The 230,686-nt window shown below is 45.6% G+C and carries 195 protein-coding genes, 6 tRNA genes, 2 rRNA genes, 1 pseudogene and 1 riboswitch (2 of these 205 only partly in view); of the genes and pseudogenes, 88 read left to right on the top strand and 116 right to left on the bottom strand.

What is annotated here, in order from left to right:
• The 4 genes from ACZ5PW_RS12775 to ACZ5PW_RS12760 all read right to left on the bottom strand — a co-directional run.
• Positions 1-2,118: the 5' portion of an ABC transporter substrate-binding protein gene (locus ACZ5PW_RS12775; RefSeq protein WP_464554251.1), read on the bottom strand. 72 nt of this gene lie to the left of the window's left edge; only the first 2,118 of its 2,190 coding nucleotides appear in the window; the start codon lies at positions 2,116-2,118; its stop codon lies off the left edge, out of view.
• 293 nt (positions 2,119-2,411) lie between these two features.
• Positions 2,412-2,488, bottom strand: a tRNA-Met gene (locus ACZ5PW_RS12770).
• A gap of 150 nt (positions 2,489-2,638) precedes the next feature.
• Positions 2,639-2,715 (bottom strand) — tRNA-Met (locus ACZ5PW_RS12765).
• A 137-nt stretch (positions 2,716-2,852) separates the two neighbouring features.
• Complete coding sequence (locus ACZ5PW_RS12760) at positions 2,853-3,647, bottom strand: undecaprenyl-diphosphate phosphatase (RefSeq protein WP_464554248.1); 795 nt, start codon at positions 3,645-3,647, stop codon at positions 2,853-2,855.
• Positions 3,648-3,801: 154 nt separating this feature from the next.
• Between ACZ5PW_RS12760 and ACZ5PW_RS12755 the strand changes: the two genes are divergently transcribed.
• The 3 genes from ACZ5PW_RS12755 to ACZ5PW_RS12745 all read left to right on the top strand — a co-directional run bounded on the left by ACZ5PW_RS12755 (position 3,802) and on the right by ACZ5PW_RS12745 (position 6,394).
• Entirely contained in the window at positions 3,802-3,999 is a 198-nt protein-coding gene (locus ACZ5PW_RS12755) for a hypothetical protein (protein WP_464554244.1), read from the top strand.
• A gap of 107 nt (positions 4,000-4,106) precedes the next feature.
• Positions 4,107-5,267, top strand: coding sequence for an LPS export ABC transporter permease LptF (gene lptF / locus ACZ5PW_RS12750; RefSeq protein WP_464554241.1), 1,161 nt, complete (start codon positions 4,107-4,109; stop codon positions 5,265-5,267).
• Positions 5,264-6,394, top strand: a complete 1,131-nt coding sequence (locus ACZ5PW_RS12745; RefSeq protein ID WP_464554239.1) for an LptF/LptG family permease — start codon at positions 5,264-5,266, stop codon at positions 6,392-6,394. Before lptF ends, ACZ5PW_RS12745 begins: the two co-directional genes overlap by 4 nt.
• A gap of 44 nt (positions 6,395-6,438) precedes the next feature.
• Here the strand turns inward: ACZ5PW_RS12745 and yihA are convergent, their stop codons facing one another.
• Positions 6,439-7,053 (bottom strand): ribosome biogenesis GTP-binding protein YihA/YsxC, encoded by a 615-nt coding sequence (gene yihA, locus ACZ5PW_RS12740; protein ID WP_464554235.1) that lies wholly within the window; start codon positions 7,051-7,053, stop codon positions 6,439-6,441.
• 129 nt (positions 7,054-7,182) lie between these two features.
• Between yihA and ACZ5PW_RS12735 the strand changes: the two genes are divergently transcribed.
• The 3 genes from ACZ5PW_RS12735 (at position 7,183) to ACZ5PW_RS12725 (ending at position 10,670) form a co-directional block, all read left to right on the top strand.
• Positions 7,183-7,638: a type II 3-dehydroquinate dehydratase gene (locus ACZ5PW_RS12735; RefSeq protein WP_464554232.1), complete on the top strand. Its 456-nt coding sequence runs from the start codon at positions 7,183-7,185 to the stop codon at positions 7,636-7,638.
• A gap of 156 nt (positions 7,639-7,794) precedes the next feature.
• Positions 7,795-8,355 (top strand): elongation factor P, encoded by a 561-nt coding sequence (gene efp, locus ACZ5PW_RS12730; RefSeq protein ID WP_464554230.1) that lies wholly within the window; start codon positions 7,795-7,797, stop codon positions 8,353-8,355.
• Positions 8,356-8,486: 131 nt separating this feature from the next.
• Positions 8,487-10,670 (top strand): DNA translocase FtsK, encoded by a 2,184-nt coding sequence (locus ACZ5PW_RS12725; protein WP_464554227.1) that lies wholly within the window; start codon positions 8,487-8,489, stop codon positions 10,668-10,670.
• 57 nt (positions 10,671-10,727) lie between these two features.
• Here ACZ5PW_RS12725 and ACZ5PW_RS12720 read toward each other — a convergent pair whose 3' ends face one another.
• On the bottom strand, positions 10,728-11,195 hold the full coding sequence (locus tag ACZ5PW_RS12720) for an L-2-amino-thiazoline-4-carboxylic acid hydrolase (protein WP_464554224.1): 468 nt from the start codon (positions 11,193-11,195) through the stop codon (positions 10,728-10,730).
• A gap of 60 nt (positions 11,196-11,255) precedes the next feature.
• Between ACZ5PW_RS12720 and lolA the strand changes: the two genes are divergently transcribed.
• Positions 11,256-11,900 carry an outer membrane lipoprotein periplasmic chaperone LolA gene (lolA, locus tag ACZ5PW_RS12715; RefSeq protein WP_464554223.1) on the top strand — a complete coding sequence of 215 codons (645 nt, stop codon included), beginning with the start codon at positions 11,256-11,258 and terminating at the stop codon, positions 11,898-11,900.
• A 141-nt stretch (positions 11,901-12,041) separates the two neighbouring features.
• On the opposite strand, the gene ACZ5PW_RS12710 is transcribed toward lolA, so the two are convergent.
• The 6 genes from ACZ5PW_RS12710 to ACZ5PW_RS12685 are packed head-to-tail and all read right to left on the bottom strand — an operon-like array spanning position 12,042 to position 17,034.
• The gene (locus ACZ5PW_RS12710; protein WP_464554220.1) at positions 12,042-12,713 is read right to left on the bottom strand and encodes an adenylate kinase; all 672 of its coding nucleotides are present in this window, start codon (positions 12,711-12,713) and stop codon (positions 12,042-12,044) included.
• A 42-nt stretch (positions 12,714-12,755) separates the two neighbouring features.
• Positions 12,756-13,811: a tRNA lysidine(34) synthetase TilS gene (gene tilS / locus ACZ5PW_RS12705; protein WP_464554218.1), complete on the bottom strand. Its 1,056-nt coding sequence runs from the start codon at positions 13,809-13,811 to the stop codon at positions 12,756-12,758.
• A gap of 60 nt (positions 13,812-13,871) precedes the next feature.
• Positions 13,872-14,207 (bottom strand): hypothetical protein, encoded by a 336-nt coding sequence (locus tag ACZ5PW_RS12700; RefSeq protein ID WP_464554214.1) that lies wholly within the window; start codon positions 14,205-14,207, stop codon positions 13,872-13,874.
• Between the two features lie 13 nt (positions 14,208-14,220).
• Positions 14,221-15,540 (bottom strand): glutamyl-tRNA reductase, encoded by a 1,320-nt coding sequence (gene hemA / locus ACZ5PW_RS12695; protein ID WP_464554210.1) that lies wholly within the window; start codon positions 15,538-15,540, stop codon positions 14,221-14,223.
• A gap of 2 nt (positions 15,541-15,542) precedes the next feature.
• A complete protein-coding gene (locus tag ACZ5PW_RS12690) occupies positions 15,543-16,370 on the bottom strand; it encodes a cytochrome C assembly family protein (protein ID WP_464554208.1) in 828 nt (275 codons plus the stop codon).
• The gene (locus ACZ5PW_RS12685; protein WP_464554205.1) at positions 16,357-17,034 is read right to left on the bottom strand and encodes a precorrin-2 dehydrogenase/sirohydrochlorin ferrochelatase family protein; all 678 of its coding nucleotides are present in this window, start codon (positions 17,032-17,034) and stop codon (positions 16,357-16,359) included. Before ACZ5PW_RS12685 ends, ACZ5PW_RS12690 begins: the two co-directional genes overlap by 14 nt.
• Positions 17,035-17,136: 102 nt before the next feature.
• Here ACZ5PW_RS12685 and ACZ5PW_RS12680 point away from each other — a divergent pair, with 102 nt between their 5' ends.
• The 4 genes from ACZ5PW_RS12680 (at position 17,137) to ACZ5PW_RS12665 (ending at position 21,981) form a co-directional block, all read left to right on the top strand.
• Positions 17,137-18,381 carry a glycosyltransferase family 9 protein gene (locus tag ACZ5PW_RS12680; protein WP_464554201.1) on the top strand — a complete coding sequence of 415 codons (1,245 nt, stop codon included), beginning with the start codon at positions 17,137-17,139 and terminating at the stop codon, positions 18,379-18,381.
• Positions 18,382-18,439: 58 nt separating this feature from the next.
• On the top strand, positions 18,440-19,714 hold the full coding sequence (locus ACZ5PW_RS12675) for a CgeB family protein (protein ID WP_464554198.1): 1,275 nt from the start codon (positions 18,440-18,442) through the stop codon (positions 19,712-19,714).
• 139 nt (positions 19,715-19,853) lie between these two features.
• Positions 19,854-20,729: a CheR family methyltransferase gene (locus ACZ5PW_RS12670; RefSeq protein WP_464554195.1), complete on the top strand. Its 876-nt coding sequence runs from the start codon at positions 19,854-19,856 to the stop codon at positions 20,727-20,729.
• Between the two features lie 31 nt (positions 20,730-20,760).
• Positions 20,761-21,981, top strand: coding sequence for an HDOD domain-containing protein (locus tag ACZ5PW_RS12665; RefSeq protein WP_464554191.1), 1,221 nt, complete (start codon positions 20,761-20,763; stop codon positions 21,979-21,981).
• A 2-nt stretch (positions 21,982-21,983) separates the two neighbouring features.
• Here ACZ5PW_RS12665 and ACZ5PW_RS12660 read toward each other — a convergent pair whose 3' ends face one another.
• From ACZ5PW_RS12660 to xerD, 11 genes are all read right to left on the bottom strand, one after another.
• Positions 21,984-23,105: a sensor histidine kinase gene (locus ACZ5PW_RS12660; RefSeq protein WP_464554187.1), complete on the bottom strand. Its 1,122-nt coding sequence runs from the start codon at positions 23,103-23,105 to the stop codon at positions 21,984-21,986.
• A gap of 284 nt (positions 23,106-23,389) precedes the next feature.
• Positions 23,390-24,655, bottom strand: a complete 1,266-nt coding sequence (locus tag ACZ5PW_RS12655; RefSeq protein ID WP_464554183.1) for a replication-associated recombination protein A — start codon at positions 24,653-24,655, stop codon at positions 23,390-23,392.
• 112 nt (positions 24,656-24,767) lie between these two features.
• Positions 24,768-25,496 (bottom strand): 16S rRNA (uracil(1498)-N(3))-methyltransferase, encoded by a 729-nt coding sequence (locus ACZ5PW_RS12650; RefSeq protein ID WP_464554180.1) that lies wholly within the window; start codon positions 25,494-25,496, stop codon positions 24,768-24,770.
• Between the two features lie 136 nt (positions 25,497-25,632).
• Positions 25,633-26,871, bottom strand: a complete 1,239-nt coding sequence (gene lysA / locus ACZ5PW_RS12645) for a diaminopimelate decarboxylase (protein ID WP_464554178.1) — start codon at positions 26,869-26,871, stop codon at positions 25,633-25,635.
• A 23-nt stretch (positions 26,872-26,894) separates the two neighbouring features.
• Entirely contained in the window at positions 26,895-27,347 is a 453-nt protein-coding gene (locus ACZ5PW_RS12640) for a hypothetical protein (RefSeq protein WP_464554174.1), read from the bottom strand.
• A 3-nt stretch (positions 27,348-27,350) separates the two neighbouring features.
• Positions 27,351-30,002: a DNA mismatch repair protein MutS gene (gene mutS / locus ACZ5PW_RS12635; protein ID WP_464560405.1), complete on the bottom strand. Its 2,652-nt coding sequence runs from the start codon at positions 30,000-30,002 to the stop codon at positions 27,351-27,353.
• A gap of 26 nt (positions 30,003-30,028) precedes the next feature.
• Positions 30,029-31,165, bottom strand: coding sequence for a tetratricopeptide repeat protein (locus ACZ5PW_RS12630; RefSeq protein WP_464554172.1), 1,137 nt, complete (start codon positions 31,163-31,165; stop codon positions 30,029-30,031).
• A gap of 24 nt (positions 31,166-31,189) precedes the next feature.
• The gene (locus ACZ5PW_RS12625) at positions 31,190-31,558 is read right to left on the bottom strand and encodes a LapA family protein (RefSeq protein ID WP_464554170.1); all 369 of its coding nucleotides are present in this window, start codon (positions 31,556-31,558) and stop codon (positions 31,190-31,192) included.
• A 16-nt stretch (positions 31,559-31,574) separates the two neighbouring features.
• On the bottom strand, positions 31,575-32,066 hold the full coding sequence (locus tag ACZ5PW_RS12620; RefSeq protein WP_464554167.1) for an HIT family protein: 492 nt from the start codon (positions 32,064-32,066) through the stop codon (positions 31,575-31,577).
• A gap of 315 nt (positions 32,067-32,381) precedes the next feature.
• Positions 32,382-35,045, bottom strand: a complete 2,664-nt coding sequence (locus tag ACZ5PW_RS12615; RefSeq protein ID WP_464554165.1) for a CBS domain-containing protein — start codon at positions 35,043-35,045, stop codon at positions 32,382-32,384.
• Positions 35,046-35,055: 10 nt separating this feature from the next.
• Positions 35,056-35,970, bottom strand: coding sequence for a site-specific tyrosine recombinase XerD (gene xerD / locus ACZ5PW_RS12610; protein ID WP_464554163.1), 915 nt, complete (start codon positions 35,968-35,970; stop codon positions 35,056-35,058).
• A 117-nt stretch (positions 35,971-36,087) separates the two neighbouring features.
• On the opposite strand from xerD, the gene ACZ5PW_RS12605 reads away from it, so the two are divergent.
• The 5 genes from ACZ5PW_RS12605 to ACZ5PW_RS12585 all read left to right on the top strand — a co-directional run bounded on the left by ACZ5PW_RS12605 (position 36,088) and on the right by ACZ5PW_RS12585 (position 41,505).
• Entirely contained in the window at positions 36,088-37,254 is a 1,167-nt protein-coding gene (locus ACZ5PW_RS12605) for an LL-diaminopimelate aminotransferase (RefSeq protein WP_464554161.1), read from the top strand.
• A gap of 47 nt (positions 37,255-37,301) precedes the next feature.
• Positions 37,302-37,748 carry a 2-amino-4-hydroxy-6-hydroxymethyldihydropteridine diphosphokinase gene (gene folK / locus ACZ5PW_RS12600; RefSeq protein ID WP_464554159.1) on the top strand — a complete coding sequence of 149 codons (447 nt, stop codon included), beginning with the start codon at positions 37,302-37,304 and terminating at the stop codon, positions 37,746-37,748.
• A 57-nt stretch (positions 37,749-37,805) separates the two neighbouring features.
• Positions 37,806-38,072, top strand: a complete 267-nt coding sequence (locus ACZ5PW_RS12595; protein WP_464554156.1) for a transcriptional regulator — start codon at positions 37,806-37,808, stop codon at positions 38,070-38,072.
• A gap of 79 nt (positions 38,073-38,151) precedes the next feature.
• Positions 38,152-38,745, top strand: a complete 594-nt coding sequence (locus ACZ5PW_RS12590; RefSeq protein WP_464554154.1) for a beta/alpha barrel domain-containing protein — start codon at positions 38,152-38,154, stop codon at positions 38,743-38,745.
• 675 nt (positions 38,746-39,420) lie between these two features.
• A complete protein-coding gene (locus tag ACZ5PW_RS12585) occupies positions 39,421-41,505 on the top strand; it encodes a tetratricopeptide repeat protein (RefSeq protein WP_464554150.1) in 2,085 nt (694 codons plus the stop codon).
• Positions 41,506-41,576: 71 nt separating this feature from the next.
• Here ACZ5PW_RS12585 and ACZ5PW_RS12580 read toward each other — a convergent pair whose 3' ends face one another.
• Positions 41,577-42,839 (bottom strand): M20 metallopeptidase family protein, encoded by a 1,263-nt coding sequence (locus ACZ5PW_RS12580; protein WP_464554148.1) that lies wholly within the window; start codon positions 42,837-42,839, stop codon positions 41,577-41,579.
• Between the two features lie 3 nt (positions 42,840-42,842).
• Positions 42,843-43,037, bottom strand: coding sequence for a hypothetical protein (locus ACZ5PW_RS12575; RefSeq protein WP_464554146.1), 195 nt, complete (start codon positions 43,035-43,037; stop codon positions 42,843-42,845).
• A 132-nt stretch (positions 43,038-43,169) separates the two neighbouring features.
• On the opposite strand from ACZ5PW_RS12575, the gene ACZ5PW_RS12570 reads away from it, so the two are divergent.
• Positions 43,170-43,520, top strand: a complete 351-nt coding sequence (locus ACZ5PW_RS12570) for a DsrE family protein (RefSeq protein WP_464554142.1) — start codon at positions 43,170-43,172, stop codon at positions 43,518-43,520.
• A gap of 39 nt (positions 43,521-43,559) precedes the next feature.
• On the opposite strand, the gene ACZ5PW_RS12565 is transcribed toward ACZ5PW_RS12570, so the two are convergent.
• A complete protein-coding gene (locus ACZ5PW_RS12565) occupies positions 43,560-44,960 on the bottom strand; it encodes a glutamate decarboxylase (RefSeq protein ID WP_464554138.1) in 1,401 nt (466 codons plus the stop codon).
• Positions 44,961-45,108: 148 nt separating this feature from the next.
• Here ACZ5PW_RS12565 and ACZ5PW_RS12560 point away from each other — a divergent pair, with 148 nt between their 5' ends.
• The gene (locus ACZ5PW_RS12560) at positions 45,109-45,819 is read left to right on the top strand and encodes a DNA alkylation repair protein (RefSeq protein WP_464554134.1); all 711 of its coding nucleotides are present in this window, start codon (positions 45,109-45,111) and stop codon (positions 45,817-45,819) included.
• Here the strand turns inward: ACZ5PW_RS12560 and ACZ5PW_RS12555 are convergent.
• The 10 genes from ACZ5PW_RS12555 to rimI all read right to left on the bottom strand — a co-directional run bounded on the left by ACZ5PW_RS12555 (position 45,816) and on the right by rimI (position 51,004).
• Positions 45,816-46,214 carry a thermonuclease family protein gene (locus ACZ5PW_RS12555; RefSeq protein ID WP_464554130.1) on the bottom strand — a complete coding sequence of 133 codons (399 nt, stop codon included), beginning with the start codon at positions 46,212-46,214 and terminating at the stop codon, positions 45,816-45,818. The two genes, ACZ5PW_RS12560 and ACZ5PW_RS12555, sit on opposite strands and share 4 nt — an antisense overlap.
• Positions 46,215-46,460: 246 nt before the next feature.
• Positions 46,461-46,547: transfer RNA gene (locus ACZ5PW_RS12550), tRNA-Leu, on the bottom strand.
• Between the two features lie 247 nt (positions 46,548-46,794).
• Positions 46,795-46,881: transfer RNA gene (locus ACZ5PW_RS12545), tRNA-Leu, on the bottom strand.
• Between the two features lie 386 nt (positions 46,882-47,267).
• Positions 47,268-47,735 carry a GNAT family N-acetyltransferase gene (locus tag ACZ5PW_RS12540; RefSeq protein ID WP_464554127.1) on the bottom strand — a complete coding sequence of 156 codons (468 nt, stop codon included), beginning with the start codon at positions 47,733-47,735 and terminating at the stop codon, positions 47,268-47,270.
• 62 nt (positions 47,736-47,797) lie between these two features.
• A tRNA-Leu gene (locus ACZ5PW_RS12535) sits at positions 47,798-47,884 on the bottom strand.
• Between the two features lie 133 nt (positions 47,885-48,017).
• Positions 48,018-48,104, bottom strand: a tRNA-Leu gene (locus ACZ5PW_RS12530).
• A 57-nt stretch (positions 48,105-48,161) separates the two neighbouring features.
• Positions 48,162-48,509, bottom strand: a complete 348-nt coding sequence (gene secG / locus ACZ5PW_RS12525; RefSeq protein ID WP_464554124.1) for a preprotein translocase subunit SecG — start codon at positions 48,507-48,509, stop codon at positions 48,162-48,164.
• 44 nt (positions 48,510-48,553) lie between these two features.
• Positions 48,554-49,309 carry a triose-phosphate isomerase gene (gene tpiA / locus ACZ5PW_RS12520; RefSeq protein ID WP_464554122.1) on the bottom strand — a complete coding sequence of 252 codons (756 nt, stop codon included), beginning with the start codon at positions 49,307-49,309 and terminating at the stop codon, positions 48,554-48,556.
• Entirely contained in the window at positions 49,309-50,499 is a 1,191-nt protein-coding gene (locus ACZ5PW_RS12515; protein ID WP_464554120.1) for a phosphoglycerate kinase, read from the bottom strand. Before ACZ5PW_RS12515 ends, tpiA begins: the two co-directional genes overlap by 1 nt.
• A gap of 40 nt (positions 50,500-50,539) precedes the next feature.
• Positions 50,540-51,004 carry a ribosomal protein S18-alanine N-acetyltransferase gene (gene rimI / locus ACZ5PW_RS12510; RefSeq protein ID WP_464554118.1) on the bottom strand — a complete coding sequence of 155 codons (465 nt, stop codon included), beginning with the start codon at positions 51,002-51,004 and terminating at the stop codon, positions 50,540-50,542.
• A gap of 128 nt (positions 51,005-51,132) precedes the next feature.
• Here rimI and ACZ5PW_RS12505 point away from each other — a divergent pair, with 128 nt between their 5' ends.
• Entirely contained in the window at positions 51,133-51,648 is a 516-nt protein-coding gene (locus ACZ5PW_RS12505) for an NUDIX hydrolase (RefSeq protein ID WP_464554114.1), read from the top strand.
• Here the strand turns inward: ACZ5PW_RS12505 and ACZ5PW_RS12500 are convergent.
• The 4 genes from ACZ5PW_RS12500 to ACZ5PW_RS12485 are packed head-to-tail and all read right to left on the bottom strand — an operon-like array spanning position 51,641 to position 54,721.
• Positions 51,641-52,426 carry an inositol monophosphatase family protein gene (locus tag ACZ5PW_RS12500; protein ID WP_464554112.1) on the bottom strand — a complete coding sequence of 262 codons (786 nt, stop codon included), beginning with the start codon at positions 52,424-52,426 and terminating at the stop codon, positions 51,641-51,643. The two genes, ACZ5PW_RS12505 and ACZ5PW_RS12500, sit on opposite strands and share 8 nt — an antisense overlap.
• A 9-nt stretch (positions 52,427-52,435) precedes the next feature.
• On the bottom strand, positions 52,436-53,461 hold the full coding sequence (gene mreB, locus ACZ5PW_RS12495; RefSeq protein WP_464554111.1) for a rod shape-determining protein MreB: 1,026 nt from the start codon (positions 53,459-53,461) through the stop codon (positions 52,436-52,438).
• 25 nt (positions 53,462-53,486) lie between these two features.
• The gene (locus tag ACZ5PW_RS12490) at positions 53,487-54,512 is read right to left on the bottom strand and encodes a GAF domain-containing protein (RefSeq protein WP_464554108.1); all 1,026 of its coding nucleotides are present in this window, start codon (positions 54,510-54,512) and stop codon (positions 53,487-53,489) included.
• A gap of 2 nt (positions 54,513-54,514) precedes the next feature.
• Positions 54,515-54,721, bottom strand: a complete 207-nt coding sequence (locus ACZ5PW_RS12485; RefSeq protein ID WP_464554106.1) for a DUF6485 family protein — start codon at positions 54,719-54,721, stop codon at positions 54,515-54,517.
• A gap of 382 nt (positions 54,722-55,103) precedes the next feature.
• Between ACZ5PW_RS12485 and ACZ5PW_RS12480 the strand changes: the two genes are divergently transcribed.
• From ACZ5PW_RS12480 to ACZ5PW_RS12445, 8 genes are all read left to right on the top strand, one after another.
• Positions 55,104-56,849 carry a hypothetical protein gene (locus ACZ5PW_RS12480; RefSeq protein ID WP_464554104.1) on the top strand — a complete coding sequence of 582 codons (1,746 nt, stop codon included), beginning with the start codon at positions 55,104-55,106 and terminating at the stop codon, positions 56,847-56,849.
• 59 nt (positions 56,850-56,908) lie between these two features.
• Positions 56,909-57,970, top strand: a complete 1,062-nt coding sequence (gene gcvT, locus ACZ5PW_RS12475) for a glycine cleavage system aminomethyltransferase GcvT (protein ID WP_464554102.1) — start codon at positions 56,909-56,911, stop codon at positions 57,968-57,970.
• A gap of 195 nt (positions 57,971-58,165) precedes the next feature.
• Positions 58,166-58,528: a hypothetical protein gene (locus ACZ5PW_RS12470; protein ID WP_464554100.1), complete on the top strand. Its 363-nt coding sequence runs from the start codon at positions 58,166-58,168 to the stop codon at positions 58,526-58,528.
• Between the two features lie 182 nt (positions 58,529-58,710).
• The gene (locus ACZ5PW_RS12465; RefSeq protein WP_464554098.1) at positions 58,711-59,547 is read left to right on the top strand and encodes a class I SAM-dependent methyltransferase; all 837 of its coding nucleotides are present in this window, start codon (positions 58,711-58,713) and stop codon (positions 59,545-59,547) included.
• 356 nt (positions 59,548-59,903) lie between these two features.
• On the top strand, positions 59,904-60,272 hold the full coding sequence (locus tag ACZ5PW_RS12460; protein ID WP_464554096.1) for a hypothetical protein: 369 nt from the start codon (positions 59,904-59,906) through the stop codon (positions 60,270-60,272).
• A 23-nt stretch (positions 60,273-60,295) separates the two neighbouring features.
• Entirely contained in the window at positions 60,296-63,355 is a 3,060-nt protein-coding gene (fdnG, locus tag ACZ5PW_RS12455) for a formate dehydrogenase-N subunit alpha (protein WP_464560403.1), read from the top strand.
• On the top strand, positions 63,355-64,110 hold the full coding sequence (locus ACZ5PW_RS12450) for a 4Fe-4S dicluster domain-containing protein (protein ID WP_464554094.1): 756 nt from the start codon (positions 63,355-63,357) through the stop codon (positions 64,108-64,110). Before fdnG (ACZ5PW_RS12455) ends, ACZ5PW_RS12450 begins: the two co-directional genes overlap by 1 nt.
• Positions 64,111-64,128: 18 nt before the next feature.
• A complete protein-coding gene (locus ACZ5PW_RS12445) occupies positions 64,129-64,542 on the top strand; it encodes a cytochrome c3 family protein (protein WP_464554092.1) in 414 nt (137 codons plus the stop codon).
• A 380-nt stretch (positions 64,543-64,922) separates the two neighbouring features.
• Here ACZ5PW_RS12445 and ACZ5PW_RS12440 read toward each other — a convergent pair whose 3' ends face one another.
• The 4 genes from ACZ5PW_RS12440 to purT all read right to left on the bottom strand — a co-directional run bounded on the left by ACZ5PW_RS12440 (position 64,923) and on the right by purT (position 69,559).
• Positions 64,923-66,227 carry a Na+/H+ antiporter NhaC family protein gene (locus ACZ5PW_RS12440; RefSeq protein ID WP_464554090.1) on the bottom strand — a complete coding sequence of 435 codons (1,305 nt, stop codon included), beginning with the start codon at positions 66,225-66,227 and terminating at the stop codon, positions 64,923-64,925.
• A 420-nt stretch (positions 66,228-66,647) separates the two neighbouring features.
• The gene (locus tag ACZ5PW_RS12435; protein ID WP_464554088.1) at positions 66,648-66,968 is read right to left on the bottom strand and encodes a hypothetical protein; all 321 of its coding nucleotides are present in this window, start codon (positions 66,966-66,968) and stop codon (positions 66,648-66,650) included.
• A gap of 93 nt (positions 66,969-67,061) precedes the next feature.
• The gene (locus ACZ5PW_RS12430) at positions 67,062-68,279 is read right to left on the bottom strand and encodes a hypothetical protein (RefSeq protein ID WP_464554086.1); all 1,218 of its coding nucleotides are present in this window, start codon (positions 68,277-68,279) and stop codon (positions 67,062-67,064) included.
• A gap of 98 nt (positions 68,280-68,377) precedes the next feature.
• Positions 68,378-69,559, bottom strand: a complete 1,182-nt coding sequence (gene purT, locus ACZ5PW_RS12425; RefSeq protein WP_464554084.1) for a formate-dependent phosphoribosylglycinamide formyltransferase — start codon at positions 69,557-69,559, stop codon at positions 68,378-68,380.
• Between the two features lie 337 nt (positions 69,560-69,896).
• On the opposite strand from purT, the gene ACZ5PW_RS12420 reads away from it, so the two are divergent.
• The gene (locus ACZ5PW_RS12420; protein WP_464554082.1) at positions 69,897-70,475 is read left to right on the top strand and encodes a UbiX family flavin prenyltransferase; all 579 of its coding nucleotides are present in this window, start codon (positions 69,897-69,899) and stop codon (positions 70,473-70,475) included.
• Between the two features lie 3 nt (positions 70,476-70,478).
• Positions 70,479-71,168 carry a metal-dependent hydrolase gene (locus ACZ5PW_RS12415; RefSeq protein WP_464554080.1) on the top strand — a complete coding sequence of 230 codons (690 nt, stop codon included), beginning with the start codon at positions 70,479-70,481 and terminating at the stop codon, positions 71,166-71,168.
• Positions 71,169-71,345: 177 nt separating this feature from the next.
• Here ACZ5PW_RS12415 and mgtE read toward each other — a convergent pair whose 3' ends face one another.
• Positions 71,346-72,698: a magnesium transporter gene (gene mgtE, locus ACZ5PW_RS12410; protein WP_464554077.1), complete on the bottom strand. Its 1,353-nt coding sequence runs from the start codon at positions 72,696-72,698 to the stop codon at positions 71,346-71,348.
• 172 nt (positions 72,699-72,870) lie between these two features.
• Here mgtE and nadC point away from each other — a divergent pair, with 172 nt between their 5' ends.
• Genes nadC through nadB form a run of 3 tightly spaced genes read left to right on the top strand, consistent with a single transcriptional unit; the run spans position 72,871 to position 76,431 of the window.
• The gene (nadC, locus tag ACZ5PW_RS12405) at positions 72,871-73,743 is read left to right on the top strand and encodes a carboxylating nicotinate-nucleotide diphosphorylase (RefSeq protein WP_464554074.1); all 873 of its coding nucleotides are present in this window, start codon (positions 72,871-72,873) and stop codon (positions 73,741-73,743) included.
• Positions 73,744-73,755: 12 nt separating this feature from the next.
• On the top strand, positions 73,756-74,778 hold the full coding sequence (nadA, locus tag ACZ5PW_RS12400; protein WP_464554071.1) for a quinolinate synthase NadA: 1,023 nt from the start codon (positions 73,756-73,758) through the stop codon (positions 74,776-74,778).
• 54 nt (positions 74,779-74,832) lie between these two features.
• Positions 74,833-76,431, top strand: coding sequence for an L-aspartate oxidase (gene nadB, locus ACZ5PW_RS12395; RefSeq protein ID WP_464554069.1), 1,599 nt, complete (start codon positions 74,833-74,835; stop codon positions 76,429-76,431).
• Between the two features lie 291 nt (positions 76,432-76,722).
• Here the strand turns inward: nadB and ACZ5PW_RS12390 are convergent, their stop codons facing one another.
• From ACZ5PW_RS12390 to ACZ5PW_RS12340, 11 genes are all read right to left on the bottom strand, one after another.
• Complete coding sequence (locus ACZ5PW_RS12390; RefSeq protein ID WP_464554067.1) at positions 76,723-78,177, bottom strand: TrkH family potassium uptake protein; 1,455 nt, start codon at positions 78,175-78,177, stop codon at positions 76,723-76,725.
• Positions 78,177-79,541 (bottom strand): Trk system potassium transporter TrkA, encoded by a 1,365-nt coding sequence (gene trkA, locus ACZ5PW_RS12385; protein ID WP_464554065.1) that lies wholly within the window; start codon positions 79,539-79,541, stop codon positions 78,177-78,179. Before trkA ends, ACZ5PW_RS12390 begins: the two co-directional genes overlap by 1 nt.
• 287 nt (positions 79,542-79,828) lie before the next feature.
• The gene (rpsT, locus tag ACZ5PW_RS12380; protein WP_464554064.1) at positions 79,829-80,092 is read right to left on the bottom strand and encodes a 30S ribosomal protein S20; all 264 of its coding nucleotides are present in this window, start codon (positions 80,090-80,092) and stop codon (positions 79,829-79,831) included.
• Between the two features lie 174 nt (positions 80,093-80,266).
• Complete coding sequence (gene glyS / locus ACZ5PW_RS12375; protein ID WP_464554062.1) at positions 80,267-82,360, bottom strand: glycine--tRNA ligase subunit beta; 2,094 nt, start codon at positions 82,358-82,360, stop codon at positions 80,267-80,269.
• A gap of 15 nt (positions 82,361-82,375) precedes the next feature.
• On the bottom strand, positions 82,376-83,248 hold the full coding sequence (gene glyQ, locus ACZ5PW_RS12370) for a glycine--tRNA ligase subunit alpha (RefSeq protein WP_464554060.1): 873 nt from the start codon (positions 83,246-83,248) through the stop codon (positions 82,376-82,378).
• A 205-nt stretch (positions 83,249-83,453) separates the two neighbouring features.
• Positions 83,454-84,194, bottom strand: coding sequence for a DNA repair protein RecO (recO, locus tag ACZ5PW_RS12365; protein WP_464554058.1), 741 nt, complete (start codon positions 84,192-84,194; stop codon positions 83,454-83,456).
• Between the two features lie 20 nt (positions 84,195-84,214).
• On the bottom strand, positions 84,215-85,123 hold the full coding sequence (locus ACZ5PW_RS12360) for a helix-turn-helix domain-containing protein (RefSeq protein WP_464554056.1): 909 nt from the start codon (positions 85,121-85,123) through the stop codon (positions 84,215-84,217).
• Between the two features lie 106 nt (positions 85,124-85,229).
• Positions 85,230-86,168 carry a SurA N-terminal domain-containing protein gene (locus ACZ5PW_RS12355; RefSeq protein ID WP_464554053.1) on the bottom strand — a complete coding sequence of 313 codons (939 nt, stop codon included), beginning with the start codon at positions 86,166-86,168 and terminating at the stop codon, positions 85,230-85,232.
• A 154-nt stretch (positions 86,169-86,322) separates the two neighbouring features.
• The gene (locus tag ACZ5PW_RS12350; protein ID WP_464554051.1) at positions 86,323-87,282 is read right to left on the bottom strand and encodes a peptidylprolyl isomerase; all 960 of its coding nucleotides are present in this window, start codon (positions 87,280-87,282) and stop codon (positions 86,323-86,325) included.
• 31 nt (positions 87,283-87,313) lie between these two features.
• On the bottom strand, positions 87,314-90,760 hold the full coding sequence (gene mfd, locus ACZ5PW_RS12345) for a transcription-repair coupling factor (RefSeq protein ID WP_464554048.1): 3,447 nt from the start codon (positions 90,758-90,760) through the stop codon (positions 87,314-87,316).
• 191 nt (positions 90,761-90,951) lie between these two features.
• Positions 90,952-91,431: a chemotaxis protein CheW gene (locus ACZ5PW_RS12340; RefSeq protein ID WP_464554045.1), complete on the bottom strand. Its 480-nt coding sequence runs from the start codon at positions 91,429-91,431 to the stop codon at positions 90,952-90,954.
• Between the two features lie 263 nt (positions 91,432-91,694).
• Between ACZ5PW_RS12340 and ACZ5PW_RS12335 the strand changes: the two genes are divergently transcribed.
• Entirely contained in the window at positions 91,695-91,910 is a 216-nt protein-coding gene (locus tag ACZ5PW_RS12335) for a hypothetical protein (RefSeq protein WP_464554042.1), read from the top strand.
• 63 nt (positions 91,911-91,973) lie between these two features.
• Here the strand turns inward: ACZ5PW_RS12335 and ACZ5PW_RS12330 are convergent, their stop codons facing one another.
• Complete coding sequence (locus tag ACZ5PW_RS12330) at positions 91,974-93,320, bottom strand: UDP-glucose dehydrogenase family protein (RefSeq protein ID WP_464554039.1); 1,347 nt, start codon at positions 93,318-93,320, stop codon at positions 91,974-91,976.
• Positions 93,321-93,579: 259 nt separating this feature from the next.
• Here ACZ5PW_RS12330 and ACZ5PW_RS12325 point away from each other — a divergent pair, with 259 nt between their 5' ends.
• From ACZ5PW_RS12325 to ACZ5PW_RS12290, 8 genes are all read left to right on the top strand, one after another.
• Complete coding sequence (locus ACZ5PW_RS12325; RefSeq protein WP_464554036.1) at positions 93,580-94,305, top strand: pyridoxine 5'-phosphate synthase; 726 nt, start codon at positions 93,580-93,582, stop codon at positions 94,303-94,305.
• Between the two features lie 2 nt (positions 94,306-94,307).
• Positions 94,308-94,682 carry a holo-[acyl-carrier-protein] synthase gene (locus tag ACZ5PW_RS12320; protein WP_464554034.1) on the top strand — a complete coding sequence of 125 codons (375 nt, stop codon included), beginning with the start codon at positions 94,308-94,310 and terminating at the stop codon, positions 94,680-94,682.
• 208 nt (positions 94,683-94,890) lie between these two features.
• The gene (locus tag ACZ5PW_RS12315; protein ID WP_464554032.1) at positions 94,891-96,429 is read left to right on the top strand and encodes an NAD(P)H-hydrate dehydratase; all 1,539 of its coding nucleotides are present in this window, start codon (positions 94,891-94,893) and stop codon (positions 96,427-96,429) included.
• Complete coding sequence (locus ACZ5PW_RS12310; protein ID WP_464554029.1) at positions 96,423-96,887, top strand: CBS domain-containing protein; 465 nt, start codon at positions 96,423-96,425, stop codon at positions 96,885-96,887. Before ACZ5PW_RS12315 ends, ACZ5PW_RS12310 begins: the two co-directional genes overlap by 7 nt.
• A 34-nt stretch (positions 96,888-96,921) precedes the next feature.
• Positions 96,922-97,368, top strand: a complete 447-nt coding sequence (gene tsaE / locus ACZ5PW_RS12305) for a tRNA (adenosine(37)-N6)-threonylcarbamoyltransferase complex ATPase subunit type 1 TsaE (protein ID WP_464554026.1) — start codon at positions 96,922-96,924, stop codon at positions 97,366-97,368.
• Between the two features lie 38 nt (positions 97,369-97,406).
• The gene (locus ACZ5PW_RS12300) at positions 97,407-98,645 is read left to right on the top strand and encodes an aspartate kinase (RefSeq protein ID WP_464554023.1); all 1,239 of its coding nucleotides are present in this window, start codon (positions 97,407-97,409) and stop codon (positions 98,643-98,645) included.
• A gap of 3 nt (positions 98,646-98,648) precedes the next feature.
• On the top strand, positions 98,649-100,250 hold the full coding sequence (cimA, locus tag ACZ5PW_RS12295; protein ID WP_464554020.1) for a citramalate synthase: 1,602 nt from the start codon (positions 98,649-98,651) through the stop codon (positions 100,248-100,250).
• Complete coding sequence (locus tag ACZ5PW_RS12290) at positions 100,235-101,074, top strand: MBL fold metallo-hydrolase (protein WP_464554017.1); 840 nt, start codon at positions 100,235-100,237, stop codon at positions 101,072-101,074. Before cimA ends, ACZ5PW_RS12290 begins: the two co-directional genes overlap by 16 nt.
• A 256-nt stretch (positions 101,075-101,330) precedes the next feature.
• On the opposite strand, the gene ACZ5PW_RS12285 is transcribed toward ACZ5PW_RS12290, so the two are convergent.
• The 3 genes from ACZ5PW_RS12285 to ACZ5PW_RS12275 all read right to left on the bottom strand — a co-directional run bounded on the left by ACZ5PW_RS12285 (position 101,331) and on the right by ACZ5PW_RS12275 (position 105,006).
• Positions 101,331-103,562, bottom strand: coding sequence for a DUF3536 domain-containing protein (locus ACZ5PW_RS12285; protein WP_464554014.1), 2,232 nt, complete (start codon positions 103,560-103,562; stop codon positions 101,331-101,333).
• Between the two features lie 231 nt (positions 103,563-103,793).
• Positions 103,794-104,339: a hypothetical protein gene (locus ACZ5PW_RS12280; protein ID WP_464554011.1), complete on the bottom strand. Its 546-nt coding sequence runs from the start codon at positions 104,337-104,339 to the stop codon at positions 103,794-103,796.
• A gap of 247 nt (positions 104,340-104,586) precedes the next feature.
• On the bottom strand, positions 104,587-105,006 hold the full coding sequence (locus ACZ5PW_RS12275) for a hypothetical protein (protein ID WP_464554008.1): 420 nt from the start codon (positions 105,004-105,006) through the stop codon (positions 104,587-104,589).
• Positions 105,007-105,238: 232 nt separating this feature from the next.
• Here ACZ5PW_RS12275 and ACZ5PW_RS12270 point away from each other — a divergent pair, with 232 nt between their 5' ends.
• The 9 genes from ACZ5PW_RS12270 (at position 105,239) to ACZ5PW_RS12230 (ending at position 112,822) form a co-directional block, all read left to right on the top strand.
• A complete protein-coding gene (locus tag ACZ5PW_RS12270) occupies positions 105,239-105,499 on the top strand; it encodes a DUF493 family protein (protein WP_464554005.1) in 261 nt (86 codons plus the stop codon).
• A gap of 264 nt (positions 105,500-105,763) precedes the next feature.
• On the top strand, positions 105,764-108,580 hold the full coding sequence (gene ileS / locus ACZ5PW_RS12265) for an isoleucine--tRNA ligase (protein ID WP_464554002.1): 2,817 nt from the start codon (positions 105,764-105,766) through the stop codon (positions 108,578-108,580).
• A 115-nt stretch (positions 108,581-108,695) separates the two neighbouring features.
• The gene (gene lspA / locus ACZ5PW_RS12260; RefSeq protein ID WP_464553998.1) at positions 108,696-109,184 is read left to right on the top strand and encodes a signal peptidase II; all 489 of its coding nucleotides are present in this window, start codon (positions 108,696-108,698) and stop codon (positions 109,182-109,184) included.
• Complete coding sequence (gene lgt, locus ACZ5PW_RS12255; protein WP_464553995.1) at positions 109,165-109,920, top strand: prolipoprotein diacylglyceryl transferase; 756 nt, start codon at positions 109,165-109,167, stop codon at positions 109,918-109,920. Before lspA ends, lgt begins: the two co-directional genes overlap by 20 nt.
• Entirely contained in the window at positions 109,920-110,156 is a 237-nt protein-coding gene (locus ACZ5PW_RS12250) for a PLD nuclease N-terminal domain-containing protein (RefSeq protein WP_464553992.1), read from the top strand. The genes lgt and ACZ5PW_RS12250 overlap by 1 nt, the downstream gene beginning before the upstream one ends.
• Positions 110,146-111,069: a tol-pal system protein YbgF gene (ybgF, locus tag ACZ5PW_RS12245; RefSeq protein WP_464553989.1), complete on the top strand. Its 924-nt coding sequence runs from the start codon at positions 110,146-110,148 to the stop codon at positions 111,067-111,069. Before ACZ5PW_RS12250 ends, ybgF begins: the two co-directional genes overlap by 11 nt.
• A gap of 16 nt (positions 111,070-111,085) precedes the next feature.
• Positions 111,086-111,514 carry a 4Fe-4S binding protein gene (locus ACZ5PW_RS12240; protein ID WP_464553987.1) on the top strand — a complete coding sequence of 143 codons (429 nt, stop codon included), beginning with the start codon at positions 111,086-111,088 and terminating at the stop codon, positions 111,512-111,514.
• 13 nt (positions 111,515-111,527) lie between these two features.
• Positions 111,528-112,040 (top strand): hypothetical protein, encoded by a 513-nt coding sequence (locus tag ACZ5PW_RS12235; protein ID WP_464553983.1) that lies wholly within the window; start codon positions 111,528-111,530, stop codon positions 112,038-112,040.
• Positions 112,041-112,084: 44 nt separating this feature from the next.
• Positions 112,085-112,822, top strand: coding sequence for a protein phosphatase CheZ (locus ACZ5PW_RS12230; RefSeq protein ID WP_464553980.1), 738 nt, complete (start codon positions 112,085-112,087; stop codon positions 112,820-112,822).
• 70 nt (positions 112,823-112,892) lie between these two features.
• Here ACZ5PW_RS12230 and ACZ5PW_RS12225 read toward each other — a convergent pair whose 3' ends face one another.
• Positions 112,893-113,999 (bottom strand): M20/M25/M40 family metallo-hydrolase, encoded by a 1,107-nt coding sequence (locus tag ACZ5PW_RS12225; protein ID WP_464553975.1) that lies wholly within the window; start codon positions 113,997-113,999, stop codon positions 112,893-112,895.
• Positions 114,000-114,266: 267 nt separating this feature from the next.
• On the opposite strand from ACZ5PW_RS12225, the gene ACZ5PW_RS12220 reads away from it, so the two are divergent.
• Positions 114,267-114,833: a lectin-like protein gene (locus ACZ5PW_RS12220; protein WP_464553972.1), complete on the top strand. Its 567-nt coding sequence runs from the start codon at positions 114,267-114,269 to the stop codon at positions 114,831-114,833.
• A 75-nt stretch (positions 114,834-114,908) separates the two neighbouring features.
• On the opposite strand, the gene ACZ5PW_RS12215 is transcribed toward ACZ5PW_RS12220, so the two are convergent.
• From ACZ5PW_RS12215 to ACZ5PW_RS12190, 6 genes are all read right to left on the bottom strand, one after another.
• The gene (locus ACZ5PW_RS12215; RefSeq protein ID WP_464553969.1) at positions 114,909-115,166 is read right to left on the bottom strand and encodes a HypC/HybG/HupF family hydrogenase formation chaperone; all 258 of its coding nucleotides are present in this window, start codon (positions 115,164-115,166) and stop codon (positions 114,909-114,911) included.
• A 23-nt stretch (positions 115,167-115,189) separates the two neighbouring features.
• Positions 115,190-115,675 (bottom strand): HyaD/HybD family hydrogenase maturation endopeptidase, encoded by a 486-nt coding sequence (locus ACZ5PW_RS12210; protein WP_464553965.1) that lies wholly within the window; start codon positions 115,673-115,675, stop codon positions 115,190-115,192.
• Positions 115,676-116,084: 409 nt separating this feature from the next.
• The gene (locus ACZ5PW_RS12205) at positions 116,085-117,794 is read right to left on the bottom strand and encodes a nickel-dependent hydrogenase large subunit (RefSeq protein ID WP_464553962.1); all 1,710 of its coding nucleotides are present in this window, start codon (positions 117,792-117,794) and stop codon (positions 116,085-116,087) included.
• Positions 117,795-117,853: 59 nt separating this feature from the next.
• The gene (locus tag ACZ5PW_RS12200) at positions 117,854-118,801 is read right to left on the bottom strand and encodes a hydrogenase small subunit (protein ID WP_464553959.1); all 948 of its coding nucleotides are present in this window, start codon (positions 118,799-118,801) and stop codon (positions 117,854-117,856) included.
• Between the two features lie 508 nt (positions 118,802-119,309).
• Positions 119,310-119,945, bottom strand: coding sequence for a dTMP kinase (gene tmk, locus ACZ5PW_RS12195; RefSeq protein ID WP_464553954.1), 636 nt, complete (start codon positions 119,943-119,945; stop codon positions 119,310-119,312).
• Positions 119,921-120,955 (bottom strand): 3'-5' exoribonuclease YhaM family protein, encoded by a 1,035-nt coding sequence (locus tag ACZ5PW_RS12190; protein ID WP_464553952.1) that lies wholly within the window; start codon positions 120,953-120,955, stop codon positions 119,921-119,923. The genes tmk and ACZ5PW_RS12190 overlap by 25 nt, the downstream gene beginning before the upstream one ends.
• A gap of 159 nt (positions 120,956-121,114) precedes the next feature.
• Here ACZ5PW_RS12190 and surE point away from each other — a divergent pair, with 159 nt between their 5' ends.
• The 6 genes from surE (at position 121,115) to ACZ5PW_RS12160 (ending at position 127,049) form a co-directional block, all read left to right on the top strand.
• Positions 121,115-121,870, top strand: coding sequence for a 5'/3'-nucleotidase SurE (surE, locus tag ACZ5PW_RS12185; RefSeq protein ID WP_464553950.1), 756 nt, complete (start codon positions 121,115-121,117; stop codon positions 121,868-121,870).
• A gap of 191 nt (positions 121,871-122,061) precedes the next feature.
• Positions 122,062-122,985 (top strand): class II fructose-1,6-bisphosphate aldolase, encoded by a 924-nt coding sequence (fba, locus tag ACZ5PW_RS12180; protein WP_464553949.1) that lies wholly within the window; start codon positions 122,062-122,064, stop codon positions 122,983-122,985.
• A 308-nt stretch (positions 122,986-123,293) separates the two neighbouring features.
• Positions 123,294-124,280 (top strand): type I glyceraldehyde-3-phosphate dehydrogenase, encoded by a 987-nt coding sequence (gap, locus tag ACZ5PW_RS12175; protein ID WP_464553948.1) that lies wholly within the window; start codon positions 123,294-123,296, stop codon positions 124,278-124,280.
• Between the two features lie 404 nt (positions 124,281-124,684).
• Positions 124,685-125,293, top strand: coding sequence for an amino acid ABC transporter permease (locus tag ACZ5PW_RS12170; protein ID WP_464553947.1), 609 nt, complete (start codon positions 124,685-124,687; stop codon positions 125,291-125,293).
• 28 nt (positions 125,294-125,321) lie between these two features.
• Entirely contained in the window at positions 125,322-126,155 is an 834-nt protein-coding gene (locus tag ACZ5PW_RS12165; RefSeq protein ID WP_464553944.1) for a transporter substrate-binding domain-containing protein, read from the top strand.
• Positions 126,156-126,164: 9 nt separating this feature from the next.
• Positions 126,165-127,049 carry an amino acid ABC transporter permease gene (locus ACZ5PW_RS12160; RefSeq protein ID WP_464553940.1) on the top strand — a complete coding sequence of 295 codons (885 nt, stop codon included), beginning with the start codon at positions 126,165-126,167 and terminating at the stop codon, positions 127,047-127,049.
• A 5-nt stretch (positions 127,050-127,054) separates the two neighbouring features.
• On the opposite strand, the gene ACZ5PW_RS12155 is transcribed toward ACZ5PW_RS12160, so the two are convergent.
• Positions 127,055-127,783 (bottom strand): HD-GYP domain-containing protein, encoded by a 729-nt coding sequence (locus tag ACZ5PW_RS12155; RefSeq protein WP_464553937.1) that lies wholly within the window; start codon positions 127,781-127,783, stop codon positions 127,055-127,057.
• A 296-nt stretch (positions 127,784-128,079) separates the two neighbouring features.
• Here ACZ5PW_RS12155 and ACZ5PW_RS12150 point away from each other — a divergent pair, with 296 nt between their 5' ends.
• Positions 128,080-130,521 carry a methyl-accepting chemotaxis protein gene (locus tag ACZ5PW_RS12150; protein ID WP_464553932.1) on the top strand — a complete coding sequence of 814 codons (2,442 nt, stop codon included), beginning with the start codon at positions 128,080-128,082 and terminating at the stop codon, positions 130,519-130,521.
• A gap of 114 nt (positions 130,522-130,635) precedes the next feature.
• Here ACZ5PW_RS12150 and ACZ5PW_RS12145 read toward each other — a convergent pair whose 3' ends face one another.
• The gene (locus ACZ5PW_RS12145) at positions 130,636-131,778 is read right to left on the bottom strand and encodes a YibE/F family protein (RefSeq protein ID WP_464553929.1); all 1,143 of its coding nucleotides are present in this window, start codon (positions 131,776-131,778) and stop codon (positions 130,636-130,638) included.
• 102 nt (positions 131,779-131,880) lie between these two features.
• A complete protein-coding gene (locus ACZ5PW_RS12140; RefSeq protein ID WP_464553926.1) occupies positions 131,881-133,434 on the bottom strand; it encodes an alkaline phosphatase in 1,554 nt (517 codons plus the stop codon).
• A gap of 664 nt (positions 133,435-134,098) precedes the next feature.
• Here ACZ5PW_RS12140 and ACZ5PW_RS12135 point away from each other — a divergent pair.
• Entirely contained in the window at positions 134,099-134,395 is a 297-nt protein-coding gene (locus ACZ5PW_RS12135) for a hypothetical protein (RefSeq protein ID WP_464553922.1), read from the top strand.
• Here the strand turns inward: ACZ5PW_RS12135 and ACZ5PW_RS12130 are convergent.
• The 9 genes from ACZ5PW_RS12130 to ACZ5PW_RS12090 all read right to left on the bottom strand — a co-directional run bounded on the left by ACZ5PW_RS12130 (position 134,385) and on the right by ACZ5PW_RS12090 (position 147,084).
• On the bottom strand, positions 134,385-135,431 hold the full coding sequence (locus ACZ5PW_RS12130) for a serine hydrolase domain-containing protein (RefSeq protein WP_464560401.1): 1,047 nt from the start codon (positions 135,429-135,431) through the stop codon (positions 134,385-134,387). The genes ACZ5PW_RS12135 and ACZ5PW_RS12130 overlap by 11 nt on opposite strands.
• Before the next feature lie 227 nt (positions 135,432-135,658).
• Positions 135,659-138,109, bottom strand: coding sequence for an endopeptidase La (lon, locus tag ACZ5PW_RS12125; protein WP_464553918.1), 2,451 nt, complete (start codon positions 138,107-138,109; stop codon positions 135,659-135,661).
• A 359-nt stretch (positions 138,110-138,468) separates the two neighbouring features.
• Complete coding sequence (locus ACZ5PW_RS12120) at positions 138,469-141,147, bottom strand: ABC transporter substrate binding protein (RefSeq protein WP_464553914.1); 2,679 nt, start codon at positions 141,145-141,147, stop codon at positions 138,469-138,471.
• Between the two features lie 295 nt (positions 141,148-141,442).
• Positions 141,443-142,696 carry an ATP-dependent Clp protease ATP-binding subunit ClpX gene (gene clpX / locus ACZ5PW_RS12115; protein WP_464553909.1) on the bottom strand — a complete coding sequence of 418 codons (1,254 nt, stop codon included), beginning with the start codon at positions 142,694-142,696 and terminating at the stop codon, positions 141,443-141,445.
• A 6-nt stretch (positions 142,697-142,702) separates the two neighbouring features.
• Entirely contained in the window at positions 142,703-143,311 is a 609-nt protein-coding gene (gene clpP / locus ACZ5PW_RS12110; RefSeq protein WP_464553905.1) for an ATP-dependent Clp endopeptidase proteolytic subunit ClpP, read from the bottom strand.
• Positions 143,312-143,589: 278 nt separating this feature from the next.
• Positions 143,590-144,897, bottom strand: coding sequence for a trigger factor (gene tig / locus ACZ5PW_RS12105; RefSeq protein WP_464553902.1), 1,308 nt, complete (start codon positions 144,895-144,897; stop codon positions 143,590-143,592).
• Positions 144,898-145,355: 458 nt separating this feature from the next.
• Positions 145,356-145,670: a tetratricopeptide repeat protein gene (locus ACZ5PW_RS12100; RefSeq protein WP_464553898.1), complete on the bottom strand. Its 315-nt coding sequence runs from the start codon at positions 145,668-145,670 to the stop codon at positions 145,356-145,358.
• Between the two features lie 239 nt (positions 145,671-145,909).
• A complete protein-coding gene (locus tag ACZ5PW_RS12095; RefSeq protein WP_464553895.1) occupies positions 145,910-146,905 on the bottom strand; it encodes an arsenic resistance protein in 996 nt (331 codons plus the stop codon).
• Positions 146,906-146,928: 23 nt separating this feature from the next.
• Positions 146,929-147,084, bottom strand: coding sequence for a hypothetical protein (locus tag ACZ5PW_RS12090; protein WP_464553891.1), 156 nt, complete (start codon positions 147,082-147,084; stop codon positions 146,929-146,931).
• 95 nt (positions 147,085-147,179) lie between these two features.
• Between ACZ5PW_RS12090 and ACZ5PW_RS12085 the strand changes: the two genes are divergently transcribed.
• From ACZ5PW_RS12085 to ACZ5PW_RS12075, 3 genes are all read left to right on the top strand, one after another.
• The gene (locus ACZ5PW_RS12085; RefSeq protein WP_464553888.1) at positions 147,180-147,863 is read left to right on the top strand and encodes a Crp/Fnr family transcriptional regulator; all 684 of its coding nucleotides are present in this window, start codon (positions 147,180-147,182) and stop codon (positions 147,861-147,863) included.
• Between the two features lie 94 nt (positions 147,864-147,957).
• Positions 147,958-148,551: a LysE family transporter gene (locus ACZ5PW_RS12080; protein ID WP_464553886.1), complete on the top strand. Its 594-nt coding sequence runs from the start codon at positions 147,958-147,960 to the stop codon at positions 148,549-148,551.
• Positions 148,552-148,556: 5 nt separating this feature from the next.
• Positions 148,557-149,342, top strand: a complete 786-nt coding sequence (locus ACZ5PW_RS12075) for an AraC family ligand binding domain-containing protein (protein ID WP_464553885.1) — start codon at positions 148,557-148,559, stop codon at positions 149,340-149,342.
• On the opposite strand, the gene ACZ5PW_RS12070 is transcribed toward ACZ5PW_RS12075, so the two are convergent.
• The 4 genes and pseudogenes from ACZ5PW_RS12070 to ACZ5PW_RS12055 form a co-directional block, all read right to left on the bottom strand.
• Positions 149,343-149,735 carry a hypothetical protein gene (locus ACZ5PW_RS12070; RefSeq protein WP_464553883.1) on the bottom strand — a complete coding sequence of 131 codons (393 nt, stop codon included), beginning with the start codon at positions 149,733-149,735 and terminating at the stop codon, positions 149,343-149,345.
• Positions 149,736-149,910: 175 nt separating this feature from the next.
• Positions 149,911-150,507, bottom strand: a pseudogene (locus ACZ5PW_RS12065) (methyl-accepting chemotaxis protein); the annotation flags it as partial.
• A gap of 1,386 nt (positions 150,508-151,893) precedes the next feature.
• Entirely contained in the window at positions 151,894-153,141 is a 1,248-nt protein-coding gene (gene sstT / locus ACZ5PW_RS12060) for a serine/threonine transporter SstT (RefSeq protein WP_464553878.1), read from the bottom strand.
• A 576-nt stretch (positions 153,142-153,717) separates the two neighbouring features.
• Positions 153,718-155,064, bottom strand: coding sequence for a DEAD/DEAH box helicase (locus ACZ5PW_RS12055; protein WP_464553874.1), 1,347 nt, complete (start codon positions 155,062-155,064; stop codon positions 153,718-153,720).
• Positions 155,065-155,291: 227 nt separating this feature from the next.
• Between ACZ5PW_RS12055 and ACZ5PW_RS12050 the strand changes: the two genes are divergently transcribed.
• Positions 155,292-157,349 (top strand): amidohydrolase, encoded by a 2,058-nt coding sequence (locus ACZ5PW_RS12050; RefSeq protein WP_464553871.1) that lies wholly within the window; start codon positions 155,292-155,294, stop codon positions 157,347-157,349.
• Between the two features lie 602 nt (positions 157,350-157,951).
• Here ACZ5PW_RS12050 and ACZ5PW_RS12045 read toward each other — a convergent pair.
• The 7 genes from ACZ5PW_RS12045 to ACZ5PW_RS12015 form a co-directional block, all read right to left on the bottom strand.
• Entirely contained in the window at positions 157,952-158,464 is a 513-nt protein-coding gene (locus ACZ5PW_RS12045; protein ID WP_464553868.1) for a DUF6933 domain-containing protein, read from the bottom strand.
• An 18-nt stretch (positions 158,465-158,482) separates the two neighbouring features.
• Positions 158,483-160,120, bottom strand: a complete 1,638-nt coding sequence (locus tag ACZ5PW_RS12040; RefSeq protein WP_464553864.1) for a sigma-54-dependent Fis family transcriptional regulator — start codon at positions 160,118-160,120, stop codon at positions 158,483-158,485.
• Between the two features lie 163 nt (positions 160,121-160,283).
• On the bottom strand, positions 160,284-160,955 hold the full coding sequence (locus ACZ5PW_RS12035; RefSeq protein WP_464553861.1) for an HPP family protein: 672 nt from the start codon (positions 160,953-160,955) through the stop codon (positions 160,284-160,286).
• A 237-nt stretch (positions 160,956-161,192) separates the two neighbouring features.
• Positions 161,193-163,190, bottom strand: coding sequence for a hypothetical protein (locus tag ACZ5PW_RS12030; RefSeq protein WP_464553857.1), 1,998 nt, complete (start codon positions 163,188-163,190; stop codon positions 161,193-161,195).
• Positions 163,191-163,535: 345 nt separating this feature from the next.
• Complete coding sequence (locus ACZ5PW_RS12025) at positions 163,536-165,575, bottom strand: DUF1365 family protein (RefSeq protein WP_464553853.1); 2,040 nt, start codon at positions 165,573-165,575, stop codon at positions 163,536-163,538.
• Entirely contained in the window at positions 165,572-166,858 is a 1,287-nt protein-coding gene (locus tag ACZ5PW_RS12020; protein ID WP_464553849.1) for an NAD(P)/FAD-dependent oxidoreductase, read from the bottom strand. The genes ACZ5PW_RS12025 and ACZ5PW_RS12020 overlap by 4 nt, the downstream gene beginning before the upstream one ends.
• Before the next feature lie 38 nt (positions 166,859-166,896).
• Positions 166,897-167,400: a DUF2062 domain-containing protein gene (locus ACZ5PW_RS12015; RefSeq protein ID WP_464553845.1), complete on the bottom strand. Its 504-nt coding sequence runs from the start codon at positions 167,398-167,400 to the stop codon at positions 166,897-166,899.
• Positions 167,401-167,479: 79 nt separating this feature from the next.
• Here ACZ5PW_RS12015 and ACZ5PW_RS12010 point away from each other — a divergent pair, with 79 nt between their 5' ends.
• Together ACZ5PW_RS12010 and ACZ5PW_RS12005 are read left to right on the top strand one after the other, a co-directional pair.
• Positions 167,480-168,256, top strand: coding sequence for an SDR family NAD(P)-dependent oxidoreductase (locus ACZ5PW_RS12010; RefSeq protein WP_464553841.1), 777 nt, complete (start codon positions 167,480-167,482; stop codon positions 168,254-168,256).
• Positions 168,256-168,801 (top strand): DUF3833 family protein, encoded by a 546-nt coding sequence (locus tag ACZ5PW_RS12005; protein ID WP_464553836.1) that lies wholly within the window; start codon positions 168,256-168,258, stop codon positions 168,799-168,801. The genes ACZ5PW_RS12010 and ACZ5PW_RS12005 overlap by 1 nt, the downstream gene beginning before the upstream one ends.
• 78 nt (positions 168,802-168,879) lie before the next feature.
• Here the strand turns inward: ACZ5PW_RS12005 and ACZ5PW_RS12000 are convergent, their stop codons facing one another.
• Together ACZ5PW_RS12000 and ACZ5PW_RS11995 are read right to left on the bottom strand one after the other, a co-directional pair.
• Complete coding sequence (locus ACZ5PW_RS12000) at positions 168,880-170,028, bottom strand: cation:proton antiporter (RefSeq protein WP_464553833.1); 1,149 nt, start codon at positions 170,026-170,028, stop codon at positions 168,880-168,882.
• Positions 170,029-170,030: 2 nt separating this feature from the next.
• Positions 170,031-171,449 (bottom strand): NAD-binding protein, encoded by a 1,419-nt coding sequence (locus ACZ5PW_RS11995; RefSeq protein WP_464553829.1) that lies wholly within the window; start codon positions 171,447-171,449, stop codon positions 170,031-170,033.
• A gap of 575 nt (positions 171,450-172,024) precedes the next feature.
• On the opposite strand from ACZ5PW_RS11995, the gene ACZ5PW_RS11990 reads away from it, so the two are divergent.
• From ACZ5PW_RS11990 to thiE, 7 genes are all read left to right on the top strand, one after another.
• Entirely contained in the window at positions 172,025-173,098 is a 1,074-nt protein-coding gene (locus ACZ5PW_RS11990; RefSeq protein WP_464553824.1) for a KamA family radical SAM protein, read from the top strand.
• Positions 173,099-173,462: 364 nt separating this feature from the next.
• Positions 173,463-174,131 carry a phosphate signaling complex protein PhoU gene (gene phoU / locus ACZ5PW_RS11985; RefSeq protein ID WP_464553820.1) on the top strand — a complete coding sequence of 223 codons (669 nt, stop codon included), beginning with the start codon at positions 173,463-173,465 and terminating at the stop codon, positions 174,129-174,131.
• 385 nt (positions 174,132-174,516) lie between these two features.
• Positions 174,517-174,618, top strand: a riboswitch (TPP riboswitch).
• A 67-nt stretch (positions 174,619-174,685) separates the two neighbouring features.
• Positions 174,686-174,886, top strand: a complete 201-nt coding sequence (thiS, locus tag ACZ5PW_RS11980) for a sulfur carrier protein ThiS (protein ID WP_464553816.1) — start codon at positions 174,686-174,688, stop codon at positions 174,884-174,886.
• 4 nt (positions 174,887-174,890) lie between these two features.
• Positions 174,891-175,667, top strand: a complete 777-nt coding sequence (locus ACZ5PW_RS11975; protein ID WP_464553812.1) for a thiazole synthase — start codon at positions 174,891-174,893, stop codon at positions 175,665-175,667.
• A gap of 4 nt (positions 175,668-175,671) precedes the next feature.
• Positions 175,672-176,793 carry a 2-iminoacetate synthase ThiH gene (thiH, locus tag ACZ5PW_RS11970; RefSeq protein WP_464553809.1) on the top strand — a complete coding sequence of 374 codons (1,122 nt, stop codon included), beginning with the start codon at positions 175,672-175,674 and terminating at the stop codon, positions 176,791-176,793.
• Positions 176,790-177,416, top strand: coding sequence for a sulfur carrier protein ThiS adenylyltransferase ThiF (gene thiF, locus ACZ5PW_RS11965; RefSeq protein WP_464553808.1), 627 nt, complete (start codon positions 176,790-176,792; stop codon positions 177,414-177,416). The genes thiH and thiF overlap by 4 nt, the downstream gene beginning before the upstream one ends.
• Before the next feature lie 3 nt (positions 177,417-177,419).
• Positions 177,420-178,070 (top strand): thiamine phosphate synthase, encoded by a 651-nt coding sequence (thiE, locus tag ACZ5PW_RS11960; RefSeq protein WP_464553806.1) that lies wholly within the window; start codon positions 177,420-177,422, stop codon positions 178,068-178,070.
• 74 nt (positions 178,071-178,144) lie between these two features.
• Here thiE and ACZ5PW_RS11955 read toward each other — a convergent pair whose 3' ends face one another.
• On the bottom strand, positions 178,145-178,657 hold the full coding sequence (locus ACZ5PW_RS11955) for a hypothetical protein (RefSeq protein ID WP_464553803.1): 513 nt from the start codon (positions 178,655-178,657) through the stop codon (positions 178,145-178,147).
• Positions 178,658-178,802: 145 nt separating this feature from the next.
• Between ACZ5PW_RS11955 and ACZ5PW_RS11950 the strand changes: the two genes are divergently transcribed.
• From ACZ5PW_RS11950 to ACZ5PW_RS11940, 3 genes are all read left to right on the top strand, one after another.
• The gene (locus tag ACZ5PW_RS11950; RefSeq protein WP_464553798.1) at positions 178,803-179,138 is read left to right on the top strand and encodes a hypothetical protein; all 336 of its coding nucleotides are present in this window, start codon (positions 178,803-178,805) and stop codon (positions 179,136-179,138) included.
• A gap of 56 nt (positions 179,139-179,194) precedes the next feature.
• Positions 179,195-179,953 (top strand): substrate-binding periplasmic protein, encoded by a 759-nt coding sequence (locus ACZ5PW_RS11945; RefSeq protein ID WP_464553795.1) that lies wholly within the window; start codon positions 179,195-179,197, stop codon positions 179,951-179,953.
• A 99-nt stretch (positions 179,954-180,052) separates the two neighbouring features.
• Positions 180,053-180,811, top strand: a complete 759-nt coding sequence (locus ACZ5PW_RS11940) for a substrate-binding periplasmic protein (protein ID WP_464553792.1) — start codon at positions 180,053-180,055, stop codon at positions 180,809-180,811.
• 85 nt (positions 180,812-180,896) lie between these two features.
• Here ACZ5PW_RS11940 and ACZ5PW_RS11935 read toward each other — a convergent pair whose 3' ends face one another.
• From ACZ5PW_RS11935 to ACZ5PW_RS11915, 5 genes are all read right to left on the bottom strand, one after another.
• Entirely contained in the window at positions 180,897-181,808 is a 912-nt protein-coding gene (locus ACZ5PW_RS11935; protein ID WP_464553788.1) for a formate dehydrogenase accessory protein FdhE, read from the bottom strand.
• Between the two features lie 347 nt (positions 181,809-182,155).
• On the bottom strand, positions 182,156-182,890 hold the full coding sequence (locus ACZ5PW_RS11930; RefSeq protein ID WP_464553785.1) for a 4Fe-4S dicluster domain-containing protein: 735 nt from the start codon (positions 182,888-182,890) through the stop codon (positions 182,156-182,158).
• Between the two features lie 86 nt (positions 182,891-182,976).
• Positions 182,977-186,018, bottom strand: a complete 3,042-nt coding sequence (gene fdnG, locus ACZ5PW_RS11925) for a formate dehydrogenase-N subunit alpha (RefSeq protein ID WP_464553781.1) — start codon at positions 186,016-186,018, stop codon at positions 182,977-182,979.
• 210 nt (positions 186,019-186,228) lie between these two features.
• On the bottom strand, positions 186,229-186,645 hold the full coding sequence (locus ACZ5PW_RS11920) for a winged helix-turn-helix domain-containing protein (protein WP_464553777.1): 417 nt from the start codon (positions 186,643-186,645) through the stop codon (positions 186,229-186,231).
• Between the two features lie 9 nt (positions 186,646-186,654).
• Entirely contained in the window at positions 186,655-188,343 is a 1,689-nt protein-coding gene (locus ACZ5PW_RS11915) for an FmdE family protein (RefSeq protein ID WP_464553773.1), read from the bottom strand.
• Between the two features lie 327 nt (positions 188,344-188,670).
• Between ACZ5PW_RS11915 and ACZ5PW_RS11910 the strand changes: the two genes are divergently transcribed.
• Genes ACZ5PW_RS11910 through ACZ5PW_RS11895 form a run of 4 tightly spaced genes read left to right on the top strand, consistent with a single transcriptional unit; the run spans position 188,671 to position 192,593 of the window.
• Positions 188,671-189,804 (top strand): double-cubane-cluster-containing anaerobic reductase, encoded by a 1,134-nt coding sequence (locus tag ACZ5PW_RS11910; RefSeq protein WP_464553768.1) that lies wholly within the window; start codon positions 188,671-188,673, stop codon positions 189,802-189,804.
• A gap of 25 nt (positions 189,805-189,829) precedes the next feature.
• Positions 189,830-190,945 (top strand): CmpA/NrtA family ABC transporter substrate-binding protein, encoded by a 1,116-nt coding sequence (locus ACZ5PW_RS11905; RefSeq protein ID WP_464560399.1) that lies wholly within the window; start codon positions 189,830-189,832, stop codon positions 190,943-190,945.
• Between the two features lie 48 nt (positions 190,946-190,993).
• On the top strand, positions 190,994-191,830 hold the full coding sequence (locus ACZ5PW_RS11900; RefSeq protein WP_464553766.1) for an ABC transporter permease: 837 nt from the start codon (positions 190,994-190,996) through the stop codon (positions 191,828-191,830).
• A 1-nt stretch (position 191,831) separates the two neighbouring features.
• The gene (locus ACZ5PW_RS11895) at positions 191,832-192,593 is read left to right on the top strand and encodes an ABC transporter ATP-binding protein (protein ID WP_464553762.1); all 762 of its coding nucleotides are present in this window, start codon (positions 191,832-191,834) and stop codon (positions 192,591-192,593) included.
• Between the two features lie 76 nt (positions 192,594-192,669).
• Here ACZ5PW_RS11895 and corA read toward each other — a convergent pair whose 3' ends face one another.
• Complete coding sequence (gene corA / locus ACZ5PW_RS11890) at positions 192,670-193,734, bottom strand: magnesium/cobalt transporter CorA (protein WP_464553758.1); 1,065 nt, start codon at positions 193,732-193,734, stop codon at positions 192,670-192,672.
• Positions 193,735-193,753: 19 nt separating this feature from the next.
• The gene (locus ACZ5PW_RS11885) at positions 193,754-196,066 is read right to left on the bottom strand and encodes a mechanosensitive ion channel family protein (RefSeq protein WP_464553757.1); all 2,313 of its coding nucleotides are present in this window, start codon (positions 196,064-196,066) and stop codon (positions 193,754-193,756) included.
• A 239-nt stretch (positions 196,067-196,305) separates the two neighbouring features.
• On the opposite strand from ACZ5PW_RS11885, the gene ACZ5PW_RS11880 reads away from it, so the two are divergent.
• Complete coding sequence (locus ACZ5PW_RS11880; protein ID WP_464553753.1) at positions 196,306-197,580, top strand: phenylacetate--CoA ligase family protein; 1,275 nt, start codon at positions 196,306-196,308, stop codon at positions 197,578-197,580.
• A gap of 107 nt (positions 197,581-197,687) precedes the next feature.
• Here ACZ5PW_RS11880 and ACZ5PW_RS11875 read toward each other — a convergent pair whose 3' ends face one another.
• A complete protein-coding gene (locus ACZ5PW_RS11875) occupies positions 197,688-198,770 on the bottom strand; it encodes a protein-tyrosine phosphatase family protein (RefSeq protein WP_464553750.1) in 1,083 nt (360 codons plus the stop codon).
• Positions 198,754-201,210: a PEP/pyruvate-binding domain-containing protein gene (locus tag ACZ5PW_RS11870; RefSeq protein WP_464553747.1), complete on the bottom strand. Its 2,457-nt coding sequence runs from the start codon at positions 201,208-201,210 to the stop codon at positions 198,754-198,756. The genes ACZ5PW_RS11875 and ACZ5PW_RS11870 overlap by 17 nt, the downstream gene beginning before the upstream one ends.
• Before the next feature lie 181 nt (positions 201,211-201,391).
• Between ACZ5PW_RS11870 and ACZ5PW_RS11865 the strand changes: the two genes are divergently transcribed.
• The 3 genes from ACZ5PW_RS11865 to ACZ5PW_RS11855 all read left to right on the top strand — a co-directional run bounded on the left by ACZ5PW_RS11865 (position 201,392) and on the right by ACZ5PW_RS11855 (position 205,658).
• Positions 201,392-203,641: an ATP-binding protein gene (locus ACZ5PW_RS11865; RefSeq protein WP_464553744.1), complete on the top strand. Its 2,250-nt coding sequence runs from the start codon at positions 201,392-201,394 to the stop codon at positions 203,639-203,641.
• Positions 203,642-203,799: 158 nt separating this feature from the next.
• Positions 203,800-204,210, top strand: a complete 411-nt coding sequence (locus tag ACZ5PW_RS11860; protein WP_464553742.1) for a desulfoferrodoxin family protein — start codon at positions 203,800-203,802, stop codon at positions 204,208-204,210.
• Positions 204,211-204,278: 68 nt separating this feature from the next.
• Complete coding sequence (locus tag ACZ5PW_RS11855) at positions 204,279-205,658, top strand: rhodanese-like domain-containing protein (RefSeq protein ID WP_464553739.1); 1,380 nt, start codon at positions 204,279-204,281, stop codon at positions 205,656-205,658.
• A 230-nt stretch (positions 205,659-205,888) separates the two neighbouring features.
• Here the strand turns inward: ACZ5PW_RS11855 and ACZ5PW_RS11850 are convergent, their stop codons facing one another.
• The 10 genes from ACZ5PW_RS11850 to ACZ5PW_RS11805 form a co-directional block, all read right to left on the bottom strand.
• The gene (locus ACZ5PW_RS11850; RefSeq protein WP_464553736.1) at positions 205,889-206,953 is read right to left on the bottom strand and encodes an HDOD domain-containing protein; all 1,065 of its coding nucleotides are present in this window, start codon (positions 206,951-206,953) and stop codon (positions 205,889-205,891) included.
• A 178-nt stretch (positions 206,954-207,131) separates the two neighbouring features.
• Positions 207,132-208,502, bottom strand: a complete 1,371-nt coding sequence (gene pelG, locus ACZ5PW_RS11845) for an exopolysaccharide Pel transporter PelG (protein WP_464553733.1) — start codon at positions 208,500-208,502, stop codon at positions 207,132-207,134.
• 3 nt (positions 208,503-208,505) lie between these two features.
• Positions 208,506-210,023, bottom strand: a complete 1,518-nt coding sequence (pelF, locus tag ACZ5PW_RS11840; RefSeq protein WP_464553730.1) for a GT4 family glycosyltransferase PelF — start codon at positions 210,021-210,023, stop codon at positions 208,506-208,508.
• Positions 210,020-211,132: a HEAT repeat domain-containing protein gene (locus tag ACZ5PW_RS11835; protein ID WP_464553727.1), complete on the bottom strand. Its 1,113-nt coding sequence runs from the start codon at positions 211,130-211,132 to the stop codon at positions 210,020-210,022. Before ACZ5PW_RS11835 ends, pelF begins: the two co-directional genes overlap by 4 nt.
• The gene (locus ACZ5PW_RS11830; RefSeq protein WP_464553724.1) at positions 211,113-212,522 is read right to left on the bottom strand and encodes a GAF domain-containing protein; all 1,410 of its coding nucleotides are present in this window, start codon (positions 212,520-212,522) and stop codon (positions 211,113-211,115) included. Before ACZ5PW_RS11830 ends, ACZ5PW_RS11835 begins: the two co-directional genes overlap by 20 nt.
• Before the next feature lie 59 nt (positions 212,523-212,581).
• Positions 212,582-214,486: an SPOR domain-containing protein gene (locus ACZ5PW_RS11825; RefSeq protein ID WP_464553721.1), complete on the bottom strand. Its 1,905-nt coding sequence runs from the start codon at positions 214,484-214,486 to the stop codon at positions 212,582-212,584.
• 4 nt (positions 214,487-214,490) lie between these two features.
• Positions 214,491-217,319, bottom strand: a complete 2,829-nt coding sequence (locus ACZ5PW_RS11820; RefSeq protein ID WP_464553718.1) for a tetratricopeptide repeat protein — start codon at positions 217,317-217,319, stop codon at positions 214,491-214,493.
• Positions 217,316-219,403 (bottom strand): polysaccharide deacetylase family protein, encoded by a 2,088-nt coding sequence (locus tag ACZ5PW_RS11815; protein ID WP_464553715.1) that lies wholly within the window; start codon positions 219,401-219,403, stop codon positions 217,316-217,318. The genes ACZ5PW_RS11820 and ACZ5PW_RS11815 overlap by 4 nt, the downstream gene beginning before the upstream one ends.
• Positions 219,387-220,307, bottom strand: coding sequence for an endo alpha-1,4 polygalactosaminidase (locus tag ACZ5PW_RS11810; protein WP_464553712.1), 921 nt, complete (start codon positions 220,305-220,307; stop codon positions 219,387-219,389). Before ACZ5PW_RS11810 ends, ACZ5PW_RS11815 begins: the two co-directional genes overlap by 17 nt.
• Complete coding sequence (locus ACZ5PW_RS11805) at positions 220,226-220,786, bottom strand: GNA1162 family protein (protein WP_464553709.1); 561 nt, start codon at positions 220,784-220,786, stop codon at positions 220,226-220,228. Before ACZ5PW_RS11805 ends, ACZ5PW_RS11810 begins: the two co-directional genes overlap by 82 nt.
• A gap of 238 nt (positions 220,787-221,024) precedes the next feature.
• Between ACZ5PW_RS11805 and ACZ5PW_RS11800 the strand changes: the two genes are divergently transcribed.
• The gene (locus ACZ5PW_RS11800; RefSeq protein WP_464553707.1) at positions 221,025-222,035 is read left to right on the top strand and encodes an MJ1477/TM1410 family putative glycoside hydrolase; all 1,011 of its coding nucleotides are present in this window, start codon (positions 221,025-221,027) and stop codon (positions 222,033-222,035) included.
• Positions 222,036-222,237: 202 nt separating this feature from the next.
• On the opposite strand, the gene ACZ5PW_RS11795 is transcribed toward ACZ5PW_RS11800, so the two are convergent.
• Entirely contained in the window at positions 222,238-223,506 is a 1,269-nt protein-coding gene (locus ACZ5PW_RS11795; protein WP_464553704.1) for a nickel/cobalt transporter, read from the bottom strand.
• Positions 223,507-223,809: 303 nt separating this feature from the next.
• Here ACZ5PW_RS11795 and ACZ5PW_RS11790 point away from each other — a divergent pair, with 303 nt between their 5' ends.
• From ACZ5PW_RS11790 to ACZ5PW_RS11775, 4 genes are all read left to right on the top strand, one after another.
• Positions 223,810-224,406, top strand: a complete 597-nt coding sequence (locus ACZ5PW_RS11790) for a TetR/AcrR family transcriptional regulator (RefSeq protein ID WP_464553701.1) — start codon at positions 223,810-223,812, stop codon at positions 224,404-224,406.
• A 30-nt stretch (positions 224,407-224,436) separates the two neighbouring features.
• Entirely contained in the window at positions 224,437-225,447 is a 1,011-nt protein-coding gene (locus ACZ5PW_RS11785; protein ID WP_464553698.1) for a TRAP transporter substrate-binding protein, read from the top strand.
• A gap of 98 nt (positions 225,448-225,545) precedes the next feature.
• Positions 225,546-226,034 (top strand): TRAP transporter small permease, encoded by a 489-nt coding sequence (locus ACZ5PW_RS11780; RefSeq protein ID WP_464553695.1) that lies wholly within the window; start codon positions 225,546-225,548, stop codon positions 226,032-226,034.
• Position 226,035: 1 nt separating this feature from the next.
• A complete protein-coding gene (locus ACZ5PW_RS11775) occupies positions 226,036-227,349 on the top strand; it encodes a TRAP transporter large permease (protein ID WP_464553693.1) in 1,314 nt (437 codons plus the stop codon).
• A 66-nt stretch (positions 227,350-227,415) separates the two neighbouring features.
• Here the strand turns inward: ACZ5PW_RS11775 and ACZ5PW_RS11770 are convergent, their stop codons facing one another.
• The 3 genes from ACZ5PW_RS11770 to ACZ5PW_RS11760 form a co-directional block, all read right to left on the bottom strand.
• Positions 227,416-228,705: a GGDEF domain-containing response regulator gene (locus tag ACZ5PW_RS11770; RefSeq protein WP_464553690.1), complete on the bottom strand. Its 1,290-nt coding sequence runs from the start codon at positions 228,703-228,705 to the stop codon at positions 227,416-227,418.
• Positions 228,706-229,243: 538 nt separating this feature from the next.
• Positions 229,244-229,358: ribosomal RNA gene (gene rrf / locus ACZ5PW_RS11765) — 5S ribosomal RNA — on the bottom strand.
• A gap of 209 nt (positions 229,359-229,567) precedes the next feature.
• Positions 229,568-230,686: ribosomal RNA gene (locus ACZ5PW_RS11760) — 23S ribosomal RNA — on the bottom strand; it runs 1,817 nt beyond the window's last position.

Below are 230,686 nucleotides of genomic sequence, written 5' to 3'. Positions count from 1 at the left end.
AAACGTTCCGTGGTGGTTCTGGGTAATTATAAAAAATGAAACAGAAAGTCCGAGCCCGGTTCCCAGTCCTGGAGACTTGGTGGTGAAGAATGGTTCAAATATTCTTCTCTTAACCTCATTGCTCATTCCCGGACCATTATCTTCCACTTCAATGGTGATGCTTTCCTTGTCCTGTCTTGTGCGCAGTGTAAGCCTTGGCTGTCGTAATTTAGAGGTCTCGTACATTGCGTATGCTGCGTTTTTGATCATATTAAGCAGAACCTGCTCTATTTCAATCCGGTAACAGGTGACAAGGTCCATGTTTTCGTCATAATCTTTAACTATTTCAGTATGTCTGAAATCGTATTTTTTACGGAGATCATAATCACATGAAATAATATCAACTATTCCGTCAAGCAGGTCATTAACATTACATCCGGTTTTACCCACTTCATTCTTACGGGTGAAATCAAGCATGTTTTTAACTATCAATGCCGCACGTTCCCCGGATGATTTGATTCCGTCCAGCATTCTTATAACACCGCGCTCATCAAGATAATTATATATACAATCGCAACTGCATCCCAGATTTCTGGCAATTTCATCGTTTACCATGGTATCGGGTGATACGCGTCTTTTTATGTTTTGAGTTGCCTGTAATATCCCCGCAAGAGGATTGTTTATCTCATGTGCCATTCCTGCTGCCAGACCGCCAACGGAAAGCATTTTTTCTGTTTGTATGAGTAGGTCCTGAGTCTTGACTTTTTCGGTCATATCCACAATTGAGGCAACTCGGTCCGGGCTGCCGTCTATTTTTTCTACATAAACATGAACATTTCTAACTTCGCCATTACTGCATACAAATTTAAAATCGTAAGAGTTGGGAACAGAAATGTTTTCGTGGCTTCTTGCCTTGGAATATTCACGCATGCGTGGCAGGTCATTCGGAGCAACGAAATCAGTCCATTTAACTTTGTTTTCAATGTCACGGACGTCCAGCCCGCAGAGTTCGGCGAAATTAATGTTACAGCGCTTTATTATATGATCTTCACTTAAAATAACTGTTGCCGTTCCCGTATTTTCGAAAAGACTACGATAATATTTTTCACTGTTTTTAAGTTTGTTCTCAAAGATTTTTCTTGTACTGATCTCTTTTTTTAATTTTCTTGCAATATGTAATGTAAAAAAAAGAATAATAATAATTAATGAAAACAAAGCAGTTACAAAAACAGCTGTTTCCTGTTTAAGCACAAGTCTTCCGGCTGTGGGGTCAAAGAAAAAATCTGACAGTTTCCTTTCTGGTAGGTCTTGATATATAGACCGAAAGCTCTGACCTATATGTTTCCATCGCGCGGGATTGGTATGTCCTACCTTTATAAGGTCCGGCTGAATGAGTTTTTTTATTGCATCAGCTTCAAATTTCAGATGCTCTCGGGTTTTTAATGACCCATATTTATTTATAATTATTTCAATTAGTTCATCAGTATGTTCAAGAGCATAGATCCAGCCTTTTATGCTGGCCCGCAGAAACTTGCGCACTTTTTCCGGATAGCTGACAGCCAGTGCACGGGATGTAAAAAGAGTGTCTCCATAAAAATCAATGCCATAAGTAGAAGGATAGATAACTGAATATGGCTTTTGATCTTGCTCAAGGTAAAAAGGCTGGTTGGTCGTGTAGGCTGCTATTACATCTATATTATTATTGAAGTAGTCTTCTGGGGTAGCAAATCTGTCTATCAGGCTGATCTTGTCCAGACTGATTCCCTGCTTCAAAAGCATAGCTCTAAGTTCCACATCCTGCGATGCCATACTCATAAGAACTCTTTTCCCAATCAAATCATGAGGATCATGGAGCAGGGGAGGAGTCTTTGAAATAAAAACCAGAGGGGAATGTTGAAATATGGAAGCTAGGAGCACCACATCTTTTCCTTCAAGGAAATCGAGCAGAAGGGCTGAATTACTGACACCGAAATCAGCATTACCCTTGAGAACTTCATCGACAGGGTCGAGTTTCAGATCCCTTTCAATAATATTTACGTCAAGACCTTCGTCCTTATAAAATCCTTTTTCCTTTGCGGCGTAATATCCCGCAAACTGGAATTGATGAAACCATTTGAGTTGAAGACTAACCGGTTGCAACCCTACTGCATGGGTAGGAATCGCTAATAAAAGTGTCGCTATTAAAATAATCAAGCAGACCGTATTTTTTTTATTAGCGCTATCTATTAATTTGTAGAATACTCCGTGCATCAAGATGGCAACCTTTTCAGAGAGTTGTAGTGTTTGATATAAAGGATACCAAAAAGATCAGCTTTTGGAAACGAAAGGATGCGCGATAAAGGAAGTTACGAAAAGGTTGTACTCAGTCTTAAACTTTGTGACCGTTAAATCAAAAAAAAGCCCTCTGCATATGCAGAGGGCTTGAATCTTCATGGTAGCGAGGGAGGGAATTGAACCCCCGGCACTGCGGATATGAGCCGCATGCTCTAACCATCTGAGCTACCTCGCCATGTGTGGGCTTCCTGCCCAACGAGGATTGTGTTTATACACTCTTGAAAGTCTTGGCAAGTAAAAAATGACTTAAATTAAAAATAGTTACATATTTGCAGGTTTATGAAAAGAAAAAGCCCTCTGCGTATGCAAAGGGCTTGAATCTTCATGGTAGCGAGGGAGGGAATTGAACCCCCGGCACTGCGGATATGAGCCGCATGCTCTAACCATCTGAGCTACCTCGCCATGATGTGGACTTCCCGTCCAACGAGGAGATGTACTATACGCTATGGTTCTGCTTGGCAAGTAAAAAATTAACTTTTTCATAATTTTTATTAAGCATGGAATTTAATCAAGCAATAAAAAACATTAATTTTTGCTACTTATGACCAAAACAGAAGAACTAGAGGAGCAATTGCCAGCCTGTAATAGGCAAAGGGGCGAAGGGTCAGCTTGCCCAGCAGGTATATAAAACCTTTCACAGCTGCCCAGGCAGAAATGAAGGAAACAACAAAGCCGACAGTCAAAAACGGAATATCCGCCACGGTGAAAAGCTGGTAGCTTTTGAGCATATCATATCCGGTTGCAGCGAACATAATCGGCACTGCGGCGATAAAAGAATATTCCGCAGCGACTTTACGTTTGGCTCCCAGCAGCATACCGCCCATGATTGTAGCAGCCGATCGGGAGAAGCCGGGCCATAGGGCCAGACATTGAAAGCAGCCGATACCAAAAGCCAGGCGAGGAGTTACTTCATCCAGAGACAGGCACTCGGGAGTCCGTTCTTTTTTTTCAACGATCAGAATCATGATCGCGCCGATACCAAGTGCCCAGGCTACAGTATAAGGATTGAAAAGATGTTCCTTGATATATCCGTGAGCCAGTAGTCCCAGTAGCGAAGCGGGCAGGCTTGTCAGGAAAAGCATACACAGTCCTCTTAATCCGGAGAAACGCTGTCCGGGAACAGGAAAGAGTAGTCCCCAGAAACGTTGCCAGTAAAGGACGACCACGGCAAGAATCGCACCTAGTTGAATTGCAACTTCAAAGCTGGCCGCTTTCTCTCCGGTGAATCCCAGTAGATGTCCCGTGATGATCAGATGCCCGGTGCTCGATACCGGAAGAAATTCCGTAAGCCCCTCAACAACGCCCAGAATGGCGGCAGTGAAAAGAGATGTCATTCGTATACCTTTAGGAAATTAATTTGTGTGGTTGAATTTAAAATCAGAATCTGTCTGCAAATGGGTATGCCAGCCTGCACAAAGTTGCAAGGTCCTTAAAGCTGGTGTACTGTTAAAAATTAATAATCCACGTCAAAAATAAGGATAAATATACATGACTACCGTAGTCCCACCATGCGAACTTACCCGAAAAGCCGTTAAATGGATATCTGAGCAGCGTACAGAGACGGATAAACCTTTAGCAGCTCTTTTAGAAGAGGCTGCAATGAGATTCAACATTTCACCTAAGGATATGGAATTCATGGAACGTTTTTTCGCGGAAAACAGCACCGAACTTCCTGAGTGTGACTAATCTTTTCTTTTTGGAATACTTTCATTGCTCCATGGCATTTCAAATTGCAAAGCAGGGTCTGTTGCGTCTGCTGAACATCATCTGCTGTATACATAGCGGGAATTAAATTGAAACTTCTTCATCGCCAGATTTTCAAAGAACTTATCTCTATATTTACATTGAGTATCAGTGGTTTTATGGGACTCATCCTGATCGGAAGACTTCTTCAGTTCCGTGATTTGTTCATGGGACAAAGCATTGGTATTCTTGAGATGGGTAAACTTTTCATCTATTTATGTCCGTTCTTTTTGTTGATACTCACTCCTATAGCCACCATGCTTTCAATTTTTCTTACTTTTCTGAGAATGAATGCGGATAACGAAATTACCGCGCTCAAATCAGGAGGGTTAAGTCTTTACAGGCTGTTGCCGGCACCACTTATATTTTGTGTGCTTTGTACCGGAGCTGACGTATTCTTTTCACTTTACGGTCTTTCCTGGGGGACTGAAAACTTTAGAAGTTCCTTGATGGAGCTTGCTCGGACCCAAAGTCAACTCGCCCTAAAACCCGGTGTTTTTAATAAGGACTTCCCCGGACTGGTTTTCTACGCGGACAAGGTTGATGACAAAAACGGAGTTATGAACTCGGTTTTTGTCCGTGATAATACGCGTAAAGGAATGACAGCTACAATTGTAGCCCCTAAAGGAGAAATTCTCACAGATCCGACCCGTGGAAGGTTACTTATTCATCTTGAAAATGGGCGTATCTATCAGCAGGAACGTGAACAGCTGAGCGTTCTGAAATTCAAGAATTATAATGTCCGGATTCCATTGGCCAACATACTTAAGGGGTATGATGTAGACGAATTACGCCCCAAAGAGATGTCATGGGAAAAGCTGGTCCGTATCAGCAGATCCGGGGACCGGGCTGAGGAAATTGATCCCAATTTTTTCCGAAAAGTTAAAGTAGAAGTTCAAAAAAGGCTGGCCCTTCCGGTCGCATGTCTTGTTTTAGGTATGTTTGCCATGCCTATTGCCTGTATCTTCCGGGGACTTAAGCAGCAGTACGGTTTACTAATTTCAATGGGGCTTTTCCTGGTATATTACACCATGCTTTCTCTGGGTGTGACCTTTGGAGAGAGCGGGGTGCTGACTCCGGTTATCGGGTTGTGGCTGCCAAATGTAAGTTTTGCCGTTATTTCAATCGTATTACTTAGAATGGCAGTAATGGAACACTCATTCAGTTTCAGGTTCTCATTTATCAAAAAGTTCAGGAGGAAGGCGGCATGATAAGAAGACTTCTTCCCGGATATCTGTCCTCATACGTCATGAAGCAGAACCTTTTTCTGATGTGTGTAACTCTTGGTGTTGGAACCGGTATTTATCTGCTTTCCGACCTTTTTGACCGTTTGGATGATTTTATCGAGGCCGGTCTTGGGGCTGGAACCATTCTGCGTTATTTCATAGTGAAAATGCCGCTTATTTTTTCCCAGATACTTCCGGCTGTATTTTTGATATCCATGACGATCCAGCTATGCGTAATGGCTCGCAGTAAAGAGCTGCTGGCCCTTCGCACCGGGGGGCTTTCGCTGGCCTGGTTTCTGCGTTTTTTTGTAATCTATGCCATTATCTGGTCGCTTGGACAGCTGATGTTCTCTCAGGTAATCGGCGTTTATGGTGAACAGGAGGCATACCGCATCTGGAAAGAAGATGTGCGTAAAAATCAGCTTGATCGAAGGGTGCTTAAAAATATCTGGCTCAAAGAAGGACGCTTTGTCGTGGAAGCCAAGGAAGTGATGCCTTTTGCCAACAGGGCCAAAGATATTACTCTCTATGAATTCGCAGATGATAACAGCGGGATTCTTAGGGTTATCACTTCCGAGAGTGCTGAAGTGAGTGAAAAGTACGGTTGGAAGCTTGAGAATGCGGTTGAACTCAGCCCGGACCGTTTTTCTTCACGAAAACATCCCATTTTTACCATTCCGATTAAAATAAATCTTGAAGTGTTCAAAGTAGTCGACCCTGACCTTGATCCGGCCCAGCTTCCACTCTGGCAACTGGATAAGGTAATTTCACAGCTTGAGCAGTCGGGATCACATGTAGACCGTCTTATAACCGCTTGGCATTCAAAGTGGTCATATGCATTTTCTCTGCTGACCATGGCGCTGGTTTCCCTTGCACTGGTCACCATTACCGAGAATATTTATCTCAATATTGGACTCGGTCTGGCCCTGACATTCGTCTACTATGCTTTGTTTATGGTGGGAGCGTCAGCTGGGGATTCCGGATTTCTGCCTCCGGTTATCGCGGCATGGCTGGGTAATATACTGGTCAGTTCAGCGGCGCTGATAAGACTGGGATGGGTTCTGATACCGGAATCTACTGGAAAATATCTTGCTAAACTCAAGAATAATTAGATAGTTAAAAGCCTCCGCTGATTCACACAGCGGAGGCTTTTGAATTAATCTGCACTTTCTACGGATTCATCGACTTCAGCCAGTTCCGGAATGGCTGTAACATCAAGAAGATTCCAGAGTCTGGTCCGGTTCATGCCACTTTTACTGGAAGTACATAAAGGCTTTACCTTCAGGATATCTTCCCATTGATTCTGTATTTTAGCACGGTCTTTCTGTTTTGTTTTGTCCGATTTAGTCATGATCGGCAGTATGGGAATATCGCAGTGTTTGAAATAAGAAATCATTTCAATGTCATTTTTCTGCGGAGTAAGGCGGCTGTCCAGTAAAACCACGGCGGCGGCTATATAGGAATTGCCCTGAAGATATTTGTCAATCAGTTCTCCCCATTTTGCGCGTTCTTTTTTTGAGCAGCGGGCATAACCGTATCCCGGAAGGTCCACTATATAGTAACCGTGGGGGACAACTTCATAATAGTTCAGACTTCTGGTTTTGCCGGGAGTTGAGCTTATCTTGGCAAGCTTCTTTTGCCCCGCAAGGCAGTTTATAAGTGAGGATTTTCCAACATTGGATCGGCCTGCGAGAATGATCTGCGGAGCAGCTATTTCTTCAATTTGATTGATCTCGTAGACAGTTTTAATTAATTGAAGGCTATTATTCATAAGGAACTTTCCTTGATTTTTGTTATTAATTGCAGCGAAGACTGATCTCTTATTTGTGCTTGTCAGTCAAGTTTAATGATGTTTCAAGAAACTGTTCCGGTCAACCTGAAAAATTATAAGGTGTTTCTAATGAAAACATTTCTTATTTTAAACGGCCCTAATCTCGGCTATGTGGGCAAACGCCAACCGGAAATATACGGCTCTGATAAAATAGAAGATATTCCGGAACACCTGCGTACTCTCATGGGAGCGCGGGCTGATGAAATAAAGCTTGAATTCTTCCAGTCCAACTCGGAAGGCGCCCTGATAGACAGGCTTGAAAAAGCCCGGCAGGACGGTATTGACGGGATAGCCTTCAATGCCGGAGCATATACACATACCAGTCTGGCAATTGCGGACTGTCTCGCCTGGATTGAAGTTCCATGTATTGAGGTGCACATCAGCAATATCTGGGCAAGGACTGAAGACCCTGTCCGCCAGCAAAGCTTTATGGGAAAACAGTGCATTGGAGTAATTGCCGGATTTGGAATTATGAGCTATGCCTTGGCCGTTCAAGCATTATTTTCGCATGTGACAGCTGACTGATTCACGGTTTTTTCTGTCATTAGTGCAAAGCTTCAGTCCACTTGCAAGGTTGACTGAATTTATTGAAACGCTGTCGCAAACAATACTGAAGACAGCAGGGCACTGCCCGTTTAAGGCCTTTCAAGGCCCTGCAAATAATATTTTATCGGAGGAATTATGATATCCACTAAAGATTTTAGAAATGGACTTAAAGTTGAAATTGAAGGTAAACCTTACGAAATAGTTGAGTTTCAGCACTTCAAGCCCGGAAAGGGAGGTGCTTTTGTCCGCACCAAACTCAAAAACATGTTTACCGGCCGTATCACTGACCAGACTTTCCGTTCCGGAGAAAAAGTTGATAAACCTGACATGGCCACCAAGGAAATGCAGTATCTTTATAAGGATGGTGAAGACTACGTTCTGATGGATCTTGAGTCCTATGAACAGATGAACGTTCCTGCAGATGTCATCGGGGTTGCCGGTGGTTTTCTTAAGGAAGGCGAAACCAACAAGGCTCTGCTTTACAATGGTAATGTAATCGGAATTGAACTGCCTGCTTCTGTCATTCTGACTGTTGCACAGACCGACCCCGGCATTCAGGGCGACCGTGTAAGTAATGCGACCAAGCCTGCAACACTTGAAACCGGACTTGTGATCAACGTTCCTCTTTTTATTAACGAAGAAGACAGAATCAAAGTTGACACACGTTCCAGTGAATACCTTGGCCGCGAAAAATAGCCATAAAAATTCATGTTATCATCCGGGGAGCCTCAAACTCCCCGGTATCAGTATAAAACCCCCGAACAGGTCGGGATCAAACGGAGGATAAGGCACTGCCAGACAAGAAGTTCGCAAAAGAAATTTCCGGAATGTTCTGGATATTTTTAGCACTATTTCTGTTTATCAGCATGTACTCGTATCATCCGGGCGATCCGACATTGAACCAGGCTGTAAGTTCAAGCTGGAAGGTTAAAAACCTTATCGGACCTGCCGGATCATATGTGGCCGGGCTTCTGGTTGATATGCTTGGTATCGGATCATGGCTGGTCCCTTTTTATATCCTTTTTCTGGGGATATCTTCTTTCATCCAGTCGCTAAAGCAGCCATGGTGGCGCTGGGCCGGACTGGGAGTTCTTTTTGTCTGCCTTCTGGCCTGGTCCTCTCATCCCTGGCTGGTTAAGTTTCAGAAAACTCTGGCCATCCATGAAGGTGGATTCATCGGTACGATCCTTTCTAAATGGTCTTTCAAATATTTAAAGCCCGTAGGGGCATTTCTTTTCTGGCTTTTTGCCACTCTGGCGGGCATTCAGCTGACTTTGAATCTCAGTTGGGCTGTAATCGGCAAAAGAATACGTTCTGTTTTCCTTGATTTCTGGTTCAAAAACAAAGAAAGAATCGAACGAAAGTCGAAACGAATGAAGGCTGAAAGAGCCATTAAGAAAGCTGAAAAGAAAAAGGTAAAAGCTAAAAAACAGGCTGAAAAAGCTGCCGAAGAAATTGAGCCGGAAGAAACCGACGAAGCCCTGATTGTACTGAAGCCTTTTGAAGAAGGCCCTGTAAAACAGGAAAAGCCGGTTAAAAAAAATAAGCCGAAACCTAAGAAAATAGATACCAGCACAGATTTTCCTCCTCTTGATGTGCTCACCGAGCCCAAGGTAAACGGAGTTCAGTTCAGTGAAAAAGATCTTGAGCAGAAGACTGAAAGTCTGAGGGATTGTCTGAATGACTTTAATATTGAAGGCGAAATCCAGCAGGTTATTCCCGGCCCGGTTGTCACCATGTTTGAATTCAAGCCTGCTCCGGGTATCAAGGTAAGTAAAATTGCAAACCTCACTGACGATATCGCAATGGCTCTGCGCGCTATTTCGGTTCGTATTGAAGCACCGATCCCCGGTAAGGATTCCGTGGGTATTGAGATTCCCAACGATAACCGCCAGACCGTTTTTCTGCGTGAGGTATTTGAACATAAATCTTTCACAGATTCCAAATCTGTTCTTACCATGGCTCTTGGCAAGGATATTCAGGGTGTTCCTGTCTCCGCTGATCTCGCTAAAATGCCTCACCTGCTGGTTGCAGGGGCTACCGGAGCAGGTAAAAGTGTCTGTCTGAACGGTCTGCTCATGAGCATGCTTTACAAGGCTGGCCCCGAAGAACTCAAGTTGCTGCTGATCGACCCCAAACGCATTGAACTTGCTGTCTATGCAAGCCTTCCACACCTTGTGCATCCGGTTGTAACGGATATGGCCCTCGCCAAAAGCGCTCTCGAATGGGCCGTTTTCGAAATGGACAAGCGTTATGACAATATGGCTAAACTTGGTGCGCGAAACATCGAGGGGTACAATAAGAAACTGGCCAAGATGGAAGGAGATCTTCCCGAAGATCTTGAACACCTCGAACCAATGCCGTTTCTGGTTATTATTGTTGATGAGTTAGCGGACCTGATGCTTACTGCGGGGAAAGATGTGGAGCAGAGCATTGTGCGGCTTGCCCAGCTTGCCCGAGCTGCTGGAATCCATTTGATCATCGCCACCCAGCGTCCGTCTGTTGATGTTGTTACCGGCCTGATCAAGGCTAACTTTCCTACCAGAATTTCATTTCAGGTGACATCAAAACATGACTCCAGAACAATTCTGGATACCATTGGCTCAGAAAAACTTCTCGGGCGCGGAGACATGCTTTTCAAGCCGAGTGGAGGACGACTCCGCAGGTTGCATGGCGCACTTGTAGAGGATGATGAGATCAAAGAAGTCGTAGATTTCTGGAAAACCAAATATCCTCAGGATTTCGAACTTGACTTCACTGACTGGAAGGATTCACCTTCCGGGCAGGGCGGTGGGGTAAATGGGGCTCCAAGTGACTCTGATGATCCCGTATATGGTGAAGCTGTCCAGTTTGTAATGGAACAGGGCAAGGCTTCCATCTCCTTATTACAGAGACGTTTCCGTATCGGGTTTAACCGGGCGGCACGCTTCATCGAGCAGATGGAACAGGACGGTATTTTAGGTCCGCAGGATGGAAGTAAACCAAGAACCGTACTGATCACTAAAGATTAGAATGCAATCGGCAGAAATGGCGCCTTATGCCGCTGACAAAAGCTGATTATGATTCGATTATGCCCATATAAATTCAAAGGGGCAGCAATCTCCGCCTTCGGCCAGGGTTGTTGCCCTTTTCATTTGCAATTTGTCACTATATCCTTTTGCGAATGGTTCATCCCTGCTGCATGAAAGGATTCTGCATAGTTCTTCCGGCAGTCCCATCTTTCTATATGATTCCTGATAATAGCAACGGGTAACTCTAATATTGAGTCTGTTTTCATGGATCGAAATGTCCTCGACGTTGATAGCATCGCCTTTTTTCCATATCTCAACCACAGTTGCGAAATGCTCCAAAGATGGTTTTTCAGCCTTGGAAGCAAAAGCCCGCCCGGCCTCAAAAGCTGAGTTACTTAGATTTGCCTTTATTATTTTTAAGGCCTTTTCATGGCCCAATTCCTCTTTCATGGTTTCATAAAGCTGGCCGTACAACTCAGCTTCTATAAGACGCCGGGAGATTTGTGATACAGGTTGTTCTTTCATAATTTACCTAAAAGAGTTAAGAATACGTTGTAGATGAACATAAAGTCCAAAAGGAGATATATGCGTTCCAGAATTTTGATTCTCACAATTTCAATACTGATGGTTATCTGTTCGACCGCTCTTGCCGGTGAACTGACTGCCGATATTCAGAAAACATATGATTCAATCAAAACTTTCAGAGCCGATTTTAGCCAGACTTTGACCAATGCCGCAAGCAAAGAACAGGAAACAAGAAATGGCAAAATCACTTTCAAACAGCCGTCACTGTTACGTTGGGAATCCACCAACCCTGAGAAGGAACTGCTGATTGTTGGTGAGTCTTTTGTCTGGGATTATTTTCCGGATGATCAACTGGCTTTGAAGTACCGGACAAAGCAGCTTTTCAATTCAAAAACCATGATCAAGTTCATTTCAGGTCAGGCAAGACTTGAAGAAGATTTTGTGGTTGAAAATCAAGGAGACGACAACGGACTGATCAAGCTCAAGTTATTGCCTCTTGAGCCGGAAACAGGGCTGGTGCTTGCTTATGTCTGGGTAAATCCTGAAAAGAAAATGCTGACCAAAATTCTTGTGGTGGACTTCTATGGTAACGGAAATGAAGTTGCCATGAGCAATATTGAAATCGACCCGGAAGTCGATGATTCAGAATTTGAGTTCATTCCGCCTGAAGGAGTGGACATAGAAGATAACACCAAAACCCAGTAAGCTTCTGAACAGATAGGTTTAAAAGGGAGAGTCATTGAGCTTTCCCTCTTGTCGTATTCCTTCGGGAATAATTCCTGAAAACAAGAAAAAGCCCTGCAGTCTTTCGACAGCAGGGCTTTTTTTATAGGCTGTTCAATCGAACTAGGAAAGCTGAGACATGAGGGTCTCTTTGATTTCGTCGATGGTGCCTTCACCATTGAGTTCGATATATTTGAAGCCAGCTTTAGGAGCCAGATCTTTGTAGAAGTATGCTGCTGCAATGGTACCGGTCTTGTCATCATAGTAGATGTCATGACGCTTGTTGATTGCTTCTTCGTCCTGGTCGTCAGCACGCTCGGAGAGAGCACCACCACATACGCGGCATTTGTCTCCATCGGGCTTGATAGCGTCGATAAATTTGTTGTTGGGGTGGTTGGGGTCGTTTTCGCAGAGACGACGGCCCATGATGCGGTTCTTGGCAACTTCGCGGGGAAGAAGGATTTCAATAACGAAGTCGAGCTTCACGCCGTCTTTTTCAAGAGCTTCCCAGAGTTTTTCAGCCTGAACGATGGAGCGGGGGAAACCGTCAAGGAGCCAACCGTTTTCACCGCTGGACTGGAGAACGTCAAGAACCATGGGAATGGTGATATCATCAGGAACGAGCTCGCCCTTGTCGATGTATTCCTTAGCTTTCATGCCGAGTTCGGTTCCACCACCGATGTGCTTACGGAAGATAGCGCCGGATTCAATGTGATCGAGGTCGTATTTTTTCTTGGCCAGAGCACCCTGAGTACCTTTACCACTGCCGTTGGGTCCAAAAATAAGAATATTCATCTGTTGTCCTCCTAAAGAATTAGTAACAAATTTCACAAAGTTCTAAACCTTGCCGCTCGCACTGTCAATGGTCTTTATCACTTTGAATAAAAGTCCTTTTTTACTGACTTTTACTTGCTTGCTTCCCGGAAATTGAATCGTTGTACCGGTTTTTTTTTCAATAAAAGCTCTGTCAAGGCGCATCATTGAGTCGGATAGGGCGTGGCCTTTACCAAGGCTGTCCAGTAACTTCTTATAAATACGGAGCCTTAAAGCAATATGGCTTTTGTTCAAAATTGAACAAGGTATCAATAATTCACCGGAGGACAATTCCTCAACATGAGCAATTGCTTTTTTTATTTCACCAGTCCAGAAATTTTCATCCAATTCTGCCTGTTCCTTGAGGCGGACAACTCCGTTTCCAAAACCGGGATTTTCTTTGGTCAGCAGTGGTAAAATCCTGTTGCGAACCCTGTTTCTTGTGTATTCATCAGACTGGTTGGATTCGTCTTCGCGCCAGGGGCAGCCAATCTCTTCAAGAAAACTCTGTAGTTCAATCTTTGGAGTGGAGAGCAAAGGGCGCAATAAATTGCGGTTCGGGTCAAACACGTCCATCCCGGCAAGGGCGGGCCAGCCGGTTCCGCGAATGAGACGCATGAGAAGATCCTCACATAGATCATCACGGTGATGCCCCAGCAGCAGAAAGTCACAGCCCAGTTTTTTCATGCTTTCCATGAAAAAATCGTAACGGATAATCCGGCCTGCCTCTTCAAAACCTATTGAGTTGTCAGCAGCGGATTTGCGGACGTCTGCTTTTAGGAATTCAGCCTTTACCTCCAGAGCTTTACAAAGCCGGGATACAAATTCCGCATCAGTAGCAGATTCCTCACGCAGACCATGATCCACATGCGCGCAAAAAACCCTGCCGCCCGATTTACGGGCAAGCAGGGTTGAAATAATCAGCAGGGCGGTCGAATCTATTCCACCGGATACACCGACCAGCATTTTACGGGAAGCAAAGTTGCATGCGGATTTAAGGTTGCCAAATTTCTCAATATCAAGACAAAGTCTGGCCTGCCTTGGCCCGAGTTCCTGAATAGAGCGGGGCAATATTATCATCGTCAGCCCTTAGGGCAAAACCCCTGTTATTATAGTTTTTCTGTAAAACTTAATTACAATCTAGCAGGCAACTTCAATATCAGTAATGAACTGGTCGAGGTAATTCATCATGTGGTTGCGTTGCTCGGGAGTTGCATAAGCAACACAGGAACAGCGGATCTTGTTTCTCGCACGCACCAGCAGCTCCACTTTGATAGAAGTTTCTTCCACTTCAAGCGCCATAAAGAAAGGACCGCATTCACCGAGATGTTCCTTTTGTTCATCGGTCAGCATCTCATCAGGAACCGGAAGATAAAAAATGCCCTCAATCGGGCCCTGAAATTCAAGTTCAGTGAGCGCATCAGAAATCTTTTTTACATCTTCTTCGTATATTTCATCCAGCAGATAATTTCTCATAGCTTAAAGTCCTTTATTCTTCAGAGTTATTCTTTCTTTTTCTTCCACAGTGGGCATCAGGTGGAATGGTATCGTTATCAAGATTGAACATGCGGCGGGCAAGATCAACAAACCTGTCGGCATTGCCTTCTTCTTCAGTCCGCCGTTTGAGAAAAATAACCGGCTCATGCAGGAGTTTCTTTCCGATAGCCATTGCCATTGTTTCCAATGCCTTGTGAGTCTTGGAATCTACATCCCCGAGCCTTTTCAGGGTTTTTGCAAGTTCCGCCTGTGCAACGCTTTCACTGCGGTTGAACAAATCCACAATTGTAGGCTGCAGATCAAGAGAGTTGAGCCAGTTGCCGAATGAAAGAGTCTCAAACTCGACTATGGAATCAGCCTTGCTTGCTTCATCTTCACGCTGGGCCTTGTTCTCTTCAACTACATCTTTGAGGTCATCAATATCGTAGAGATATACGTTATCAAGGCCGTTCACATCCGGGTCAATATCACGTGGAACCGCGATATCTATAAAGAACATGGGACGGAACTTTCTTTTCTTGATGACCTTTTTCATCTCCTTGGCCTTGATCACGGCATGAGGAGCACCTGTGGAGCTGATTACGATATCGGTTTCTTCCAGATGATCATAAAGATTTTCAAAAGCAACGGGCTTGCCGCCCATTGTTTTCGCAAGTTCCTCTGCCCGGGAGAACGTTCTGTTGGCGATGCTGATCTGTTCAACTCCGCTGTTCAGCAGATGCGTGGCTGCCAGTTCTGCCATTTCTCCGGCGCCTATGAGCATTGCGCGATGCCCGGCGAGTTCTCCGAAGATTTTCTTGGCAAGCTCTACAGCCGCGTAGCTTATGGATACGGCACTGGAGGCAATGGAAGTTTCAGTGCGCACCCGCTTGGCCACAAAGAAAGCTTTGTGCAGCATGCGGTTGATAATTACCCTTGCGGCTCCGACTTCTACTGCTTTCCTGTATGAATCCTTAAGCTGTCCGAGAATCTGAGGTTCTCCGACAATCATTGAATCAAGGCTGCAGGCTACCCGGAACAGGTGTTTTACCGCTTTAAGATTTTTATAGCAGTAAACATTGGGCTCCAGTTCGCTTACAGAACCGCAGCATTTTCCGGCCCAGTATTTCAGAACATCATCTTCGGATCTGTCCTCTTCACAGACGACCAGAATCTCGACTCTGTTACAGGTCGAAAGAGCCATGACTTCGCGCATGCCTGCATTCATCAGGCCGCTTTCAAAGTCTTCCACATTTGTCAGGGCGTATCGTTCACGCACATCAACGCCCGCAGAACGGTGGTTGAGGCCTATTAGATAAATATTATGGTCCATAATCAGACTTTAAAGCTATGGTGGGTGGGGACAAAGAAATTAATGCCCCACAGTGAAATCATGGTGATTACAAAAACGATGATCACCAGAATTGCCGGCTTTTTACCTCTCCAGCCCACGACAAGGCGCTGATGGAAGAGAAAAGCAAACAGAAACCAGACGATGAGAGTTACAATCTCTTTGGGGTCCCATGAAAACATCTTGGAGAAAGCGCCTCTGGCCCAGAGAAAGCCTGCGGCAAGTCCCAGTGTATAAAGGGGAAACCCGATGAGAATCGACCAATGATTCACATTGTCGAAGGTATTGAGAGAGGGCATATCCTTACCCATTCCGGTAAGATTAGCCTTGGTTTTGATTTTATTATTCAGGTACAGAAAGGCAATCCCGGCTCCGGCTGCCATGGCCATTAGTGCGATACTCACGAAAATTGTGCCGATATGCAGGCCGATGAAAAGACCTGCCAGATGGGCGGGCAGGGTGACCTTGAGGCTCTGGGACGCAAGAGATATGATAAAAAGAAGCAGTGCCAATGGCGAAGCTGTCAGCGCGAAAAATGTGCTGCGCACTTTCCACCACAGCCCGAAATAGACCAGAATAAAACTCCAGCCCAGCAGGCTGAAATAGAAATATCCTCCGCTGAGAACCGTTCCTTTATAAACAGTTACAGCCAGCAGAAGATCTATTGTATGCAGAATAAAACCGCCAATGGCGGCCAGATTACCCAATTTTCCTAGTGGGTTGCTGTTTTTAATGCTTCCCGCAAAGAACAGTCCTGTTCCCGCAAGGTAACAGGCTATAATAACATACTGGAATACTTCAAATAAGGTCATCAATCAGCTCCGGTATATGTGGGACGAGCTCGTCTGGCAGATTATCAGTCAGAATTTCACTGACCTTAACCATATTGCCTGCTTCCATTTCCTCTAAAATGGAAGAGCCGACAAGCTGCCTGAACAAAGCGGTGTTTTGGCTTGTTTCCTGCCCGAGGTCAAGGACCATAGGCCTGATTCTTCCCATTAAATTGATAAAAGCCGCATAATGAGGCCCAAAAACATTCTCTAGTTCACCGCGCACCTTACGGGTAAATGCGGGGGAACATCCGCCAGTAGAGACTGCAAGAGTGAGATCCCCTTGTCGGATGACAGAAGGGACAATAAAATTACTCCCTTCCGGGAAATCGGCAATATTGCACAGGATATTATTCTTTGAGCACAGTTCGTAAATGTTCCTGTTCACCCCGGTATTACTCGTGCACGCAAAAGCGATGAATTTATCATCAAGATCTTCAGAAGTGAATTCCCTCTGCTTGAAATCAACTCTCGGGTCCCGGCACAACTCTTCAAAATCTTTGCTTGGAGGCAGGGTGTCAATAACAGTAACGGATTCTGGGTCGCACTCAAGAAGTGATTTCAGCTTGCGGATTCCGACCGCTCCTGCTCCGACAAGCAGACATTTGCGGTTTTTAACTTTCAAAAAAATAGGGTAGTAGTTCATAGACGTCCTGCATAACAAAAGTGTGCCTGTATTGTAAAATGACAAAGTTGCTCTAAAAGGTTATTACTTGAGTATACAACATACTGCTTTAAAGGGATTTTTATGAACCGAGCCCTGATCATACAGCTTACGCGTTTCGGAGACCTGGTTCAGACCAAAAGATTGGTTCTGACTCTGGAAAACCGCAATTTTGAAGTACACCTCTGCGTTGACCGCTCGTTGAATGACCTTGCAGCCATACTTTATCCCAAAGCCGTAATTCATCCTGTAATCGCACATGGAACCGGGGTGGACGGTAATGGGACAGCCTCTGCACTCCCTTTTAACATGAATGCTTTCAGGGAATTGAAGGGTTGCGATTTTAGTGAAGTGTATAACCTCAATTTTTCCCCGATGAATTATGCAATGGCTGCAATGTTTCCCCCGGATAGAGTCAGGGGCCATTTTACTGTTAACGGTCAGAACATGAAGTCATCATGGTTTGAGCTGGCTTTCCGGCTTGCTTCCGAAAGAAGGAACAACATCAATCTTGTTGATTACTGGTCTGCCTTGAGCCCTGATATGATCTCGCCTGATCAGGTAAATCCTGCAGCATCCCCCAGAGGTGGAGGAATCGGCGTTGTTCTTGCCGGGAGGGAAACACGCCGTTCACTTCCTTATGAAGTAATCACTTCAATTTTATTGTCTGCCAGATCCACTAATAAAAATAAGAAAATATATCTGCTTGGAAGTTCAGCGGAACAGGAGGCTGCCCGTAAACTGCTTTCCAGACTTCCGGCTTCAGCTGCAAAGGATTCAATCAACCTTGCCGGAAAAACTGATTGGAAGGGACTTGCAGAAGCTGTATCCGGACTGGACTTTCTGCTCACTCCCGATACGGGAACAATGCATCTTGCCGCACATCTTGGAGTGCCTGTACTCGGTTTTTTTCTTTCTTCGGCATGGTGCACCGAAACAGGGCCTTACGGGGAAGGACACACGATAGTTCAGGCGGACACGGACTGTTCGCCTTGTGTGGAGTCCCTGCCGTGCCATTGCAATCTGAAATGCCTTGAACCATTCAAAAATCCGGGAATGGCCAGATTTGTAGCTACCAGGAAGCCGGAACATCTGCCGGAAGGACTTACTGTTTTCAAGTCAGAGTGCGATTTCCTAGGGACAGCCTTTAAGGCTGCTGCAGGAGATGATGCAACAAGTGAAAGAAGAGGCAGAATAAGACGATTCATCGGTTGCCATTTAGGATTGCTGGATATTGGGCAACATGGTCCTTTTCCTGATCTGGCTCAAAAATTTTATAAGGATAAGGATTGGATAGAGGCTGAAAGATATGATGTTAACTGTTTGTAATATAGAAATTATTCTGTTTTCGGATTCTTGGGTTTTGAATTAAGAGCTGAGGATAAATATGGACAATAATAAAGTTTTGCGAATCCTTGTTGTACTCCCTTTATACGGCGGATCGCTTCCGGTTGGAAGATTTTGCGTCTCCGCTTTGAAGGAGATGGGACACATTGTGGAAGTCTTTGAAGCTCCTTCTTTTTACGATGCGTATAACGCTCTGGATGAACTCAGGGTAACTGCTGACCGCCACCAATATCTGCAGAACAGCTTCCTGCAGATGCTTTCCCAGGCTGTTCTTGCTAAAGTCGAGACATTCGAACCAGATATGGTTCTGGCAATGGCTCAAGCTCCTCTTACACATCAGGCTCTTAAAAGGCTGCGCCGGGATAATGTAAAGACGGCCATGTGGTTTGTGGAGGATTTCAGACTCTTCACATACTGGCAGAGCTTTGCTCCTTTCTATGATGTATTCGCAGTTATCCAGAAAGAGCCTTTTTTGTCTGAACTCAAACAGATCGGTGTTGAGAATGTTGTATACCTGCCTCTGGCAGCACATCCCGATTTCCACAAACCTGTTGAACTCAGTCCCGGAGATTCCCGAAAATACGGTGGGGACGTCTCTTTTATGGGAGCGGGATACCCGAACCGCCGTATGGCTTTCAGGAAACTCATTCATCATGGTTTGAAAATATGGGGTTCCGAATGGGAAGGGGACCATGTTCTGGAACCATACCTTCAACTTGGTGGGCGCCGGGTTTCATCTGAGGAATGCGTAAAAATATTCAACGCGACAAAAATCAATCTGAACCTGCATTCATCAATTAATGCTGATCAACTTGTCAGTGGTGGTGACTTTATTAATCCAAGAACGTTTGAGCTTGCCGCATGCGGGGCTTTTCAGCTTGTAGATAGACGTGCATTGATGGACGAAGCTTTTGCCCATGACGAACTTGCCCATTTTGAAAATCTTCAGGATCTTGATGAAAAAATAGGCTTCTTTCTGGCGAACCCTGCTGAAAGGGATAAGTACGCTTCCAAGGCTCGTAAACGAGTTCTAGATGAACATACCTACGTGAAAAGAATGCAGAAATTGATCGATTTTACTGCAGATTCATATACTGAATGGCCCAAACTGAGATCTACTGAAAGTCTTTTTGGTCCAGAGTTTCCTGAGGAATTAAAAGGGGACATACTACAACTGATAGAAAGGCTGGGATTACCTTCCGATGTAGGTTTTGATGATCTTGTCACAGCTTTAAGAGGGCAGCAGGGTGAGCTCAGCCATATAGACGCGGCAGTTTTGTTCCTGGATGAATGGAGAAAAATATACAATAGATAAAGATTCTAACAAAAACTTTACTTTTAACATATATTTGTAAATATATGATACAGTCGATAATTGAAATATATAAACAAACAACATGTTTTATTAAATGAAAAATCATTGCCTTGTGAAATTGTAAAGAGAGAGAGTTTCTATGTCTAAACTTTTTTCTACAAGAGGGTTCAAGGGAAGTGTAAAGATAACTCCTGAAGAATTTAATGAACTCAGAGATCTGATATATGAACTTTCAGGTATTTTTTTGCAGGATAACAGAAGATTTCTTGTGGAGAACCGTTTTTCACATCGCTTGACGGAACTAAAAATCGATACCTATACTGATTATATCAAATATCTAAAGAACGGTCTTAAAGGAAAAACAGAAGAAATGAATATGCTGGAACTCATTACTACCAATGAGACCAGCTTTTTCAGAGATAATCCGCAATTAACGGCATTCCGAAACTACACTCTTAAGGAGCTTATAGAAGAGGGCAGTAAAAAGGGAAGGCGGGAAATAAAAATATGGTCTGCTGGCTGTTCGTCAGGCGAAGAACCATACACCTTATCAATAATACTTCATGAAACCTTAAAGCAGGACTTGAAGAATTGGAGAGTCAGGATTACCGCCAACGATATTTCTTCCAATGTTTTGGCCATGGCCAAAAAAGGTGTTTATACGAAATATGCTTTACGCACCACACCTAAACCAATAATTTCCAAATACTTCACTGAACTGGAAGGAGATCTGTTTGAAGTAAAGCCTGAAGTTAAGAAACTTGTAAATTTTGGTAAAATAAACCTGAATGACGACCGTTCAGTAAAACTGGTTCCAAAGTCAAACATAGTTTTTTGTAGAAACGTAATCATATATTTTGACAAGGAAATGAAAAAGAAAGTTCTTTCAGGCTTTTACAACAACCTCGTTGATGGGGGACATCTGTATGTCGGCCATTCAGAATCTCTGCATCTGATAACTAAAAATTTCAAGCCCATCCAGCATTCGGGAGCAATTTCATATTTAAAAATCTGAGCCGAGCGGCTACTTAAGCTGAGGTGATATAATGCAAAGTGTAAGTATAGATGAAGTTAAGCCCGGAATGATTCTGGCAGCGAATATCGAAAAATCAGGTAGATTGCTTTTGCCTGCCGGTTCGATCCTGACCAACAGCAACATTACGATTTTTAAGCGGCAGGGTGTTGAATCTGTACTGATTATAACTTCAGAGGAGCAGGAACCGGACGAACAGAGCATAGACCGGGCTTTCATGTATGTACGTGATTACTTTATGTTTGTTGATCATGATCATCCCGCGATAGTCAGGATGTTTGATATAGCTGTTTATAAAACAGCCCTTAAGCTCATGGAGGGATGGAGATTGCCGACCCCGGAAGAACAGACGGTGGTTGAGCTTGATGATATGAGAGATCTTTTTTACCGCGATGAAGGATCTGTGGAGGACGTTGTGGACGATGAATTGAAAGTTGCATCGTTCCCCGATATTTTTTTCAAAGTCAAAGAAGCCGTATCAGCTACCAATTCCTCTGCAGAACATATTGCTGAGGTGGTAGGCCTTGATGTCGGTCTTTCCACTCAGATACTTAAACTTGTCAATAGTCCTCTTTACGGTTTTCCGTCTGAAATAAGTTCTCTCACAAGGGCTGTCGCCTTGATCGGCGGTAAGGAGCTTTGCACTTTGGCTCTCGGGCTTTCAACCATAGGATATTTCAGGGATATCCCGCCTGAATTGGTTGATATGCGTTCATTCTGGATGCATTCATTGACAAGTGCGGTTTTCTGCAAAGTTATAGCTGAACAGATTGAAGGAGTAACCCCGGAGGAAATGTTTACTGCTGGATTGCTGCATGATGTGGGAAGACTCATTCTGTTTAAAAAGATGCCTTGCAGTGCAGTTCAGGCCATGATCTATGCCCGTGAAAATTTCATACCACTGGTTGAAGCTGAAGATATGGTTCTTGGGTTCAATCATACAGATGTTGCAAGAGAAATGTTTAAACGCTGGAATTTCCCCCCCCGGCTGATAGATATCATTTCATCACATCACTCGCCGAAAAATTCGGAAAATTACCGGGAAACAGCCGTACTCCAACTTGCAGACAACCTGACACTGGCAGTAGGTGTTTCTGAAGGGGGGATGTATGTCCTGCCCGGTATCGAAAATGGAGTTTGGGAAAACCTGGAAATTGATGAGAACGGCTTAACTGAAATAGTAAAAGATTACGATCATCAGATCAAAGAATTATTCAACACCTTCTTTGATTAGGATCAAGAATTCTTCTTACCGCAGCAGTCACTGTAAGGGCAGGGGAGTTCTATGGTTATAGTCGTACCCAAACCGGGACCGTCACTTTCAATTTTTAATTTACCCTGATGCTCAAAAACGATCTTCTTGACTCGGGAAAGGCCCATTCCCACCCCTTTTGCTTTAGTGGAAAAAAAGGGATCCATGACATGATTGATATTGTGATCAGGTATTCCCATACCATGGTCAATCATTTCAATGCTGATTATTCCATCTTCACGCTCAACCCTTACCAGAACATCGGTCGTTTTTTCAGGAGTGAAATTACTGGCATTTAGCAAAAGCTCAACTACAGCCGTTTGAAAAAGGTTTTTGTCCACGATAAATTTCTCGACTGAACATTCAAACTTCATTTCAATGCATTCGCCGATACGGTCCAATATCGTGTTTGCGTTGACATTTGCTCCTTCAAAAAGTTCCACAACGTCCACTTCAACCGGATCAGGTTTAGGGATATCTGAGTAGGTACGGACAGCTGCGACTAGACCTTCCAGTTTCAATGCTTCTTCGGTTATGATCTGGACATCTCGTTTTAAAGGGTCGCCTTCAGGAAGTTTGCGTGAAATCAGGTTTGCCATTCCACCTATTACTGTGGCGGGATTGAGTACCTGATGCGCTACGGCTTGAGACAGTGAATCCAGACCTTCGATCCGCTCTTTCTGAAGTTCAGCATTGCGGGAAAGAATTTGTTTTTCCCGTTCCTCACTGTTGAATATATCGGTGATATCTTCAAACAGAAAAACCATACCAACTGTTATGCCGTTTTCAGTAAGAAAAGAAGAAGTTACAGACAACCGCTTGGGACAAGGCTGGCCCTTTTTTCTGTAAGGAACTATATGCTTTAAGCCGATTCTCTTTTCATTGATCACATCAAGAACAACTTGGTTGAACTCGGTATTCGAAGTTGCGTCTGTGATAAAAAGCTCACCCCATCCGGAACCGATGTCCTCATTAAGTTTAAGCCCCAGAATATTACATACTGCCGTGTTCAGATAAATAATTTCCCCTTCATGGGAAATGACCATAAGACCAACATCAAGGCTTTCAATAATATTTTCGACTATCAGACTGTTAAATGATGCCATATTCAATCCCTTTTAGAGCTATTTTCTTTTAACTATACATCTCGCAAACAATTGAAGCAATGATTTAGGAAAAAGAGCTTGGTATGATTGTCAATGGTTAAATCAGCTGATTTTAGCGGAGAACCAGATTTTGGCGCAAAAAAGGCGGAAATGAAAAATATTTAAATATGCCTGAACTCCCGTTGTCTCACTACTCAACACTAGCGTAGAATATGGAGACTAAAAAATCTGCAACTATCTAATTTTGCCATGTTATGTTGCTTAGCCAGCAGTTAGCAACATTTCTATTTTTTCCTTCCTGAAGGAGGAGTGATGTCTTTCCGGGGTCTGGCTGAACGCCGCTGCCCTTGGAGCCAGGCGTTCAGGCGCGGTTCTTCCCCCTGATCTTTTGGGGAGTAAAAGGTACGGTCAGATATTTCCGGTGGCAGGTATTCCTGCTCTACATAAGATTTAGGAAAGGAATGCGGGTACTTGTAATTCCGTCCATATCCCCATTCTTTTTGCAGGCTTGTAGTTGCATTTCGAAGATGGAGAGGAACGGGGAGCATGCCATTCTGACGAATTTCCTGTTTCACGGTGTGGTATGCCGCGTAAGTGCTGTTACTTTTGGGAGCAAGGGCCAGATACACAACCGCTTCAGACATGGGAATAAATCCCTCGGGCATACCGATGAACTCGACTGCCTGTTGACAGGATACAGCAAGAGTCATGGCGTAAGGATCAGCAAGACCGATATCTTCTCCGGCTGAAATGATCAGTCTGCGGGTTATGAATTTCGGGTCTTCACCACTTTCTATCAGGCAACCCAAGTAATAAAGCGCAGCGTCCGGATCACTTCCCCGGATTGATTTGATCAATGCGGACGCCAATTCATAATGTGAATCTCCATCACGATCTCCCCGGATGACCGTGTCCGGGAGGATAGAGCGCAGCTTCTCCACTTCTCTTTTCTCTTCAGGCAATTGTGAGGTGTATTCAAGGAGATTGAGAAGGGTCCTTCCATCGCCTCCCGCCAGAGAAGCAATTAGATTCAGGCTGTCGGCATTCAGGGACATTTCAAGTTCTTCACATGCCCGCTTGCAGATAGCGATAAGATCCACTTTACTAAGTGACCTGAGCCTTAAAACATGCAGTCTTGAAAGCAACTGGCGGGTGATACTGAATGAAGGGTTTTCAGTTGTTGTCGCCAGAAGTGTTATCTCACCGGACTCAAGGATCGGAAGAAAGAAATCCTGCTGTGCTTTTGAAAAACGGTGCAGCTCATCAAGAATGAGGATATCCATTCCCGCAAGCTGTTTACGCAGAGCGGCAATACCGGCTTCCGGAGCACTGATTCTGACATAATGCCGTCCAGTTGATTTTGCCAGAAGAAGAGCAAGAGTGGATTTTCCGCAACCGGGAGGACCGAACAGCAGCAGACTTGGAAGACGCTTTGCTCTTTCAAATGCCTCAACACGTTCGCGGATATGGTTCTGTCCCACAAATTCATCTATTTTTCGGGGACGGATGCGGTCTGCAAGCGGCTGATTGTCAGTCAACTCTAATTTCACTTCATTCTCCTGAAAACATAACCGAGAGTTCTACGGCTGGGTAAATACCTGTTCCAATAATATTCTAAAACAAAGATATATTATAAAATGGACACGTCACTGTGCTGTTAATTTATTTTCCAGACTTTTGCCTTTCCAGATAGGCTGTACCAAGGCAGAGCAGGGCAGCAGTCTCCCACCGCAGAATTGAACAGCCGAGGCTGCAGGCGATAAAACCGTTTTCCATGAGAAGTTCAGCTTCTCTGGGACTGAAACCTCCCTCGGGACCGATTACCGCAACAGTGGAGTCCTGCGCAAGCAGCTTGTTTTCCGGGATTTCATTTTCAGTAGCATTTTCCCATAATATCAGTTTATTGGAAAAGTGCTTAGTAGCATCAATCAGGTTATCTACAGATCGGGTAACTGTACTGAGCTCAGGAAGCCAGGGATTTCCGCATTGTTTTGCAGCGGAAACAAGCTTCTCGGTCCACGTTTCCTTTATTTCGCCCGGAACTTTGCCCTGAGTGAATTCACTCTGAAAAAAGATAAGACCATTGGCTTCAAGTTCAACTGACTTTTCAAGTATCCAGTTCCGCCTTGAAGATTTGTTCCAGCCAATTGCCAGAGTTAGTCCCCGCCTGTCCGTGTGTTTTTTCTCGTCTAAAAGATCGAGCAAAACTCGGGATTTGGACACCTCTGTGATTTCAAAATGTCCATCACGTCCGCATCCATCAAAAAGGCGAACTTTTTCTCCTGGCCTGGCACGAAGCACCTTAGACAAATGCTTAGCTTCTCCTCCTTCAAGTACAAAAGGAGGGGACCAATCTTCGGGGGCTAAATAAAAAGAATTAAGTCTGGCCATGGTTTTCTATTCTTACTCTCCAAAATAGAAAAATCCCTCAACAGGGATTAAAGTTGCTGACAAAGCCGACTGCCTGAAAATATTTGGATAGAACGGACAGAGGGCATAACAGCCCTCTGTCCGTGATTAAACAATACTATGATTCAAGGTTGAGCAGATCTTCGTATGTTTCCCTTCTTCGGGCAATGATTACATCATCACCATCAACAATGATCTCAGCAGCCCTGAGACGTGAATTGTAGTTTGAAGACATGGTGAAACCGTATGCTCCGGCAGAGTAAACAGCCAGGAGTTCCCCCTGTTTGATTTCAGGAAGCTTGCGGTCCTTGGCGAGAAAGTCACCGGATTCGCAGATGGGACCTACCACATCATAATCCACTTCAGGACGGTCGTTCTTAACAACTTCATCAATGGTATGATGGGATTGATAAAGCGAAGGACGTACTAGATCGTTCATTGCGGCATCAACAATCAGAAAATCCTTGGTAGGGGTTTTCTTGGTATAAATGACTTCGGTTACGAGAATACCGGCATTACCGGCAATAACACGGCCCGGTTCAAGGATCACTTTAAGATTCTTACCCGCGAGAGCCTTGCTGAGGGCTTCACCGAATTCCTTGGGATGCGGAGGAGTCTCAGCATCATAGGTAATACCGAGTCCGCCACCGAGGTCAAGGTGTTCAATCTCAACGCCCATCTGATGGAGCTCTTCCCTGAACGCCAGAAGTTTATCCAGAGCTTCAAGGAAAGGTTCAATTGTTGTCAGCTGGGATCCGATGTGACAATCCATGCCGACAGGGCTGATGTTGGAAAGGTCTTTGGCGGTCTTGTAAGCTTCCTTGGCTGTTTCCATATCAAGACCGAATTTGTTCTTTTTCATTCCGGTGGAAATATATGGATGGGTCTGGGGATCAACATCAGGGTTGATACGGAAGCTGATATGAGCGGTTTTACCCATTGAAGACGCCACTTCATTGATTTTGTGCATTTCAGCAACAGACTCAACATTGAACATCAGAATGTCAGCCTTAAGGGCTTCAGCTATTTCATAAGCTTTTTTACCGACGCCAGAGTAAACAATCTTGTTTGCGGGAACGCCTGCTTTTAATGCGCGAAAAAGCTCACCACCGGAAACGATATCCATACCCGCACCCTGTTCTGCGAGGAGCTTGAGCACACTCAGGTTGGAGTTGGCTTTAACGGAGTAGCAGGTCATGTGATCCAGCCCGGTAAAGGCAGAATCAAAGGCTTCGAAGTGTCTGCGCAGGGTAGCAGCAGAATAAACGTAAAGAGGGGTGCCGTATTCATTGGCAAGTTCGGGGATGCTGATATTCTCAGCATGAAGGATATTATCCTTGAATTCGAAATGATGCATGGTGGAAGGACTCCATATTTAGATTAAGGTGCAGCTGTATACACGTCGGATATAACAACTCCGAGTGTGTCGTAGACGTTGCGTGCTACAACTCTCCAACGATAGCTTTTTGCGGGATCAAGTCCACATTCGCTGAATACGAAAGTAGGGCCGTCAGATTGAATACCTTCGGAACCGGGAACAAATTCTTTTCTTATTGCCGGAAAAAAAGGACAGGTGGGACAGCCTTCTCCGGGGCCGGAACCGTCAGCTTGGAATTGAAGACTCAGATTGTCCACATTTTGGTACGAACCGTCAACCTTTACTACCACTTTGAGACATTCTCCCACTCTGCGCCCTTCAACGGACGCAAATGTGAACAGGTCGTCACTTTTTTGCGGAGCAGGCCAGACTTTTACGCCGCATCCGGTTGATCCAAGCAGAAAGACGGCAAGGATTGCCAGCATTAAATTTCTTTTGAAAAATCGAGATTTCATCAATTAGTCTCCCAGTGATTTCTTCCACTGATTAAGCAGAGTGAGGGCTTCTATAGGCGAAAGTCCGTTAACGTCAAGATCCCGCAGTTCTTTAACAATTGCATGATCTTCGGGCGGAGCTTCATTTTTGTTTTCATTTCCGGAGCAGAGCATTCCGGGGAGGATGGATTGGACCGCAGAGCTCCGGGGAGCGTGTTCAGAACTGCCGTCCCTGGATTTTTCTTCCAGTTCCGCCAGAATCTCTCTTGCTCTGACTACTACAGGTTTAGGCACTCCGGCAAGTCTGGCTACTTCAATTCCATAGCTTTTGTCCGCTGGACCGGGCACGAGTCTTCTGAGAAACAGAATGTCTCCCTTCCATTCACGCACCGCGATATTGAAATTGCGTAATCCGTCAATCACACCTTCGAGTGAAGTCAATTCGTGATAGTGTGTGGCAAAGAGGGTTCTTATTCCTCCACGGGCACGGCGTGAAAGCTCTTCCACCACAGCCCAGGCAAGGGCCAGTCCGTCAAAGGTGCTTGTTCCACGCCCGATTTCATCAAGAATAACAAGACTTCGCATGGATGCCTGCCGCAGAATTCTGGCAGTTTCCATCATTTCAACCATAAATGTAGACTGTCCCTGTGCAAGGTTGTCAGAGGCTCCGACCCTAGAAAAAACACGATCCATAAGACCTATACGGCCCTTGTAGGCCGGGATGTAAGAACCGATCTGGGCCATTATACCCATAATCGCCACCTGCCTGAGTACGGTTGATTTACCTGCCATGTTGGGGCCGGTAATAAGCAGGATTCGTCTTTTCTCATCAATGGTAAGGGAGTTGGGTATGTAGTTGGCGGAGCCCTGTACAGCTTCAACAACCGGATGGCGTCCTTCTTCAATAGACACTTCCATTCCGGCATGAATTTCAGGACAGACCCAGCGGTTGACCCTTGCGGCCTCAGCCAGTCCCTGCCAGAAATCAATTGCGGCAACAGCATCGGCCATGAACATGAACCGGGTGCGGTTTTTGGCAACTTCATCCCGAACCCTCTGAAACATGCTGTATTCCAGAGTCTTGCGTTTTTCGGAAGCTGAAAGAAGCTTTTCCTCAAGAGTCTTGAGCTCCGGTGTGATGTACCGTTCACTGTTCACAAGAGTCTGGCGGCGTTCAAAATAATCAGGAACCTGTCCCTTGAAAGCTTTGGACAGTTCGAAATAATAGCCAAAGACTTTATTAAAACCCAATTTCAATTTGGGCAGATCATTATTCTTTTTTTCCTGTTCAAGGAGATCCGTCAGAGTGGATTCCCCATGCTCAGTCAACTGGATGAGTTCATCCAGCTCAGCGTTGAATCCGGTCTTGAAAAGACCGCCTTCGGTAATAACCGGCGGAGGATTATCCACCAGAGCTTTGTCCAGCATCTCTTCCACATCTTTCATATTGTCCCATTTAGAGACAATAGTCCGCAGTGCAGGAGCCATTGTTATGGTATCTTCATCAGCCTTGCGTGCTGCTTTAAGAAGAAATTCCTGAACAGGAGGAAGAGTCTTCAGGCTCTGTCGCAGTCCGATAAAATCCTTGGGGTTGGCACGGCCCAGTACAACTCGTGTTGAGAGTCTTTCAAGGTCGTAAACAGTATCAAGCAACTCCCGGATCCGGGCACGCAGGGAATCATCCTCAAAAAAGAAAGATACTGCCCGCTGGTTCTGTTCAATAGGCCCCATATCCCGCCATGGCTGCTTCAAACGTGAGGCAAGAAGCCTTCCGCCCATGGGGGTTATGGTTTTATCCATTACCGCCAGAAGTGTACCTTTGCCTTTTCTGCCGTCCAGACGTCTGAAAATTTCAAGATTGCGCTCGGTAACTTCATCAAGGATCATGTGTTTCGTGAGGTTCAACGGCTTGAACTCTCCTAAATGAGTGAACTCCTGCATCTGGGTCTGCCGCAGATAGGCCAGAAGTGCACCGCATGTCTGAGTAAGCTGCGGCTTGTCTTCAAGGTCCAACGCTGCGAGGTCAGCCACGTTCTGAACTTCAAGTATGCTGTCACCGGCGGATTTGAGGTTAAAGAAACCAGCGGAAGGAGCAGGGGTTATACGGGCGTCAATTTCACCATATTGGGGCGGAATAGCTTTTCCCTGCGGAAGAATCAACTCCTTGGGATTAACCTTTAACGCCCACTGCCAGAGGTCATTCTCATTTTTGCTTTGAAGTCCGCTCCATTGGCCGGTGGAAAAATCCACCCAGGCTATACCGCCCGCGTTTTTGGCCTCGTCCCACAGAACAGCGGCAAGGTAGTTGTTGGCTTTAGCTGAAAGGGTATCATCATCAATCACTGTCCCCGGAGTATAGACCTGTGTTACTGCTCGTTTGACCAGTCCCTTTGCCTGCTTGGGATCTTCAATCTGGTCACAGACAGTGATGGTGAATCCTTTGTCCACCAACTGGGAAATATAGTTTTTGGCCGCATGATGAGGAACACCGCACATGGGTACTTTGTGTTCAGAGTTGGGATTGCGGCAGGTCAGGGCAATCTGGAGTTCCCGGGCCGCAATTTCTGCGTCCTCAAAAAACAATTCGTAAAAATCCCCCATACGAAAGAAAAGCAGAGAATCAGGATAATCTTCCTTGATCTCAAGGTACTGCTTGAACATGGGGGTGAGTTTCATTTTGCTCACGATAATATATGGATGGCTTACTGGTTCAGTTCTTTACGGAACGTAATGGAATGCCAACTGCGACACCTCGGACAGATGAAAAATATTCTATCCCTCTTTATACCGCAACTGGAACAGGTAAATCGTTGCACCTTTCTGGCAATACTGACAAAAAAATCAAGCTGATTTTTAAATGAAGGTGTAAGCTGCTGATGTTTCTGAGCAAGCCTGAAAAGATCAAGACGGGCCAGCCAGAAATCATGATTAAGCATCAAAGTTTTCTCGAGCCATACACTGGCTTCCTCTTCACGCCCACACAACTGAAGAAGTCTGGCACCGTAATAATGCATGATTACGTCAGGGTCAGATTTTTCAATTTCTTCAACCATTACTTTATAAAATGGTAGATTACGATCCTTGTCTTCATCAACTTTGCTTAACAGAGTATCGCCGAATATGAGTGAATCCGCAAGCAGACCCTCAACAAGTACGAATCTGAGTTTAACCGGAACACATGAAAGAGATTCTTTGAACTTTTCAATAAACTCATGCAGAGAGCCTTCTTTTTTCAGTCTGGTCAAAACCAGCAGCCATGCTTCTGCGGAGTGAGGGGAAATTTTAAGTGCATTCTTGAGAGTGCGGTATGCCTTTGCATCCTCACCCTCATTGAACTCATCTTCGGCCTGGCAGGTAAGGTAATGTGCTTCCTGTACAGGACGGGAAAGGGTGGAATAAAAAGAGGCCGCCCGTTCGAATTCACGGCTTCTGGCTGCTATTTCAGCCAATTCAATAAGTATCTCAGGAGAATCTCCGGCTATTTCACGCGCTTTTTCAAAAGCACTCACCGCACGATCCAGAAAACCTCCTCGGCTGAAATCACGTCCCAGTTCGTACAGGGCGCGAGCTTTTGTTTCAGGAGTCAGTCCCGGACGTAAAATCAAACTGTTTCTGATCTGTGCAGCACGTTCTATCTCTCCCTGAGAACGGTACAGGTTCCCCAGGGCTAGATAAATTTCAACAGCTTCAGGATTGTCTTTAACGACCTTGCTCAGTTCATCGATCGCGGCCCGGGTATCCGGAAGTCCGCCCCTGTTCAGAGGTCTGTCAGAAGAATAAGACGGTGCCCGATTATCGGACACCGTCTTTTTCTTTTTGAATACGCTTAAAAGAGACACGTATACTCCGTATTCATGTTCAGCTTAAGCCTGTTCTTCGCGTTTTTCTTCAGCAGGTTCTGATGCTGCGGAGGGGTAGTTACCTTCGTCAAGGGGCATATTGCGCAGGGAGTTAACTTCCTGCTCAAGGTTGGCCATTCTGGTACGGCATGTACGAAGCTGACCGGAAAGACGGATTTTGTCGCCCATGAAATAGAGCAGAGTGATAACAGCGCCGACGGCGAAAGCAGTCAGGATAAGCAGGTAGTAAGGAAGTTCCTGGCTAGTGAACTTATACTGCAGCAGTTCTATGGACAGAACAACGGTCTTACCGAGTTCGGGAGTATTCTGAACAAAGAATACCATTGAAAAGAAAAACAGGATTACCAGAGCCAAAACCTTCAAGTAACGCATGAAACCCTCCTTAGTGTTACTTAGCGACAATGCTGTCAAAAAACGGCTTGAGCCTTTTATAAGTTGAGGACAGGTGATCGGGAATAACATTTGTTTCACCGAACACCGCCATAAACGATGCATCCCCGTTCCAACGCGGAACGAGTTGAAAGTGGAGATGGGCGGCGATCCCAGCTCCGGCTGCTTCCCCTATATTCAGACCGACATTGATCCCCTGAGGATTACATGCCTTCTCCAGAATATCGCAGCTTATTGTTATATACTTCATGATCTCTGAAGCTTCTGCCTCATCAAGATCAGTAAGTTTACTCACATGCCTGTAGGGCGTAACCATAAGATGACAATTATTATAAGGAAATTTGTTCATGATCACAAAACAGTGCTCAGCTCTGTGCAGAATCAGTCTTTCCTCGTCTTCATCAGTGCTTTCCGGAATACAGAAAACACATTCGTCCGGCTTGGGACCCAATATATAATCCATTCGCCATGGAGCCCACAATACGTCCATATTTCAAGCAACCTTTACAATATCTTAATATGGATAAAAAGATATTGTTGATTTTGTTTGATATCAAACAGAAGGCGCTGACTGTTGATTTGATCAAACGATATAAAATTCCACTAATTAAATACGAACTAATTTTCAACAACTAATATAAGAAACGTTGCTGTTCGATTAAAGACGCCTTTTAAAAAACATAACCATTTTAGTAAAAGTGTGCATGTTCTACACGGGTTACAGCTCAAGAGCAAGCGAAACCCCTCTTTTATGCACCTGATACCTTTTCTAAATTAAATTTTCAGTTTGAAATTTTATAAAACTCTATTTCGATATTTTCCTGATTTCATTTTCCAGAAACTCAAGCTGCTCTCTTCTACCTCTCAGGTCACCATCCAGAACCGCAAGCCTTGTTTTGTACAGAAGCTCGGAATACTTAGGTCCGGGGGGCAGGCCGAGTGTCTTGAGATCCTCACCAGAGACATCAACTTCTTTAAGTCTCAGACTGGTGAGATATTGAGAGATATATTTTTTGATCATTTCCCGCTTTGTTCGGGCCATAATGAACAGAATGCCTTCAAGGGGAACAGGGTGCAGGATATCAAAAATCTCACTTGGCTTGAGTTCCTGCTTGATGTTCATGATATTTCCGGCTGCCCAGAAAATTGTGTCACGCAAATGAACGAACTCTTTCCTTTCGCTGGGAGAAAAACTGAACCGATCATAGATCTGTTCCATTTTTCCTTTAGAAATCCCCATGCACATACCCAGAAAATATGTTTTCCAGCTTTCAATGGGCGGATCAAGATAGAGAAGGCTGTACCAGCTCAGTACTTTATCAAGCTCCCCAAGCACCTGAATACGGGCGTTATTTAGTAATAACAATGGGTGAACAGCTTCAAGTACCCCCAGTTCATTCAATCTGCGAATACTTTTCTGTGCAGTCTCTTCATCCAGAATAAGTCTGAGTTCATGCATCAGCCGGTAACCGGAAAGCTTGTTTATCAGGTTGAGCTTGAGAGCATTTTTAATGAGACTCAGCGTCTGTCCGCCGATTCTGAATCCATAGCGCTGCTCAAACCGTACGGCGCGCATAATCCTTGTCGGATCTTCAACAAAACTGAGCGCGTGAAGAACACGAACCGTCCTGTCCTTGAGATCTCGCTGCGAACCGAAGAAATCAACCAGCTTTCCAAAGCTAGACGGGTTTATATGGACAGCCAGCGCGTTAATTGTAAAATCCCGTCGATAAAGATCCATCTTTATTGAAGACAGCTCAACAGTGGGCAGGGCGGCCGGATATTCGTAATATTCAAGGCGGGCAGTAGCTACGTCAACCCGCTGTCCGTCAGGAAGTATCACGACCGCTGTTTTGAATTTCCGGTGATATTTCGCGCGTCCTTCCATTCTTCTTGCAAGCTTTTTGGCGAACGCTATGCCGTCTCCTTCAACCACCAGATCCAGATCAAAATTACTCTTGGTCAGAAGGATATCCCTGACAAAACCACCTACAACATACGCTTGCGTCCCTAGTTCTTCAGCCATTTCCCCGGCTGTCTCAAGAATGTCCAGAATCTGGTTCGGCAAACGGTTGCGCATGATATTGCGAATGTTCCGTTCCTGTTTTTTGTCAGGAAACAATGATTCAGGAATCCGGGACGGATCCTTGACCAGTAGATTGATCAGATCTGTACGGGTAACAACCGCTATCAACTGATCGTTTTCAACCACCGGAACAAGACGCTGTTTCTGTCCGAGTATGATCTCCATAACCCTGTGCAGCCCCGAATCAACTTTTATGGATGAAAAAGGGTTCTGCATATAAATTTCAACTTCCACGTCACCAAGATTGTGGGAGAGAGCCTTGTCGGCGGTTTTCTGCTCTAGAATGCCCACAACCCGCATGTTATCCATTGAGTCAACGACCGGAACGCCCTTAAGACTGTAATGAGTCATGCGTTCAACAGCTTTCTGGATGGACATATCCCGGGCGATTGCTACAGGAGGGCGGGACATGATTGATTCCACATTCATCTGCGGAGATACTTTTGAGTAAAGTATGGCGAAAAGTTCGTCACGGACTTCGGCAAGGGTCCTGTCCTTGATTGTTGCCGAGGCGGCATAGACGTGTCCACCGCCTCCGAAAGTGGTACAGACTGCGCCTACATCAATATCATTTGTTCTCGAACGGGCAACAAGGTGGATTCGGTCATTCATACGCGCGAGTGCGAACAAAACCTTAATATTTTCCACATCCATGAATTTATGGACCAGAACAGAAAAATCGCCGACATATTCCGCCGTACTTATCTCGGTGATTACGACATCAAGATCATTTATGGAATGAGTGGTGGCTCCTTCGAGCAGGCGGCCCAGAAGAGTTATCTGCTGGGCGGTTAGATCCCGGTTCAGCAGATCAGTTATGACATCAAGCTCCATACCGTTTTTAAGCAGCCACTTTCCGGCCTCGAAGTCGTGTTCTGTAGTGGAGTTGAAACCGAATGAACCTGTGTCTTCATATAGCCCAAGCCCCATTATGGTAGCTTCTTCCTGATTGATTTCAATGTCGCGCTTGCGGATCTCGTGCGAGAGGATGGCAACACTCGAGCCCCAGGGCTTCTTGATTATAAATTCTGGATCAAGATCACATTCTGATTTCATGTGGTGATCGTAAATGTGAATGCGCAATTCCGGATTTTTGAGAATAGGGTGGACATGCAGAATTCTTTTTTTTCTGGATGTATCAACCACCACAAGAAGTTTTACCGAATTTTTGTCTATTTCTTTCAAGTGCTTGAAATTGAAGAAATATGTCGCACTTTCCATGTAAAAATTTCGAAGGTTTTTTTCCTGGCTTCCCGGAAAAATCAGGATGGCCCCGGGATAAAGCTTTCCCGCAGCTACAATAGCAGCCAGACAGTCGAAATCGGCATTAACATGGCCTGTTATTATTGTTTCCGCTTTTATCAGCTCTTCATTTTTTGACATTCTTAAAATCTCACATTACAGATCGTGGGTGAAAGCGTTTGTGGAGTTGGACCAATCTTCCGGCTTGAATATGTGTGTATATTTCAGTAGCGTTAATGTTCGAATGACCTAAGAGCAGCTGGACTGTACGTAAATCCGCGCCGCCATCCAGCAAGTGGGTGGCAAATGAATGCCTGAAAGTGTGCGGTGATATTGAGCGTTTGATTCCTGCTTCCAGCGTGTATTTCTTTATCATTTTCCAGACCCCCTGTCTGGTCAATCCCTTTCCGGACCTGTTGAGAAACACGTTCTTAACTTTGGGATTAAAGGCAGGACGCCAATCCTTAATGTATTGGTTTAAGTAATTTTGCGCCACATAATGAATGGGTACCAACCGTTCTTTCGAGCCTTTGCCGAAAATTATGAGAACTCCGGTCTGCGGATCGAAATCCTCAATCCTGAGGTCAACCAGTTCAGAGACTCTCATACCGGCCGCATAGAGAAGCTCCAGCATTGCCCGGTCCCGAAAACCGAGTTTTTCGGTCAAAACGGGAAGTGCGAGTATTCGTGCGATCTCTTCCGGTGAAAGGAACTCGGGAATTTTTCTGGGGAGTTTTGGGTTTTCCAGCAGGGTAGCAGGGTTATCTTTGATAAATCCGCGTGTCATGCAGAAATCGAAAAATCCCCGTAAAGACGAAAGATGCCTCGCAAGTGAGGTTGATTTCAATGCTTTCGACCTTAAATATGTAAGGTAGAGCAGTAATGTCTGACCTGTGGCGTCCTCAATTTTAGCTGACCTTTCCTCCAGAAAGGCCTGAAAAGACTCCAGATCACTCAGATATCCGTTAAGGCTGTTCTCCGAAAGCCCCCGCTCGATGAGCAGATGCTCAAGATAGCGGTCGATCCATTGGTGTTTTGCGGACGTTTTGTTCTCGTTTTCAGTCATATGGGTTATTCATTACACCGATGACTGCATCTGCTCAAGCTGATTGACAGAGCAAACAAGCCCAATTAAATAGTTCGAGAATAAATTAACCAAAAAAAATGACAGGAGCACATCGAAATGCCAGAATTCAAACTTGCCGACAGGCTTGCAACTCTTCCCCCTTACCTTTTTGCTGAAATCGATAGACTCAAGGCGGAAGTTGCTGCTCAAGGTGTGGACATCATCAGCCTCGGCATCGGCGATCCTGACCTTCCGACTCCCGATTTCATTATTGAAGCTCTGCACAAGGCAGCTAAAAATCCGGTCAACCATCAGTATCCCTCTTACGTGGGACTGCTTACCTTCCGTCAGGCTGTGGCCGACTGGTACAAGGAAAGGTTTAACGTTGAACTTGATGCTGCCACAGAAGTAGTATCACTCATCGGTTCCAAAGAAGGTATTGCACACTTCCCGCTGGCCTTCGTAAACCCCGGAGACCTCGTCCTGGTTGCATCCCCCAACTATCCTGTTTATCCCGTAGCTTCCGGTTTTGCAGGCGGAGAAGTTGAAATGATCCCTCTCCTGGAGGAAAATGACTTCCTTCCCGATCTCGATGCAATCGAAGACGCCAAATGGGACAGATGCAAAATCATCTTTGTAAACTACCCCAACAACCCGACTTCCGCTACTGCAACTCCCGAGTTCTACGAGGCTCTCGTTGCTAAGGCCAAGAAGCACAACGTTATCATCGCCGCAGACGCTGCATATACAGAAGTCTATTACGATGAAGACAAAAAGCCCATCTCCATTCTGGAAACTCCCGGAGCCAAAGATGTTGCCATTGAATTCCATTCCCTGTCCAAGACCTACAACATGACAGGCTGGCGCTGCGGGATGGCCGTTGGTAACCCGACTCTGGTTGCCGGACTTGGAAAAATTAAGGAAAATGTCGATTCCGGTATTTTTCAGGCTGTACAGGAAGCCGGAATTGTTGCACTTAAAGAGGGCGAACCTTACGTTAAGGAATTCCGCAAGATCTACAAAGAGCGTCGCGACTGCGTGATTGAAGCTCTGGAAAAGATCAATATTTCCTGCAAGGTGCCTGATGCATCCATATTCGTATGGGCCAAGACTCCGGAAGGATACACTTCTTCCGAGTTCGTATCCAAGCTCCTGAAGGAAACCGGCGTTGTTGTTACTCCCGGTAACGGCTTTGGCGAATCCGGTGAAGGGTATTTCAGAATTTCGCTGACTGTCGATACCGACAGACTCAAGGAGGCAGTATCACGGATTTCCCAACTATAAAGGTCTACGTCAGTCTTGGTTCAAATGTCGGAGACACCGAAGACAACTTGAATCAGGCTGTTGCAAGACTGGAAAAATATGAAGGTATTGATCCTGAACTCTGGTCCGAAACCTACGAAACAGAACCGCAGGGACTAAAGGATCAGCCGTGGTTCAGCAATCAGGTTGTACGCTTTGCCGTTGACCCCGAGCTGTGGTCCGCAGAAGGATTTCTTTCCACGCTTCAGGCTGTGGAAGGGCAGATGGACCGTGTCCGGGGTATTAAAAACGGCCCAAGAACCATCGATCTGGACATTGTTCTCTTCGGAGACAGAGTCATAGACAGTGGAGACTACCTCACAGTGCCGCATCCACGCGCTACGGAGAGGGCATTTGTCCTACATCCACTGGCGGAAATTGACCCCGGCTTGGTGTTCCCCGATGGAACAAGTGTTGCCGATGCACTTAAACAGATTGATTACCGCATTGAGGGTAATAAAATCTATCAGGATTAATTCAAAGGCCGCACCTGAAAATGGTGCGGCCTGTTTTTGGTTCAGAGGTGAAATATAATGTTGAAATTTGTTATTATCGCCATTGCCTGTTTTGTGATGTGGAAGCTGTTCAGCGGTGATCAGAAGAAAAAAAACGATATGGCGGAAAAGCAGCGTAAAAAAGACATCAAAGCCGGAGAAATGGTAAAAGACCCGATCTGCGGTGCTTATGTGAAAAAAGACGGAGATATCCGAGTTCGTAACGGTGAAAAGCTCGAGTTTTTCTGCTCTTATGAATGCCGCGATAAATATGTCAAAAGCCTTGAAGCTGAAAAAGGCGACTAATCCGGAAAATTTTTAAAGTGCTCTTTGAACGTTAAGTTGAAAGAGCACTTTGCATTTGGATGGAGCAGGGGAGGCGGGTGTGAAAATATACCTTAAGACTTGTTCGCTTTATGAAGTCAGAAATGCGACCGAGTACGGTCTGATTGATGGAGCCTATCTTGTTTCAGAAACTGACGATGAGCCCTGTATGGCTCCAGACAGTAATACAGAATCCATAGTAAGGAATGTAAATGGTCCTGTTTTCATGAGGCCATCAGGCAGTTCTGCAGAAGAGATTCTTGAAGAATCGCGTGAACTGCTAAAGATTTCCCCCAACATAGTAATAAGAATTAAACTCTCACTTGAAGCTTTAAAAGCTTGCAGAATTCTTTCATACAGAGATGTTCTGGTTGCCATTGATGGTATCACCAATTCAACCCAGGCTGTTCTGGCTGCAAAATCCGGTGCCCAGTTCTGTGTCTTTGAAATAAACAATACAAAATCCGGTTCATCAATTGATCAGGCAGAGATAATAAATAGTTCAGCTTTATTCGAATTTCATTGTTTGAAATGTGAAATATCAGCAGGCAATATAGCTGATATTGAGTCATTAAGAAAAACTGTTAACTCAAAAGTGCATTCCACTGAGATCGATTATGAACTTTTGATGAGAGTTCCATGTACTGATATCTAGTCCTCTAATTTAAAGACCGACACAGAATAAAAACGAAGTCCCCAGGGAGTCTATACTTCCTGGGGACTTCGTTTTTAATACACATGGCGTTTAAGAGCATTATGGTCCAAGCACGACTCATAGCAAAAAGATGAACGGATAAGCTTGCGATAAGTTAGGATAGGTCAGAACTTTTAAAAAATTAACTATAAAAATGTCACAGTCCGTCAGATAGTGTCGCGGTTTGAGCTTAAGTTAACATCCATGAATTCAGAATATTATCCAACAAACAATTAGAACGAACATTCAATCGTTAGAAACCAAAATATTATGACTCGATATATTTTAAACATTTATTTCAGTGCCTTATACAAATGTCTCATAATGTAAATTATGTAAACTTTGCTAAATAACTAAGCTGTCAGATATGACCTTGTTGTCAGTTTCTCATTTTCGATCGATAACCTACTTTGGTTTAATATGTTAAAATTCGATATGTTAGAGATTGCCTTTTGTTCGTAATAGCCAACTTGACTTCATCTACTTTAAAATTGTCTATCAACTCTTTTCCCGAATGCTGAAAAACCCACAGTTCAAAAAAAAACCGTGTTTAAATTTGCCTCCTGTTGAGCTTTTCTTTATTGCTTTTGAAGTTAAACCTACAGACGACTCCAAACTCTATTTTAAGAGGAAATAATGAAATTCCATTTTTTAAAAAAGTCATTACGTCCGCTTCTTGCGACCCTGATAATAAGTTCGACTGTCTCGGCTAATGTATTTGCAGCTCCTTCTCAAAATGAATCTTTTGAGGGATGGCTGGAGAAATACGGAGCCTGGGATATACTTGAAAACAACTATTCCACTACTGAGGATTCTCCGGATCTCATCCTTAAACGGGCCCGGACTGCCTTTAAACTGGGCCGTTACTCATCCTGCCTGAACACTCTTCAGGGGACTCCGGCATTTGAAGATAAATTAAAGGAAATAAACCGGCTCTGGCTAGGCGGTCAAACTCAGCGATCCTTAGGTGATCCGGTCAAGGCTGTTATTTGGTTCAGTCAGGCCGCAAGACTTATGGATCAGGATGATCTTGCTTCAAAATTCAACAATGAGCCTAATTTAAAAAATATCTGGTTTGATGTTTGGCGCTCTCTTTACTGGGGATATTTTGTCACTCCTTCTTCCTCCAAAGAAGCACGAAGAATGCTGTTGGATCAGTCTTTTTCACAGGCTGAGCAGGTATGGCCAAGGACTTACTTTGTAATACACAGCAAGCCTGAAATTGAATCCCTTGCTGAAACATCAACTTTTTTGCCTTCGGTGAGTAACTCGACGGTAATAACAGAAAATGACCGTGTTACCATCGCCCGCTCTCTTGCCTCAGCCAGCCTTGGGGAATGGGCTGAATCCCACAAAACTCTTGACGGGGTATACAATGCAACCGTTCATAGTTTCTGGAGCTCAGTCACCAATTACCTTGAAAATGGTGAACGACCGGAGAGCCTGGAACTATATAAAAACGAAAAACTCGTTCACCCGCAGGCTTTCTTTGAGGCTGAAGTTTTAGAACCCGTTATGGCCTCCCCTGCTCTTTGGCAACTGGCAGTCCCCTCTTCCCCGGCATGGGGAGCGTTCAGGAAAAAACTGCTGGAAATGGAACCTCAAGAGGCACTTGAAACAATTGACCGTGAAACAGGATCAATGCTTCTTTCCAATGATCTTGTTAATGCCCTGCAGAACTACCGGCTGGCGTTCGCTTTTCTTAGCGGAGATATGGATTTAGCCAAACGTGTATGGAAAAAACTGGATAATGATACTTTACCTTTAAGTTTAAGAATCGCTTCCGCGATTGTATTCAAGCCTAACTTTTCAAAGATCATAAACAGCCATGACAGTGGCCGTCCGGGACATTTCTATATAATATCGAATCTTTGCGAAGCTGCTGGCGTCGATTATTTCAGCTCAATGAAACTGCCCTTCTGGAATTCAATTCCAGATTCAGAGTTAAACAGTCTTATCAATGAGAACCCTTTGGATAGATTGTTGCTGTTTCATGATCTTTCATCTTCATTCAATAAGAAAAAAGACCTGAATACGGCTAGACGTATGGCATTTCTATTTCAGGAATCTGAGTTAGGTGCGCGCAGTTTTATTTTTCTGGCACAAAATGCAGCTCAAAAACGTGATTTTAAGCTTTCAGCCTTTTATCTTAAAAGAGTCAATCAGGATAAATTCGGAAAAGATATCCGCTTGAAATGGTTGAATGCTGCAGTTGAATATAACCTTGCCGTTGGTGAAGATGCCAAAGCCCTTAAAGGCTATAATGAAATAATTGACTCCGGTGGGACTCTAGCACCGGCCAAGGAATTAAAACTGGCCCTGATGATTCAGCAGAAAGGTGAACTTCAAAAAGCTCAAGCTATACTTGAAAGAATATGGGAAGAACGAAAAGATCTAAATAACGAGCTCAAAGCTGAAATCCTGTTCTGGATTGCTGAAGGCGAACACGCCATGGGAGATAAGGAGGCCGCCTTAAGAAACTATCTTAAACTGGCCTGGAAATTTCCTGAAGAAAATATATGGGCTGTGACTGCGATGTATCGTGCTTCAATGATTTATGAGCATAAAGGACAGTTTGAAACTGCAAAAAGATTTCTCAATACGGTTATTAAGAATGCCGACAGAAAAGCTCAGAAGGAAGCAGCTCAGGCGAGATTAAATGCCATTGATGGGAAGCTTGCCAAAATAGGTGCTGATGGAGAATCATCATTTCCATTTTAATCAACAACCAATTGTAATAACAAAATCCGCCTGAAACTTACATTTCGGGCGGATTTTTTGTTGATTGAAATTTAAGAAAGAAGCTTAACCACCGAAGCACTCATAGCTGTTACAGCTGTACTGATGGTCGGGGCTGGATCAGGCGCAAAACGACTGTTGTGAAGACTTGGCGGATTAATTCCGTCTTTATGGTACAACTCCATCTCTGCGGGTGATGAGGCTCCGGTAAAAAACAGACAGCATGGTACTTCCTGCTCACTTTCCGTTCTGAACAAAGAAAAATCTTCACTCCCCATAGATATTTCGGCTTCAACGCAGGCTTGCGGACCCAATTGCTCAGTGCAGGCATCACTAACAACAGAGGCTAGGCCGCTGTCATTAATCGTTGCGGGGAGTTCTCCTTCTTCATCCAATTCCACAACCGGCAGAAGTTCTTCCGGGAGATTCATAGCCAGAGCCTCGTGTCTGCAGATTCTTTTTATGGATTCAAAAATTTTATTTCGTCCGGCGGAATCCATAAATCTGGCAGTGATTTCCATCTCCACCTTATCTGGAATAATATTCGCCCTGGTTCCACCATGGATAGAGCCCACCGTAACCACTGCCGGTGAAAGCGGACTGAACTCCCTGCTTACAATTGTCTGAAGTGCTGTGACAATTCGCGCAGCCAATACTATCGGGTCACGGCTTTCATGCGGAATAGCACCATGCCCTCCTACTCCTCTGACAGTAACCTTCAGCTGATAGGTTCCGGCCATGATCGGTCCTGACCGCAAAGCAATTTTACCGATTTGAATTTTGGGGTAAACATGAGTGGCCAGACAAAAATCAGGCCGACCGAATTTTTTATAAAGTCCCTGCTTAAGCATTGCCCTTGCACCGGACATCGATTCTTCAGCCGGCTGGCCGACAAAAAGAATCCGGCCGGACCATCTGTCTTTCACGGTGGAAAGAACTTTCGCCGTTCCCACGAGCGTTGTCATGTGAACATCATGTCCACAGGCGTGCATGACTCCAACGTTTTTTCCGGTATCATCGAGAGTTTTGACCCTGCTGGCATATTCGAGCCCTGAATCTTCTGTAACAGGAAGCGCGTCCATATCCGCCCTAACCATTACAGTAGGCCCTTCCCCGTTTGTCAGAACCCCGACAACTCCATAGCCACCGAAATCACGGGTGACTTTAATATCAAAAGCTTCAAGATTCCCGGCTATAACAGCAGAAGTTTTTTCTTCTCTGCCCGAAAGTTCCGGATTGGCATGAAGTTCCTTATAAAAATTGATCAGGTCAGCTAAGTTTTCTTCAACTACAGCTTTAATTTTCTTGCAGGACATTTTTTAGTCTTTATCTTTACTGCTGCCACGAGCTGAAATTTCTGTGTGTGCCCTTCTCTTTGCATCTTCAAGAACAGGATGCAGAAGACCAACTATATTTCTTACATTAAGATTTTCAGCTTCTTTGGAGCAAAGAAGAACATCCAGTGCATCAAGACCGTGGAATATGTATTCTACACTTTTTTTTATTTCTGCCATTTCTGATCTCCTTTTGAGAAAAATAATGTATAGTTCAAGGGTAAGTTAAATTGTATGAACTGTTATCAATGATGTCTATGAATAAATGAGTTTTTACAAGCATTTTGTTCTTACTTAACAAGGAGTCGCATTGTGTCTTACAAAGTGGTTTTCCATATCGATTGGGATGATGAACAAGTTCTTAAAATGGGCCTTGGCAACATCGCAAACCTGTTAAAAGAGCCTGACTCAGAGGGTTCAGAAATTCATCTGGTTGCCAACGGGCAGGCAGTACGTCTCTTCAAAAAAGATTTTGCGGAAGAAAATTTTAAAATGATTGAACATCTTTATTCACAGGGGGTAAGGTTTTGCCTCTGCAGTAATTCTTTATTGAAATTCAACTACAACGAAGAAGATATGCTGGAGTATTGCGTAGTTGTATCCGCCGGAGTTGCCGAACTCTGCAAACTGCAGCAGCAGGGATGCGCCTACATAAAACCATAAAAAAACGGCGGATTTTTTAAAGAATCCGCCGTTTTTTTGTCAGCACTGCTTCATTGTAGATCTGGTGCTCTGCGTTGAGTCTGAGGTATGCTCGTATTTATGAATTATTCTCCGAATATCATCCATCAGCAAATGAGCCATGTCCATGCTCATCCCTTCCTTAACCACAATTCGCAATACGGCATCATCTTCACAATTTTCAGGCATTGTGTATGCCGGAACCAGCCATCCCCGGTGCCGTAATAATTCGGAGACTTCAAATACGTTGAAATCAACATTGACATCCCGGCGGATGCGGAAAGTAATCAGCGGCATTTTGAGTTCCGGCAACAGACTTTCAAAAACATGAGTTTCTTCAAGTTCTGCTTTAATAAACTCAGCAGTATCCATACATGCCTGCATCACTCTGGTGTATCCCTCCCTTCCGAGGCGAATAAAATTATAGTACTGGGCAACGACCTGATTTCCCGGGCGGGAAAAGTTCAGTGCAAAAGTCGGCATTTCGCCACCAAGATAGTTGACCCTGAAGACAAGATCTTCCGGTAATTCAGATGTATGACGCCATATTGCCCAGCCCACTCCGGGATAAACAAGACCGAACTTATGCCCTGAGACATTAATCGACTTGACCCATTTGAGACGAAAATCCCATTCAAGGTCAGGAGCAATAAACGGAGCTATGAATCCTCCACTGGCTGCATCTACATGCAGTGGGATATCGTATCCGGTTTCAGAATTGTATTTTTCCAGAGCATCGTTATATTCCTTAACCGGCTCAAATTCCCCGGTATGTGTTGTCCCAAGTATGGCTACAACTCCTATGGTATTTTCATCACAGGCGGCGATTACATCTTCTGTTTTCATGCTGTAATGTCCGTCTGAAACAGGAATGAGTCTTGGTTCAACTTCCCAGTACCGGCAGAACTTTTCCCAGCAGACCTGCACACTGGCACTTATCACCATGTTAGGTTTATCAGTCGGCCTGCCTCTGGATTTCATGCGGTCACGCCATTTCCATTTCAGGGCCATACCACATAACATCGCTGCCTCGCTGGAACCTGTCGTTGAACATCCACAAGCCCCCTCCTCGTCCGGAATATTGTAAAGATCTGAGAGGATATGAACGCAGCGATCTTCCAGTTCGGCTGTTTGCGGGTATTCATCTTTGTCGATCATGTTCTTGTCAAATGTATCAGTCATGAGCTGCCGGGCTTCATCTTCCATCCAGGTAGTAACAAAAGTGGCAAGGTTCAGTCTGGAATTACCATCAAGCATAAGTTCGTCTTTTACGAGGGCGTACGCGTGACGGGGATCAATGCTTTCATCAGGGATTGAATATTTAGGAATAGGTTCCTCAAGGTCCCGGGAACCGTAAACAGGCATTATATAGTTCTTACGGTCTTCTGCATTTTTTTTCGATTTTTTAATATGATGCAGCATAATTATCCTCGCAGTGTTTAAATTTCAGCTGATGTTTGAATATTAGATCAAAAGAATCATCTGCCATATAAACATATTGGAAAATTAGCTGCAACTGGTTACAGTTAAAAAACAATTCAATATTATACCGAATGGACACAGATCACAGATGACAACTTTTCACCCCGATAATTTATTACAGGCCATAAAGAAGACCTTGCATGAACAGGCTGATCCGAAACAAGCACCTGAGATGCAGCGCTACATGAAATCAGAAATGCTTTTTTACGGAGTTAAAACTCCAGTCCGTAGGAAAGCTTCTAGAAAGATATTTACAGATTTCAAGCCATGGGATTTCAGGAAATGGACTGATTGTGTTCTTTTCATTTGGCGTAACGCAGAGTTCAGGGAAGAACGCTACTCTGCAATAGACCTGATTACGTGGAAGCCCTGTGTAGACTTTCAAACCTGGGATGCCCTTCCGATGCTTGAGGAATTGATTGTAACCGGTGCCTGGTGGGATTATTGTGATAACCTCGCCGGCCCTCTCGGGAATATACTGCGAGCAGAACCGACGAGAATGTCTGAGTTAATGGAAGAATGGGCGGTGGATGAAAATTTATGGAAAAGGCGCTCGTCAATTCTATGTCAGCTGCGATTTAAAGATGAGCTTAATTTCGATTTATTAAAAAAATGCATCGCTCCAAATGTCACTTCAAAGGAATTCTTTTTACGCAAGGCTATCGGCTGGGCTTTAAGAGATTATGCCTGGACAAATCCGCAGACCATCAATGACTTCGTCAAAGAGAATGACTCCAGCCTTTCTCCGCTGACCAAACGGGAAGCACTGAAAAACATGCCTAAACTGCTGGATTCTTAGCGGGTAGAGGCTCTTCGTCTGCGTTTGAGTTTTCGGAATTCAGCAGGAGTCATCTTCAACCCTCCATTTCTCCATATCCCCACCTTGTCATTTCTGGCAAGGTTTTCAGCCCGCTTGATTTCCTCGTAATGCAAACTGGTCTCCGGATAGTAGGCGGCAATACAGTAGCCTTGGCGAACCAGATCATAATTAAGCATCTTACCATTTCTCCATACATATCCCAGTACACGCTTATATCTATCCTGGGTACGATGATCGTATTCAATATAAGCCCGCCCTTTTCTCAGCCATTGATCAGTATATTTTCTGGCCTCCAGCCCGTATTCCTGTGAATATTCAGGACAGTCTACTGAGATAAGACGCAGATCAATATCAAGACCCCTTAGATTAATCATGAAGGAATCTCCATCCTTTGGCCTTATATATCGAAATTCTTCAGCTTTAACTGGACTCGCACAACACAATAAAAGAACCAGCAAAATCGCATTACACATAGAAAAACACATAAAAAGACACCTTGCATATTTTTTTAAACGCATAAACAGATATTAATAAATTAATAACTAAAAAATATTAGTGTGTCTATATAAAAGCTCAAAAAAAAGGTTGAAGCCTTAGCTTCAACCTTTTTCTCTGTTGCATGGTGCCGAGGGGGGGATTCGAACCCCCACGGAATCTCTTCCACTGCCCCCTCAAGACAGCGTGTCTACCAATTCCACCACCTCGGCTTGAGGTGTTCTGTTTAAGAACGACTCGGTGAAGAAGTGTTTACAAATATATGACAAGCATTGCAAGTCTTTTTTTTGAAAAACACAAAAAAACTTTTACGACTTTTATTAATTAAATCAGCCAGAAAGATGTTAAAATTGTTAGAAGTCATTCGAGATAAACAGTTGTAAGCGTACTCTCTTTATGTCCTTTACGTAACACACGCAAAAGGGCCGGAACTTTCGTTCCGGCCCTTCATTTGTTGCATGGTGCCGAGGGGGGGATTCGAACCCCCACGGAATCTCTTCCACTGCCCCCTCAAGACAGCGTGTCTACCAATTCCACCACCTCGGCTCGAGGTGTTCTGTGTAAGAACGACTCGGTGAAGTAGTGTTTACGGAAAAGAGAAACCTATTGCAAGATGTTTTTTGAAATAACTCAAGATAATAAACTAGATAGTTCACCTGGAAGCAAATAAATATTGCAAAGATTCATTAATACGAATGGAGATCAGTAAACCCTCAAAAAGGCCATTCTGAGGGTATTACTTCTAAAGCTGAACATACTTACCAAAATCTTTGAAAAAAACGATTATGCGTCAATTTAAAAGTGATAAAATAATTAGATATTATAACACTGAAGAGATGGCAGTTCTCAGGAAATAAAGGATAAAAACTATGATTCCTGCAAAAGCTCAATCTCTATCTTTGTTAAGGAGTCACTCTTTTATTGATAAAAATTTATTCGCGAAATCTAAACTCACAAGGTTCACTTTCTGTCAGTTCCATATGAAGTAAAGGAAAATGATTTCCCTGCCCATCATGGTCTGATTTCGAAACAATTATAAAACCCATGTGTTCATAAAATCCTACTGCTTGTGGATTCTGTTCATTTACATCAACTTTGTTCACTTTATTGTTTCGAATAACATGGTTACATAAACAAGCTCCGACACCTTGCCCCCTACTCTCCGGGGCAACAAACAGCATCTCAATTTTATCATCAGACACTCCGCAGAATCCAAGAATTTTGTCACTCGAATTCTTAACACACGATATTTCAACAGCGTCAAAATATTCTGCAAGAATCAATTTCCGTAACCTTGCAATATCCTCTTCCGTAAGAAAAAAATGTGTGGCTCTAACAGAGTCTTCCCATACCTGGATGAGCTCAGGGTAATCACTCTTGTTCGCGTGGATAACAAGCATTATAGTCTTCCTTTGAATACAAAAAGGGCCGGAACTTTCGTTCCGGCCCTTCTTCTGTTGCATGGTGCCGAGGGGGGGATTCGAACCCCCACGGAATCTCTTCCACTGCCCCCTCAAGACAGCGTGTCTACCAGTTCCACCACCTCGGCAAGAGGTGTTGTGTTCAAAGAACGTCTCAACGAGGAATGTTATTAACGGCCTTTAAACATATTTGCAAGCTTTTTTTGCAAATAATTGCTCATAATATCTAGGTTTTTCTTTCGAAAGCACCCTCTTTTCAGATGGTGCCGAGGGGGGGATTCGAACCCCCACGGAATCTCTTCCACTGCCCCCTCAAGACAGCGTGTCTACCAATTCCACCACCTCGGCTCTGAATATGAGCTTATATTAAAGAACTTGATTTAAGTCTTTAAGCTTTCTTAAAAGCTACTTGGTTTCTTCTGCTTTGGGAGCTGCAGGTTTTGCAGGCTCTTCAAAAGTAACCGCGGGCTTTTCAACTTCGGGAGTGATTATTGTGTCACCTTCAAGCATTACAGAATCATCAGCGATTTTGTTGCCGGAAAGAACATTATAACTCAGGGATGTTACCAGAAAGACCGCAGCGAGAAACGCTGTTATCTTGGCAAGTATTCCACCTGCTCCGGTGCTACCGAATACAGACCCACTTCCTCCGCCGAAGATTACCCCCATATCTTCCTTACCGCTCTGAAGAAGAACGAAAACAATCAGAAAGATACAGGCGATAACGTGTACAGTAATTACGAGCGTTTGCAAAGCTTTTTATTCCTTTTTTTTTCACCGGGATTTTGGCGTACCTTTTAAGCCAGAGCAATCTGACTGAAACTTTCGCCGTCCAAGCTCGCGCCTCCTACCAACACACCGTCCACATTGTCAAGTGCTATTATCTGGGCGCAGTTACCGGGTTTAACACTTCCGCCATATAAGATGCGGATTTCACTGGCTTTTTCCGGGAAAATATTTTCCAGTTTTTTTCTAACAAAACCGTGGGCTTCAACTATTTCATCTTCTCCGGCAACTTCTCCGGTTCCAATGGCCCAGACAGGTTCGTAAGCCACAACGACAGTTTCCGGAGCAAAATCAGCCGAAACGTCTTTCAGTCCAGCCTCCAGCTGTCTGTTTATGACTTTCTGAACTTCACCAGCCTTACGTTCATCAATGGTCTCTCCAATGCAAAGAATCATGGACAGACCGTTTTTGAGGCCGAAGGCCACTTTTTCACCGACCATTTCATCGGTTTCACCCATAATGGAACGGCGCTCCGAATGTCCGGCAAGAGCGTAAGAGCAGCCAACATCCTTAAGCATACGGGGAGAGATCTCACCGGTATACGCACCCTCTTCAGCGGGGTAGAGATTTTCAGCACTGAGTGAGCAATTGGCTTTACCTTCAAGAACAGAGCCTACTGATTCTAAAGCTGTGTACGGAGCAGCTATCACAACTTCACGGTCCTCGGGAAGTTTGCCTTCGATTCTGTTAACGAGATCTTCGGCAGTAGCTTTTGCTTCGGCTCTGGTCTTATACATCTTCCAGTTTGCAGCCATTAATTTTTTCATTAGACGTTCTCCTTGAGTGCTTTGAATGCGGGAAGTTCTTTTCCTTCAAGAAACTCAAGGAAAGACCCGCCGCCGGTGGAAATGAAGGTGAATTTATCTTCAAGCTTTGCCTGATGAACAACCGCGTCGGTATCTCCGCCGCCTACGATAGTAGTCGCATCGTCAAGATTTGCCATTGTTTTGCAGAGTTCAAGAGAACCGGTTGCAAAAGCGGGCTTTTCGAACAAGCCCATGGGACCGTTCCAGACGATTGTTTTAGATCTTTCGATCACTTCGCAGAATTTCTTTGTTGTTTCAGGGCCGATATCAAGGAGCATACCGTCTTCCGGAACGCTGTCACCATCACAGACTCCCTGCGCGGTTTCAATGTCGGTTCCCCATACAAAATCAACGGGAAGATGAAGAGTTGTTCCGGAGGAAGCGGCCTTTTCGATGATTTCCTTAGCGGTATCCACAAGGCTTTCTTCAACCAGAGATTTACCGACTGACTTGCCCTGAGCAAGAAGGAAAGTGTTGGCCATAGCTCCACCGATTATGAAATCATCAACTTTTCCTATGAGGTTGTTGAGAATTCCAAGCTTGGAGGAAACCTTGGCGCCACCGGATACAGCGATATAGGGCTTACGAGCGTTTTTGAGAGCCTCGCCGAGGTATTCCCATTCGAGCTTGAGCAGGAATCCGGCACAGCACTCTTTGGCTGCGTAAGGAACGTCAACAACAGAAGCATTGGCGCGGTGGGCCACGCCAAAAGCATCATTAACATAGATATCAGCTAAAGAAGCAAGCTGCTTACCGAAATCTCCCCTTTCTTCGGGAGTCTTTGCCTGTTCTTCAGCGTGAAAGCGTAAGTTTTCCAACATCATGACCTGACCGGGCTTAAGCTCGGCAGCCATTTTTTCCACCTCGGGACCGATGCAGTCGGGAGCCAGGGGGACTTCCATTCCGAGATATTCGCCAAGACGCTTGGCAGCGGGAGCCAGAGACAAGGAGTCCACTCTCTTGCCCTTGGGTTTGCCCAGATGGGCCATAACGATAACCGATGCACCTTTTTCCAGTGCATATTTAAAGGTGGGGACAGCGGCCTTGATGCGGTTGTCGTCAGTGATGGTTTCGCCGTCCAGGGGGACGTTGAAATCAACTCTCATCAGCAGTTTCTTTCCTGCAATGTCAAGTTGGTCAATGAAGCGCATGATCACTCCGTGTTTTTTGCTGTTAAATTGGTTAAAGCCGTCAGAATTCCAAGTCATAAAGATGGGCGTCTTCCCTGGTGTCGGGATAATAATTCTTCCTGATTCCGACTTTCCTGAAGCCCAGACTTTCGTACAGCGCAATAGCTGGATGATTGCTTTCCTTCACATCCAGCAAGCCTCTTTTGATCTCCATTTCCCTGCACTTCTGCAAGAGCGTAAGCATCAGTGCTTTACCAATTCCCCTTCGCCTGAAATCCGGGTGGACTCCCAGATTCAGAACTTCCATTTCTCCCAAAACAATCGAATAGGCCAAATAACCGACCAAAATTCCCTGCTCTTCATACCCCAGAACATAAAAAGCTTTTTTTTCAAGTCCAAGCTTGAACTGCTCCTCAGTCCACTGATATTCAAAACACAGGGATTCGAGGGCCCGTAGCTGAGAAATATGTTCGGACCCCATATCCAATATAATTTGATCACCGGAGGTGACTTCTTTGCTAATCATAATTAATGTGTCTTTCAGCAACGCATTTCATCTGCAATCACCGTCAAAGTCAACGTGAACCCTTTACACCTGATTCCGGAAAATTGAAAGAACAGCCAATAAATAAAACAAATACAGACTCAAAAAAAGTGAAAAAAACAAATTACCAGATCGAAGTGGTGGACGGCAGCAACCGACCATTAAGCACTATGGATATCAAAGAAGTGCACCGTCAAGCTCTATCTCACCGGTCTGTGATCATACTTATTTATGATGCTGAAGGAAAACTGTATCTGCAAAAACGCAGTTCAAACAAAAAGCTCTACTCCGGACGCTGGGATATATCTGCAAGCGGTCATGTTCATGTTGGTGAGTCAAGTTTTGACGCCGCAGTTCGTGAGCTTGAATCCGAATTAAACATCAGGTCCGGCAACCTGAGACAAGTCAGTGAAATAAAAGCCTCTGCTGAAACCGGGAACGAATTTATCACATTATTCACACTGGATAAAATAAACAATATTCCGAATCCGAACCATGAAGAAGTCGAGTCAGGATATTTCTACTCTGAAGAAGAGCTGGAGTGGCTGGTCAGGGAATATAGAGAACTTCTGGCCCCAGCTCTTGTTTTTCTTCATGACCAGCAGTTTCTTTTTAAAATCAAATAGTTCCAAGAACCTCTGAGAGAAGAGTATCAAGTTCTTCATGGATTGCAGTTCCTCCGGCAATAATGCCGGGGGAATAAAGGTCAAAATCTGCACCGCGATAGCCGCTAACTCTTCCTCCGGCTTCTTCCACAAGCAGCCACCCTGCCGCTGTGTCCCATGGTTTCAGGCTGCTTTCATAAAAACCGTCATAACGGCCACAAGCCACATAAGCCAGATCAAGGGCAGCCGCTCCGGGTCTGCGTACTCCCTGAGTTTTCAAAAGAACTCGCTCCAGAGCATTGGTTATGAAGTCGATATGATCTTCAATTGCATAAGGGAAACCAGTGGCAATCAATGATTTTTCAAAATCATTACACTCAGAGACATGGACCTGCTTTCCATTAAGATATGTACCCTGACCTCTGGCAGCCGTAAAAATCTCTCCAAGCAGAGGAAGATTTACGATACCGAGTTCAACCTGTCCATTTCGCCACAGGGCTACCGAGGTTGCAACAAATGGTAATCCATGGGCAAAATTAGTTGTACCATCCAGCGGATCTATGACCCATGTACAGTCAGAAAGACTCGAATTTCCAGCAGTTTCTTCAGCAAGAAAAGAGCAATTTGGCAATATTTTTGAAAGTTCTTCTTTAAGGAATTCTTCGACTGCAAGGTCCGTCTCCGTCACTAAATCAATACGGCCTTTATGCTTTATATTTCTTGGTTTTGTCGAATTACTGCGGATAATCTCACCGGCATCCAGAACAACGCTAACCGCTTTTTCAAGTAGAGAATCCATGTAACCAGCCTAATTTATATAAACCTTCTCAAAGCCTTTATCTTTCTGGAGACTTAACCCCGTACCACGCACAACAGTGGTCAAAGGATCCTGATCAATAATAACTTTCAGGGAACTTTCTCTGTTAATAAGTACATCCAGACCCTTAAGAAGAGCCCCGCCGCCGGCAAGAAGCAGGCCGTTATCAGCAATATCGGCAACCAGTTCGGGCTGAGTATTTTCAAGGGCTACCCTTACCGACCTTACAATTGCCGCAACTGGATCAGCAATAGCTTCCCTGATCTGTGAATCATTGATTTCAATGGACTTCGGCTTACCGTCAATAAGGTTCCTTCCTGAGACAACCATGCTGACCGGTTCTGAAAGCTCGATAGCAGAGCCGATCTGAATCTTGACTTTCTCTGCGGTATTCTCACCGATAAGAAGCTTGAATTCATCCTGAACATACCGCTTGATGGCATTGTTCATTTCGTCTCCGGCAACACGCACAGACTGGCTGTGCGCAATGGAGGCCAGAGTGATGACTGCGACTTCAGTCGTGCCGCCGCCGATGTCAACAACCATATTTCCAACAGCTTTATCAATCTCAAGGCCAGCGCCGATTGCCGCAGCCATGGGCTCTTCAATCAGACGAACTTCCCGCGCTCCGGCCTGCTGTCCGGACTCTATGACCGCCCTTTTCTCAACCTGTGTTATACCCGTGGGCACACAAATAATAATCTTGGGCTTGACCAGATTTTTACCCCTGATAGCCTTTTTGATAAAATAAGCGATCATTTTCTTGGTCACTTCAAAGTCGGCTATAACGCCGTCTTTCATGGGTCTGATAGCCTTAATTTTATCCGGAGTTCTTCCCAGGTACTCCTTGGCTTCTTTACCCACGGCAATAACCGACTCATCTCGGGCATCAAGAGCAACCACAGAAGGCTCATTTAAAATAATCCCGTCTTTGGGAGTGTAAAGCAGGGTATTGGCTGTTCCGAGATCCATGGCAAGATCCTTGCCCAGAAAACTCATTAATTTAGCCCATATCATATATTAAACCTCGCGCGCGAAGCGGTTACCTGTCATTTATAAGCACCGGATTTGCCTTGGCCGGACTCACTTTCTGCAGGGCGGTCCGTGCCTCGGCCAACCTGCTTTTGAGAAAAAGATTTTCAAGGAATTGAGTCAGATACTCTGATACCATAAATAGAAAATCCTTCAAGTCTTCATCAATACGTTTGGATTTTTCATTCGCAAGAACAAGTACTCCTCTGGTCTTGCGCTGAAAAATCAGAGGAAGACATATAACGCTCAAAAATTCTCGGGTAGTTGCGCTTGCTCCCAGAAGGCTTGTAGCAGCCTGTCCGGCCCCGTTTTCCTCAATGAAAACAGGTTCATTATTTTTATACACCCAACCGACAAGCCCGCTCCCCAAGGGGTATTCCCTAGACTTGGAGTCGCCACGATGCATGATCGGCTGGTTTTCACCTTCAACGAAAAAGGACGTTCCCCGCTGATCTATAACGGTGAGAAAGGCATGGGAAAATCCAGATGCCCCGGCAGTCATACCAAGAAGATTGTCCAAAAAAGAATCCCACTTTGGTTGACGCTTTCGCAGATCATGCAGCAGTTTCAATGTCAGGAAATAATCATTTTTCTTGCAGTCCGCATCTACAGACCGGATACATGAAAGCATTGAAGTGATCATCTTCCCGAACTGGGACAGGATTTTGAGATCCTTGGTGCTGAAAGAATAAGTACGCTTGCTGTCAAGACAGATGGCTCCCATGGAATTATCAAGGGGGGTTCCCATAAAAGCCTTCACTTTTTCCTCTTCCCTGCTTTCGTAATACCCTAAAGTAGTTGAACCTTTTCGGTCCATATTATTGATAAAAAGAGGCTCGTTTTTACCCACAACAATTCCGGCAAGACTCTTTTTGGGCAAGGGAGAACCTGTAGATGAAACATCGTCTCCCAGGCTGAAATAATTGGTCAAAGCATATCCATGCTGACCATCGGGAAGATAGAGGACAACCGTATGTGCCTCAAACACGTTACAGACAATGCTGAGGATGTTTATCAGTATCTCGTTTCTGGGCATTTCTATTTAGTCCTGCACTCGATAAAATAGTCAATATTCCTATTATAAGTTTTTTCCTGCTCGGCGGTAAAATAACATGCAGGCAACTGATCTTTACCGCAATGGTATGCAACACACTGGCAACAGTTGCCGTGCCTTGAACAGCCTGCATAAGTACAGGGACAATTCTTGTTTCCGCCATTCTGCTGGGCGCAGCTGCTATCTGACATATATATCAACCTCATCTGATTTTTTAAGATCACTGTCATTAGAAAATAAATATAAATCCGTACCATTCTTATTTCAAAGAAGCTTGACGGTCAACATGAAGTCAATTTGGAAGAGATTTATTTTTCGCCTCAGCCCTTGACTTTCATGGCCTAAAATTGATGATATCCCAAAATATCCACATATTATTGAAACAAAAGTAATGAAAATACTCATTTTTTCGCTTTGAGCATTAATAAATCAGATTCTACACAAAATCTAGATAATTTGTATTGTAATTAGTTGCAGTTCGGGATAATCATACATTATAAATAGAGATAGGGGTGGAGAGGTTGATTATTTAGCCGGACGGGGTGTTATTTAACCGGCAAACAGGGTATGAATATGTGGCAGGAAGCTTTCTCCCGGTACACAGGGCCGTCCTGTGAAACCGAAGCCGATAATAAAGGCGAAATATATGATCTTAAGTCCCTTGAGGGCTTGAGACTTTATCTTGATCATGTACACATCAAGAACTGCCTGCTGCGCCCTTATTTTGAACAGAAAAAAAAATATCCACTGGTAGAATCACGGGAGCTTCTACCTTCTTTCGAGGTTGATCTTTATGAGTATAAAAAACTTCCCGGCTTCAGCATGGTTGCACTTGAGAGGCAGCTGAATTTTTTTCAGGAAGTTTTCCAGTTCGATATTCTCCACAGCCCCAGACTCCTGGATGACAGTACCACCGAAAAAGCATGCCCCTTATTCGATTCCATCCTGAGAGCCAATATTGAAACATTCGAAAGCCGTCTTCCCAAAAGATCGCATAAGGATTTTCAGCAGGAATACAGCCACACAGACGTTTCCAATATACACAATTACGATAAAATTCTTCCCTTCCTTCTGGAAATAGAAAGAGCCCATGTAATGGCAAAAGATAATACCGGGAGGTTTTATCTTTCAGGAGTATTCGGCTCACTTCCTTCCGACCTTGACACCGAACTCAAACGGTTCGGCATACAGATAGGCAAGTTCAAGCCCGGTGACAACCTTCTCTACGAATACAACAGACTGTTCGTATACAACTTTTTAATGGAGTTGCATGGCTTTCCTATTGTATCGGAAAGACGCACATCTTCAGCCCTTTTTGCCAGACGCCTTTTTCGGATGGGTGAAAAATTCATGGTCCGTGTTCTTGGTCAGTCAGACCGCACCATCACTTCCCTGTTCTCACATCCAAAAGCCAGACATTACCCGCGAGTGGAGAAAATAGCACTGGTGCAGGTAAGCAGAGATAACAAGGAAGCAATCGCCGAGCTAAAAAAAGGTGGGTTTTTTGTTGATGTTAAAAGAAGGGTTGTCATCCTCAAGGTCAAATACCGGCAGCATAAGTTCAACCATGAAAACGTGAGGGAAGACAGAGCCCTTTCCGTTTACAGGCAGGAGATAATTCATCCCCTCACAGGTGAAATAGTTTCTCATTTCAATGTAATTAAAGATGCTTCAAGCATGACACTTCTCCTGAACGATATCGTACGCGGTGAATACAATGGTTCAATTGTTTACAAACGTAACGAGTTGATCAAGGACACTGATACACATGAGAAAAGGCTCAAATTCCTTTTTGCGTGGCTCTCTAAGCATCAGCGCAGAATAATCGGATATTCAGATGAATTTTACTCCGGTGTTGTAAAAGTTCTGGATAGTTATCTACTGGCTCCGGACAATTATGAGCCCTTCAACGAAATGTCCGAACTTTATCAGGAAGTATGGTCTAAATACAGTTTCATCCAGCAGGCTAGGAAGCTCAAAACCCTTGAGGATCTTAAAGAAAGAAAGTACCGGGGTAAGCATGTATCCTACCTTGAGATGCTGCAGATAATGACAGAGATTCTGAATGAACTTAAATTTGAGATTGTTAATTATTTTGAAAAGCTGGTTGAAACTACACTCAAAATTGGAGACAGAGTTCTAAATGATTCATACCTGCGGAGAAATTACATCCTAAAACACGATGATGATTTGACCGAGTATGGATTAAAAATAAAGAAACTTTATGGCCGACTCGTTGTAATACTTGATGAATTCAGGTCCATCCGCAAAAGCAGATCTCTTTATGAAGAAGGGGCCAGCATCAGCGGATTGGTTTAAAAAATTGCGGGGGCTTTACCTATATTTTGGTATTGTCCTCAAATTATATGGGAGAAATCATGTCAGCATTGCGTACTACCCCCCTTACAGAATGGCACCGTGACAACGGAGCCAAACTTGTTCCTTTTGCAGGCTTTGAAATGCCTGTGCAATACAAAGGGATAATTGTGGAACACAAACACACCCGCGAAAAAGCAGGATTGTTTGATATCAGTCACATGGGAGAATTTAATCTGTCCGGCAAAGGAGCCAAGGACGCTCTTAATAAGATTGTTACCCAGAATCTGGACACTCTTGCTCCGGGAAAATGCCGCTACGGTTTTCTACCGAATGACAAAGGCGGTGTTCTTGATGATCTGATCATCTACTGCCTGGATGAAAATTCATACATGCTTGTTGTCAACGGAGCCTGCGAGGAATCAGATTTCAACTGGATTGATTCACACCTTCCAGAGGGACTGAACTTTGATAATGTCTCTTATGAAACTGCCAAAATAGATCTGCAGGGACCGCTCGCTCTGGATGTTCTTGAATCAGTTTTCGGGCGCGACTACAAGCACCTAAAATATTTTAATTTCGAAGAAACTGAATTTGACGGATACAAGCTTATTGTCAGCCGGACCGGATATACAGGTGAACTGGGTTATGAATTCTACCTGCCCGCGGACAAGGCTCTCTCGCTCTGGGAAAAACTTGTGGCTGATGAGCGGGTTGAACCCATCGGTCTCGGTGCCCGCGATACTCTCCGTCTTGAATGCGGCTATCCTCTTTACGGGCAGGATCTCGATACTGAACATAATCCCCGGGAAGGTGGATACTCATTCCTCCTCCCGGCTGATGCTTACACTGAGGTGAAAGAGCTTCTTATTCCTCTGACTATTGATGGTCGTCGGGCTGCCCGTCACGGAGATAAAGTTGTACTGGAGGGTAAGGAAGTTGGGGTTGTCACCAGTGGCTCCTTCTCCCCCACTCTGGGCTATTCCATTGCACTGGCCTATGTTGCCAAGGATGCTGCAGAGGCGGATACTTTTATTATCAATACCGGCAAAAAAGAGCTTGAGGCTAAAAAATCCGAGCTGCCCTTCTATAAAGAAGGTACTGCAAGGAAAAAGTTGGCTTAAATCAAAATACTGCTTCAGCATCAGCTGCGCTGTTCTAAAAAAACAGCGACTAATCCAAAAGATCACCCTGCCACTATATAGTGGCAGGGTTTTTTCAATTAAAATATATAGCTAATATGGCGCCCCGCCTCCTTGCCGTTTCAGTAAATCTCCACTACCCTCGCTCGCATGATTATATTCGTTTTTATCAGAGATATGCTTATCTTTATATTGGGAGTATGGTTTTTTGAGTTCAAACTTGATTTCAAACTGCCGGATGAGAACAACCTTCTGCTGTTCTTTGTGGCGATACCGATCATCTGGGCAACAATGATGCAGATGTGGACATCAATCAGCTACCGTGAGCAGAAAAACAAACTAATGTATTGGGCATGTCATGTATTGGGAATCATTTTACTGATATGTTCCGTTTTTCTCATCAGCGCTGTTCTCAACACAATTGAAAGCTCTTTAAGTCCGGTTGGTAATATATTGTTTCATGTAGTGGGATGGGCTGCAATTCTGGGTATTATATTTTATGATATGGTAGATATAAGTCGTGTGGATAAAAGTGAATAGAAACAGAAAGAAACCATTTCTTTTCTATTTGTTTGACTTATTACAAAGTCCCAACTAATTGCCTGTGTATGTTCAATCTTTAAGCATATAAAGACCTTTGGTTCTTGCGCTGCGTGACTTCTCAGTAAGTCTTTGCGGCTTTATCAATTAATATTCAATATTAAGGATATTAAGGTTTTGCTATGTTTAAAGCTTTGAATAAGATTAACGAACGTCCTCGTCCTTTTGAGACATATTCAGCTCCGGATCTCTGGACAGATCCCCACATTGCAGAGCAGATGCTCAAATATCATCTCCATCCTGAGATTGATGCAGCTTCACGCAATTCAGAATTCCTAGAAAATTCAATTGAATGGATCATAAAAAAATTCAACCTGAAATCAGGCAGAAATGTTGCTGACTTCGGGTGTGGCCCCGGACTGTATACAACTCCTTTCGCAAGGACCGGGGCCAGTGTGACTGGAATTGACTTTTCTTCCAATTCCATCAACTACGCACGTGCTGTAGCGCAAAAAGAATCCGTTCCAATCAACTATATAAATGGTAACTACCTTGATTACAGGACAGATCATCATTTTGACCTAATCACTATGATCATGTGTGATTTCTGCGTCCTCAGCCCGGTGCAGCGCAGTCAGATGATCAGAAAATTCTATTCGCTTCTTAAACCAGGAGCCTCTGTACTGCTCGATGCTTACTCCATCAAAGCATTCAATTCCACAGATGAAAAGCATTTATATGAATCAAATCTGATGGATGGCTTCTGGTCTGGCAATAAATACTACGGGTTCATGAACAGATTTAAATATGAGCATGAAAAGGTTATTCTCGATAAGTACACTATAATAGAAGCTGACCGCTGTCGTTACTTTTTCAACTGGCTGCAATACTTCGACCCAAAAGAGTTGGCGGCTGAATTCAAATCGCACAACTTCTCATTTACAACTCTACTGGGAGATGTAGCCGGAAGTAGGTACCAAAACGAGAGTAATGAATTTGCCTTAATTGTTACTAAATAGCTGAAATATATGACAGGGCCTATTATCTATTCTAGGTAATAGGCCCTTTTCTAGATATACTTTAAGTATTATGTCAAAATGACAACAATAAAAGCCAATATCTATTCCTTCTTCTGATTTCTTCCAATAAAAAACAATAAACTAAATGACTTATTTAAACAAAGCCACAAAGCCTTGTTATAACCATTATCCTTAGTCTTCACCCTTCCAGATTTCTACTCTTTCAAGCATGATTAAAATTTAAATCAAATATTAAAGAGTGTTAAGCAGTCTAGTGTTTATTATGGGTTGTATGGCATAAAAACAATTGTGCCATTCACCTCGCAAGCAAATTTTTTTTCCAAAAACAGGTAGCGATGTATAGTTTGTATTCAGAAAATGAAAAAGGCCATTTTTCGCTAACATTTTTTAGGTCCTTGGAAATTCGTTTTCAACATAGGCAAGAGGCTGATTGGGGAAACGTTAACCTTAAATTTTTGAAGAACTGGTCAGTAATGAAAAGCTCTAAAAAATGTGCTGGGGAAACGTTATTTCAACTGCCCTTTAATGGTCTGGGCATTTCTCTGGAAGCATGTGCAGAAAAAGCCGGAAAGATGGAAGTCAGATACTTTAATGTATCCATTTCCAACTCTCTGTCTTCGGAGAAACCTGCAGAATATGCTTTTACCGGTTTATCCGGATTTGAACTGCTGCTCACCTTAGGGCGTGAAATTCGTGGAAGATAACTAACAAAATTCTAGGAGCGATGATGAGAATTAATCGTAGAGATTTTGTAAAAATGACGACTGCTGCAGCTGCCGGTATTGCAGCGGTTCCGGCATTTGGCGGGCTAGGGAAAGCCCTTGCCAATACTGCCGAGGAACGGGCGAAACAGCTCAGTCCGAAATGGACCAGCCAGACCACATCCGTATGTGCATTCTGCTCTGTAGGATGCGGACTTCTGGTCAACACCTCTCTTGAAACCAAACGTGCGGTCAACGTTGAGGGTAACCCTGACCATCCCATCAACGAAGGTTCACTCTGCGCCAAGGGTGCTGCCACAATCCAGATGACCGAAAACCCCAAACGCCCCGGTAAATTTCTCTACCGTGCCCCCTACAGTGAGCAGTGGGAAGAAAAGGATTGGGATTTCTGTAAAAAGCGTATCGCCCAATTGATTAAAAAATCACGTGATGAAAGCTTTGAGAAGAAGAACGCAAAAGGTCAGGTAGTTAACCGCACCATGGGCATAGCTTCTCTCGGTTCTGCAGCATTGGATAACGAAGAATGTTATGCAATGCACTCTTTCATGCGAGCACTCGGCCTGGTCTATGTAGAGCACCAGGCACGTATCTGACACAGCGCAACTGTTGCGGCTCTGGTAGAGTCGTTCGGACGCGGTGCGATGACCAACCACTGGAATGATCTTCAGAACAGTGACTGTATTTTAATCATGGGCAGTAACGCTGCCGAAAACCATCCCATTTCCTTCAAGTGGGCAGTGAAAGCGCAGAAACGTGGCGGTAAAATCATCCACGTTGACCCACGCTTCACCCGTACCTCAGCTAGATCAGACGCATATATTGCTCTGCGCTCGGGTACTGATATCGCTGTTCTAGGCGGTATGATCAATTACATCATTAAAAACAAGCGTTACTTCCACAAGTATATGCTTGATTATACCAACGCATCTTTCATCGTAGGCAAAGATTACAATTTCAAAGACGGCCTGTTTTCCGGCTTTGACCACAAGACAAATTCCTACGACAAATCCAAATGGGCATTTGAACTGGATGACAAGGGTATCCCTAAAAAAGACGAATCCCTGCAGGATCCCAATTGCGTCTTCCAGATCATGAAAAGACATTTTGCTCGCTACACCCCTGAAAAAGTTTCCTCCATCTCAGGCGTATCGGTAAAAGATCTTGAAATGCTCTATGACACCTACACTGCTACCGGAAAGCCGGACAAAGCCGGAACCATCATGTACGCCATGGGTTGGACCCAGCACACGGTTGGCGTACAGAACATCCGGGCCATGGCTATGATCCAGCTGATGCTCGGTAATATCGGTGTTGCAGGCGGCGGTGTTAACGCACTGCGCGGTGAGTGTAACGTTCAGGGCTCCACTGATTACGCCCTGCTCTACCATATTCTGCCCGGCTACCTCAAAACTCCCCTGGCAGGACAGGACACTCTCGAAAAGTACAACAACACCTACACTCCTCAGAGCAATGACCCCGAGTCAGCCAACTGGTGGCAGCACTATCCGAAGTACTCAGCCAGTCTGATCAAGGCCATGTATTCTGAGGACACACCCGAACAGGGCTATCAGTATCTGCCGCGTCTCGACAACCACAAGGCAAGCCAGTATTCTTGGATTCCGCTTATTGATCGCATGTATCAAGGTAAATTCAGCGGCGGTCTGATCTGGGGAATGAACCCGGCCTGCTCCAGCTCCGATGCTATCAAGACCCGTAAGGCTCTCGGTAAATTGGACTGGATGGTCAACGTCAACCTCTTCCAGTGCGAAACCAGTGATTTCTGGCAGGGACCGGAAATAGACACCAAGAAGTGTAAGACTGAAACCTTCTTCATCCCCTGCGCTTCGGCAATTGAGAAAGAAGGTTCCGTCTCCAACTCCGGTCGCTGGATGCAGTGGCGTTACAAAGGCCCGGAACCGTTTGGTGATGTGATGACAGACGGTCATTACTTCCACGAAATATGGGAAGAGCTTAAGCACCTCTATGAAAAAGAAGGTGGAGTCTACCCCGAGCCTATTACCCATCTGAGCTTCGACAACATGTGCGAAGAAAACGATCACGGGCATATGGAATTCAGTGCGCGCAAAACAGCCAAACTTTGCAACGGCTGGTTTACCCGCGATACCGTAGTCAAAGGCAAGAAGTTTAAGAAAGGACAGCAGGTACCAAGCTTCGCCTACCTTCAGGCTGACGGCTCTACTACCTCCGGTAACTGGCTGTACTGCAACTCTGTCACTGACGAAGGCAACATGGGTATGCGTCACGATCCCAGCCAGACCAAAGAACAGGCTAACATCGGCCTCTTTCCCAACTGGACATGGTGTTGGCCTGTAAACCGCCGCATCCTCTACAACAGAGCGTCGGTTGATGAGAAAGGCCGTCCCTGGAACCCCAAGAAGGCTGTTATCGAATGGAACGGATCCAAATGGGTCGGTGATGTTCCTGACGGCGGTTGGAAGCCCGGAACCAGGCATCCTTTCATCATGCGTAAGAACGGTTACGGCCAGCTCTTCGGCCCCGGCCGTGCTGACGGGCCCCTGCCCGAATATTATGAGCCTCTGGAATGTCCTGTTAAGGACCATCCCTTCTCCAAAACCCTTCATAACCCCACGGCGGTTCAGGTTGAAGGAGAGGAAAAGGCTGTATGTGATCCCAGATATCCATTTGTTGCAACAACTTACCGTATCACTGAGCACTGGCAGACAGGCTCTATGACCCGCTGGCAGGACTGGCTGGTTGAAGCAGAACCGCAGATGTTCGTTGAAATAAGCCCCGGCCTTGCAAAGCTGCGTGGCATTGAAAACGGTGAGAAAGTAACAATCGAAAGTGTTCGTGGTTCCCTTTGGGCAATCGCCATGGTTACTGAACGTATTCAGCCGTACAACATCGGCGGTTCTGAAGTGCACATGGTCGGCATGCCCTGGCATTACGGTTGGGTTACTCCTGTAAACGGCGGTGACTCCGCAAACATCGTAACTCCGAACGTTGGTGACCCCAACACCGGTATCCCCGAATACAAGGCCTTCATGGTCAATATCCGCAAGTGGAAGGAGGGTGATAAGTAATGTCAGGTAAAAGCTTCTTTGTAGACCTCACCCTTTGCACCGCCTGCCGCGGTTGTCAGGTGGCCTGTAAGCAGTGGAAAAAGCTGCCGGCGGAACATACCCGCAACGTAGGCTCACACCAGAACCCGCAGGATCTCTCATTTAACACTATCCGTCTCGTGCGCTTCAATGAAGTCCGTGACGAAGATAAAAAACTCAAGTGGCTGTTCTTTCCCGAGCAGTGCCGCCACTGCATTGAGCCTCCCTGTAAGTACATAGCAAACATGTACACACCGGGCTCAGTTGAACAGGACCCCAAAACCGGGGCCGTGGTAATGACTGACAAAGCTGTAATCCGTAAAGGGAAACTCGAAAGCTGGGAACTCTGCCCTTACAATATCCCGCGTCAGGATAAGGCTACCGGAATGTGGTCCAAATGTGACATGTGTATAGACCGGGTAGAAATGGGAATGCTCCCGGCCTGTGTTCAGAGCTGTCCCACCGGCACCATGAACTTCGGTGACCGCGAAGACATGCTCAAAATGGCCAGAGAACGTCTTGCTGAAGTTCAGAAGACCAAACCCAACGCCTACCTCGCCGATCCCGAGGATGTGCGCGTGATCTACCTCTGCGAATCGGAGCCTGACAACTATCATGAAAATCTGGTAGCATCAGCAGAACAGCGTAAGACCGTTTTGGCCAACAGGGCAACCCCGCCCAGAAGTTCGAGACGCAGTTTCCTCACTGCCGCCCTTGGACAGAAAAACAAAGCCTAGCAGGCAGGGAGAAATAAGATGAAAAAATTATTGATCGCGTGCCTGTGCTGCATGGGCATGATGTTCGTAGCCATAGGCGTTGGAGCGCAGGAAGAATACACAGCTCCTGATGACGATCTGGTCATCAACTTCATAAAACCTGACAAGGGTATTGGAGTTGTGTTCAACCATTCGAGCCATGAAGGTTATGAATGTGTCGATTGTCACCACAACATCAAAAAAGCAGGCAAGCCGACCAGTTGTGCAACATGTCATGACAACTTTTCAGCAATGCCCGTTAAAGGTTACAAGTCCTACTTCAAGGCTATGCACTATAAACGCAACAACCTTAAGCGTCCCTCATGTCTCGGATGTCATGTCAGAGAGTTCGGTAACGACAAGGAAATGGTCGGTTGTGTAAACTCTGCATGTCACCCTGAAGGGATCAAATAACTGAAAACAGTCTACATTCTATGCTATGGACATTTGTCCGAGCACTCCACAAAGCCCCGCTTCGGCGGGGCTTTCTTATTTCAGCTTAATACTCTGTGCATAATGAAATGGATTGCAGGATATCATATTCCCCTTCATGGCTTCGAATTTATTGTGCACGTCACCATCCCTTAAACATAAATCTGAAAATATGCTTTTTTACTTTTTTGCACCTTACATCCGGGATTTACGCCTAAATATATAGGTGGTGTTGACTACAAAAAACTTTAAGCCATACTTTCATGCATCATAAACGAAAAAATCCCGCATGACTGTAAATCATGCGGGATTAATGAACTTTTGTGCTGAGTTTAATTTTTAAGGATTATGCTAATTAAAATTTAACGCTTAACTCGCGGAAATCCGGTCATAATACTCAGGATAGCCATCACTGCAAGAATAAAGCAGTAATGCATGTTACCGATAATCTCCAGCGGAGACATCTTGGAAATGGAGCCTGCCAGCAAAATCTGCGCTCCATAAGGAATTAACCCCTGAACAATGCAGGAAAAGATGTCCAGCAAGCTTGCACTGCGTCTCGGATCAACATCATGGGTTTCAGCAATTTCCTTTGCCATGCCACCAGTCAGAATAATCGCAACAGTGTTGTTAGCGGTGCATAGGTCAGACATAACCGCCAATGCGCTGATACTCAGTTCCCCGGCTTTTGTGGATCTGGTTCCACGGGTCATACGGCCGATCATCTCAATAATATAAGTTATGCCGCCATGATATTTGATCAATTCTCCAAGCCCGCCAACCAGCAATGAGAGGACGAGAATTTCCTGCATCCCGGTAAACCCGCTGTAGATATCCTGAGAAAAAGTGAGCAGGCTGAAACTGTCCATGGTTATGATTCCAACAAGCCCGGTGAAAACGATTCCCGCTCCCAGAACTATGAAGACATTAACTCCAACAACAGCCATCATCAGAATAGTCAGGTAAGGCAGAACCTTGAGCAGACTGTATCCACCATCCTGAACAACCTGCCCGCCTTCACCCGCAAAATACAGAATGATAACGGTCAAAATGGCAGCCGGAAGCGCTATGAGGAAGTTCATCTTGAACTTGTCACTCATTTTACAACCCTGAGTTCTGGTAGCTGCAATAGTGGTATCTGATATCATCGACAGGTTGTCACCGAACATGGCTCCGCCCACGACAGCCCCCATCAGTAAAGCCGAAGGGATGTCTGTTTTGCCGGCCACGCCGACAGCAATAGGTGCAATTGCGGCAATAGTACCCATTGAAGTTCCCATTGCGGTAGCAATAAAAGCGGCGATGACGAATAACCCGGGGAGTACCATTGAAGCAGGAACTATCGATAAACCTAGATTGACCGTGGATTCAACCCCACCGATAGACTTGGCGACAGCAGCGAATCCACCAGCAAGAAGATAGATCATACACATGGTGATTATGCCCGGCTCCCCGGCACCACGCAGAAAGATATTAATTTTATCGGTTATCTTTCCACGCCCCATCCACACGGCCCATGCAATCGCGGGTAATATGGCAACTGTGGCTGACAACTGGTAGAAAGCCATGCTGGTTCCATCCATTGTCAGAAAAGCTCCGGTTCCGATAAAAATGGCTAGAAACAACCCCAGTGGGGCCAAGGCCAATCCGTTTGCTTCCTGTTTCATAGGTATATATCCTTATATAAGAAGTTATGCATATAGTTTGGGTAGAAGTATACATATGGAGAATACTCTTCCAAACATTTTAAGGAAAAACCAAAAGAGCAATCACTTCACATTATTTTGCGAAAAACAACCCTTTCAATTATTCGTTTTCCACGATGCGGATACTTAAGATGCTCACCTTCAAGAACTCTGTCAATAAAAACCGATAAACATTTTTCAAAGTATTACTTTAAGGTTTTTGGAAGATTGTAATCATCAATATGTAGCATCAAATCAGATCTCAAATTTTGATTAGGATGTAATAATACAGCGATATAAAAAATCATTATCTCAAAATAAGAAAAGACCCGCAGCACATGCAAAGCCTGCGGGTAACTTGAACAATGTATACGAACAGAAGGCTTGTTAATTAAAATCAACCTAATAAGCAACAATGGTATATTCGCCGTTATATTCCATGACAAACTTACCATTATCTCCAGAAACAGAGTCTACCTGCCCTGCATTGTCAGTATGGTAAACGTTAATACTGTTCTTAACTTCAGAATTTTTACACATTAAAACAACATAGATATTCTCGTTCGCATTAGATTGATACCTGTCATACTCCCAATTTTGACGTTCATCTGGCAATAGATTCAAAGCACATTCAAGCTCCTTCTGATGCATTGACTCATCAATACCTTTCATATTTATTGCCAGACAGGATATATTAGGATCTTGACCAAACAACATATACACAACAGAACTCCTTGATTATTAGTCCACTTCAAAAATGGCTATATTTTAATTCAAAATACATACTTACAAATAGGCTTACTTCATACATCTTAATCAAGATGGTTCCGGTATCGGCTTTGGCTTTTTAGGGGAGGTATTCAATATCTCCTGAGCTTTTTTTGCCCTTATCTTAGCTCTCTCAGGATCTGAATCTGAGAGACTGAATTTATTCTGCAGTGGAATATAAGAACTGATTTTACCAGGACCAAGTACCTGCATTTCAATAGCCCAATAGCCAACTACTAAAGGTCTATCAAAAGTTTCATTCATGGAAACCCCGTTACCGGACCTGCTGACAACGTTAAGCTTGGCTCCGGGCAACATATAACCACCATAATCATTGATTGAAGCTGACCTCATTATGTCTTTCTTGAACTTATCCAACTCAATCTTAGTTTTCAGTTCCTGAAGTTTTTTAAGTTCGGCCTTCAACTCGGAAGTCAGACTGCTTTCATCGCTCTCTGAAACAGGACTGCTTGCAGTTGCATTAGATGGATTTTTCAGGCTGTTAATGAGTTCTATTGATTTGTTGAGCTCAATAATTCTTTTGCTGTAATCAGATATTGAAGTACCTAGCAGCAGATCAAAATTCTGCGGACTACCGGCTTGAATTTTAGCCCCTCCCGACCCTGAAAAGGACATGGAAACATTAATTCCTTTGATTGCAAAAACCCTTGTAATTACGCGTATGCTTTTCCCGGCTAAAAGCTTTGCCACACCGGGATTATTTTCAAGCCACTTCATGGCCTCGTCTTTAATAACTCTGTCAGGCAATCCATAACTGGTGGCATTGGTGAAAACAATTGTTCCATTGGCGGACTGGGCGCCGGCCAAGGCAAAGGCAACTGGTACGGAGCTGATTGGCAGAGATGCTCCGAGCCCGCCTCTTCTATCTAGACTGAAACTATAGGATGGAATTGCCGCCTGAAATCTACGATGAAAGCTGACTTTGTCATTGGCTGTAAATTCATGGTCGTAGATTTTTCTATAAACCGAGGAAGGAATTTTTATTCTGTCGTATCTGTTGGTAAGAGGAAGAAAACCCTCTTCTGTCCATGTCTCAACTTCATCATCCGATGACATGTCAGCTAGATAGACATCACCGGGCCGAATATCCTCTTCTAATGGGAAGACAGGGAAAATCTGACCGGCTCGAATGGTCATGGACCAGTTTTTGGCAACACTTTCCAGATTCGACTGAGGGGCCTTAGGCACACATCCGGCCACTGATATAAAAACAATAGATAATAAAATGTTGCTGAATTTAAGCATAGATCAATACCTCTCTGATACAAGGAACCTTTCACACGGAATTATTCCTTGTATCACACCCCGTCACAATGTCAACGAGGTGTGATTCGAGGTATTGTCTAATACTGAATATCTACAGCTGATGAAGCACGGACAGCGCGATTCTTGGCATCTTCCACGTCAGAACCAAGAGCAAGAGCTACACCCAAACGGCGCACACCGTCACACTCTCCTTTTCCGAAGATAAGTACCTTTGTATCAGCTTCTTCAAGGGCCTTGTCTACATTTGCAAATGCCGGAGCCTGCGATTTGCCGTTTGAAAGAATTACACTGGAAGCTGCAGGACCATACTGCCTGATGGTAGGCACAGGCAGGCCGAGAATCGCACGGACATGCAAAGCAAATTCGCTTAAATCCTGAGAAATAACGGTAACGAGTCCGGTATCGTGGGGGCGCGGAGAAACTTCACTAAAAAAGATTTCATCACCTTTAATGAACAGCTCCACACCAAACAAACCGCGTCCTCCCAAAGCATCAGTAATACGAAGCGCATAATCCTGAGCTTTTGCGAGAGCAGCATCAGTCATGGGCTGGGGCTGCCATGATTCACGATAATCACCATCTTCCTGACGATGCCCAATTGGAGCGCAATAAGAAGTCCCGCCCGCATGGCGCACAGTCAGCAGTGTGATTTCATAGTCGAACTCAACAAAGCTCTCTACAATGATCCGCCCTTCACCAGTACGACCTCCGGACTGCGAATAATCCCATGCATGGTCGATATCGGCTTCGCTTTTAACCGTACTCTGCCCTTTGCCGGATGAACTCATTACAGGCTTGATTACGCAAGGAATACCGATCTCTTTTACCGCGGCAAGATATTCTTCCTTGGTGTCAGCAAATTTATAGGGAGAAGTTTTAAGTCCTATTTCCTCGGCAGCAAGTCGGCGGATTCCTTCCCGGTCCATGGTCAAGCGGGTCGCCATAGCGGTGGGCACTACATTGAAACCTTCTTTTTCAAGTTCAAGAAGAGTTTCTGTTGCAATTGCTTCAATCTCAGGAACAATGAAATCAGGTCTCTCGGTTTCAACCACCTTACGCAGCGCGTCAGCATCCAACATGGACATGGCATAACTGCGGTGTGCTACCTGCATAGCCGGTGTATTATCGTAACGATCAACGACAATGACTTCGACTCCAAGGCGCTGAGCCTCAATTACAACCTCTTTGCCAAGTTCACCGCCGCCTAGAAGCATCATCTTGCGGGCGGAAGAAGTTCCTGCAGTACCGAGCGTGACCATAGTTTTCTCCATAGGTGTTGCGCTACGCGCTTTATTGTTAGGTGAATCCGTCTTTAACGGGCAATAAGAATCATCCATATCAACTTTTCAGGCTCGATGGATTATTCCAATATGAAAGATGGTGGCCTTTGAAATGCCTGAAGGCGAGAAAGGCTTAGATAAAAGTTGAGTTTCTCCTCGCACAGGATACACTAAAATTCAAGATTTTTAAGGCATGCTCCCCTTTTTTGCTGATATAAACTTGAAAGCCGGAGAATATCCGGTATTGTCAACGCTTTCTGGCTATTGTAACTGTTCTGATTCGATCAACATACAACATGGATAACAATCTTTGCGAATGGATAAAAAAAGAATAGTTCTCGCATCTACCGGGGCCAGCGGTACTGTGTACGCCGTGCAATTGGCCAGACACCTTAAGTCACTTGATCATATCGAGCTTCACCTTATACTTTCCGAAGCCGCAGTTAAAGTGATGGAACTTGAAACTGATTATATCAAAGAAGACCTGACAAAATGCGCCGATTTTATTTATAGTCAAAATGATATTGCCGCCCCACCGGCCAGTGGGTCATGGTCACATTCCGGAATGATTGTATGCCCATGTTCAATGGCATCCATGGCAGCAATAGCGCAAGGACTAGGCTCTAACCTTATACACAGAGCCGCTGATGTATGTCTTAAAGAAAGACGCAAACTGATACTTGTTACCCGCGAAACCCCGCTCAACCTGATACATATCAAAAACATGGAAACAGTTACTCTGGCCGGCGCAACTGTCATGCCCGCTTCACCGGGATACTATCATTACCCCAAAAGCGTGGAAGAACTGGCTGCTCACATGGCCGGACGCGTTCTGGAGCAACTGGATATCCCTCATAACCTTTATAAACGCTGGTGCGAAGACTCGCGGAGGTAAACCATGAAACATACTTTTACTTGGAACGGACACTCTAATTTTACAATCCAGTCAGATGATAAAACCATCATCATAGATCCTTTTTTCGAAGGCAACCCCATGGCCTCCGAGAGATGGGACTCCATCAAACAGGCCGATGCTGTACTGGTTACCCATGACCATGGAGATCATGTTGGACAGGCCGCTGAAATCTGTAAAGCTACCGGAGCACAGCTGGTATGTATCTTTGATTTCATCGAAGATATGATTGCTCAGGGAGTGGACGGTGACAAAATCATCGGCATGAATATCGGTGGCACAATAGAAGTGGCAGGAATCAGAGTAAAGATGGTTCAGGCCATGCACTCTTCTGCATCAGGAGCACCTGCAGGTTTTATTATAACATATCCTGATGAATTTTGTGTTTACTTCGCGGGAGATACTGGAATTTTCTCCAGCATGGAACTATTTGGGAAACTGCACGACATTGATGTAGCCCTTCTGCCCACTGGCGGATGGTTCACCATGGATTCCAAAGAAGCAGCCTATGCATGTAAACTGCTGAACTGCAAAATGGTTATTCCGATGCATTTTGGAACCTTCCCCATACTTGAACAAAATGCCAAATCATTCACTGAATATTGTGCAGAAATGGCACCGGACTGTGAAGTCATAGAGCTGGAAGTAGCCAAGCCCAGAGAAATTCATGTATAAAAATTAAGTTTACAGCAAAAAACAGATAACAGATAAAAATGCTGTTTGTTAAAAACATATTTAAATAGTTTTTTATTGATGAAAGGCCCAGCCGATTTTTTCGGCTGGGCCTTTATAATTGAGTCTTCAGAAAAATGATTAATCAAAAAACCTTTCAAATCAAGACAAGGCAAAACACTACAGCAAAAACACCCCGGCCAGACCGAGCAAAGAGAGAAAACCGAAACTGTCTGTAATGGTCGTGAGAAAGATAGAAGAAGCCTGAGCCGGATCTCGACCGAATTCTTTGAGCAGAATGGGAATGGCCCCCCCCACAACAGCACCTAAAACCATATCGATAAAAAGTGCTCCGGACATGACCATAGCGAGCGTATAGTTACTGGTAAGCAGGAAAACAGCAAGGAGAACAAGTAGAGCGATGCAGATACCGTTGGCAAGTCCGATTTTAAATTCACGCAAAACCGCCGACCATGATTTTTTCCGGTCGAACTTCTCTGTCGCAAACTGCCTGATCATGACCGCGAGAGCCTGCTGCCCGGTATTACCGGCCTGGTTCGCCACAATCGGCATAAGAACGGCAAGAATGGCCATCTGTGCAATGTTGGCTTCAAATAGGTGTACCACCCAAGCGGAAACAGCGGAGTTGGCAACGTTGATGACCAGCCAGGGCAGGCGTTGCTTGACAGAATATTTCCACGGTGAATCTACAGTTTCATCCGTACCTGCACCAACCATGGACTGCATATCTTCACTGGCTTCCTCATTAATAATGTCAATTACATCATCAACGGTAACGACACCGATAAACCGATGATCAAAATCGGTAACAGGCATAGCAAGAAAATTATAGTGTGCAATAAGACGGGCTACCTCTTCCTTATCCACATTGTAGGTAACAGAAATCAGGTGCTGGTTTTTGGTAAGTTCAGTAAGCATTTTTCCGGGGCGGGAAATAAGAAGGTCCCGCATGGAAACAGCACCTATAAGGTGATGACGGCGGTTAACAACATAAGCATAATACGGGATACTTTTATCTTCCACCTCCCTTCGTATGGCGGAAATAGCCTGATCGACAGTCATATCATCCCGCACGACTGCGACTTCTGTGGTCATTACCCCACCAGCGGTTTCCGGGTCGAAGGTCAGAAGTGTGGAGATTTCCTCACGTTCTTCAGCTTTGATCTGACGCAGCAGGGTTTCCCGAAGATCATCGTCTATTTCTTCAAGAATATCAGTCGCGTCATCGGGCGACATGTATTCAAGTATTCGGGCAGATAGTCCAACATTGAGCCGTTCAATGAGGTCGCGCTGATCATATTTTTCCATTTCCGCAATGGATTCAGCTGCATCCCGGATAGTCAGCTGCTTAATGAACTTGACCTGTTCTTCCAGACCGAGTTCTTCAATATGATCAGCTGCGTCAGCAGGGTGCAGCGCATCAATAACACGCTGGTCAACCTTGCCAGCGCGTCCTTTGCCGCTTTCCTGCCACTGCCGCAGTGGTTCGGGTATTCCTTTAGCCTTTGTCATGGCGCTACCAACTATCTCAATTATATTGAAAGGTCAAAATTTAAGACTCTTTTACAAGATATAATCCACTTTGTGAAATCCTTCTCAGCCCTTGTATTACTTAACAAAAACGGATACGGATTTTTGTTACATGACCTCAAACTTAATGTTACAAAATTTTAACAGGAATAATATGACTCAAAACCTTTTCAATGACTTCTTTCAGGCCGAAGCAAAAATGTTTCTTCTGGCCACCATTAAAATATCACTTAGCGAAGACGGCCCGGATCTGACCTCGCTGGGTCTTTTTGAGCCCGAAGATATTGCCACGGCTCAAATAATCGCGAAAGAAGATACTGTTATCGCCGGACTGCCCCTGATCCCTCTGATTCTTGAGTTTGCAGACCAGGAACAGAAATGTCAGGTGTTTTTAAATGTGGATGAAGGTGAAAAAATCTCCACTGGAACACTCATAGCCTCAATCCAGGGCCCTGCCGCTCTGCTCCTAAAGGCCGAACGGGTGATCCTCAACTTCATATCACATATGTCCGGTATTGCCACTGAAACCCGTAAATACGTGGATGCTCTGGATCATTGCGAAACAATACTCCTGGACACCCGCAAAACCCTCCCCGGACTCCGTTATCCTGAAAAATACGCCGTACTGGTAGGAGGAGCCAAAAATCACCGCCTGAATCTGGTGGAGATGCTGATGCTTAAGGATAACCACATCGACCGAGCCGGTTCAATAACCGGAGCCGTGGACAAACTTCGTGCAAAATATGAAAGCTGTCCGCCGATCGAGGTTGAATGCCGCAATCAGGAAGAAGTCAATGAAGCTGTTGCCTGCAAAGTTGAGCGCATAATGCTGGACAACATGACCTTTGACGAAGCAAAAGCCGCCATTGAAACAATCCCTGATGAAATTGAAACTGAAATCAGCGGAAACGTGACCCTTGAAACCATCGCTTCACTTGCAGAGGCCGGACCGGACTACATCTCCGTAGGCAGGATCACTCATTCCGCGAAATGCTCCGACATGAGCATGAAGATTATATCAATGTAGGTAATACAATAGATGTATTCAGATATTATAACTGAACAAAAGGAAAAGTACGGGAAAAAACTGGCCATTCTCGGACACCATTACCAGTCGGATGAAATCATCCGTCATACCGATCTTAAAGGTGACTCTCTGGAGCTTGCCCGCCAGATCGAAAAACTGGAAGCAGAATACATAGTATTCTGCGGTGTACACTTTATGGCCGAATCCGCAGCAATAGTGCGTCGTGAAGACCAGAAGGTCTACATTCCAGATGCAAGAGCCGGATGTGTCATGGCCAACATGGCTCCGGCATGGCTTGTGGATAAAGTTCTTACCAGAATACTTGAAGAAAGCGGACGCAAAATCATCCCCCTTGCCTACGTAAACACCCCTGCCGCTGTGAAAACAGTGTGCGGCAGACACGGTGGTTCCGTATGCACTTCCGCCAATGCTGAGAAAATGCTCAGCTGGGCCCTTGAGCAGGGCGATGGAGTTCTCTTCCTTCCGGATAAAAACCTTGCCCTCAATACTGCGGACAAACTTGAAATCTCAGCTGAAAAGCGCATGATTCTTGATATCCGCGGCAAAGGTGAGCAGGTTGATATTCAGAACACCATGGATAAACAACTTCTGATCTGGCCCGGTCTTTGCGCTATCCACCAGAGGTTTAAAGTCTCACAGATGGAACAATTCCGAAAAGACTTCTCCGGCTGCAAGATCATTGTCCACCCTGAATGTCCTCCGGAACTGGTTCAGGCTGCCGATGGTAACGGTTCGACTTCATTTCTCATTAAATATGTCGATGAAGCTCCTGCCGGAACTACAATTGTCATCGGAACTGAAACCAATCTGGTCAACAGGCTAAAAGACATGTACCCCGATAAAAAAATAATTCCTTTGGGAATAAGCATGTGCAGCAATATGGCCAAAATAACGGAAGAAAAACTTGCCGATCTTCTGACCAGACTGGAAACGACCCCTTACGAGGATGTTTCCGCTGACATCAGAACCCCGGCTAAAATAGCTCTGGAAAGGATGCTCAAAGTCTGCTCATAGTAAACCGAACCTTTAGCCGGAACCTGAAAAGGCTGCCGTTTTATGAGATAAGGCATGCAAGAAAACCGAATAAAAACAGAAGTTTTGGTAATCGGATCAGGTATCGCCGGATGTATATCAGCTCTGACGATAGCAGAAAAAGGTATTGAAGTTACTCTCTTGACCCAGGGAGACAACCTATTCACCGGTAACACGAGACTTGCCCAGGGTGGCATAGTCTACACTGGCCCCGGTGATTCACCTAAAAAACTTGAAAAAGATATAAATACCGCCGGATGGAACTACAACAACACAAAGGCGGTACGGTTTCTGGCAAAACATGGGCCGGATATCCTTAAAAAGCTGTTGCTTGAAAAATATCCGATCCCCTTCCATCAAAACGATGACGGAGAGTACAGTCTTACCCGCGAGGGCGGTCATGCTGTACCCAGAATTCTTTATTGTGCCGATCACACGGGGCAGACCATCATGGAAATACTCAGCAAATGTGTTGCCGAGCATCCATACATCCGGGTCTGCACCAGCAGAACGGCAATCGACCTTATTACCAGCCACCACCACGTCAAGGGGCCGGAATTCATGTACAGCCTTGGCAACAAATGCCTGGGGGCGTACGTTTTTAACGAAGCCCGTGATGTTGTTGAAACAATGCTGGCCGACTACACGGTTCTGGCAACAGGTGGACTCGGGCAGATATACCTGCATACCACCAACACTACCGGATCCATAGGATCAGGAATCGCCATGGCCAACAGAGCCCGGGCCAGACTGATCAACTCAGAAATGGTTCAGTTTCATCCTACGGCTTTTTATCAGGGCGCACGTTCCAGAGCCAGCCGTAGATTTCTAATTTCTGAAGCGGTCCGAGGTGAGGGAGCGAAACTCATCAACTCCTCCGGCGAAGCATTCATGCATCGCTACGACCCCAGAGCTGATCTGGCTCCCCGAGATATTGTAACTCGGTCCATTCTGGAAGAAATGCTCCTCACTGAAGAAGAATGTGTCTACCTTGATGCGGCAAATCATGTGGATCATGACCTGACAGTCCGCTTCCCTACTATTTACGGCAGATGTCTTGAGAACGGAATCGACATTACCAAAAAGCCGATCCCTGTTGTCCCTGCCGCACATTACTTCTGTGGCGGAGTTCTTGTGGATGAAAAAGGAAAAACCACCATCGATAGACTCTATGCTGTAGGAGAATGCTCCTGCACAGGAGTACATGGCGGTAACAGGCTGGCAAGTACCTCTCTGCTTGAAGGTCTTGTCTGGGGCAATACTGCTGGTGAAGATATAGGTTCCAAAGCCTCTAAAAAATCATCACTAAGTAAAAAGCTGCTCAAGGCCATACCTGACTGGGAAAGCCCTGGAAACAATTCCAATGAAGACCCGGCTCTGATAGCGCAGGACTGGGCGCTGATTCGAAGTGTAATGTGGAACTATGTCGGTATCACCAGATCAACCTCAAGACTCAACAGAGCTATAGATGATCTGCAGAATCTGAACAGAAACCTGCGCTCATTCTACAAGCGGACTCCCATCAGCAGACCTATCATTGATCTGTTTCACGGATGTCAGGCAGCTTTAACCGTCACTGTTGCAGCCTTAAGAAACAAGGAAAGTATCGGGTGTCATTACCGGGCAGATGAATAACTATTTTGCTCTGTTTCAGGTTCTCGGGAATTACTTCAAAGTTGTTTGTTAGATGCAATGCAGATTATTCCTTAATTAGACTTAGTAAGTAATTTACCAGATCAATCCCACAACAAAGGCCCTGCTGAAAAATCAGCAGGGCCTTTTTATTCAAACAACTTGCAAAATGCTTAACTTGGGGAATATCCAAACTTTTATACAGTATTAAATGGGCTTATTCTTAAAAGGCAACAGCGACTTGAATCATTTAAAAAAAACATATTCAAACTACTGTAAATATTAATAAAAGTATTATTTTCTCCAGAACTCAGGCACACAAAGAACGATCACAGTATAAATTTCGAGACGCCCAAGCAACATACAGAAAATCAACGCCCACTTACCGACTTCGGGAATATGTGCGTAGTTTTCGGTTGGCCCTACACTTCCAATTCCCGGACCGATGTTTCCGATGCATGCAAGTGAGGCTGCAAAAGAAGAAACTACATCGACCCCGGTTGCGGCAACAATGAGCCCACAAATTACAAATAAGCCAAGCCAGAGAACGAAGAATCCAAGAATATCGTTCATGGTTTCTGGTTTAACAACAGTCCTGCCGAGTTTGACACGGTTTACGGATCTGGGGTGGATTATACGAAAAACTTCCTGATACGCCTGTTTGAAAAGAAGCATAATACGGAGATTCTTCATGCCTCCACTGGTAGATCCTGCGCAGCCGCCAAGGAACATACATAAAAGGAGAAGTCCCTGTGCAACAGCAGGCCATATTTCATAATCTGCAGTAGCATAACCGGTTGTACTGATGATTGATGCCACTTGAAATGAGGTATACCTGAAGGCATCTGGAAAAGAATCATAATTCGATGCAGAGTAAACCGCATATGTAATAACAGACGTAATTACAATAAAGATGATCCCGAAAAATCTGAACTCCGGATCCCTCCACATGCGAAGAGGCCGCCCTTTGATCATCTGGTAATGCAGGCTAAAATTTATTGCTGCAATGATCATAAAGGCCGTAATTACATAATCGATATATGCGCTCTGAAAATGGGCAACGGATGAGTTTTTAGTTGAAAAACCGCCGGTGGCAAGTGTTCCGAAGGTATGGCAAAGAGAGTCGAAAAAAGTCATACCACCAAACATGAGCAGTATCGCCTCAACTGCAGAAAAAAGCACATAAACCTTCCAGAGCACCAGAGCTGTGTCCTTAATGCGCGGTTTAAGCTTATCAGGAACCGGACCGGGAACTTCTGCTTTATAAAGCTGCATTCCCCCTACTCCAAGAAAAGGGAGAATCGCAAGAGATAGAACGATAATCCCCATCCCGCCCAGCCAGTGAGTCAGACTGCGCCAGAAGAGAATTCCTTTGGCGTTACTTTCTATGTCAGTCATGACTGAGGCACCGGTTGTTGTAAAACCGGAGAGCGACTCAAAAAAACAATCGACATAACTGGGAAAAACATCCCCGAAGTGAAAAGGGAGGCTCCCGAAAAAACCCGCCGCAACCCAGCCAAGAGCAACAATAGCCATTCCTTCACGGTGACTCAGCCCTTTATTGCCTTCTTCGTCCCGAAAGAAGAGAAACACCCCCATCCCGGCAGCCGAGGTCAAAAGAATCGAAAACAAAAGAGGAAGAATACCTTCATCCTGATAATACAGAGAAAAACCAAGAGGGAAGATCATCGTCAGCCCTACACAAAGTGTCAGGGCTCCGATAATATGCAAAACAACACGCCAGCGCATCAGTACAACTCCAGCTTGGTAGTCAATGCTTTTTCAATTTTAGGAATATTCTTATGAGTTGAAATAATAAGCAGCCGGTCATTCGGCTCTATAACAGTTGTACCGGTGGGTATGATAACTTCTTCACCTCTTTGAAAACAAAGAATCAAAGCTCCGGCTGGAAAATCAAGATCCATGATGGGCTTGCCTACAATAGCTGATTTTTCCTGAGCAATAGCCTCAAGAGCTTCCGCCTCTTCACCTTTAATAGATACAGCAGAAATAACTTTCCCCTGCCTTACAAAGTGAAGAATGGAGTTGATGGCTGAGAGACGGGGGCAAACCAGATGATCAATGCCAATCGGCTGTATAAGAGGGATATAGGCAAAATTATTAATCCGGGTAATAGTTTTGCGGGTTCCCAGATTCTTTGCAACCAGACAGGAAAGTATATTCATTTCCTCGTCACCGGTAACAGAAATAAACATGTCAAGATCGCCAACATTCTCTTCCTTGAGCAGATCCTGATCAGTTCCGTCACCGCTGAGAACAATAACCCGGTCCAGATCTTCGGAAAGTTCGGCACAACGCTCTGGGTCATTATCCAGTAATCTGGTATGATACTTTTTCTTATCCAGAGCCTGGGCAAGCAGGTAACCGACATTACCTCCGCCAACAATCATCACCTTGCGCACGGGATAAGACAGGATACCAGCCAGCTTGAGAAGCTTGTCCTGCTGGGAACGTATGCAGGTGAAATAAACAATATCACCCTGCTCAATCCTATCCAATCCCCCGGGGATAATCAGTCTGTTCTTGCGCACCAGAGCGGCGATGACAACATCAACCCCATCGAGATGGTCACGGACATTCATCATGGGAACACCCACAAGAGGACTGTCATCCGGAAGCTTGACACCGATCAGTCGGACTTTCCCGCCTACGAAATCATTAATTTCCACGGCACCGGGAACACTCATGACACGAAGGATGGATTCGACCACCTCTTCATCAGGATTGATGATTGTATCAATACGCAGATCTCCCTCAGTAAACATGTGGGAATACTTTGTATAATCATCATTCCTTATACGGGCCAGCTTAATGATATCAGAAGAAATTCTGTTAGCCAGAAAGGTCGCGATAAGATTAATTTCATCTTTATCAGTAACTGCAAGCAGGATATCAGCTTCCCTGATCCCGGCCTCCTCAAGTATTTCCGGACTAGAGCCAGAACCTTGAATTGTCTGCACATCCAGAGAATCAGAAACCTTACTCAGTGCTTTCGCATTCTTATCAATAACAACAACATCTTTGCTCTCCCCGGAAAGACGTCTTGCTACGTTGAAGCCGACTTCTCCGGCCCCTACAATTATAACTCTCAAAAGTTACTCCTTGTGCAAGGCACACCAAATACAAAAGGCTCAAAAAATGCTTTTGAAATCAGCAGTTGCTTATAGCGTGATAGCTGAAAACCAGCAACATTACCACTCACTTTTAAAATGAAAAAAGAATTACTCTGTTAATGAGCAGATCAAATTGAAATGATCCGAGTAAGGGCATGATTCACTTCTCAGACCAATATTACGGCAGGTGTAAACCGAAAAAGCCCGTCGCAATATGCGACGGGCTGGGAGGTCTTGTAAAGAAAAAACTTATCTTTTTTAAGACACTAAGCCATCTTGTTGACAGCAGCGTGAAGGCGGGCAATTCTGCGTGCTGCAGCACGTGAATGGATAACCTTCTTGGTTGCGGCCTTATCAAGAATGGAAGTTGCCTTACGGAGAGCGGAAGATGCAAGTTCAGTATCTTTTGCTTCAACAGCAGTACGAACTTCTTTCACAACGTTTTTGATACGGGTACGGATCATGGTGTTGCGAGCATTGCGTTTTACGCTCTGACGATGTCTCTTGAGTGCAGATTTATGATTAGCCAAGGTATTTCTCCTTAAAATTAAATTTCTATTTTTTTAACCCGCTTATGCAGGATTGTGTGCGAACGAAGAGTGTCTTTAACCAAAAACACCCGCAACTGTCAAGATTGGATAGCATTTTTTTGTGTAAAAAACACGAAATAATTATCAACCCTGATTAGCAGTCCCCCTGACAGGCTATACCTGCAGGGCTCCGAAATCAGCCAATCTGGATAACCTGTCAACCAGCGCCTTTAAGAGGTTTAGGCGATTAGTCTTTAAGCCCTTATCTTCGCAGATGACCATTACGTTGTCGAAAAAATCATCAACAAAAGGTCTGAGTTCGCCGAGGATTGCGAACAGTTTTGCGAAATCATCATTTTTCCAGAGCTCTTCAAAGCGGTCAGAAGTTTCATCCAGCTTTTCAGCCAGTTTTACTTCCTGAGGTTCTACCAGACGGTCTGTCTCAAAACCGCCGCTGAGCTCAGTACCTTCTTCGGAACCCTGTTTTTTAATGATGTTTGCTGCACGTTTGAAAGTCAGTACAGACTGCTCAAAACCTTCAGCTTTGGCGAATTCGGCCAGTGCTTCAACTCTTGCCTTGAGAGCGGGAACATCACGGAAACCGGCACCGATAGCTGCGTCAACAACTCTGGTTTCATAACCTTTTCCTGTGAAGTAGGCACGAAGCCTGCTGGAAATGAAATCGCCTAGTTTTTCAAGAACTTCAGTCTTGGAGAGTTTCCATTTGATATCTTTGGAATAACCTTCAAAAGCCATATCCATGAGCTCAAGAATATCAACTCTCAAATCAAACTCTATAATCATGCGCACGATCCCCAGAGCAGCGCGCCGCAGCGCGTAGGTATCGTTTGCGCCAGTGGGGATTTTATTAAGGCCGAAGCAACCCACAAGAGTGTCTGCTTTATCGGCCATGGAAACAATTGCGCCGCCGAGGGACGAAGGCACAGGGCTCTCCGGTCCGGCGGGCAGGTATTGTTCGGAAATGGCTTTGCAGACAACCTCTTCTTCACCACGTTTGGCGGCATAGATGCCACCCATGATGCCTTGGAGTTTATCAAATTCATTAACCATTTCAGAGACAAGGTCAGCTTTGGCAAGACGCGCTGCACGGGCCATCTCGGTCTGCATGGATGAATCTGCCTTGCCTGCAATAAGGGCAGCAAGTCTTTCCATACGTCTGGATTTGTCGCCCATGGAGCCCAGAGGTCCGAGGAAAACAACATCATCAAGCTTGCCGAGCCATGTATCAAAATCTGTATTGAGATCGTTTTTCCAGAAAAAACGTCCATCTTCAAGCCGGGCGCGAAGAACCTTTTCCCAGCCCTTGCGAACCAGTTCCACGTCTTTGGGGACAAGGTTGAGAGTGCACAGAAAATGAGGCAGCAGCTCTCCATCTTCTTTCTGGAGTCCGAAACATTTCTGGTGGCTTTCCATGCTGGTCAGCAGGACTTCTTTTGGAAGCTCAAGAAAAGACTCATCAAAGTTACCAATGATAGGGACAGGCAGTTCCACAAGGTTGCTGACTTCCTGAAGCAGGGAGTCCTTCCAAACAACTGTTCCCTTAAATTCAGCTGCGAGCTTATCACCCTGCTCGCGCACATACTCTCCGCGCTCTGCAGGAGAAATGATTACGGAACATTTTTCTTTGATCACTGAAAAATAATCATCTGCGGAAGCAACTTCCCATGGACCTGCACCCATTACACGATGCCCGAAGGTCTGACGTCCGGAAGACAGCCCGGCCATTTCAAAATCAACTACAGCGGAACCATAAAGGCAAAGCAGCCAGCGCAGCGGACGTCCAAAAGCGAAATCAAGGTTGCCCCACTTCATCTTTTTGGGGAAAGAAAGTTTTTTGATGGCTGTTACACACAGTTCAGGCAGAATGGAGGTGGTTTCACCGCCGCCGATTTCTTTTTTGGCAGCAAGGTACTCACCTTTTTCGGTTTCAACCTTGTAGATTGCATCGAGTGCTATTCCCTGAGACTTGGCAAATCCCTCAAGAGCCTTAGTGGGATTTCCATCTGCATCATAGGCGATTCTGGCAGGAGGTCCTGAAACTTCCTCGACAACCTTACGCTGGGCAGCAGCCATACCCTTAACATGAATAGTAAGCCTGCGCGGAGTGGCAAAAGCCTCAACCACATCGCAATCAATCATGCTTTCTTCAAGCAGGTTGCTGAATATATCCTTAATGTCAATACCCAGACGCGGAACAAAGCGGGCGGGCATCTCCTCGATTCCAATTTCTAATATAAAATCGGCCATTACAGTTTCCGTTTTTTAATCGTTGTTAAGCATGGGATAATTCATGTCTTCACGTTCCTGAGCATACAGATGTGCTGCCTTGGAAGCGAGATTGCGGACCCTGCCGATATAAGATGCACGCTCGGTAATGGAGATTGCTCCGCGGGCATCAAGCATATTGAATGTGTGGGAGCATTTCAGGCAGTAATCGTATGCCGGCCGGGGCAGCCCTTCTTCACAGAGTTTAAGGCTTTCCGCTTCGTATTTGTTGAAGAGGTCAAGCAGCATGGAAGCGTCACTGAGTTCAAAGTTGTATTTGGACTGTTCCACTTCATTCTGGTGGTAGATCTGACCATAGGTGACTTGGTCATTCCACTTCAGATCATAGACAGACTCAACTCCCTGCAGATACATGCAGATGCGCTCAAGGCCGTAAGTCAGTTCAACAGATACAGGTTTGAGGTCGATACCGCCAACCTGCTGAAAGTAGGTGAACTGAGTCACTTCCATTCCGTTGAGCCAGACTTCCCAGCCAAGTCCCCATGCACCGAGTGTTGGAGACTCCCAGTCATCCTCTACAAAACGGATGTCATGTTCTCTTGCGTCAATACCGAGCACTTCAAGACTCTTCAAATAAATATCCTGAACATCATCCGGCGAAGGCTTGAGGATCACCTGGAACTGAAAATAGTGCTGCAAACGGTTGGGGTTTTCACCGTAACGTCCATCTGTAGGACGGCGGGAAGGCTCAACATATGCAGTATTCCACGGCTCAGGCCCGATTACCCGGAAAAAGGTGGAAGGGTTGAAAGTACCCGCTCCAACCTCAATATCCAGAGGCTGTACAATGCAGCATCCATAGTCTGACCAGAAGTCTTGCAGCTTTAGAATAACATCTTGAAAATTCATTAATTTTCCTCTTGTCTAGAAAAAATCATAATCTTCTATCGACTCATTTTCCGTTCAGCAGATTGCAATAAATGAACTGGAAAATGTCCACTTCTTGAACAAACAGTACAGAAAAAGTCCAGACTTCTCCCAGAGTACATTACCTGAGAACAGCTGAAAAATTAATCTGTATAACAATCTCTGTCAGCATCAGACAGAGCTAAATTCATATTTTTCTGTATCCCTGCCCTTCCCAGACCAGCCCGAGATGGTAAGCCATGAACCGATCCATAACAGAAAAGCATTCCTGCCTGATATCCGATGGCAGTTTCAGGGAAGTCCAGTTGGCGGGTCCGGTGTCCTGAATCCAAGCCAGGGTGCGCACAGTTCCAGGACTTACGGTTTCGCCTTTACGTCCGTCAGTGCAATCAAGGCAAAGGACTACACCTTTCTCAATATCAAAAACAACGGGACGGGAACTGAACAGTGGTTTGCCGCATCGGGAGCAAATTGTAAAGTCCGGATTATATCCCTGTTCAAAAGCTACCTTGACCCGAAAAAAGAGAGGGAAGAAATCGTCTGGCTCAGATTCTTCTATAACATCAAGTGTTTGCGTCAGCAATTCGAAAACATCCCGACTTCCTTCACGCTCAAGAACCGCTGCTTCAACAAATTTAAGACAATTGGCAGCAAGCCCGATTTTCTTAAGGTCAGATCTAATTCCGGGATAAGCTTTAACGAGACTGCCTTCCTGTAAGACCTGATAAGTTCCGGTTTTGTTGCTCCCGGTCTTGAAAAGGACCTGTGAAAAAGGTTCAAAGCAACCGCCAAATCTTCTGCGGCTGCGGCTTCCGCCAAAAGCGAAAGCATTCTGTACTCCCCGTGTAGAAGAAAGAAATTTAACCCAGAGATCGTTTTCCTTGAACTTTCCGGTCTTCAGTATGACGACCTTTTCCGTTACTTCCATTTCCTTGTCAGAGAACCTTGTTATGAAACGGGGAATTCAAAAGTCAGAACCTTGCCTTTAGAAGCGTCAAATTCAAAAGGCTTACCGCCGGATTTCATCTCAACACCACCGGCATTGCCGAGCTTGATTATCAAAGTATCCTCGTACGGCAATGAGAGAGTATCGCCTTCCTGGAGAACGTATTCACTGCGCTTTCCATCAACAATAGTTTCTATCCAGCAGGCCTCTCCGGGCTTTGCTGTAACTTCAACTAGTCTTGGGGAGACCTGCGCAACAACCTCTTCAACAGGAGCAGAAGAACTCTCTTCAATGAGTTGTTCATCCTGTTCCTCCACGTTTTCCGGTTGCTGCTCAGGAGTCTGCTCTATAGCTTCATCCTCTTCAACACCAGGTTGTGAAGCGGAATTATTCTCCAAAGCCTCATCAGTATCCTCAACAATTTCTGCAAGAGTGTTTTCTTCTTCAGTTGAAATCTGCTGATCAACAAGTTCAGCCTGTTTTCCGTTGCCGAAGTTGATAATTGATTTGTCATGCAGATAATAAACCAACCCGCCGACAACCACTACGAGCAAAAGAATAAGCAGAATCACACCAAAAGAACTGCTTCTTCCTTTTTCAGCAACGATGATCTGCTGCTGTGGCTGATCTGCTTTAAATACATCCTCAACCTCAGGTTCAGAATCTTCGGAAGCAGACATTAATTTTGAGAATTCTTCACCAATTTCTTCAGAATCAAGGCCTAAAGCTTTAGCGTAATTTTTAATGAATCCTTTAGCATAGACCTCGTGGGGGAACTCATTACGGTCTCCATTCTCGATAGCATCAATATTGACTCGGCTGATCTTGGTAATTTCCATAATCTGCTCTATGGTCAATCCCTGCCTTTGCCGTTCCGCTTTGAGTCGGGATCCTAGTTCTTTCAAATCCATACTGTCCTCTTGCTGATATCTGGCTGTATTTCCATGGGCAAGGCACCACGGACGTATAATTTTGAAGTATGGTTTCCACACTTCAATCCGCTACAGTTCTCCCCTTTTATTTAAACTCAATAACGGCTTTTTCCCTGAGTTTTCTGATAAAATCTGCAAAGACTTCATCCTGTTTCTGTCGATAAAGCCGTTCATAAATATCATCTTTACTATCTTCGAAAGCATCCTGCTTAACAGCGGCATAGGAGTCGAGCTTGAGCAATGCCTTGGAATTCTGAACATCAAAAGGTTCACTGATTCCACCGGGCTTAAGACCTTCAAGGGCATCATGCCAGGTCTGGGCAAGATCATCCCAGCTCAGAACTCCAAGATCTCCTCCGCTTCCGGCCCCGGGACCGATTGTGTATTTATCTGCAGCTTCCTCGAAAGTAGTTTCTCCTGAGATGATCTTTTCCCTGATCTGTTCCACCGAGACATTATCAGGAAAAAGAATCAGCTTGAGGTGCACATTCTTGGCCTGGGAAACTTCTTTGGTTCTGGTGCTGTTCCAGACAGCCTGAATTTCCTCATCAGTTACAACTACTTTGTTCTTAACTTTATAAGAAAGCAGCCTGTGCTTGCGGATATCCTTACGGATCTGATCCTTAAAGTCTTCGAGATTGGTTTTCTGAAGTGCCAGCTTCTGTTCAAACTCTTCATCAGTAAAGTTGCTATTTTCTTTTATGCGTTTAATTTCACTATCAATATCCTGATCAGAAACCGTGATATTGAGCCGCTTGGTTTCCTGATCAATGATCATTTCATTGATCATACGATCAAGAATCTGCGACTGAATTTTTCTTATCTGCTCTTCTTCTACAGCGGAAATATCTTTCCCTTTGAACTGTTTCATAATTGGAGCCATCTTGGCCTTCAATTCATACATTGTGATAATATCACCGTTGACAACGGCCACGATACCATCAACCGTCTTTTCTTCAGCACTACTGATCTGAGCGGAAAAACAGATCATTGCGATCATAATTGCAGCAATAAAACGCTTCAATTGAAATCTCCCGTAAATATATAATCCCGGAGTCAACCGGATTCTAGTCTGGACCACGGGATAACAGGCCTTTTTGCCCGACCCCGCATTAATTACTCTGCCTAACTAAACTCTTTCAATAAACTATGCAAGGCGGTCTGCAGAACATTCACAATTACTGCTGCCCCTTCAATCCATCGGTGATTACGGAAGGTCCGTCTTCACCTTCAGGTAAAAGATCTTTACTGATCTTGACTTTAGCTGTCTGCAACTCTTTCTGCAGCCACAATTCAAACTTATCTTTCAATTTTCTTTCCAGCAGCACCATTTCCACTTTCGGATATGCCTGCAAGGGAGTCAGAAGGGTTGCGGGTTTCTTTTCCTTTAAAATGAGGCAAAGGACCTGCTTGCCCTGATTTATTACAGAACTCGCTTCGCCCGGCTCAAGTTTTTCAACAAACGGCTTCCATGATGAAGGTATCTGACCGTCTCTAATCCATACTTCACGAACAGAAACTTTCCGCAACTTTGCCGAAACGGCAGCAGGGCTCACCCCCTCGCGAAAAAGATCAACTCCCTTAAGTACAAGATCCTTAGCAAAGCCCTTTACCATTACGAACCTGTAACCGGCCGGCTGATAAAAGTCGGAAAGATGAGTCCTGTAATACTCCTCAGCCTCTTTATAATCAATTTTGATTTCCGGTCTCAATATCTCATGGTAAAATTTATCCATGGCAAGCTGATATTTCAGCTGTGACCTCCATGCCTTGAGGTCGATATATTCTTCAATCAATATCTGCTCGAAAGCATCATCAGGATAGTCTGAACGTACTTCATTCTCTGCATCCTCCAATTCTTTATCCGAAACCGGAATTCCCCTTTCCTCAAGCTCCTGGGAAACCAGTTCCCGAACAATCAGATCCCCAAGAATCTGTCCGTACTCTGTACGAACCTGATTGACCGATGGAACATATTCTTCGCCACCATCGTGTTTAAGGTCATACTTATAATCAAGCTGAGAAAGGTAAATAGGTTTCCCGTTTACCCGCGCAATCACTCCGGGCTCCTCAGCCTTATTCTGGCATCCGCCCAAAAGAAACGAAGCAAGTAACGTAGATATCAGTATTTTCTTCATATAATCACAGAAAATCCGGTTTTTATGAAACTTAAAGTAAAGATTCAAGTTTTTTGCAGATTTCATCTAATCCTTTGGAAACAGTCAACTCCTGATCTAAACGTATTTCCAGACTTGCCGGGGGCTTAAGTTTTGATTTATCACCCTGTTCACCAACCCAGGCGATAAGCTTCGTCGGGTCAACGGGATTATTTTTTTCATCCCAGCTGAGAACAACACGAGTAGGAAAAAGGTCTGCACGCATGACTCCAAGTTTCGCGAGAGTTCTTTTAAGATACAGAACTGATATGAAATTCTCCACTTCCTGCGGGAAATGGCCGAAACGATCTTTGATCTCAGCGGCCAGTTCTTCAATCTTAGCCTCCGTATCCGCGGATGACAGGGCTCTGTAGTAGCGGAGACGTTCACGCCCGTCCGGTACAAAATCTTCCGGCAGATGAGCCTTGAAAACAAAGTTAAGTTCGGGTTCTGTTATCATGGCCGATTCATCACCTTTGAGACGTCGCACTTCTTCGTCCAGCATTTCAAGGAATAGATCAAGGCCTACTTTAGCCATCTGCCCGGATTGAACTTCTCCCAGAATATTGCCTGCTCCTCTAAGCCGCAGGTCTTCCATTGCAACTTTGAAACCGGCTCCGAGATAATCAAGCTGGAGAATAATCTGCATACGCCGTTTAGCCTTCTCCGAAAGCGAATCCAAGGAGGAGACTACAAAGTAAGCATAAGCCTGTCGGGTACTTCGTCCTACCCTTCCCCGAAGCTGATAAAGCTGCCCAAGACCGAACATCTGAGCCTGATCAACAATCAGAGTATTGGCATTGGGAAAATCAAGACCGGACTCGATGATCGCGGTGGCTACCAGAATATCAAGTTCTTTATGCCAGAATTTATGGATAGTCTCTTCAAGATTTTTCTCTGTCATCTGGCCATGGGCCATACCAATTCTTGCCTCAGGAGCAAGTTTTTTAACAAATTCAGTTACACGTTCAAGTCCTTGCACACGGTTGTGCACCCAGAAAATCTGTCCGCCCCTCTCAAGCTCGCGTTTGACAACTGAAGCGAGCATGGCTTCATCCCTTTCAATCAGTGCAGTTTCAACAGGTTTTCTGTCAACAGGCGGTGTCTCAATAGTGCTCAGACTGCGCACGCCTGAAAGCGAAAGCTGCAATGTTCTCGGAATCGGAGTAGCTGTCAGGGTCAGCGCATCAATGTTTTTACGCATCTCCTTGACTCTTTCTTTATGGCGGACTCCGAACCTCTGCTCTTCATCAAGAATCAACAGGCCGAGATTAGGTGCTTCCACATCCTTAGAGAGAACCCTGTGAGTACCGATCAGTATATCCAGCCTTCCAGACGCCAGTTCTTCAAGCACCCTCTTCTGGCGGGCCCTCGGGACAAAACGGCTGAGCATGCCTACAGAAACAGCAAAACCTTCCATGCGTTGAACAAATGTCTGGTAATGCTGCTCGGCCAGTACGGTGGTAGGACAAAGCAGGACAACCTGCTTACCGTCCAGAACAGCCCTGAAAGCGGCCCTCAAAGCTACCTCGGTTTTTCCGAAACCCACATCTCCGCAGACCAGGCGGTCCATTGGCTCAGGGCTTTCCATGTCCCTGAAGACATCCTGAATCGCTTTCTCCTGATCAGGCGTTTCTTCAAACCCGAAGGTAGACTCGAATTCCCAGTACATATCGCTGAGCGGGCCATAGGCATACCCTTTGGCAATCTTGCGGTAGGCATACATCTCCACCAGTTCGCCTGCGATCTTTTCAATAGCTTTTCTGGCTTTCTCTCTGGTCTTGGACCAACGGGAACCGCCCAATTTATCCAGAACAGGACAGGCCCCTTCAGGGCCCTTGAATTTCTGGACCAGATTCAAACGGTCTACAGGAACATAAAGCTTGTCATCTGCATCAAAAAATAAAAGGAGATAGTCGTTGGATACATCCCCGACATTCATATGATGAAGGCCTCCAAAACGGGAAACCCCATAATCCCGGTGCACCAGCAGGTCATCCAACAGAAGGTCCTCATAGCTGGTCATGCCCTCAAAGGCTTTATCCCTGCCTCGAGAAGCACGCGATGTCTCCGGTTGGATGACATCCTCGCCCAGAATCATTGTCTGGTTCCACTCAAGCTCCATTCCCTTTTTCAGTGGGGATACAAGAGCGTAGATACCTTTGTTCAACGGTGAGTAACTGGTCGCAATACCGAGTTGTTCCGGCTCAATGAGTGAAAGAAATTTCTTGCGCGACCTTTCCGTACGGAAACTCAGAACAGTCTGAAATCTTTCCGAACTCCATTCTTTCAGCGCAGTAACAAGGGCTGCCCAAGGCCGCTTCATCTGCTCCGGTTTCCAGAACACATCTGAAAAGGAAGTTATTGAACGTTCAGATAAATCAATCCCGTCTTTTTCCCTTCCAAGAACCAGATCCTCAAAGACTATCTGCCGCTCATCACGCCAGCTTGAACGTGCTTTTTCTTCATTCCAGCAAACAGCATGCACCGGCCACTTACATCCGGAATGTGCAGACTGATCTTGAAGGAAAGTTTTCCAGCCATACTCCTGATCCTTGAGTTTGGAGCGAAGATTTGAAGCGGAAGAAAGAACATAAACAGATTTTTTAGGAAAAAAATCCTTAAGATCAACAGCTTCAGGATAGTAAAGTCCAGGCCAAATCATGCCATCAGCATTCTCAGCTTTCTCAAGAAGCTGGCTATACCCTTCGGAAGAAATTTCACCGATTTTTTTCAGCTGCTCCCAATGCGATTGAGCATCATCAATGTAGCCTCCACTAAGCATCGCAGGTGAGACAGGAAGAACAGTAACTTCATCAAGATCCGCTTTCGAACGTTGAGAAGAAGGATCAAAGACCCTTATTTCTTCGAGAATATCACCGAAAAATTCCAAACGTACGGGAAGCTCGTACCCCGGAGCGAATAGATCCAGAATATCTCCGCGCATGGACATTTCACCATATCCGGAAACGAGCTTTGTACGGTTGTATCCCCACGTAACAGCCTGCTCCATCAGCAGTTCCGGATCCATCTCCTCGCCTTTTGTCAGAACAATATAGTTATTTTCCAAAACTGCAGGCGAAGGCCATTTAGGCAGCAGGTTGTCAGCTGTCATCAGAACGGACTGTTTCCCGCCGCGGGTCAGGGCATGCAGGGCGGCCCATCGCTCAGCCCACTCTGCAGCGGCCGGAGATTTACTTATGTACGGAGGAAGGAAAACCCAGTCTCGCTCCCATGCGGGAGTAACATTGCTTTTGGTGGAATCATGACTGCTGAAAAGAGACAACAATGCCTTCAGCTCGGAATACTCCCGTGCTCCGGGGGCAACCAGAACAACAGACTGACCACGGGAATGCAGAGTATGGGCAGTGAAAGCCTGCGTTCCATGACCACTTTTAAAAATACGTATATTTTCCCCGCTTCCGTTTGCGAAAGCGGATAATTGAGAAGGTAAAGACAAATTATCTCCATGAATAGTAAAAAATAAAGTCGTCCGGCTGTCTGGAGCAGCGGACGACTTTTTTTTGCAGAGTATTTGTGGCGATGTCCAGCAAATTGAGGAAAGATATAGGATTAAACTTTAATAAGTAACATGTCCGCCATCTTTTACCGATTATTTAAACAGGACCCGGTATTCATTTTTAAAAAAAATTAAACCTGAGCAAGCTGCTCCTGTTCTTCACCTGAAAGGAGACGGTTAAGATCAAGAAGAATAAGGAGTCTGTCTTCAAGCTTACCTACCCCGCTTATGTATTCGGAATCGAGTCCGGAAACAACAGGCGGCGGCGGTTCAACTGTAGAAGCAGGAATTCTCAAAACTTCCGAGACTGAGTCCACTACAAAACCGACTATCATGTCATTAATCTCAATTACAATTATACGAGTATGCTGGTCATGATCTCTGGTGGTCAGACCGAACTTGCTTCTGAGGTCAATAATGGGAATGACCTTACCCCGAAGGTTTATTACACCTTCCACGAATACCGGCGCTCTGGGAACTTTTGTAATCTCCATAGTCCTGATGATCTCCTGCACCTTGAGGATATCAACCCCGAACTCCTCCTCGCCGATACTGAAGGTAACCAGCTGAATGAGTTCAGCATCAAGAGTTATTTTCTTACCTTCTTCCATAACCTGCCCCCTGTTTGGTTGCTTTTATAATGGATGATTAACGTGAGTAACCAGTGTTAGCTTATTAAGACAGCACATTGCTGATACTGTCCATATAATATTATTGATCTGAATTATTTGCAAGGCAATCTGCAAATTATAAAACAAATCTAAATTATTTTACTGACCACAAATTGACTCATACTGAGTAAATGACTATTAGTATGACTTGAGAAGCAATTAATGAAGCTAAAAGGCGAAGATTCAGGAGGGTATGAACTCGCATGGCTCAGTTTTCCCCGTCAGAAAATGTAACACTGGAAGACCAGATCAAATCACTAGCAAACGAAGAACTTCTAGACTTTTGGGAGGAGACCCAATTCCTTGCCAAAATGCTGGATCAGGACAACCAGGAACAAATTCAATACAATCCAGAATATGAGCGACTGATTCTGCAGGAACTGCAGCTAAGATCCTCAATGCAGACTCTGGACCCTTAAAATTTAAAGGCCCGTCACCAGACGGGCCTTTAAATTTATAACAAAATCAAAATTACAAGACTGCTATTTATCTACTCCGACAGCCCTGCGTCCAACACTGAAATAGGCAAATCCGCTATCACCCATATATGACGGATCATAGAGGTTGCGTCCATCAAAAACGATAGGCGCTACAAGTGAATCTTTGATTCTTTCGAAATCCGGATTCCTGAACTGGTTCCAGTCGGTGACAACGGCAAGGGCATTGGCTCCTTCCAGCACTTCGTACTGGTTGTGCACAATCTCCACCAGATCATTATCGCGCAGAATCTCTGCTGCCTTAACGTGAGCAACCGGGTCGAAAGCCTTGATTTTCATACCAGCGGCGGTCAATTCCGAAATGATGGAAAGAGCGGAAGACTCCCTCATGTCATCGGTATTGGCTTTGAATGCAAGCCCCCATAAAGCAAGAGTTTTTCCACGAACTCCACCCTGGGCTTCATAGTATTCGAGAATCTTGCTGGCCAGCACTTTTTTCTGACGATTGTTGACGGTATCAACAGCTTCAATAAGCTCAGGCTTCGCACCGACTTCACGGGCAGTGTTGATCAGGGCCTTCACGTCTTTTGGGAAGCATGATCCGCCATATCCTACACCGGGATAAATAAAGTAGTAGCCGATACGGTGGTCCGAACCTATTCCGATTCGCACTTCACGTACATTTGCACCGACCTTTTCGCAGATTCCGGCCATTTCGTTGATGAATGAAATCTTGGTGGCAAGCATGCAGTTGGCAGCATATTTTGTCATTTCAGCACTTCTGGTGCCCATGAAGATGAGTTTGTCGCGACTTCGTGCGTAGGGTGCATAAAGAGTTTCAAATTCCTTGCGGGTATCCATGTTCTCTGTTCCGACCACAACCCGGTCAGGCTTCATAAAATCGCTTACAGCATCACCCTCTTTAAGAAATTCAGGGTTGGAAGCAACATCGAAATCGATATTCTCACCACGTTTGGCCAACTCCTCGCTTATGATGGAGCGTACTTTATCCGCGGTTCCGACAGGAACAGTAGATTTATCCACAACTATTTTCGGCTCTGTCATAGCCTGCCCTACTTCACGCGCCACAGTCTCAACAAACCGCAGATCACAACTGCCGTCAGGACCGCAGGGAGTGCCCACGCATATAAAAACAAATTTAGCCTTTTTCATCCCCTCTTTGAGATCGGTGGTGAAGAAAAGGCGTTCGTCTTCGTAGTTACGCTTGACCATATCTTCCAGCCCCGGCTCGAAAATATGGATTTTACCCTGCTTAAGGGTCTCTACAACATCGGGATTAACATCTACGCACCAGACATGGTTACCCATTTCAGCAAAGCACGCTGCACTCACCAATCCCACATATCCTGTACCGACAATACAAATGTTCATTAGCAGTTCTCTCGATTATTATTTTCGTTTATTACCTGAAGTCAAACTTGATTTATCCGTCCCATTAATGAATTTATCATGTGCGGATAACGTCATAACATTTTTAATGTCAACAGTAACCCAGTTACAAAGAAATGACGGTTGCCAAGCAAGACCATTAAATATATTGTCCACTTAGTAAGCCGAAGCCTTTGATCTGCCAGTCCGGCAGTCTGGAAAACCGATTAGAAATTAAGCAATACAAGCGGAGGATATAAACATGCCCCTTTTATGTGTCAACGTCGACCATGTGGCGACACTCAGACAAGCCCGTCTCGGAACAGAACCGGATCCCGTAACCGCAGCCGCCATATGCGAACTGGCAGGTGCAGCCGGAATCATAATGCATCTTCGTGAAGACAGACGCCACGTGCAGGACCGCGATATCGACCTCATCAGCAAAACTATCCAGACGGATTTTCATTTCGAAATGGCCGCCACCGAAGAAATGCAGCAGATTGCCTTGAACATAACTCCGGCCACCGTATGCCTCGTTCCTGAAAAACGGGAAGAGCTGACCACCGAAGGCGGTCTTAACTGCGTTGGACAGGAAAAAAGGCTCGTTGAATATCTGGCTCCGCTCCACGAAAAAGGAATAGGCTCCAGTCTGTTCATTGATGCCGACCCCGCCCAGATCAAAGCAGCGAAGACTATCGGAGCCGAATATGTTGAAATACATACCGGCCACTTTGCCGATAGCACAACCAGAGCTGAACAGAAAGTAGAACTTTCACGAATCATTGACGGAATAAAAATGAGTCAGGATCTGGGACTGAAGGTCAACCTCGGGCATGGCCTTAACTATGTTAATATAATGGATTTTGCGGACATCCCCGGAATCTGCGAATACTCCATCGGCCATTCCATAATGTCCCGAGCAATCATGGTCGGCATGGACCGCGCCGTACGCGATATGGTTGAAATCATAAGAACATTTGCAGATTAATCATGATCATAGGTCTTGGTATTGATATAACAGAACTTGACCGCATCAAGCGTTCACTGGAGCAATTCGGTGGACGCTTCACCGAAAAGATACTTACCCCAAAAGAGCATGAGCTGATGCCACCCAAAAACCCTGTGCCATACCTCGCTGCGAGATTCGCAGCCAAAGAGGCTGCCGTAAAAGCACTTGGTACAGGATTTGCCGATGGCATAACCTTTAAATGTGTGGAGATAACACGTAATGAATCCGGAGCGCCACAGTTGAATTTTCATGGTAAAGCACTTGAGCGCAGCCGGGAAATGGGTGTAAAAGGAGTTCATATTTCCATAACTCACGGACGGGACAATGCCGCGGCAGTTGTGGTACTTGAGAATTGATTGCTTTTTAATTCAACTCCAATCAGCACCACTGCTGTACTCTGGTGGCATCCCACGGCTGAGAAACTGATGGGTTGATAAGGTTTCATTTATCCATCCAAAACGGTCATGCAGTTTCCCGGCACCCCACGAAAAGACAGGATGCACGTCAGGCCTAGGGATAAATCTGTCAGGGAAACCGCTGGAGTTCACAAAACAGGAGGCGTTAATGTTCTCTCCCCTTCCCACACCATTTGAAATGTCCAACTGGGACAAAGTGACTATCAACGAAGTCGGCATCAAAGGCGAAATTCTGATGGAAAACGCCGGAAGGGAAGCTGTCTTTACCCTTCTCAACGAATACGGAGACATATCCGGTGAAAGGATACTGATCATTGCCGGGCCGGGTAACAACGGCGGAGACGGATTCGTAATGGGACGTTTACTGGCCGATCTTGGAGCGGATGTACTGATTCTGCACACTGCCCCAAAAAATAAATACAAAGGGGATGCATCCTATCATATGCGTCTGGCTTCAAAGCTGGGCGTGGATATGAAATATCTCCGGCCCGCAAAAAATCTGAGACTGCCCGATGCCGACATCATAATTGATGGCCTGCTCGGAACCGGCTTTGACGGACAGTTAAGGCCTTTTGCTCTTGATATAGTCAACGCCATCAACGAAGCCGGGCAGTCATGTTTCATTTTTTCCATAGATGTACCATCAGGTCTAAACGGCCTGACAGGAGCCCCCCAGCCCGCTGCTGTAAGGTCTCATGTCACGGTAACTTTTGAAAACGCCAAAGTCGGCCTGATTGTACCACAAGCGGCTGAATACACAGGCAAACTGGTAATTGCGCCCATCGGAATTCCCGGAGAGGTAAAATACAAACACCCTTCAGCAAGTTATGTGATCAACAATGAAGTTCTGGATTTTATTCCGCTTCCTACTCCTGAAATGCATAAAGGTTCTTCGGGACATGTTCTGCTGATAGGAGGCTCCAAAGGGCTTACTGGAGCATTGCATCTGGCAGCCATTGCGGCTATGCGCTCCGGTGCTGGCTTTACCACCATGGCCTGCCCTGCCTTGCTTGCTCCTGAAGCCAAAGGCGGCAGACCGGAACTGATGACCAAAGCACTCGGCAGCAGTGATCATTGGGATGATCAGGCTATTGCGGAACTGCTGCCTGAACTGGATAAGTATGATTCAGTGGTTATCGGACCGGGGCTGGGACGTGACGAAGGTGCATTCAAGTTAATTGAAGCACTGGTTGAAAACGGCCACCCGCCTGCTGTGTATGACGCTGATGCCCTGTACGTGCTTGCCCGGCAATCACACCTTATGCAATCCATACAGGAAAATTCAATTTTCACTCCCCATCCCGGCGAAATGGGACGACTCGTGAACAAGTCGATTGAAGAGGTTGAATCTTCTCGAATCGATACTGCACACAAGTATGCTGTGTCCAAAAATATCTATCTGATTTTAAAGGGTGCGGGAACCGTTATCGGATGTCCGGACGGCAGAAGCATGATCTCTCCTGTTTCAGCCCCCAACCTTGCCGCTGCCGGTTCAGGAGACATTCTTGCCGGGGTGCTTGGGGCACTGCTGGCGAGGTCAATTCCTCCTATGCAAACGAGCTGTATCGGGGTATACTGGCATGGACTGGCAGGACTGTATCTTGGCGAAAAATTTCCCTTTCGTGGAAACATTGCAACTGAAATAGCGAACATGCTGCCCGTAGTGCTCAAGGAGGAACTATGCTGAAAGCCAAAGACATAATGACATCAGGTGCGCTGACCCTGAATCCCGAAAACGATGTGGCAACTGCTGCAAAACTGTTACTTGAAAAGCATCTCAATGGTGTGCCTGTAGTGGATAAGGACGGCAAGCTGGTGGGCGTGATCTGCCAGAGTGACCTTGTAGCGCAACAGAAATCAGTTTCACTGCCATCCCTGTTCACCATTCTGGACGGCTTCATATCATTTTCATCACAAGATGAACTTGAAAAAGAAGTGAACAAAATAGCGGCCACCAAGGTAGAACATGCAATGACAGCTGACCCTGTAACCATCAAACCTGAAACAGACATTGAAGAAATTGCCGACCTGATGGTGGAGCGCAAGCTTTACACACTTCCGGTCGTCGAAGACGGCAGACTTGTCGGAGTGGTGGGCAAGGAAGATGTCCTGAAAGTACTTACTCAATCAAATGACAAAAAATAAAATAACGCTTCAACTGCCGGATGTGGAGTCGACTATGAGGCTCGGCTCCACTCTGGCTTCTTTTTTTATCAATCAAAAAACAACGATTCCCCTGTTTTTAAACGGCGATCTGGGCTCAGGCAAGACGACATTGGTCAGAGCACTGGTAGAATCTTTCCCGGGTGCGCAAAACGCAGAAGTGAGCAGCCCCAGTTTCAATATTCTTAATATTTACCCCACAAAACCGCAGGTTAATCATTTTGACCTATATCGTCTTGAAGGACAGACCCCCGATGACGACTTCTTTGATCTGATAAACAATAAAAAATCTTTGACAGTTGTCGAGTGGATTCAGTATCTGAAGATGGAATTCTGGCCTGAAAACGCACTGCTCTTCACTTGGATACCTGCCCCATCCGGCAGAACAATAGAATTGACCCTGCATGGTTCAGCGACCTCCCTCTTTGAAGAGCTTGCCTCACTTCTCAAGTCATTCCAATAACATCCGTTGAACTAATGTGGTAAGGAGATAATGTTCAAATGAACATCGTAGTACAGAAATTCGGTGGAACCTCGGTCAGGAACCTCGAATGCATGAAGCAAGTGCTGGAAAAAGTTCTGGTGCCTTACGAAAAAGGCAACAAAGTAATCGTAGTCCTCTCAGCAATGGCCGGTGAAACCAACCGCCTTATTGATCTTGCTAATGAATGGTCCGACAAACCAGACCTCGCGGAAATGGATTCTCTGGTATCAACAGGCGAACAGGTTTCAGTGGCCCTGTTTGCCATGCTTCTCAAAGATCGCGGAATTAAGGCTCGTTCACTGCTGGGTTTTCAGATTCCGGTTAAAACCAACTCTTCATATTCCAGAGCTCGAATTCTGGATATTGACCGCTCCAGAATGGAAGAACTTCTGGAAGAAAACGATATTCTTGTCGTTGCTGGTTTCCAGGGCTGTGATGAAAACAGACGAATTACCACCCTGGGCCGCGGTGGTTCTGATACTTCGGCCGTAGCCATGGCTGCCGCTATTGAAGCTGATCTCTGTGAAATTTTCACCGACGTTCCGGGAGTTTTTACAACTGACCCCAACGTATGCAGCATGGCCCGCAAGCTCGATACCATTTCTTATGACGAGATGCTTGAGATGGCCAGCATGGGAGCCAAGGTACTACAGATCCGTTCAGTTGAATTTGCCAAAAAATATAATGTTAAAGTTCATGTCCGCTCTACTTTCAGCGACGAGATTGGAACATATGTCACTCAGGAGGATAAAAATATGGAATCAGTTCTTGTTTCCGGTATTGCTTATGATAAAGACCAGGCCCGTGTAACCCTTGAAAAAGTCAAGGATGAACCGGGCGTCTCTGCCGCTCTTTTTACTCCTCTTGCAGAAGCCGGTGTACTGGTTGACATGATTGTCCAGAACCCCAGTCGTGAAGGCCGGACAGACATGACCTTCACTATTCCCCGTGCCGACCTTAAGAAAACGCTTGAGATCATCGACCAGATCAAAGAGCCGATGGGAGCCGAGGACGTGCTGTATGATAAGAATGTATGTAAAGTCTCCGTTATCGGAGTCGGAATGCGCAACCACTCCGGTGTTGCTTCCCGCGCTTTTCAGGCTCTGCGTGACGAGAACATAAACATACTGATGATCAGCACATCCGAAATTAAAATTACCTGCCTTATCGAAGAAAAATATACTGAACTGGCCATAAGAACGCTCCACAACACGTTCGGGCTCGATAAAAGCGGGTCCGAAGAAAACATGCTCTAAAAAATGAAACAAATAAAAATATACGACACCACTCTGCGTGACGGCACACAATCCGAAGAAATAAACTTGAGCGTACAGGACAAAGTACGCATAACCCGCAAGCTGGACGACCTCGGCGTACATTACGTCGAGGGCGGCTGGCCCGGCTCCAATGCCACCGACAAGGAATTCTTTCAGGAAATCCAGAACTACGCTTTAAAAAAGTGCAAGATTTCCGCCTTTGGCTCCACCCATATGAACCGGCTTACCCCGGAGAAAGACCCCAATCTGAACGCTCTTGTTGATTCCGGAGCCAAGGTAATGTCCATCTTCGGAAAGACCTGGGACTTCCATGCCACTAATGCTCTAGGTGTCACCCTGGAGAGAAACATCGAACTGATCAGCAACAGCATCGGCTATCTGCGACCTCATGTAGAAGAGCTGTTTTTCGATGCCGAGCACTTCTTTGACGGCTTCAAAGCCAACCCCGAGTTTACTCTGAGCTGCCTGAAGGCTGCCCACGAAGCAGGAGCTGATGTTCTTGTCTTGTGTGACACCAACGGAGGTTCAATGCCTGAGGAAGTGGCGGAGGCCTGCAAAGTTGTGCTGGATAAGATTCCGGGGTGCAGCATAGGCATACACGCCCACAACGACTGTGAACTGGCTGTGGCCAATTCACTTACGGCTGTCAAAAACGGTGCTGTACAGATTCAGGGAACCATTAACGGATACGGGGAACGTTGCGGCAATGCAAACCTGTGTTCAATCATTCCCAACCTTGAACTCAAGCTTGGATATGAAACCATCGGCAGTGAAAAACTGGCCCAGCTTAAAAACGCATCCACTTATATCACTGAAATAGCGAACCTGCGTCCGTTTCTTCGCCAGCCGTTTGTAGGACATGCTGCTTTTGCCCACAAAGGCGGTATCCATGTGAGTGCGGTACTTAAGGACTCGACAAGCTATGAGCATATTGATCCGCTTCTGGTCGGTAACGACAGACGTGTTCTGCTTTCTGATCTATCCGGCAAAAGCAACGTGCTCTACAAGGCCAAGCAATACGGATACGACCTTGATAAAAACGATCCCGCAGTCAAGACAATCCTTGCGGACATAAAGGAACGTGAAAGCATCGGCTTTGAATACTCTGCTGCCGAAGCGTCCTTTGAATTGCTGTTCTTCAAGGCCATGGGCTGGTCAAAACGGTATTTTGAATTCATCAACTTTTTTGTTGTTGATGCAAAACGCCAGAACGATTCCGAACCATTCTCGGAAGCTACTGTAATAGTGAAAGTTCACGGCCAGGAAAACCATACCGCAGCTTCGGGAGAAGGCCCGGTAAACGCGCTTGACAAAGCCTTGCGTAAAGCGCTTGAGCCGTTCTACCCTTCCCTGAAAGACGTGAGACTCCAGGACTTCAAAGTCAGGGTTCTTTCCGGTGCGGTACGTCAGGCAGCGGGGACCAGTTCGAATGTTAGACTGCTCATTGAGTCCACAGACGGTAAATCACAGTGGACCACCATGGGTGTCAGCCACAACATTATCGAGGCCAGTTGGCAGGCTCTGGTTGACTCAATCAACTATAAACTATTCAAGGACGATCCTCAGAAATGGCCCTCAATATAAACGGACATTATACTGACCCATGCAGGATTTCGGTACTGTGTGACAACGAGACCATGAATAATTCTCTCGGCAAGGAATGGGGGCTGTCCATGGCTCTTGAACTGCCCGGAGACGAACTTTGGCTATGGGACTGCGGAGCAACATCGCTTTTTCTTAAAAACGCGGCAGAGATGAAAATCAAGCCCGAGAAGGCCAAAGGGATAGCATTAAGTCATGGCCACTGGGATCACACAGGTGGTATGGACGCCCTCATGGATGCTCAATTCATGGGTCCGGTTTACGCCCATCCTGATTTTTCGGCTGAACGTTTTGCGAAGGAAGACGATGGCAGTGCTAAAAAAGCTTCGTTTCCCTGCGAATACCCCGGAACGGTTATTGTGCGTGATCACGTTGAGCTTGATGACGGGCTGTTTATGATCACGTCTATTCCCCGCCGTGAAGGCTTCTTCGAGGCAACCGAAGGATTGTTCATTGACCCGGAAATGACCGAGACCGACCATGTCCCCGATGATGCGTTCCTGCTACTCATGAGCAATTCTGGACCGGTAGTTATTCTCGGATGTTGTCATAGTGGCATCGGCAATTCTCTTTACCATCTTCGTGAACTGACCGGGATTGATAAAGTCCATGCCATAATCGGCGGATTGCATCTATTCCATTCCGGTGAGAATGAATTCGAAAAAACAGCGGCACTTATTGAGGAATTCAATCCTGAAATGATTTCTGCCGGTCATTGTACCGGTGCAGAGGGATTCGAATTTCTCAGAAAAAGGCTCTCATGTGATGTCAGTCCGATGGGTTCCGGAGCTGTATACGAATTCTAACAGAAGAACATCTTGAATTATTATTAAAAAAGTCCGTTGGGGTTAAACCCTCAACGGACTTTTAAGCTTCCATGAGCATTAAAAGGTTAGTGAAAAATTCAGAGGCTGATCAGTTAAACTCCTGCACCAGCAACTAATAGTTTTTCATAAAATTTTTCATTATAGTAACAAAACAAACACTTAGAATATCTTAAGACTCAAGTAATTCAGAATTACTTCCTCAACATAGACGGCGCTCTGACACCAATCTGATTGATCAGAGATCAAAACCAAGTATCTGTCCAAGCTCTGCATCCTTCTCTCCTTTAAGCACTTTTTCCCAGTAGCAGTTCTGAAGCTTCCAGAGATCGAGGGGCAGATCAATTATCTTGGAGCGACTGATCGCGTTTCTGATATTCTCCCGTTGCATCAGATCATCGTTAAGCATACGGCAGAGTGTGGCGGAAAGCTTGTCCACAAAATAATCCATATCAGGGTGATCACGCCCTGTCTCCTTCATGAAGTGAGTGAAATCTTCACTCACCTCATCATCTGAGAACAGGAACTGCCAAGCCAGGCCAGTCCATATTTCCCGCCATTTTCCGCTCCAGGTCTGTTCTGTCTGGTAATCTTCATATCTATTGAAAAGAACAGGTCCGCACCCAGTATTCTGAACTTTGGCATCCCAGTTTTCCCGTGCAATGCGATCAACCCATGCCAATGATAACGACTGTTTTTTCTTCCATGAGATGTCACCTAAAATCATCTTTTCATCATGTCCTGATGAATCGGTAACTTCGACTGAGCCTCCCATGACACGGTCCCCGCGATTCCATTTCCAGCTGTATGTTTTGACTTCGGATTCAAGATTCCAGCGAATACTGGCTTCACCTCTGCTGACCACGAGGGAAGTGTCATCAACATTGATTATAACCGAGACTCCGGGCCATTCAATCCGCCCTTCCTCACCGGGCATTGGAAAGGCATCTTCAACATACAATCTTACAAGCGCCTGACCGATGAGGCTGACCGGAGTTTCACTCTGGGTTTTAACCTTGCTCTCCCAAAGGTCTGCACCGGAACCATATCGCTCTTCGTTGGAGCTGGCTTCGCTGATTACTGCCAGAAAAATCTCTTCAAGACCGATCAGTCCGGTATCTTTAGCAATTTCCATGGCCCGCAATGCAAATGCCATATCATTAACAGGCTCAAGTCGGGCCAGATCATCAAAAAACCAGCCGCAACTGGCAAATGAAGACAGCGCCCATTTCTGCATGGACAACAGTTTCCAGCCAAGATCTGCATCTTTTGATTCAGACGAAACCTTAAAGTGTTTCTTGAAAAAATCTTCCTGTGAAACAATCCCGCTAAGCAACGATCCATAATCCATAAAAGCGGCTTGGGGATCGTTGTATATCTTTTTTCCGAGATTAAAAAAATGCTTGTCCATCAAGGACTTAATCTCATCCAGACCTTCACGCAGAGGTTTTCGCCATTGCTGATTCCAACCGGGATGACCGCCGGTATTACAACCACAGTCGCTGCGCCAGCGCTCAACACCGTGGTAGCAGCTCCACGAAGAATTTTCACGGATTCTAACTTTGTGCCGGGGAGGAAATTTGGAAAGATACGCACCATAATTCAAAAGGCTTATGCCGTCCCTTTGTTCAATTCCCTGGGAAAGAACGTATGCAAGAGCCATTTCCCCGAACTCAACATGATGGCCGTAAGTTTCGCCATCTGTACCTATGGACAACAACCCCGGGGCAGAAGCCTGCGAAAGTTTATTCCAAAAATCATCTCCGTTCCGCAATAGCCCTTCAAAGGCAATAGCCTGAGACAGACCACCGTCATAAAAAAAGATGGAAATGGTGCGGCCCGAGGGTAGTTCAACAAGGTAAGGTTCTTTGATATTCAGTGAATATTCATCAACCTCACGCCAGTCTTCAGTCCCTTTTTCTGCAACGGCTTCCGCCTGTCTGGGAGCGAGCAATGCGAACAGAATCCCCTCATCTGCGAGAGCTTCAAGGGAAGCCGTGTCACAAGCCGTTTCAGAAAGCCACATACCTTCAGGCCTGCGTTTAAATCTAGACTCAAAATCAGCAACAGCCCAGGCTACCTCAGCCTGTTTATCTGCTTCTGATGCTAAAGGCATGATCACATGATGATAAATCTGGGCAATTGCGTTCCCATGCCCCCACCGCTCAAGACTGCGTGCATCGGCCTCAATTATTTTATTATACAGTTCAGGTTCCGAACGCTCAATCCAGCGGAAAAGGGTCGGCCCAACGTTAAAGCTCATCCACTCATAGCAGTTAACGATATCGAACACGCCATCACCGCCTGTACGCCGAGCCCAGGCAAGGGGGCCGTAACTCTCACGGCAGATACGTTCATTCCAGTGCCTGAAAGGAGCGGCACTGCCTTCGGGAAAAATCTTATCCAGCCAGGGATCCTCTCTTGGGGGCTGGTAAAAATGGCCATGAATACATAAAAATTTATCAGACATTATGTGACCTCGCTGTTTGGGCATTTATCAGTGCATGCTACATCAAAAGACATTTCAATTACAATATAAAGAAATAGATCAGGTATTTTTTTCCAAAATGACTTTTAAATTAAACCAGAATGAGACCAAAATAAAAGGCCGCCCACTTAGGGAGGCCCGTGTTCAATGCCGATGTCAAAAATCAGCAGACTTTGTCAGGAAAAATAAAATACCAGCACCTGAAAATACAGCTCATTTTACATGCCCCGCCTGCTGCAGCATCCGTGAAGCTTTATCCGAAAGAACAAAACCATTTTCATACCTGATAGTAGGCCCTTTCAGGGATATGCGATACACAAAACCGACATCAAGGAGCACATTGAAAACATCTTCTGTATAACTCCCTGCCAAAACATCGATAGGAGCGATACCGCCAAACATTGAAACTCTGGTAAGGTAGTAGATGTCCATCAAGGCTTTCACGTGAACCTTATCCAGATACTGGTCGATCTCCATGTCCACACAGCAGATTCTTTCCCAGTCGGAATCTTTTATGTCGATCCCTTTGTTTTCAAATTCCCTTTCCGCTTCCCGGGACAACCGATAGCCTTCAAGGTTGTTTCCACATGAAGTGCAGATACTACCCTCTTCAATCAGCCCTGCATCAAGTAATCCTTCTAAAAGCTCAATATCATAAAACGCAGCTTCTCTTTTCGGCAGTAGACCGTGATACCTTTTAATGGCAGCATAACTTTTTATGTGCTTCAAAAGCTGCATATGACGTTCATTTAAAACCATATATAAATGCCCTCCAGCCTGCCTTTCCTGAATTGAAACATTCTCAACCCATTTGTCACAAACCTGAATTCGATACTTGAATCAAAAGTAATTTTCCACCACTATAATGTTAATTTTTTATCTTTAAAGCTACTGATTGTGCCCCAAAAGCCGTAGGTGGAAATATAAAACGAAACGGGCCTGCCGAAAGAATTCGACAAGCCCGTTTCTACGATTAAGGACTGAAAAATGAGAAACAAATATTAAATCAGCTGAAAAGCCTCAAAGGTGGTTTAGATTCTTTTTTGGGTCTGCTTTTGTGGATTACATTTCCGGTAGGCATTTTAACAAAAAGATTCTGGCAAGAATAGCACTCCCAGTGCTTGGAACGCTCCTGCAATCTTATAAGGACACCATCACGGTCATAACACACCTGGCAATATGGACCTGTCTTTTCAGAGTCTTCATCAATCCAGTATTTCTGACCGTCGAACTCCATACACTCTGCAAGATCCAGTATATCTGCGACTTCTTTTATTTGTGAGCGCAGCTCTTTATTTTCATTATACAGTTCAAGATAATCTTCCTGTATAATCTTGAGAAGTTTGGTTGCATCAGCATCTTTATTCTCATGGAACAATTCAAGTACCCTACGAAAATTTGCTGCGTGTAAATTTCTTTTCTTCATTTTCTATGTCCTTGTTTAATTACTGGTATAGAAAGCTGTCTGGTTTACATATCGGCAGGATGCTTCGGTTCCTTTAGAGATATATGTATTTTTTTTCATACCATTGACAGGGGTAGTAAGCATTCCTATATGAACACTTCACAATGTACGCCCTCTGGGGAAAATCAGATTCAGCTACAACTGAAAATATATACAAAAACAGATACAACAAAATTCATAACAAGGTAATAACATGCAACAATCACTGGATAAATTCAAAGAAACTCTTGATGAGCACCATGAATGGCCTTGCGATTACACATTTAAATTCATCGTACCCGCAAAGTCGCTCGCAGAGCTCAAATCCATGCTTGAAGGTATTCCCCACACTGAAAAAGACTCAAAAACCGGAAAATACACCAGCGTAACCGTGATAATAAATGCCTCGTGCGCTGATGAAATAGTGACTCTCTACCAGAAAGCCGCTACCATTGATGGACTCATTTCATTATAGGATGAAACAACAAGTCCGGGTTGACTTCCAAAGAGGCTTGTTTCAAGATAACGCCGCTCTTTTTCGAGCATTTTTATTTTTCAAAGTTTACGCCAGTAAGGTTGTTTAATTTTCCACAGAAGACGGAACACTGTTCTTATTCACCATAACAAGTTGAAATTAAAGTCCTTGTTTTTGAACATCCGTATTCAGGCAGCTATTCGATTAGACAACATTTAATTCAATACCGTACCTTAAAGAGAGTTCCGGAGGACTTTTCCAGTCATGAGCGATTACAAAAAGACTCTGTGTCTGCCCAAAACAAAATTTCCCATGAAAGCCAACCTCAAACAGCGCGAGCCTGAGATGCTCAAACGCTGGGAGGAAATTTCTGTTTACGACAAAATGGTCGAAGCCAATGCGGATGCCGATAAATACGTGCTTCATGATGGCCCCCCGTATGCAAATGGCCATATTCACATGGGCACAGCCATGAACAAGGTTCTCAAGGACATTATTGTCAAGTCCCGCAACCTTCAGGGGCAAAAAGCCGAGTATGTACCCGGCTGGGACTGTCATGGACTGCCGATTGAGCACAAGGTTGAACAGGAACTCAAGAAAAAGAAAAAAGAACTCCCCACAACTGTTATCCGTAAGCTCTGCAGAGAATACGCGGCTAAATTTGTCGATATCCAGCGCAAGGAATTCAAACGTCTGGGAGTACTCGGAAACTGGGAAGATCCCTATCTGACCATGAAACCGGAATACGAGGCCGCTACAGCCCGTGAACTGGGACGTTTCATGGAAAAAGGTTCCGTGGTGCGAGGCAAAAAGCCCATTCACTGGTGCTGCTCCTGCCGTACAGCCCTTGCAGAAGCGGAAGTTGAATACGAAGACCATTCTTCCCCTTCTATATATGTAAGATTTCCGCTCAATGATGAGAAAGTTCTCAAGGCCCTGCCTGATGATGTTTCTTCAAAGGTGGATCTTTCCCGTACATATGTATGCATCTGGACTACTACACCCTGGACAATCCCCGACAATATGGCCGTGGCTGTCCACCCCGAATTTGAATATTCAGTTACCGAAGTAAACGGTGATATTTACATTCTCGCAGAAAGACTTCTGCCTGTATGCGCCGAAGCTTTCGGATGGGAAAGCTGGAACGTACTGGCTACTGTAGAAGGCCAGAAGCTTGAAGGTGCTGTGGCCAAGCATCCTATTTATGACCGTGAATCCCCGATTGTACTGGCCGACTACGTGACTCTGGATTCAGGTACCGGTTGCGTTCATACCGCTCCCGGCCATGGTCGCGAAGACTTTGAGACAGGCCTGCGTTACGGTCTTGAAGTCTACTCTCCCATGAACAACGATGGGGTTTTTCTAAAAGATGTTGAGCACTTCGCTGGTCTCAACGTATTCGAGGCCAACCCCAAGGTAATTGAAAAGCTTGAAGAACTCGGAAACCTCCTTGCTCAGGAAAAAATATCCCACTCCTACCCTCATTGCTGGCGCTGCAAGGAGCCTGTAATCTTCCGTGCGACCACTCAGTGGTTTATCTCCATGGAAGAAAATGATCTGCGCACCAAGTCGCTCAAGGCTATCCGCGATGATGTACAGTGGATTCCTGCATGGGGTGAAGACCGAATTTTCAATATGATCGAAAATCGCCCGGACTGGTGTATATCCCGCCAGCGTAACTGGGGCGTGCCCATTATCGCGCTCATCTGTCAGGACTGCGATGAAGTATACAATGATCCTGAATGGGTCTTTTCCGTAGTGGATGAATTTGAAAAGCATGAGCGCGGCTGCGACTACTGGTTTGAAAAATCAGTTGAAGAAATCGTTCCGGAAGGTCTGAAGTGCCCCAAATGCGGCGGCAGCCACTGGGCCAAGGAAGATGACATCCTTGACGTATGGTTCGATTCAGGAACCAGCTTTGCCGCTGTAGTGGAAAAACGTCCTGAGCACCGTTTCCCTGCCGACCTTTATCTTGAAGGTTCCGACCAGCACAGGGGATGGTTTCACAGCTCCCTGCTCGCTTCCATGGGAACCCGGGGTGTCCCTCCATACAAAACGGTAATGACTCACGGCTACGTTGTGGACAAGGATGGCCGCAAGATGTCCAAATCCATAGGCAACGTCATTGCGCCCCAGGAAATCATCGACCAGCACGGTGCAGAAATTCTGCGCATGTGGGTTTCCGCTGTGAACTATCAGGAAGACGTGAGGATCTCTGATGAAATCCTGAGCCGCATGGTTGATACCTATCGCCGCGTGCGCAACACCTGCCGCTACATTCTCGGAAACCTCAACGGATTCAACCCCGAGACCGATGCGGTATCACCTGCAGAAATGCTGCCCATTGACCACTTTGCTCTTGATCTGGTCAACCGTCAGCATGAAGTAATCCAGAAGGCATACACCAAGTTCGAGTTTCATAAGGTATACCATACCCTGCACAACCTCTGCACAACTGAGCTGTCGGCCTTTTATCTGGATATCATCAAGGACAGACTCTACGTCTCAGGTGAAAAGAGCCTTGAAAGACGCTCAGCTCAGACCGTGCTCTGGCAGACAATGCTCATGCTGCTCAACGATATGGCCCCCATTCTTTCCTTCACCGCGGAAGAAGCATACTCCTACCTGCCGGAAGAAATGAAAGATGATGCTGAAACCGTTTTTGCAATTCGCCCCGAACTGCTCAAACCTGCTATCGATGATACGGAACGCAGGAAATGGGAACTGCTCATGGCAGTCCGCACAGAGGTAACTAAAGCTATCGAGCCCCTGCGCCGTGAAAAGGTCATCGGCCATTCACTTGATACCAACATCACTCTTTTTGTCAGCGATGAAATCATCGAAGCAATCAAGCTGATCGAAAGACGCGAGTTTTTCATTGTATCAGGTGTAGAAATCAAGCCTCTTTCGGAAGCTCCCGAAGATGCGGTCAGACCTGAAGAACTTGAAGGTCTGGCAGTAAAGGTGGCAAAAGCCGAAGGCGAAAAATGCAGTCGCTGCTGGAGATATGACACTCTGGGCACAAATGCTGATCATCCAGAACTCTGCCCGCGCTGCGCATCAGTTCTTGCAGCTGAATAATTAAGTCAGCACTTAACCGAAATCAAATGCCCCCGTTTTCCTCATGAAGACGGGGGCATATTTACAAGTGTGGCTTGAAGTGCCAAGGTGGATTTCAGAACATAAAGGATGATTGATGAGAAAATATACTTTGTCCGGAATTATTGCTGTATTCGTCCTGATTGTGGATCAGCTCACTAAAATAGCTGTCAGAGATAAAATGGAGCTCTGGGCATCAGATGTGATCATACCCGGTTTTTTTAATCTGGTGCATGTAGTGAACAAAGGAGCGGCTTTCGGTTTTCTGAACCGGGCAGATATCAGCTGGCAACGCACTTTTTTTATAGCAATAACTTTTGTTGCCATGGGAGCTATCGGTTTCCTGCTCAAATCCACTAAAAAGAATGACTACTTTCAGATTGTGGGACTGGCCAGTGTTTTGGGTGGAGCCATCGGCAACCTCATTGATAGAATCCTTTACCATGAGGTAACTGACTTTCTTGATTTCTACTACGGTTCCTACCACTGGCCTGCTTTCAACGTTGCAGACATCGCTATATGTGTCGGCGCATTTGCAATGATCATATCTCTTTACAGGAATAAAGATGAATCCGATTCTGTTTAACATAGGCTCCATTGAAATATACAGCTACAGCGTATATCTGACCGCCGGCTGCCTTCTGGCTATGGGATGGGCCATGCGCGAAGCCCGTTACCGGGATCTGGACTTCAGGCTGGTTCCCATGGCAGGGATCATAGCTATTTTAAGCGGCATATTAGGAGCAAGAGCACTTTATGCCGCTTTATATCCTCAAGAATTCAGTGAAGACCTGCTGAAGATATTCCATATCTGGAACGGAGGACTTGTGTTCTCCGGTGCGATTATCTTCGGGTCTTCGGGAGGAGTTCTATATCTCAAGTCTCAGAATCAGAAAATTCTGCCCTGGCTGGATTGTTTTGCTCCGGCGATGGCTCTCGGGCAGGCAGTCGGACGCCTCGGGTGTTTTTTCGCAGGCTGCTGCTACGGTAAGCCCACTGATCTTCCATGGGGAGTAACCTATAAAAACCTTGAATCCCTTGCCCCTCTGTTTCAACCACTGCACCCGACACAAATCTACCATTCCCTGGCAGGATTATTGACATTTGCCATCCTGCTGGCGGCTAAAAGATTTATTAAGGCAGAAGGCAGAATAACAGGTTTATTCCTTGTGTTGTTTTCTGTGTTCAGATTTACTATTGAATTCTTCAGGGCAGACTACAGAGGTCACCTAGGTCCTGTAAGCACGACCCAGTTTATAACACTTGTCTTTTTTTCAATTGGTATTTACCTGTTATTCATACATAAAAAAAGGAGCTTTTAATGTTCTTCGGAGAAGTCCCAAATCTTCCACTTGAAACCTGGATCATCATCCTCGGCAGCGTTGGCGTTTTCGCCGCTATGACTCTGTTTGCCATCTGGGATGCTTTCCAACGGGAATTTCCTTCGAACATGGAAAAAGTCGGCTGGATACAGCTCTCAATTTTTATTCCCTTTTTGGGCTGTCTGGCTTACTTTATTCTCGGTAGAAAAAGGGGGAAAAAATACAATGCCGATTAATCTGAAACATTCAGTTATCGCCGCCCTTATCGCATTGCCGATAGCAACAGGGCTAGGTGGCTGTGTCACCACTTCCGACATGGACAAATTGCGTATGGAAGTACGCCAGACCAGAGCGCAACTCAATAAAAGAGTAGACACACTGGATCAGGACTTTCAACAGTCAAAGCAGCAGCTTAAAGATGAAATTGAGACCTCCAGTTCACCCATGCAATCCCGTCAGGCAGACATGTATGCTGAAGTCAATGCGCTGAAAATGCAGGTGGCGAAGCTCCAGGGAACAGTAATCGCCATGTCTGAATCAGTTGCTAATATGGAGTCCGGTGACACCAACAGCACTGTGTCGCTCTCAGAACTTTCCGAGAAAGTAGAAAATATGAGACTGGCCCTTGAAAGCCAGCTGGCAATAGATCTCGGACTGATCAAAGCCACCGCACCCAAAGACAAGGCAACCGAACAGGCTGTAGCAAATGCCACTGCCGCAGTCGGTGGAATTGCTGCAGTTGTTGCACCTGAACCCAAAAAAGCCGATCCGGTTGACCCGGCACAGGCACTTTATGACAAAGCTCTCAGTCAGTTCAAGGAGCGTAAATATAAAGATGCAATCCGGGACTGGGCCGAATTCACCAAGACTTTCCCCAAACATAAGCTTGTTCCCAATTCCATTTTCTGGGAAGGTGAATCTTACTACCAGCTTGGAGACTACGCCAACGCAGCTCTGAAATATCAGGTAGTGATTGCCAAACACTCCAAAAGCAACAAGTACAGATCAGCTCTGTTGAAACAGGGCCTGTGCCTCATTAAACTGGGCAAGACCAAATCCGGTCGCTACATTCTGGAAGATCTGGTCAAGAAAGCCCCTGATTCCGCCGAAGCCAAGCGGGCTAAATCAATTCTGAAAGACCTAAAATAAACAAATGGACAAAGACATGTCAGAAAACAAGACTTTCAACAAAATTATCCACCTTTCATTCCCTTCATCCGTATCCGGCCGCCCGGTGATCTGTAACCTGGGAAAAATCTACAATCTCAGCTTCAATATCCTTAAAGCGGACATCAACCCAAGACTTGAAGGGAGCCTGACTCTTGAAATTATTGGCCTTGAGGAAGATTACCACAAAGGTATAAATTACCTTAAAGAAAACGGAATCAAGCTGATCCCTGTAGCCCAGAAAATTGCCAGAGACGATGAGTCATGCATGCATTGCGGAATGTGTCTGTCCATGTGTCCTACCGGAGCACTTTCGCTTGATCAGGAAACCCGTCTTGTCATTTTTGATCTTGACAAATGCACAGCCTGCGGACTTTGCACGAAAGTCTGTCCTGTCCGTGCTATGGAAGTAGACCCACAGGACTGATCCGGGAGCTTTTATGGACCGCTCAGAACATTTTGCAAGTGTCAAAACACGAATAAAGGGACATGGACGCTTTTGCTCTTCTGCAGAGGAAGAGCCTCTTTTTCGTGGTTCCGGCGGTCATAAAAGTCATCCTGCGGAAGATCTTGATGATTCCAGAGTTCCTGAATGGCTTAAGGTTTACGTGACTGAACTTGACCGCAAGCTTGATCAGTTACTTGGAGTTCAGAGCAAAAAAGACCTTATACTTGACTTTCCCATTACATTGGAAATTATTGAGCTGTCCGGAAACAGAATGACTTTTCGAACTGGAAATGAAATAGAGGAACCATGTTTCATGGAAGCAGTTCTTGAAATTGAACAGGTTCCTTTAAAGCTTGTAGGGGCACTTGGAAAGATACGCCCCGGACCTGAACAAAGCATCTGGGTAATGGATTTTACCAAAATCAGGGAACATGATCTTGAATCCATTATACAGTTTGTATTCAGTGAACAAAGAGAACAGATCAGGGCAGTCCGTCTGGGTTAGCCCGAATATTCAAATAAGTTTGAAGGAACTCAAAGGAGTGGGTTGTGATTAATGATGATCAGATAGTGCGGGAAATGATGGAAAAGGTTTCTGATGACCTTGCTCACAGCCTAAAAGAAAGCATAGCACAGGCTGTACAAAAGGAAATATCCAAAAGCATGTCCCAAACCCTGCTTGAGGGTGAATTCTACCGCCGGATCAACATTGACCTGCAAAACGGACTCCGGGATATCTATCAGGAAGTTGCCAAGGCCAAAAAAGGACCGGCAGGGACTCATGTTTCAGTATCAGTAGAAGCTAACCCTGATGATTTGTTCAATGAAGCATCCGACCAGTTGGATGCGATCATGCGAACCACAGAGAAAGCAACTCAGGATATTATGGACATCCTAGAAAAAACGCAGGAGACTCAAGCAGCCCTTGCAAATATCATTAAAGCATTCGAGTCCGGCGGGGTTAAAAAAGAGCAAAGGGAAAAACTGGCCGATATCAACAACACTCTCGGTGAAGACATCATGACTATCATGACAACTCTTTCTTTTCAGGACCTTACTGGTCAACGCATTAAGATCATCATCGACACAATCAAGAGTGTTGAAAAAATTGTCCTTGATCTCTACATGTCCACCGGACTTAAGATCAAAGCCCGGGAAGAAGCTCCGGAGAAATCTCTTGCAGAACTGGATCAGGAAACTCAAACAAAAATGAGCGAACTGAAAGGTCCTTCTGAAGCAGCCGATCAGGGCGATGTCGACGACCTGCTCTCTTCATTGGGACTGTAGAATCTTTTTTTCACAATCACCAAAAGAGGCTGCCATTTGACAGCCTCTTTTTTTATCTCAAAAATGAAAATTATCCTTTCATGATCTCCGCGACAAATTCCGCGCAACCAGTCAGGGATTTAATTTCAATAAACTCATCAGTTGTATGAACCTTGCTCATACCAATGCCCAAGGTTACCGCATTGTATCCCTTACCATAAAGGATATTTGCATCACTTCCCCCACCGGTTGAGACACGACTGGGCTCAACTCCGATTCTCCTGCAGCACTCCTCAACCCTTTCAAGAATCGGAGAATCATCAGCTACATGAAGTGCTGGATATGAAATTTCGTATTCAAACCTGTAGTCGCCACCGATCTTTTTAACAGCATCACTGCAACATTTTTCCATATGCTCAAGCTGTGCGTTCAAAGATTCATCCTGTGAAGAACGGGCTTCCGCCGTAACGGTAACGGTGTCAGTAACAATGTTCGTAGCTGCCCCACCCTCAATGCGACCCAGATTGGCAGTAGTATTTTTGCTTATACGCAGAAGATTCATGCGAGAAATGGCTTCGGAAGCAATCTGAATAGCACTGATACCATCCTCGGGAGCAATGCCTGCATGAGCCGATTTACCAAGAAAAGTCATCTTTATACCCGCCTTGGCAGGAGCTTCAACAACAATAGTACCAGGTGCTCCGCTGGAATCCAGAATCACAACATCCTTCACAGGGAGAAGCGAAGTGTCCATATTCTTTGCGCCGTGCATTCCGGATTCTTCGCAAATAGAAAAGACAAAATATATGTCAGGGTGACCAATGCCCTCTTCTTCCAAATGGGTCATAGCTTCGATGATCATTGCAATACCGGCCTTATCATCGCTACCAAGTACAGTATCTCCTGCACTGCGAACGATATCACCATCAACTATCGGATCGACACCAATACAAGGCTGAACACAATCCATGTGTGCAGAAAAAGCGACTGGCGTGCCGTCACCTTTTCCGGGGACTTTAACAATCAGATTCCCGCAGTTTCCACCGCAAGCTTCACCTGCTTTGTCTTCCCATACCTCATACCCTTTTTCTTCCATTTTTCTACGCAAAAAAGAAGCGACATCCTTTTCCTGCAAAGAAGGACTGTCAATGCGTACCAATTCCAGAAACAGTTCCAAAACACGTTCTTTATTTATCATAATATCTCCAATAAGACTGATTTTTTCGGTTTGAATAATTAACACTTAACAAATGGGATGAACAGGATAAATATTCACTGCCTCAAAATCGAAGCCTATTATCTTATTTTTATAAAAATATATAATATCTTTCCAATGAATTAGGACCGCTCACTTATGCTAAAGCCTCAACGAACCGCCTTTTCCGCCGATTATACTTGATATGACTGTCAGAATCGGTTAATTTCATACTAATACATTGGGATAATAATCCCTGGGGAGGGAACGATGAGAAAGCAATCCACTTTATTCGTGGCTATTTTGCTGATCGCCTTTCTAACGGCTCCAGCAATGGCTTCAACCTTCAAGTTTGGCAACTCAGAATACACCCTTGTTCAGTCCAGCGGCATTCAATGGGAAGATGCAAGGATTGCTGCTGAGGCAGCAGGAGGCCACCTTGCCACAGTCACCTCTGCTGAGGAAAACAGCTTCTTTAAGAGTGTTGTTTTCAAGGACTTGAGCAAGGCATACTGGCTCGGTGCATTCCAGACTGGAGACGAAGACAGACAGACTCCCACCGCCAACTGGAACTGGGTGACAGGTGAACAATGGGCATATACCGACTGGTCATCCGTGGAACCAAATAACTCCCGTCTTAATGAAATTTATCTAAGTGCTGATTCCAGATATAATTTCAAGTGGAATGACGAAGGAGCTGACGTTGCAGGGCAGATCAACGGTTATGTAATCGAAAAGCCCTTGTCCGCACCAACTCCGATTCCGGGGGCTATATGGCTGCTGGGAGCTTCACTTCTTGCTCTATTCGGTTTCAAGAGAAAGTTCAGCACCACTTAGCCACAAACTGTAATTGCAAAAAAGAAATCCCGGCAACCTTGAGGCTACCGGGATTATTATTTATTATTCAGTGAGCTAGAAATTACACGTTTCCGCCCCTTCTCCCTCGGTCAACTTCACCATATCTCTTAAAATTTTCAGTGTCTCTTCCGCTTCCTTGGGATCCAGTTTACGCAGAGCAAATCCTGCATGGACAATGAGATAATCCCCAACCTCGACTTCATCGGCTAAAAGCATAAGTGAAGCATCAAGAAAGGTTTCTCCTTCACCCACACGGCACTTTGCTACCTGATCTTCAATTGACTGAATCTCAACAGGAATAGCTAAACACATGAAATCACCCCTTTATCATAAATTTAAGCCAGCTTTTCAAAACTTCCACCCGCAGCGGAGACTTCTTCCAAAACTTTTTCCATCATAAACGGCAGACGATTCAGAGTTACATCAGAAACTTCATCATGCATCGTATGGTAATCCTTCGGCTCGACACCGATCACCACACATTCAGGACGCCGGTCACACAATTCACAGAGAACCATCGTATCCAGAAGGTCAGTCTGATGCATTGAATCCTTAAAAGCCAGACTCCTACGCAAATCTTCTCCTGTCAAGCGATAAACCGAACCGGGCTCATCGCCCCCAAGAACGGCATCAACAACTATCAGAAAATCACATTCCATCATGGGGCCCATTAATTTGGTGCCAAGAGTCCCACCGTCCATAAGTTCGACATTAGGCGAAAAAGAGTAAAGCTTTTCCAACTCCGTAACAACTTTGACTCCAATTCCCTCATCCGTGAAAAGGATATTTCCAACACCCAGCACCAGAATTTTTTTATCCATAGAGTTGTCTCCGGCGGCCCTCCGGGAGTCTTGAGGAGAAGCTTTCAAAAAGCTCCCGATCTGGATCTCCCTTCAAAACCTTTTAGCGGGCTTTCGCTGAGCCCCTGTAAATATTTCCACCCAGACTATACATTCCCTTTCCAATCCTCATAGCTCAACTCAAGATAGAATCACAACAAAAAAATAAATATTACTCATAAATACCGAACTATTGCAAAAATCAACAAGGCGTGTTGAGCCGCAAAATATACAATCGACCTAAATTAATATTTAAGAAATCCAGAAGAAGGCCGAAAGTATTTTTTCAACCAGCAGCCTAAAGAAATCTAAATTATATCTCTAAGTGCCAAAACAAATAAAAAAGGAACCCGGGCAGCCCGGGTTCCTTTTAATACTTGATTCAGGTCTGCTAGAGAACCTTAAACTTGTGAACTTCGTTTGTCTGAGCATCAATGACGTGTACGCCGCATGCGATACAGGGGTCATAGGAATGAACAGTACGCAGAATTTCAACAGGACGTTTCGGATCTGCAATGGGAGTACCCATGAGAGCTTCTTCGACAGCAGACATCTTGTTCTGATTACAGCGAGGACCGAGGTTCCATGTTGAAGGAACAACGAGCTGGAAGTTTTCGATCTTTCCGCCCTTGATTTTGATCCAGTGAGACAGGCCGCCGCGGGGAGCGCCGACAAATCCGACACCCTCTGCTTCATCAGGCATTTCCCAATCAACTGCGAGATCAGTATTGCCGGAAGCCACATTGTCTTCAAGGTTATTAACCCATTCAGCCATTTTCTTACCGACAACAGCAGTTTCAATACCGCGGGCAGCAGTACGGCCAAGAGTCGAGAAGAGAGCTTCAGGTCCAACACCGAGAGCACCGAGAACGTTATTGACAACAGGAACGAAATCTTCATGCCCTCTTGCGTAAGCGGTAAGAACATGAGCCAGCGGACCAACCTCCATGGATTCGCCCTTATAGCGGGGAGCTTTCATCCATGAATAACGGTCACGGTCTTCGTAGCTGGTGTACTTGGGTTCGGTCACACCGTCATAAGGATGCAGTGAGGAATCACCGTTGTACCAGCTGTGTCTGATGTCTTCCTTGATGGAATCAGGGTTGAAGTCGCCTACATTGGAAAGGTCGCGATTCATGATTACACCCTGCGGGATGTACCGGCTGCTGATATCGTCTTCCTTGCTCGGGAATTCACCGAAGCTCAGGAAGTTGTGGGTTCCACCGATACCTGCCCAGTCTTTATAGTAGGAAGCAACCATCAGCAGATCGGGAATATAGCACTCATTAACGAAAGCGAGAGTTTCGTTATAAAGATCCTTGAATTCCTGAATTCTTTCCTTGGAAAGAGAATCGTAACAGGTTACGCCGCCGACGATGGTAAACTGGGTATGCGGGTTCTTGGCTCCGAATACCGCCATTGCGCGGGCTGCTTTAACCTGAAGATGGAGACCTTCAAGGTAGTGAGCTGTTGCAATCAGGTTTTCTTCAGGTTTCAGATAGTATGCATCATGCCCGCCAAGGAAGTAAGCGTTGGTGAAGATACCGAGCTGACCGGAATCGACAAAAGCTTTAAGCTTTGTCTGAACCGCTTTCAGGTCTTCAGCCTTGGTTACCCGTGAAGACTGGCTGTTTGCGATTGCAGCAGCTTTAACAGGATCGGCCTGCAAAGCACTTACAACGTCAACCCAGTCCAGAGCGTGCAGATGATAGAAGTGCACGATATGGTCATGCAGATACTGGGAAGCCATAACCAGGTTACGGATGATTCTTGCATTTTCGGGGAGATTCTTATCTACGCCGACAGCGTTGTCCACCGCGCGAGTGGATGCCAGTGCGTGCACATAGGTACAGACACCGCAGGAACGCTGGGTAAAGTGCTGAGCATCTCTGGGATCACGGCCCTTGAGAATAATTTCAAGACCGCGGAAGAGCTGGGAGGAGCTCCAGACATTACTTACTTTACCGTTTTCAACTTCCACTTCAATTTTGAGGTGCCCCTCAATACGGGTAAGCGGGTCAACGATGACCGGACCGGTATAATTTTTATCGAAAGGGGTCGCCATTACAGCGGGACCCGATTTTGCCTTGCAACCAGACATATACAATCCTCCAATAAGAACTGATAATTAGTTCAATAATCTTTTTAACAAGCGCCAGCCTAGTATGGTTCGTAGAACGGGCTCATTTCATCCCAGAAGTCGGGTTCACTGCAGCCGATGCAGGGGTGGCCGGCTTCAACGGGCCAGTTAGTCTGGTTAAACTTGACTTTCGGACAGTTGTTATAGGTATCCGGTCCCTTACAGCCCAGTTCGTAAAGACAGTAGCCTTTTTTCGCTTCTTCAGATGCAAAGGAAGGAGCAAACTCATCAGCATCAAAGTGCTTGAGTCTTGGGCAGTTATCATGAACGGATTCACCATAGAAAATAACCGGACGGCCATCACTGTCGAGTTCGGGAACTCCCTTGGTGAGATAGTGAACTACAGTTCCTACAAAGTTGAAGGGGTTGGTCGGGCAACCGGGCAGGTTCACGGTTGTCACGCCACCGAGAGCGGCGGAAACACCTTTTGCCTGTGACGGGTTGGGAGCAGCAGCCTGAACGCCACCGTAGCAGGCACAGGTACCTATGCAGATAGTAGCTTTAGCATTAGGTACGATCTCCTCAACGATCTCAAGCATGGTCTTACCACCTACTTTACCCCAGGCACCACCATCAACTGTGGGGATACCACCCTCTACAACACAGATATAACCTTCCGGGGAATGCACTGCTTCATGCAGAGCCTCTTCCGCGGCATGCCCTGCGGCAGCCATGATGGTTTCGTGGTAGTCAAGGGAAATAGTGTCAAGAATAAGAGCATCGATGTAGGGAGAAACAGTACGAAGAACAGCCTCTGAACAGCCTGTGCATTCTGCTGCATGCAGATAAACAACAGAAGGACGCTTCTTCTGGGTAAGGGCTTCTGCCACAGTTGGCGCAAAAGCAGTGCCCATACCCATCGCGGCAGCAGTTGTCGCGCAGAACTTCATGAAGTCGCGGCGGGAAACGCCATTCTGCTCAAGGCGTTTTTCCGCTCCATCCTTTCCGAGTCCCACAGAGAATTTCATAAAAACCTCCATCCTCTAATTAAAGATCGCGGGTTTTACCCCTGGCCCCGATTTTCGATCCGGGTCCGGAAACATTTCCAGGCCAAAGTCGGGACACAAACTTAATTTTATGAACAATAGCTTCTGCGCAACCACCTCTACACTCCATAATATATTTGTTACACAGGCGCTAATGTATTGAAAATTCTAATTACTCTTAAACCACTTTACTATGAGTGCGTCAACCCCTATTGCAAAATTATTGATTTGAATGCTTGTTTTGCATTTTTATAGATAAAAACATCATTAAATAACACTAAATTTAAAATGTTATTCTTTTATTCTAATCTATTTTACACTTGATACTACAAAGCACAAAATTCTTTTATTTTTTATAATACCGCCACAGTTAACACCACTCTAAAAAAAATAACACCACTTAAAAATAATAAAAAAACGCGGCCCTTATAGAGACCGCGTCTGTAAAAATCCTATTAATCGCCTAAAACAAAGATGCCTCTCTGCTCCGTCATCCCTCAAGCATCTGACTGACTTTATCTTTGACAACTTCGAATATCTCATCGGGGGTCTGGTCGGCATCTACAACCATGATTCGATCATTATTCAATGCAGCCCAGGTCAGATAGCCTTCTCTTACACGATTATGAAACTCTAGCGACTCAGCCTCAAAGCGACCTTCTTCCTGCATTTTGTTTTCCTGAAGGTTTCTGGTCATGGCACGCTTGAGCCCCACTTCCGGATCAATATCAAGAAGCACTGTGAGATCAGGCCAGTTTCCGCAGACTGCAACATCGTTCAGCTCACGAAGTAACTTGGGGTCAAGGCCCCTTCCATACCCCTGATATACTATAGTTGAGTCTGCAAACCTGTCGGAAATAACGACTGCCCCTTTATCAACGGCCGGTTTAACAACCTGGCTGACATGCTGGGCCCGGTCTGCAAGATAAAGAAACAGTTCACACTCGCCAGTTATATCTGTGCTGTCCATATTCAGAAGAATTTTTCGCAGTTCTTTACCGATACGGCTGCCGCCCGGCTCAAGGGTAACTTTGACTTCCTGCCCCGCCCCTTCAAGAAATGCCTTAAGCAGCTTGATCTGAGTGGTCTTGCCGGTTCCTTCTATCCCTTCAAAGGTAATGAACATTGAGCCTCCGATTTTTTCAATTCACACTTACTGCCCGGCCCGTCAGGTGACTTCTCAGGCTTATACAGATACCTGTCCAGAAAACGCTGATAAGGAGTCCAACTGGAACCGTTATCATCAAGCTTGTCTAGCTCCGCAAAAATCGTGTTCATCTTCGCATCGATATTATCGGCAAAGTGCAGAATGAAAGCTTCCGGAGTCTTTGGACGTTTTGGAGCGCCAAACTCATATTCGCCATGATGAGACAGGATCAAATGCTTCAAATGAAGTTTCAGCTTATCATCCAGATCCCTCGTTTTTTTCAAAAAAGGCTCCAGAATCTCAACTCCTATATGGATATGCCCGAGCAGCCTGCCCACATCAGTATATTCATTTGTCAAACCGCCTGAAAGCTCCCATGCTTTTCCAAGGTCATGAAATATTGCAGCAGCCAGAAGCACCTGCCTGTCAACTTCAGGGTAATTATCACAGATGGACATGCACAAACGGGAAACAGCCAGCGTATGCTCAAGCAAGCCCCCGACATAAGCATGATGCACCGCCTTGGCCCCCGTTGCTGTCAGAAGCCGCTTATTGATTTCCTCATCTTTAAGAACTCTACGACAGAATTTTTTCCAGGGTAGATGAACCATATGCTCTGCAATCAGAAAATCAAGCTCCTGCATCATATCTTCAGGCTTTTCCTTACTTGAAGGCAAAAACTCTGTTATATCAAGCTGAAATCTTTCAGGATCAAGCACTTCCATCATTTCAACAGTCAATTGAGGCTTGTCTCTGAATGATCCGACCATCCCTCCGGCAACCACAAACATCCCAGGCTCAAGGGCTTGAAATGATTGGCTGAGAGGACTCCATATCTTAGCTTCAACAACCCCGGAATTATCCTGAAGGCGCAGATTCCAGAAAGGTCCGTTTCTGGATTCACGTAACTGCGCCTCACCGAGAAGAAAGACATCTCTGACTCTTTCCCCATTTATAAAATCTTTAATATATGTAGTTTTTTGCGACACTTCTTGCTATTCCTGAATTGCTTTGATACCTCGCCTCTAGGCGTTGTCATTTTCCGCTGACAGTCACATTTTATTATCAACTGTCCGGAATCTGTATACATAGTCAAACCAACGTAAAGCGTCCAATTTTTTTTTGACCCTTCGTTGTCGGAGAAACTTATGAATATACTTCTGACCAATGATGACGGAATTCAGGCCGTTGGCCTGAGAGCTCTCTACCATGCCCTTAAAAAGGCTGGAATGAACGTACAGGTCGTTGCCCCGGTTGCCGAACAATCCGCAGTGGGGCACGCCGTATCTTTATCTTCTCCACTCAAGGTGAAGCAGTTTGAAGAAGACGGCTTCTCCGGACTGGGGGTTTACGGGACTCCAGTAGACTGCGTCAAGCTGGCACTTACAACTTTGCTTGATACTAAACCGGATATAGTTGTCTCAGGCATAAACAGCGGGGCCAATGTCGGAGTTGACATACTCTACTCGGGAACAGTTTCCGCGGCAACGGAAGGAGCGCTCATGGGCTACCCTGCAATAGCTGTCTCCTATGACAACTTCAAACCTGAAGAACTTACAGGACAGGGAGACTATGCAGCAGATATTCTGCGCAAAATGCCCTGGAAAGACCTTGCCCCGAAAACAGTCATCAACCTGAACTTTCCGGCTGTAGCGGTCGAAGACAGCAAGGGCTTGAAAATATGCCGTCACACGCGAGTTTCATGGCAGGACTGGTATGAGGTGCGTCAGGACCCAAGAGGGCACACATATTACTGGCTTGATGGTGTCATGCCCAAAGATAAGATCAGCAGCGGAACCGATAGGGATCTGCTCACCAAAGGATATGTGACCATAACTCCACTGCACTTTGATTTCACAGACCGTGAAGCAATTGTCACTCTGGAGAAAAGCTTAGAATCGTAGTTCATATACAATTTACTATGTATGTGGACATTTTATTTCTATATAGTGTATAAGAAACTAATTTGAACCAAATGCGGTAATTCTATCCGGATAATAGGCAATCGGCAGTCGCCAGGGAAATTGTCTGCCGGTTTGACCCCGGGTAGATCTGCAACTTGAATAATCCAGGCTATTCCACCAAGGAGGAGTTAATGCCACTCGTTTCGCCTAAAGAAATGTTTGAAGGGGCCTATGCAGGCGGTTATGCCATCGGCGCGTTTAACGTGAACAACATGGAGATCATTCAGGGAATTATGGAAGCCGGCAGCGAGGAGAGCGCTCCGCTTATCCTGCAGGTTTCAGCTGGTGCCAAGAAGTACGCAGGCCTCGGCTACATCAACAAGCTCATGGAAGCTGCGCTGCTGGAAACCGATCTTCCGGTCGTACTTCATCTCGACCACGGGGCAAATTTTGAAATCTGCAAGGAAGTTATAGACGGCGGTTTCACTTCTGTAATGATTGATGGATCACATCTTCCGTTTGAAGAAAATATTGCAGAAACCAAAAAGGTCGTTGAATACGCTCACGACAAGGGTGTCTGGGTAGAAGCTGAACTGGGACGTCTTGCAGGAGTCGAAGAGGACGTTGTATCAGAAAAAACTATCTATACCGATCCTGATGAAGCAGTTGAATTCGTAGAGCGCACCGGATGTGACTCACTGGCTATCGCTATCGGCACAAGCCACGGAGCATACAAATTTACCGGCGAAGCAAAACTTGACTTCGACCGTCTGGACAAAATCGGTTCCATGATGCCCGACTACCCCATTGTCCTTCACGGAGCATCCAGCGTTGTTCCTGAATTTGTCGCAATGGCCAACGAATACGGTGGAGAAATCGGAGGGGCTAAAGGAGTTCCCGAAGACCTGTTGCGCAAAGCTGCCTCAAAAGCGGTCTGCAAAATCAATATTGACACAGATATCCGCCTTGCCATGACTGCGGTTATCCGCAAATTCCTCAAAGAAAACCCTGAAAAATTCGACCCTCGCGGATACCTCGGTGAATCCCGCAAGGCCGTTAAGGAAATGGTCCGCCACAAAATCCTGAACGTTCTGGGTTGTTCCAACAAAGCATAATAATAGCCTCAAGTAAGGTCGCCTCCAGGGAAAAGGCGGCCTTACTTATCTATAAACAAAGGAAGCATCTGATCAGGATGCACTATTAAAGGGAAGCTTGCCCCCTGTCGCCTTACTAGAGTCGATCAGCTAGCAGAGCGGAAAAGAAGGATTTGACAATCCTTCATATTATCTGCCGGAGAAACAGATCCCCGCCTGCAAACTGTAACGCTGGAACGTGTTCTATTACCCGGAACACGCCCCGTGGAAGGTCCTGTGAGAAGACCGGACACAAGGTGAACCAGGGGCGGAAAAGGAGAAAACTGATAATGGCTGTAAAACTTGGGATTAATGGATTCGGCAGAATCGGACGCTACCTCGTAAGACTTGTTCACGACAGCAAAGACTTCGACCTTGTCGCAATTAACGCCCGCGCCTCCAACGAGGACCTCGCTCTTCTCTTCAAACATGATTCCGTCCACGGAACTTTTAACGGAGAAGTTGAAGCGACTGAAAAAGGCTTCACAATCAACGGTAAAGAAGTTCTGGTTACCCGTTGTGGCCCCGGTGAATGGAAATGGGCTGAATTGGGCTGCGATATGGTTGCGGAAACCACAGGTAAATTCCGTGACCGTGAAAGCTGCAAAAAGCACATCGCCTGTGGCGCAAAAAAAGTTATCATCAGCTCACCGGGCATCGATGCGGACAAGACCATTGTCATGGGTGTAAACGATGATACCATCACTCCCGAGGACAACATCGTCTCCGGAGCGTCCTGCACCACCAACTGTCTTGCCCCTGTTGCCAAAGTTATCAACGATGAATTCGGCATTGAGCGCGGACTAATGACTACTGTTCACGCCTACACCATGAGCCAGAGAGTGCTGGACGGATCCCATAAGGATATCCGCCGCGCAAGAGCCTGTGCAGTAAACATGGTTCCGACCACAACCGGTGCAGCCAAGGCAGTAGGCATGGTCATTCCGGAACTGGACGGCAAACTGGACGGCATGTCAATCCGTGTTCCGACTCCCAACGTATCTCTGGTAGACCTTACCTGTGATCTCGGCCGTGAAACTACCAAGGAAGAAGTGAACGCAGCCCTTGCAAAAGCTGCCAGCGAATTCATGGGGTACACTGAAAAACCTCTGGTCTCCACTGACTACCTCGGCGATACCCACGGTGGTGTTGTTGACGGTCCCCTGACCGAAGTTATGGAAGGCAAAATGCTCAAGCTCATCATCTGGTACGACAACGAAGCCAGCTTCACCAACCAGCTGGTCCGCCTGATGAAAAAAGTTGCAGCGATGATTTAATATCATCTTAATTGAATACACAAAGTCCCTCTCAGGCTTTCAGTTCCTGAGAGGGACTTTTTTAATAACTACGATAAATTACTGATTACCTATCGGCCTGCATAATGGAAAGATCATATAAAATATTTTTTATAAACCAGACCACACTTTTTAAATAACATGCTGGATTTGTTTTCAAATCCATAGTAACTATTCCGATTATGCCTCAAAACAATTCCTCATTCACCAGAAATAAGAACCGCCCTCGGTTCGTTTTAGATACAGCTATATTCATTTCGCTCTTAATTCTTTTTGGGCTGTTCCTGTACGAAGGGACAGAAAATCTTGGTTATAACTGGCAGTGGTTCAGAATACCCGAATTTATCATAAACATATCCGAAGAAGGAATTTCCGCTGGCCTGCTGATGAAAGGACTGGGAGTTACTCTGGAGATTTCAGGGATCAGCTTCATTCTCACTTTTGTTATAGGACTTGGAACAGCAATGCTCCGTCTTTCAGGATCATTCGTAGGAAACGCTCTGGCACGCGCCTACCTTGAACTCATCCGCAACACTCCTCTGCTGATTCAGCTTTTTTTCATATATTTTGTTATCGCTCCCATCTTTGGAATAAGCGGATTCTGGGCTGCAGTCATTGCATTGAGCATGTTTGAGGGAGCCTATGCTTCTGAAATTTTCAGAGCAGGAATCCTGTCTATCGACCAAGGGCAGTGGGAAGCCGCATTCAGTCTGGGCGGAAACAGGAAATTCGCTTATCTTAATGTGATATTGCCACAGGCAATTCCCAGAATTGCCCCCCCTCTTGCAGGGCAGGCAATATCACTGGTCAAAGATTCTGCACTGGTCAGCACGGTCGCAATCTACGACCTTACCATGCAGGGTCAATCCATAATTTCCGAAACCTTTATGACATTTGAAATATGGTTTACTGTTGCAGCCATATACCTTTGCATCACTCTGCTTCTTTCATGGGCACTGGACAAAATGGCTATGAAATTCAAAAGCAGATGGTAACTCAAACCCCGAAATCACCGGAGGAAAAATGACTTTGTGGAAAACTGTAACTATCGGAATCGCAGCTATGGTTCTTATCATGGGAGTATCATCAGCTGTGTGGGCAGGAGACGCCAGACTGGAACTGTCAAAAGACAGCACCCTTGAAACAGTCTTGAAGCGCAAAACACTGAGAGTCGGCTTTTCAACTTTCAAGCCGTGGGCAATGAAAGACAAGAATGGTGAGTTCGTAGGCTTTGAAATTGATGTGGCCAAACGCCTCGCGAATGATATGGGTGTTAAAATACGCTTTATACCGACCAAGTGGGACGGAATCATCCCTGCTCTCCTCACTGGCAAATTTGATATAATTATCGGCGGAATGGGAATCACCCCCAAACGTAACCTCAAAGTCAATTTTTCCGATCCCTACGAATTCACCGGCATGTCTATTGTCGCAAACAAGGATGTAGCCCCGGACAAAAGCGACTTGAAGGATTTCAACAATAAGTCCACCAAGGTTTCCGTTCGCCTCGGAACAACCGCTGAAAAAGCTGCTAAGAACTTTCTTCCTGAAGCCAAGCTTCTCAAATTCAGTGATGAAGCTGCCTCTATTCAGGAACTCCTGAATGGTAAGGCCGCAGCCCTCATTGCTTCCAACCCCCTGCCTGAAAGTCTTGTAAAGAAATACCCTGAAAAACTGTATCTACCCCTTCAGGCAGACTTTACCCAGGAACCCATCGGCTTTGCCGTCAGAAAGGGTGATCCTGACTTCCTGAACTTCCTGAACAACTGGATCAAAGTAACCAATTCCGAAGGGTGGCTTGAAGCCCGTTTCAATTACTGGTTTAAAACTGATGAGTGGAAATCCCTCGTTGAATAATTGTAACGAATGCTAAATTCCACAAAAAGGATTACCTCCCTTGATGTGCTGCTTCTGGCAGTCATCTCGGGAGGTTTAATCTGGTTCATCTATCTTTTAGTGACCCAGTTGAATTACAACTGGGAATGGTCTGCAGTGCCCGGCTACATTGCCCGGATCGACGGTTCCGGTAAATTAAGTGCGGGGCTCCTTACTCAGGGACTGCTCGTCACCCTCAGACTTTCCATCTGGTCGGTTCTTTTCGCCCTTATGATCGGTACTGTGATGGGAATGTGGAGGGTGAGTCCGCGCCCCCTGCTGCGCATGATTTCCGGGTCATACGTCGGACTAATCCGTAATATACCGCCACTTGTTCTTATTTTCATTTTTTACTTCTTTCTTGGCGATCAGATCATGACAGCGACCGGGATAACTGAGCTGTCATACACTCTTGACGACAGCAGTTCTCCTGTCCTGAATTTTCTATTTGGTCCGGTAGAACAACTCCCCGCCTTTCTCTCCGGAGTAGTCACGATGTCACTGTTTGAGGGAGCCTACATAACTGAAATTGTCAGAGCCGGAATTGAATCGATTGAGAAAGAACAATGGGAAGCTTCATCCGCTCTAGGGTTCAACAGAAGATCCCAACTGATTCATATTATTCTGCCGCAGGCGTTTTCCCGATCACTGCCGCCACTGGCCGGACAATTCATATCAACCATCAAAGATTCTTCCATAGTTTCTGTAATTTCTATTCAGGAACTTACCTTTGCTGGACAGGAGCTGATGTCCGCCACATACAGGACATTCGAAATTTGGACCATTGTAATCATAATGTATTTTATGCTTACTTTTCCATGTTCACTTTACGTCCGTAAACTGGAGAAGAAAATGAACAGTCACCGCAATAAGTAACCAGTTTAATTAAAGCCAGAACACAGAGTCCGCTCTATCTCACGGTTTTGCGATGCGACTACAAAGTCAGTCTCTGAAAGATGGTTGAAATAATTTTCAATGCTCTCAGCCAGATCAACGAATGCCTCAACAATAAACGGATCGAACTGCGTGCCTGAACATCTGTGAATTTCCGCGACGATCTTTTTAAAAGTTACAGCTTTCCGATACGGCCTGTTGCTTGCCATTGCGGAAAGTGTATCTGCAACAGCGATTATCCTGGCCTCGAATGGAATTTCTTTACCGACAAGTCCGTGAGGATACCCTTTTCCGTCATACCTTTCATGATGATGAAGTATGGACTTTGCCAACACGTCAATTCCATCCAATGTTGTAACAGGAGCGATGATATCTGCTCCTATTTGTGGATGCTTCTGGATAATCCGGAATTCATCTTCAGTTAAGCGCCCTTTTTTCTGCAGAATTGAATCCGGAATTCCTATTTTACCGATATCATGCAGATGTCCCGCAATATGTAACAACTCACATCGATCTTTATTCAGACCAATGTGCATGCCTATTTTCTGAGACACAACAGCAACTTCTTCAGAGTGTGAACACGTATAAGGATCTTTCGCGTCAATTGCATTACCTAAAGATTCTGCAAATTGATGTACTGTCATGCTCGCTTTACATGCGCTGCGTGAACTTTCACTCTCAATTTCGGCCCCGATAATTTCTATATGATTTTTCATCCAACACCATTGATATTTTCAACATTAATTGTTTTGCAGCCATCGAGCTGGAAAATATTGAATTTGAATATCAATGTCAATAAAATGAATAGATAAATTTAAAAATATATCTAAAAAGGAAGACAAAATCATTTATAAATTACTTAGTTATTCCGTCTTATAATTTCAAACATGCAATATTAGCTGCATATTATTGAAATAAATTGATTTATTAACACAACCGTAACATTCCCGACATCTACGCCTAACCCGCCATACATACATTCCACCTCGTAAAGCTGAGGAGGAAATTCGGCATGTCGTTAAAACTAAAGTTAATCACTTTTTGTGTGGCAATAGGACTTATTCCGCTAATTATAGTTGGCGCACTAAGCGTGGGGATGGCATCCAAGGCTCTTTCCGCGCAGGCTTTTGGACAGCTTGAGTCGGTCAGGGACTCAAAAAAGAAAAACGTAGAGGATCTGGTTCAGAAATGGTTCCACGAAGTCAAACTTTTTTCCAATGTTAAGGAAGTATATAATGCCGTAGGCCTTATAGGCGAATACTGCCTTGAATATGAACTTCCCGGAAAACCGCTTGATGTGGATTCCGCAGAATACGTGGATGTCCACAAATACGCATCCCCCCCCTTCCTGCCGTTTGTTGAAACTCTTGGCTATGATGACGCTATCCTTATAAATGATTACGGACGAGTTCTCTTCACTGTTAAAAAAGAAAAGGACTTGGGAGCTGATCTTAAAAAAGGGCAGTATAAAGACACAAGTCTAGCCCGAGCATTCCGGAAAGCAGTGAAAGGTGAAATAGCTTTCGCGGACTACGAACCTTACGCCCCTATGGACGGCACACCGGTGGCATTCGTTGCCGCCCCGGTCAGATCACATGCAGGAGACATTCAGGGCGTAGTTGCCCTCAGAATTCCCTTGATGGAAATCAACTCAATTATGACTTTGCGCTCAGGCATGGGTGAAACAGGTGAATCCTATCTGGTCGGCCCTGATTTTCACATGCGTTCTGACTCGGAACTGAATCCCCGATACAGAACGGTTAAAACCTCCTTTGCCAACCCCGACAAGGGTAAAGTTGAAAACAAGGCTGTCCAACTGGCCCTTGCCGGAGAATCAGGATCTTCAATAATTACAGGAGATCATGGAATTGAAAGACTCACCGCCTATACCCCCATAACCATCGGATCATCAACATGGGCACTTTTATCGGAGATTAATGAAGATGAAGCATTCGCCGCAGTTTCCAACCTCAGAACAGCTGCCATAGGCATCTCAGCAATAACCGCCCTTCTCGTCGTTATCAGCGCACTGCTCTTCCTGAACAGATCAATCATTAATCCGCTCAAAAGAATAGAAGATTTTGTCAGCGCCATTGCAGATGGCAACTTCAAGGCGGACCTTGAAGGCAAATTCAAAAGTGAAATCAAAAAACTTTCTGACGGCATCCAAATCATGGTAGGAGAGCTTAAAAACAAGCTTGGCTTTTCTCAGGGAATGCTTGACGGGATGACTGTTCCTTGTCTTATCTGTGATACTGACGCTAAAATATCCTACCTGAACGACCCATTATGCCAATTGATGGAGAGTGGGACTTCCTGCCAGAACTGGATTGGACGTCCTGTAAAAGAGCTCCTGCAGGCTCCTCCCGGCGAGAAAGGTATACTGACTATGTGTCTGGAGAATAAAGAACCTGTTGTTAACGTTGAAAGAAAATGGAAAACAAAGAAAGAAAATGAACGTGATGTTCGCATAGACGCCGCACCATTGTACGATCTTGACGGGATGCTGATTGGCGGATTCGCAATAGTGGTGGATCTTACGGAGATGAAGGCCAAGGAAGCACAGATCAGCGAGCAGAACAAAATCATGGTCGAAATTACTGAACAGGCACAGGTAATATCTCAACATCTCACCAAGGGAGCAGCCGAGATAGAAACTCAAGTTGAGCAGGTTTCATCAAACACTGAAAAACAATTCGACCGCATTGAATACTCCTCGCAGGCAATCACAGAAATGAACCAGAGTTTATTAAACTCGGCACAAAATGCAGACAACGCATCTGAACAGGCTCAGCAGACCAGAACAAAAGCAGAAGAAGGCATGCAGACAATGACTGAGACAAGTGTCGCGATCAACCAGCTGCAATCCCTCTCCGATGTGGTAAAAGAAAACATGCACACCCTTGGTGATCACAGCCAGTCTATCGGGGGCATAATCGGGGTTATCAATGATATCGCCGACCAGACCAACCTGCTTGCCCTCAACGCTGCGATCGAGGCCGCCCGTGCCGGAGAGGCCGGAAGAGGTTTCGCGGTAGTCGCAGATGAAGTCCGCAAACTGGCAGAAAAAACAGTTCAGTCCACCAAAGAGGTGGAAGAAGCTATCAAAAGTATCCAGTCTTCAGCCAGAAACAATATTGCGAACACTGACATGACAGTTGAAGCAGTCGAGCACGCAAGCTCACTGGTTGAAAAGTCCGTTGGAGCTTTCAAGGAAATCTCGGAGATGTCAGTGGACACCGCAACCGAGATTCAACGTATTGCTGATGCAACAGATCAGCAGTCTTCAGCTCATGATCAGATTCATGCATCCGTTGAAGAACTCAAACAACTGGCCAGCAGCACCAAAAACGACATGCACGATTCCGCCAAGTCAATCACTAGTCTTGCTCGAACAGCCCATGAGCTTGAAAAACTGATCGAAAGACTCAGTTCTGCGGGCGGGATGCAATAGATTTGCTTACATATCATTTAAAAACTACAATCACTTTCAAGTAGTTACATAAAAAGGCCGGAGCAAACGTGATATACGTTTACTCCGGCCATATTTGTTTCCATTATTTTTAAATTATTCATTCGAGTTGGAATTACCTGCAACTGTTTTGCCTAGTCCGCATAATATTACTCCCGCCAATACAGCGGTAATGGGAGCAACTAGCACCAACCCCACACTCCCCACGAGAGTTCTGAAAATTTCAGCAGCTACCAGCTTGAAATTGAGCATGCGTGTAAAAGTGGTTTCCTTGGTAACAAACACCATAAGCATGGTCAGGTATCCGCCTGAATATGCGAGCAGTAGCGTTGTCGTCATGGTTCCTGTAACCATACGCCCCACATTAAACCCCGATTTTATCAATTCATTTCTAGAAATATCCGGTTTTTTGTCCAGAACTTCATTCATTGAAGCCGCAACATCCATTGCTATATCCATGGCCGCCCCTGAAGCTCCCAGAATAACTGAAGCGTAAAATATATCCAAAAGATTCAGAGTATAGTGTCCTGAGAAAACGAGCATTGTCGCAAATGGGGCTGTCATTCCGGCAAGTTTTAACTTCTCCCCGAAAAATAGAGTCAGCGATAAAGCCAGCAGCAGGCCGCTAAGCGTACCAAGTATCGCTATCAGAGTAACCTTTGAAAATCCAGCCACTGAAGTGATTATCACAACTGTTAAAAGAGAAAGTGTAAAGACTGTCAAAAGTACGGGACTGCCACCTGAAAGCAGACCGGGAATGAAGAACTTCCAGATTATATAAAAGCTTGTAACGAAACTGAATAATGCCTTGAGGCCGATTGAACGAGCATAGATCAAAAGGATAATTACAAAGAGTCCGAAAAGAGCAAGTTCCCACCCCTGCCGATACTGGTTCACAGCCCTTGCGTTGACAGCTTTACCGTTTTCAAGCTTTACCGCCATCAGCAAAGTATCTCCGGGATGATACAATTCATCCATCTCCGGCTGTCCTGTAAGCTGATTCACCCCTCTTACTTTCTGGCCCTTCAGCTCTCCTTCAGTAAGCACAGCATCAACATGCTGAGCACCGATTCTCGCGGTTCCCATCTCTACAAGTGAAGAGTTGTCCACATCCGTGACTACAGCACGCAACTCTTTTACATTCGGATCCCTTTGCCTGGCCGACTGCTCATGCTGCAGAAGCCAGATAATGCCGCAGATCATCAGGATAAAAACCAGAGGTGATATCAGCCTTTTCATATTGACCTCATAAATATATTAAAAAGGTCCCCGCCTTAGGCGGGGACCTCACAGAAGCGTCTTTTATACCCACTGACTTGTCAGCAGCATATTAAAAACATTTTATTTGTTATAAGGAATCTTGGAATACTTTTCCTGAGGACCGAAAGTCTCACCAAGAAGAGCTTTGGAATCGGCTTTCTTGAGGGTAGAAAGCTCTACTCCCATTACTTCTGCAATGCGATTCGGAATATCGGTGTTATCGATAAAACCATTGAACCTGTCAGCACCTGCACCTATGGAAGAAGCGGGGATGAAAGTTCCGGTATGAACAAAAGAGGTCCAGAAAACACGGGTTCTCTGAGAAAGCAGGTCGGTTACAGCAACCATTGTCGGTGTGTAAGAATAACCATAAAGAACCTTATCCTTCTTTTCGAGAGACTGGTTCTTATCCTGCACTTTCATTGCATCCGCAAGAATTTTATCTTCCGCAGGAGTACGGTCCGTCAAACCCCAGTTTTCTTCAACGTATTTGATAAAGGCGGCATGCCTTTTCCCGAGATCGGACTCTTTTGCAGCCAGCTTGTTGTAATATCCGTTAAGGTTGTCTTCAGCTGAAACCTTTACTTTATTGAGAGCCTTGAGGTTAAGAAAATAACCTTTTGAGTCCATGGATATTCCAAGACCAACACCACCGGTTTCGTGGTCGGCAGCAGTGACAATCAGAGTCTCCTCAGGATGCTTTTTGTAGAACTCATATGCGAGCTTTACAGCCTCATCCATTGCAATGGTATCCATGATAGTTGAAGCCGGATCGTGAGCGTGAGCAGCATGGTCAATACGTCCACCTTCTACCATCAGGAAGAAAGGCTTCTCCTGAACAGAAAGAGATTCGATTGCCTTGCCAGTCAGTTCACTGAGGGAGGGATACTTGTTGGTTTTCAGATCGCTGTTACGACGTTCAATTTCGTAAGGAAGATGACTGTAGGTAAGAGCAGCGAAAACTTTATCGCCTTTACCGGGCTTGTACGCACGGAATGCATCACGCTTAGAGTCGCCGACAAAGGTTTTGTATCCCTGGTCTGCAAACATTTTAACAACATCAACGTCATCCTTACGCTTGGACTTGAGTCCTTCAGGATTGTTCTTGGCTACGTAGTGGCGATACCCTCCACCGGCAAAGAAATCAAAACCTGAATCAGCCTGATCCACCGCAATATCGTTAGCGGCATTACGGTCTGTGTTATGAGCAGTAAAGGAAGCGGGTGTTGCATGTGTCAGACGGGTAGAAGTAACAATACCCACAGAATAGCCCTTTTCCTTAGCAGCCTCGGCAATTGTTTTTATGTCAGTTCCGTCAGGCAGCTTGGCAACGTATCCGTTGGTGGTTTTGTAACCACAGGCCAGAGCGGTTCCACCGGCAGCGGAATCAGTAATCAAAGTGTTGTCAGAATAGGTGGTAACCAGCGCAGAGTCTGGAAAAGTATTCATTACCAACCTTGCGTCCGGGTCACCTGTTTCCATCTTGTAGTAAAACTCAGCAGCCATACGCTGAGTAGGCCCGAGACCATCCCCTATGAAATAAAAAACATACTTTGGCGCAGCGGCAAAAGCAGTTGCAGCCATCAGGCACAGACAGACTGCAAGAGTCAGTGGACGAAAAATCCTCTTAAACATACTCACTCCCATTAGATTAGAATTACAACCTCGTTACTCAATAATTTCGGCATAATAACGAGGCAGATATACGCCCCTGCATTGGTTCACAAATGATCAAACAGGTTCGCAAAACAACAAAATCGAGTAAGTGGCTAAGAAATAATGGCTAAGCCTTGTCACACTGTAACAAAGACCCAACACCACCCCTAAATAATTACTTAAAACCACTATACACAACACTTCTCCAAGTATTTAGAAAAGTTAAAGTGAGCATAGAGATATTAAAAGTTATGTCAATGGGGTCTTGATCCGTGATTTAAGGCTTCACTATTGTAACACAATCGTAACATTTCGAAATGTATTTATAATTGAAATCGAAAATAAAGTTTTAAAAATGTCATCTTTTTTACATTGAACGATGATCCACAATTGTAACCAATAAATACAACTCAGCCTGTAAAGAAATGGAAAATAATTCCCTTAAGCACCATAATTGGATGCCTCCCCTGTCAATTCAGCCCCAAAAATCGATTATTCTTCCTTTTCCTATCTTTTTAATCAGTTCAATAAAAAGACAACCATTTGTTTTACCTTAAATTTCAAGATACGGCCTGTTTTTTGATTATATACCAGTAAAGGGGGAAACAACTGAAGATTCCACACTCAAACGGGAAGGTGAACAATGTGGAAATCAATCATTATAGTCACAAGCCTGCTGACAGTTTTAGGAACAGCAAACGCTGAGGCAGCCGGCCTCGAATCGAATACAAAAAACACACATCAGGAAAGGATCGAAAGAAATGAACTGTTAGATGATTGGGCATCTTCTAACGAAATGATGAAAAGCTTTTATATAAGTGAAGATATCAGCACTGGTCTGATTTTCGGGCTAGACAAAAATTATCAGCAGTCACATGAAGGACCACGCGAGGAATCCGGCGGTATGGGTATAGGAATCGGATTCAGTTTCAGTTTTTAGTAAGAATCTCACTATCAGCTCTTTCTGAATTCATACCGGTAAAAAGGTTCGAACGGTTAACAACTCTCCAGAAAACAGACTCCGCGGTTGAGTTCTGCCCTCCTCCTTCAGCTTGGCCATTAGTCAGTATGACAAAATAATGATTCCGGTACATGAATGCCAATGAAGTATAAATCCCGGCATAATTGCCGTTATGCCCTTCCGCGTCATATTTGTTCATCACTCCCAGACCATAAAAGACTCCATAGTGGAGAGCTGGTTTATAATTGAACTGCTCTTCTAGAAGCTCTTTTCCTATACCGTAGCCATTCAAAAATTCAGGCAGCCAGACCATAAGATCTCGGGCATTTGAAACCCCATTGCCGGAGCACCAGGCCCATGATGGGTTTATCCTGAAACTCAGATCCTTGATGCCTCCTGTTCTGGGGTTATAATCATATCCTCTTGCAAAAGGCGCTTTGAGATCAGTCGTTGAGGTGGGGAAATAAGTATGTTTGAGATTAAGCGGCATTAAAATTCTTTTATGTACTTGATTTTCAAACGTATCTTTGGTCAACTTCTCAATAATCATTCCCAGAAGCACATAATTTGAATTGCTGTACTCAAAGAAAACCCCGGACGGCCCTGCCGGAATGTTACGATATTCCAGCAGCTCGGCGGGTGACCATGTTTTCCATGGTTTTGAACGGAATTCAGCCAGAAAATCCTTGTCTGTAGAAAAATTTCCTATATTACTGCGCATCTGCAATAAATGTCTGACTGTTACCGGGTCATTCTCTTCCAATCTCTCCGGCAGTATATCGCAAACGCGTGTATCAAGAGTCAGCTTCCCTTCCTTTACGAGCATTAAAATTACAGATGCAACAAATGTCTTGGTAATACTGCCTATCCTGAACCTATGTTTTGCTGTTACAGGCCTTTTCCTGCCAAGCCTACGAACTCCTGTATTCATATCCCACAATTGCCCGTCCGGGGTCTTAATAACCATCACCGCGCCGGGGATTCTGAAATCGTTCACGGCTTTCTCAAAAACCATTTTCACATTATCCCGTACTCCGGCATAAGCAAAACAGTCCGGACTTAACAAAACCAGACAACTCAACAAAAATAAGCTTAATCTTCTGAACAAATCAAAACCCGGTATGCTTGTTAGTTATTACTTCCCCTGAAGTATTGATAACATAACATACTGCGTTTTTGAATAAGGCATAAAAAAAGGTGTCCGTAAGGGACACCTTTATTAATCATACAAATTAATGACAACTAATGCGGCTGGCTCTGATACTCATCTTTGATCAGGTTCAAAGCAATAGGAGTCACATTATTCTTACCTCTGAACAACTCTTCAGCGGTAAGGCTGTCCAGTGCATGGCTGAGCACTTCATCCATATTCTCAACGGGAATTATCTCAAGATCATTAAGAATAGCATCAGGTACTTCCTTAAGATCCTTCTTGTTGTCTATCGGAATAAGGACGGTTTTGGACTGTCCTCTGTGTGCCGCAAGCAGCTTTTCCCTGAGACCGCCGATAGGAAGGACTCTGCCGCGCAGGGTTATTTCACCGGTCATGGCCAGATCGTGACGAACAGGAACATTGAGAAAAGACGATGCAATCGCAGTACAAAGAGTAATACCGGCCGAAGGACCATCCTTGGGGGTTGCTCCTTCCGGAACGTGGACATGTACGTCAATTTTCTCATGAAAATCAGACTTCAGACCAAACAGATCAGAACGGGAGCGGATGTAGGAAAGCGCAGCCTGAGCTGATTCCTGCATTACATCTCCGAGCTTACCGGTGATGACAACCTTACCCTTACCCGGCATGAGCACAACTTCAACCATAAGCATCTCACCGCCAACCTGAGTATAAGCAAGTCCAGTGGCAACACCCACCAGAGATCTATCCTCACTTGAGCCGAAGCGGAACTTGTGTACCCCTAGAATCTTGCTTAAGTTGTCCGGAACCACCTCAAGACTCTTTTCCTTATCCCCGGACTCCACAATCTGCATTGCGGTTTTTCTACAGACGCGGGCAAGCTCACGCTCAAGGTTACGTACACCGGCTTCACGTGTATAGGTACGAATGATGTCTATCATTGCATCATCGTCAACAGAAAGATTTCCTTCCTTGAGGCCGTGTTCCTGGACCTGTTTGGGAAGGAGAAAATCCTTTGCGATATGTATTTTTTCAGTTTCCAGATAACCGGGCAGCTTGATAATCTCCATACGATCCTGCAAGGGAAGCGGAATGGAGTGCAGATCGTTTGCCGTGGTTATAAAAAAGACCTTGGAAAGATCGTAGTCGAGATCAAGATAGTGATCACTGAAAGTTCCGTTCTGTTCCGGATCAAGAACTTCAAGAAGTGCCGCAGAAGGGTCACCCCTGAAGTCAGTGCTCATTTTATCTACTTCATCAAGACAGATAACCGGGTTGCTGTATTCGCAACGTCTCAATGACTGGATGATCTTACCCGGCAGTGCTCCCACATAGGTACGTCTATGCCCTCTTATCTCGGCTTCATCACGGACTCCACCAAGAGACAGGCGAACAAACTCACGCCCCATTGCTCTGGCGATAGAGCGTGCTATCGAGGTTTTACCAACACCGGGAGGGCCCGCGAAACAGAGGATAGGACCTTTGATGGTATCAACAAGAGCCTGAACAGCCATATATTCAAGGATACGCTCCTTGGGCTTTTCAAGGCCGTAATGATCTTCATCAAGAATCTTTCTGGCTTCGGCGATGTCCAGTTTGGTCTTCTTGTACCGATTCCACGGCAATTCCATCACCCAGTCCACATAGTTGCGCACAACAGTGTATTCTGCTGATGACGGGGCCATCTGGCGAAGCTTCTTGATTTCCTTGCGTACCCTTTCCCGGGACTCATCTTCCATCTCTTTGGCGTCAAGCTGCTCTTCAAGCTCATGAGCTTCAGCCTGAGGATCGTCTTCACGCCCCATTTCCTTATTGATGGCTTTGAGCTGCTCGTTAAGATAGTATTCGCGCTGATTCTTCTCCATCTGCCCTTTCACACGGTTCTTGACCCGCTTTTCAATGGACACAATTTCGATTTCACCGAGAAGAAGTTCATACACAGCTTCAAGTCGCTCAAGGGGATCAACCATCTCAAGGATGGACTGTTTCTTAATGAACTCAACCTTAAGGTGAGGCATAATGGAGTCTGCAAGTTTTCCCGCAGAACGAATAGTCGAGACTGCCAGAATAGTTTCGGGAGCGATTTTCTTGTTCACTTTACCGAAATTCTCAAGTGCCTCATGAACAGAACGCACTAAGGCTTCCGTTGCATGCTCACCCGCGTCCTCATCTTCTATTTTCTCAATATTGACGAGCGGAAAGTCATCCTTGAAGGTGATCCCGTCGACTTCAGGGTCCCAACTTGCACGGTGCAGCCCTTCAAAAAGGACCTTGATTGTTCCGTCAGGCAGTCTGAGCATCTGGAGAATTTTACTCACAGTACCTACTTTAAATAGATCCTGAGGAGTTGGTTTCTCTTTCTCGGGGAACTCCTGGGTAACCAGGAATATCTTCTTATCATAATCAGCAATCGCTTCTTCTATGGCCTTGATTGATGATTCCCGGCCAACAAAAAGGGGAACGATCGAGCGTGGAAACATCACGACTTCCCTCAAGGACATCATTGGAAGAATATTCTGTTCAGCGGATGAACCATTTTCATAAACTGTGGATGACATTCAGCCTCCTGCTTTCTACCCGAAACGGCTTATAAATGAGAACTGGAGCATAAATACTCTCAGATTACATTCCAAATTTTTCTTTAACTATACCCTGAATGAAACTAATTTCAATTGAATCATTCTCATGTCTGCAAAACTTATAACAGGCTAATAAGCTGCTACCTGTCATGCAGACTTATGAGATAATACCTCAGAACAGTTTGTCAAATAACCATGGCAATATTATCATACGAAAATCAAACGAAATTTAATATCGGGAAAAATATTATAACGAAATGAGCCGACAAAATTCATATCGGCAGATACCTGAATCTGTAATAGACTTTGTAAAGGTCAAAACTCCAGAAAGGAATGAATCAGTGATGGAACCGATTATCCAGAGGAAGGTCGATGATGAACCTGGTCCACTCTCCGGGGGCTGAGTAGACTTCCATACTGCCTTTATGAAGGTCGGTCACTATGAAATAAGATATGGCTAACCCCAAACCGGTACCCTCTCCTACCTGCTTTGTTGTATAAAACGGCTCAAAAATCCTTTTCTGAACTGATTTATCAATACCGTGCCCATTATCTTCTATTTCAATTCTGGCATTGTTATCCACCCTGCGAACCCGCAGAGTAAATCTGGGTCTGTCCCCATTGTAGTCTTTGGAGTTCATTGACTGGGCACCATTTTTCAACAGGTTGAAGAATACCTGCTGGATCTCACTGCGTTCGCAATAAATGGCCGGAGCACTATCATCATACTCCCGAATAATTTCAATTTTCCTGAAATCGTACTTACTGGTCAAGTCGTATTCATTGGCAGCTAGATCTATTACTTCATCCAGCATAAGCTTAGGATCGTGCTCCCTGAAATCACCGGCATTTTTTCTGCTGAAACTAAGCATGTTGCTTACTATTCTGGCAGCCCGTTCAGCTGCTGCATTAATTCCATCAATCATTTTGGGGATGCCGCGTTCAGTCATATATCCCTTGATATCAGCCATCTGTAGACCATACTCAGCCGCCACATCAAAATTGGCTTCCAGATCTCCCAATGTTCTGCGCTGTATATTCTGGGCTCCCTGAAGAATGGCACCAAGAGGATTGTTAATCTCGTGAGCCATGCCAGCCGCAAGCCCACCTACAGAAAGCATCTTCTCGTTCTGGATAACCATTTCCTCCAGGCGTACCCTTTCACTTACATCTTCAAGTATTATAACGACGCCTTTATTGTCTCCTGAATCGAGAGGATATATAGTTATATCATCATACTCGCCACTTCCTGCTTCACGACGAGGAACCCTTGAATCAATGTAAATCTCTCTGTTTTCCAGTGAGAACATAATTTTCTCCATCTGCGGGACAAGACGGGGAAATACCTTTTCAACCTTTTTGCCTACCGCGAAACTCGAACTGAACCCGCTATCCTGCTCCGCCCGGGCATTCCACTGAGTTACCCGGCAATGCTCATCCAGCCCGATCAAAACAAAAGGCATTGAATCGATTATGCTCTTGAGATAATTACGCAGCCCACTGATCTCTACTTCCGACCTTTTCCGCTCGGTTATGTCAGTATGGGTTCCTATCATTCTCAGAGCTCTGCCGTTCTCGTCCCTTTCAAACGCGTTTCCACGGCCAAGTATCCAACGCCATTCACCATTTTTAGCCTGCATGCGAAATTCAACTTCGAAATTTGCAGTTTTATTCTCTATGCAATCATTATTGGCTTTAAAAGCTCTATCCCGGTCTTCGTGATGTATGAGATCGAGCCATGATTCGACATGGGATGGAACCTCATCTACCGCATAGCCAAGCATAGCCTTATACCCGGGGCTGTAATACACTTCATCTGACTTTATATTCCAATCCCATATGCCATCCTTGTTCGCTTCCATGGCCAGCGCAAAACGTTCTTCACTTTCTCTTACTTTATTTTCGGTTTTGCGAAATCTTATATAGTAAAACAAAAATCCTGCCAAAAAAAGTATCAGTATCAACGCCAATGCTGACAGGAACAGGATTTCAAAACGATATTTCTGGAGCAGACTGAATTCATTATTAAGAATCACACTTTTATCAGGAAGATTGGAAAAACTAACATTAAATTCATTTAGCTGTTTGCGATCAAAAATGAATTTATTGGCATTCCCCCCCTCAACAACCGGAATATCCTTGATTGACTTTCCGCTGATAACATCCATGGCAATTTGAGCTGCAATCTTCCCCTGACTGAAATGAGAAACAACTTTTCCGCCAAGTACACCTTTACCTAAACCGTGCTCATAAAGATGAAAGACAGGAACTCTCAAATTAAGGTTTATATACTCCAAAGACTCATTGAAAGTCTTTGCTACGCCATTTTTATCCCTGTAAGCCGCGAGAAGCAAAGCCGCGCTGCTTTTGTCAATTCTTCTAAGTTTTTTTCCGAATTCATCCCAGCTGAGATCTGCCAGAGAGATTATCTCAAAATTAATATCAGGAAAGTCAAAGCGAACGTCTTTCAGTACATCCAGATCGGCCTGTCCACTCGGGGTAGAATCGACAAGAACCGAAACAGTATCGGTCCCAGGAAGAAGTCTCGGGATTAATTCAATAGTCTCGGAAAGAGAGGCTGCTTCAATGACTCCGCTGAAACCATCGTTATGGTTCATCATTCTGGCTATATCCTGATTATTTACACCACAGAAAACTACAGGCGTTTCAGGAAACAATTCGCCTCGATATTCAAGTGCAAACTTCAGCGCGTTATCATCAGAGGTAATTATAACTTCATAGGGCGGAAGTGATTCAAGCTTCATTTTAATGAGGTCATGAAAAGCGGTAAGGTTCTTCTGGTTATAAAATCTCTTGGTATCCATGAACTCTACGTCCAATTGAATCCCTTCCGGATCAAGAACGGACTTAACTCCTTCAATCTGCTGAAAAAAAGTCGGAAAAGCAGGGTGATAAGCGCTTATCATAAGCACTCTTTTTTCTTCACAGTAACCTTTTGGCACAAGAAAAAATGGAATAACCATCATAAGGAACAGCACGGCAAACAATTTTCTCATACCACCAAAAGACTCCTTTTTATCGGCTTGGACTAAATTTAGAAATAAAATAGAATCTATTTCAACAAAAAGGCAATAATTATCTGCATAACACCAAAATTTATGTTTATTCTACGCTTCTCAAAGACTCCATACATGTTAAAGTATTATTTTAAACATACTTCATTAGAGCATTATTGCCAACCCCGAGGAAAACCAAGCAATCAGATTCATCCACCTCAACCAACTGGCCTTATTAACAAAAAAAAGCCCCCGGTCGAAACCGGGGGCTTATAAACTCAATATTTAAAAGCAGCTATGCGCTTTTCACCTCATTGTGAAAAAAAAGCAGCGGCTCTATACCTGTCTCAACAACGCTTTTATTAATCACGCATTCCTTGACTCCACTCATTGAAGGCAATTTGTACATGATATCCAGCATGATTGATTCAAGAACATTTCTAAGACCGCGTGCACCGGTCTTTCTTTCAACGGCCTTGGCTGCGATAGCTTTAAGAGCATTTTCAGTGAAAGTAAGGCGGACACCGTCAAGTTCGAACATTTTCTTGTACTGCTTGACCAGAGCATTCTTGGGTTCCTGAAGAATGCGCACAAGGTCATCTTCAGTAAGCTCAGACAAAGCAGTCTGAACAGGAATACGGCCCACAAATTCGGGTATGAGACCAAATTTCACCAGATCAGCAGGTTCAGCCTGAGTGAAAAGTTCACTGATTCCTTTCTCAGTTTTGGTTTCAACTTTAGCCCCGAATCCAATTCCAGCACCGGACATGCGCTGCTGAACGATTGAATCCAGACCGATAAAAGCTCCACCAAGGATAAAAAGAATGTTGGAAGTATCGAGCCTGATAAACTCCTGCTGGGGATGCTTACGCCCGCCCTTGGGAGGAATATTGGCCTCGGTTCCTTCAATAATCTTGAGCAGAGCCTGCTGAACACCTTCACCAGAGACATCTCTGGTAATTGAAGGACTGTCACCTTTGCGGGAAATCTTGTCTATTTCATCAATATAGATAATTCCCCTGGATGCAGATTCAATGTCGTAATCAGCATTCTGCAGCAACTGTACAAGAATATTCTCGACATCCTCACCCACATAACCGGCTTCGGTCAGGGTGGTGGCATCAGCTATGGCGAAGGGAACTTTCAGAACACGCGCCAGAGTCTGTGCCAGCAGGGTTTTACCGGAACCGGTGGGACCAATAAGCAGAATGTTGCTTTTATCAATTTCAATATCTTCGTCACTGCTGGACTGAGCATAGTAAACACGCTTGTAATGGTTGTGAACCGCCACAGCAAGAATCTTCTTCGGGTGGTCCTGGCCAATTACATACTCATCAAGCAGGTCCTTAATTTCCTGCGGAGACAGGAGCTTACCTGCATCAAACTCCTCGCCGACAGCTTCCTGAGCCATGATGTCATTACACAACTGCACACACTCGTCGCAGATATAAACATCCGGCCCCGCAATCAGCCTCTGCACCTCGTCCTGAGATTTGGAGCAGAAGGAGCAATGAAGGTCCTGTCCCGAACCTTGTCTCTCATTACTCATCAGGAATTAACCTTCCTTGGATTCAATGTTTCCGCGTGATTCCAGAATCTTATCGATGAGACCATACTTTAAGGCCTCTTCGGCAGACATGAAATAATCGCGGTCAGTGTCTTTTTCAATCTCCTCAATGGACTTACCGGTGTTGGCTGCCATGATGGAGTTGAGAGATTTTCTCAGGCGGAGAATCTCTTTCGCCTGAATATCAATATCTGAAGCCTGCCCCTGCGCCCCTCCAAGAGGCTGGTGAATTAGAATACGACTGTGAGGCAGGGAATATCTATGCCCTTTTTCGCCGGCACTCAGCAGAAACGCTCCCATGCTGGCCGCCTGCCCCATGCAAAGGGTGGCAACCGGAGCAGAAATGTATTTCATGGTGTCATAGATGGCAAGTCCGGCAGTCACTACTCCGCCGGGGGAGTTTATGTACATGTAAATTTCTTTTTCAGGGTCTTCAGACTCAAGAAAAAGCAACTGAGCACTGATCACACTTGCAACATGATCGTTAACTTCGCCGCTGAGAAGAATGATTCTGTCTTTGAGAAGACGTGAATAAATATCGTAAGCGCGTTCGGTACGCCCGGTAGTCTCAATAACAATAGGTATGGTTCCAGACATCTATCTCTCCCGATGAGAACATTAGCAGTATGAAAGAGGATACTGAATTAACTGAATTAAATAAACCGTTCCCTTTAAACGGACATTTTTCCGATAACATATCCTAAACATTTGACGGCTTGAGGACAAGTATAAATCCCGCAGACCGTTTAAATCGGCAATACGCAGTAAATATGTTCTATAAAAACAAAGTCAACCCATGAATGTTCAGTTGAAAAAGAAAGGCGGCACAGTCCTGAACAAACCGTGCCGCCGGAATAACTATAGATGAAAACTGATTATTCTTCGTCCTTCTTAACAGGATCGATTTCAGTGATATCAGCGTTCTCGTAGATGAACTCAGCAGCTTTGTCTGCAAGGAGTCTATCCTTGAGGGGGACAAGCAGGTTGTGCTCTTCATAGTAGGACTTAACGGAGCTGAAATCCTGCTGGGTCTGCTGGGCGATCTGGTAAAGAGCACCTTCTACTTCCTGGGGCTCAACGCTGAGTTCTTCGCGTTTGGCAACAGTCAGCAGGAAGATTTCAGTGCGCACGGAATCTTCAGCCATGGGGCGCTGCTCTTCGCGGAGTTCTTCCATGCTCTTTCCAAGAGACTCAAAGCTCTTGCCGGAACGCTCAGTGCGGGAAATAAGATCCTGAACCATACGTTCGAGACGGTCATCAAGAAGGGAAGGAGGAAGAGCAAAGTCGAGATCCTTAACAATTCCTTCAATAAGCTTGGTCTGTGCGGCGCTCTTGCAAAGCTGCTTGCGGTTGGCCATGTAGGACTGTTTAACAACTTCACGCATTTTCTCTACGGACTCGAAGCCACCAGCCTGCTTGACAACATCATCGGTAAGCTCAGGCATTTTGCGCTCTTTAACCGCATGAACGGTTACCTTCATGGTAGCGGTTTTGCCTGCGAGATCAGTATTGATGAAATCTTCAGGAAATTCGATGTCGGTTTCACCGGATTCGCCGGGCTTCAGAGTCATTACGAAGTCTTCAAATTCCTTGAGGGAGTGACCTTCGCCGATAGGCAGGTCAAAGTTGTCGGCCTCAATACCGGGAACGGGCTCACCGTCAACTTCCGCGGAAAAGGTAACAGTTGCCATCTCGCCTTCTTTTGCGGGACGGTCTTCATCGATAGGCGCAATTTTCGCCATGGACTGGAGAAGTCTCTTTTCAACTTCTTCAAGTTCGCTGTCAGCAACTTCTGCACGCTCTTCTTCAACTTTAAGTCCCAGATAAACCGGGCTTTCGAACTCGGGAACAACTTCGAATTTAATAACGTAGTTGAAGTCTTCACCGCGAACGAGTTCTTTAGCGTCAACATCAATCTTGGAAACGGGAACGAAGGACTGCTCGTTGAGAATTTCATTGATCTGGTAGTTGATCAGATCGGTTGTAGCTTCGTTGATAATCTGTTTCTTGTACTTGGACTGGATAACGGAAGCCGGAACCTTGCCCTTTCTGAAACCTTTAACAGGAGTCTGCACCTTGTACAGAGCGATGGTTGCGTCAAGAGCTGCACCCACTTCTTCTGCGGGTACGGAAACTTTGATCTCTCTCTCTACCGGTGAAATCTCTTCAATATTAAAATCCATTTATAGCATCCTCCTAAAATATATCTGCCCGGAACTTAGCGTGAGGCAGTTGGGTACATTTATAATGTCCGCGAAACGTGAAGTCTTTCACATTTCCCTTACAAAAGAACTGGGATTATTTAGGCAGTTTGCCCACAAAGTCAACCCCTGTGGAGGATTCCAAAGCAAATTATCTGATTTTCATTCAACTTTTATCTTCATCAGGGATGGAATCCGTTAAATCCTTTCCCCAATCATTAAAATTTAACCTACGCATTCATAACTATATACCTCATTATCCAGACCTCTACCCCGATTAATTGCGGATTTTTTTCTTTTCAACACTAAAACATAGAGCCAGCTAACTTCCTGTAACCTAGGTTAATTCTATGACTCTGTGAGATGATGGGTGGATATAAATTAAAGAGGCGGGCCCCGCTACAAGGCCCGCCTTTAGGAGGAGAAGCAAGAAGTTAAAATTATGCAGCAAGTTTTTGTTTAAGACCATCTATCTTGGACGTCATTCTTCGGATCAGATTTGCCTGACCGTCATGGTCAGGGTTCAGAAAGCCAACCGCAGTAGAATAAGCGTCAATAGCCTCTTCAATTTTGCCACTCATCTGGTAAACCACAGCCAGATTGTTATACATTGTTGCCTTATGAATTTTTTTGGACTTGCAATTGGACATAGCAATTGCTGTCTTAAGATTATTTTCGGCAGTGAAAAAATCGCCTTCGTTACACGCTGCCATGCCTTCCCTGCTCAATTGCCAGACTTTACTGAATCCACACATATTTAGCTCCATATATTTAATAATAATTGTATATTTTTTCTTGACCTCTTGATTATTAAATAATGAAAACGATTCTCAATGTCAAGGGCGGTTGATAAATTTACCGAATATACCCTGAAATTAATAGATATATAAACACTTGAAGTTGTCCAAAACAGCGAATTCTTAAAGTACAGCTTTAAGTTAAAAAACATAAACCCCGACCTGAAATCAACAGATCGGAGTTTAATTATCCTTTTTTATCCGGCCTGCTCTGCGCCTTCAAGATCAGACTCATTCGGACCGAAGATCCTTGAAGTAAACTTCACATACCAGGCTGCCGACTGAACCTGAATGATATAAGCCATGGCAATTACCAGAGCGGCATCAGAACCCTGCGGTCCGAAAGCATTGATTGCTATAGCCAGTGCTATGGACAGGTTTCTCATTACCGAACCGTAAACAAGTGCTATCGCATCCCCGCGCGGCAGAAAGCTTTTGCCTACCAATGTGCTTAAAGCGAAGTTGAATGCGTATAGTATAAACAGGGGCACGAGAATGCTGAGCAGAACTTCCGGAGCCGATGCAATGGTTCTGGCCTTAAGCGCCAGAGCGACAAAAACTATCCCAAGAACACCGAGAGTGGACAAAGGAGGAAACTTTGGGCCGATGTATTTCTGAAAATCCTCCTGACCATATCTGCCCACAAGATAGCGCTGAGTCATATAACCAAGTGTCATCGGCAGAAATACAATGAAGAATATCTGCTTCATCACGGCAGTCAGACTCATTTCAATTGTCGCACCCATGAGTGCCTTAACGAAAAAGGGAGTCAGCAACGAACCACAGACAAGACCTATCACTGTCATCTTTACCGCTGCGGACATGTTTCCCTTGGCAAACCCGGTCCATGAAATGGTCATACCGCTTGTGGGGACCAGTCCGGCCAACAGAAGCCCCAGAGCCATGTAAGGCTTATCCGCGAAAAAGAACATCCCGAACCCGTAGGCGACAAAGGGAACAATAGCGAAGTTGATCAGCTGGGTTAAAACCTGTGCTTTGACATCACCGCCCTCAAACACCTTTTTCACTTTGAGAGTTACCATCATGGGGTAAACCATCAAAAAGGTGAACGGAATGATCATGGATTTGAGCCAAGCGGTTTCAGCAACAAGACCGTAAACAAAACCGGCAGCCATCATCAAAGGGATTGCCACTATCAGATTTCTGGTAATTTTCTGTAATGCCTTCCACATATCTACTCTCCTGAATTGCAGGTTTAACTTTCGGGCAGGACCATTATGCCATGAGCCAGTATCCTGATCTGGAAACTGTCACCGCATCTTTCACATGCCATCCTGAAAATACCCTGCGGGGTTGATGAAACATAATGTTTAAATGTACAGTAAGGGCAATGTATCTTTGCAGTGTTCATGAACACCTCCTTCCTTTCTTCCTGAATACTGTTTTAAACATTTATCCGGCACCACACATTGATCACGATCAACAGAATATTTTTTAAGGATAAAAATGAATCAGCAGGAAATCGAAGCGGCCGTGCGGGAAATTCCGGTTTTTGCCAGACTCAAAGACAATCAGGTTAGCAGGCTTGCCCGCCACGCGTTGATAAGTGAGTTCCCGAAGAAATCGACCTTTTTCAGTGAAGACACTTCATCGCAGGGTCTGCATGTACTCCTTTCGGGCAAAGTCAAACTTTTCAAAATAGCAGAGGATGGAAAGGAACAGACTATATTCGTATTCGGCCCCGGAGAACCTTTCTGCCTGTGCTCCGCATTTTCAGACGGAGTCCTTCCAGCAAACCTAGGCGCACTTGAAGACAGCAGAGTTTTGTTCATAAGTCCCGCCGAGTATGAGAAGCTCGTTCACGAAGATCCGACCATACTTATGAGTATGATGAGAGTTATGTCCCGCAGGCTCAAGGAAGCAATGGTAATGATTGACTCCCTCTCACTGAAACAGGTTCCTTCACGTCTTGCAGCCTACTTTATGAGTCGGGAACAGAATGGTATTGTTAGAATGGAAATTTCATACAGGGAACTATCTAAAATAATAGGAGTAACCCCGGAAGCATTATCCCGGGCCATGAAGAAGATGGCCTCCGGAGGACTGATTGAAATTAACGGCCCCAAAATCACCATAATCAACCGGAAAGTCATGGAAAATTGTAAAGAAGGAGTATGTGATCTGAATTAAAGCTGCACAAGAAGTGATGAGCAACTTTGTACTATCCCGTCAGCTGATGTTCATGCCAATTTCCGATCATCCTGAGAATATAAAGGAGATCGACATGAACATATTGGCATTTCTGGCATACAGCATCATCGTGACTTTCACTCCCGGGCCTTCAAATATAATTATCTTTTCTACAGCCCAGAATCATGGCTATAGAAAGGCACTTGAATTCGTTGCCGGGGCAACCATAGCATTCGGTATATTACTTACTCTTTCCGCCACTCTTAACAGCTACCTTTTCAGTATAATCCCGGCAATAAAACAGCTGATGGGAATTGTCGGTGCTGCCTACATGCTTTATCTTGCATGGAAAATACTTAAAATGGATACCGGACAGACTTCAGATCACACTGGTGGATTCATAACCGGGTTCACCATGCAGTTCATTAATCCAAAGGCGCTGTTGTTCACCCTTACAGTCCTGGCCAACTTCGTGATTCCATCATATTCAGATCCATTGGACATTGCTGCATTCGTAGCTATACTGACCATTATCGGCTGCTGTGCATACAGTTCATGGGTTGTACTGGGCACCCTATTCCGCCGCTACCTGAGCCGTTACAGGAAACAGACAAACATTATCCTGTCGCTGACCATGATTTACTGCGCATGGACTGTTTCAGGACTTGAAAACATAATCCAAATATAAACAAAATGCGTGAATTTAATTACACTAAACATGATGACATGACTGTTCTCTCAGCCAGATTCGATGAGTTCGAATACAAAAAGCATTCCCACGAAGAATACGCTATAGGTGTTACTTTGACCGGAATTCAGAAGTACCGTCTTGAGGGGGAACTCTGCCACTCAAAGCCCGGTGGAGTGATGCTATTTGAACCGGAACAGATTCACGATGGCTGCTCGGGTGACAAAACAGATCTCGAATATGTAATGGCATACATACCAAGAGAGTTATTCGAAAATATTTCAGGAAAAAAAGATGTAGTAAGATTCTCTTCACCCATAGTTTACGACCGCAAACTGGCTTATGACATCATCAATCTCGCCCGTTCAATTGAAAACGGAAATGAAGAACTTCTTACAAACGAATTGATCATGGACGTAATCAGCCGGACAGCCAATGCGGATGAACAGATGCGTATGCCTCGAAACTATACTGCCGTGAGAAAAGCAGTGGAAATGATGCACGACAACTTCGAATCCCCTCTCAAACTCAATGAAATATGCACTGAAATACAATTGTCTAAATTCCACTTCATCCGACAGTTCAAAGCCATCAAGGGTATTTCACCCTACCAGTATTTTCTCAACCTCAGAACCGAAAGCGCAAAAAAGCTCCTCGAACATGGTGAGGAGCTTTATACAGTGATGCTTAAATGCGGATTTTACGATCTTTCACACCTGAACAGGCAATTTAAAAGTGTTTACGGCCTGACAGCCAATTCATATTCGAAACTGATCAACAATAAAACCTGATCAGTCACCACCGGCATCAAAATCTCCGCCTCCTGAATCGTATCCTGTATCAACATCGCCTGCTTCAGAAACACTATCCATATTGTCCATCGAGGACATGTAGTGAGCCTGCGCCATGCCCATGGCCATCATTTCATTGGGATCTGCACGTGGAATTGCCCTGATTTTGGCATCACGATACATACGCCGCATGGTCCACCAGATAGTCAGCCCCACAATCAGCAGCATTCCACCCATGAAAAACATTGCCAGCGTATCATCGGCAGTTATGTCAGGTTCCATGAAACCTGCCGCAATTATAGCCAGAGCAGGAAGCGTGAACACTGTCCCTAGCAGAAAAAGAATAAAAACCCGAATCTTTACACCAATGCCAACCGATGCTTTCATGCCCATAATCCCCTCCCATCCTTAGGTCATAATAAGATAATCCTGCTGTTAATATATCATAGATTGGGCAAAGAGGATACAAGGGGAATAAACAATGATCAGCCTATAAATAAGCGCGGGCCGCACTGCAGGGAACAGCACGGCCCGACTTTGGAGGTTAGGAGGTAAACGCTTTGTCTGTTTATGAAGAAAGTCTTTTAATCAAAGTATTAAGCTCACCGCACATTCCCACAAGCCCACTGCTGGCATCATTTGCTTCATGCATTCCGGCTGCGGTCTGGGTTGCGATAGTGTTTATATCGTCCACCGCACGGTGAATCTGTTCACTCGTTGCCGACTGCTGCTCAGCGGCCGCAGCAATGGATTGAACCTGATCAGAGGTGCTGTTGACTATTTCAACAATCCGCTCCAGAGTTGCGCCGGAACTTTCAGCAATACCGGTCGAGGTTTCAACCGCGTCTGTCGCCTGCTTTACACCTTCAATGGATCTTCTTGCTCCATCCTGAATTGCCTTGATGGCGTTGCTGACTTCATCGGTTGCACTCATGGTTTTCTCAGCGAGTTTTCGCACTTCATCCGCAACCACTGCGAACCCGCGCCCAGCCTCACCAGCCCTTGCCGCCTCAATTGCGGCATTGAGGGCAAGCAAGTTGGTCTGATCTGCAATATCCTGAATCACGGTGATCACACTTCCAACGGAATCTGTCTGCTGCCCGAGGGCATCCATGAATTGTTCAAGGCTTTCAGCATGGCCTCGAACTGTCTCAATCGATTTGATAAGATTGCGGACTTCACTCTGCCCTTCATGGGCATTATCCTTTGCTGCGATGGCATTATCCGCGGCACTTACTGCATGTCTGGCAACTTCAAGGGTGGTAATATTCATTTCCTCCATTGCAGTTGCAGTCTCAGTAGTCCGGTCGGACTGAAAAGAAGCTCCTTTGGCTGCCTCTCCAATCTGTGAAGCGATGACCCCCGCTGAAGAATTAACCTGTTCCGTTATGCCTACCAGTTCAGTGGCAACCTGAGCCACCCTTCTGGCATTCTCTTCAATCTCGCGCTGCTGTTTTTTTACTTCAGTCAGATCAAAATAAATGGTCAGCGCCCCGCTCAGATTTTTATCAAGGTCATAAATTGGCTCAGCTGAGAATAAAAGTTCATGAAGGCCGCCATCCCCTTCAAATTTTGTCTCACCTTCAATCCTGATGCCTTCGCTCACAACTCGGTCGGTTCTGGTTTTGCGGGAATTGTCCCCGTAAACATATCCACCGATTGTAAGACCGTAGTAGTCCTCGGGCTTTCCTTTTTTGCCTGAGATACTGAACAGCCTGCTACCCACATAATCGACTTTCCCTTCAGCGTCACAAGTCATAAAAGGATACGCCTGGGCTATGGCGTTCAGAACACCTTCGGCAAAGCCCAGACGTTTTTTAAGCGCATCCACAGTTGCACAGACTTCGGTATTTAAGCTACCGAAACTCCCGGCCCCGGCCTTCGGGCGATTTGAATTGAAATCACCCCCGGCTACCTGCTGCATGAAATCAGAGAGAACATCCGCTTCTTTATAAATTTTTGATGTAGCAACAATACCGAATAAAAAATTTAATCCCGCAAAAAAAAGAAATCCGGCAGCAACAGCAGAAAGCATTGCACCGGATGATAAAATCAGCTGACCGTCAGTTGAAGCAGCGGCCATTAGTTTAAGCGTGACCCAAAAAGCCGCGGCCCCACCCGCAGCAGACACCAAAGCACCAATGTTTAAAAAAGATCTGATCCTCATCACACACCCCTTGAACCGCAGGCAGAAGATTGTTCACACCACTGCCATCCGGCAAATGTTAAACAGAACATTTTGAAAACAATCTCACAGGAAAATGATCGTTTTCGAAAATATTTTCATTAGAACTACTCAAATTCGAAGATCGGGTCAATACTTTATGACATTTTTGTGTCGTAGTTGTTGCAAAATGAACATTTTTGTTCATCTAAATCAAAGCATTAGAGTTATAATATTCCGAATTTAAATATTCAGTCCACACAAGCGATTACATACTCAAAAACAAATTAATACAGGCACATAAAAAAGGCCGCACTGAACAAACAGTGCGGCCTTTCATGCCATATACGAAACACTCCAGTTAAGGAGCAGAATATAATGCGTGCATTATGCTCCGACAGTTCCTTTTACGGTCTCACCAGCAGCGTTTGATGCAGCAATATCAGCGCTCGCAGTGAAGAGAACGTCAGTGGAGCTGTTCAATGCAGTTTCAGCGGAGTCCTGAATCACGCCAATAATGAAACCAGCTGCAACAACTTCCATAGAAACTTCGTTCGGAACACCGAAGAGACTGCATGCAAGAGGAATCAGCAGAAGCGAACCACCTGCAACACCGGAGGCTCCACAGGCGGATACTGAAGCAATCAGACTGAGCAGAAGCGCGGTGGCGATGTCAACCTGAATACCAAGAGTATGAACTGCCGCGAGAGTCATAACTGTGATGGTGATGGCTGCTCCGCCCATGTTTACGGTAGCTCCCAGAGGGATTGAAACGGAGTAAGTATCTTCGTTAAGGTTGAGACGCTTACAGAGTTCCATGTTAACAGGAATATTCGCTGCGGAACTGCGGGTAAAGAAAGCGGTGATACCACTTACCTTAAGGCAGGTAAAAACAAGCGGATAAGGATTTCTACGAGTCATGAACCATGAAATGAACGGATTGACTACCAGAGCAATGATGGTCATTGACGCGAGAAGAACCATGATAAGATGGCTGTAACCTGCGAGGGCTTCAAAGCCGGTGGTTGCAATGGTCTTGGAAACCAGTCCGAAAATCCCCAGAGGGGCAAAACGGATAACAAGCTTTACGATACCAGATACACCGTGGGCAACGTCCGCAAGCATTGTTTTGGTTGCTTCACCGGTATGCTGAAAAAAGAAACCGAGAGCAATAGCCCAGGCAAGAATACCGATGAAGTTACCAGTAGCTAGTGCGTTAACCGGGTTATCAACCACCTTGAACAGAAGAGTATTGAGCACTTCAGCAATACCGCTCGGTGGAGCAGCACTGGTATCTGTTGCAACCAGAGTCATGGTTGTGGGGAACAGGAAACTCATGGTTACCGCGACCAGAGCGGCCATAAAAGTTCCCACGAGGTACAGAGAGACAATGGAGCGCATGTTGGTATGCGCGCCTTTTTTCTGGTTGGCGATGGAAGAAGCCACGATCACGAAAACAAGGATCGGAGCAACAGCCTTAAGAGCCTTAACAAAAAGACTGCCTAAAAGACCTACGGACTGAGCAAAGTCCGGAGATACAACTGCCAGAGAAATACCTGCAACGATTCCGATCACGATCTGTAGCACAAGGCTGCCGGATGCGATCTTTTTAAAAATTTCGGATATCTGATTCATAACCATTCCTGAAAGTTAAAAATTGAATAAATGAGCGCTTTTGCTCTTAAAGGAATGATTACATTTTTGTCAACATTTTATTTTCTTATTGCTAAATTCGAAATAATCCATCGTATTATTACGGATAAAGTATTTTTTAATAAAAACGCAGAGATGTGGACAAGACAAGTCGGAAATCGGATTCAATTTAATTTTATTACAATTTAGACATGATCAGAGCATACAAATGCCGATCAAAAATCCAGTAACAAACCAAACTCTCCAGAAAGAATAATTCTCCTCCAGAATCTATTGCATTTCGCGAAACTGCTATCCCTTTTACAGTACAATAAAAATCCCGCCCTGAAATTCAGGGCGGGATACAGATTGATAATAATCTCTACTTCATCAGACTATTCAAAGCAGCAAGATGTTGGAAAGTAAAAAGGGCGGAAATTACACACTGTCATACAGTGGAAGCTTCTTCAGCAGCTCAGCACTCATTAATAACTTATTAGATGCGGGAATAGCTTAAAATACGCTTTGCAACGTAGAAGCTTACTTCTTCGGCAGTAAGAGATTAACTCAGGCTTTACTTCAAACAATTTCACTGAAAATCTGCTGCCGGATACCGGAACTATGTTTTAAAACACCCACCTTATCATCAATAAAATCATAAATCCTCGGACGTTTCCCTTCACCGGGACGCAGAATCCTTCCAACAATCTGTACCAGCCTTCCTTTAGCTTTTATGGGAGCACAGAGAAAAAGAGTGCTCAACCCGGGGCAATCAAACCCTTCACCTATTAGGGATGCAGTGCTTGCCAGCACCTTGATCTTCCCTGCATTAAGGTCCACAACAATTTTTGCACGCTCGGAAGTTGGTGTTTTGCCTGTCAGGACCGCAACCTCAACACCACGGGCATGAAGTATATCAGCAAGCTCATCGAGCTGAGCGGTTCTGTCCGCCACCAACAGCAGAGTTCCATTATCCTTGGCGGCCTCTTTAACCACATTGGATGCTATGAGCTTGTTGCGTTCAAAATCTTCAGCAAGAGCTGTCATCATCAGGGAGTACTCTTCTGAAGGATTTCCGGCAAAAGTGAATCCTGTCTCAACCCTGCATACTTCAGGCTTAAGAATTGCCCCTGTGTCACGAAGCAGTTCAGGATTCACCCTGTGAACAAGGTTTCCGAGAGTGAGGTTTATAATCCGATCGAGGCCGTCTGCGCGGTAAGGAGTAGCGGAAAGCCCGGTAAGGTATTTTGCATCAAATGAGGTAACAACATCCTGAAATGTGCTGGCCGGTGCACGGTGGCATTCATCTACAACTACATGTCCGAATTCCGGCATCAGTTCTTTTTTCCGGTTGCGGGCGGTCTGAATAGTAGCGATAGTCAAAGGCCGTATTTTGAATTTACCGTTGCCAACCTGCCCAGCCTCGATACCCATAAACTGCTGTACACGGGCAACCCATTGCAAAAGCAGTTCTTTGGTATGTACAAGGACAAGACACGGCTGCTTGCGCTGCGCGATTAGAGCAAGAGCCATGACAGTCTTACCCGCACCGGTCCCGGCCTCAAGAATTCCTTGAGATGGGCGGGCAAAAGACTGCAGGGCTTCATCCTGATAGGGTCGAAGCTCCCCCTTGAACTCGAAGTCGACAGGGTCCAGCTCACGCCTGCGATCATCATATTCAACATCCTCACCAAAAGCCTTGGCCATCTGATGAAGCTCCAGTCCGAATCCGCGAGGGCAATGAAGACGCTTCCATCTGTCTCCTTTAAACATTTTGATATGCTTGGCAATGCGCCCCGCTCTTCCCCGATACTTAATGGCATTTATATATTCAGGATTCATCAATGTAAGAGTATCCTTAATCTGATCCACCAGATCCTTGGGTGTATCTATCAGAGTAAGGTCTTTGGTAATGCGAACAAGCATGAATGCTCCTGTTTGAATTCAATTTACTTCGGGAAAACTTGTTTAACCGAAGTAAACAAGTACGTCAAAACAGAAATACACTCAAAATTAAGATCATCGGCAGTCAACGGCAGTGAGACTGGTAATATCTTTCCCACTGAGTTAAGTAATAAAGAATCGATAAAAAACGTATGCCCTGTCATGCTCGAAATTAAGATAAACCGTTAACCGCAAATCAAGGATCTGAAATGAATTGCCCCAAAAGTCCTGAAACTTTTTTAAGGCATAAGTTAACGAAGGAATACCCGGAAGTCTTCGGCGTTGGAATGGATGACATAAACCCTGAACATTATCCACCCGATACAGAATACCGGATTGAACCTGAAATTGAATATGATAAGGACGCCCCAGCTGATCTTGTTATCCGAAACGCGTTACTTGCGAATGGACAGATAAAAGATATTGCCGTTGCCGGAAATTTAATAATCAGAGTTTGCGACAGTGAAGAGTTGAAAGATATCATAACTTCCGAAACAGAAATTATTGATGCCAATGAAAAGTCTGTTTCACCCGGATTCGTGGATTCGCACCTGCATCTGGATGTGGCAATGCAGCGCCTTGGCTCCTTGAATGTTGAAGAAGTAAAATCAAGCACTGAATTTAAAGATAAATTAGTGTCCTATGCCGAGAAAAACCAGCATATGCCTTTTCTTCAGGTCTTCGGGCTGCACTATTTTGATGATCCCATAATTCCGGCGGAAAACTGCCGGGATTTCCTTGATGAACTGGTCGAGGACAAGCCTCTCCTTATTTTCGCGCACGACATGCATACGGTCTGGGGAAATACAAAAGCACTTGATGAATCAGACATGCTTAAGCCTATGCCTCCTTATCCCCATTTAATAGAAGAGCTTGACCTTGAAGATAAAATAGTCACTGACAAGAAAGGCATACCTACCGGAGAATTTAAGGAGCCTGAAGTATACAGTTTTTTAGTCGGCCCGCTCCAGAGTAAATTTCCCAAGTCAATCGAACAGCAGTTGGAGGATCTGGAAACTGTCTGCCTGACACTTGCCGCTGAAGGAATTACCGGGGTTCACCGCATGGCTCTTGCCCAGCCCTCGCAAGACATTTCTTTCCTCATTCTGCTATTTGAACTGGAACAATCCAACCGTCTGCCCATACGGGTCAGTTCCTCATTTTCTGCCGTTGCTGACCATAATATGCTCAAAGATGTTGTGCTGGGTTACAATACACGGGAATTTATCAGCAAAGCCCGCAATGGAGAAACGACCACAGCACAACTGCATGAAGAATTGACTCTGTTGCTGAAAGCAGCAAACGAAGACCGTCACCAAAAACTGGTGAAAGCTTCTCAAAAGGGTGAAAGACATGCGGACCACCCCAAATCGGAAACATTGATGGCAACGTCAACGCACATCAAAGATGTGAACCACGGAAGTTATGTAAAACTGCATCTGGAAAGAGATAATCCACATACAAACAGCAGCCACCCTGATCATCTGAATTACCACTCTAAAATACGTCTGGATACACTCAAAATATTCATGGACGGAGTGATTGAAAAGGATACTGCCTACCGCACCGACCAGCCACCATCAAAAGGAATCCCGGAATTTAATCAGGCGGACCTCAACACGTTGCTTGAATTCGCGGACAGGCTTGGAATTCAGGTTGCAGCCCATACCATTGGTGATGGCTCGGTAAAATCCATACTGGATGCCATTGCAAATGCCCGTAAGGCTAACTCTGAAATAGACCGTAAAAGAGGCCATAAGATACCTCACCGGATTGAACACATCGAAATCTGTCGGCACGAAGACATCCCGAGGTTCGGGCTAATGCACACAATCACTTCTATGCAACCGCTCCACGAAAGACCTCCCATGACGTTATGGCATACCCTTATCCCCGAAAATGAGTGGAACACGGCTTTTGCATGGAAAGAGAATAAAGACAACGGAGCAATTCTGGTCTTCGGAAGCGACTGGCCTATTGTTTCCTGCAATGTGAGAAAAGGTATTCACCATGCAGTCAGCAGAAAGCCATGGAAGGAAAAATCCAGAGACCAGTCTGTAGATATAGAAACGGCTCTGGCCGCATACACATCCGAAGCCGCGTACAGTGAATTCTGCCAGAACATAAAAGGAGCTATCAAACCGGGCATGCTTGCCGACATCGTAATCCTTTCTGGCAACATACGTGATCTACAAAATGGTGCTGACAAATTAGAGGTAATGACCACAATCTGTGACGGAAAAATTATCTACAGAAAAGACCAGTAAAACATACGACAATTTCACCGGTATGTCAGCTAACGTAATCATAATCCAACATGGACTCTTCACTTGAAGAGTCCGTAATCGCAAAAATTGAAGCCGGAAATTTCCAATCAGATAACTTTTTTGGCGACAGACTGAATCCGCGTTCAGTCTCAACAAATCCCATAAACACTGGGCTGAACACAAGAAATGCTAATCCGGACTTAAAAAATGAATGGTGATATAAAATGTGAAAAAAAGAATTAATCAAAGGCCATTGACGAAGCAATTTTTCTGCGTACTCTGAAACCAAGAACTGAAAAGAAATCCGTAATTCTCCGGATATAGTTTCGAACAGCAGGAGTTGATTTTTATGTTTATGTGCTGGTTATGTGGAATTGCAAGAATCGTTGAAAGAGTCTTTTTTGCAACTGCGGAAAAAGGCTATGTTGTAATGAAAGAAACCAGCACTGACAAAAAACTATCGACTCGAGTAAGTGAAAAAATCTAGGCATTAAGTATCTTACCTCCTGAGAACACATCATACACAAGAAGAGCCCCGCAAAGACGTCTTTGCGGGGCTCTTCTTGTTCATAAGCTTACTCAGAAATTCACCTTAAAATAAATCACAGACCGCTAAGCATTTTACGCATTGCTTCGGCAGGAAACACGTATTTACCCAGATCTTTACCCTGATATGGAGTCTTGTTAAGCAGCGTAGTTATACGCTGAACTTCCACCTCAGATTCCGGCAACCGTCCCAGTTCAGTTTCAAGAAGAAATTCGACAGCTTTTTTCATATCGTTCAGAGTACCTAAAACACTTCGACTATGGCTCTTTCCGAATGAGCACTTACCAAGCAGAAGTAAAGATTTGGCAATGTCCCCCTTCTCAACAGATGCCCACTCAAGCGCTGCCCTGAAATAATCACGAAAAATCACATCAAAGTTTTCAAAATCTTTTTTAACCATTCGCGGAATAAATACAGCAAATCTGGTTTCATCATTTACTAACAGCACTGATTTGCTGCGATACAACCGGAAAATATTTGCATGCCATCCTTTGATTCCCCTGTAATCTTCACTTGCACCAATTTTCCGAACTCTTAATTCATCAAGCATCTTTTTAGTACAACCCATATACGGCATAATCCACCTCTAACGGACTATCTTAAGTTTCTTTATTCGAGTCGCAAGAGTTGTAGGTTTCAATCCGAGCAGTCTGGCGGCTCCGTCAGAGCCATAGATTTTTCCCCGGCACAGCTTAAGAGCTTTTTCGATATTCTTTCTCTGCAGGCTTACCATTTCCTGCTCAGACATTACCCGCTCATCACATTCTCCGCTAACAGCCTGTTCATCTTCCTTGGATGATCCGATTTTCAGATTTCTGAAAAATTCCAGACCTGCAGGATCGGAACTGGAGGTAATTGCAAAACGCTCAACAATATTCTGCAACTCACGGACATTACCCGGCCATGAATAGGTGGAAAGAATCCTGTGTTGCGCTGAAGTAAAATGAAACTCCGGGCGCTTCATCTCCGCCAGATATTTTTTCAGAAAATGGTCTGCGAGCAGCGGGATATCTTCTTTCCTCTCCCTTAAGGGCGGAACCTCAATGGGAAATACATTGAGCCTGAAATAAAGATCTTCCCTGAATCGTCCCTTCTCCACTTCGGACTTCAGATCTTTATTAGTCGCAGCTATGATTCTGACATCAACCTTACGGGTCTTTTCCTCACCCACCCGCTCATACTCCCCCTCCTGCAGAATCCGCAAAAGATGAGCCTGCTGATCAAGTGGAATCTCTCCTATCTCATCCAGAAAAAGGGTTCCCTTGTCTGCCGCACCGAACTTTCCGGCCCTGTCTGAAACAGCACCGGAAAATGCACCTTTGACATGACCGAAGAACTCACTTGAAAACAAATCTTTGGGAATTGAAGCGCAGTTGACCTTGATCATGGGCTTGTTTCTGCGTGTACTACGGTTATGCAGTTCGCGGGCGACAAGTTCTTTTCCTGTCCCCGATTCCCCGAGTATCAGCACCCCGGCATCAGTAGATGCAACCAGATCAATCTGCTGGATAATTCTTTGTAACGGCGCACTCTGCCCTATAAATCCGCCAAACGATGCGGAACTCAAAAGCTCTTCACGCAGGTAACTGTTTTCAGCCTCAAGGCGCCGGGTCAATTCCTCGATTTTTTCAAAGGCTCTGGCATTAACAAGTGCGGCTGCAGCATGATTGGAAAGAATACTCAAAATATCCAGGGCGGGCTGAGCAATCCCGCTTTTAGTAAATACAGCAAGCACACCCATTGTTTCACCATGATAAGAAAGGGGCTGCCCGGCGAAACCATTGATCCCCTCCCTTCTGGCCCAGTCCTGATGAAGAATCCATTTGGAATCATCGGCAACGGATTTTACAATTACGGGTGTACCGGTTGCAGCAATATGCCCTACCTTTCTGGCCCCTAAAGGGAAACGCCTGTGATCACCGTCAATACGTGACCAGTCGGCACTGACATCCGAAACCGATTGCCCTGCGCTGGCAACAAGATGCAGACACTTGTCCTTATCAAGGCACTCATCACTCAGCGGACAGCTTTCACAGATATCGCCTTCTTTAACGAGCCAGATTCTGGCCAGCGAAATATTTGGAAACCGGGCAAGTCTGTTGACTATAAGATTGAAAAGAGAATCGGTGGACCTTTGCTGTCCCATCTCCAGCAAAAGTGATTGGATTTTTTCATTACGGAAGTGAAAGGTTTGTTCGTCAGCCATGCATGAAGTTCTAAACATAATTACCCCGGCTGACAACAGAATAGAGGATTGCTTTAAAAAAGGTCAGTTTTATGAGGCAGGACATGGGGATATTGTTTGAGGTTGGTAGGTATATCTCTGGTTACTAACATCCGCTGATCCATGGCCTGCCTCTTTTCACTTTCTAATGGCAGCCCTCCTTTCAGCTGATTCGAGTCAGCATTCTGAAATGGTGTGTACCTAAAACCATGCACCCTATGGCCATGCCGAACAGTCCGGTATTACCGATTACAGGCAGCATAGCCTGAAAGCACATTAGAATGCAGCTGACCGCACATATCGCAACTCCCAGAATCTGGGTTTTCTCCATGTACAGTCCTGCATTTCTGATATTGTTATCAATATCCCGGGCGGGAAATTCGAACCATATTCTATTCCAAACAAATGAGAATATAACTGTCACCGTTGCTCCCCATGCCATGTTAAGGGGAAGAGCATACCATGGCATGGGGAGCGGGAGTATTGCCGGGATTGCTGCGGTGGCGGCCGCAGGCGGGTGGTCGGCGTCAAATATCTGCATAAATACGGCAGCCAGCATGACGGAAAGTCCGAGCTTCAGCGGCAGAATAAGATCAGCTCCCGGATTGATCCAGTTGCCCAGCCAGACTCCGGCCAATCCGCAAACAGATGCCACCGTATGTCCTACGATCACGGATTTGGGGCGGGCGACACGCAGGAAGACGCAACTGGTGTTTATAAAACATGTAGCGGCAAGAGGCGGATAAAGTACCGCTATCCCGGTATCTCTTGAAAGGACAGCCAGAAACCACAATAGCAAGCCTCCCCCAACGGAACCCCATACAATTCTGGTCAATGAGATTACTCCCGGACGGTAAAGATCTCCGGAAAATTCCTCCCGGCATATCCTGCATAATCTGAATTGGACTGACCCTGATCTTAAATGCATCTTTCACCCCGGCAGTTTCTCAGCGGAACCATGTAAACAGTCAAACCCGTGGGTGCACAACCACCCCCCGGCGTAGTTGCCGGATAAACCGGGGGGTAGCAGTGCAGCCCGATGAGGCAACAGGCAAATGCTTGTAAAGCTTTACTATGAACGCCAGCAGACATTCGATCTGGCTTCTTCAAAATCCTTCAGGATCATTGCCGCCACTTTTTCCGGATCGGGATCAACATTCATGCATGAGCCGAGCAACTCCTTGGTGCCGCTGTAAAGGAACTCCTCAACATTACGTGATCCCTGCACAGGAGCATGTACACAGTGATAGGAATTGAAGCCGAGCATGCGGTAGGCAAGTGCCGCGCCTACACCTTTTTCATTGGACCATTCCGGTGTTACCTCGGCAAAAGGCAGGTCTTTCATATGGCGTCCGGTGTACTTTGCTATTTCCCTGAAAACAGCTACCGCGTGGGCGTTATCTATACATTCCCCGAAATGCCAGACGGGCGGCATCTTGGGACCGAGAAACCTAAGGAGCTTGTCCCCGCATTTTTCCTGACCTTTAACCGAGCAATATCCAAGTTTGGCCATTGGGAAAGACGCGCAACCGTTGGTAAAAACGAGCACATTGTTTTTCAGCAGAATATCGACGATATCCACAATAGCTTTCTCAAATACGATTCTGGTGTTGGTGCATCCGGCCAGATTGATAATCCCCTTGATCTTACCTTCAATAAGAGCTGAGGCAATTGTGGACAGTGAACCGTAACGTTCCTTGAGAGTATCGATATTGAACCCGACTTCCGCTTCAATTTCATGCTCGGGGATATGCCTTTTCACATCACGGCGGTTTTTGAAGCTCTCGATCGCGCGAGTGACGATTCGATCTGCCAACTCAGGAAGTTTATCAAGATCCGAAAGATCTCTCTTGTAACCGATATGCTCGGCTCCTGGCAGTTGATTTGATTCATTTGTAGTAACGACAACTGTCTTGTAGCATTCGGCCACATCCATAATGCCGGGAAAGATTTCCTGAACATCCGCAAGCCAGAGATCAAGAGCCCCCGTTGCCACAACAAGCTCGGAACCATTGGCATTGGACAAAGGGATTACGCCCCCGAGCCTGTAAAGCGAAGAAAGACCGGAACAGCAGATACCATAAAACTGTATCCCGCTGGCACCAGCTTCCTCTGCCATTTTAACAAACTTATCACTGCGGGCCGTCTTGATGACTTCCATTGCCATCTGCGGTGCATGTCCATGGATAGCTATATTTACGGTATCAGTTTTAAGCGCGCCAAGATTGGCCTTAACAGTCGTACGCTGAGGAACACCGTACAGACAGTCACTGGCGATAGAGCCGCCCACTACGCTGTTCATTGAAAAAGCAATCCCCAGACGCATAAACTGGTCCATGGCCTTGCGCCAATCCCCTTGTGTTCCGACTGTAGTCTGATGCAGGGCCTCGAATACTTCGTGATATGATCCGACAGGAATCAAATCGAGATCCTCCCAGACTCTTTTGCGCTCATAGGTTGCCGCGGCTTCCAGAGTTCTATGAGTACCGGGAACAGCTCTGCTCATATCCTCCAGCAGGATATCCGCAATCTGTCCGGCAAGTTCTTCAATGCTGCTGTTTTTGATATCAAGATCAAACATGTCAGCCACAGCTTTGACCTTATTTTTTCCTTCAATGGGAAGGTCTATATCACCTTCGGCTGCTTTTTTCAGAGTAAGAATGATTTCCCGGGCACGAGCACCATGTGCCGCGACACCTCCCGCCGCAGACCTTACCAGATTACGTGCAACGATAAGATCAGCATCTGCCCCGCATGTTCCTCTTGGAGAGCGTTCAGTTATCTTGCATGGTCCTAAAGAACATATTTTGCAGCACACACCTGCCAGACCGAAAGAACAATGAGGCTTCTGCTGATCAAACCGGTCAAAACAGTTTTCCACGCCCTGCTCATCCATATATCTGACCATCTCCCTCACTGCCGGATCAGGAGCGTGCTCAATCACATCCTTTTTACTGGCAAAAGAGTTACGGTATTCCTTGACCGCATTCCTGTAATCCGTGAAGTCATTATGGTTATGTTTGTGTCCGTGATTATGATCATGTTCATGAGAGTGGTGTTCTTTTCCCATTTGCTCATTCCTTTAGGCTGTTTAGCCTCGGATGATAATCCTCAAATAAAGCAAACCGATTATTGCTGTTACCTGCCATATCCCGAGGCGTTGTCGTAGAATTTATCTACTCAGTCCTAAGGCAATAGCTGTGCCGAACTCCTCTCTCACTTATAACACACTGAAATAAAACGATATTTTTATATTTACCATCTACATCCACAACGAAATTACGTTACAACAACGGAATTACATTGCATAACAACTGAATTTCGTCACAAGAAAGGCCCGCAAAAAATATCGCGGGCCTGAATTTAAGAAACTAAGGTTAGGAACTGATGATTAGCAGCGGACATTCAAACTACTTCATGTTCTGCACTCCGGATTGCTGCAGCATTTCCTGATCGATAATGGCTCCGCTCTGGAAAGGACAAACTGAATATTATTTATATGACCGTAATCGAATCCTGCTTCACATAAGGCAAAGTAGTAGTTCCATGTACGTTTGAAGTATTCATCAAATCCGTGGGCGGATATATCTTCCCAGGCAAGATTGAATTTTTCCCGCCACCGTCTGAGCGTAGAAGCATAATGGGGACCGATTGACTCAACACTCTGTACCACCAGTGCCGTATCCTTTGATGTTACTTCACAAATTCTGGTCAGGGAGGGAAGAAGCCCTCCGGGAAAAATATGTTTACGTATCCAGTCCATTCCCCACCTGTATCGGTCATAATGGGAATCCTGAATTGTAATGCTCTGAATGACTGCGAGCCCGGAAGGTTTGAGCAGCCTGTCTATAGTCCGGAAAAATTCCGGATGAAAATCATGACCAACAGCTTCAAGCATCTCTACTGATACTATTTTATCAAACTTATCAGTAATTTTTCTGTAATCCTTGAGTAAAACTGAAACCCTGTCTTCAAGCCCGGCTTTCCGGATTCTTTCAACAGCATAACGGTACTGCTCTTCAGAGATTGTGACTCCGGTAATGCGGCATCCTCTTTCAAGCGCTGTCTGGTGGAGAAAGCCGCCCCATCCGCAACCTATCTCCAGCACATGATCATCAGGGCCTATTTGAATCCTGTCTGCCAAAATACGATTTTTGCGCTTCTGGGCCCCACTTAAATCTTCATCAGTTCCTGATGGATCAAGAAACACAGCACTTGAATAAGACATAGTTGGATCAAGGAATCTTTTAAAAAGCTCATTGGAAAGATCATAATGAGCCGAAATATTTTCTTTTGATCCGGCTTCATCATTTCTTGGGGCAAACTCATGCCGCAGATTATCCAGAAAGCCGCAGGCCCTGTGCCCCAGCCTGTTCAGCACACCATTACCTTCCCGTCCATCCCTATTGTTGCCCAGAAAGAACAGAACCACACAAGGCAAATCCGGGGAATCCCACCAGCCTTGCGAATAAGCCTCACCAAGGCCAATCTCACCGTGGAACAGGACCTTACGGTAAAACTCAGGAGACTTTACAATTATATGAGCCGTAAATCCGTTGCCGCTTCCGTAGCATTCAGTTTTACCTGTCGGACTTTCCAGAAGCAGAGTTCCCTTCTTCATCTTCCGCAGGCGACTGCGTACAATCCTTTCATAGATGGAAGCTGTTTTACTGTTCTTGCTGATATGTCTGATTGTCATAGAAGTCATAGGTTCCGGCTTTGGGTGGTATCCGATTTTCTTACCGTAATGAATCTTCCCCGCCTCCCATAAGATACGAGGAAAAGTAAGGTGTGAGGTGAAAGGCCTGCTGACTATACTCTTGAGAAGGTTCCCGTCCGTAAGTGGAATGCGCTCACCTTCTTCAGAGATTTCCGCCTCAAAATTCTTACTGCCATCACGAATGAGAGTAACGGAAACAGCAAGATTTTTCCTGATATCAGAAAAGTTGAAATGATACCTGCCCGTGCGGTCAAAAAAAGGAGAAACATGAAAAGTTTTATCGGCCTGATATTCTGCCGGAAAACCTTCCGTGTCTCCATGGCCGGACAGGGGATAAACATGTTTTTCACCGAAAGTATTATTTACTTCAGCAACGCATCCAATGTGCTCGCCGTCTCTGAAAAGCCAATAAAAGCTTACAGGATTAAACACATAATTCATCAACCGGGGAGACGTGACCAGATAGACTTTATCCCCGGTCTGTATTTCAAGACCGTTGTCAGCCATCAGTGCTGACAGCTTTTCGGGAATGGTTCCTGAACCGGAAGTAAGGTAATCGCTGTCCAGAAGTGAAGCCAGCGAAAAGCGGTTGTAACCAAAAAGCTTCAGACTGCGGTCAATTTCAGAAAGATCGTCCAGATCCAGAAGACAGGTCCGCACAGGATATTCAAACGAATGCTCTGTAGGGGCATAACGGTTATGTTTTACCCTGCAGGGCAGCAGAAAGCTGTTCATAAAGACACCCCGAAATGATGTGCCACCTGCTCGCCGGACCTGGCCCCGTCTTCATGAAAGCCGTATCCCTGATATGCCCCGCAGAAAAAAGTTCTGTTAGGCCCGTTGAGGGACCCCATTTCTTTCTGTGTCGCCATTGAATCAATAGAATATTGAGGATGATCAAAATGGCGGATATCTATTCCGGTCCCGGTTTGCGGCTCGCGGATGGGATTAAGTGTGACAACATACTCCTTAGTGCTCCTGATCTTCTGCAGCCTGTTCATATGATAACTGACTCCCACAGGTGCATCCATAGCTCGTTCCGGCTCTTTAATGAAATTCCATGAAGCAGTGGCGATTCTTCTCGGCGGCAGAAAGCTCATATCCGAATGCAGGACCACCTTATTATCTGCATATGACCACGGACCAAGCAGCCTTCTTTCCTCATCAGAGGGACTCTCCAGAAGCTTGAGGCTTATGTCCGCATGGGTAGCCATAATCACGGCATCGAATTGCTCGGTGCTGCCGTCAGTGACAATACTGACATTTTTTTCCGTCCGGCGCACAGTCTCAACTCCTGATCCACAACGAATTTCACCCCTGAAGGACTGCTCAAAGGCCTTTACATACGTACTGCTTCCGCCTTTGACATAAAACCACGGGGATCTGTTGCGGTAATCAAGAAGAAGATGGTTGTCGAAAAATCTCACCAGTGCTTCTGCCGGAAAATCCCGGGCCTTGCCGTGCGGAGCCGACCAGATTGCCCCGGCCATAGGCAGGAGGTAATAGTCCTCAAACTCCTTGCTGTATCCCATGGAATCCATATATTCGCCGATGGTAATCCAGGAAAGCCTGCCACTGTCGAGGTCCGCTTTAGCCTCTTTTCCAAAACGCAGCATTCCCTTAAGCATTTTCCAGAAAGAAGGTGAAACCAGATTTCTCCAGCGCGCCAGCATTCCCCGCAGCCCCGTTCCGGCATACATGAACCCAGTGCCGGGATCATGAAAGGCAAAAGACATATCCGACTCAGCTCTCTCAACACCAAGCTCTTTCAGAAACCTGTTGAAGACAGGGTAATTCTGTTCGTTGAATACAATAAACCCCATATCAACGGGCCGGATCTCATTTTCATCCTGCACATCCACGGTATAGGTGTGCCCGCCCAGCCGTGTTTCCTTTTCAAACAGAACAACATCATTATCTCTGGAAACCAGATGGGCCGCGACAATTCCGGAAATTCCGCCGCCAACCACGGCAACACGCATTCCGCCTTCGGTATAATCAATATTATTTTGAGACATAAATCCTTCTTACAATAACTGGTCGAATATGTGAACAATTATGATATTTTTCTTGCAACGGCCAACCTCAGCATCAACCAGCGTAATGGGAGGAAAACAGCAGGACCGGCAAACAACCATACAAACAGCCACCCAAGTATGGCATGCAGCAATGGAATACCGAGAACTTTAAAAGACCCCACAGGATCAGTAGCGACAATCATAATTATTTCCGGAACTGAGGTCTGGAAATGATCCACACCCAGCAGAGTCTCTCCCACCCTCAGAAAAGGAATCATCAAGACATACTGCAAGGGAGTAAAAACTAGTGAAACACCGCTTGTCACAGCCTTGTTGCAACGGAATAACCAGGATAACAGTAAAGCCATGAAGGGGTTGGTTCCTATCTGGGGCCAGGTTGAAGAAAACAATCCCAGCGTAACAGCCAGAGCCACACGCCGGGGGGAAACCCCTCGGGTCAACTCCCTCATAACCGGTTCACGAACCCTTCTTCTCCAAAGCCTTACCGGCCATAAAGGACGCTTCTCTTCTGAATTAAGCATACTGATCCATACACTGTTTTTTTAAATTAATCATGCTATAGAGTAATCTAATCCAGACAAAATCAAGCGGAGGTCTTTAATGGATCATGTCCAGACGATATGGCTTACAGGAGCAACAAGCGGCATAGGCAGGGCGCTGGCCCTGAAGTTTACTAATGAAGGTAAAAATGTAGTTTTAACAGGCAGGAACAAAGATAAGCTGGAATCATTGGAAAAGGAATCATCTACCCACAGCGGGAAAGTATTATGTGTTCCCTGCGATGTAAGCAAAGACGAAGAAATAAAATCGGCTTATGCTCAGATCAAGAAGGAATGGGGCGTACCCGACATGGTTATTGCCAACGCAGGAACTCATATAAACATGCCCGCAAGCGAGATCAGCATTTCCAAATGCAGACACCTCTTTGAGATCAACCTTGCCGGAGCAATTTCAACTTTACTAGTGGGTTTACCGGATATGCTGGAGCGCGGAAGCGGACACCTTGTGGGCGTAGGTTCACTGTCCTCGTACCGGGGACTGCCGCTCGCTGCAGCCTACGGAGCAAGTAAGGCCGGGCTTAACAACTTCCTGCAAAGTCTGCGGTTCGATGTTGAAACTTACGGTTTATCTGTAACAGCAATTAATCCGGGGTTCGTAAAAACACCGCTCACAGATCTTAATGACTACCCCATGCCGATGATAATTGATGCAGACAGCGCAGCGCAATTCATATGGAATGGGCTTTCAAAAAGAAAAATGGAAATTCATTTTCCTCCGGCTTTCTCATGGAGCTGTAAACTGCTCAGAGTTCTGCCCTACCCCTTGTATCACTGGTTAGTCCGCCGAATAACCGGCAGCAAAAACAGGAGAGGATAATGGACAAATTAATCCTGCCCATCTGCGCAATTTTCATGGTCGGCTGCTCAGGCAATGTAAATGTTGAGGAAAACAGCGCCGGAGGTGTCCCCATCGTGCTGGAAGATTTTTTTAATGGAGAACTGGATGCTCACGGAGTGATACTTACAAGGGGAGGCTCGGTCAGGCGTTCCTTCAATGCAGTCATGCGTGGAAGCTGGGAAGAAAAAGACGGTGCACTTCACGGAATACTGACTGAAGATTTCATATTCAACGATGGGGAAAAACTTCAACGACGATGGGAATTTACCAAAACAGGTAATGGGCCCTACACCGGAACAGCTTCCGATGTGGAAGGCGAAGCAACCCTTGCAACTTCCGGAAATGCCCTTCTGATGGACTACAATCTGATAATTCCTGTTAAAGGTAGAACTCTGACAGTGAATGTTGAAGACTGGCTGTGGCTGATGACTCCTGAAACGATTGTAAATAAGAGCACCATGCGCAAATGGGGGTTCAGGGTGGGCGAAATAATCACTACAATTATACGCCGTTCAGACTCCTGATAGATGTATCGGGAGTCCTGCAATGAAAGGGCCCAGACCTAGTCTGCACAGTCCTTTGTCTCGCCCTTTAGCAGCATTCTAACCCAGTTTTCTGGAAAGATACCGAAAAGCAACAGGCCCGGTAATGCAGGAGACAAGAGCCAGCAGGACAATACTGTCCTTGGTAGGTTCGCTGATATATCCTTCCTGCAGACCAACTGCCGCCGCCGCGATTATCAGGCTTAACCGGGAAGACAAAAGTGCGCCTGCCTTGAATCCATCAGTGAAAGTCATGCCCCACAGTGGAAAAATGAGACATGGAATAAGTTTAACAAGAATTGCAGCCAAAAAGGCATAAAAGGTAAAGAGAATTCTATCAACCGTTAAGATATTACTGACATCAAACTCCATGCCGACATGAATAAAAAACATGGGAATCAGGAAACCGAATCCTATAACAGAAATCTTTGATTCCAGATTATCCTTCTTCCGGAGTACAAAAGAAAGAATACATCCGCCCATAAATGCTCCAAGAACAGGCTCAAGATGAACTGCCTCGGCAAGACAGACAAATAGAAATAAAAGAGCCAGCGAAACACGCACGCCCTGTTCCTGCAGCGTCTCAGTCAAAAGCAGCCGCTCCGCTTTTTCAGGATTCCACCAGGCCCATAGTCGTGCAGTCCATAGAAGAACAGCAAAACCAAGGAAAAGAGGTAGTGGAGCAAGAAGGGTAAAGTCCAGACCGTTGACCTTGAAAAGAATATAAAATGTTATGCCCAGTAAAGTCAGAAAATCCGCGAAAGTTGCGGCTATAAGCACAGTCTGCCCAAACCGGGTACTTTGAATTCCCGATTCCTTTAAAACAGGCATAACCAGCCCCAAAGATGTAGTGGAAAGAACCAGAATCATGAAATAACTCTGATTCAGAACAGCCGCGCAACCAAACGCCACAAGGATCGTCACCCCAAACAAAATGCAGTGAAAGGCCAATGCTTTTCTGCCCTGCCCTTTTAGCAGCTTGAAATCAATCTCCATTCCGGACTGGAACATGAGGACCATAAAACCAAGCTCAGCAAGAAACGACAACCATTCCCCAGGGAAGTGAAGCCCCAGAAAACTCTTACCGATCAGCACACCGAACAAAATCTCTCCCACGGGAGAAGGTACTCCGGCACGGCGGCTCAGACCGGGCAGTAATGCAGCAGCGAAACAGACAATAAAAAGGGCGACATCCTGTGAAATAAACATAATTAAAACGCCAGCAAGAGCACCGAACAATCCGATGCAACTACAAGATTTTCACCGATGTTGGGAGTAAAAACCCCACGGTCACGGTTGGTGCTTCCAATAATCATCAGATCATAGTCCGTGCTGAGTTTCTTAAGCTCCTTGACCGGATTCCCTTTTCTTGTGACAAGCTCAAATTTGGTTTTATAAATATGCCCCAACTCATTGGCCCGGCTCAGGACTTTCTCCTTCCACCCGTCATTTTCATCTCCGGTTATGAACTCAGGTTCTTCAATCACAGCTATAGCTATTTCTCCACCCATCTGTTTTCTGATATCAACCGCAACTTCCACCGCTAATTCAGACATGGCAGAACCGTTGAAAGGCACGAGGAATTTTCCATAAGGGGCTGACCCCTTGGAAATCAGCAGAGGCCTGTCTAGTTCACTGGCCAAGCCGACATAAGACGGCTTTCCGAAAGCCTTCATGAACTTCGTCTCGAAAGGTGCCGTTACCACCAAACCGAAATTACTACCGCGGCAGCTTTCACGTATATTTCCGGGCAGCTCTCCATCCAACGAAATCATGCCTACGGATAAATTCTGCGGCCATCCCGTCAGATGTTCATGATACGGCTCTTCCGGCTCGGCATTAAGCAGAGTCACATTTTTGATCTGGGTATTCTGAGCCACATATAAAGCTTCATGAAGTTCCTGTTCAACCCCCTCGCTCGATTTAATCACAGGTAGAGCCACAAGCAATCCCGGTCCGTAAGCCATTGGAAAATGGGGATTACTGCATTCAAGGATGCCACAAAGATTCTGAAAGACCGAACTGTTGCCCAGAATCACGAGGCGGTCATCTGAACGAATCAGAGTATCCGGCTTGGGAAACAAAACCTTTTCGTCACGAAAAATTGAAACAAGACGCATGTCCCTGCGCTGAAAATATCCTGCCCGTTTACCTACTATTCTAAGATACTCTGAAGCCTTGATTTCCATAATATTGGCAGCCCCTAGATATAGAGGAGTAACCCTCATTCTCGGGTCCTGCAGATAATGGTACAACTGCCCTGCCGCCAGCTTTCCGAGCTGGATTACATTTATCCCTTTTTTTCCGAGAATCGCGGCAATTTCACTATCATGAATAAAAGCCGAAACATGTCGAACGCCGGCAGCGAAAGCCATTTCAGCGATAATCTTATTGTTTCTGTCTTCATCAGTGATAGCCAGTACATAGTCGTAGCCACCCACTTCTACTTTATCCATCACCACCTGACTGGTAGCATCTTCAACATAACTGGCTTTTACATCGGAAGAAACTGCAGAAGTCTGTTCGATCCGTTCACTGGATTTATCAATGAGCGTCACCTCCCAGTCGTCACCGAGACGCCTGAGCAACTCTCTTGCCGCCCTTCCGGCTCCGCAAATCAAAAGTCTCATTATCTATACCCCTTACCCTGAATAGCATGTGTTACGAGATCTATAGTACATGTTAACAATACACCCATCATTTCAGTAAAGTAAACGGAATATGCCCCTTTCATCCAAGCCCATGAAAAATTCATCGATATCCTTGATAAATCCGACCCTCCCCCCCTTCAAAGGCCTTATACTCAAGACAGCACAACAAAGCATTTTAAACCTTAAAAACATAAGTAGTAAACACTTAGTACATAAACAAACTATGCAGTAAAAGCTGTAAATACATTAAAGACACAACTATTAAATAAACGCTCACTTTTTTAACATAGAATCAATGCAAAACTAGAACCATAGAACCAAACTTTAAATCAACACCCCGTCTTAAAAATCACGGAATATTCAGCCACATCTTTGCTCATATTTAAATTTTTCATGCTCAGGGTTCACTTTATACCAATTTTAGGATAATAAGTCTCCGATAAATTCTGTTTTACAGAGAAAAAACCAGACGACTATGGTTGTATTCTGGTTCATTTATCAAAAACCCTAACCTCGGACATCGATGATGTTCCGCTATTGTTTCTGGAGGATTTATGGAAAACTGGAAAGATCAGATGAAAAATATGGTCAACACTCTTGATCGGTTAAAAGAATACATTAACGTTACTCCGGATGAAGAAGAGGCCATAACAACACTTAACACAACATGGGGTACAACTCCGCACATGGCCTCATTGATGGACAAGGATGACCCCAACTGCCCCATACGCATGCAGGCAATCCCTTCATTGAAAGAGACCCAGAACGAGTACGGAATCGACAACTATCTTGTATGGAAAGAAAACCGCGCAACCGAAGAAAAACGTCCGGACTGCATTGCCCGGCAGTATGTTGACCGTGTAGCTTTCACGGTAACAGACATATGCGCCAACTACTGCCGTCATTGCTTCCGCAAGGAACTGGTGGTGGATAAAGACCTTGAGTTGAGATTCGACCTTGACGAAGGCATTGAATGGATAAAAAACCACGAAGAGGTCCGGGACGTGCTGATCACAGGCGGAGACCCCCTGCTGCTTTCAGATGACCGCCTCGAATATCTGCTGAAAAGCCTGCGCTCCATCGATCACATTGAAATGATTCGCTTCGGAAGCCGTGTACCCATTGCAATGCCGCAGCGTATCACGCCGGAACTGACCAAAGTTCTGGGTGGCGACCACGATATTCCTTTATGGCTTAACACCCAGTGTAACCACCCCAAGGAGTTGACACAACGAACGCGCAAGGCCGTTTACGACCTCCTGACCTGCGGCGTAAACATAGGCAACCAGATGGTCCTGCTCAAGGGAATCAATGATGACCTTGATACCTTCAAAACCCTTCACCAGAAGCTCCTGCAGTTCCGCATCCGTCCTTACTACGTTTTCTACTGCGAACCCGCTCCCGGCATCGACCATTTCCGCACCCCCATTGAAAAAGGAGCCGAACTTATACGTGACGGACTCCGCGGCCACACCACCGGTCTTGCCCAGCCCATGTACGTATGCGCGACAAATATCGGTAAAATACCGCTTATGCCAGACTACTACTGCGTCGATAAGAACGAACAGGAATACACATTCCGCAACCATCGCGGCGAAACAACCAAAATGCCCACCATCAAAGACTGATCATCCGCAAATAATACTCTCATACAAGGTTATCCTTTCTGACTTCGGTATATGAATGTCTGAGGATTGTACGATCCCCTGCAGTATATTCAATGCTGCGGGGGTTTTCAGAATAAAATCTGCCTTAAGAACCTATATTGACGCCCTTCCCAGACCTGCAGACTATTGCTTACCTGTCTTCAATCCCTTAATTTAACTGAAGCTAAAGCCCAATTGTAACCAACATCCTTCATCTCGCCATAATGCTGTAACAATAATAACGTATCCGCTACATGTGTGGCTGACCACTCAATCATTCACACCCGACAAAATGAAATTTTCTGAAAACATTCCGACCGGCAAAAGCCACAGGAGTTAATATTTTATGGATATGCAGCACCCTCTCAAAGTCTACGAGGACGAACTTTCCGAACTTCAGGACCTGGTACTTAAACTAGGTACCCTTTCTCTTGACCAGTTGACCAGAGCTATTGCCACTTTCGAGGTAAACGACCCTGAAGCAGCTGAAGAAATTATCCAGAGAGATTCTGAAATCAACGAACTGGAACACAAAGTTGACCACATGTCTCTTATGATAGTGACCAAAATGGAACCCAAAGCCGGTGACCTGCGTTATGTTTTGGCAAGCAGCAAAATTGCTTCAGACCTTGAACGTATCGCGGACTATGCCAAAAGCATCGCTAAACGGGGCAAAAGAGGCTTTGCCGATGAGCATACCCAGCATCTGGGCTATGTGAAACACATGGGACAGGAACTTTCCGCCATGATGGAACAGATTCTTGTAGCATTTAAAGAACTGAGTGTGGAAAAAGCTCTTGATGTCTGGCACAGTGACAGTAATGTCGACGCCTTGTTCAAAGAAGCAGTCATTGGCATGAAGGATTGCGTTTCGTCCGAGGACCTGGAAGGTAAGGGTTTCATTTCACTCCTTTTCACCATGCGCTGCCTCGAACGTGTCGGAGACCATATTACAAATATCGCTGAACATATCTACTTCATCAAATATGCGGAATACTTCTCAGGCAAAAGATAAGCTCTATATAATTTAGATTACATTCATAGCAGTTTGCATCTGATATAGAATCAGCTTTCAAAGAGACAGCTTAAGCTTCCTCATCCAATCAAAAAAAGCACTGGAGCCGGCTTTCATTAAGCACGCAAGGTTTCAGTGCTTTTATATATTCAGCTTCGGATTTTAAAGTCGTCTGACAGTTGATACTTGAAATGTGCCGGACTCAATAAACTGAACTGTACAGATCCTAATCATTCGAGTTCTTTTGCAGTGTCCACCCCTATAGAGTTTTCATGCATCCCGGACTTTAGAGGCTCTACCTGTGACAGTTTATGTTATAAAATAATACTGCCACTGCATCCATCTTTCTTTTCCTCTTTACATGGACAGCTGTTTTGAATAACCTTCTTGCAGCTAGGGGCGCCTTAACTGGCTGAGATGGCATAAAGCCTGTCCCTTTGAACCTGATGCGGGTAATCCCGCCGTAGGGAAGCTGAATAAATAGATTTCGTTTTATCATCTATTCTTTTAGCTCACCCTTCCGTGGTGAGCATTTTTTTTATGGAGCTCCCAAAATGCTTGTTACTCTTAACGGAAAAGAAACTGAACTTTCCGAAAGCACGACCATCCTTGAGCTGATCAAATCCAAAGAACTGACCCCGGAAACTGTGGTTGTTGAGCTGAACAGGGAAATTGTTGCCGCGGAAGTTTTTGAAACAACTGTAATCAACGACGGGGATCACCTCGAAGTGCTGCGCTTTGTTGGCGGAGGTTAATCTAATGAATGAAGATATTTTTGAACTCGGCGGCGTTAAACTGAACAGCCGCCTGCTTACCGGAACAGGAAAATACGCGGATGATTCTGTTATCCCCGATGTATGCAAGGCTTCAGGCTCCCAGGTTATAACCGTTGCCCTGCGCCGTGTGGATTTTGAATCTGAAACCGGAAACGTGATGGACCACATCCCTTCCGAAATGCAGTTGCTGCCGAACACTTCAGGCGCGCGCAATGCCGAAGAAGCTGTACGTATCGCACGTCTTGCCAAGGCTATGGGTTGCGGGAACTGGATCAAGATCGAGGTTATTTCCGATAACAAGTACCTGCTACCCGATGGTTACGAAACCGCAAAGGCAACGGAGATTCTCGCCGAGGAAGGATTTGTGGTCCTGCCTTATGTAAATGCGGACCTCTATATTGCCCGCTCACTCGTTGACGCAGGAGCAGCGGCGGTGATGCCCCTTGGCGCGCCCATCGGAACCAACCGGGGACTAAAAACCCGTGAGATGATCCGTATCCTGATTGACGAAATAGAGCTGCCCATCATAGTTGACGCTGGAATCGGCCGCCCTTCCGAAGCCTGTGAGGCAATGGAAATGGGTGCTGACGCTTGTCTGGTAAACACCGCAATCGCCACTGCGAGCGATCCGGTTCTCATGGCAAAGGCATTCGGCCGGGCCGTAAAGGCCGGACGACAGGCATACCTCTCCGGCCCCGGAGCAAAACACAGCCACGCCAAGGCATCCTCTCCCCTGACCGGATTCCTGCACGAAGGATAAGAAAATGAGTTTCTACCCCATCTGCGCCGAATACAACGACGCCCCCCTTGCCGAGCAATTCGGCTCCGTTACCGAACATGATGTCAGGCGCGCCCTTAACAAGACAACCGCAAGCCCCGAAGACTTCCTTGCCCTGTTAAGTCCGGCAGCACTCCCTTTTATTGAAGAAATGGCCGCAAAGGCCAGCAGGTTGACCATGCAGCATTTCGGACGGACAATTCAACTGTTCACCCCGCTGTACATGGCTAACTTCTGCACCAACAAATGCGTTTACTGCGGATTCAATACCAAAAACAAAATTCCCCGTTCCCAGCTCGGACCTGAAGAACTGACAAAAGAAGCTAAAGCCATCGCTGCCACCGGACTTAAGCACCTGCTCATACTGACAGGTGACGCCCGGGCCAAGTCATCTCCGGAGTATATTGAATCGGCAGTAAAAATTCTGCGAAATCATTTTCCGTCCGTTTCGATCGAAATTTACGCCATGACCGAGGATGAATACAAACGGTTGGTCGAAGCAGGTGTTGACGGCATGACCATGTTTCAGGAAACATACAATGAAACATTGTACCCAGACCTGCATCCTGCCGGACCCAAGAACGATTACCGCTTTCGTCTTGATGCGCCTGAAAGGGCCTGCAAAGCCGGGATGAGGGTTGTAAATATCGGTGCACTTCTCGGGCTTGATGAATGGCGGAATGACGCACTCAAGACAGGCATTCATGCTGCCTATCTGCAGAACAAGTATCCGGAAGTGGACATTGCTGTATCACTGCCGCGCATCCGTTCCCACGTTGGTGACGCCTTCGTACCCAGATCCATTGTCAGTGACACCGACCTTGTGCAGAACATGCTCGCCCTGCGTATCTTTCTGCCCCGCTGCGGAATAACCATCTCCACACGCGAAGCTCCCGGATTCCGTGAGAACATACTTCCACTTGGCGTAACCCGCATGTCAGCTGGCGTTTCCACTGAAGTCGGTGGGCACACCTGCGATGATGAGGAAAAAGTAGGACAGTTTGACATCAGCGATGATCGAAGCGTTGATGAGATGTGTGCAGTTCTTAGAAAACACGGTTACCAGCCTGTTTTCAAAGACTGGCATCCGCTTGAGGAAGCATCGTGAACCGTGCTGAACAAGGCATAGCCGCTTATCTCGGTGAAGATCGGCTGCGCTATCTGCAGAAAATACGAATCGGCATAGCCGGTGCTGGCGGACTGGGCTCAAACTGTGCCATGCATCTTGTTCGCAGCGGCTTTAAATTATTCACGATTGCAGATTTTGACCAGGTGGAAAAATCCAATCTCAACCGGCAGCAGTATCGACTTGAGCAGCTCGGACGACATAAGGTCACAGCCCTTTGCGAAAACATGCTGTCAGTCAATCCGGATGCGGACTGTTGCATACATGTGACCAGAATAAACTCGGAAAATGCCGATGAAATATTCGGGCAATGTGATGTGATCATCGAAGCTTTTGACGATGCCTCCGCCAAAAAGGCACTTGTGGAAAAGTACATGAACTCGGACAAGCTGCTTGTCTGTGCCTCAGGTATGGGCGGGACAGGGAATACCGATGAAATGATTACCCGCAGAATCCGGGATAATTTCTACATTGTCGGAGACATGAAAACTGAATGCAACGCCGAGAATCCACCCTTTTCACCAAGGGTAGGGATCGCCGCCGCCAAACAGGCTGACGTAGTCCTATCATTTTATTTAAATAAATACGAATCGGAAAGGAGTTAAGCCATGAGCGCAAGAGAAATAACCCGCAAAAATATCCTCGATACAGACCTTTACTGCCTTACCGCCCTCAAATTCTCCAAGGGCCGTTCAAACATTGAAGTTGTACGTGAAATGCTCGACAACGGTATCAAGCTGATCCAGTACCGTGAAAAGGAAATCAAATCCGGACAGAAATATAAAGAATGCGTGGAAATCCGCAAAATGACCCGCGAAGCAGGAGCAGCCTTCATCATCAATGATGATATTGATCTTGCCGTGATGGTCGGAGCGGACGGAATACACATCGGACAGGAGGATTTTCCCGTCCATGCAGTGCGCAAGCTGATCGGGGATAAAATGGCAATAGGCCTTTCAACCCATGCTCCCGAGGAAGCACTCGCAGCCGTAGAAGCTGGTGTTGATTATATCGGAGTAGGACCCATCTTCAAGACCTACACCAAAGACGATGTAGTTGATCCGGTAGGCTTCGAATACCTCGACTGGGTAGTGAAAAACATCGATATCCCCTTTGTCGCCATCGGGGGCATCAAGGAACACAATATCGCTGAGGTAATGAACCGTGGCGCAAAATGCGTTGCACTGGTCACCGAAATTGTCGGTGCTGATGATATCGGCGGGATGATTCGGGATTTGCGTGGGGCGATAAAGAAGTAAAATTTATTTGATTTGTTTTGATTTTAGGACTCCCCGGATAGCTTGGCTGTCCGGGGAGTTTTGTTTATATAAGATTAGAAGGGTTGGCCGTCATTGAGAAATACTTCTCCACCATAAGCATGGATAGAATTTGCAGTATGGATTCTTACAAATCCAACTAAAGCCTTCTGTTTCATAGGGTCATTTGATTTCCACTTCACCACCCCATAACCCATAATTCTGTTTGGAACTGTTCCTCTGGTGAATTCCATCATTCTTGTCGAGTGTGCGGGAATTTCAAACTCGTTTCCAGCAGTCATAATGTATGACCAATTTACTCCGTCAGTACTTACTGAATAAATACTGCCATAAGAGGAAACATCATTCCCATTGTGGTCGTAAATATCAATTTTGCAGTGGATTGCACTATCAGTTATGTTGGATAGATGAACCCTTGTTACGGTCCATTCACTAGAGCTTCTATGGCCAGTAACATGTGGAACCAAGCAGGTTCCCTGCGCATTAAAAGCAGTCTGCGCCATCGCCCCACCGCTCATCATCAAAACCATTATCATTGCCAATACGAATTTCATTGTCTTTTTCATCATTTCTCCTTAAAGATTAAACCCAAATAGATGTCAAACCAGACACATTAAACACACTATAGACATATATCGGCATCTTCTTGATATTATTTATATTAAATCTAGATATTTGTTTATAACATATAATTCAGCATATTAAGGAGGAGTTTTGTTTAGACAGAAGGAATGGATATTCAGCGGCAAATCAGGAGAGGAATATACATTTGAAATCTTTGCCAAGACCCGCCCTATCCCGGAATACGGCGGAATATATATACTAAGTTATACCCACCCACGGGGTCACCGAGCCGGATTTCTGGTTAATATGCTGTATGCAGGGGAAACAGACAATTTCAGCAATGAAATGGAAAATCCACCACAGGCCGATTGTCTATGGGATGGCTGCTGGAACTGTATTTACCTGTTGAGGATTGAAGATCCATCGAAAAGAACGAAAGTCCTTTCAGACTTAATCAATGGCAATGAGATTAAATGCCAGGATTAAACATCTCTTCATTAAAACCTGGATTCATGCTATGAAGGATATAAGTGAGGAATCGAATGCTTGCACGTCTGCTCATATGCACCATACTTTTCATACAGTTGCTTTGCAGTGTCGCGTGCGCGCAATCATTACGCTATACAACCTTTATAGTTGAATCCATCATCCCGTATGCCTATGCCAGCAACCAAACCGTGAAAGGGGTCAATGTTGAAATTCTGTTAGAGGCCCTTGCTGCAGTCAATATGAAACGATCAGCCTCCGAAATACACATTTACCCTTGGGCACGCGCATATCAGACAGTCGTTTCAACTCCCAATACCTGCATAATAAGCATGGTAAGAAATCCAGAACGGGAAAACCTTTTCAAATGGGCGGGACCTATCGCAGACTACAAGTGCTCATTTATCACCAAGAAAGGCTCAAAGGCCAACACATTAGATGATTTCAAGAAACTTAAAATCGCGGCAATACGGAAAGCAGTATCTTATGACACACTGCTGAAAATGGGTTTTGATCGGGACAAGGTGGACGATGTAGCCACCATCAAAATGATGGTCCAAAAACTACGCTATGACAGAGTAAATATGATCTTCAGCAACCCATATGCCATCTTCAATCAAATTAAACTGCTTGGACTTGATGCTGAATCATATGAGATTAAACATACCGTCAATACAGGGAAAATGTACTGCGCCTTCAACAATCAAACTGACGAATATCTGGTGCGCAAGCTTCAACACGGAATAAACATAATCAGCCAGAACGGAACACTGGATCAAATCATAAATAAATACAAAAAAGCTATGCTCAATTAAAATTTGGGCAAATAACTTCTTAAAGTACTGCGAAAAATATACTCCGCTATTCAGTTATGCATTTTTTTAAGCTATAGTTCACGAAACTAAGGAATAAGTATGCTTAAAAAAGTAATGCTCCTGCTAACTCTGCTCACAGCTCTCATACCAGGGACTGCGCACGCCCAGTCTCTCAGAAATACAATATTCATCACCGAAGAATTACCCCCATACAACTATTCAGATAACGGAGCAATCAAGGGGATCAGTGTCCGTGTTCTTTTTGCTGCCTTTGATGCTGTAGGGTTGAACCCCAAAAAAGTGGACATAAGACTCTATCCATGGGCCAGAGGATACAAGACCGTCCTTGAAACCCCAAACACCTGCCTTTTCAGTACCGTCCGCAGTAATGCCAGAGAGAACGATTTTAAATGGGTGGGCCCGATTACGAATGCAAGTCTTTCCTTCTTTTCCAGAAATGATGGTTTTGCAATAAACAACTTTGAAGACTTGAAAAAATATGTTGTCACGACATCAAGACAAGGTATTGGGCAGCATGTTTTAAAAGAAAATAAATTCTCGGAACACAAGACAGACTATTCTATAGACACCCTGACTATGGTTAAAAAGCTTAAAATAGGAAGAGTGGATCTCGTACTGGAGAATGAAGAAGTAATGTATCATACTTTAAAAAAGCATAATATTGAATGGAAAGAATTTAAAAACAATTACACCGTCTATCTTGGTGAAGTATACTACGCATTCAACAAAGAAACAGATGAACGCGTAATCAAAAAATTACAGGAAGGGCTGAACATCATCAGGAAAAATGGAAAATTAAGCGCAATTGTCAGTACAATTCCTGACACCATACCTTGAGTGCAATTTAATTGATCTTCATAGCATAGAGTCCGCCACAATCTAACAGACTGTGGCGGACTCTAATAATTTTATTCTACATAATTCACAGGACATTCCAAGGAGTTTCAGCCATAGGCATGAACTCTTCTTCCTGTGCCCGGATATCAAGATAAACCAGTCCCAGCGGAGCTACTCTCGGGTCCGGTTCTTCAACAAGTTCCCTTGTATCTACGGTAACCGAGTAATGCCTGCAGGACTCACAAACGTACACCCGTTCATTCGCACGCTCCTGCGCCTGAAGATACCTCATTTTCTCATGATCTTCGTTCTCGCACCATGGGCACATATTGCGCTTGAAACGCCATTCATGACCGCAACCGGAACAGTGCAGCCAGCGCTGACCGCCGTGCGATTTGAGATACGCGTTGTCTTCACCTGATTTTTTAAGAAGTGCCAGATCGGGAAAAGTTCCGCATACAGGACAGTACCCTTTAAGCCACTGCATATTTTCAATTTTATCAGCTGCCCTGCTTTCCATTCTCACCATGAAGGATTTAAGAGCCAGACTCCCTGCAAATACGAGCATCTGCTCATCTGCATTCCACTCTTCGGCCAGAGAAAAAACAGCTTCCTGATCCTCATCCCAAATAGCTTTGGCAAGATCATTCAGGTTCATAGTATCTTCAGCAACCTGTAGCAATACTGCGCTTTTTTCGCTCATTGCGGGCATACCTTCAGCAACAGCAGCAGCCATAAGCTTAAAGACTTCCCGGTAGTAATCTCCCAGATCAGGCAGACTCATTTCGGCAAACAACGGCACTCCCTGCTCAAAACGGGGAGCGTATGCATCCGGCACTGTAAAATCGTTCCAGTCAGCAAGAATCTCATCCGCCTTTTCCTGCGCACTCAGCAAAGGGCCGAAGGCATCGAAAATATTCTCAAGAGCGGGCAGCCTCTTACGCAAAGCCAGCAATCCGGCCTGTACATCATGTTTTTTTTTAGTGTCACTCATCATTCTTGCTCCTGAAATATTTTGCCGCCGGAGGCTCTCAGAGGGCCAAAGAAACTTTTTTATTCACCACGTCCTGTGGCTCACCTCCTCTTTCCTGCGGATTTGTAAAAAAAGTTTCTCTGGACACTTCAAAAACTTTTAATAAGCTTCGCGCCCATCGACAAAAGTAGTCCTTAAATTTGATTCATTCCTATGCAGCAAAATTCAAAATAAAAAAATAATTCATCACTTCCCCAAACTGTACAACCCCAGTGGGCAAAGCCTTATTGAAAGGTTCTGAAGGGGATGGGGTCTGGGGAAGGGGAAACTCTTGCAAGAGTTTCCCCTTCCCCAGCCGCCGGAGGCACAAATTATCCAAAGATACGTTTAGCCGGTCTGGTTAAACCTGCAAGGAACTCTTTACGGGTAACACCGTTACCGACACCGGAAGCATCGGCAGTTACATACTCATAGTAGAGTTCGGGTTTATCCTGAACCAGATAGATTACATTCACTTCATCTGCATCAATGATCTGCGCGTTGGGATATTCCTTCTTTACCTTGGCCAGAGTCTTTTCAGCCAGAGCAAGCATATCTTCCCGCTCACCGAAGTTCATGGTTCCGGTGGGACATGTTTTCACACACATGGGAACAAGCCCCGCCTGAAGACGGTCAATGCACATATCACATTTACTGAGCAATCCCGTTCCGCTGTTACGGCGCGGGATATTGTAAGGACATGCTTCCCTGATTTCTTCAGCTTCTGCAGCACCGAGGCGACTGGACTGATCAGTAAAGATAACCGCACCGGTCTCTTCATCCTGAACCACCGCACCGGTCACATACATATCAGCAATGTCCTTGCAGGGGGGGACATCACAATGACGGCACTGGTCGGGGAAGAAATACCATTCGACCTTGCCGTTTATGCGATGCTCGCTGAAACGGACGAGTTTATAATTGAAAGGATTCAGATCAGGTGGATTCTGATGTGATCCTCTTTGCTTGGTTTTCACCGCGGGCAGACCATGCCATTCCTTACAGGCAACCTGGCAACCGCGACAAGCCGTACATCTCGAAGTATCGACAAAGAATGCTTTAGGCATTTTTTACTCCTAAGGACGGACCGTTTTCCGCAGTGTGATTATTCAATAAAAAAATCACACTTCCGGCGATCCGGCTTGGTTTCGGGTTACTCTTCAATCTCGGTAAGTCTTTTCGCTTTGCGAACGTTCACCAGAGACGCCTTATACTCGGGAATGGTGGTGTTCGGGTCACCGACCGAAGGTGTCAGCCTGTTGGTGGCATCACCGCAGCCACGGGTAGTCCAGCCGAAACAGAATGGCATACCGATTTCATGAACGATATCACCCTTGATTTCAAACGGAGTCATGCGCACAGTAACCATTGCAATAGCTTCAACTTTACCCCTGATACTTTCAACGATGACAGGATCTCCATTCTCGATACCCTTTTCCTTGGCCAGCTCGGGACTCATTTCCACATAAAGCTGAGGTTCGGCTTCAAGAAGTGCCGGAGTATTCCTTGTGTCACCGCCACCGCACCAGTGTTCAGTGAGGCTGTAGGTGGTAAGCACGATGGGATAACGCTCATCAGCCGGTTCAGCCAGTTTGTCCATGTCACTTTCAGTATACTTGTATACCGGACTGTTAAGCTGACGGGAGAAAGGATGGCGCTTGATGGGTGTTTCCACTGGCTCATAATGATCAGGGAAAGGACCATCATTAAGCCCCGGACCATAAAGCTGACCGTGACCTTCCTTGCGCATAATAAAAGGATAACGCCCTTTTCCGGTTGCCATTGGCGGCCATCCACCATCAGGAACATCACCTATCCATTTGGAGCCATCCCATTCTATAACCGCCTTTTCAGGTGCATAAGGCTTACCATTAAGATCCACGGAAGCCCGGTTATAGAGAATGCGCCTGTTTACAGGCCAGCACCATGCATAATTGGGATAAAGGTTGATTTTGGCCTGCATGGGAGTCTGGGCAAGACTGCGGCGTTTGGCCTTGTTGCCTTCATCCTCGGTATAACTTCCGGCATAAAGCCAGTTGAGGCTGGATGTTGCGCCATCATCAGTCAGAGCGACAAAAGACGGAACCTGCTGCCCTTTTTTGTATTTTCTGCCCTTGAAGGTTACATCCTTTGTGAAACGTCCGTTGATACGCTGGGCAATATCTTCGGCATCATAATAGGCAGGCCAGTCAAGACTGAGCAAAGCTTCGGGGTAAACACCGTTTTCCTTGTTATAGAGGCGGCGGACATGATTGATGATGTCAACATACATCTCACCCATGCTCTTGGACTCACCAAGTGGACGGCAGGCTTCATAGTGCCAGAGCAGCCAACGTCCGGAACTGCTGATGGAACCGGCTTTCTCGGCCCGCTGCGCAGACGGGAGCATAAAGACTTCGGTTTTCATGCTTGTGGGGTCCACGCCCGGTCGATGCCAGTTCTCACTGGTTTCGGTATGATGGATCTCACCGACAACCATCCAATCAAGGTTATCAAGGGCCTTGCGGACCTTGTTGGAGTTGGGCACACTCTGTGCGGGGTTGGTTCCGAAGACAAATCCGCCTTTAATATCACCTTTGTACATGCGGTCAAAGATGAAGAGATAAGAGTAATCTTCACCATCATCCGCCTTGGGAAGCATATCGTATCCGAATCCGTTATCCGCGGAGGCATTGTCACCACGCCATCCCTTGAGCAGTGAAGCCATGTACTTGGGCTTATGCTGCCACCAGTTAGCACTCTGCGGGTCGTTTGACACCGGGGTTGTCGCCTTCACATAATCTTCATACGAGCCCATGCTCGCTTTGGGCATAGGCAGGTAACCGGGCAGAATATGCCAGAGGATACAGTGGTCTGTGGACCCCTGAACGTTAGGCTCACCACGCAGGGCGTTGATTCCGCCGCCTGCGACACCGATATTGCCGAGAAGAAGCTGAAGGATGGCACTTGTCCTGATATTCTGGACACCCACGGTATGCTGTGTCCAGCCAAGGGCATACATGATGGAGCCGGCCTTATCCCTTTTACCTGTCGCCGCGAATTCCTTGTATACCTTCAGGAGGTTATCCTTTGAGACACCGGTTGTCCTTGAGACATTTGACAGGGAATAGCGGGAATAGTGCTTTTTGAGCAACTGCAATACACAACGGGAATCCTTGAGGGACTCGTCCCTTTTGGGAACACCGTTTTCATCGGTTTCAAAAGCCCATTTGGACTTATCGTACTTGCGGGAATTCTTGTCGTAACCGGAGAACAATCCTCTTGAGAATTTGTAATCCTTTCCGACAATAAATGCTGCGTTGGTATAATTCGCAACGTATTCCTTGAAATAAAGTTCATTATCAAGGACATAGTTGATCATGCCGCCCATGAAGGCGATATCTGTACCCGATCTGAGCGGTACATGGAAATCACACCTTGCAGATGTACGGGAGAATTTGGGGTCCACATGCATGACCTTGGCGCCTTTGTCCTTGGCCCTGAGAACCCATTTAAATGAGATGGGATGGTGCTCTGCGGCGTTACTTCCTATGATCAGGATAGAATCCGCATTTTCAATATCGCACCAATGGTTGGTCATCGCACCGCGTCCGAACGACTCTGCCAGAGCCGCAACAGTTGCGCTGTGTCAGATACGTGCCTGGTGATCAAAATGCACCAGGCCGAGGCCGCGTACACCCTGATGGACGACTGCACACTCCTCGTTATCCATCTGTGATGTACCAAGATGGAAAATTGATTCTACACGGTTGACTTCCTGGCCCTTTTCATTGAACCGTTTGAAGTCTGCATCACGTGTTTCCTTTACCCTCCGCGCAATGCGGTCCAGTACCCAGTCCCAGCTCTTTTCTTCCCATTTTGTGCTGTAGGGAGCACGGTACAGGGGTTTTTCAATACGATGATGGTTGTTGTGCATGGAGAGCATCGCCGCACCTTTAGCACAGAGAGCACCTTCACTCACCGGATAATCCGGATCACCTTCGGTACTTACAATCTTTCCGTCCTTGACATGAGCTATGAAATGACAGCTCAATGAACAGAAAGGACAGATGGAAATCACTTCCTTGGCGCCCTTGATCTTTAGTCCGGCGGCGTAAGCCTTCGCCGTAGAAAGATCGAGTCCCATCTGGCTCATTCCAAGCCCCGCGACACCTATGCCCGCTAGCTTGATGAACCCTCGCCGTGATATGTTCATGGGAACCTCCTTCCGTTATATCAGACACGACTAAGTCAATCGGAATGCCTGACAGTTGTTTCGATGTTCACATGTAAAGACAAAAACAAAATTAAATCAACATTATCAATATGTTACATTTAACACATAAGAATTATAAGGACGCAGAAATCCCATATCCGCCACCCATACCCTGAAATCAGCTATGAACCGGATTTTTAATAATACAGCTTATTCACCGAAGCTTTTGGATTTCCAGGGAAATATCTCCTCAGCTCTGGCTCTGGCATCCTGCTCCACCTTGTTGAACCACTCCAGATACTTGTCACGCACAACTCTTCCCGCTTCTGTGAGACGGTATCCACTGCGCCTGCTGCCTGCTCTCTCTATGAGTTGAAAGCCCAGAACCTGCTCGGTCTGCTTAATCTTGCCCCAAGCCGCGCGGTAAGACATTCCAAGATCCTCTGAAGCTTTTTTCAGTGAACCGCAGGTTTCAATCCGATCAAGCAGCAACAACCGTCCGTAACCGAAAAAGACACCTTCTGTTCCTTCCAGCCACAAATGCAGACGTATTGTGGGGCAATGCGCATCCATTTGATCAAGGGCCGCGGTTGAACCGAATTCGGGCGGGTCAAGATTCTTGTGCATAGACTCCTCCTACTTGCCGAAGGGACATTTGGGGAAAGTGCAGACCTTGCACTCCATGCAATATCCACCATCTGCCAGCGACGCGAGGTCACGGCGTGTAATCTGGTGTCCCGCTAGGACACGAGGCAGAACCAGATCAAAACTGGTGGTCTTGAAAAACAAAGCACAGGCGGGCACGCCGATAACCTTGACATCTCCGGCATTAGCCAGAAGAAGCATTGTGCCGGGGAGTACCGGAGCACCATAAAGGAGGTCGGATACTCCGGCATCCACCAGGCCGTGGCGGGTCACGTCATCAGGATCAACAGACATTCCTGCGGTTGTGATGAGCAGGTCACAACCTTCTTTCATGAGGGATAAGGCAGCATCCCGGATTTCTTCACGGTTATCCGGTTTTATGACAGAGCGGACAACCTCACTGCCTAAAGCCTGCACCTTTGCTGCGATGACGGACTCAAATTTATCTTCGATAAGACCGTTGAAGACTTCATCACCGGTAATAAGAATTCCTACTTTCTTTTTCTTCAGGGGCATGATCCTGAACAGGGGATCACCATCCAACGAGGATACTGCGCGGGAGAAATTTTCCCGGGAAAGGTAAAGGGGAACTGCTCTGGTTCCGGCAATACGGGTTCCCTTCTTAACGAGAGTTCCGCTTTTCCGGGCCGCCACCATTACATCTGGGACCAGATTAAACCTGCTCATCATCTCAAGATCAGTGACCAGAAGCCCGTCTTCCTCGGCGATCAGGGTTACTTTTCCTTCTTTTGGCCCCCCGCTGATACAGACTCCGTCACCGGCCATTATCCGCCCGAAGGTTTCAGCTGCTTCATTTTCATGAACCCACTCGCCTTCCGGTATGTCCCCTTCATCCATATAAATATGATTCTTGCCGATAAGCTGAAGTCTACAGATATCTCCGGCAGTAAATTCATGATTCCTGCTAAACTCAGCTCCCTTGCTCTTGCCGGGGACAATGCGGGTCATATCGTGGAGGGCAGTCTTGCCTTCAGCTTCACTGACAGGGACAACCTTCAGCCCCTCCGGAACAGGAGCATGTGCAGATTTAATCCCCGAATCCCTGCGCAGATAGGGACTCTCCCCCTGACATCCCCTGCAGATCGCACCGAAAGAGCCGGGGTAAGCGTCTCCGCAAATGGGGCATGTTGTTATTCCACCCTTGCTGCGTTTGATAAGTTCTTCAGGTTTTATTCGGATAGCTTCAAGTGAACATACTGATGCGCCTGCCTCACGTATTTCAGCATGCAGCTTCACTGAGTCTTGTTCATGCTTCGGTTTTCTTTTGAAAAACCAGGATTCCATTTCCGGCCAGTGCACCAGCTTTTCAGGATCAACCCTGATTCTGACACCTACACCGCTATACTTATCATAGAGTGAGAGTGCATAGACTCCAAGGTTCTTGACCTTAAGCCACCCGTTTCCCGTGCTGCAGACTGTAAGCATCTGAACTGCGTCGGGAAGACACCACGAGGTTTCTGAAATAGCGTCAAAGAGGGTTCCTTCAGGCAGATGCCGTCTGGCCTCTTCCATCATGTAACCACCCAGAATCAACCCCGGAGCTGGACTTCCATGAAAATTTCGTGCTGCTTCTATGAACTCGTCATAAGAGTAGGGGCCGATGGAATCATCATATACCGTTACAGCATTTTTCTGACTTATGGCGGCTTCTAAATTCATATATTCTCCACATATTTTATTAATTATGCCTTAGGAGGCACAATTAATTAATAACTGGATCTATTCAATGAAGCCGGGATTGCTTACGGTTTGGAACTAATTATGTCTATTTAGCCACAATTAATAACATTTTTAAATAACACAGCAAATTCAATAATTATTTGTAAAACAAACTCACATCAATCGACCTGATCGATTGCAGTAAAACTCATACTCACAACCTATTGGACTCAAACACTTTTCTATGATTTCTAATTAGTCCATCTCTGGTTCAGGCCAATATAAATAAGTTTTTTCTATGCTTAAATTAACAGGATTAAATTAATTATGAACTTAAAGCCGTTTATTTCGTTTTCTGAATATGCCCTCGCCGAACTGGATGAATGGCATGGAAAAGGCAAGAAAATTGCCGGAGTCTACTGTGTTTACGCTCCGGATGAACTTGTCCGCGCAGCGGGAATGGCTCCGGTCAGCCTTTGCGGTAAAAAGCAGGACCCAATCCGAGAAGCTGAAAAAGAACTACCTACTAGCTTCTGCCCACTCATCAAATCAAGCTATGGCTACGCCGTAACGGACAGCTGCCCTTTTTTCGGATTCTCGGACACGATCATTGCCGAGACCACCTGCGACGGAAAGAAAAAAATGTATGAGCTGATGAGTGAAATTAAACCTCTTCATCTCATGCATCTGCCGCACACCCAGCAGGGAAACGCAGCTCTGAAATACTGGATGAATGCATTCAAGGAGCTGGAAGATTTCCTTTATGGCCACTCAGGGGTGAAAGTAACGGAAGAGTCGCTGAAAGCTGAAATTAAAATCCAGAACAGGATTCGCAGAGAACTGTATGATCTTCTTATTCTTGCCGCGGACCGCCGCTCACCACTGACTGCCCGTGAAATGATCGCCGTACAGGAAAGCAAGAGCTTTGCTGTCTATCCGCAGAAATATCTTGAGCAGCTGCAAAAACTTAAATCAGAACTTGAACTTTTTTACTCACAGAACGACCTGCCTGAAAAGAAAAGGCTGCGGATTCTCCTGACTGGATGCCCTGTCGGAAAAGGATCGGAGAAGGCAGTCACTATAACAGAAGAATTGGGCGCGCATGTTGTCTGCATGGAAAACTGCTCAGGGCTCAAAGGCCTTACCCTGACCGTGGACGAAGACGGTGATCCTTATGAAGCCCTTGCCAGAAGATATCTGCAGGTCCCCTGTTCATGCATGACCCCGAACCCCGGCAGACTGGATTCCATACGGGAATTGAAGGAAGTCTTTGAAGTAGACGCGGTCATTGATCTGACATGGCTCGGCTGCCACACCTATAATGCTGAATCCACTACTTTGCGCCGATTCGTTGAAAATGAACTGGGTCTGCCTTTTCTGCATATTGAAACAGACTATTCTGAATCAGATGTTGAACAGCTCCGCACTCGCATTGAGGCGTTTGTTGAGCTGGCCGAATAAACAAATCAGGAGGATGAGGAAAGTGATGAAATCAATTAGGGGACTCTGTGCCCTGACGCTTTTACTGGTAGTTTGCCTTAGCGCGGGAATGGTTCACGCCAAAGCCAAACTTCCCAGTCTGTACATGGGCTACGTGTTTACCACCCACCACACACCACTGATGGTGGCCGCTATTGAAGGTGATAAGCTCAAAGACTGCGGTGCCTATTTTGAGGAAATGGTTCCCAAGCAGAAATACAGACTTATCGCGGAAGACGGAACACCTCTTGCTGTGATCAATCTGATCGTATCCAAAAGCGGTTCTGAAACTTCTACCCTTTTCGCCATGAACCGTCTGGACATCGGCCTTGCATCCAGCACCGCTTTCATGAGCGGCATTGATAAGGGAACCAAGATGAAGATTCTCTGCCCCATGCATGTGGACGGCATGAGCATGGTCTTCCCTGCAGACAGCAAGATCAACGGATGGGATGATGTAGCTGCGGCTATCAAGGCATCCAAAAATCCGCTCAAGCTCGGCTACCACTCTCCCACAAGTGCTCCACGTATTGTTTTCGAAGGAGCACTGCACAAAGCCGGATATAAAATCACTGACAACCCCAACACAGCAGATGCAGACATTCTCATGGTCGATCTCAAATCCACTTCCAACCTGATCCCCGCTCTTCTGGGCAAACAGGTGGACTGCTGGGTTGGCCCCGCACCGCATCCCGTTGTTGCCGAACACAAACATGTAGGACACATCGGACTGGACTCCCGCGATCTGCCTCCCGCAGGCGAATGGACTGACTTCCCCTGCTGCGTAATGGGTGCAAGTGAACAGATCATTAAGGAAAAACCAGAGGTTGTTCAGGCCATGACAGACCTTATGACTGCTGCTTCCGAATGGAGCAACAATCACAAAAAGGAAACTGCGAGAATCTCTGCGAACTGGATCGGTGTTCCTGCTGAAGCGGTTGAAAAATCGACTATCATCTACACCACCAACCCCACTGACAACTGGATTAACGGTGAAGCCCAGTTCATTGCAATGCTCAACAGCATGAACAAGTTCAAAGGACAGATGAAAGGTGCGGACATTAAAACCGCTACCCCGATTCTTTTCGATTTCTCCTTTGTCAGAAAAAGCCTCGATCAATAACATTCACAAAAACGGGGCGGGAAATAACCCCGCCCTGTCCCCGTAAAAATGAAAGAACGCGCCTTATCAATCACACTTCCCGTCATGGCTCCCGCACTGCTTGCAGTAATATGGATCGCCCTTGCCCACCGCATCGGCAATCAGGTTATCCTGCCAGGTATTGAACAGGTTGGGAGAATTGTATTCAATCCCACTGAAGATCTGATCAGCATGGGCTCGCTGGCTTCCAATGTTCTGGTCAGCCTTGTGCGGGTTATTCTGGGCTACTCTTTTGCCGCACTTATCGCTATTCCTCTCGGGGTTGTAATGGGCTATTACGGGGCGGTTTTCAAATTTTTCAACGGATTTCTAAATCTTTTCCGCCCTATCCCGCCACTGGCATGGGTTCCGCTTGTAATGGCATGGTTCGGCATATCCAGTCTGGCTAGTGTGAGCGGAGTGGAAACAGGACAGCTCTACATCTACCTGAACAATATAAAGTTCTCCATGCTGTTCATCATATTCATAGGTGCGTTCTACCCGATACTCACATCCACTATCCACGGGGTCCGCGGCGTAAACAGAACCCTTATTGATTCCGCTAGAGTGCTCGGAGCAAGCGAGAGCCAGGTGTTCCGGAAAATACTAATTCCCGCTGCCATGCCATCAATCATAACAGGCATGCGTATCGGGCTGGGCATTGCATGGATGTGCCTTGTATCAGCAGAGATGCTTCCCGGTTCATTATCCGGAGTGGGCTACATGATAACCCATGCATTCACACTCGCTTCAACTGATATTGTTATAGCCGGGATGATCTCCATTGGTCTTGTGGGAGCACTTATGGATTCCGTGTTCAGGCATATTGAGAAGACTAAATTTTCATGGCGCAGACTGGAGGACTAAAATGGAAAACAATGCTCAGGCAGTGATTGATATTAAAGGGTTGAGTAAAGAATTCCTAACCCGCAACGGAGACAGTTTTCTGGCTGTAGACGGAATTAATATTGAAATCCCCAGAAACTCTTTCACCTGCATAGTCGGCCCTTCAGGGTGCGGCAAGTCAACCATACTTCGCATTGCGGCCGGACTGGAAAAAAGCACTTCCGGGACAGTCAGTTACAATGGCTCGTGTATTACGGGACCTAAAGCGGAAGTGGGCATGGTTTTTCAGGAATACTCACTTTTCCCCTGGATGAACGTACTGGATAACGTGGCTTCAGGACTGGAATTCGCCGGGATTGACCGGGAAACAAGGTACGAAAAAGCGAGACGTTTTATCCGCATGATCAACATGACGGATTTCAGCAACTCCTATCCGCACGAACTTTCGGGAGGTATGCGCCAACGGGTCGCCATTGCCCGCGCACTGGCAAATGATCCGGACGTGCTGCTCATGGACGAACCTTTCGGGGCCCTTGATGCCCACACCAGAATCCTGCTGCAGGAAGAATTACTGAAAGTTTGGGAACTGACCCGCAAAACCATAATACTGGTCACACACAGTGTGGATGAGGCAATCTACCTTGCGGACCGAATTATGATCATGTCCAGCCGCCCCGGCAGAATCAAGGATATGATTGATGTTAATATGGAAAGACCGCGCAGTAGGTCCATGCCGGAATTCGGTAAGCTCATTGACCATATTCTTGAAGAGCTGAAACATTGATCACAGCTTGAAAAAGCAAATATTGCGTGAAGGAATTCAAGCACTGAGAGTTTAAAGTCTCGCTCAAAAGTGTACTTTAAATCCATTTTTTTTTGCGGAAATATCCAAGCATGCAAACACCGACCAGCAGCATCACCCCAAGCAGGATAAAATATCCATATTTATATTTAAGTTCCGGGATAAACTCAAAATTCATTCCGTAAATCCCCGCTAGAAATGTAAGCGGGATAAAAATAGTCGCAAATACGGTAAGGAACTTCATCGTTTCATTTAAGCGTGTTCCTATGGCCATATTGTAGGTATTATAAAGATCACCGACCATTTCCTTATATATTTCAATCGAATCAGCAATCTGCTCGAACAGCCCGGATAATTCTTTCAGATAAGCAGCGGTCCCTTCCTCAATCAAATCAGATTCACTTTTGTTGAGCCTGTTTATGACATCGCGGACAGGCCGCACGGCTTTACGCACATAAGCGGTTTCCCGGCGGTAGAAGTTAATCTCTTCAAGAAGTTCCGCGCTCGGATTTTCAATTACTTCTTCCTCCATGTCCTCAATTCTTTCACCGATGCGCTCTATGATCTCCAGATAATTTTCCAATATGCAATCAATAAGCGTATACAAAAGGTAATCAGCACCCCGTTGCCGGATTCGGCCACTCTTTCGAGAAAGCCTGCTCCGGACAGGATCAAATATAATTCCGGGCTGCTCCTGAAATGTGATTAGATATTTATCCCCAAGTATGAAACAAATCTGCTCGGTTTTCACCCTGCCGCTTTCATTGTTATCATTTAGGATTTTCATCGTGATGAACAGATAATCCTGAAAATCAACAATAGCAGGTCGCTGCCCGGTATCCTGGACATCCTCAAGAGCCAGCCGGGAAAAATCAAACATCTCACCAACCCGTTTTATCAGAGCCGAATCATGAACCCCGTCAATATTAAGCCATTTCACTCCATCACGATTCAATTGCGAAACTATCTCCTCAAAATCATGGGAGGATGTATCATCCAGTTTCTCGGGGCCATAAACAACTGTCCGCAATAAAGTATTTTCAACCTTACGCTGCCCGGTAAAAACCAGTTCTCCCGGTGGGAGTCCGGCTTTTTTATCATGTTTACGTAAAAACCTGGCCATTAATCTCTCCGTATGCCTCTTAAGCAGAGTTCTCCTGTCTGGAATTGACAGTCAAAGCTTCTTTTACATGAAGATCCAATTGAGGAAATGAAATCTCTATTTTTTCTTCCCTGAAAGCCTTGTCTATTGCGAAACGCAATTCCGTCAGGGTTATGAGAGTCAGATCAATATCATCTATCCAGACTCTGAGAATAAAATCCAGACTGCTGCTGCCGAAATTATTAAAATGTACATAAGGTTCGGGATAATCAAGAACGTGAGGATGATCCTTGGCCAACTGAAGCAGGACAACGCGTACCTTCTCAATATCCGACCCGTACGCAACCCCTACTGCTATATCTCGCCTGATAACGGCGTTGTTCTTAGTCCAGTTGGTTACCTGAGAGGCAATAAGATCGGAATTCGGGATCATGATCACCGCATTTTCAAAAGTCTCCACCTGAGTAGTTCTTATGTTGATTTTCTTGACCGTGCACCAGAGATTATTGAGTTCAATAACATCTCCCTGCTGTATGGAACGACCGAAAAGCAGAATCAGTCCACCGATGAAGTTGTTGACAATATTCTGCAAGCCGAAACCTATACCGACACTAAGACCACCGGCGATAACAGTGATGCTAGTCAGGCTGAGACCAAGCACTCTCAGCGCAACGAGAGTAAAAAGAAACCATACTGCATAGGAAAAAAGAGTCTGTATTGAAGGGACCGCACCTTTTTTGGCTTTAGGCCAGTTGGTGCCCATGTATTCAATCGAAACCTTAAATGCCGATACACTCTGCCGGGTCATAAAGAAAATGACCGCCAGCCAGACAAAACTGCCGATGGCAATTGAATAGCTCCCATGTGAAAAACTCATATTCATCAGACCGGTAACTGCGCTGGCACCGAAAAAATCCATCAGCCAGAAAGCAGCGATACCGAATCCTACAGCCCATCCAGCCGGAACCGCCAGACTGCGGACCAGCCCCTTTTTAAGCTGCAGACTCATCTCGGTCCGGATAAAAAGAATCTGGGCCCATGCTGAACCGAACCCGTGAATAAACAATCCCAGAGACCATAAAATAGCCAACACACAAGCCAATCTGCCATAACCGAACAGCGCGACCAGAAAGAAAGGAGACAAAAGACTGTTCCTTTTGGCCACCAGAGAAACCCCGTGCATCCGGTCCCGCTTCCATGCGTAATATGAGGCATAGCCCCAAAAAGCGAGAAGCATGACGAGAAAAACAAATACAACCGATCTGCCGGGAACCTGAAGAGCCAGCAGTATTCCACTGACCATAAAAAGCAAAGCTGAACGGATCTCACCGCTCACAAACTTATTTTTCTGGCGACATATCAGCTTTGATAACTTCAAAACAGCCCAGTACAAAGCAGCAAAAGCCACAACCGCAACTGAATCCATCGACTCGGGGTATATCCACTTGAAAGCAGCGTACAGCGCGAAGAACAGACTAACAGCGGCTAGCAGCCGGAGTGACCTTACCCGCTCAGTCTCTGATCGATTCTGGAAATAGTCACTCCTGTCCATCAAACGGATAAGGAATAAGCTGGTTATGAAAATTCCGAAAACAAAAAACGAAAAAGGAACCGCCCGGCTGCGGAAATGATCACCCCCTATCCTGATCTCAGAACTCTTCAAATCCATCCATGTCTTTCCGGGCAGTACCTTCACCCAGAAATCGGGTGAAAAAACCGGATCAGTCCCTTCCACAAGCCATGACAGCCAGAGCTGAAAAAGATTATTTTTCTCTCCGCTCTCAAGTTTATCAAGGCGGTCCTGCAACCGACTGGCCACCTTCAAGAGATAGTCGATCTTCAGAAGCTGCTTTTCCGATCCGTCCCTTAGTTGCCTGATATCCTTAAGTCCTTCGGCATGCATTTTCTTGATCTCGTCAGGAGCATCTTTGGGCGGAGCGGACCATGCTTTGGTGAATGATTTTAGTATTTCCAGTCTTGCCGTGCAGTCTTCTTTGGCCTGCCTTAAATCATCCAGTAAATCATTTGATTCCTTTCCAAGGTTGCGGATTCTTAACTTAACCCGTTTACGCTGAATCGGCGAAGCCTGCGAATAACGCTCAGATAAGGACAACTGCTGAAATTTCTGCTGCCATTCAGTAAGATCTTCATTGGCATTTTTAAGTAATTCCTGAAGTTGTGCGTAGTTGACTATCTCTTCGGCTTCAAATTCCTTGAAGCTGTTGATCCTGTTCCTCACAAAACTGAAATCTTCCGGCTCAGCAGCATAAGATTTCAGACAGATTATATCGCAACAGGACAAAAGAATAAAAAACAACATAGTCAGACTAAAAATAGTTCTTGTCTTCAACAATTAACAACTCTCCGGATTCATGATGATATTTATCAGCTTATCATGGTTGATTTTCACATTTATTGATTTGGTACCATACAAAAGAGCCCAACTTACAGCAACCAATCCCGGCTTTATTAATAATATCCGATTATCAGCTGCTGTCATCATTCACAGTGTATACACTTATACCCAAAATCTGTTATGGTTAAGGTATATGTAATACGGACTTCCCGAAGAATCCCAGCAAGGGGGGTAAAATGAACGATCTCAATTACGCCGACATATCTATCGCGAAGACTTACCAACTTGAAAAATTGAACCAGATCCTTGCGGTGGCAGTTCAGGCACCTTTTTACAAGAAGTATTATCAGGGAATTGAACTGCCTCTGAAAAGCATGGATGAAATCAAACAACTTCCGGTTATTGAAAAAAGATCGCTCTGCCGAGAGGGTGAAACATGCAACAAGGAGCTTTTCACCAGATCAACCGGGGGATTCTATACCTTTTCAACCGGCGGAACTTCAGGACGCATGACTTTTGCCCGTTACGGCCTTGATGAATTCACTGAGGTCTGTGAAGGAGTTGCCTATGGCCTTGAGGCCAGCGGAGTAAGACCCCAAGATATCGTGGCGAACTGCATCCGTGCCGGAGCCTTCTGGACAGGTTTTCTGGTCACTTACCGGGCCCTTGAGAAAATTCGTTGCAGCATTTTACCCATCACCGACAACCAACCAGTAGTCAAGACCCTTGAATACCTTGAAATGATGCGACCGAATACAATATTCGGCATTTCGCCCACTCTGGTCCAGATAGGTCAGGAAGCCTACCAGAGAAATATCAAACTGGACATAGAAAAAGTAAGCTTTGCCTCCACTCCTCTGACACTTGAACAGCAGGACTATCTTTCTGCCATTTGGCCTCGAGCGACTTTTCATTCTGCCGGATATGGTGCTGCCGAAGTCGGGCCGATCGGATTCCAGTGCAAATACTGCAAGGGGACCGAACACCATGTCCTGCAACCTTATGCCATTGTCGAAAGGGAAGAAGACGGCGGCATAATCGCCACCTCACTGATACGCACCCTGCAGCCTGCCGTGCGCATGCGTGTGGGTGATAACATTGAATGGATTGATGAACCCTGTCCGTGCGGGAGGAACTCTCCAAGATTCAAGCTGTTGCAGCGCTCTGATGAAATTCTGGAATTTCTAAACGGGACAATGTCTCTTGAACAGATCGGCGGATGTCTTGGCAAATTCAAGGAGCTGGCTCCCGTATTTCAGGTACGTCTTGAATTGAACGGAAAAGACACAGAAATAATAGTCCGGGTAGAAGCTGCAGACTGCGATGCTGTTGACGATTATGAACTGAACTCAAAGGTTTACCGTTGTATGTGCAATGATATTGATGTGCTCGGAAAAAACAGGGAGAAGAACAAAATCAGATCCTGCAAGATTCTTGTTGTCCCAAGCGGAGGGATTCCACGCATTGAAACAACAGGAAAAATCAGACGGGTAATAGACAAAAGATACTGACGTTGAAATAAATCAAGTATAAGCCCCGCATATTCCGCATGAATATGACGGGGTTTTCCAATTTGAAACTATTGGTAAAAATGATTTTTATCACAAGGTCAAAACCATCAGACTAGATCATCAAGCCCCATGGTCATCATAAGCTTGAAGAGGCCTTCAATAAATTTCCCGGAAACCACATCCGGCAGAGTAAATGTGGGCATAGCTTTATCGTGCATTACCCCGGTGTATGCAAACCAGACCTCAAATGAAATCCGGTCCAGCCGGGGAATCAAAATATTATGCCACAACTCCCCATCATTAGAGATATCGAGTCCGTAGGCCCTGCATTGCAGGGGTCTGAACTCGAAAAGCATACACCTGTCTTCATGTTTTAAAGGACAGACTGAGCCCGCTTCGGAAAGGCAGTATTTTTCACTTCCGGCATCCTCCAGCTCTCTTCTGGCTTTGCGTTCAGCCCGTGCGGTTTCGACAGCCCTTTCAATAACGGACAGCCGCTCTTCCTGTGTAAGCTCAAGGTTAATGCGGTGACTGAGATGCAGAGACTCCACCAGAGAGAGCCTTACAGGGGTTCTGCAGCATAGAGTATGATCCATACCGCATAGAGTCCTGTTATCGGATTGTTCAGCCCTGACTTCAACCTCGTTTACGACCTCAAGGTAATCATTAAAAAAAGGGGCCAGATCAACCAGTCGCTTGAACTCAAGGGAAGGAGCTCGGGCAGATAATTTTCCACTCTTACGCCCGTACTTGCGAATGGTCCACCATTGGGCGAAATTAGCGGGTTTGGACCGCAACTTCTTCATTTTTTTCCCAGCCAGCTTATGCCCCAGTCCACGCCGCAAAAGATAGGCGTTAAGAACTGTTCCGGTCCGGCCGATCCCGTGCCTGCAATGAATAAGCACCTTTTTGCCCAGATATATGGCCTCATCCATCCAGGCCAGTGCTTTTTCCAACTCAACAAGCTCCGGAGCCTCTTCATCAGCAAGCGGCAGATAATGAACCTCAAACCCAGCATCCCGCTCAATATCATGAAGATCGCAGAACTCACCGCAGAGATTGATAATTGCATCAATTCCCTGATCATGAATGGACTCAAGCTGGGTATGGCTCATGGGGGCACACCCGACAGCAAGCTGATCGGTGACCCAAGTTACGGCATAAGACTGTCCATCATTTTCTGAAGCCATCTATCTTCTCCGCTTCCTTGATAAAGTTATCAACCTCATTATCAATCTGAGACGAAGTCTCAAGCCGCATATCCATAAGCCGGGTTATGGCCAGAAGATATCCCAGAACAGCAAGCCGTTTCGAAGTCTCATCAGATGACAGGCGTGAACTGAATGCATCCAGCATATCGCCGTGCATATTTGTTTCAAAATCGTAGTGCTCAAGGACTCTTTTGATAAATTCAACACGCAGGAGTCTGTTCGCAAGGCCTGCCCCGCCCCCCTTGAAACGAAACCGGATATAATTCTGACCGGGATCATCTCCGCACAGGGCATCAACTTCTGAAAGATGGTATCCAAAGCGAATAAGCAGATGCAGATAATCTCCGGCAAGAACCCCGTAACTGGCAAGTAGCTTGGAGTCCTTGCTGAATATTCCTGCCGACATCCGATCAAAATCCTCCCAGTCCACATGGGTCATTTCTTCCGGCCAGCTTACCCTGCTGTCAGCGAGCCCCTTCCAGAGATGCTGCATGGGCAGGCAGGTAACATCATCCAGCCCCACTGTTTTTCTGCCGGAAGCCCCGGACCTCAGACCTCCGTCAAGATCAAGCAGATAAATGACCAACGGAAGTTCTGTTTCAAGCCTGCTCGATGCTCCCATGCCCAGCCCGCGTTTATCGACCAGAGAAAACATTTCACGGACAGACATTTCATGACAATAACGTACAAAATCGTGCAGAGAATTGCATCCTTCAATAGTGAAGTATTCCCCTTCCGGATCAATAAGCCCGAGCTTCACAGTATGCGGAATAATATCCTTGTAGAGAGCAAGAACTCTCGGAGAAATCTCACTGCTACCGAAAGAACGGGTCAGAACATCTTCCACACATCCATCATAAACAGCACCTTCAACCCCATCCACAGTAACGAGCTGACCCTGCTTGAACCGTTCTGCCACATCCCCTACCAGTACAGGAATCCCCATCTCGCGGGCGACAGAAGCAAAATGGCTGGCCCTGCTGCCCGTAGCTGAGAGCACTGCATTTATGTTGCCTGAAAACGTGAGCAAGGCGGGCTTTAAAGTGGGCGTGACAATAACCGCCCCTTCAGGAATTTGTGCTATCTCCGCCCCTGTGCGGGCATAATAAATTTCACCGCAACCGGCTCCGTAAGACGCCCTTTCAAGACCTTCCATCAATGGGATGGCAGGTATCGGCGCATGTTCTCTTTGTGACGACGGATTCTCTCGCTGCAAAGGACGGGTCTGAAGAATATAAAATCTTCCATCTTTATCCACCGCCCACTCGACATCCTGCGGACATCCGAAATGATTTTCCAGCTTTAAAACGCACCTGGCTAAATCTATGAGAATATGTTCCCCAGGAAGACTGGTGCTGTCAAAACCGCACTCACTGACCAGCCGGGGATTATCCTCCCTATGCAGGGAGACTTTTGCAGGAACAACACTGCCATCCACCAGAGAACTCCCCAATCCGCTGACGGAGTATATTCCAATAGAATCCCTGTTCATGCAGTCCGGATCAACAGAGTAGATAACTCCAGCACTCCGGGCCTCAACCATGGGAATTACCAGAACAGCCATCGCGGTATCGTCATCGGTCAATCCGTTTGAAATACGGTAGGAAACTGCCCGCGGACAATATTTCCCGGCAAGAACTCTTTTATATCCGTCCAGAACATCTTCCGGCTCAATATTCAATTCACTGGCGTACTGTCCGGCAAATGAGATTTCACTGTCTTCAGCAAGGGCGCTCGAGCGAACAGCAAGCGGCCCGCCAAACGGAAAGAACTGCTCAACACGGCTTTCAATTTCACATGCAAGTTCAGGTGGCACTTCTCCATCGAGTATAAGCTCCTGCAGCTCAAGAGTGAGTTCGGCAAGACGGTTCCGGTCACCGACTTCCATGAGCCCCAGCCGCTGCTGCAGTTCACTGCGCAATCCGTTAAAATCAATAAAACGGTGAAAAGCACTGGCTGTAATTACAAATCCATCAGGTACATTTATATCCCCCAAGGAGAAAACCCGCCCGAGATTAGCGGCCTTACCACCGGAGAGATGAGGTTTTTCCCCTGCTTCGGCAAGGGGGATGGTATAAGAGATTTCAGTAATTGCGGATTCAATTTCAACTGTTTTCCTGACATGTTCCGCGACTTTTTGAAAATGCACGTCGAATTCCCTGTAATAGCCGGGATTCATCTGCTGAAGATGGGTAATCATTCCCTGTACGGCCTCTATAAGCTCCTCACAGGCATGACATGCGTAGTTTCGATCAATCAGGCGGCGACCGTAAAAGACATCATCAAGACCGGCGATAAGCTCCAGAGCTCTGGCATCGCAGCTCAATAACGACTTGAATGCTCCGTACTTCCTGCGCAGAACGGACCTCGGGGTAAAAATACTTTCCAGCCAATGCCTGATTATTTCAATATTCACCATCAACTACTCCGCCTGAAGTCTTTGTTTTCAGATATCATTACTTTTAAAACCACCGGTAGTTACTTATTATTCATGGTCAGGGCCACTTGCCCTAATTACTCTTATCATTTTGTTGTACAACCAGATTCATCCATGTATAAATTAAATTCAATTAAAATCTCAGAATAGGACACTCTGCGGCATGAAATTCCTTAAAAAATGGTGGCTAACAGCCTTCTTCATCACCCTGACAGTTGTTTCCATGGCGACAATCATTATCCCATCGTCAATTACCAGCCGCAATTCACTCAGTGGTTTAGCAAAAGAAATCATGGTCAACATTTCTTCCTATACACTTGATAAATCGGAAAACTATCTTCTTCCGGCCGAAAAAGCCGCTGAATTGACCAGGTTTCTTGCCGACAGCAAAATAGTCAGCAGTAACACCCCGCAATCCATGATAAACTATTTTTATCAGCAACTGGAACTTTATCCGCAGTTCACAAGTGTATACTATGGCAACATCAGGGGTGAATTTTTCATGGCTTCACGTTCTTCAGCCAAAGTGGATAAAGGATTTTACACAAAAATAATAGAAATAAAGAACAACAAAAGAAAAGTGGGGCTGATATGGACGGATCCCGAACGCAATATAATTTCGAAAAAAAATGATCCCGAAGATAAATATGACCCAAGGCAGAGACCATGGTTCATTGATGCCGTTATGAACAACGATGTAGTCTGGACAGCTCCTTACCTGTTTTATACAGGAAACAAACCCGGTATTACAACAGCAAGCCCCGTTTACAATAAAAGAGGAGTGCTGCAGGGAGTGGTCGGTGTTGATATCAGTATAGAAGAATTGTCGGTATTCCTTAATAAACTGACTATAGGTCAACGCGGCAAGGCATTCATAGTCAACAGCAGTGGAGATGTTGTTGCCTTTCCTGATCTGGATGAACTCAAACAGATAGGACAGGATGGTCAGAAGATACGACTCAGCAAAATTAATGAATTGAAAGATTCTGTTACCAGAAAAGCTTTCGCCTCATTAAACCTCCCCCCGGACCAGCTCCCGCACGAACCTGTTTTCACCAGCTTCACACATGCCGATGAAATCTACAGTGCCATGTTCACCCCTTTTAAGGATTCCCAATGGCCCTGGATCATAGGTATTTATATCCCTGAAAATGATTATCTGGGCGGGATAAAGAACAGCAGAAACATCAATATATTCATCGCCATGTTTGTGGTTATGCTGGCTGGTGCGACAGGTTGGGTAATCGCCCGCAAACTTGAAAATACTAAAACTGAAGCGATTAGAGCCAACAAAGCCAAAAGCCGGTTTCTGGCGGTCATGAGCCATGAAATCAGAACTCCGATGAATGTAATCCTGGGTGCCACCGACCTGCTCAAGGATTCAACTCCCAGAGATAATCAAAAACCATATATCAAACTCCTGAACACTGCCGGAACCGGCTTGCTGGACCTGCTAAACGACATTCTGGACATGTCCAAAATAGAGGCTGGACTTCTTGAGCTTGAAAATATCAGCTTTAATCCCAAAGCCCTGCTTAATGAATGCTGCAGTGTTTTTTCTTTCGCGGCACAGGAGAAAGGGATTGAACTCAAACTGGAAATTGAGCAGGACTTCCCCGATACAGTTCAAGGAGACCCTGTCCGGATAAAACAGGTCATCATAAACCTGATCGGCAACGCGGTTAAGTTTACCTCTTCAGGAGGAGTATATATTCATGCATACTGCACTTGTTCCATCCCAGACAATAAATTGAACCTGATTATAAAAGTAAGGGATACCGGCCCCGGTATACCGGAAGAACAACTGGAAGCTGTTTTCGAAAATTTTGTTCAGGCTGACAAATCAATCACAAGGGAACATTCCGGGACAGGACTGGGCCTATCTATAAGCAAAAGCATAAGCCAAATCATGGGAGGAGATATAGAGCTGGAAAGTATTCAAGGGAAGGGAAGCACCTTCACTTTCAGTGCCCCCTTAAACGTAGAATCACAATCCGCCTGTCCCGTCAGATCAAATAGAAAAACAAACACCGAGAACAAAAGTCCCCGTAAAGTCCTTCTTATTGAAGACAACAAAAGCAACCGGGAACTGGTAACCCACTACCTCAAAGATTCGCCACACATAATAGAGACAGCTTCAAACGGCGAGCATGGTGTAAGAAAATATAAGGAGATATTGCCGGATATCGTTTTCATGGACATAGAAATGCCGGTGATGGACGGTTATGAAGCCACCAGACACATAAGGATATGGGAAAAGGAAAGCGGCTACCCGCAGGTTCCGATAATTGCACTTTCTGCCCACGCAATAAAAGGGACCGAAGAAGCTGTCCTCAAAGCCGGTTGTTCGGGATACATGACCAAACCGGTTACAAAATTACAGCTCCTCGACCGAATTGAGAGAAAAAGATAGTTTTATCGAGATGTTCAAAGCTTAATAATAATTATTCTTGACAACAAACCAAGATTTTATCATAAAAATATTCAAAAGAGACTTTCTTTGAATTAATATCCCAATCATAATCCTATTTAAAAGAAACAAATTTTGAACAACAGCCGCAAGGAGAAAAAATGAATTCAAGACGAAACTTCATGGTTATGTCCGCAGCTGCAGCGGCTGCGACTCTTATCCCGGTTGCCAAGGCGGAAGCTCAAAGTCCGGCTTTCCCTTCTAATGTTATTTATACTGAAAGTGACTCAGGTATCTGGTCTAAAAAAGCAGCAACTCATCTTCCGCAGGTCGAAATGGAAGGTGACGAGGCTGTTATACGTACTTTCCACCCCATGACGAAAGAACATTACATAGTACGTCACACGCTTGTTGATATGGATGGCAATGTGATAGGCGGTAAAACCTTTGCAAATACTGACAAAAAGGCAATCTCAAGAATAAAAGTTCCGGCGGGAAGCAAAGGCAAAAAATTTTATGCGACAAGCTTTTGTAATGAACACGACTTCTGGGTAAAGGAAATTACGCTTTAAAATTTAAAACATGACCCAATACAGGCATACTGAATTTTTTAAACAGAAAATCTGGAGATAACTTACAAATGTTTTTCAAACAACTGACGACTGAAGGTTTAGGCTGTTATTCTTACGTGATCGGATGTCCCGGAGCGGGGGAAATGGTTGTTGTAGACCCCAAGAGGGATGTTCAGGAATATCTTGATATCTCACGCGAAGAAGGCATGAAAATCACAAAGGTAATCAACACCCATGTCCATGCCGACCATGTAGGAGGCGAACAGGAACTCAAATCAATCGTCGGCGCGGAACTGATGATCCACGAAAACGCTAAAGTCGGCTATGAGCACACTCCCATTTCCGAAGGCGAAACCCTCGCGGTGGGTAATGCCAAACTTGATTTTATCTACACTCCGGGTCATACCCCGAACGCCATTTCAATTCTTGTGACTGATACCGCTCGCGGAGAAAATCCATGGATGATCCTGACCGGAGATCTACTTTTTGTAGGTGATATCGGTCGCCCTGATCTGCCCGGTGACGAAATTCTGGATGAGCAGGTGGAGAACCTCTATAACAGCCTGTATATAAAACTGGGGAAACTCCCGGATTATCTGGAAGTATTCCCGGCCCACGGACAAGGTTCACTTTGCGGAAAAGGCATGAGTGCCAAATCAAGCAGCACCCTCGGCTATGAAAGACGCCACAATCCCATGCTGCAGTACAAGACTTTCGAAGATTTCAAGCAGAAGGTTCTTGAATCCTTCCCCAGCCGCCCGAAATCCTTCACTCATATAATCAATACCAACTTTGAAGGAGCTCCCCTGCTGGAACGCTGTCCGCTGGACAGAGCCATGAATCCGGAAAAGTTCAAGCAGATGATCGACAGCGGTTGCACTGTAATTGATGTTCGTGATGCCGCTGCTTTCGGAGGCTTTCACATTCCCGGCAGCATCAATATCGGCCTTGAAAAACAACTGGCCAACTGGGTTGGAATGGCTGTTGAGCCTGATTCAGATCTGTTGTTGGTTGTCAATTCCAAAGAAGACTATGACCGCATGTGCACAGAACTTCACCGCATAGGCTATGATAAGATTTTCGGATACCTGCATGGAGGCATTAGCGCATGGCTCATGTCCGGATACAAGGTTGAGAACCTTGCCCAGAAATCAGCTGAAGATGTACACGAGGCTATAGCAGAAGGAAAAGAATTCACCCTGCTTGACGTAAGAACTCCAGCCGAATGGGAAAGCGGCCACGTAAAAGGAGCTGTGCACAAACCATTCGCACAGGTTCTGGATGAAGGAATAGATGTGGATAAGGACAGTCCGATACTGGTTATGTGCGGCTCAGGATACCGCTCGAACATTGCCGGCAGCGCTCTCCAGAACAATGGCTACACTGAAGTATGTTCACTTGCCGGGGGAGCAGTTGCCTGGTCCAGATCCGGCTATGAATTGGTCTGATAAAATCTGAATAGAAAACATGCGGGGAAGATTAATAATCTTCCCCGCATGGTACTTACGAAGCAGAGACTTAGACTTAAGCGATTGAACTCTATACACTTTATCAGAGGCTATGACAAAGTCATAATCTGCGGACTATATAGGAAGTGGTGTAGACTGAAACAAGATTCAGCCAGTCATAGGTAATGTTCAACTTTTTATAGCAATGAAGACTATAAACCGTCCAATAGTTATGACGGGTTGAGAATCTTGAAAATATCCTCAATCAGGTTCTGTGCATCAGGAAGAATACCGATCAACTGCTCTCCGCTCAGACCTATCTGCTCCCATGCCTTAGGCTCAATAAAACCGAGAACCGATGAAACTCCGAGATCATAACCAAGAGCGCGGGCGATAAAGTCTGCAATATGAACCACTCCGGCATCCGGATCATTTGTGGCTTTCTCCGGGTTATGGTGCCCCGCTGCAGCCACAACCAGAGACCGGGGAAAGTTCCAGTCCTTGATGATTACTCCGCCAAGAATGGCATGATCAAATCCAAGCAATTCATTCTCAGCAGAATACAGACTTTTCCCTTTATTTCTAGCTTGATCAAGAATCTCGCTGGCAAGACTGGCACTGCTCTCGAAGATAACATAAAGCCCGATATCATGAAGCATTCCCCCAACAAAAAAATGCTCTGGATCACCTATTTTTGCTGCACGGGCAATCTCCTGAGCAAGAACCCCGCAGGCTATGGCATGCTTCCAGAATTTCTCCACATGAAGAAGTGATGTCTTCTTTGAGCGCTTGAAAAGGCTGAGCGAAACAGTGCCCAGTGCCAGAGACCCCGCCTGCTTGAATCCGAGCAGGGCAACAGCGCGTGATGGAGTATCCACTTCAGTACGAAAGCTGTACATAGCACTGTTTGCCAGCCGGAGAATAGCGGCAACAAGCTTGGGGTCCTTGCTAATGACATTAGCCAGGTCATCCGCAGAACTTTCGGGGTCGTTGACCACCCTTTGAATTTCAATAAGAACCTGCGGAAGTGAAGGCAGCACAACTTTTGACTTGAGAAAGTCACGCGGACCCTCAGGCATTTCACCATCCCATGGCTCGATGTCCGCAGGTCTGGGCTTGGGCTGGAACTCATCCGGTTCCAGAACCATTTTCTTATATATCCTTTTAAAGGATTCCTTTTTCAGCTCCCGAATCAAAAGGGAATCTTTGGATTCACTGAAAAGGCGCTTGGTATAATTTATGGCAGCATTTTTTATCTGCGGATTGAGCGAACTTGTAGATTCAGCTTCCTTCATTTCCATGACCTTTATATTTAAAGTATTAATTATTATACCGATTTTCCAGATTCACTTATTTCAGATCATTTAATAAATAGAAAAAAGACGATTCATTCGGCCTTGAAAATTGGCATTGCTAATACCTGCACATAAAGTCGCAAGAGATGGTTAACATCCGAAAAAAACCATGACCAAATCAAGTCAAAGGCTGACTCGAAAAAGTGATGAACTCAAGATCTAGCACACTCTTTGAAACCAGATAGAAAGAAAACATCAAAGAAATGAAACAGGAATAGCAATATCCATAACCATAAAAAGTAAACCCAAGCTGAATGCTCAGCCATGTCAGCCCGGCGTTACTGAACAGAAAAACCAGAGTAACAGCCAGAACTTCCTTGCGCAGATCAAAGTAGAACAAGATGATCACAGCAACGGAAAGTAATACCTGCAACAAAGCACCGACAAGCGCAATTTGAAGCAACGGCTTTTGAAGCGGAGAAAGGCCGACCAAGCTGATAAACTCCGGAGCCATGAAAAGACAGAGCAACGTAAGAGTCCCCTGCACAATAAGGATTTCCCTGAGACTTTCCCTGAGCATCAAAACCATACCCTGCTTTTCCTTCAGAATACTGGAAAGCTCTTTCTTGGACACTATTTTCGCAAAATAGTCATGGTAATGCTCATAAAATCTGGTTTCCACCTTGACCAGAAAAATGGCCAGCGAAGGAACTATAGTCAGATATGCGAAAAAGATCGGTCCCTCATAAAGATCATGTGTACGCAGATATGGGACTATCAACCTTGAATCCGGAGCTACCCAGAAAATCATCTTATCTATCCAGATTGCAAGGTTGAACAGCATTCCGATCAATGCCAGCTCCCAATACTTAAAAAAATACCCCAGCATTGAAGAATCCCATACTCTGGCAGGAGGAAACTCCGCAAGAAGCCTTGCAAGAAGCCAGAAAAAGATCAAAGCCTGCCCCAGTGTATATCCAAGTAGATAACCTTCAAGGCCCATAATCGGGTAGAAAAAATATGCACCACCAACGCTAACAGTTGTACCCACTGCGAAAGCCTGCACGATCGAACGAAAATCTTTTACAGCCGAAAGGAAAATCATGGCCAGCCAGATCATGGCCACAATCAGGAAAAGAACCAGCGCGATCATCTTGTAAGTTAAAGTCAGTTCAAAAAAACATAACGCTCCGCCCCCGATAACCATCCCGGCAGCCAACGCGATAAGGGCACTCGTGAAAAAGGCTGTAAGAGTTACTTTTTCATCATCAAGATAAAAGCGGTCGGCAAGATATCGAGTGACTACAAGCTGGATAAAACCCACGTAAACAAGAGTAAAAGCGTAAACATATACAATCGTTGTTCTAAAAACATCCTGCTCGAAACGGGAAAATCCCGAATATGAATAGAGCCCAAGCACAGCAAGACAAAGCACACTCATCAGCCATGGGCCGGAAGAAACCATTGCCGCATACAGATAAGCGGACATCTCGGCAAGATAGCTGTCCTTACGCAGCATTCTCCTTAGTTCAAATCCAATTCCGGCCATAAATTACTCCAGATTATCCATTGCGGCGTAATCTTTATAAATTTCGAGATACCTCTTATTGAGGTCGGACTCTTTATAAAATGTTTTCACCCTTTCAACCCCGGCTTTGGACATACGCTGTCGCAGAATTGGACTTGTAAGTATCTTGACTATTGCTGCCCCGGTATCTGAAGGGTCCGCAACCTTAGTTACAATGCCTGACGGACCGAGAGCCTGATCGGCAATAGTACGCCCTTCAAGCAATTCCCGGCATGATCCCACATCAGAAGCTATAGCAGGGAGACCGGCACAGTTGGCTTCCATTATAACCAGAGGCTGGGCTTCACTGATGCTTGTCAACACAATAACATCAAGTATAGGAAGATAATCGGTAACCTCAACTTTTCCCGTGAACTCGACCACATTTTCCAGGTGCAGCAATTTGACGAGGTTTACACATTCTTCGTAATACTCCTCGTCTTCCTCTGTAGGTCCCATGATGTAAGCTTTAAGCTTATCAATTTTTGTTGAGGCTACCTTGATTGCACGCAGAAAGGTTTTAACATCCTTGATGGGAACAACTCTCCCTACAAAACCGACTGCAAACTCAGTCTGCCCGGCATAATCATGATCAGCGGGCCTCAAGCCAAGAAAGTTTTTCAGACTTATTCCGTTGGGAATGATCGTAATCTTGTCCGGGTCTGCACCCTCCTGGATTTCAAGCTGTCTGTTACCTTCGTAAAGAGTGAATATCTCTGAACAATAATCATAGCACAGTTTACCAAGCTGTTCAAACATGCGAATCCAGAAAGTCTGGAAAGCACCAAGTTTGCTCTCTACCCTGAACCGCTTATCTTCTTTTCTGTAGACCCACTCAGCCTGTGAAATTTCAATCTTGCGTTCCTTAACGTAAATCCCATGCTCGGTGAGCAGCAGAGGGCGCCCTGTAGTTACACGGGCAACCACGCCTAGAAGACCTGCATAACCTGTGGAAATTGTGTGGTAAACCCTAGCCTTGGGAAGTTCAATGGGGAGCATTTTGAAAATCGGCAGATGGGTAAAGCGGAAAGTCCAGAAATAATCAATGAATGATTCCTTACTGGTTTCCGGCTTGTATCGCTCTACCATTAAATCCCATGCCTGCCTGCCGTGAAAAAGCTCAGAAAGAGGAAACTTGCCCTTCCTGAAAAGTTCCACAATCTCCTTCAACTGCTTCGTGTCCAGTTTATTCATACTGCCGTGAATATTCCGCAGCTTATCCATATCGTTGGCAGAGATACGCTTGAAGAGACTCCTCTTCACCTCTATGGGATCGTGCAGATAGACTATTTTGGGATCTACAAAATTATCAGGCAGTTCGTAGCGGTATTCTGCCTTTTCCTTGGAGGAAGCCAGAATACAGACCGCGGTGAATTTCAGTTCGGGCATGCCCTTGATCAGGTTGTGTATCCAGGTTGAAACACCGCCGGACACGAAAGGGTATGTTCCTTCAAGGAGCAGACAGACATCGTATTCTTTTTCGGAGTTCTTCTTGTCACTCATATCAAAACTCCTTCAGAATCGAAATCATCATAAGTTTCTTTAGCTTCCTCGACCTGATCAAAAAATTCTCTCCAAAAATTATAGGTATTCAATTTGAATGGATCTGATGTGGGTGGTACAGGACGTCCCCGCATTTCACTCACCTGCTGGAACAAGGCAAGATAATTACCAAGCTCGAAAAAGACCCTGCATATTCCCAGCCTTGATTCAAGCTCCTGATCCGGAAACAATGCGGTCTGCTGGTAAATATCCAATGCTTTGGGATACTCTCCCTTCTCACAATATGCCTCAGCAAGACGCATCTGAAAATCAAGATTCTCAGGGTCCATCTTAACCGCAATCTCCCAGTTTTCACACGCCTGTGCCTGTGACTGCTCCTGCATATTCTTTTCCGGGAGGCCGCTTCGGGCATAGTTGCGGCAAATCAGGGCCAATTCAGCATAGGACTGGGCACTGCCGTAGCGGTCCACACGGAACCGTGCTTTATCAAGTGACTCGGCATAGTCCTCTTCAAGCCGGGTCAACGCGGTATGGGCATAGAAACGGACCTCGGCATTTTCATCGGAAATGGACTTACGCAAAAGTCTCACGGCCTCAGCTGAACCGATTCTTCTGAGAAGGTTTACAGCTCCCCTTTTCATGCCGATATCATCCCCTGCAAGAATATCCGCAATGGGATGGACATCCACTTCATCGTATAGAAATTCGGTTACATCGGTAGGTAATTCGACATCAGTACCGACACCTTCATATGCTTTTTCCTTGTATTCCTCCGCAAGGCCATGGCTCACCATAAACACTCGAGAAACAATAAGAGTCATGGATATTCCTATTAAACCGATCAAAGGCATGAAAACCGTAAACAATGCTGCTATCCGCGGATAATAAAAAGCTATCCCTGGCAAGGCCCTAGGCTTGGGAGAAGTGAAAATGATAAACGACAGACCAGACATGATATGAGCGCCTAAAGCCTCATAAATAAAATAAGGCTCGTCTGCGCGATGCACATAAAGCCAGAAGGCCACCGCAGCAAAAGCGTAGGCGGAAATAAAGGCCACGGCCAGTTTAAGCCGTGCAATCCTGATAACTTTATTCCGCAAAAAGTACACTTACCACATCCTCCTGCGCGGACTTGACCATTTCCATGGGATCTTCCATCCCGATGTAATACCCGGCAACACCGGCCCTGAATTCGACCAGATTCTGGTCTGTCTCAAATGCCATAACACTAAGAGCCTTGAATGATTTCAGCAGGTTATTAACTACCACCCGGGCTCCCGCCGGCGGGGTCGTGGGCAGAATAAGGTAAAAAGCTCCGGGCTTGTCGCTTATGAAAAGAATATCAATTTCACGGATCTGATTCTTGAGGATCATGCTGAATGCCATAAGCACTTCTTCACGGCCTTCATCCGAAGCATCGGAAAGCCCGGGAAACTCCAGCAGAATCAGGGAAAGATCTAGTTCATAACGTCTTGCGCGGACAAATTCTTCCCTTAGACGTCTTTTGAAATACTCGTATGTATATGCATCAATCAGTTCATCCGCGATAAGCTTTTCCTTGGTTTCAGCAAATACAGTAGCATTTTCGACACTGCTGCCACACCAGTCGGCAACCAGCCCGGCAACCCGCACCGAATCACTGGTAAACTTAAGAAAAGGCATTTTTTCCACATTGAGAATACCAACTACATGCCGCTGATTATCCGCAAGTATGGGGGCTGAAATAAGAACACCTCCGGGCATTTTTTCAAAATCGGCAACGTCCCGGATAGAAACAGCTTTTTTTCTCGCAGCAGCAAGACTCATGAGGTCATCACCGACGGGAACAACTTCGGGCAGAAAACCTTTACCGTGCCTTAAGGCCGTATCCAGCCTGAACTCATTTCCCTCAAGAAGGTAAATAGAACATTCCTCCACTTCCATAAAATCGCGCAGAATCTCAAGTACGGCAGGGTAAATGCTGTCAATACTCAGAGAACGCAAGCCCTGAGCCGCTTCATAAAGGGTTCCGAGCGTGCTTTCCTGTGAAAGTATCTTGGTATCAACTTCCTGCTTAGCTTCACTCAATATATCGAACTTAACCTTGATCTTATCAAAAGCATCTTTGAAAGCATCACGAGCCTCGCAGACATCTTCAAATTCCCTTATCTGCAACTGCCGGTTCTCCCCCAGCACAACGCCGACCAGAAAAAACAGCAGCGGCTTTCCCCACATGTCAAGAGTCCTGAAATCGGCAAAGGAAATATCAGGGATAGCCAGACTTTTAAAAACAAGGACCAGTAGCGCCGCCATACTACCCGCAAAGGCCCCTCCAGCGAATCCATACCGTGTTGCCGTAAGAAGAACCACCAGCCAGTATGGATGGGGGGAAACATTTACAAACCCGGGATCACTGCGCCAGAAAATAAGATTGACCGCAGTAATTCCTATCAGCCCCAAGAGTACTTCAAAATACTTTGACAGCTTGAATTTACTTACTTTGGATTGAACTTTAAACATTCAAGCCTGCCCGGTTGTTCTTTTGCACCATCAAAGCAATGCTCGGTATTTCAATTCCGCTAGAATACAAAACTGATCCCTCCCCTGATAAGCTGGGTCTCACCGCCCCCGGCAAGACCTGAATCACTGCTGTACTCGTATCCGGTATTGAATTCGAATCTTCCCAGTCTGATAATCAGGGAAGGTCCGCCAAAATAACTCAGACGGGTTTTAAACTCGTCTGCCCGGACGCCACCGCTGCCTTCAATAAAAATAACATCACAAAGGGATTTACTGAAACTCGCGCTGAGGGTGTGTATTGCCTCATTACGCACTATATCTATAGGAGTGAAATTGTCGTTATCATATTTAAATTTGGAGCGGTAAAAAGAATACGAAACAAAAAGATCAGGATCAGCAAGGATTCTTCTGGTAAGAATCACATTGAAAACTCCCCGGTGACCGTAAAGACGGTCTGAATCAATCATGTACTGACGCAACTGGGTGTTTATAAAAAGCCCCCATGTATCATCATAAAAACCGTCATAGGTCAGGGAAAACTGATTGTAGCGCCCTTCATAGTTCGCCGCCGTAGGTTCATCCAGCCAGGGGTTGTTGTAATCAATCATGGCGGAAAGCATTCCCGGTTCATGTACCATCCAATCGAAACCCAGAGCTCCTGAAACTCCCGAACCGCTGCCGTCATATGCTCCGGCGCCGAATACACCGGTAAAGGTCCGGCTCAAATCCCTTTTGAAAAGAAAAGCCATCTGGTTGATATTCTTATCAATCTTCTCAATTCCATCACCCTCGGGGCGGTAGATATTTGTATTGGAATAATAAACCTCTCCTCGGGTCAGACTGCTCAACTGCATGGCAAAACTGCCGCCCAGAGTAGTTGTTATGGTTTCATTGGGCTGGAGATAAACACTGGGAGTAAAAGTTAGACGGGGCCTGCGCTGCCGCAGCAGTCCTGAAAGAGCCCGGCGGGCATCAACATTGTCAGGCTCCTTGTCAATCAACTCCGAAAAACTGGTGATCGCGCCGAGCCAGTCCCCGCCCTGCTGCCTGCTGTAAGCCTTGGCGGAAATAGAATCGGTGTCACCGGGCCTGAGCCGGAGCAGATATCCAAGAGTAGCCTGCTGCTGCTCATAGTTGCCTGTAAGCAACCTCAGGCGCGCATCCTGTCGCAGAGCCCGGGGTGAGGCAGGGTCATCCTGCAACCACGCCCTTAAAAGCCGTTCAGCTTTACCAACATCCTGATTATCCAGCAGAACACCGATGTATTCTTCACGGAGCTCCAGATCATCCGGATAAATTTTGAGCAGCTTTTCATAAAGCCTTATACCGTCATTCACATAACCCCGCCGGATCATTATCCGGGCAAGTATTACATTGCGCTGCCGTTTGGATACAGCACGCAGCACGTCACGCTGGTCAAGTTCATAGAAAAATTCTTCCGAAGCCCCTTCAAGACTTCCGTACCTGCTTCCGAATTCCTGATTAACATCCTCACCGGCTTCTTCTTGAACAGCCTGTGCAGCCTCGGAGCCACCATTTTTCTTAAATACAACCGATCCCTCCGGAAGAGGGGTATTTCGGCTTTCAGCCCTTCTCTTATCAAGAAGCTCAACAGGCATGCTTCGCACAAGATAATCAAGCCCTGTTTTCTTTTTGAAAATCCGTCCCGCAATCCGGGCCTGACTTTTTGAAGGATAACTGCCTATCTGCACCACTCTCCACAACTTTCCATTTGAATCATACAAGCGGACAAGATCAGGCTTCATACCTTCTTTTTGAAGATAATCCATGAAATCCCATGCGTTATCCACCTGTTCAAATGAACTGATTCTTACAGTCCAAATTATTTCCCTACCATCATTCAGAACAGGCTGATTCTCCCTCGCCAGAACAGGCACGGCTCCGGGATCCAGAAACACGGTGGCTAAAGCCAGGATAAAGAAGGTCAGTATTAACTTTTTCACATTTCTACCTGTTCATCAGCTTTATATTATTCTTGAGGATATCCTGTCCGCCCTTCCGACGAATAGCTCTTTCCGCAAGCCTGAACTGTCTAACCGCATCTGCTTCACGACCCATCAGACGATATATTTCACCCAGTTGATATCTTCCCTCGGCATCATCAGGCACAAGCCTGAGATAGTGCCTTAATCTGGCTACAGCTCTTTTATACTGCTCCCTTTCTCCGAAAATAATCCCAAGTCCCTTAAGAGCTGTATGATTATCCCTGTTTAGCTTGAGAGTTTTTTCAAAAAGACTATACGCTTCGTCATCAAAATTATTGAACAAAGCCTCCGCTCCAAGTCTGGCCAGAAAGACCTCGTCATCAGCGTACTCTTTTCCAAGTCTTTTATAAACTGCGGAGGCTTCAGTTCCCCGCCCGGCCTGCTGCAAAGCTGAAGCGAGCAGGAATCCTTCAAACCGGGGAAGTTTATCAAGCCTTGCATAAGGCTCCAGAATATCCAGAGCAGGCTTCGGCCTGCGTTCGTCTATAAAAGCACGGGCCAGTTCTATCCTCTGTTCTTCGGGCAACTGCCCCGCTTCCCAAAGTTCCTCGAAAAGAGCTATCCTCTCACTCTCCATGCCCCCGAAGCCGTATGTTCTTGCCAGATCAAGTTTCAACTTATAATCACCGGGACGCAGAGCGATCGCACGCTTATAATAAGCCACTGACTTGTCATAATCACCCGCATCAGAAAAACTTTGAGCAGCCTGCAGAGCGAGTTCAATATTCCGAGGGTCTTCATCCGACATTTCACCGTAAAAAAGTGCAGCCTCTGCCGGACGGTTCGTCCAGCCCGCAAGTCTTGCAAGCTCTTTGCGCACCTGCTTTTTCTTGTAATTCAAGGCATAAAGTCGATCATATATCCGGTACGCCTCTTCACTCAGCCCGGCATCATCCGCCAATTGTGCCCACTTGAGAAGAGTATCCATATTCTTCTCACCCCGGCCGGCAAATTCCGCGATAAGCCTGGATGCCTTTACACTGTCCCCGGAGGCAGCCCATACCGCAGCCGCCAGCAAGGCAACTTCTTCATCGTAAGGCCTTAGCTTGATGGCTGTTTCTGCTGCATCACGAAATGTTTTTTTGTCTCTTGTAAATGAGGCGACCTGTATCAGGGTCATTACATAATCCCGGTCTCCCCCAGTAATTAGAGCCGCCTTGCGGTAATAAGGATAAGCATCCGCAGGTGAATTAAGCCAGAGCATGATTTCGCCGGACTGGGCAATAACCGTCACATTATCCGGAGCAAGTTCAGATGCATACCGGGCCGCACTCCTCGCTGTCTTCAAATCTTTGGTATCAGAAGCCGCCAAAAGCATATTGATGATATCTTCTTCAAGCTTATCGCGACCGGCCACTTTCCTGTAAAGAGTGTATGACTTCTGAAACTCGCCCGCTTCACGCCAGGCAAGGGCAGATTTACGCATGAGTGAAATATTCTCAGGATCAAATTCCAAAGCCAGTTTAACAGCTTCCGCCGCGAGCTCTTTGTCTTTACTGACTGCTGCCGCATCAAGCATTCTCTCGAAATCAACAATCCGGGCATCAGGTCCCTGCACAAGGTTCTTCAAAACCGGATATGCCTCCATGGGACGTTCAAGGGCAAGCAGGACATCTGCTTTGGTCCTTAGATACTCGGAATCAGAGATATCAACATCAGAAGTGTCGGAAATAACCTCGGCCATCAGTTGCTTATCAGAACTGAAAAGAGCGGCCCTCAACATATCGTGCGCATACTTAAGCCAACTGTCGAGTTTTTCAGCCAGCCTGCGGAAAAGCTCAACCGCCTTGGAATGCTTTCCGGTCTGCATATAAACCTGACCGAGCTGTTCCTGATGGTCTGTGTTTTCCGGTTCAAGCTGAACAAGCTTCTCAAGAGCCACTTCCGCAACTTCAAGCCTTCCGGCAGCCCTTGCGAGATTGGCTGTCTCCCTTATCAGTTCAACATTATCCGGCTCGATCTTTTTCAAAGGATCAAGAATCGCCAAAGCCTTTTCATATTGCCTGAACCAGCCTAGAACCACGGCAAAACGCAATCGGCTTTCAATCGTGCCACCTCTGGCCTGGTCCATGCGCAAGGCATATTCATAACCTTCCTGGATGTGATCCATCCCTACATAATATTCAAGAACATAAGTGATGTATTCCATTACATTCACTTTGTCTTCATCACTTAAAGCCACGCGAAACTGTTCGCCCACAACAAAGATCTGGCGGATCAGATAATCAAGAACCTGATCGCCATTTTTCTTGTCACGTTCCAACGAAAGTTTTTCCACTTCAAAGTTCAGTTCTTTAATAAAAAAATCAGCAAACAACCGACTGGACTGTAACCTGTTCAATCTTACAATCGCATCAACTTCATGCTCAAGGCGGTCATAATAGCGGTAGTACATGACCAGTTGTTCCAGAGGCTTCAGGTTCTCAGGTTCAAGAGCGGCCAGTTGTTCCCACACCTGAATCGCTTCCCGGGGCATGACATTCCACTCGTAAACCCTAACGAGCTTTTCCAGTGCTGTTTTGTCGTTCGGTTTCTGCTCCAGAACCTTCTTCAGGCTGGCAATTGATTTATCCGGCTGCCCCCGGACAAGGAAAACATCTGAAGAAAGTGTCAGCAACCCAAGGTCATCCGGATTTTCCGCAAGTAACTGATCCAGAAGGTCAGAAGCCTTGGCCAGCTCTCCGCCTTCAAGATACAGCTTCACCATATCCCTCGGAAAGGGATATATAACCACGGTGCTCCCGATTATGATGAGTACGAAAAGCAGTACCCGCCAGATTTTTATATTCAAATCCTGACAATCTCCACTGGACCGGATGTTATGTTTCCGATTTCCAGAACGCCATTCCCATCACTTTCAAGTTCAACAGAGGAAGCATTTTTGCGGACAACCCTATACCCGGCATTCGGTACAAGCCCCCCCAGAGAGAGCCTGCCCGTGCTGAAACAGTCAAAGACAAACCGAGCTCCCACTTCGGTTCGCTGAAAATCAATTACCCAGCCGGAACCATTGCGAACGTATAGAAAATTACGGTTGATCTGTTTATCTGTTGCAAGCACAAGCTCGGCCCTTTCCTCTCCCGGCCTGAGATGAACAAAAACACCTTCAGGCCGGACATCATAACCCAGAACATTACTGCATCTTCGCAGATCAGGAATTCTATCCTTGCCGTCCAGCCGCAGACTCAGACAATTTCCGTAATTGGAAACAGTGAAACGTTCGGCGTTGATCTTTTCCACCCTGCCTGTCAGATATCCCCTGACCATCTTGATATATGCCGATGCATAAATCTTTGCACAGTCCTGTGAAAGAACCCATTCATAGACATCTTCGAGAGCCTTGAGGGAAGCGAATTTCTCCCCACTGTAAAAATGGTAATAGATATCAATGGGCATGATCCGTCTGGGAGATCCGGTCCGCTCCATTGTCTCAATAATGTTGCGGAAACCGAAAAAAGGTCCGGTCCATAGATTGGTGAGTATATTCTCATTGGCCTGTCCGGTATAAATCTGGCTGTATTTTCCAAGTTCACGATAAAGCGGGGAGACACCGAAATAAGAATCACGACGCGCATCCATAACCGAATCACCACCATTCAAATTCAGGATGCCCGCCTTATCTGCAATGGCAACCTGTTCCTGTGTGGGATCACACATCCCGGACCAGAACAGCACTTTGCAAGGTTTTTCCGGTGGAGCAAGGTCTTCGCTTATGTAATCGCACGAGCCCACTATTTCGTAATGGGCATCAAACTCATACCCCGGTTTCTCGTACTGGCCGACAACAAAATCCTCCGCATACTCTTTGGATTCACGGAGCTTGGCATTCCATGCATAAGGATGGGTATATGAATGAGAAGAAGTCTCTATATTCTCCATCTCGAAAAGTTCACGGGCCAGCTCAACATTATCGAGACTGCCGCGTACATCAGGATTAATCTCCCCAGCGATGACCGAGGCGGAATTAGGGAAATCGTAGCGGGCGAAAATACGCTCCATGACAATCTCACCGCAATTCTTGTTCTTGTCGATCTCAGTATATCCGGCGAAGCCGTCTCCATCGATATGAGCAAAGGCCACCCGCAAGCCGTTTAAAGTGGTAGGAGTCAAAGAAGGAACGCCCTCAACTCCGAGCGACTGCCGGAGAAATTCAAAGGGATTGATATACCATTGCTTGAGGTAGTTAACAGGATCCTGCCAGCGTATGAATCCGGTCATTGCCAAACCGCCACCGGGCCCTGTTGCTACTACAGCACCTGTGGAGTCTGTAATTCCCTTGCGCTCTACTCCGACCCATGTATTCACAGCTTCATTTTCAGGTACAATATGAGCATAGGCCGGTGGGAAAATCGGAAGCTTTCTTTCGAAATTCATCCATTTCTTATCAACTTCAGCATAATTAAGCTTCATGCGGTCATTGGTTGCATTGCCCAGCCACGAGAAACCAAGTCCTGAATAGACTCGCTTGATGAGTTCCTCGCTTACCTGCTGACCGTCCCTGTTGCGATATGCACCAAGTGAGCCGGTTATAACAACCTTCTTCCCGCTGTCCTGCTGCTTTACCAACCAGCTTAAATAACGTTCCGGTTCGGCCATGCTGTCTTCTGAAAAAACTGTAATAACAGCACCGAACCTGTCCATATCGGGACCCTCCGGATAGGAGAAGCCGTTTATATCATGGATCTCATACAGGAAACCCAAATAATTCAAGGGCATGGCAAATCCTTCCACGAAATGATTTTCACGAACGGTCTGCCCGGTACTGCTGTCAAAAAGTACAAGCACTTTACGCTTTACTTCTGTTGCGGATGCATCAAAAGGCATGATTCCGAACAGAAAAGCAATAATCAAAAGCAGCTTACAAACAATCTGCATGAATGAAGACTTCGTTAAGCTCCGGTGTGCTGACATATGGGATAAATCCTTGTTTTCTGGAAAATTCGCACGCTTTGCTGATGGCTTCTGCCTCGTCTGGAGAAGCATAATCAAGGCTAAGGACCTTCAAACCGGAATTGGCTTTCATAGCCTGCCCCGTCTTTGCAAGAAGGTACTCCCGGTCCTGTTCTGAAACTTTACTGGACTGTTTATCTCCTAGTTTCATAGAACTGCTAAGGCCTTCTATGAGAAAAAAGTCCAGAAATGGAGCGGTACGGCCGATTATCTCAAAGCCACGATTCTGACAAAGCAGAAGCTTAGGATATTTGCTGCGGATAGCCTTGACCAGCTCTACACAACTACGCTCTGTACCTTTGAAACGATCAGGATCGCGCCTCTGCATATCAATGGGAGAATCCAGAGTATCAAAGAAGAGGCCGTCATACCCGCGCTCCAATGCCCTCGGAATTATGCGTTCCAAGAGCATCTCGCGCCAAAGAGGATCACGGATATCCACAACCCATGAATTCCAGTTCTCATTGAAACGGGTCAAGAGCCCCTGACTGCGGGCTTCATCAAGATAGGAACTGTCTCCGGCAATCTCCCCGAGACTGACATAGACCAGAACTTTCCTGCCCTGCTTGCGCAATAAATCCGGGTCCTGCCCCGACTCGGCCAGAACGCACAGATCGAAATTAAGCAGCTCGGAAGTTTTATCAGCACTACCGTAGTAACAAGCCCAGGATGCCACACGCCCGGCAGCCTGCCCAATTTCTATCCTGTACCCGAAAAGACTGAAACCGATCACGGCCAGAAAGGTGATTACTGTGCAGGCACGTCGGACATGGTCATGACCATTTCTTCCAACGTTTCCTGAGCAACGCTGTTCAGTGATTCCGTGCATCCGAAAAAGCAGCCTCCGCTTTTGGAAGATGAAGAAGCCCAGAGTACCTTACCCGAAGCGACATCAATCATCTTGAGATTGATACCTACGGTCGGGCTCTGGTTGACGCCCCGCTTATACTGATATTCGGAGACAGATCCGTAAATAACAGTATCAACACCGAGCTTATGCCCGATATTCTGCGCGACAACATCTTCCATCACAAACTCAAGGTCATCGCCTTCGCCTTTGACCCGCTTGAGCATATCAGTGGATTCCATCAGCTGAAACTTTGTGGATGAATACAGTTCGGTAGAAAGAAGATCGCTCACCATCCGTCCCGCATTGGGAGTAGTGGTAAGGTTTACTAGAGGCAGGACAGCCACATGCCTGGCGTCACTGGCAATGCCTTGCGGCTGCACGTAATCTTTCATGTAAGTTCCGGAACAACCGGCAAGCAGCATTATAGAAAACAAAACGGTGAAAAGATTTTTTTTCACAGAACCCTCCTTAAATTTATAAATAATTTTTTTGCTTATTAAGGCAAAAAACATCTTTATTACTCCACCCGAATAGACAACTTCAGTGGTAAACCTTTACAAAGTGTTTTTCAATTAGAGACTCGCCTGCAAGGATTAACAGTCAGACATGCCTTCATTCTTAGCTTATTCTCAGGACTGTTCATTGCTTTTTCAAAATTATCCATTATTTTTAAATAACTTACTTTAATTTTTCAAGATGACATGTTATTTTCCAATACAAGCCAACATTAACAGGAAAAATCAGTCAATGAAACTAAAATTTATATTAATTTCAATCATTTTGCTTTTTGTCTCGGCTTGCAGCACCACAGCATCCGATAACAAATCACAGCCCTCTGCAGAAATTTCCCGACAAAAGGAGATAAGAATGACTCCCGAACATCCTGAAATCAATAGTTGGGCATACGTTTTACAGCACCCTTCAGTAGCAAGACTCGCGGAATCACCTTACGATCTGATCGTTACCGACTATTCAAAGGACGGGTCCGACCGCAAGCGGTTCACTGCTGATGAAGTGGCGGTAATGCATCGCTTCAACAAAACGATTTTATGCTATTTTTCGATAGGCGAAGCCGAGGAATACAGATTCTACTGGCAAAAAGCATGGATGGATAATCCGCCCCGCTTCATGGGACCGGAAAATCCTGACTGGGCTAAAAACCACAAGGTCAAATACTGGAGGGAAGACTGGTGGGAACTGGCTCTAAAGCCTTACCTTGACCGGATTCTGGAAGCCGGTTTTGACGGAGTGTATCTCGATATTGTTGATGCGTACTGGTTCTGGCATGAACAGGGAATGGAAGAGCAGACTACAGCGGACGATATGGTAAAACTGATTGCCCGCATTGCAGACTATTGCAGGAAAAGGGCGGGCCAAAATTTCATAATCTGCCCCCAGAACGGTTTGGGGGTTCTCGAATCCTGCTCACCGGAATATAAAAAAGTCTACTTCAAAACCGTGGATATGGTGGGACTGGAAAGTCTCCTTTACAATATATACAGCGTAGATGACCGCAATTACAGACTGAAACTGGCAAAACAACTTGCCGATGCGGGTAAAACAATCATGGCCGTAGAATACATTGATGAAAAAAAATATGCAGATTATCTGAAGCAGGTAAGTAAACTCGATTTCAAGCTTGTTCCCTACGCTTCAACACCGGATGCGGCTCTGGATGTCCTCACTGATTTTCATGCTTACAGATAGCAAGCCATCAATCGGTCAGATTAAATAAGGTCTGACAGAAAAAACAAGGCCATAGAGACTTAACATCTATGGCCTTATTTCATTGCATAATATCAGTGACTGCAGAGATACTAGCCCCCACAGAATATTCATAAAAATCAAACAATTGTTAATGGAAGTTTTGTCCAACAAGCCCGCTATATTTAAACTACGCACTTTGTTCTCAAGGATTAAAAACAAACACCCCACCAGAATGAAGCGCATTCAAAGCTATTGCAACCCCGGCAACCATAACAAGACCGGCACTTACAACCGGCATATTCTCTATCCATTTTCGGGAACCCGAAAACTTCTCGGTCAGCTTTGAGGCCCGCACGGTCAGAATACCGATTATTATCAGCACTGCTGCAAGTCCGAAGCTGAAGGAAAAGATAAGCAGCAACCCGAATACAATCCTGCCGAAAGCAACCGAAGCCAGCAAGACAACCAGCGCTGTAGGACAAGGAACCATGCCCCCGGCAATACCGAGGCTGAGCATGGACCACCACGAAACCTCTCCGTTTTGATCATCATGGCTATGGTGATGGTGATGGGAATGATCATGATGATGGTGGTGATGTACCGCCCTTCTCGCCAACATCACATATCCAACCACGAAGACCAAAGCACCGGAAAAAGCACCAAGCCACGGATAAAGATCGCCCGGTAGAAAATAACGTGAAAGCAGCAATGCGGCAATACCAAGCACAATCACGCTTGCTACATGAGTAATCGTTACGATTGTTCCAAGGGTGAAGGCATCACGGATACGACCGCTTCGACCTATAAGGTAAGCGGCGACCATGGCTTTGCCGTGACCGGGACTCAATGCGTGGCCCATACCTAGTACAAAGGCCAGTCCAAGCGCAAAAAGCATCGTTCCAGTTCCAAGATTTTCGCGGGACAGGTAGTCCTTAAGGGCGGCCTGACTGGAATCTTCCTGCGGCTCAGGTTTTAATGAATCTCCAGAGGGAATACTCTCCCCCTGCATAGGCCCATCCTGCTCATCAACCGGTTTGATGAAAAACTGGTAATTCAGCTCCCTTGAATCCGGTGAGGTACGGGAAATAACAAATCTTGGATCAGCCTGTATCATCCATTTCAACCATTTGAGCTCCCCTGCCCGGAAGTTGTTGTCAGAAAATCTAAGATAGTGCTTAGATAACTCTTCTCCTGACAGCTCAATGGAATAAACGAGATTAGAACGCAACCCGTTGTTATATCCCCCTGGAGCAGGAGAAACAGAATCATAGTAAAGATCAGGTATAACGGGTTTATCATCTAAATATATTTCAAGATTCGGGAGTAGAATTTCATGAATAGCCCTCGCGAGCTTGGACTCCTCAACACCGGAGACTTTTCCATCATGATTAAGATCAGGAACAAGCGTGGCTGTGATGGAAGGACCTATGGAAGTATTATAAACAATGAGCAACCGCCCACCCTCGTTCATAATTGTCGTCTCCTGCACCACTTCCCCCAAAGGGTGTGAAAAAGCAGATACGCACGGCAGACTGCAGAATAAAACCAAGAACGTTAGTATATATTTAAACACTTAGTTTACTGTCCTTTTTAAGGTAAATTAAGATGGGCTATATATTCACAGACTCCCCCGATTATGCCAAGGATAAATAACGTTTTTCAACCGATTTACTATTTCGAGTTGACACCCGCAAAACTGACAGTTATACGACAAAAACTGACCAACGGTCACTTTTTGACCAATGGTCACAAAACAGACCTGAGACAAAAGCAAATGGCCAGAAAACAACAGGAAAAATCACAGCAGACCAAACGCGAACTTATGGAAGCCGCTAGCGAACTCTTTGGAGAAAAAGGGTTCATGGAAACAACAGTGGCTGAAATTACCAAACGTGCCGGGTACTCTAAAGGCAGTTTTTACCGCCACTGGGTAAGCAAGGATAAGCTTTTCCTGGAAATTGTTCAGGACAAAATGGCCACTTACCGCCGTTCAAGGGATGAAAGCCTGAGTAAAGCCGAATCTCTTGAAGAGGTGATGTATATTATCTGGGATTTTCTCGGAAGCATCATGCTGGACAAAAACTGGGCAAAAGTCTTTCTGGAATTCACGGTTCACGCTTCGAGGACTCCCGAATTGAGAGATGACCTTAGCTTAAGCCAGTACCGTCTTTCAGAAAATGTCTTTGCAGAGCTTGTCCGGGGCTTTGTAGAGACGGACTATCCACCGGAAAAAATCGGGGCCATCAATACAATTCTTTTTGAAGGATTCATGGTTCAGAGTGCCCTTGAAACAGGAATTGTAAGCTTTACTGATGTCAGAGAAGCCGCCGTTTCTCTGGCTCTTTCTAAAGGACTGAAAAAAGCCCTATAATCAGGCAATATTTCATAAACCGGAGGCAATATGAAAAAGTTATTACTTACCGTCATGGCCGCGAGTATCTGCATGTTTGCGATGCCGCTCAGCGCTGGTGCTGGATCAGTCAATCTTATGTACTCCAACTTCTTCCCACCGACACACATTCAATCCAAACTAGCTAAAGAATGGTCAGAAGAAGTAACCAAGCGCACTGATGGGCGTGTTAATATTTCTTATTTTCCTGGCGGCACGCTTACCAAAGCCAAGCAGTGTTACGATGGCGTAGTCGAGGGACTTTCAGATATTGGTATGTCCGCACTTGCATACTCACGCGGTCGTTTCCCTACAATGGCTGCCGTTGACCTGCCTCTGGGCTACAAATCAGGTGTTGCCGCAACTGCAGTAGCCAACGCAGTTTACGAAAAATTTCAGCCCGAAGAGCTGCAGGATGTCAAAGTGATGTTTTTCCACGCCCACGGTCCCGGACTTCTTTTCACTGCTGAAAAACCAGTGAAAAAGCTTGAAGACATTCAGGGCATGAAATTGCGTGGAACCGGAAACTCGGCTCAGCTTCTCAAAGCACTCGGTGCTGCGCCTGTCGCCATGTCCATGCCCGATACCTATCAGGCCATCAGAAAAGGCGTGGTTAACGGTGGAGTCTACCCCATGGAAACCAACAAAGGCTGGAAAATGGGTGAAGTTGTCGACTACTGTACCCTGAACTACCCTGTTGGCTATACCACTACTTTCTTTGTCGTCATGAACAAGAACAAATGGGACAAAATCTCCGAGCAGGACCAGAAAGCGATCATGGAACTCAACAGAGAATTTTCCGAGAAGCACGGTCAGGCATGGGATGAAAGTGATAAAGAAGGAAGGGAATTCCTGACCGAAAAAGGCGGCCAGTTCATTGAACTATCCGAAGCTGAAGGAAAACGCTGGAAAGAAAAAGCGGAACCAATGATGGAAGAATACATCTCCAACGCCAACAGCAAAAAACTGAACGGCAAAGAGATTCTGGACTTCACCGTTGAAACTTTGAACAAGGTTCAGTAATATTATTTGTTATAATCATTATTCCCCCGCCCTGTATGTTTGCACGGCGGGGGAAGTTTATTTAAAAACAATATTCAATAAAGAATACGGAGTAGCCGGTGGGTGGTTCTAAGATTTCCAACTTTACAGACAAATTAGAGAATCTGCTGAAAAACATCGCAGCTGTCTGTCTTATCAGTATGGCCCTTTTGACCGGGGCTGACATTATTTCCCGAGGAGTGCTTGGCTCACCCATTTTCGGGGTTGAAGAAATAGTATCAATTCTGGCTGTGCTTACTACAGGGCTCGCTCTTGGTTACACACATTCTCAGAAAAGCAATATCGGGGTCGAATTTCTATACAGCAAACTTGGCAACCGTTCACGAAGATGTCTTAAAATCTGCACAAACGCAATCAGCGCAGCGCTTTTCGGTACAGTGTCCTGGCGTTTGTTTCTCTATGGCTGCACCATGCGGGAATCCGGCGAGGTATCAATGACCCTTGAGCTTCCAACCTACATGGTTATATACGCACTGGCCTTCGGTTTCGGATGTTTCACCCTCACAATTATAAAAGAGCTGATTGTGCTCCTTAACAAAGGGGAATAAAATGGAACCGAGCACTATTGGAATAATAGGTGTTTTCGTCATGCTGGCCCTTTTTCTGACCCGCATGCCGGTAGCTTATGTAATGACTCTGGTCGGCGTGGGCGGATTCGCCATGCTTACATCCATGAAAGGTGGGCTGAACCTGCTGTCTCGCAGTTTCTATGACACCTTTTCTTCTTACAGCCTTTCTACAATTCCACTTTTCATTTTAATGGGCCAGTTGGCGTTTAACAGTGGAATAAGCCGTAAACTTTACTCCACAGCTTATCATTTTCTGGGACATATTCAGGGTGGACTTGCAATGGCAACTGTCGCTGCCTGCACTGCTTTCGGGTCAGTCTGCGGATCAAGTCCTGCTACTGCCGCCACAATGGCAACAGTGGGAATCCCTGAAATGAAACGCTACGGATATTCCAATACTCTGGCAGCCGGATCTGTGGCTTCCGGAGGCGGACTGGGAATGATAATGCCGCCGAGTGTGGTTCTCATTGTATACGGAGTACTCACCGAGCAGTCCATCGGAGCTTTATTCATGGCAGGCATCATTCCCTCTATTGTCCTCACGATACTTTTCATCGCTGCAATCGGAATAATGTGCTCCCGAGATCCTGAGCTAGGTCCAAAAGGGGAAAACTTTCCACTTGCTGCAAAAATGAGATCACTACTAGGACTTATGGATACTATTGCAGTATTCGGGCTGGTCATCGGCGGAATGTTTTTCGGTTTTTTCACTCCAAACGAATCCGCCGCGGTAGGTGTTCTCGGCATTCTGGCTCTTGGAATTATCAAACGACAGTTAAGCTGGCAGGCATTCATCAACTCACTTTACGAAACACTGCGGACCTCATGCATGGTGCTTTTCCTTGTAGCAGGAGCTGTAGTTTTTGGTAAATTCCTTGCAGTAACCCGCATCCCTTTCAATGTCGCTGCCTGGACTGCTTCATTCGATCTGCACCCGCTTATCATTATGTCCATGATCCTTTTCATCTATTTTATAGGTGGGTGTTTTATGGACGCTTTAGCCCTCATCATGCTGACTATTCCAGTTTTTTATCCAGTAGTGACCACACTTGGGTTCGACCCTATCTGGTTTGGTGTCATCATTGTACTTGTAACCCAAATAGGAGTAATAACACCTCCGGTGGGGATCAACGTTTATGTCGTCTATGGCATGGCTCAGAAAATAGCACCGGATATTACTCTTGAAGATATCTTTAAAGGAACCATGCCTTTTCTATTGGCAATCATCATTGGAATTATTCTTTTTGCCATCTTTCCGCAGCTTATTTTATTCTTGCCGGAAGCAATGTATTAGAAAAGTATAAACAAAAAAGCCGCAGCACAATCGTGCAGCGGCTTAATTTTTATTACAAATTATAAATTAGCATCCCATACTACATTCGATACTGGAAGCACCTTTCCCTTTAGCCTGCCTCAACATCTTTTCCGCCCCTGAAATCATTGTTTCAAGATTATCTTCCAATTGAGTATGGACACCAATACTTACAGTAACATCAATTGAATGCTCACCTATAACAATAGGTTCGCTAGAAATATTTTCAACCAACTCTTTAAAAACAGATTCAACAAATTGTAATTTCATATCTGCACATAAAACACAAAAAACATCACCACCGTAGCGACTTACAACATCACCTTTACGAAAGCGTTTACGCAGTAAGGATGCAATATGACTGATGATCTCGTCTCCTACGATCTGCCCATATCTATCGTTTAGAGCCTTGATATTGTCTATATCAATCATTACTGCAACGAGTGTAGACTCTGAGCGTTTCTGTTGTGCAAATAGTTTTTCGCCATACTTGAAAAGAGCACTACGAGTATAAATTCCTGTTAAAGAATCGTTATCGGATATGTTTTTAATAGTTTTAATATATTCGGCAGTATCAACAGTATTAGTAACTCTACAATAAAATTCTTCAGGTACAAAAGGTTTGCTGATGTAGTCATTAGCTCCGCTTTTAAGAAAATCGGCAGAGGTACTCGCCCCTCCTGCACTGGAAAAACCGATTACAGGAAGAACTGCTTTTGAATATTCCTTCCGTATCTCTTTTACCAATGTTGGACCTTCCATCACAGGCATATAGTAATCAACAATAAGAAGATGAATCTCAGTACTATTTATTATTTCCAAAGCTTCCTTGCCATTGGCTGCCTCTAAAACTTGAAAATTAAAAACCTCCAACAATTCACGACACAGAGAACGGCTTGTACTGGAATCGTCAACTACGAGAACAGTCTTGAATATATTTTTGCGCAATCTATCCACTAAGCTCACAACATGCTCAATATCATCAAAATTAACCTTTGGAACGTAATCAACAATACGCTTAGCCCACATTGAATCTCGCAAGTCGTCACTAATCTCACCCGTAAATACAACAGAAGGTATATCTTCAGATACGACTAAGTCAACAATTTCACCATTTGGAGCATCAGGAAGTACAATATCAAGCAAGGCCGCAAAGAAATCCTCACTATTTCCTTTAAGGAGATCTCTGGTACTAGAATAGTCACGACAAAGCACAACTTCTACATCCAGCTTAGCCAAAATGCTTCTTTTTAAAATTCCTGCAAATGTTATGCTGTCTTCAACGATTAATAATTTTGTCGGCCTGCCCTTATCTGCAACGATCATATCTTCAGACATATCCACTTCCCGAAAGTTTTAATCTTTGACTATTTCTTTTACCTAGTAGTGGTCCTTGTAAAATAATTGATATTCATAAAAGAATACCAAATATATGTCAGCTTAACTAGTTTAATAAAATACATCTGAGCATATTATACTTTTTTAAACTTCATGGATCATAAAAGTCAATTATCATTAATCCGCAAAAATTATAATTCCGCGCAAAAAAAGACCCAGTCCAATATACCAATTATAACAAAATATTTAATACATATTATCAATTAGATACATATAAAATTGATTTCTCAGATTTTAGACTGCAACAACGCATAATTTCCTAAATCCAATGAAAGGTAGAGAGTTCCAGTCAAAACCAGATATAAATTACAAAAAATAATCAGTCATAATTACACAATTATCTTTGACCAAATTAAAAATATTTGATCATTCGGGCTTGCCCCCCTTTCTTTGGTGTAGACCCCAATCCCCCTCCGCTCAAATTTCCTGCATTAAACGCAAGAAAGCCCCCTTGTTCACAAGGGGGCTTTGAAATAAAAGCTTGCGACGACCTACTTTCCCACTGGCTACCCAGCAGTATCATCGGCGATGGAGAGCTTAACTTCCGAGTTCGGAATGGGGTCGGGTGTGGCCTCTCCTCAGTGGTCGCAAGCAAATTTGCCTGCTACGATGAGCAAAATATATTGTTAAAACAGAGAAGATTTTTTCTACAACTCAATTTTGTGTAGTGTGCGTCAGATGTGAATTTTATCAATCTGAAGCCAGATGCGAAGTGTATTCTCAATACATGAGCAGTTGGCTCAGATTTAAAAATTCGCAGATGGCGTGCAATACGCAAAATTAAAGTTATAGGGAAGAGAAGAAAGATAAGTCGCACGATTTATTAGTACCGGTCAGCTGAGTGTGTCGCCACACTTACACCTCCGGCCTATCAACCAGGTGGTCTACCTGGAATCTTCAGATGCGTTAAGCATAGGGAGAACTAATCTCAAGGCAGGCTTCCCGCTTAGATGCTTTCAGCGGTTATCCCTTCCGAACATAGCTACCCTGCAGTGCCGCTGGCGCGACAACAGGAACACCAGAGGTTCGTCCACCCCGGTCCTCTCGTACTAGGGGCAGACCCTTTTCAATTCTCCTACGCCCACGGTAGATAGGGACCAAACTGTCTCACGACGTTTTAAACCCAGCTCGCGTACCACTTTAATCGGCGAACAGCCGAACCCTTGGGACCTGCTTCAGCCCCAGGATGTGATGAGCCGACATCGAGGTGCCAAACCGCGCCGTCGATGTGAACTCTTGGGCGCGATCAGCCTGTTATCCCCGGCGTACCTTTTATCCTATGAGCGATGGCCCTTCCATGCGGGACCACCGGATCACTAAGACCAACTTTCGTTCCTGCTCGACATGTCTGTCTTACAGTCAAGCTCCCTTATGCCTTTGCACTCAACGGCTGGTTTCCAATCAGCCTGAGGGAACCTTTGCAAGCCTCCGTTACTCTTTGGGAGGCGACCGCCCCAGTCAAACTACCCACCAGACACTGTCTCCAAGCCGGATAACGGCGTTGGATTAGAATTCAAGACTATCAAGGGTGGTATTTCAAGGTTGGCTCCACCGACACTAGCGTGCCGACTTCAAAGCCTCCCACCTATCCTACACATGATAGCCCTAAACCCAATGTCAAGCTATAGTAAAGGTGCACAGGGTCTTTCCGTCTTACCGCGGGTAACCGGCATTTTCACCGGTAATTCAATTTCACTGAGTCTCTGGTTGAGACAGTGGGGAGATCGTTACGCCATTCGTGCAGGTCGGAACTTACCCGACAAGGAATTTCGCTACCTTAGGACCGTTATAGTTACGGCCGCCGTTTACTGGGGCTTCAATTCGGAGCTTCGACCGAAGTCTAACACCTCCTTTTAACCTTCCAGCACCGGGCAGGCGTCAGTCCATATACATCGTCTTACGACTTAGCATAGACCTATGT

This window comes from Maridesulfovibrio salinus (genome assembly GCF_055394525.1).
This window is presented reverse-complemented; position numbering and strand designations above follow the sequence as displayed.

What these genes read in the sequence shown, in the direction of transcription:
- lgt (WP_464553995.1), top strand. Translation starts at nt 109,165, where the DNA reads ATGAATCCGATTCTGTTTAACATAGGCTCCATTGAAATATACAGCTAC.
- lolA (WP_464554223.1), top strand. Translation starts at nt 11,256, where the DNA reads ATGCGTTCCAGAATTTTGATTCTCACAATTTCAATACTGATGGTTATC.
- ACZ5PW_RS12490 (WP_464554108.1), bottom strand. Translation starts at nt 54,512, where the DNA reads ATGCCCAGAAACGAGATACTGATAAACATCCTCAGCATTGTCTGTAAC.
- ACZ5PW_RS12445 (WP_464554092.1), top strand. Translation starts at nt 64,129, where the DNA reads ATGAAAAAATTATTGATCGCGTGCCTGTGCTGCATGGGCATGATGTTC.
- ACZ5PW_RS12020 (WP_464553849.1), bottom strand. Translation starts at nt 166,858, where the DNA reads ATGTCTCAAAATAATATTGATTATACCGAAGGCGGAATGCGTGTTGCC.
- fba (WP_464553949.1), top strand. Translation starts at nt 122,062, where the DNA reads ATGCCACTCGTTTCGCCTAAAGAAATGTTTGAAGGGGCCTATGCAGGC.
- ACZ5PW_RS12075 (WP_464553885.1), top strand. Translation starts at nt 148,557, where the DNA reads ATGCGTGAATTTAATTACACTAAACATGATGACATGACTGTTCTCTCA.
- ACZ5PW_RS12690 (WP_464554208.1), bottom strand. Translation starts at nt 16,370, where the DNA reads ATGACCTTATTTGAAGTATTCCAGTATGTTATTATAGCCTGTTACCTT.
- ACZ5PW_RS12585 (WP_464554150.1), top strand. Translation starts at nt 39,421, where the DNA reads ATGAAATTCCATTTTTTAAAAAAGTCATTACGTCCGCTTCTTGCGACC.
- purT (WP_464554084.1), bottom strand. Translation starts at nt 69,559, where the DNA reads ATGGTCACGCTCGGTACTGCAGGAACTTCTTCCGCCCGCAAGATGATG.
- ACZ5PW_RS12625 (WP_464554170.1), bottom strand. Translation starts at nt 31,558, where the DNA reads ATGCGTTACTTGAAGGTTTTGGCTCTGGTAATCCTGTTTTTCTTTTCA.
- ACZ5PW_RS11995 (WP_464553829.1), bottom strand. Translation starts at nt 171,449, where the DNA reads ATGAGACTTTTGATTTGCGGAGCCGGAAGGGCGGCAAGAGAGTTGCTC.
- ACZ5PW_RS12215 (WP_464553969.1), bottom strand. Translation starts at nt 115,166, where the DNA reads ATGTGTTTAGCTATTCCTGTTGAGATTCAGTCAATTGAAGATCAGGTA.
- ACZ5PW_RS12720 (WP_464554224.1), bottom strand. Translation starts at nt 11,195, where the DNA reads ATGAAAGAACAACCTGTATCACAAATCTCCCGGCGTCTTATAGAAGCT.
- ACZ5PW_RS12485 (WP_464554106.1), bottom strand. Translation starts at nt 54,721, where the DNA reads ATGTCAGATAGCAGCTGCGCCCAGCAGAATGGCGGAAACAAGAATTGT.
- ACZ5PW_RS11895 (WP_464553762.1), top strand. Translation starts at nt 191,832, where the DNA reads ATGGAAAACAATGCTCAGGCAGTGATTGATATTAAAGGGTTGAGTAAA.
- ACZ5PW_RS12165 (WP_464553944.1), top strand. Translation starts at nt 125,322, where the DNA reads ATGACTTTGTGGAAAACTGTAACTATCGGAATCGCAGCTATGGTTCTT.
- tsaE (WP_464554026.1), top strand. Translation starts at nt 96,922, where the DNA reads ATGAGGCTCGGCTCCACTCTGGCTTCTTTTTTTATCAATCAAAAAACA.
- ACZ5PW_RS12040 (WP_464553864.1), bottom strand. Translation starts at nt 160,120, where the DNA reads ATGTTTAGAACTTCATGCATGGCTGACGAACAAACCTTTCACTTCCGT.
- ACZ5PW_RS12200 (WP_464553959.1), bottom strand. Translation starts at nt 118,801, where the DNA reads ATGAAATTCTCTGTGGGACTCGGAAAGGATGGAGCGGAAAAACGCCTT.
- ACZ5PW_RS12080 (WP_464553886.1), top strand. Translation starts at nt 147,958, where the DNA reads ATGAACATATTGGCATTTCTGGCATACAGCATCATCGTGACTTTCACT.
- ACZ5PW_RS12225 (WP_464553975.1), bottom strand. Translation starts at nt 113,999, where the DNA reads ATGATAAATAAAGAACGTGTTTTGGAACTGTTTCTGGAATTGGTACGC.
- hemA (WP_464554210.1), bottom strand. Translation starts at nt 15,540, where the DNA reads ATGGACCATAATATTTATCTAATAGGCCTCAACCACCGTTCTGCGGGC.
- ACZ5PW_RS12415 (WP_464554080.1), top strand. Translation starts at nt 70,479, where the DNA reads ATGAAACATACTTTTACTTGGAACGGACACTCTAATTTTACAATCCAG.
- ACZ5PW_RS12155 (WP_464553937.1), bottom strand. Translation starts at nt 127,783, where the DNA reads ATGAAAAATCATATAGAAATTATCGGGGCCGAAATTGAGAGTGAAAGT.
- ACZ5PW_RS12275 (WP_464554008.1), bottom strand. Translation starts at nt 105,006, where the DNA reads ATGAAGAAAAGAAATTTACACGCAGCAAATTTTCGTAGGGTACTTGAA.
- ACZ5PW_RS12470 (WP_464554100.1), top strand. Translation starts at nt 58,166, where the DNA reads ATGCTTATCTTTATATTGGGAGTATGGTTTTTTGAGTTCAAACTTGAT.
- pelG (WP_464553733.1), bottom strand. Translation starts at nt 208,502, where the DNA reads ATGGCCGGAATTGGATTTGAACTAAGGAGAATGCTGCGTAAGGACAGC.
- ACZ5PW_RS11855 (WP_464553739.1), top strand. Translation starts at nt 204,279, where the DNA reads ATGTTTTTCAAACAACTGACGACTGAAGGTTTAGGCTGTTATTCTTAC.
- lon (WP_464553918.1), bottom strand. Translation starts at nt 138,109, where the DNA reads ATGTCATCCACAGTTTATGAAAATGGTTCATCCGCTGAACAGAATATT.
- ACZ5PW_RS12050 (WP_464553871.1), top strand. Translation starts at nt 155,292, where the DNA reads ATGAATTGCCCCAAAAGTCCTGAAACTTTTTTAAGGCATAAGTTAACG.
- thiH (WP_464553809.1), top strand. Translation starts at nt 175,672, where the DNA reads ATGAGTTTCTACCCCATCTGCGCCGAATACAACGACGCCCCCCTTGCC.
- rimI (WP_464554118.1), bottom strand. Translation starts at nt 51,004, where the DNA reads ATGATTAGCAAAGAAGTCACCTCCGGTGATCAAATTATATTGGATATG.
- ACZ5PW_RS12205 (WP_464553962.1), bottom strand. Translation starts at nt 117,794, where the DNA reads ATGTCTGGTTGCAAGGCAAAATCGGGTCCCGCTGTAATGGCGACCCCT.
- mutS (WP_464560405.1), bottom strand. Translation starts at nt 30,002, where the DNA reads ATGAAACTCACCCCCATGTTCAAGCAGTACCTTGAGATCAAGGAAGAT.
- ACZ5PW_RS12450 (WP_464554094.1), top strand. Translation starts at nt 63,355, where the DNA reads ATGTCAGGTAAAAGCTTCTTTGTAGACCTCACCCTTTGCACCGCCTGC.
- glyQ (WP_464554060.1), bottom strand. Translation starts at nt 83,248, where the DNA reads ATGAATTTTCAAGATGTTATTCTAAAGCTGCAAGACTTCTGGTCAGAC.
- ACZ5PW_RS11975 (WP_464553812.1), top strand. Translation starts at nt 174,891, where the DNA reads ATGAATGAAGATATTTTTGAACTCGGCGGCGTTAAACTGAACAGCCGC.
- ACZ5PW_RS11910 (WP_464553768.1), top strand. Translation starts at nt 188,671, where the DNA reads ATGAACTTAAAGCCGTTTATTTCGTTTTCTGAATATGCCCTCGCCGAA.
- ACZ5PW_RS12140 (WP_464553926.1), bottom strand. Translation starts at nt 133,434, where the DNA reads ATGTTTAAGAGGATTTTTCGTCCACTGACTCTTGCAGTCTGTCTGTGC.
- ACZ5PW_RS11930 (WP_464553785.1), bottom strand. Translation starts at nt 182,890, where the DNA reads ATGCCTAAAGCATTCTTTGTCGATACTTCGAGATGTACGGCTTGTCGC.
- ACZ5PW_RS12340 (WP_464554045.1), bottom strand. Translation starts at nt 91,431, where the DNA reads ATGGAAGAAGGTAAGAAAATAACTCTTGATGCTGAACTCATTCAGCTG.
- ACZ5PW_RS11915 (WP_464553773.1), bottom strand. Translation starts at nt 188,343, where the DNA reads ATGAATTTAGAAGCCGCCATAAGTCAGAAAAATGCTGTAACGGTATAT.
- ACZ5PW_RS12005 (WP_464553836.1), top strand. Translation starts at nt 168,256, where the DNA reads ATGGACAAATTAATCCTGCCCATCTGCGCAATTTTCATGGTCGGCTGC.
- ACZ5PW_RS11900 (WP_464553766.1), top strand. Translation starts at nt 190,994, where the DNA reads ATGAAAGAACGCGCCTTATCAATCACACTTCCCGTCATGGCTCCCGCA.
- yihA (WP_464554235.1), bottom strand. Translation starts at nt 7,053, where the DNA reads ATGAATAATAGCCTTCAATTAATTAAAACTGTCTACGAGATCAATCAA.
- ileS (WP_464554002.1), top strand. Translation starts at nt 105,764, where the DNA reads ATGAGCGATTACAAAAAGACTCTGTGTCTGCCCAAAACAAAATTTCCC.
- phoU (WP_464553820.1), top strand. Translation starts at nt 173,463, where the DNA reads ATGGATATGCAGCACCCTCTCAAAGTCTACGAGGACGAACTTTCCGAA.
- ACZ5PW_RS12420 (WP_464554082.1), top strand. Translation starts at nt 69,897, where the DNA reads ATGGATAAAAAAAGAATAGTTCTCGCATCTACCGGGGCCAGCGGTACT.
- ACZ5PW_RS12170 (WP_464553947.1), top strand. Translation starts at nt 124,685, where the DNA reads ATGAAAGGACTGGGAGTTACTCTGGAGATTTCAGGGATCAGCTTCATT.
- ACZ5PW_RS11875 (WP_464553750.1), bottom strand. Translation starts at nt 198,770, where the DNA reads ATGGCTTCAGAAAATGATGGACAGTCTTATGCCGTAACTTGGGTCACC.
- ACZ5PW_RS11940 (WP_464553792.1), top strand. Translation starts at nt 180,053, where the DNA reads ATGCTTAAAAAAGTAATGCTCCTGCTAACTCTGCTCACAGCTCTCATA.
- pelF (WP_464553730.1), bottom strand. Translation starts at nt 210,023, where the DNA reads ATGAGTGACAAGAAGAACTCCGAAAAAGAATACGATGTCTGTCTGCTC.
- clpX (WP_464553909.1), bottom strand. Translation starts at nt 142,696, where the DNA reads ATGAGTAATGAGAGACAAGGTTCGGGACAGGACCTTCATTGCTCCTTC.
- ACZ5PW_RS12045 (WP_464553868.1), bottom strand. Translation starts at nt 158,464, where the DNA reads ATGGGTTGTACTAAAAAGATGCTTGATGAATTAAGAGTTCGGAAAATT.
- ACZ5PW_RS12160 (WP_464553940.1), top strand. Translation starts at nt 126,165, where the DNA reads ATGCTAAATTCCACAAAAAGGATTACCTCCCTTGATGTGCTGCTTCTG.
- ACZ5PW_RS12085 (WP_464553888.1), top strand. Translation starts at nt 147,180, where the DNA reads ATGAATCAGCAGGAAATCGAAGCGGCCGTGCGGGAAATTCCGGTTTTT.
- ACZ5PW_RS12240 (WP_464553987.1), top strand. Translation starts at nt 111,086, where the DNA reads ATGTCAGAAAACAAGACTTTCAACAAAATTATCCACCTTTCATTCCCT.
- ACZ5PW_RS12575 (WP_464554146.1), bottom strand. Translation starts at nt 43,037, where the DNA reads ATGGCAGAAATAAAAAAAAGTGTAGAATACATATTCCACGGTCTTGAT.
- recO (WP_464554058.1), bottom strand. Translation starts at nt 84,194, where the DNA reads ATGGAAGTAACGGAAAAGGTCGTCATACTGAAGACCGGAAAGTTCAAG.
- ACZ5PW_RS11990 (WP_464553824.1), top strand. Translation starts at nt 172,025, where the DNA reads ATGGAAAACTGGAAAGATCAGATGAAAAATATGGTCAACACTCTTGAT.
- ACZ5PW_RS12270 (WP_464554005.1), top strand. Translation starts at nt 105,239, where the DNA reads ATGCAACAATCACTGGATAAATTCAAAGAAACTCTTGATGAGCACCAT.
- ybgF (WP_464553989.1), top strand. Translation starts at nt 110,146, where the DNA reads ATGCCGATTAATCTGAAACATTCAGTTATCGCCGCCCTTATCGCATTG.
- ACZ5PW_RS12010 (WP_464553841.1), top strand. Translation starts at nt 167,480, where the DNA reads ATGGATCATGTCCAGACGATATGGCTTACAGGAGCAACAAGCGGCATA.
- ACZ5PW_RS11810 (WP_464553712.1), bottom strand. Translation starts at nt 220,307, where the DNA reads ATGCACGGAATCACTGAACAGCGTTGCTCAGGAAACGTTGGAAGAAAT.
- ACZ5PW_RS12320 (WP_464554034.1), top strand. Translation starts at nt 94,308, where the DNA reads ATGATCATAGGTCTTGGTATTGATATAACAGAACTTGACCGCATCAAG.
- ACZ5PW_RS12210 (WP_464553965.1), bottom strand. Translation starts at nt 115,675, where the DNA reads ATGGATAAAAAAATTCTGGTGCTGGGTGTTGGAAATATCCTTTTCACG.
- ACZ5PW_RS12670 (WP_464554195.1), top strand. Translation starts at nt 19,854, where the DNA reads ATGTCTAAACTTTTTTCTACAAGAGGGTTCAAGGGAAGTGTAAAGATA.
- ACZ5PW_RS12465 (WP_464554098.1), top strand. Translation starts at nt 58,711, where the DNA reads ATGTTTAAAGCTTTGAATAAGATTAACGAACGTCCTCGTCCTTTTGAG.
- ACZ5PW_RS12290 (WP_464554017.1), top strand. Translation starts at nt 100,235, where the DNA reads ATGGCCCTCAATATAAACGGACATTATACTGACCCATGCAGGATTTCG.
- glyS (WP_464554062.1), bottom strand. Translation starts at nt 82,360, where the DNA reads ATGGCCGATTTTATATTAGAAATTGGAATCGAGGAGATGCCCGCCCGC.
- ACZ5PW_RS12560 (WP_464554134.1), top strand. Translation starts at nt 45,109, where the DNA reads ATGACAACTTTTCACCCCGATAATTTATTACAGGCCATAAAGAAGACC.
- efp (WP_464554230.1), top strand. Translation starts at nt 7,795, where the DNA reads ATGATATCCACTAAAGATTTTAGAAATGGACTTAAAGTTGAAATTGAA.
- ACZ5PW_RS11775 (WP_464553693.1), top strand. Translation starts at nt 226,036, where the DNA reads ATGGAACCGAGCACTATTGGAATAATAGGTGTTTTCGTCATGCTGGCC.
- gcvT (WP_464554102.1), top strand. Translation starts at nt 56,909, where the DNA reads ATGTCAGCATTGCGTACTACCCCCCTTACAGAATGGCACCGTGACAAC.
- thiS (WP_464553816.1), top strand. Translation starts at nt 174,686, where the DNA reads ATGCTTGTTACTCTTAACGGAAAAGAAACTGAACTTTCCGAAAGCACG.
- mreB (WP_464554111.1), bottom strand. Translation starts at nt 53,461, where the DNA reads ATGATATGGGCTAAATTAATGAGTTTTCTGGGCAAGGATCTTGCCATG.
- ACZ5PW_RS12680 (WP_464554201.1), top strand. Translation starts at nt 17,137, where the DNA reads ATGAACCGAGCCCTGATCATACAGCTTACGCGTTTCGGAGACCTGGTT.
- ACZ5PW_RS12120 (WP_464553914.1), bottom strand. Translation starts at nt 141,147, where the DNA reads ATGAGAAAATTGTTTGCCGTGCTGTTCCTTATGATGGTTATTCCATTT.
- tpiA (WP_464554122.1), bottom strand. Translation starts at nt 49,309, where the DNA reads ATGAAAAAATTAATGGCTGCAAACTGGAAGATGTATAAGACCAGAGCC.
- ACZ5PW_RS12090 (WP_464553891.1), bottom strand. Translation starts at nt 147,084, where the DNA reads ATGAACACTGCAAAGATACATTGCCCTTACTGTACATTTAAACATTAT.
- ACZ5PW_RS12620 (WP_464554167.1), bottom strand. Translation starts at nt 32,066, where the DNA reads ATGGACGTATTGTGGGCTCCATGGCGAATGGATTATATATTGGGTCCC.
- gap (WP_464553948.1), top strand. Translation starts at nt 123,294, where the DNA reads ATGGCTGTAAAACTTGGGATTAATGGATTCGGCAGAATCGGACGCTAC.
- ACZ5PW_RS12285 (WP_464554014.1), bottom strand. Translation starts at nt 103,562, where the DNA reads ATGTCTGATAAATTTTTATGTATTCATGGCCATTTTTACCAGCCCCCA.
- ACZ5PW_RS11830 (WP_464553724.1), bottom strand. Translation starts at nt 212,522, where the DNA reads ATGTTTAAAGTTCAATCCAAAGTAAGTAAATTCAAGCTGTCAAAGTAT.
- ACZ5PW_RS12565 (WP_464554138.1), bottom strand. Translation starts at nt 44,960, where the DNA reads ATGCTGCATCATATTAAAAAATCGAAAAAAAATGCAGAAGACCGTAAG.
- ACZ5PW_RS11955 (WP_464553803.1), bottom strand. Translation starts at nt 178,657, where the DNA reads ATGATGAAAAAGACAATGAAATTCGTATTGGCAATGATAATGGTTTTG.
- ACZ5PW_RS12640 (WP_464554174.1), bottom strand. Translation starts at nt 27,347, where the DNA reads ATGAAATCTCGATTTTTCAAAAGAAATTTAATGCTGGCAATCCTTGCC.
- ACZ5PW_RS12360 (WP_464554056.1), bottom strand. Translation starts at nt 85,123, where the DNA reads ATGGATTTGAAAGAACTAGGATCCCGACTCAAAGCGGAACGGCAAAGG.
- ACZ5PW_RS11770 (WP_464553690.1), bottom strand. Translation starts at nt 228,705, where the DNA reads ATGTCTGAAGATATGATCGTTGCAGATAAGGGCAGGCCGACAAAATTA.
- ACZ5PW_RS12615 (WP_464554165.1), bottom strand. Translation starts at nt 35,045, where the DNA reads ATGTCAAAAAATGAAGAGCTGATAAAAGCGGAAACAATAATAACAGGC.
- ACZ5PW_RS12315 (WP_464554032.1), top strand. Translation starts at nt 94,891, where the DNA reads ATGTTCTCTCCCCTTCCCACACCATTTGAAATGTCCAACTGGGACAAA.
- ACZ5PW_RS12135 (WP_464553922.1), top strand. Translation starts at nt 134,099, where the DNA reads ATGTGGAAATCAATCATTATAGTCACAAGCCTGCTGACAGTTTTAGGA.
- ACZ5PW_RS11860 (WP_464553742.1), top strand. Translation starts at nt 203,800, where the DNA reads ATGAATTCAAGACGAAACTTCATGGTTATGTCCGCAGCTGCAGCGGCT.
- ACZ5PW_RS12235 (WP_464553983.1), top strand. Translation starts at nt 111,528, where the DNA reads ATGGACCGCTCAGAACATTTTGCAAGTGTCAAAACACGAATAAAGGGA.
- tilS (WP_464554218.1), bottom strand. Translation starts at nt 13,811, where the DNA reads ATGATAATATTGCCCCGCTCTATTCAGGAACTCGGGCCAAGGCAGGCC.
- ACZ5PW_RS12390 (WP_464554067.1), bottom strand. Translation starts at nt 78,177, where the DNA reads ATGCGCTGGCGTGTTGTTTTGCATATTATCGGAGCCCTGACACTTTGT.
- ACZ5PW_RS11905 (WP_464560399.1), top strand. Translation starts at nt 189,830, where the DNA reads ATGAAATCAATTAGGGGACTCTGTGCCCTGACGCTTTTACTGGTAGTT.
- ACZ5PW_RS12280 (WP_464554011.1), bottom strand. Translation starts at nt 104,339, where the DNA reads ATGGTTTTAAATGAACGTCATATGCAGCTTTTGAAGCACATAAAAAGT.
- ACZ5PW_RS11880 (WP_464553753.1), top strand. Translation starts at nt 196,306, where the DNA reads ATGAACGATCTCAATTACGCCGACATATCTATCGCGAAGACTTACCAA.
- ACZ5PW_RS12515 (WP_464554120.1), bottom strand. Translation starts at nt 50,499, where the DNA reads ATGCGCTTCATTGACCAACTTGACATTGCAGGAAAGAAACTGCTGATG.
- ACZ5PW_RS11800 (WP_464553707.1), top strand. Translation starts at nt 221,025, where the DNA reads ATGACATGTTATTTTCCAATACAAGCCAACATTAACAGGAAAAATCAG.
- nadC (WP_464554074.1), top strand. Translation starts at nt 72,871, where the DNA reads ATGACTCAAAACCTTTTCAATGACTTCTTTCAGGCCGAAGCAAAAATG.
- ACZ5PW_RS12675 (WP_464554198.1), top strand. Translation starts at nt 18,440, where the DNA reads ATGGACAATAATAAAGTTTTGCGAATCCTTGTTGTACTCCCTTTATAC.
- ACZ5PW_RS12145 (WP_464553929.1), bottom strand. Translation starts at nt 131,778, where the DNA reads ATGAAAAGGCTGATATCACCTCTGGTTTTTATCCTGATGATCTGCGGC.
- ACZ5PW_RS11870 (WP_464553747.1), bottom strand. Translation starts at nt 201,210, where the DNA reads ATGGTGAATATTGAAATAATCAGGCATTGGCTGGAAAGTATTTTTACC.
- ACZ5PW_RS12685 (WP_464554205.1), bottom strand. Translation starts at nt 17,034, where the DNA reads ATGAACTACTACCCTATTTTTTTGAAAGTTAAAAACCGCAAATGTCTG.
- clpP (WP_464553905.1), bottom strand. Translation starts at nt 143,311, where the DNA reads ATGTCTGGAACCATACCTATTGTTATTGAGACTACCGGGCGTACCGAA.
- ACZ5PW_RS12030 (WP_464553857.1), bottom strand. Translation starts at nt 163,190, where the DNA reads ATGGGAAAAGAACACCACTCTCATGAACATGATCATAATCACGGACAC.
- nadA (WP_464554071.1), top strand. Translation starts at nt 73,756, where the DNA reads ATGTATTCAGATATTATAACTGAACAAAAGGAAAAGTACGGGAAAAAA.
- ACZ5PW_RS11920 (WP_464553777.1), bottom strand. Translation starts at nt 186,645, where the DNA reads ATGCACAAGAATCTTGACCCGCCCGAATTCGGTTCAACCGCGGCCCTT.
- nadB (WP_464554069.1), top strand. Translation starts at nt 74,833, where the DNA reads ATGCAAGAAAACCGAATAAAAACAGAAGTTTTGGTAATCGGATCAGGT.
- ACZ5PW_RS12095 (WP_464553895.1), bottom strand. Translation starts at nt 146,905, where the DNA reads ATGTGGAAGGCATTACAGAAAATTACCAGAAATCTGATAGTGGCAATC.
- ACZ5PW_RS12555 (WP_464554130.1), bottom strand. Translation starts at nt 46,214, where the DNA reads ATGATTAATCTAAGGGGTCTTGATATTGATCTGCGTCTTATCTCAGTA.
- xerD (WP_464554163.1), bottom strand. Translation starts at nt 35,970, where the DNA reads ATGACTGAAAACGAGAACAAAACGTCCGCAAAACACCAATGGATCGAC.
- ACZ5PW_RS11785 (WP_464553698.1), top strand. Translation starts at nt 224,437, where the DNA reads ATGAAAAAGTTATTACTTACCGTCATGGCCGCGAGTATCTGCATGTTT.
- ACZ5PW_RS12015 (WP_464553845.1), bottom strand. Translation starts at nt 167,400, where the DNA reads ATGCTTAATTCAGAAGAGAAGCGTCCTTTATGGCCGGTAAGGCTTTGG.
- mgtE (WP_464554077.1), bottom strand. Translation starts at nt 72,698, where the DNA reads ATGACAAAGGCTAAAGGAATACCCGAACCACTGCGGCAGTGGCAGGAA.
- ACZ5PW_RS12650 (WP_464554180.1), bottom strand. Translation starts at nt 25,496, where the DNA reads ATGGCCAGACTTAATTCTTTTTATTTAGCCCCCGAAGATTGGTCCCCT.
- ACZ5PW_RS12070 (WP_464553883.1), bottom strand. Translation starts at nt 149,735, where the DNA reads ATGGGCATGAAAGCATCGGTTGGCATTGGTGTAAAGATTCGGGTTTTT.
- ACZ5PW_RS12330 (WP_464554039.1), bottom strand. Translation starts at nt 93,320, where the DNA reads ATGAACATTTGTATTGTCGGTACAGGATATGTGGGATTGGTGAGTGCA.
- ACZ5PW_RS12480 (WP_464554104.1), top strand. Translation starts at nt 55,104, where the DNA reads ATGTGGCAGGAAGCTTTCTCCCGGTACACAGGGCCGTCCTGTGAAACC.
- tig (WP_464553902.1), bottom strand. Translation starts at nt 144,897, where the DNA reads ATGGATTTTAATATTGAAGAGATTTCACCGGTAGAGAGAGAGATCAAA.
- corA (WP_464553758.1), bottom strand. Translation starts at nt 193,734, where the DNA reads ATGGCCAGGTTTTTACGTAAACATGATAAAAAAGCCGGACTCCCACCG.
- ACZ5PW_RS12100 (WP_464553898.1), bottom strand. Translation starts at nt 145,670, where the DNA reads ATGTGTGGATTCAGTAAAGTCTGGCAATTGAGCAGGGAAGGCATGGCA.
- ACZ5PW_RS11945 (WP_464553795.1), top strand. Translation starts at nt 179,195, where the DNA reads ATGCTTGCACGTCTGCTCATATGCACCATACTTTTCATACAGTTGCTT.
- ACZ5PW_RS12700 (WP_464554214.1), bottom strand. Translation starts at nt 14,207, where the DNA reads ATGAGAAATTATCTGCTGGATGAAATATACGAAGAAGATGTAAAAAAG.
- ACZ5PW_RS12430 (WP_464554086.1), bottom strand. Translation starts at nt 68,279, where the DNA reads ATGCTTAAATTCAGCAACATTTTATTATCTATTGTTTTTATATCAGTG.
- ACZ5PW_RS12745 (WP_464554239.1), top strand. Translation starts at nt 5,264, where the DNA reads ATGATAAGAAGACTTCTTCCCGGATATCTGTCCTCATACGTCATGAAG.
- surE (WP_464553950.1), top strand. Translation starts at nt 121,115, where the DNA reads ATGAATATACTTCTGACCAATGATGACGGAATTCAGGCCGTTGGCCTG.
- ACZ5PW_RS12540 (WP_464554127.1), bottom strand. Translation starts at nt 47,735, where the DNA reads ATGCTTGTTATCCACGCGAACAAGAGTGATTACCCTGAGCTCATCCAG.
- ACZ5PW_RS11850 (WP_464553736.1), bottom strand. Translation starts at nt 206,953, where the DNA reads ATGAAGGAAGCTGAATCTACAAGTTCGCTCAATCCGCAGATAAAAAAT.
- ACZ5PW_RS12605 (WP_464554161.1), top strand. Translation starts at nt 36,088, where the DNA reads ATGCCAGAATTCAAACTTGCCGACAGGCTTGCAACTCTTCCCCCTTAC.
- ACZ5PW_RS12710 (WP_464554220.1), bottom strand. Translation starts at nt 12,713, where the DNA reads ATGAATATTCTTATTTTTGGACCCAACGGCAGTGGTAAAGGTACTCAG.
- ACZ5PW_RS12580 (WP_464554148.1), bottom strand. Translation starts at nt 42,839, where the DNA reads ATGTCCTGCAAGAAAATTAAAGCTGTAGTTGAAGAAAACTTAGCTGAC.
- ACZ5PW_RS12660 (WP_464554187.1), bottom strand. Translation starts at nt 23,105, where the DNA reads ATGGCATCATTTAACAGTCTGATAGTCGAAAATATTATTGAAAGCCTT.
- ACZ5PW_RS12300 (WP_464554023.1), top strand. Translation starts at nt 97,407, where the DNA reads ATGAACATCGTAGTACAGAAATTCGGTGGAACCTCGGTCAGGAACCTC.
- ACZ5PW_RS12130 (WP_464560401.1), bottom strand. Translation starts at nt 135,431, where the DNA reads ATGGTTTTTGAGAAAGCCGTGAACGATTTCAGAATCCCCGGCGCGGTG.
- lysA (WP_464554178.1), bottom strand. Translation starts at nt 26,871, where the DNA reads ATGCATCATTTCGAATTCAAGGATAATATCCTTCATGCTGAGAATATC.
- ACZ5PW_RS11815 (WP_464553715.1), bottom strand. Translation starts at nt 219,403, where the DNA reads ATGCAGATTGTTTGTAAGCTGCTTTTGATTATTGCTTTTCTGTTCGGA.
- ACZ5PW_RS12220 (WP_464553972.1), top strand. Translation starts at nt 114,267, where the DNA reads ATGAGAAAGCAATCCACTTTATTCGTGGCTATTTTGCTGATCGCCTTT.
- sstT (WP_464553878.1), bottom strand. Translation starts at nt 153,141, where the DNA reads ATGAATCAGATATCCGAAATTTTTAAAAAGATCGCATCCGGCAGCCTT.
- ACZ5PW_RS11790 (WP_464553701.1), top strand. Translation starts at nt 223,810, where the DNA reads ATGGCCAGAAAACAACAGGAAAAATCACAGCAGACCAAACGCGAACTT.
- ACZ5PW_RS12150 (WP_464553932.1), top strand. Translation starts at nt 128,080, where the DNA reads ATGTCGTTAAAACTAAAGTTAATCACTTTTTGTGTGGCAATAGGACTT.
- ACZ5PW_RS12250 (WP_464553992.1), top strand. Translation starts at nt 109,920, where the DNA reads ATGTTCTTCGGAGAAGTCCCAAATCTTCCACTTGAAACCTGGATCATC.
- ACZ5PW_RS12500 (WP_464554112.1), bottom strand. Translation starts at nt 52,426, where the DNA reads ATGGATTCTCTACTTGAAAAAGCGGTTAGCGTTGTTCTGGATGCCGGT.
- ACZ5PW_RS12350 (WP_464554051.1), bottom strand. Translation starts at nt 87,282, where the DNA reads ATGAAGAAAATACTGATATCTACGTTACTTGCTTCGTTTCTTTTGGGC.
- ACZ5PW_RS12000 (WP_464553833.1), bottom strand. Translation starts at nt 170,028, where the DNA reads ATGTTTATTTCACAGGATGTCGCCCTTTTTATTGTCTGTTTCGCTGCT.
- ACZ5PW_RS12440 (WP_464554090.1), bottom strand. Translation starts at nt 66,227, where the DNA reads ATGAAACAGGAAGCAAACGGATTGGCCTTGGCCCCACTGGGGTTGTTT.
- ACZ5PW_RS12725 (WP_464554227.1), top strand. Translation starts at nt 8,487, where the DNA reads ATGTTCTGGATATTTTTAGCACTATTTCTGTTTATCAGCATGTACTCG.
- ACZ5PW_RS11935 (WP_464553788.1), bottom strand. Translation starts at nt 181,808, where the DNA reads ATGATGAGTGACACTAAAAAAAAACATGATGTACAGGCCGGATTGCTG.
- lspA (WP_464553998.1), top strand. Translation starts at nt 108,696, where the DNA reads ATGAGAAAATATACTTTGTCCGGAATTATTGCTGTATTCGTCCTGATT.
- ACZ5PW_RS12460 (WP_464554096.1), top strand. Translation starts at nt 59,904, where the DNA reads ATGTATAGTTTGTATTCAGAAAATGAAAAAGGCCATTTTTCGCTAACA.
- tmk (WP_464553954.1), bottom strand. Translation starts at nt 119,945, where the DNA reads ATGTTCATTACCTTTGAAGGGATAGAAGGAACCGGCAAGACCACTCAG.
- ACZ5PW_RS12325 (WP_464554036.1), top strand. Translation starts at nt 93,580, where the DNA reads ATGCCCCTTTTATGTGTCAACGTCGACCATGTGGCGACACTCAGACAA.
- ACZ5PW_RS12335 (WP_464554042.1), top strand. Translation starts at nt 91,695, where the DNA reads ATGGCTCAGTTTTCCCCGTCAGAAAATGTAACACTGGAAGACCAGATC.
- ACZ5PW_RS12760 (WP_464554248.1), bottom strand. Translation starts at nt 3,647, where the DNA reads ATGACATCTCTTTTCACTGCCGCCATTCTGGGCGTTGTTGAGGGGCTT.
- cimA (WP_464554020.1), top strand. Translation starts at nt 98,649, where the DNA reads ATGAAACAAATAAAAATATACGACACCACTCTGCGTGACGGCACACAA.
- ACZ5PW_RS12665 (WP_464554191.1), top strand. Translation starts at nt 20,761, where the DNA reads ATGCAAAGTGTAAGTATAGATGAAGTTAAGCCCGGAATGATTCTGGCA.
- ACZ5PW_RS11865 (WP_464553744.1), top strand. Translation starts at nt 201,392, where the DNA reads ATGAAATTCCTTAAAAAATGGTGGCTAACAGCCTTCTTCATCACCCTG.
- ACZ5PW_RS12025 (WP_464553853.1), bottom strand. Translation starts at nt 165,575, where the DNA reads ATGAACAGCTTTCTGCTGCCCTGCAGGGTAAAACATAACCGTTATGCC.
- thiE (WP_464553806.1), top strand. Translation starts at nt 177,420, where the DNA reads ATGAGCGCAAGAGAAATAACCCGCAAAAATATCCTCGATACAGACCTT.
- ACZ5PW_RS12735 (WP_464554232.1), top strand. Translation starts at nt 7,183, where the DNA reads ATGAAAACATTTCTTATTTTAAACGGCCCTAATCTCGGCTATGTGGGC.
- ACZ5PW_RS12595 (WP_464554156.1), top strand. Translation starts at nt 37,806, where the DNA reads ATGTTGAAATTTGTTATTATCGCCATTGCCTGTTTTGTGATGTGGAAG.
- ACZ5PW_RS12055 (WP_464553874.1), bottom strand. Translation starts at nt 155,064, where the DNA reads ATGCTTGTTCGCATTACCAAAGACCTTACTCTGATAGATACACCCAAG.
- ACZ5PW_RS12310 (WP_464554029.1), top strand. Translation starts at nt 96,423, where the DNA reads ATGCTGAAAGCCAAAGACATAATGACATCAGGTGCGCTGACCCTGAAT.
- ACZ5PW_RS11795 (WP_464553704.1), bottom strand. Translation starts at nt 223,506, where the DNA reads ATGAACGAGGGTGGGCGGTTGCTCATTGTTTATAATACTTCCATAGGT.
- ACZ5PW_RS12755 (WP_464554244.1), top strand. Translation starts at nt 3,802, where the DNA reads ATGACTACCGTAGTCCCACCATGCGAACTTACCCGAAAAGCCGTTAAA.